This window comes from Marinomonas ostreistagni (assembly GCF_016888445.1).
In the GTDB taxonomy this organism is placed as follows: Bacteria; Pseudomonadota; Gammaproteobacteria; order Pseudomonadales; family Marinomonadaceae; genus Marinomonas; species Marinomonas ostreistagni.
Map to the genome: position 1 here is coordinate 57386 of NZ_JAFEKF010000004.1, position 230686 is coordinate 288071.

Genomic DNA, 230686 nt, shown 5'->3' on the forward strand with positions numbered 1-230686 from the left:
AGCAGGCATGAACGATCATATTACCAAGCCAATCAATCCGCTTGAATTGAAAGAGGTACTTTTAAGGTGGTGTGGCCATCAAGGCACCTTGGCGGATGCTGAGCAGACGCTTTCAATACAGGTGGGTCAGCAAGTGTTGCCGGGGTTGGAATTGGAGGCTGCTCTGACCAGAGTTGGCGGTGATTTAGAAAAATATTTGGCGTTGTGGCGTCAGCATCAGCGCCATTATCCAAGTGTTGAACACACTATTCATGAGCTTTGTGTAGGTCAAGATCTGGATGGGTTAGTGGCCTTTGGCCATACCATGAAGGGCGTCTATAGTCAGCTAGGCGCAAGCAAGCTTGCACTGACCGCAGCCCTTTTAGAGCATATAGATGGCATCGGTATTGAATTGGAAGGCATTGTTAGCCGTTGGCGCCAAGAGTTATTGGAGCTTGATCACAATCTGGCAAAGCTCTATCAGGAGCAAGCGCCTAAATTGAGCCAATCCTCTGAGCGATATGCGGTGGACTACGAGGCCTTGTTAACAGCGTTATTTTCGCTTCAGGGTTTAATATTTGAAGGCAACTCACTGGCACTGGAACACATCAAGCAGCTTGAGCCAACTTCGACGCTGTTTTCAGAATCAATCAAAGCACAGCTATCAAGATTGCATGAGCACTTGGAAAACTTCGATTTTGATGCTGCTCAAAGTGTGCTTGAAGTCTTGATAGAAGAGTGTCGCCAGTCATCATCAAGTTAAATGCGCTCTGCTGTGTTGCTTTTCTTAATATGAATGTTACAGCGCGTACTTTAATGTTTGAATTAGTTATGCGAAAAGCCTAAAAGAATGCTTTAAGTCATTGTCTCTAAAAGAAAATGTTGATATTGGCTGATGTCGGTGTAAGCTTTTGTAACTGGCGTATTTGGTGCTTCAACGCTAACATATTTGTAACGGTTTAAGAGTCATAGCGCCTTATATTTAGAGCGCTATAGAGCAAGGGATTTTGTTGATTAAGCTAGGAAGCCTCTAGGCAGGGATAAGGCGACTAAGGGTCGCATCAATTGCACATACCAAGGATCAAATATGTTGAAAACATCTCTAATTCATCTTTTTGCGGTGCTCGTTGCCGGTTACCTAGCTTGGTCGGGCTTCCATTGGGAAGCATTTATCATTTTAGCGCTATCAGGTGCTTTGATTGTATTTCTTGCTCGACCACAATCCTCTGAGAATATTCCTAATACTACTGGCGCCAGCAGTGCTTCAAACACAGCCGATGCGGCGTCATTGGATAAAGTGCAGCATCTTCTTAATGCAGAGTTAGTGCCGCTGTTGAATGTCTGCAAAGACGATATGCAAAATGTCTTAGACACACAAAAAAGTGCGGTTGAGTTGCTGAGTCGTTCGTTTGATCAAACCAATCAGCTGATCCATAGCCAAAACGAAAACATTCATATGTTGCTTGATGACAGTGACCACAACGGTCAAGAGCGACGCTACAGTGACGTGATGCGTGATTTTGCTGGGCAAACGGCGCAAACCATGGATAAGTTTATCGGCACTATGACAGAGATGTCGGATGGCTCTAGCCAGCTACTAGAGAAAGTTCGTGCCATTCACGCCGAAATGCCGCAAATCACCCAAGCGTTAAAAGACATTGATGATATCGCTGAACAAACCAATCTATTGGCCCTTAACGCAGCGATTGAGGCAGCGCGTGCAGGTGAGGCTGGCCGCGGCTTTGCGGTGGTAGCAGATGAGGTGCGTTCGCTCTCAAATCGCTCTTCAGGATTCAGTGATGCTATCCAAGCAAGATTGCAAAAAATGCAGCAGCAGGTCAACGTGCTGGCGCAATCCATGGAGCACCTAGCAGCCCAAGATGTTTCTTATATTTCTGATTCCAAACATTCGATGCAGAGCATGTTGGAGCATGTGGTCGAAAAAGCTGAGGTTGATGAAGCCACTGCTCAACGTTTGGACGGCTTAGCCACGGATCTTGAAAGCGCCATTTTTGATGCCACCCGCGGTTTGCAGTTTGACGATATCAACTCGCAAAATTTGCTCTACACCATTGAGACGCTTGAGTTTATTACCGAGCAGATGCGCCATCTTAACCAAGACAGTATTGAGTCTTTGGAAGCCGTATTAGAGAGCAAGTTGGTATCGCTCAAACAACGCAACGAACAAAAACATAATCCAGTCTCACAAAACACCATTGAAAGTGGTGACGTGGACTTATTTTAGCCCTCTCACTCACATTAAAGTTGCTACAGTAGATAGCCTAAGGAAGTAGATATGAGTAAAAAATTATTAGTGGTTGATGATTCGCCTTCGGTACGTCAAATGGTCGAAATGACCTTAAAAGGTGCGGGTTATGAAGTAAAAACCGCTAAAGACGGCCAAGAAGCGTTAGGTGTGTGTCGCGCAGAGCGCTTTGATTTTGTCTTAACCGACCAAAATATGCCCAACATGGATGGCTTAACGCTTATCAAATCCCTACGTGCGATGAGCTCTTTTTCCGGTGTGCCATTGATCGTGTTGACAACAGAAGCCAGTGATGAAATGAAGCAGAAAGGCAAAGCGGCTGGTGCAACCGGCTGGATGGTAAAGCCTTTTGAGCCGAAAAAGCTGCTTGAAGTCGTTGCTAAGGTTGTACGTTAAATCGTTGTTTGCCATTTACGTGGGGTCATAAAAGTATGGATAACTTAAACCAGTTTAACGAAGTGTTTTTTGAGGAAGCGCAAGAGCATCTTGAAACGATGGAAACACTTCTTCTGGCTTATGACATTGATGCCCCAGACATCGAAGATTTAAACAGCGTTTTTCGTGCGGCGCACTCCATCAAAGGGGGCAGTGGTATTTTTGGCTTTACCGCCATGACGGGGTTAACTCATGTCATGGAAAACATGTTGGATGCGGCGCGTAATCAAACTCTGCGTTTAAACAGTAACCTCATTACGGTATTGCTAGAAACCGTGGATGTGCTCAAAGACGTATTGGACAGTTATCGCGAAGAAAACGAAATCGACTGGCCAATGGTGGAAGCTGCCCAAGCAACATTAGAGCAGGCTCATGCGAATGTGATGAGCACTACTAAGCCTGATCAAGAGACAACTGAGCCGCAGCCCAATAGCGCACAAGAAGCGCAAGAAGCACAAGACTTTGGCTTTTTCGATGATGAGCCTGAGACAAATCAGGTGGTTTCAGTGAGCCAAGAAGACGACAGCTTTGGCTTTTTTGATGAAGAAACCGCATCAGTAGATACAGAAGAGGGTTTTGGCTTTTTTGAGGATGTGACTGAAACGGGTGTAGAAGACCCAAGCTTTGGCTTGTTCGAATCCGAGACTTCCCCGCCAGTCGTCGACGCGTCAGAAAAATCGCCTCAAGAGACCGTTAAAAGCGAGTCCGCGGTTGTGAAAAAGGCGAGCAAAACCGGCGCGGAAACTAAGACTGAAGCCACCAGTATTCGTGTAGATACCCTTAAAATCGATAAGCTGGTCAACTTAGTGGGTGAGTTGGTTATCACGCAATCGATGCTCAACTTGATTGGTAACGATGTGCAAGACAGCGTCATGGAAAAAATGCAGGGCGCCTTGGCTGAGTTAGAGCGTAATACCCGCGAGATTCAAGAGGCGGTTATGTCAGTGCGTATGCTGCCCATTTCTTTTGTGTTTAACCGTTTTCCGCGGCTAGTGCGTGATTTATCGGTCAAACTGGATAAGAAAATTGATTTAGTGATCGAAGGCGCCGCCACAGAAATCGATAAAAACCTAGTCGAGAAGATTTCAGATCCACTGACGCATCTAATCCGCAATAGCATTGATCATGGTATTGAAGCGCCTGAACAACGCCTTGCCAAAGGTAAAAATGAAACCGGTACGGTCATTTTAAGTGCCGCCCAAAAAGGTGGCGAGATCGTTATTAGTATCAGTGACGACGGGGCAGGCCTTAATCGCGAGCGTATTCTTAACAAAGCCCTAGAGAATGGTATTAGTTTACCGGAGCCATTAACCGATGAGGCTATTTGGCAACTGATCTTTGCGCCTGGATTTTCAACCGCGGCAGAGGTGACCGATGTGTCGGGACGCGGCGTGGGCATGGACGTGGTCAAACGCAATATCGAAGCGCTTGGTGGACGTGTAGAGATTTTCTCGGTGCCTGGTATGGGGGCAACTTTCCAGATTAATTTACCACTGACCTTAGCCATCGTTGATGGCATGTGTGTAGAGGCCAGTGATCAAGTGTTTGTTATCCCGCTGGTAAATATTGTCGAGAGTATTCAGCCAACCAAGGCGCAAATTAAGATTATCAAAAACAACCCAATTTTGTGGGTGCGCGAAGAATATTGGCCGTTAGTCGATATCGCTCAGTCCCTAGCGAATGATCAGGCTCACAGTGATTTAGAAAAAGCGATTGTGGTGTTGGTAGAAACAGCCAAAAGCCGTTTTGGCCTGATAGTCGATGGATTAGTTGGCCAACAGCAAGTTGTAATTAAAAGTTTAGAGCGTCACTTCAGACGTGTGGAAGGGGTAGCTGGCGCCACCATAATGGGCGACGGCAGTGTAGCACTGATCTTAGATGTGGAATCGCTGACGCAGTTTATCCAAGCAGATATTAAGGGAGGCATGGCTCATGACAGCAGTGCAGCAATCGAGTTCTAGTACCATGTTGGCACAAGAGTTTCTGACATTTGTACTCGGGGATGAAACCTACGGTCTAGATATTATGACCGTGAAAGAAATTCGCGGTTACGAAAGCGCCACCAAAATAGCCAATGCGCCAAGCTATATTAAGGGTGTCATCAATTTGCGTGGCGATATCGTACCGATTATCGATCTACGTATTAAGTTTGGCATCGGTGAAGCGACCTATAATGAATGGACTATCGTCATCATGCTCAATGTCAAAGATCGTATTGTCGGTATTGTCGTCGACAGTGTCTCTGATGTGATGAACTTTGATGCAGAAGACATTCGTCCGGCACCAGAGTTTGGTGTCACATTTGACAGTCGTTACTTGCATGGCTTAGCGAGCATGGATGAGCAAATGATCATCATTGTGGACATCGAAGAGCTGATCTCCAGTGATGAATTAGGTTTATTTGATACGGCGCATGCCTAATAATTTGATAAGGACAATACACCATGGGTGGATTTAATAATCTTAGCCTGACATTAAAATTTTGTGTGTTAGGTTTATTTGTTGCGCTGGCCATTGCGATTCCGACCAAGCTTTTTTATGACTATGAACAGGTAGCTATCAATGCCTCTCAGCATGAAATGCAAACGCTACAGTATGCACAGCAGCTCAGCCAAATAGCTGAACTATTACGGCAACAGAACTCTCAAGCCCTTGCCAATAATGAGGCTGGTGGCGGCTCGGTATCGCCACAAAATCTACAGCAGCAGTTGGCTACCTTGCAGCAGTCGCTCGCGGCCCATCAAGCCAGTGCGCCCATCCAAATGAATCATGAACAAGCGGTCATGCGCAGTAGTTTTCTAATCATCGCGGCAGTGGTGTTGGTGGCACTGTTAATTTCAGTTTGGGTGATTCGAAGTGTCACGCGTCCGATTCGTCTACAGCTTGGTGCGATCCGTCAAATTGCTGAAGGTGACTATAATGTAGAGCTCAATACTAAACGCAAAGATGAGTTAGGGCAGCTCAACCAAGGCCTTGTCGGTATGGCCAGTAGCTTTGCTCAAGGGCGTAGCGAACGTGAGCGTGAAGAGGCTGAAAAAGAGCAGCGTATGTTATCAGCGATGCGTGTCGAAGCGGCGCTGAATGCGACCTCAACTAACGTTATGATTGCCGATGCAGAGCGCAATATTATCTACATGAACCAGTCAGTAGAAGATATGTTGCGTGCGGTCGAGAGCGATTTGCGCCAAGCCTTGCCGCACTTCTCGGTCGACACCATCGTTGGCAGTAATATGGATATTTTCCATAAAAATCCTGCCCATCAAAAGCATCTACTACAAGCGTTGACAGGGCGTTTTGAAAGCAACATTACCGTCGCAGGCTTGCACTTTAGATTAACGGCAAACCCGATTTATGACGCCACTGGAGAGCGTATTGGCTCCGTTGTGGAATGGTTGGATCGCACCGCAGAAGTAGGGGCTCAGCAGGAAGTCGGCGAAATCGTGAAGCAAGCCGCTGCAGGTAACTTTACCGTACGAGTCAAAGAGACGGGCAAAAATGACTTTATGCTCTTCCTTGCACAATCCCTAAACCAACTGATGAGCACTGCCGACGAAGGGTTAGCAGATATTGCTCGAGTCTTAATGGCTATGTCGGATGGGGATATGAGTGCGCGTATTACACAAGACTACAGTGGGCAGTTTGACGACCTTAAGCGCTACTGTAATCAGACCAGCGAAAACTTGTCGACCATGATTGGTCAGATCCGCAGCGCGGCAGAAACAATCAATGCGGCGGCGACTGAGATTGCACAAGGTAATTCGGATTTGTCCAACCGTACCGAAACACAAGCCTCAAGTCTTGAAGAGACTGCTTCGAGTATGGAAGAGATCACCGCGACCGTGCGTTTGAATGCTGACAATGCACAACAAGCCAATGTACTGGCCAGTGATGCGTCCAAAGTCGCTGAGCAGGGTGGTGTGATCATCGCTCAAGTGGTGACAACCATGGGCTCCATCAACGATTCGGCGCGTAAGATCTCCGACATTATTGGCGTCATTGATGGCATCGCGTTCCAGACTAATATCTTAGCCTTGAATGCGGCGGTAGAAGCGGCTCGGGCGGGCGAACAAGGCCGTGGATTTGCGGTCGTTGCCTCTGAAGTGCGCACCTTGGCGCAGCGTTCGGCCAACGCCGCCAAAGACATTAAATCGCTGATTTCGGATTCGGTCGCCAAAATTACGGATGGTAATGAACTGGTGAATCAATCTGGTGACACCATGGGACAGATTGTTGAGGCGATTAAACAGGTCAATATGCTGATGTCGGATATCGCGTCCGCATCTGCACAGCAGGCTTCGGGCATTGATGAAATCAACCGTGCTGTGACGCAAATGGACGAGATGACTCAGCAAAATGCTGCCCTAGTCGAAGAAGCTGCCGCGTCAGCGGAAAGCCTTAAATCTCAAGCTGGGCATTTAGAAGATGAAGTCGCGCGCTTTGTCTTAGATGAGAACGATCGCAGTCCAGTTTCAACACCATTAGCGTTATCGCATCATGACAGTGAGGTCAGTAGAACCGTGGCCAAGGCCAGTGTATCGTCAGCAAGCCGCAAGCCAAAGATGAGTCCTAAGGCACCTGATCAAAATAATGAGGCGCTCAACGATGATGACTGGGAAGAGTTCTAAATACGATGGAGCGCGAATTTCGCTATACCCCAGCCGATTTTAATCGCGTACGCGAGGTGCTGTTACAACTGACTGGCATTAAGTTAGCGGACAGCAAGGATTCGTTGGTCTACAGCCGATTAGTGCCGAGGATACGTGTGCTGAAGCTCAATGAAATGCGCCAATATGTGGCGTATCTAGCGGCGCACCCAGACGAAGAAGAGCATTTTATTAATTGCTTGACGACCAATCTGACGTCCTTTTTTCGTGAGCCGCATCATTTTGAGATTCTATCGGACTTCATTGCCAGTGGAGAGAAAGTAGAGCGTATCTGGTGTACCGCATCGAGTACGGGCGAAGAGCCCTATTCAATAGCGATGGCACTGGTACAGCACTATCAACGCTTTGATATCTCCACTCGTGTATTGGCCTCCGACATTGACAGTCGTGTGTTGGCTAAAGCAGCAATGGGGGTATACCCATTAGACAAAGTGGCAGGGCTTGCCAATAAAGAGCGTTTCTTTTTACGTGGTAAAGGCAAGCATCTTGGACAAGCCAAAGTGGTGCCTGCATTGCGAGAATTAATCGATTTTCAGCGTATTAATCTGCTGGATCAGCAGTACCCTGAAGCGACCAAGAGCGATGTCATTTTTTGTCGTAATGTCATGATTTATTTTGATAAGGATCATCAAGGAGAGATTTTGTCGCGATTATTAGCCAAACTGCGTCCAGGCGGACTGTATATTGCTGGGCATTCTGAGAACTTTTCGCAATACGGCCACCTGATGAAGCCCATCGGCCGCACAGCCTACATCAAACTGTAGTAAGGTCTATTTTGACGCAATCAAGCGCGGCCACACAAACGCCCGCAACACGTACTTTTTTGGATCATCAATTCCAAAAAGTGGCCCATAAAGTGTTGCCCGGAGAGTTCTATGCTACGGATCAAGAGGTGATGATTACCACGCTGTTAGGCTCATGTGTCACAGTGTGCTTGTTTGACCTTGATGCCAAGGTTGGTGGTATGAACCATTTTCTATTGCCTGATGGCGTGCCTGAGAATGATTTACTTTCTTCAGCGGGGCGCTACGGCGTGCATGCAATGGAACTGTTGATTAATGACATCGTCAAGTTGGGCGGGCGACGTGCCAATTTAAGAGCTAAAGTATTTGGTGGCGCCAATGTTTTGCAAGCGATGACCCATAGTCAGGTAGGGGATGAAAATGTGCGCTTTGTACAAAGCTTCTTAAAACGCGAGCTGATCCCTGTCGATGCTTACGATGTGTTGGGGCGTTTTCCCCGTAAGGTAAACTTCTTCCCTACGTCGGGAAGAGTCATGATGAAAAAGCTTACTTCATATTATGATGATGAGTTGATAACCGAAGAAATGCGTTATCGCGAAAAAGTTCGCCAGCGCCGCGATCGCTCTGGTGACATAGATATATTTTAAGATGGAAGACGTTACATGGTGAGTAAATTAATAAAAGTCTTGATCGTCGACGACTCAGAGCTGATTCGACGGATCTTGCAGCAGATAATCAGCGAAGACCCACAGCTTCATGTAGTGGCAACTGCGCGTGATGCGTTTGAAGCCAAAGAAATGGTGCGTGAGCTTAAACCTGATGTCATTACCCTAGATGTAGAAATGCCTAAAGTAGACGGCTTGCGCTTTTTAGAAGTACTAATGAAAGCACAGCCGACACCGGTAGTGATGATTTCTACGTTAACACGAGCGAACGCCGACGTGACATTGCGTGCGTTAGAGTTAGGCGCAGTCGATTATATCCCTAAACCTACCGCGGATGAGCAAGCCTTATTGCAGCATTACGCGAGCACGGTGATTCAAAAGGTAAAACAGGCCGCTAAGAGTCGCTCGTTTACGCCAGTGCCTACCGCAAAAAAAGCCGCCAATGCCAGTGAATTAAGCAGTAATCGAGTGTTGGCAATTGGGGCCTCAACTGGTGGCACTGAAGCGATTCGTAGTGTGTTACAGCAGTTGCCGGCGCAGCATTTTGCCGTGGTGATGACCCAACATATGCCAGCCGGTTTCACCACGACATACGCCGCACGTCTAGACAGTACGACCGATTTTAAAGTGATTGAAGCCAAAGGTGGCGAGCTGGTGCAACCAGGTTATGCCTATCTTGCCCCTGGCGACTTTCATCTAAGGGTGGTGCGCAAGGGAAACCAGTTATATACCGATGTGTTTGAAGCTGAAAAAGTCAGCGGCCACCGGCCCTCTGTCGATGTGTTGTTTGAATCAATTGCCAAAGAAGTCGGCAAACACGCGCTTGCCACCCTGTTAACAGGGATGGGGCGAGACGGCGCTAAGGGGTTGAAGAAAATCCACGATCAAGGTGCTTATACTGTCGCACAAGATGAAGAAAGTTGTGTCGTATTTGGTATGCCAAGAGAAGCGATTGAGCTGGGGGCGGCTACCAAGGTAGCGGCGCTTGACCGAATTGGAGCCACCTTAATCGATGCCGCCAAGCGTTAATCTAGGCTGGGACTGTGAATTGCTCTAACAGCTCGCTACAATGGCGGCTTTGATCGCACCGCACGAAACAAGGTCCGCTTTTGTCACAGTCTCCTTTTACCCTTTACCAAACGCGCGTGAGTCAGGGTCGCATCGAGCACTCTGAAGCTCAGCAAGCGGCTTTATCCGCGCTCAATGATTTGTGGGTTCGTCTCACGGCACAACAGGCGTCATCGTCTTCGGTCAGTCCGCTTGGCGTTTATTTGTGGGGTAGCGTTGGGCGTGGCAAGACGATGCTGATGGATCTTTTCTTTGCCTCTTTACCCGCTGGCGTCGGCCGTCGACAGCACTTTCATCATTTCATGGCGGCATTGCACAAAGAGCTAAATACCACTTTTGGCGTCGCTAATCCGTTACAGCAAATTGCCGCTCGTATGGCGCGTGAGGTAAAGGTGATTTGCTTTGATGAGTTTTTTGTCAACGATATCGCCGATGCGATGTTGCTGGGAAACCTGATCCAAGCCCTATTTGAAGAGGGGGTCCATCTGGTGGCAACGTCTAATATTCCAGTGGTTGAGCTGTTTCAAAATCAATTACAAAAGCAACGCTTTGCACCAACCATTGCGTTAATGTCAGAGCACTTAGAGGTGTTTCATGTGACGGGTGATAAGGATTACCGCTTTCGTTTGCCGATCGAGCTGCCGGTGTACTTCGAGTCATTCAGGGCATTGCAAGAGCAAGTGTTGTCACAACTCTTCGCGGCGCAAGACGCGGTATTGGGTGAGCTTAAAGTTAATCACCGCCCGCTTGAGTTTCAAGCGAAAAACCCGCATGCCCTTTGGTGTCACTTTGATGAATTGTGCGAGAAACCACGTTCCTCTCAAGATTACATGTCTTTAGCGCAGCAGTTTGATACCTTGGTGATTAGTCATATTCCAGAATTGAGTAGCGAGCCTTATGAGCAAATAAAAGCACGTGGTACGGAAGATAGTGCGTTAGGCTCTGGGGCAACCGGTGAGCGGCGCGTGGCATTGGGTATTCATGACGATGCGGTAAGACGTTTTATTAGTTTGGTAGACGAGTGCTATGACCAAGGTGTGTGTGTGATTTTTCAAGCTCAGTGTCCCCTAGATCAGCTCTACCAAAATGGCGTGCTGACGTTTGAGTTTCGACGCACCTACAGCCGTATTAGCGAAATGCAGACACAAGGCTATCATTTGCGCCAAACGAGCACTCAGTAGGTAAAGTTATTGGCAGCTATGATGTAAAAGTTGCTTTCAATCAATAGGCTATCAATTTTTAGGCATAAACTTAGTAGTGTTAGGCTACTGAGTGTAGGAATAACATGGCAATCATCCAACAGATCATTCGTGCCGATTTACGGCGTTTGATACTACTGCTTACCATAGGTAGTGTGTTGTTGAGCTTGGGGAACAGCTACTGGGCGATTTACAACGAGCAAAAACAGCTTATGGTTAATGCTACGCTTGAATCCAATCGCCGCTACGCCGCCAAAATAGCGGCCTCCGCCGAAACAATGTTGCTTTCCGCACAAAAGCAAATCGCCTACTCATCGGTGCTGTTATCAGACAAACGCATGGGGCGATCTTACGCCGAAAGCGAAGTGCACCGCATTGTGAATCAATCAGATCTGTTTAACTCCGCCATTGTGGTGAATCAAAATGCCCAAGTTGCTGCCATTTGGCCACAGGATATTGTGCCAGCAGGATATGTGCTACCGGAAAACACTCGACAGTCGTTTTACGCTAAAGATCCGCTGATTACGGATCCCTTTCATTCGGTATCTGGTAACACGCTGATCAGTATTTCGCATCCTATTTGGGGCGATGGTGGACGTTATTTAGGGTACGTTTCTGGCACCATTTACCTCAATGAAAATGGTTCTCTTGCACGCCTAATGCGCGATCATTTCTTTGAGGATGAGACTTACCTGTATGTGGTCGACCGTCATGGCGAGTTGATATTCCACGCGGATAAAAAGCGCATTGGCGAGAATGTCTCGTATATGCCCTTTATTCAGCAGGTGACAGACGGACGTGGTGGTGCACGTGAACTGATTAATTCGCTCGATGTTGATATGTTAGCTGGGTATTCACCCATCACCTCAGCACAGTGGGGCGTTGTGGTGCAGCGACCCAAAGCCAGTGTGATGGAAGGGATTAATACGCAGGTATTACAAGTGTTTTGGCGCAGTTTGCCAGTGGCGTTATTAACCATTTTAGGCATCTGGTTTTTTGCCTATATGATTACTCGCCCTTTGACCCAGTTAGCGCGCAGCGTTAGCAACATCAATGATGAACAGGTGCAACACGGAATTTTATCGATCCGCGCTTGGTATTACGAAGCCGCTCAGCTAAAAATCGCTATCCTGCACGGCATTGGCTTACTTAATGAACGTATTCATGAGCTTGATAACGACAGTCATACCGATCCGATGACAGGACTTTATAATCGTCGTGGCATGCAGCGTATTTTAGACGATTTTGAGTCGCAGCAAGCTTGTTTTGCGGTGCTAGCACTGGATATCGACCACTTCAAACAGGTCAACGATCGTTTTGGCCATGATGTGGGGGACTTAGTGATCACCGAGTTAGCCCGCATTATGCAGCAGTCCTTGGCTGATACCGGCATTGCGTGTCGTGTTGGTGGCGAGGAGTTTTTAGTCTTTCTACCGCACACATCGCTTGAGCGAGCGCTTGATCAAGCCCAATCCTTGTGTGAAACCATCGCTTTATCGCCCATGCCCAAAGTGCGACACATCACGGTTTCAATCGGTGTCAGTGGCGTTCAGCACTGCGCTAGCATGCGGGATATTGATGTGGCCATTAAACAGGCTGATACCGCACTGTATGCCGCCAAAAATGCAGGGCGAAACTGTGTGCGCAGTGGCGCCTTAGCGATCAGAGATTAGTTATCTGACTCGTTTTAGTCAAAGTGACGCGGCTCGGCACGACGCGGTAGATGCACGAGATGCAACCCATATTGTTTGGCTTGGGTGACGGCTAATGTACTCGGTGACGCCAAGTGGCCAAGGCTTGCAACCTGTGCTCGTACCGCTTTTAAAATCAATTCGGTGCTACAACGGCTCGACATCAAAATATGGCAGCCGGCCATATTTTGACCGGCCATCATGGCTTTGCCAATTAGTTTATCCAGCGCATTATGACGACCAATATCTTCGGCAAAGGCCAAGTAATCACCCTCTGCACTGAGCAGCATAGCGCCATGGATAGCACCAGACACAGCGCCCACTTGCTGATGTTCATCAAATGCAGCTTTAGCAGCTAACCATTGGTGGTCGGTCAGTGCTGCACTGGGTGTGAGGGAGGGCATTTCAGGAAAGCTTTGTTCGATCGCTTCAATGCCACATAAGCCGCAGCCACTGGTGCCTTTACGTTGGCGCATAACGCCGGAAGCACGATGTTGCGCGCGCCCTGTAAGCTCAATATTGGCGCGAATGTGTTCGGGTAGTTGCTGGCCTTGTGCGGGGGCTGACTCTAAGGTGATATCAAGAATTTCATTGGCTTGTTTAATGATACCTTCAGAGTGAGCGAAGCCTGTGATGAAGGCTTCAATATCAATCGGGGTAATCATGATGACGGCATAATTGAGCTCGTTGATACTGATGGCAATCGGGACTTCTTCGACCAGCTCGACGGCATGCGATTGGCCGCTAGAAAGATAGCTTTGCGTTCGAGTGCCAGTGTAATCCATAGCCGATAACCCCTTAATTAATAACTGTTTAACCGTCATCTTAAGATAAGTTGAAGACAAAATCTTGTCTGTTTAGTCCTGCCAAGTGACTTTTGCAACCCAAGCGTCGATGTCATGTTGAGCAAAGTGCTGCAGCCACAGTGTTTGCTGCTCCTGCAGGCGGTCGTTGGGTGCTTTTACTTCAATCAGTTCAAAGTTCTGGGCACTTGGATCAAAACGAATCAAGTCCGGCAGCCCTTTTTTGTGATGTTTTAGGTCTTGCATTAGATAATCAAAGATGGCGCTTAAGGCATCCACTGAGATACATGTCAGTGCCTGACCCAGTAACTCTTGGGTCAACGCTGGCCAATAAATAAAGCGACAACTGATACCATATTTTTCAGCAAAGCGTTGCTGTATGAGATCGCGGTAGGTGCCATCCTCAAGTGCCTGCTGAACTTGCATGAGTGGTGCTTGGCGTCGGCTGAAGAATTGGTCACTGTAGAGGTCTTTGGGGCTGCTTTGAAACGGATGAAAAAAGGCCCCAGGTACAGGTGCATAGATAACCTCCCAGTAGAGTAGTGCCCAAAGCGCTGGCAAGAGTAAGTTTTCGACGTAATACACGGGGGCTCGAGGCGATTGCTGCTGTAAATAGTCTGCCACTGCTCGCTCTACGCTTTGTGTGTCTTTAACTAGTGTCAACTGCCGGACTTTAGGTATAAAAGCCGTTGTTTTGGCGATGCTTTGGCCGAGCTTTTTCTGTGCTCGATGTAACACTCTTTGCAGTAATGTGTAGGTTTCTTGGTGACTGGTTTTCTCAAGCAGCTGGTGTGCTTGCGCTACGACGTCTTGAGGCGTGGCGCTGCGTTCTAATAAACGTAGGTAGCGGACATTAGCATGATTACCCAAGGTGCAACGGTAGTATTGCATGGCTGAGTCTGGCTCGCCTTGCTTTTCCAGTTGCTGCGCCCACAGGAAGCAAAGACGCTGACGACGCTTTTCTAGCCAAGGGTTTTCGAAAGGGGTGTGCAGCAAGATGGTGTGTTGTTTGTCTGTATAGGCCCCGTTATCCAGTGCTTGTCGCAACACTTCTAGCTGCAGATAGGTATCGATCTCTTGACGGCTTTGAAAGGCTCTAGATTGCGGCGTTAGCTCAACCGTTTCATATTGTATGTGGCCAAGCTCAGTCACAATAAACTCAGACCAGTCTTGATGCAGGTTGCCAAAAAACATCAGTTGGATCCGTGCAAACAGTTCTGGCTGTTGCAGCTCGACCCAAGTGCCAGGCATGCCCCATTGCGAGAAACTTTTACACATGTCTGACGGGAACGTTTGTTCAAGATGCTGTCTTAGTAAAGCCTTTGCTGATGACTTGTTGAGCGGTGCTAAGTCTTGGTGTTGTATGACTTGAGCAAGTTGCTCTTTGGTAGCCTTATGACACAATGACGCCACACCAATCAGCGGGTCTAGCGTTATATAATGTTGGGTGCCGAGTTGGGTGATGGCGGCGGAGATATCGGCTATTTCAGGATAGTGTAAGCGCTCGCTGTCAAACAGTTCGCCACGGCGCATGATCAAACGCGTCAGCAGGGCTTGGGCGTCTGGAGCAAGGTTGAAAATGCCTTCCAAAGTCGCCACTTCGGAATCTGTGAGAAGATCACTGTGATGATTTAAGACCCAGCGCCAAACGCTTTTGGCATTGTCTAGGTAATAAGTCTGTTGGCTAAGAGAAGCTGATTTAAAGCGGCTGTCGCTCATAGAAAATATTGGAATACCTGTAATTTCGATAGATTTGCACGCGTCAAGCTGTCATTTTTTTTTGGACTCAGGCAAGATGTTGCATTCTTAAGAATATCAGTAGGTAATCTGCTAATTAAGTTAGCAGTGCATACCCTAATACGGCAGCAGAGAGCTGTCTTGGAAAGAAGTTACTCTCTATGGTTCATCCTATAAAAAAACTACGCTGGCTACCGAAAGGTCCGCGCCTATGGGCACTGCTCATTGTATCGGTATTTGTGTTGTTTTTGCTAATTTATGATAACGCTGTTACGGACGATCAGCGTGATGAAAACTACCAAGCTATGCCCAATAGCCGCATTGAACTGGCGCCCATTAGCGCGCAGGTAGCCGATGCGCCCAAGCCCCCTTCCTTAGATGCGTTAGCGCCAGCATTGCCAGACGGCATTGGCGAGCGCGTGACACAAGATGAGATGGCGCCTTCTTTGGAAGGTCAAATGGCACAGTCAGTCGATAAACCGCGCTTGGTAGAACACACCATCGAATCGGGTAATACCCTTGAAGGCATTTTTAATAAATATGGCTTCCCGATTTCGACCATGTACGAATTACTTGAAGCCGATCAAGAATACTTGGTGCTAGAGCCGCTGCAAGTCGGCGATAAGTTACGCTTTAAAACCGATGAAAAAGATCAGCTGGTCGCTTTGTCGCGTCGTATTGACCCCAGTAAAACCATCACCTATGTGAAGCATGATGAAGGTGGCTTCATGTATACCGAAGATGTGAAGCCGATCAACTATGTGCAGTACACAAAACACGGTGAAGTGCAGGGCAGTTTTTACTTATCGGCGAAGCGTACAGGCTTGTCTGATGCCAATGTCATGGTCATCAGTGACCTATTGAAAAACCGTCTCGACTTTAGACGTGATTTGCGCAAAGGTGATGAGTTTGATGTGGTGCTCAAGCAGGGTGAAGTAGACGGACAAACGTTTGGTTCAGTGCAAGTCGAAGCGGTTCGCATCAAAGTGCGCGGTGAGTACTACCAAGCCTTCTTGCATACCGATGGTCGTTTCTATGATGCCGATGGTAATAGTTTGACGCCAGCGCTACGCCGTTGGCCGACATCGGTGCGCTATCGCATCAGTTCAGGATTCAATCCTAACCGCTTGCACCCTGTGACGGGGCGTCCAGCGCCGCATAATGGTACCGACTTAGCAACGCCAACTGGTACCAAAGTCTATGCGACCGGTGATGGCATTGTGACCCGTACGGCGAATCACCGCTATGCAGGCAAATACATCGATATTGATAACATCGGTAAGTACAACACGCGCTTCCTACACTTGAATAAGATTCTGGTGAAGCGTGGTCAGCGTGTGAAGCGTGGTCAGGTGATTGCTTTATCAGGGGCCACCGGACGTATCACTGGGCCGCACTTGCACTATGAGCTACATGTGAATGGTCGTCCAGTGAATCCGATGACGGCCAAGATTCCAACCATGCAGTCGATCCCGAGCGACGAGCAGGCTGGATTTAAAGCATCCATAGGCAAATGGACACAGCTGATGGATGCACAGCAAGAGCTGTAATCCCAAGCCTATAAAAAAGCCCAGTACTGAAACAGTACTGGGCTTTTTTTTGATCAGTTGGATGAGTTAGGCGTCGGAAGCACTGTGCTTACGTGCGCGCGCATCCGAGTTGGCGCTGCGATGAAACTTATCTTGGGGTTTTGACTTGTAGTCAGCACCATCGTTCATGCCGTAGCTTGAGCGTTTGAATGCGTTAACGTGTTGCGCTTCAATATCACCTGCTTCGATGGCTTTACGCACAGCACAGCCTGGCTCGTTAGTGTGTGTGCAATCGTTAAAGCGACACTTAGCCGCAATACGGGCAATCACATCAAACCCAGAGGCGTTGGTCAGCTCGGCTTCATTGGCTTGCAGCTCACGCAGCGCAGGTGAATCAAGCAGTACGGCACCATTTGGTAACTGGAATAAGGCGTCTTGCTGAACACCAAAATGGCTTTCTTCGACGGTGATCAAGCTACGTACTAAGCGTGATTTGCCTGAACCTGGTGCGCCCAAAATAGCCACCGTTTTACCCTTACGGAATAAACCATTTAATGCTTGTAGTGGTTCATCTGATTTAGCATTCACTGTCTCAATCAGCAGCAGGGGATCTAATTGTTGAATTTGCTCGCGTTTGGCGTCTGTATCCGCACACAAATCAGCCTTCGTTAGCACTACCACAGCGTCTGCTTCCGCTTCGTGGATCAATTCAAGATAACGTTTAATCAACTCAAGATTAAAACTGTCATCCAAGGCGCTTACAATAAATACAGTATCGACATTGGCAGCGATCAACTGATCCTTATCGTCACTGAACAAAGCACTGCGATCCAGTTTGCGAACAAACTGACCTGACTCATCTAAGACAATCCAATCACCGATGGTCATGTTAGGTAGTGCGGCGTTTGAGCTCAGCGACGCCAGCCCAGATTCTTTGATCAAACCATAGCCGGATTTGTCAGCATGACAAACGCGGGCAACGTGATTTGATTCAAGGTCCTCTAGTGACAGCTGTTGTTGGAAGTAGGTTTGCCAACCTAGCTCAAACAAAGAGATAGATGCATCCATTTAAAAACTCCAGGTGCGAGCACCAATAAACAATTTACAGAAGACAGCTTGAATGCTTGCGCTGCTTCCCATTCAGACATCATACCCGCAATCTTCGATGGATTAAGGATTTGACAATTTTTGAGATTAGCACACTGTTTAATCAGGAAAAATCTATTTTTACGATCTTTTTGCAATCGATTAGAAGCGTGCAAAACTAAGCATAAAAGGCGTCATATAAGGCGTGCGCATTTACCATTGTCAGCTTAACGTATAGTGTTAGAAGCGAACGATTAGGCAAGTAAATAAGCTAGGGAGTGTGTTCATGAAGTTGCAGCAAAACATTAAATGGCTATACGTGCTAATCGCGTTCGGCTTCCTTTTATTAGGGGTGGCGACCACAGACATCTACTTTACCGTTGCTTGGTATTGGTGTGCCGCATCATTTTTTATCGTTAGTCTGGCATACTTTCTTAACAAACCAACTATCTTTCGTAAGCGCACGGATGGCTCGATTCCCTATGCTGTGCGCTGGCTTTTCTGGCCGTTTTTATGGATGACACAAATCTATAATTCCATCGCGCGTCACTGTGATAGCACGCCAGCCATCCAAGAAATAGAACCAGGCCTTTTCTTAGCTAGACGTTTATTCCCTTCCGATTTACATAGCCTTAAGCATCATAATATCTGTGCGGTACTGGATGTGACCACAGAGTTTAATTCCCTAAATTGGACCTTGGTCGGTGAGGGGATCGATTACTTAAACGTGCCTGTGTTGGATCACTCGGTGCCGACCTTAGTGCAAACCCAGCGTGCGCTGAATTGGATTCATACGCACCGTAAAGGCGGCCGTAGTGTGATTGTGCATTGTGCTCTAGGGCGCGGACGCTCGGTATTTTTAATGGCGGCCTACCTACTAAGCCAGCACCCAAACAAAACCCCTTTGGCGATTCTGAAACACATTACCAGTATTCGCCAAAGTGCCAATCTTAATAAGCGCCAGCTTAAAGTCTTGACGCGTATGCATCACAAAAAACAACTGGTAGTGCATAACACTGCTTGGCTGATTGCTAACCCTGTGGCCGGTAAGCGCCAGTGGGAGCAGAGCAAGCAGCATATTTTGGATACTCTTGGGCCCTATTATAATTTAACCGTACGCACCACATCGCCCGAACACAACGGCTCCTATTGGGCGAAAAAGGCCTTGGCTCAGCGCCCCGATATGATCATCGCTTGTGGTGGCGATGGTACGGTGGCGGAAGTCGCTCAAGAGCTGGTCAACTCGACCGTACGCTTGGGGATTATTCCGCTTGGGACGGCCAATGCCTTGAGTTACTCGCTGTGCGGTATTGGTGTCAAAATCAATCCCATTGATACCGCTTGCCTGACCTTGATTGAGGGGATTGAGACGCGTATCGACACCGCCCGCTGTAACGATGAGGTCATGTTGCTACTGTGTGGTGTTGGCTATGAAGAACAGATGATCGAAAAAGCCGATCGTTCGAAGAAGAACGCCAGTGGCCAACTTGCTTATTTACAGGGATTATCCGAAGCGGTCAGCGATAATATCTCTCGTACTTACAACGTTTGCATCAATGACGAAGAGCCCTTTGAGATTCATACGCCAAGTTTGACCATTGCCAATGCATCACCGGTCACGACGCTACTGGCACAAGGTCGTGGATCACCTGATATCAGTGATGGCCTACTGGATCTTACTTGGTTGTCACCAGATCGAGCGCAAATTTTCAATTTGGTCGAGTTGGTTGGACATGGCTTAACCAGTCGAGTTAGTCACCATGAATATGAAGGGGTGCACCACAAAACCGCTTATCGTGTGACGTTAAGCGCCGCGGGTGAGTCATTGCCTTACGTATTGGATGGAGAAGTGCGTGAGGCGGATGAGATTAAGGTGGAGGTGATACCTAAGTCATTGAGTGTCATGGTGCCAGCGAAGCTGGATGTGGCGCGTGATGAAGTGGAAGAGGAGGCGCAACCTGCAGTCGCGTCCTCTTCATAGAAGGTTTATTCGCCCTGAACTCGAATAGTTAACGTCCCTGACACCGTGCCTTGTTGGTCGGCTGTTGGGGCGTCAAAGTCAACTTCGTATTTACTACGGTTAGGGCCAAAAGAGCCAATCAACTGATCGTTGATCAACACTTGGTAACGCTCGCTAAATGTCAAACGTAACGGCTCAGAGTTAGAATTTTCGGCAAGTAGGTTTTCATTTAAACGCACAATACGTGATTCACCGCGTACCCAATGGCCAACTAAAGGCTGCGCCGCAAAGTCCTGCGCTTTATCGACGGATAAATCCGATAAGTACACTTTTAGCGTGTCACCACGTTGTGGCGCTTGACGACGCTGCTCAACGCGCTGATCCAATTCAAAAATATTTTGCGTCAGTGCGGCATTAAATTCTTTTAGGTTTTCGATGCGCTGGCGTAGCACTTGGCTGCTGCCTTCTGCGGCTTGTGTATCAGGCGATGCAAGGCTCTCACCCACGCGTGTATCCAGCTCAGCGATATTTTGTAGGGCCAGCTTTTGTTGGGTCTTAAGCTCTTGTTGCAGTGCTTGAGTATCAGACGCAGCGTTTTCACGTACACTATCGATCGCGCTGGTGTGTTCTTGTTTGTTTTGTTGTGTGGGTTCTACCGCAGCATTTGGCTCAGTTGCGGTGGGCGTAGAAGACGTTTGTTTCGTGGGGAAGGAACAAGCCGCTAATACCAAAGGTAACAACATAAAATAGGCGCGCATAATCCTCATGGTCGAACTCTTTCCTACTGTCAATAAAAAATAAGCGCCAAGTATGCGGCAATGCTTAAGCGATGTCGAGTAAATGGCAAGAGCACTGCCAAACACTGCATAGTCAGTGCTTGGCAGTCATAAAATTATGCGTTTTGTTGGCGATTCCATTGTAGACATTCATCTAACGTTACGCCTGAGCCACCAAAAATATCCAAGGCACTGCCGATGGTTAAGTCGACTTGGCCATTAGAGAGTTCGTGTACACGCTTCAAATCCGCCAGTGAGCGTGCACCGCCCGCATAGGTAATGTCGACCGGGCAGCCTTGTCCTAATAATTGAACCAGGTCTTCATCGATACCAGCTTGAAGTCCTTCTACATCGGCTGCGTGAATCAAAAACTCATCACAGTGATTGGCCAACTCGGTTAGGTTGTCGACGTTGACTTCGGTTGATGTGATGGTTTGCCAGCGATCCGTGGCGATGAACCAGCTGTTGCCTACACGACGACAGCTTAAGTCCAGCACCAAACGCTCGACACCTGTTTCGCGCTTGATTTGATCTAGTTTGTCCCAGGAAAACTCACCGCCCTCAAATAAAAAAGAGGTCACGATCACATGCGACGCGCCAGCGTTGAGGTAGTCTGTCGCATTGCGCACATTTACCCCGCCACCGTACTGGAGGCCGTTTGGGTAAGCGCGTAGGGCGCTCAGTGCTTCAAGTTTGTTTTCTTTGTCCTTACCCAATGCAATGACGTGTCCTCCTGTTAGCTCATGCTCACGGTAAAGGCTGGCGTAATAGGCGGCATCGTATTCGCTGATGAAGTTCTCTTTTGCGCCGTCATCATTCAAGCTACCACCAACAATTTGCTTCACTCTGCCTTGGTGTAGGTCGATACATGGACGAAATAGTGTCACTGCGGGCTCCGGTATATTGGTAAAAAGGGAGGTGATTGTAACTAATGTGTCAAAAGATGCGAAGTAAGATTCGCCACTGAACGCATCCTGATACAATTAGCGACCTACATTCGGCAACTCTTAAGAGCGTATTAATGCTAGCAATCTCAAATACTGTGGTAATTCCTGAGGGCGACATTGAGTTAACAGCGATTCGCGCGCAAGGCGCGGGTGGGCAAAACGTTAATAAAGTCGCCAGTGCGATTCATCTACGCTTTGACGTGCCTAACTCTTCATTACCAGACGTCTACAAGGAAAAGTTGCTGGCGCTGAAAGATACCCGCATCAGTAAAGAGGGTGTGATTGTCATCAAGGCTCAGCAGTTTCGTACCCAAGAGGCGAACCGCGAGGATGCCTTGCAACGCCTGAAAGCGTTAATTCTCAGTGCCATGAAGACTTATAAAGTCAGACGCGCCACCAAACCTTCCCGTAGCTCTCAGCGCAAACGCGTTGATGCTAAAAAACAGCGTGGTCAGATTAAAAGCCAGCGCCGTGCTAAGTGGACTGAATGTTGATCTAAGTCATCCTTTCTGCTTTATATTTCAATTTGATCTATGAATATTCCTTTTTATCTTGAGTCTGCAATCATAAAAATTCATAATGCCCAAAATATTAGCTATGGCTAATGTTTGCGATGGGCGTTAGGCAATGTCGACTTTGGTTCGGTAATAACTGTAAATACTTTGTAAATAGGACGTTATTCAATCCATTAGTCAGATTTATTGATCTATCGCAATACCCCATAAGCATCGCTAATGAATAATTCATAGACATGCTAACCATGCATTCTGTGAATGATTGGCAGTCGTGGCGACCAAAAGCAATAAGAGCACGATCAAGTGTCAACAAAGAGCCGCCGTTTCTTTACGTTAGACATGGGTTTAAATCATGATTAATGAAGCAGTTGTAGAGCTCTCGCGTTTACAGTTTGCGCTAACAGCCATGTACCACTTCTTGTTTGTACCGCTGACTCTTGGCCTCTCGTTTATGCTGGCGATAATGGAATCTGTTTATGTCATCACTGGCAAACAGATTTATAAGGATATGGTGAAATTCTGGGGTAAGTTGTTTGGTATCAACTTCGCCCTAGGGGTGACGACCGGTTTGACCATGGAATTCCAGTTTGGTACCAACTGGTCGTACTACTCGCACTATGTGGGCGACATTTTTGGTGCGCCGCTGGCCATCGAAGGTTTGATGGCTTTCTTCCTAGAATCCACACTCGTGGGTCTGTTCTTCTTCGGTTGGGATCGTCTTAGCAAAGTGAAGCACTTGATGGTGACTTGGCTGGTGGCGCTAGGTTCGAATTTATCGGCGCTATGGATCTTGATTGCCAATGGCTGGATGCAAAATCCGGTCGGTTCGGAGTTCAACTATCAAACCATGCGTATGGAGTTGGTAGATTTCGGCGCGTTATTACTTAACCCAGTGGCGCAGGTGAAGTTTGTTCACACGGTTTCAGCAGGTTATGTCACTGGCGCGATCTTTGTCTTGGTGATTTCCAGCTACTACCTACTTAAAAACCGTGATTTGGCGTTTGCACGTCGCTCGTTTGCCATTGCATCCGCGTTTGGTTTGGCGGCGACCTTGAGTGTGATCTTGCTGGGTGATGAGTCAGGCTACGAGTTGGGTGAGGTGCAACGCGTTAAGCTTGCAGCGGTAGAAGCAGAATGGGAAACCCATGAAGCGCCAGCGCCCTTTACGGTGATTGGCTTCCCGAATCAAGAATTGGAGCAAACAGAGTTTGCCTTGCGTATCCCAGGTTTGATGGGCTTGATTGCCACACGTTCGCTAGACGAAGAAGTAATGGGCATCAAAGAGCTTAAAGAATACCATCGCCAACGTATTATCAACGGTATCTACGCGAACCAACTGTTGGCACAGTTGCGTGCCGGTAACGAAGACCCGCTGGTAAAAGAAAACTTTGATCAAGTCAAAGACGATCTGGGTTACGGTCTGCTAGTGACAGCGTTTACTGAGGATCTGGATAATGTGACGCCAGAACAACTTGATATGGCCGTGGAATACTCCATTCCACAAGTGGCACCTTTGTTCTTTGCCTTCCGTATTATGGTGGCCAGTGGCTTCTTGATGTTATTGGTATTTGCTGTGGCCTTCTATCAAAACGCGCGTCGTCGCATTGGTCAAAACCGAACTTTCTTAAAAGCGGTGATGCTAACGCTACCGCTGCCTTGGATCGCCTGTGAGACAGGCTGGTTTGTGGCCGAGTATGGGCGTCAGCCTTGGGCCATTGGTGAAGTATTGCCAGTGCATGTGGCGGTGTCTGATCTGACAACCGGCCAAATCTGGTTATCGATGGGCTTGATGACTGCGTTATACACCGTCTTTTTAATCGCTGAAATGTATCTAATGATACGTTTTGCGAAGCAAGGTCCATCCAGTTTGCATACCGGTCGCTATGCTTTAGAGACCGAAAAAGACCAGCTTAAAGCGCAGGAGGTTTAAGATGGATTACGAATTATTAAAAGTTATTTGGTGGGTTTTAGTCGGCGTACTCTTGATCGGCTTTGCCATCACCGATGGCTTTGATATGGGCGTCGGTAGCTTACTCAATGTACTCACCAAAGACGACGCTGAGCGCCGTATCATGATCAACTCGATTGCTCCCCACTGGGACGGCAACCAAGTTTGGTTTATCACCGCCGGTGGCGCGTTGTTTGCGGCGTGGCCGATGGTCTACGCGACGTCTTTCTCAGGCTTTTATATGGCGATGATTTTAACGCTCGCGGCGCTGTTTTTCCGTCCGATCGGGTTTGATTATCGCTCCAAGCTTGAAGGAACAAAATGGCGCAAAAACTGGGATTGGGCCATTGGTTTTGGCTCAGCGGTCCCACCGATCATCTTCGGTGTAGCCTTTGGTAACTTGCTACAAGGCGTACCATTCCAGTTTGATGAATACCTACGCGTCTCTTACACCGGCTCATTCTTTGCCTTGTTGAACCCTTTTGCCATTGTTTGTGGTGTGGTGAGCTTGCTAATGCTAGCAACCCAAGGGGGCGCTTGGCTGCTGATGAAAACGGAAGGCGATTTACAGCGTCGAGTGCGTAAATCGACCTTGGTAACAGGGGCGCTAACGGCGGTATTGTTTGCCTTGGCAGGTGTCTGGCTGGCCTACGGTATCGATGGTTATGTACTGACCAGTGCCGTGGATGGTAACGCGGTACTGACGCCACTAATGAAAACGGCTGAAGTGCAAACAGGTGCTTGGTTAGCCAACTATGATCGCTTCCCAGCGCTTATGTTGGCGCCGATCATCGGCTTAATTGGCATGGCGGCGGCGGCTTTCTTCGGCGCAGCAGGGCGCGGAGGCTTAGCGTTTTTGATGTCGTCGTTGGGTATCGCGGGCATCATTATGACGGCCGGCGGCTCGATGTTCCCATTCTTGATGCCATCGTCTACTTTCCCAGATATGAGTTTGACCATGTGGGATGCCACGTCCAGTGAAACCACTCTGATGATCATGTTTGTGGTGGCGTGTATCTTTGTGCCGATTGTTTTGTCCTACACTGTGTGGAGTTACTTCGTAATGTTTGGACGTTTGAGCAAAGAGCATATTTCTAACAACACGCATTCATTGTATTAAGCGTTTACTAGGGGCAGCGTAGCTGCCCCATCTAAGGAGTTTATTATGTGGTATTTTGCATGGGTGTTAGGCATTTTGTTGGCCTGTTCTTTTGGCATTATTAATGCCGTTTGGTTGGAGTTTTCAGGTTACGAGGGTGAAGCACCGGAAGATTCACAGTAAAAGCTGACTGCAAACCAAAAGGGGATGCAATGAAAACACGTGAGACATCACCCGAGCAGCAGTTTTTAAAGCGCTTGGAACACAGTGAAAAGCGTCGCTACCGCCTGGTAAAAGGCTTGGGCATCGTGACGGCGCTGGCCATTGTCGCGCAGGCGTTGGGACTAGCACAGTTATGTGCTCAGTTGGTACTTGAGGGGCGCTTGCCCCTTGATGCCGCACTTTTAGCAGGTGGGGCATTTATTTTAAAGGCATTGGCCCAGGCGTTGCGTGAGCAACTGACGGCTCATGCCAGTCGCAACATTCGTTTTGCCTTGCGCCAGCAACTGGTTGAGCTGTTGGCCACGTTAGGCCCCAACCGCCTACGTATCGATCAAGATGCTGGGCTCTCAACGCGCGTTTATGAGCAAGTAGATGCCTTGGACGACTATTTTAGTCGTTACTTACCACAAGTATTTTTGGTGTCCTTGATTCCACTGACGATTTTATTGGCGGTCGCACCTGTGTCTTGGGTGGCGTTTGCCATCTTTATGTTGACCGCGCCGCTGGTGATCTTATTTATGATTCTAGTCGGTCATAAGGCCGCACAAGCAAACCGCAAACAGTTTGCGGTGTTATCTCTATTATCCAATCAATTTCTCGACTTGAACCAAGGCTTAGCGGAGCTCAAGCGCTTGGGGCAGACTGGTGCTGCGCGCGAGCGTTTGGCAATGACCGCACAGGATTACCAAAAAACCACCATGAGCGTTTTGCGCTTGGCATTTTTGTCCACGGCCACGTTAGAGCTGTTTGCTTCGGTGGCGATTGCGATGGTGGCCTTGTATCTAGGGCTTGGCTTATTGGAGCAGTTGCCATGGCAAGTTGGGGTGGCGCCAGTGAGTCTGTTTGCGGCGTTTTTTTTATTGTTGTTGGCCCCTGAGTTCTATCTGCCGCTACGCCAGCTCGGTAATGATTATCACGCTAAGCAAAAAGCTGAGGCCGCCGCAACGGACTTATTAGAAATATTGGCGACACAGTCAAGTGCGTCGATGCCTAAGTCTGCTGATTCAAACTGTGACTCAACTGAGGCGGGCTTAATTGATTTTCGTGGCGTGGCTTGGCAGCAACAAGGCCGTCAGCGTATAGCGTCGTTTCATGCAAGCTTAGCCAAAGGTGATCGAGTCTGGCTGCGAGGGACATCCGGTGTCGGCAAATCCAGCTTGATGACAATTTTATTGGGCTTTGAGGCGGATTATAGCGGCTCGGTTTTAATCGAAGGTCTAGGGCTTGAATCACTCAATCTCACTACTTGGCGACGACGTTTGGCTTGGCTACCACAAACACCAGAGTGGGTGAGTGGGACAATTCGCCAAAACTTAGAGCTTGGTATCGGCGCGCGCAGCGATGATGAATTGCGTCAGGTTCTGATTAGAGCGCATTGTTGGGATGTGGTCGGCAGCTTAAAAATGGGCTGGGATACGCCTCTTAGTGAAGCGGGGACTGGATTATCTGGTGGGCAAATGCAGCGTTTATCGATCGCGCGGGCGTTGCTAAGTGAAGCAGATATTTGGCTATTAGATGAGCCTTGCTCTGGATTAGACGAAGAGACCGCAGACCAAGTGCTTAATACATTAGATGATGTGAGCTATGGCAAAACGGTGCTGATCATCAGTCATGATAGTCACCCTGTGGTGTGGGCAAACAAACATTGGTTAATGAGTGAGGATGGTGTGCATGTCAAAGCGCAAACCCCAGTCTCTTACGTTTAAGTCGTTATTACTGAGCAACCCAGCAGGGCTTGGTGTGGCGTTATTGATCGGCGCTATCTCATGTTTAGCGGGGATAGCTTTGCTGGCCATCTCTGGTTGGTTTTTATCGGCGGCAGGTCTTGCCAGTGTGTTGGGCACCGCGCTGGTGTTTAATTACTTTACCCCCGGGGCGCTGATTCGCTTAATGGCGATCTTGCGCACTGCGGGGCGTTATGGCGAGCAAGTCATGGCGCATGATTTCTTGCTCGGATTACTACGCAGCCTGCGCCTTTGGGTATGGGACCAGCGTGTGGCGACACCGATGCAACAGCTGCATCAGCAGACCCATGGGGATTTGTTACAGCGCATCGTGGGCGATTTAGATCAAGTCATTAAATGGCCGCTAGCGGTACTAATGCCATGGCTGTATGGATTACTGGCGTGTGCCGGCGTAATGGGCTTAGCGGCTTGGGTTGCGCCACAACTAGTTTGGCCGGTGCTGCTTTATAGTGTCTTGCAGCTGGTGTTTCTGCCATGGCTAGCGCAGCGTTTGGCGGCACGTGCGGTGTATTCCATGCAGGTGCTAGCAACGCTGCGGCGTGGGCGCTTTATGGGGTTGTTTCAAGCCTTAATCACACTGACGATTCGTGGTAACTGGCAAAGTTACAGTGCGCGCTTGGATATGCTTGATCAACGCCAAAAACAAGCACAGCAGCGCTTACAAAAGGTAAGTAGCTCGATCAAGCTTGTGAGTCAGCTACTAACGTTTCTATTGCTGGTAGCGGTGATTGCAAGTGTCGTCAAGTTCGATCAAGCTGCATTAGTGCTACGCGAAGCGATTGCAGCCCCTTGGTTAGTCGCTTTGCTGTTGTCGATTTTGGGCCTTAATGAAGTGCTGCAGCCGTTGGCGCAAAGCTTTATTGCGCAAGGTCAGTCTAAGGTTGGGTTAAAGCGACTGAACCAATTACAGCAAGCGCCCACTGTCTCAAGCAATGTGGTGGGTATTAGCAGTATTGAGCAGTTACAGGTGACGGATTTTATCGGGCGTTACAGCTCACTACAGCGGGCGGCGCAACAGCGTGCTAAGTTCGTTATCAGCACTGGGCAAAGCGTACGGATTACAGGCCCCAGTGGCGCTGGTAAAAGCGCCTGCTTGGCGGCCTTGGCGGGCGATATTCCCTATCTTGGTCAAGTCCTTGTGAATGGCCAATCGATCAATATTAATGATCATAATGGCTGGTGCCAGCGCATTGCCTATCTTCCTCAGCAAGCCGTTATATTCCAGCAAAGCCTGGCGGCCAACTTGCGCTTAGGTGACCCTGATGCCAGCGACGAACAGTTGCGTCATGTGCTCGCTATCTTAGGGCTTGGAGAATGGTTGCAAGCCTTACCCCAAGGACTCAATACTTTGCTTGGGGCACAAGGGCGCGATGTCTCAGGTGGTCAAGCTAGGCGTATTGCCTTAGCGCGAGTCTTACTAAGGCAGTCCGATGTGCTGCTACTGGATGAGCCCTTTGATGGGTTGGATAAGGTCAGTATCGCGCGGGTCTGTGAGGCGCTCGATCAACCTGAGTTTCGACCTAAGCTTTTGCTCTATGTAAGTCACGTTGCGACAGCGTTGGATCAGCGTGCGAAGGCAGTGACAGTGCAATAAAAAGCCGGAGCAGGGTAGCTGCTCCGGCTTATGTTTAGGACTTTAACTTGTCACCTTAGCTAAGGTTAAGCGACTTCGCCGTCTTTCTCTTTGCGCAGCATGCTGTACAAGGTGTCTTTAAGGGCAAGGCGTCGTTTTTTGAATTCTTCCTCTTCTAGCGTGCTGGCTAGAACGATCTCTTTTTCAATTTTTTCGATCTCATCAGTGAGGTATTGATACTCATCAAACAGGCGACGAAAGTGTGCGTCGTTCATCTTAAGTTCGTGAATTTGCTCTTTAAATTCAGGCAGTTCCATAACTAGGCTGTGATTCTCGATAGGCATAGATCTTCTCCTTGTTGATTCGTTTTATTGCTTTAACTCCAGACTACGCTTATTACCGCTAAGGTAAATTGATTTGGGTCATTTGTGCGATAAATGCATAATTTTGCCGTTTTCAGAAAACTCTTACACGTTTAAACAATATTAAACTGTCGGAATAGCACGAATGTAATGCAGATTTACTTTCTTTTATCGATTTGTGTTTAAAAAAGAAACAATGCTCTGTTAGGATGCAGTCCCCTTAATGACAATGATTATTGTCTGCAGGCTAAGGGCAGAGGATTCTCTTAATCTGGTATCAGAAAAAAAATTACGCCAGAAATTACGTATTTAACTATCTTGCAGGTAACGAAAAGATGACTTCAATTGAGCAACTTAAAGCCGCTCGCGAGAGTGCGGTTTCTCTAACAAAGAACGGCGCTCCTCAGGCTACTAGCAACCAGTTCTTTGGTGTAGGCCCAATCACTGACATGACCCAAAACGAAGTTGATGCTCGTCAACTGCGCTTTGAGTTCGATGCATGGATTGAAGATAACTACCCGAAACTGGACGATAAAGGCAACCGTATTGGTAGCTTTACGACTGCTGAACTCGGTCGTGGTATGCACCGTGGTTACCCTGCAGATAAAGTCCTAAACGACATGATGCGTGAAATCCACCGTTACTTTGGTTTCCCGAAAGCGAACAGCATGGCTGTTGGTCTTGGTGGTGGTCACAGCGGTTTCACAGCAGCTGCGCTTCACTTGATGACAGCAAACGATCCTTCACAAATCGTTTTTGTTGATACGCCTAAGCCTGAATCAGAAGAAGGCAAAGCTGGCGGTTTCTTCCGTCAATCTTGGGGTACTCAGCTAACGGAACTTCAGCGTTACGCAACCAACGGTGACGAAAGCCGCATCCTTTTCGCAGAAGGCGAAGGCGCGATCCCTAGCGCATCTTTCCTACTAGAAAAAGGCGTTAAGTTGTTCTTTGGTGTGGGCCACGAAACAACAGGTGCGACAACTTACACTGAACAAGAAATCCGCAATCTTCTAGAATGGGTTGACGCTAACCCAGAAGAACACCACGCGGTAATCGATGCGACGTCTCTTCTAGGTGCGATGCCTTGGTCAAAAGAGCTAGTTGATGGCGTGTTGACTAAATGTAACATGTTCATGCCTTTCCAAAAGGCAATCGGTGGTATCTCTGGTTACTTCATCGTTTCTCTAACTAAGCCAGCACTTGCTCGCATCAATGCGAACCAAAAAGATCCAGCATGGGCGATTCCGCGTCAGCTGAAAATTGCTGTGCCACGTGATGCGAAAGCACCACTAACAAGTGAGAAAACTACTGATCTTGGCCCAATTTACGACGCTGAAAAAGATCAAATGTTGGGCGGTATCATCAATACGTTCAGTACGCTTGCGTTTGCTGAAACAACATTCGCTGTCCTACGTAACGAGCGTATGATCGGTGACGTTTACACACTAAACGCACGTTCTGCTGCGAACCGCGTGATTGTGAACGAGTGGATCGCTAACAGCGACCTATTTGAACTAGGTGTAGAAAACTCTGACTCTCGTGGTGCAGCGGTTACCCTTCTAAAAGTAACTGACAAAGACATCACAGATGCTGACGTACACAACCGTATCATCGTGAAATCTAAGCAAATGCTAGGTTACGAAGGTATCACTCACACAGACGGTACCCATGAGAAAGGCCTAGACGTTGCACGTTACGTGAACGCATTCCCAGGTTCTCCAGGTGACTACCGTGCTTGGATCGGCGGCATTCGTCCAAACGAAGACATCACAGCACTACTAGAAAACATCCAGTACTGCTACCTACGTGCGAAAAACGCTGTTCTTGAAGAGCTACTAGCTGAGCAAGGCGAGTCTTTCGAAAGCGCTGTTTCAGCTGCTGCAGGCGCTGATGTTCGTGTAGACGACGCTGACCGTGCTTACAAAGTATTGATCGCTGACCTAGTTGGCATGGTATTCAATGCTGATGGCGAAGCAGACTGCTCTGAAGTTGCGGCTTACATCAAGTCTCAAGGCGGTGAGTTCCACTTCGGTTCTGTTGCTGAAGCCGGCGAGCTTGCAAAAGGTAAAGTACACTTCTTCTACCAGCCAAGCCTAAGCCGTGAAGACGAGCTACTAGCGGAAACTGGCGAAGGTCAATACGACGCGGTAATCGCTGCTGCAACCTTCCTACCTGCTGAATCTAAATTCGAGCTAGGTGGCGTACGTATCGGTGCGGGTACTGGTAACATGGGTTCTGCTAGCTGGGGCGGCGGTAACGGTGAAGGTGGTGTAGCACCACTAATGAACACACCAAGCTTCAACTCTCGTGCAACAGCACAAGCAGCGATGAAAGCACTTCTAAAAGTACTTCCAGATCTACAAGTAAGCGCAATGCACGATCGCGTTGTTGCAGGTGACTTCGACACAGGTAAGAACCTTGCTGAATTCCCAACAACTAAGCTTGAAGGTAAGAAACTAGCTGTTGTTGGTTACGGCAACATCGGTCGTGAAGTAGCGAAACTAGGTGCTGCATTCGGCATGAACGTTTCTATCTACGCACGTCCTGCTCACCAGCAGTGGATCGAGTCTGAAGGCTTCACGTACGCGTCTAGCATCGTTGAAGCAGCGCAAGACGCTGATGTTCTTAGCCCACACACTGGTCTAGGTGCATTCAATGCTGACACTGGCAAGTTCGCTAACTCTGACATCATCAATGCAGACGTATTCGCTGCAATGAACCAAGGTGCAGTACTAGTAAACTACGACCGTGGTGAAGTAGTTGACATCGAAGCCCTTGACGCAGCACTTGCTAGCGGTCAAATCAGCTACGCGGCAATCGATGCAGACCTATTCAAAGACCCAGAAACTGGCGAATTGTCTGGTCCTATGGTTCCATACCGTAACATCTACGAAAAACACGTAGGTAAAATGGAGCTTCTACCACACGCTGCCGCAGACACTGAGCACGTATCTCGTGTAGAAGGTGCTAAGCAAGCAGTTGATCAAATCCTATCTGTTATCCAGTACGGTAAAGTTGTGAACCTAAAAGGTGATCTACCAGCTGGCTTCACAGATGGCGGTGCGAAGACTGTAAACGGTGTGGGCAAAGTGAACTCTAGCTCGGTTGCGAACCTATCTGCTGAGCAGATCAAGCAACTAGCAGACAGTGCTACTCAATTGGCTGCATACTGGGGCGCGATCAACGCGACTGAAGATGCAGACAAGCGCGCAGCTTTGATTGCTGAGTACACTGAAATGATGGTGTTGAACTCAAATATCTACGGTACGCTACTAGCTAAGAACGGTCTTCAAGGTCCATTCGGCAAATAATAGTTCGTATCTAATTACATAGATATTGCGATAAGCCGCATCAACGCCGTGACGTAAGTCCTGTTGATGCGGCTTTTTTATGTTTTATGCCGCTAGGCAAATAAGGGGAATAGATTTGCACTCTGTAGACAAAGATTCCGCCGTGGCGATTTTTGAGGCCGCGATCGATGCCGTAGCAGGCTACAACGCGACACACCGTGCTGTATCTGCTTTTGAAGGCTTCGAGCCAGATCAAATTATTGCCGTGGGCAAAGCGGCCAGCGGCATGTGCGCTGGCGCGTTGGCGGCTGCCAACCCAGATTGCCCCGCACTGTTGGTCACTAAATACGATCATACCGATCAAACCATGTGGGCCGCACCGAATGTCAAAGTAATTGAATCGGCGCACCCTGTGCCGGATCAGCATTCACTGGACGCTGGTAAAGAGATGCTAGCGACGGTCGAGGCCATGCCTGAAGGTAGCAAGCTTTTGCTATTGGTATCAGGCGGTACATCAGCACTGTCTGAAGCCTTACCTGAAGACGTGTCACTAGAAGATTGGCAACAGCTGACCGATCAAATGTTGGCGGCTGGTTACAACATCGGTCAAATCAACACGCGTCGTAAAGAGACGTCACAAATCAAAGATGGCAAGTTGCTACAAAACTTCAAAGGTGCTGAAGTGCGTGTATTGGCGATCTCTGATGTAGAAGGTGACGGCATTGGTACGATTGGCTCGGGCACGGGCGACACCAAGCGCTGCCCATCAGCTTCTAGTATCGATTTGATTGCTACCAATGAAGTAGCGCGCATGGCGGCAGCAGCCAAAGCCAAAGCGCTGGGCTACACCGTTAATGATAACCAAGAGTGCCTGTACGATGATGTGGCTGTGCTGTCTGATCGTATTGGTCAAGAGCTTGCTAAGGCTGCGCCAGGGGTATACATCTTTGGTGGTGAGCCGACTGTAAAACTGCCTGAAAACCCAGGCAGCGGCGGTCGCAACCAAGCCTTGGCTTTAGGCTTAGCGCAGCACATTGTCGGTCGTGATGATGTGTTGATCTTGGTTGCAGGCACGGATGGCAGTGATGGTCCAACCGATGCCGCAGGCGGAATCGTAGATGGTGCAACAGCGACGGATATTGAAGGTGCCACGGATGCGCTTAAACGTGCTGATGCGGGAACTTATCTACGCCAGCATGACAGTATCTTTATCACGGGGCCAACCAACACCAATGTGATGGATATTGTAATCGCCATCGTTGGCTAAGCGCTCTGATTTTAAAAAGCCCCCGTATCATTCGATGCGGGGGCTTTTTTGTGGGCGTCAGCCTAAGCTAGGCTCATCGTTTTAGAAGGAGAAAGTGACTCGTGGCAGAGCATTGTCATCTTCATCGATCGATGGTGAACATAGGAATACACGTGACGATTGGATGCCGTTGTCCACTAGGTAAGCTTTAAGTGTTTCAGCACGTTCATCCGCTAACTCTAGTAGCTCGCTGCGTTGCTCTTCGGTTAAGGCGTCATAGGGTGTTTCGTCATCGATGTCACGCACCACAGACACGCCACAGGCACGCAGTTGAGCGCCTTTACGATCCTTCATTAGAGTAATCATCTGATCTAAGAAGGCTTCTTGCTCAGGGGCAGTGATGTCTTCTTCATCTAAAGCAAATTGCAATGGCTCCACACGAAGCTTCAGTGCCTGCTCGCCAGCGAATTGCACCAATGTGATGACGTTGGCATAAGGCACAAACGTTTGCATCAGGTAAGCACTTGACGCTTTAAACAGACCTTGGCGAATCGGCAGCAAGAAAAAGCTTTGCCACTGAAAGTTTGGGTTATCGATGTTGCCACTCATGGGCAGATCCAACACAATTTCGTCGTTACGGTTCTTTAAGGCATCAACGGCTAGGTCTAGAGGGACGGCGCCAACCTTAAGCAGGGCATTGCTGTCCTTTTGTCCGCCCAGTTCAAATTGACGCAACACAATATGAGTGTTGCCATCTAGTTCCCCTTGATCAGAGTCTAGAGCCAAATCCATGTTTAAGTGGCCAGAATTGATTCGGTAGCCAAGTGCGCTAGAGACATACGGTGAAATAGGGGGAAGCTCCACTTCACGTACTTTGGCGGTAGCTTGCATGGTCAGATTCTGTGCCATCGGGCGGATGGCTACATCACTCTCAATGGTTGCATAGTTACCATTACGCGCCTTGAGATTGATGTTGGCATATTCGTTGGTATCACGAGTGTTGAAGTTGGTGACTTTGAGTTGCTCAATATCCAGTACACGTGTCAACGATGGGCTAATGCCATTGTCGGTAAATAGAGCGCTGGATTCTGGCGACAGTGTTAATTCGTTGACGATCACATGATAGGGCACTTCCACGGGCTGAGCGCCAGGCGATGTGCTGCCAGCTGTCTGGTTTGACGCGCTAGGCTGTGCTTCTGTTGAGCTGGATTGAGCGTCGCCTTGCAGCCACTTTGGTAGGGTAAGGTTAGCAACCTCTCGCTGCTGTGATAACACCATACCAGCTTTGAGCTTGTCAAAGTTTACCTTATCGATCTCAACCCCTTGCGGTCGTGCATGTAGGCGGTTAACCGCCAACTGCTCAAATTGGGCAAGGGCAGGTAAACCTGTGCTTTCGTTAGGTTGTGAAGCGACCAATTGATCAATGACTAAGCCTGAAATTTGTGCATCAGGGCCACTGGCTGACAAGCTAGCACTGGGGCTATTAAGCTTAACACCTTGCCAGTTAAGTAGTGTGCTACCGTCTTCCAATTGGCTTCTTAGTGCGGCCAAAGTTAGGCTATTGTTGCTGGTTTCGACAATGACAGCAGCATCTTGCGGCAGTGTGACACGCGCTGTTTCATTGTTGAAGTTAAATTGCTCAAGCAACGCACTTAAGGTGTCATCCTGGGTCACTTGGATCTGATCAAGATTTAGGTTGTTGTTCGCCGCTTGCAATAGGCTTTGGTCACTGCTTTGTTCCCAAGACAGCTGACTATTGAATGCTAATGAGTCAAAGGCGATATCAGTATCTGGCTGACCGCTTGGCAAGTCTTTGGCTGTAGCGTCTAGGGCAGTCGCGGCTAAAGTGGTTTTTGCATGGATGCCTAGCACATCGCTTGCCTGACGTAGGTTTACGTCATCCAGTTGCAGATTTAAAGCATTTAAGGTGCCATCCAGTGATGGCGATTTTACATTCGATTGTTGTACATCTAGGGCCATCTGCTGAGCCGCTAGACTCAATCCATCGTTTTGCTGTTCAAATGAAAACTGGTTTAAATCAAGCTTAAAGCTGTCTAGGGCTGCGTTAATTTGCTCGTTGCTGTACTCAGTAGCGCCAAGAGTCAGTGCCGTCTTGGTCGTATTTACCAAGGTGCCTTGCTCGCTCAAGCTAAGCTCTAGAGGGCTGTTGAGATTGATGCTTTGGAGGGCAAACTGATCGCCAGTTGCCAAGCGGCCATTTACACCTTGGCTTTGCAGCTTGATGCCTGTTGCAACATTACCTACCGCTGTCTCAGTGTCATAACTTACGTTCACATCACTCACATCAAGGTCGAGACCGTCTGCGCCAAATTGATGGCCCGCTAGACCGCCTTTAATGGCTTTACCGCTTAGTTTGGCTGCGCTTTCTTGTACGACGATGTCTGATTGTTGCTTGGTTAACGCTAGCTGCGCCGAGAAGTTAAGCTCATCAGCGCTGAGTTGTTGGCTCTCGGAGGCGATGTTAAGCCCCTTGATGGCCAATGTGTTGCTGGTTGTGGCACGAAGATCCGTCTCGTTTTCCATCGTCACCGTAACATCGGTCAGCTCGGTTTCTAGGGCTTGCCAGCCCATTTCTTGCGCTTTTTCGGTGTAAGCGACACGGTCACTTGAGAGCGCCAAAGAGGGGCTGGTGAGGTTTAAAAGTGGCGCTTGGTTAAATTGATATAAAGCCTTAACGTTACCCGTTAGGCGCACATTTTGTGCGCTCAGTTGAGGACGTGATGCCGGCAAGAAATGATCGATATCATTGGTTGAGAGCGCAGCCGATGCAATCTGCATGTCAGCATCCACTTGTTCACGGTCGGCGCTGATAGTGCCGTTTACGGTGGCTTCGGCGTCGTTCACCAGCGCCGTAAGGTTAAAATTACCCTGCCAGTTGGCATCAAAGTGAGAAGCTTCTTCGACCGCAAGATTTTGGATCGCCAGTACATCTTGACCACGTTCTGTGTTCAGCTGAACCTGAATGTCTTTTAAGCTAGCGTTAGTCAGTAAAAAGCTAGGGGCTAAGGTTTGCTCAGCGTCTTCTGGTGTCTCTTCGACAGGCTCTTCTTCGCTAGCAGGGGGCAAAGGCACGCCTGCCACGGCCCAGCCGTCTGGCGTTTGCGCGACCTGAATATCAAAGTTATCTACTAAGATGTGATTAACGTGGAAGGCGCCAGTAAACAGTGGCCAAAAGTCCAAGCCAATGCTTAACGTATCTAAGGAAAAAGTGGTTTGGTCTTGTTGGGTAATTTGCACATCAGCCAGCTCAAGCCCGATCGGAAAGAGATCCGGATTAATCTCTTCGGCAGTCAACACGGCATTATGATCGGCCAAATAGCGATTCGCCAACCACTTGGTGACGGTTGGAATCAAGAGCCAGATGACGGTTAGCGTAATCAGGGTTGCTGCGACGCCGATGATGATTTTTCTTTGGCGTGGCGACAGCTTGTCTAAAAAGTTGGTCATGAGTGCTCCTTGATGCCCAATCGTGTCAATACTTGGCTGGCGATAGTCTGCCTAGAATAGTACGTGGCCAAAGATTGAATGGTAAGCCTTACAATTAGTAAGCAATGTAAATCTATTTACTATAGATGTTCTTATGCCTGCAAAGCGCAAGCAAAACAACAAGATTTTGCAAAGTTAGACTTAGTTATCAGGGTTTGGTTCTTGGCGTAACGGCATGCGCAATAAATGGATACTGACGGCGATACCGATCAGACATAGGCCCAGTGTGGCCCAAAAGCGCCAGACAATCACCATGGATAACAGCATGCCGGCCCACATAAAAATGAGCGCACGATTGCGAGCTTTTTTAGGGATGCCTTGATCTGACTGCCAATCCGCGACGATCGGACCAAAGTATTTATGATTGATTAACCAGGCATGAAAGCGTTCTGACGATTTGGAAAAACACCAAGCCGCGAGTAGCACCAGCGGTGTGGTCGGCAACAGAGGGAGAAATATGCCGATAATGCCAGTGATCAGTGACACCCAGCCAAGAACAATCAAAGCAATTCGCTTGCCGGTCATAGTAACGCTCTTTTTTACGATGGGCAGGCATCATCCTTGTGGAAAGTATTGCTAAGTTCATGGGGCATGCCTGCTTGATGCCCCATGATTACGCTGCTAAATACAGTTACGAGTCGGCCATACCAAACATGGACTCCATGGTGTCGCCTTGGGACTCTGTCACCAAGCTCCAACCACCTAAACGTTTCCAGCGATTAACGATTTCACAGAATAGCTCAGCCGTTTTCTCGGTATCGTAGGCGGCAGAGTGGGCTTGTGAGTTGCTAAAGGTGATGCCAGCCACTTGGCAGGCTTTTGCCAACACTGTTTGACCAAAGGCCAAACCCGATAATGAAGCGGTATCAAAGCTTGAGAACGGGTGGAAAGGATTACGCTTGATCTCATTACGCTCGATGGCAGCATTAAGGAAGCCATGATCGAAGGCGGCGTTGTGGCCCACAAGAATTGCGCGTTTACAGCCAGTCGATTTCAGCTCTTTGCGTACTTTGCTAAACATCTGAGAGATGGCTTCTTTTTCGATTAAGTCATCGCGACCCGGCTCAAAAGGATCGATGCCGGTGAATTCTAGGGCTTCTTTTTCAAGATTTGCACCTTCGAATGGCTTCACTTTAAAATCGATGGTCTCATGGATGTAAAGCTCTCCATTGTCATCCATACGTAGGATGCTGGCAGCGAATTCTAACAACGCATCGGTTTTTGCATTAAAGCCTGCGGTTTCTACGTCGATAACAACAGGTAAGAAGCCGCGGAATCTATCTTTGATTTCGTGATGTGACAAAAGAGAATCCTTAATTCTGCCATTTGCTCAGAAAATAATTGAGTGATGGCGCAGGATGATAACATATATGCTCAGCCAAGAACGAGAACTCTTAACTGTGATAGCCAACCCCATTCTGAAAATTGTCATGCTAGTCTCCAGTGTGGCATTGGCCACCCAAGCGGCGGCACTGACGCGTTACGAGTCGCAAATAGAAGACTCTAGCTGGTCCCTGTCGGGCGATATTTTTGCGTGTACCTTATCGCACCCGATCCCACATTTTGGCCAAAGTGAGTTTATTAAAGAAGCAGGGGAGCCGATGAAGTTTGTGCTGCACCCCAACAACGAAAAAATCGGGCCTGGGCAAGTGTACATTATTTCCCAAGCACCAAGCTGGGTGCCGGGCATTTCTCCTGAGACGCTTGAGGTGATGCCTTACCCAGGTTATGGCTTGACCGTTGAAGTCGGTGGTCGTGTGGCGGAACAGATGTTGACCTCACTGGATCGTGGTCGTCACCCAGTCGTAGCCGGGACGGCGTGGGAAAATGGACGTGAAAACATTGAAGTAGCGCTCAGCAATATCAATTTTAATCCCGCTTATAATGAGTTTCGCCGCTGTATGGGGAGCTTATTGCCGGTGAACTTTGAACAAGTGGCGCGTACCGCAGCCTTATTCCCGACCAACGGCGTGGAGTTAACAGATCGCATCAAGCAGCGCTTAGATATGGTTGCTATTTATGTAGAAGCCGATCCGACCATTGAATACATCTACATCGATGGTCACACCGATATTATTGGTTCACGCCGTGACAACCGAGAACTGTCTAAAGAGCGTGCTGAAAAGGTCACTGAGTATCTACTGCAAAAGGGCATTGCCCCTGAAAAAATCGTCTCGCGTTACCATGGTGAGCGTTATCCCGCTGCCGATAACCGCACCGGTACAGGGCGTGAACGAAACCGTCGTGTGACCATTCGTCTTGAACGAGCCGACAACAACGCTCAATCCTTGTCCCAACCAAGCCCATAACGGGCTTGGTGTCGCGTATTTGCAAGCGCGCCCCTTGCTAACTAAGGGGCGAAAACTTACACTAACCGCCTAATTTTTATATTAACTGGGCGCAGCTGTGTTTCGTCGCTGTGCTGTGGATCTCGTTGAGGAGAAAAAAGAGAATGTCTGACGTGAAGAAGGTGGTGCTAGCCTACTCTGGCGGCCTAGACACTTCCGTAATTGTGAAGTGGCTTCAAGAAGAGTATCAGTGTGAAGTGGTAACTTTTACCGCTGACTTGGGTCAGGGCGAAGAAGTAGAGCCAGCTCGCGCGAAAGCTCAAGCGTTGGGCGTTAAAGAAATCTACATCGAAGATCTACGTGAAGAATTCGTACGTGATTTCGTCTTCCCAATGTTCCGTGCCAACACGGTATACGAAGGTGAGTACCTACTAGGTACCTCTATTGCTCGTCCTCTTATCGCTAAGCGTTTGATCGAAATCGCGAACGAAACGGGCGCTGATGCGATCTCTCACGGCGCGACCGGTAAAGGTAACGACCAAGTTCGTTTCGAGCTAGGTGCTTACGCACTGAAACCAGGCGTTCAAGTAATTGCGCCTTGGCGTGAATGGGACCTAACGTCTCGTGAAACGCTAATGGCTTACTGTGAGAAGCACGACATCCCAGTTGATTTCTCTAACGCTAAGAAGAAATCTCCATACTCAATGGATGCCAACCTTCTACACATCTCTTACGAAGGTGACCTACTAGAAGATCCTTGGGCGAGCGCTGAAGAAGACATGTGGCGTTGGTCTGTTTCACCTGAGCAAGCGCCAGATGAAGCCACTATCATGGAAATCGGTTTCGAGAAAGGCGATGCTGTTTCTCTAAACGGTGAGAAAATGTCTCCAGCGACTATCCTTGAAACATTGAACAAGGTTGGTGGTGCAAACGGTATCGGTCGTGACGACCTAGTTGAAAACCGTTTCGTAGGCATGAAGTCTCGTGGTTGTTACGAAACTCCAGGGGGCACCATCCTTCTAAAAGCACACCGTGCAATGGAATCGATCACGCTAGACCGTGAAGCGGCTCACCTGAAAGATGAGATCATGCCGAAGTACGCTAAAGTGATCTACAACGGCTTCTGGTGGTCAGAAGAGCGCCGTATGCTGCAAGCATTGATCGACGCGTCTCAAGAGTTCGTAACGGGTACGGTTCGTTTGAAACTGTACAAAGGTAACGTAATTGTTGAAGGCCGTGAGTCTCCTTACAGCCTATTCGACAGCACGATCGCTACTTTTGAAGACGATGCGGGTGCATACGATCAGAAAGACGCAGCTGGCTTCATCAAGCTAAACGCGCTACGTATGCGTATCGCTGCGCAAAAAGGTCGTACTTTCCTAGACCGTGACTAATCGACTTAGCCTCGGCTAATTTGAATAATCGAAACGCCCGCTCTGCAAAGAGCGGGCGTTTTTTATGGCGGGTATTTTCCTAGCGCCCATTGGGTTATGTTCATTGTCGCTAAAACATGTTTTGATTGACCAGTCGGTTATAATAACAATATTTCAATCAGGTGATGTATGACGGTATATAACATAGGTTCGATCAACGTCGATCATTTGTACGAGGTCGACCATTTTGTGCGACCTGGCGAAACCATGCATTCGACAGGCTATCAGCTGCTACTGGGCGGTAAAGGGTCGAATCAGTCAGTAGCGCTTGCTAAAGCCCAAGCGCACGTTAAGCATGTCGGTGCACTGAATCGTGATGATCAGACGATACGTCAACAGCTACAAGACTATGGCGTTGATACCAGTGAAATCGCTGCAGTAGACGCACTGACAGGGCACGCAATCATTCAGCTAACGCCGACGGCGGAAAACAGCATCATCTTGCACGCCGGCGCTAACCATCAATTAAGCGAAACTCAAATCAAGCAGGTATTAAAAGCAGCTCAAGCCGAAGACTGGATCTTGCTGCAGAACGAAACCAACTTGGTCGCAGAAACCCTAGAGTGGGCGCAGCAATCGGGGGCTCAAGTAGCCTTTAACCCAGCGCCCATGGACGCCGAATTAACCCGCAAGGTGCTGCCGTTTATCGACTTGCTGATCGTCAATGAAGTCGAAGCGATGGACTTAGCCAATACCGACTCCATCGAAAAAGCCACTCAAATTTTACCGCAGCAATATCCAGAGCTAGCGGTGATGATGACCCTTGGTAAAGACGGCGTGCGCTATTTTTCTCAAGCGCAGGACGTACAAGTTGAGGCTTTTAAAGTTGAGGCCAAAGACACGACGGCCGCAGGGGATACGTTTATTGGTTTTTGTTTGGCGGAGTTACAGCGTGGCGCCGATATAGAGCAGGCGATGCGCACTGCCTGTGCCGCATCAGCCATTGCGGTCACACGTATGGGCGCTGCCCCATCGATCCCAAGCCTTGATGAAGTGAATGAGTTTTTAGCTCAACACTCTTAATCCATTGTCGCTACCTAAAGAGTAAAGAGAACACTATGACACGAAAAATCATTATCGATACGGACCCAGGCATCGACGATGCGATGGCGATCTTTTTTGCTTTTCAAGCGCCAGAGCTTGAAGTACTTGGCCTGACTACTACTTACGGCAATGTCCCAGTGGAGATTGCCACGCAAAATGCACTCACGCTAACAGAAATCGCTGGTGTCGATGTGCCCGTCGCAGGCGGTGTCGCAGTGCCTTCACAGCAAGCCCCACGTCCATTCCCTGACTTTGTGCATGGAACAGACGGCTTCGGTAACATCGATTACCCAGCGCCCACTAGGCAGCCTCTAGAGCAGAGTGCGGCTGAGTTTATTATCGAGCAAGTTCGTAAATACCCAGGGGAAGTGACCTTGGTGGCGCTAGGTCCATTGGGCAACCTAGGTAAAGTCCTAGAGCTGGATCCAGAGATTGCCAACCTAGTGGACGAAGTCGTGCTAATGGGCGGTGCAGCGGTTGAGTATGGCAATGTTTCACCGGTAGCTGAAGCCAACATTATCAACGAACCGCACGCCGCTGATGCGGTCTTCACAGCCCCTTGGCAAGTGACCATGATAGGCTTGGATGTGACCCATCAGGTGCTGCTTGAAAACAGTGTTTTAGAGCGTATCAAAGCCAAGAACCCAGAGCAGGGCAACTTCTTATACGACTGCGCGCAGTTTTATATTAACTTCTACAGTAACCGTTTTGGCTTTGATGGCTGCTACTTCCACGACGCCTCAACCATTGCTTACCTCCTAGATCCAAGCATTTTTGGAGTTGAATTGGGCGCGATCCGTGTCGCAACCGATGGCATCGCTGTGGGCCAAACCATCATGGCCCCACAAGGCCTAGATTACCCTGAACCGCACTGGAACGATGTGCCGCTGACTCAAGTCTGCATGGAAGTGGATGGCGAGCGTTTGTTGGCGCTTTATGAAGAGGTGATGGTCAGTGGCCGTTCGTAGTCACTAGCAATCATCAAAAAAGGCGCCGAGGGCGCCTTTTTTAGCTGTGTGCTTTAACAAACTCATCGATGAAGTCGCGCTCTTTTTGCGAGATGGTGCCAAAGTTAAGCTTAATGTAATGCTGGTCGTGCTCGTTAAGGATGTCCGCCGATGGCGTACAGATCGCTTTGATAAGCTGCTGTTTGCCGTCGTTGTTGCCATGTAGCTCCAGCTTCACTTTCTTAGACCCCTGTAGACCATAAGGTGCTTCCACCTCAATCTGATCATGTGAGATGTGGGTACAATGAATGGCCATGCTTTGGCCGTTGGTTAGATACATGGTGCCTGTCCAAAAACAGCGCACATAAGGATGATGATTTGCTACCACTTGCTTGCCTGCTAAAACAAAATCAATAGATGAACTTATTATAGAACGTCCGCTTTATGAGAACAGCACTATCGCAGAAATTGCTGATTTTTAGAATCATTAGACCGGTTTAACTAGAAGTCTTTTCTTTAAATTCACACAGATCTTCGATCACACAGGCATCGCACTTGGGTTTGCGTGCGGTGCAGATATAGCGACCGTGTAAGATCAACCAGTGGTGGGCGTCGAGCAGGAACTCTTTAGGCACAAAGCGCAGCAGCTTCTCTTCGACTTCTAGGACATTTTTGCCTGGGGCAATTTTGGTGCGGTTGGAGACGCGAAAGATATGCGTATCGACGGCCATCGCGATCTGACGAAAAGCGGTGTTCAAGACTACGTTGGCGGTTTTGCGACCGACACCCGGCAAGGCTTCAAGCTCTTCACGAGTTTGTGGTACCTCACTATTATGTTTGTCGATCAACATCTTGCAGGTTTTGATGGCGTTCTCGGCTTTGGCATTAAATAAGCCGATGGTTTTAATGTATTCCTTTAGGCCATCTACGCCCAAGGCGTACATTTTCTCTGGCGTATCCGCCACAGGGAATAGGTGGCGGGTGGCTTTATTGACGCTCACATCGGTGGCTTGGGCGGAAAAAAGCACGGCAATCAATAGCTCAAACGGCGAGTTGTACTCCAGCTCCGTAACCGGATCCGGATTCTCCGCGCGTAAGCGAGTAAAGATTTCATGGCGTTTTGCTTTGTTCACCAAGCCTCCTAATGTGAGCGTTTAAGCATTAGTCGGTCACACGTACACGACGCGATACTTTTTCTTGGCCTTCCTGCTCTTTGGCAATACGGGCCTTCTCTTTTTCATCCAAGTAGTTCTTGATGGCGATCAATAAGCCTAGGCCGATAAAGGCGCCCGGCGGCAAGATGGCAAACAAGACATTAGGGTAGTTACTAAAGATCTCTAAGCGCCAGCTGGTCGCCATTTCACCAAACAACAAGTGCATGTCGGTAAATAGCGTCCCTTGACCGATCAGCTCACGCATCGCGCCGAGTAGTACCAGTACCATGGTAAAACCAAGCCCCATCATTAAACCATCCAGTGCCGAGGGGGCGACTGGGTTACGGCTGGCAAATGCGTCCGCACGGCCTAAGATGGCACAGTTAGTCACGATCAGCGGAATGAAGATCCCCAAGATCTGATACAGCTCGTAGGTATAGGCCTGCATGATTAGCTCGATACAGGTCGTGAACGAGGCGATGATCATCACGAAGGCAGGCAAGCGCACGGCTTCTGATACATAGTTACGAATCAAGGACACGGCAATGTTTGAGCCGAGCAATACGACGGTAGTCGCAAGGCCTAAGCCGATGGCATTGACTACGGTGCTAGTTACCGCCAATAGGGGACACAGGCCTAATAATTGGACTAGGGCTGGGTTGTTTTTCCAAATGCCGTTATAAAGGATTTCGCCGTAGTTTGGACCTGATGGAGCAGGGTTTTCTACAGGCGTGTCCGGTGCAAGTGTGTCTTCAGCGCTCATAGTTCATCCTAACGCGACAATAGCGCGTCTTTGTTCTCATTAAAGTAAATCAAGGTATTTTTGACCGCACGAACGACGGCACGGGGAGTAATAGTCGCGCCGGTAAACTGATCAAATTCGCCGCCGTCTTTTTTCACATTCCATGCTTGCATAGAAGTGTTTTCAAACGATTTACCGCTAAAAGATAAAATCCAGCTCGACTTTTGTAGGTCGACCTTGTCGCCCAGTCCTGGTGTTTCCTTATGGCTGATGACGCGGGCCCCCGTGACCACACTGTTGCGATCAATCGCCACCAGCAAGTCAAGGTTACCGTTGTAGCCGCCAGGGGCTACGGTTTCAAAAATCAACGCTTCAACGTCACCGTCGTTACGAGCCACATACGCTTTAACTGGCTCAGAAGAGCCTAGCAAGGGGTTGGCTGGCAACATGACAGTGTCTTCTGCCAAGTTATTGTCATAGCGCTCAGGTGGCAAGATTTCATTAAAAGCCGATAGCTGCGCCTCAACGATATTGTCTTGGATGGTCTGCTCAGTGAACTGATGCGTCAAAGCGATCAGTCCAGCTGTCATGACCGCAAAGATCCCCAAGCCAATTGAATTTTGGCGAATGGATGTGAAAATATTCATTAGCCTTCACCTCCAGGATTGATGCCTTTTTTGGCTTTCTTGTGGCCATAGGTACGTGGCTGAGTGTAGTAATCCAGCAGTGGCGCAGCGAAGTTCATCAGCAACACACCAAAGGCGACACCATCAGGATAACCACCCCAAGTACGGATGATGTAGACCAAGATACCGATACCGGCACCGTAAAACAGTTTGCCGCGGTTACTGGTACAAGAGCTGACAGGGTCGGTCGCGATAAAGAAGGCACCCAGCATGGCTGCACCTGATGTCAGGTGGAACAGCGGCGAGGCAGCATTACTTGGATCGATGGCGTAGAAGAAGCCTGCCATGACCGCTAGGGCGGCCAGCATCGATACTGGTGTATGCCAAGTAATGATACGTTGCCAAATAAGGAACAAACCGCCCGCAAGGTAAGCAAGGTTGACCCACATCCAGCTTGAAAGACTCAGCTCCTGAAGGCCAGGTACGGTGGCAAACGCTTCCGAGCTCATCATGCCTTGCTTGTGTTTAAAGGCATCTAGTGGCGTGGCCATCGTGTATGAGTCGATCGTTGGCAGGGTGCCAAAAATCGCTGCTAGGCTGTCACTGAAGCTAGGTACAGCGCCAGCCGCGCCGATCCACTGTGTCATCGGTACAGGGAACGACACGAGACAGATAGCATAACCGACCATCGCTGGGTTGAAGGGGTTATTACCTAAGCCACCATAAACTTGCTTGGCAAAAATGATGGAGAACGCAACCGCGGTTACGGTCAGCCACCACGGCACGGTTGGCGGTAGTGCTAAGGCTAATAACACAGCGGTTAAGATGGCGCTGTAATCCTTTAAGAAAAAGCCAATCGGACGCTGGCGAATTTTTAGGATCAAGGCTTCGCTTACTAGCGCGGTCAGCATGGCAATCACTAAGTTAATCAGTGTGCCATAACCAAAGAACCAGGTTTGCGCGATAAGACCAGGAATCGTCGCGAGAATAACCATGAGCATAACCCATGAAGTGCGACGCCCCGCGCGATGCGTGTGCGGTGATGTAATACGCAATAATGCCATTTAACGATTCTCTTGCGTGTTGGTTAACTGTTCGAGTTTGGCTTCTTCTTCCTGCTGCTTTTGTTCGGCAGCGGCTAAGTCGGTTTGAATAGACTCAGCTTCAGGGTCGGCCGCGAGTTGCTTCTTAAGCTTGTTAACTTGGGCTTTGGCTAAGGCCGCTGCCACTTTTTGCTTCTTCAGCTGCTCTTTAAATTGTGCGTCATCGGCTGCGGCTTGCGGTGCAGCCGTGGCTTGACCACCATTTTGCATCGCTTGCTCAAGCTCTTCAGCGTAGGCTTTGGCCTTAGCAACTTGCTGCTCAAGACTGCTCGTGTCTGCAGATTCAAGTTCTTTCGCTTTGGCGAGAGCCTTTTCCGCTTTTTTCACCGCCGCTTTAGCGATGGCCGCATCGATTTTAAGCTTGCGTTGTGCGTCGTCGTCAGCGGCTGGCGCGGGTTTAGAAGATGCGACAGGCTCTTCTTTAACAGGCGGTGCTGCTGGTGCTTCTAGCGCTGCCAAGCGCGCTTCAGCGTCTTTTAGCGCTTTTTCAAACTCCACAACTTTGCCTTGCAGCTCACTGTTTTGCTCGTCTTCAGCCAGCTGTTTCTGAGCTTTTTTAAGCTTAGTGCTGGCCAGAGCGACATCGACCTTGGCTTTTTTGTAGTCATCAGACATGGCCGGTTTCTCTGCTTTGGCAGGCGCGGCCGTGCTGTTGCTATCTAGCTCAGCTAAACGTGCTTCAGCGTCTTTTAAGGCTTTTTCAAAGTCGGCGGCTTTAGCTTTTAGCTCTTCGTTGTCTGGATCGTCGCCAAGCTGCTTTTGCACCTTTTTAAGTTTGGTGCTGGCAAGGGCAACGTCGACTTTGGCCTTTTTCGCCTCGTCACTGAGGGCTGGTTTGGCCGCTGGTGTAGTAGCCGCTTGTGCTGGCGCTGAGTTTAGCTTGGCAAAGCGTGCTTCGGCGTCTTTAAGCTCAGCTTCAAACCCTGCAACCTTATCTTTTAGCTCTTGATTGTCTGGGTCTTCGGCCAATTGCTTCTGAGCTTTTTTAAGCTTGGTGCTGGCAAGGGCCACATCCACTTTGGCTTTTTTCGCTTCGTCGCTTAATGCCGCTTTGGCAGGCGCCGCGGGAGCAGGTTGAGCGGCGCCACCTAGCTTATCAAACGCTTCTTGCGCTGCTTTTAGATCTGCTGTGAAGCCTGCGACTTTATCTTTTAGCTCTTGGTTGTCTGGGTCTTCTGCCAGCTGTTTTTCTGCTTTTTTAAGCTTAGTGCTGGCAAGCGCCACATCCACTTTGGCTTTTTTCGCTGCGTCGCTCATGGCGGGTGCTGCCGCTTTTTTAGCGGGGGCAGCCGCTGGTGCACTCGCGACCAGCTTTTCTAGCTCAGTAATGTCTTTTTGCGTTTCATCGACTTGCGTTTGCAGAGCACTGATTTCTTCTGTGTGCTCTTTCTCTTGTGCTTCTAATAGCGCTTTTTCAAGCTTCTTAAGCTTGGCTTTGGCAATCGCAAGATCGACTTTGGCTTTCTTGGCGCTGTCGTCTGCTGGTGCTTCGGCTTTAGCCGGCGCTTCAGGGGCAGGCTTGGTTGCCTTTTTCGCCGCTGGTTTGGCGCTTGAAGCATTTTGGCGTGCTAGACGTTTGGCTTCTTTTTCGGCCGCTTCAGCTTCATGACGTGCTTTACGCGCTTCGAAACGTTGTTTAGCGATATCCGATTTCACCGCTGCTTCACGGGCTTCGCGGATTTCCGCTTTGCTGTGGCGGTAATACTGCACCAGTGGGATGCTACTTGGGCAAACGTACGAGCAGGCACCACATTCGATACAATCGAATAGATTATGGTGTTCGGCTTTTTCGTGCTCTTGGCTTTTGGCAAACCACAGTAGTTGTTGCGGTAATAAGCTTGCTGGGCAGGCTTGTTCACACATACCACAACGGATACACGCTTGCTCTGGCGCCGGTGCTGGTAGCTCTTTTTTAGAGGCTGCTAAGACACAGTTGGTGGTCTTGACGACCGGCACATTACCGCTGTCTAGGGTGAAGCCCATCATCGGACCGCCCATTACCAAACGGTTGAGCTTTTTCGTCTGAAGGTCAGCGTAGTCGAGTAAGTGCTCGATCGGCGTACCCAGTAACACATCGACGTTTTGTGGTGCTTTAAGCGCGTCACCGGTCAGTGTGGTAATACGAGAAATCAAGGGACGACCATATTGGATCGCTTCGTAGACGGCGACACAGGTACCGACGTTTTGACACAAAATGCCAATGTCCGCTGGGTGTTGGCCGCTCGGTACTTCTTTACCGGTCAGCAATTGGATCAATTGCTTCTCACCACCAGATGGGTACTTTGTCGGCACCACAGCTACTTGAATGGTACTCTGGCGCTCGCGCAATAATTGTTGCAGAGCAGCAATCGCCGTTGGCTTATTATCTTCGATACCGATGACCACGTTTTCGGCATCCACTAGGTGCTGCAGCATTTCGATGCCTAGCACGAGTTCGAGTGTTTTTTCACGGATCAGGGTGTCATCAGCGGTGATGTAAGGCTCACATTCTGCCGCATTGATAATAAAGTGCGTCAGTGGGTGCTTGTGCGCGCCTTGCAGTTTTACTTGCGTTGGGAAGCCCGCGCCGCCCATGCCGACAATGCCTTTCTCGGCCAAAAAGGCCAGCACGTCAGTTTTGCTAATCTCTTGCCAATCATTAAGTGGCTCAAGCTCAGCCCATTCTTCTTGGCCATCAGGTGTGATGATAATACAGACATCAGACAGACCGGATGGGTGAGCGATCGGGCGTGTTTCGATGGCGCTGACGGTACCAGACGTTGGTGCGTGCAAGAAGCTCGACAAAAAACCGTTGTTGATGGCAATGGCTTGGCCTTTTTGCACGCGTGCACCGACATCGACCAACGGGCGCGATGCTTGGCCGATGTGTTGCCCAAGTGGCAAGATCAACTCTTTCGGTAAGCTTGGCTTGCCTAACGGTAATGCTAAGGATTGTGCTTTATTTTCCGGTGGATGAATGCCGCCGTGAAAAGAATAAATAGTAGGTGCTTGCATTAGTGAGCAGCCTCCACTGAACGATCGCTAGCAATAATCTGTGTCGGCGCAGCACCAACACCTTGGGGTTTTTCCCATGACCAAGTACGTGTGGTCACACCAACTTCAACCATATCAATACAATCAACTGGGCAAGGCTCGACACATAGGTCACAGCCAGTACATTCATCAGAAATAACGGTGTGCATTTGTTTGGCAGCACCTAGGATGGCGTCCACAGGACACGCTTGAATACATTTGGTACAGCCGATACATTCGTCTTCACGGATTACTGCGACTTTGCGCGCAGGCTCTTCGGCTTCGCCGCCATCAAGCGGGATCGCTTCTACGTCCAAAAGATCTGCCAGCGCTTGTACTGTGGCTTGACCACCTGGAGGGCAGCGGTTGATCGCTTCGCCGTTTGAAATCGCTTCAGCGTATGGGCGACAGCCAGGGTGGCCACATTGGCCACATTGCGTTTGAGGAAGCAGCTCGTCGATCTGATCGACGATCGGATCGCCTTCGACGTGAAAGCGCACATTGGCGTAGCCCAAAATGGCACCAAAGATCAGTGCCAAGACCACTAGGATTCCGATTGCGAGTAAAACAGTTAGCATAGTGGCTCCTAGATTTGTACCAGACCAGTGAAGCCCATGAATGCAAGGGCCATCAGACCAGCGGTGACCATACCTATGGCCGATCCTTTAAACACCACAGGCACATCGGCGACGTTAATACGTTCGCGCATGGCCGCAAACAGAATCAAAACAAACGAGAAGCCGACCGCAGCGCCAAAGCCGTATAGGATCGACTCGACGAAGCCATGTTGCTTCGACGTGTTTTGCAGTGCCACACCCAATACCGCACAGTTAGACGTGATCAAGGGTAAAAAGATACCGAGGACACGGTAGAGTAGTGGGCTGGTTTTGTGTACCACCATTTCTGTGAATTGCACCACAACGGCAATCACCAAAATGAAGGAAATGGTTTTAAGGTACTCAAGGCCAAATGGCTTGAGAACAAATTCAAACGTCAGATAACTGCATAAGCTTGATAGTGTCAGTACAAACGTGGTCGCCGCTGCCATCCCTATCGACGTCTCCAATTTGCCAGAGACGCCCATAAATGGGCAAAGACCTAAAAATTGTACCAATACGAAGTTGTTTACCAAGATGGTACTGACGAGTATTAAGAGATATTCAGTCATCTCGCGTCCAATAAATATGGTTGTGTATACGAATAAGAGAGCGGTTGCCTAACCAAGTTTGGCCAAGCGTAACTATACCAATCTGTTTATAACTAACAAGTCTAAAGCGGCATGCAATTAGTTTGTTTTAGAATATGAATAGCACATCGAACTTATAAGCTTGGGTTATCCCGATAACAAAAACACTGCGCTAAGAGACTTAGCGCAGTGTTGCAAGGCTTATGTCGCGGCGCTATTACATCACGCGCTGGCCAGGTTTAGCACCGTCATGTGGCTCAAGTAGGTAAATCTCTTCACCACCAGGTCCTGCTGCCAACACCATGCCTTCCGAAAGACCGAACTTCATCTTACGTGGGGCAAGGTTCGCCACCATCACCGTAAGTTTGCCTTCTAGATCTTCTGGCTTGTAAGCCGATTTGATGCCTGAGAATACCGTGCGCGTTTCGCCGCCTAGATCCAATGTCAGCTTTAACAGCTTGTTGGCTTTTTCGACGTGCTCAGCTTTGGCGATTTTGGCGATACGAAGATCGACTTTAGCAAAGTCATCAAAACTGATTTCATCCGCAATCGGCTCTTTGCTTAGCTCGGTTTCTTCGCTAACGGTGGCAGCTTCTTTTGCTGCAGCTTCCGCCTCGGCCTCAACTTTACCTTCTTCAATCATAGCGTCGATTTGGCTGGCTTCAATGCGCGCCATCAAGGCTTTGAATTTGTTGACTGATTGACCAAACAAAAGCTCGCTACGGTTATCCCAAGTTAACTCTTTGTTTAGGAAGGCTTCCGCGTCGGCGACCATATTTGGCATCACTGGCTTCAAGTACGTGGCCAGGATGGCGAATAGATTTAATGATACCGAACAAATTTCTTGAACCTGAGGAAGTGTCTCTTCGTTCTTGGCTTTGACCCAAGGCTCTTCGTCGGCGATGTAAGTATTGGCGATGTCTGCAAGGCGCATGATTTCACGCATCGCTTTGCCGTATTCGCGTGTTTCGTAAAGTTCAGCGATCAAATCACCGGCGTCGACGAATTCTTGAATCATGGCTTCTTGGGCTGGTGTCGCTTGTAGTTGGCCATCAAACTTCTTGTTGATGAAGCTTGCGGTACGGCTGGCGATGTTCACCACCTTGCCAACTACGTCAGAGTTTACGCGTTGAACGAAGTCACCTAGGTTCAAGTCGATGTCATCAACGCGTGAGTTCAGTTTCGCTGCGAAGTAGTAGCGTAGGTACTGTGGATCAAGGTGGTTCAAGTAAGTACGCGCCTTGATGAACGTACCGCGTGACTTCGACATTTTCTCACCGTCTACAGTGACGTAGCCGTGGGCGTTCACAGCAGTCGGTGTGCGGTAACCTGCGCAATCAAGCATTGCTGGCCAGAATAGAGCGTGGAAGTTGATGATGTCTTTACCGATAAAGTGGTAAAGCTCCGCTTCAGAGTCTTTTTTCCAGTACTCATCAAACTCTAGACCTTCGGTGCGATCACACAGGTTTTTGAAGCTCGCCATGTAGCCGATCGGGGCATCTAGCCATACATAGAAGTATTTACCTGGGGCATCTGGAATCTCAAAGCCGAAGTAAGGCGCATCACGGCTGATGTCCCATTCGTGCAATTCTGAGTCCAGCCACTCAGCCAACTTATTAGCCACTTGGTCTTGTAGTGTGCCGCTGCGTGTCCAAGTTTTTAGGAAATCTTGGAACTCTGGCAGTTTAAAGAAGTAGTGCTCAGATTCTTTTTCGATCGGTGTTGCGCCAGAGTAAACGGAGCGCGGGTTGATCATTTCCATTGGCGTGTAAGTCGCAGAACACACTTCACAGTTGTCGCCGTATTGATCTTCCGCTTTACACTTAGGGCAAGTACCTTTGATGAAACGATCCGCTAGGAACATTTCTTTTTCAGGGTCGTAGGCTTGTGTGATCGAGCGAACAGAGATTTTGCCATTGTCACGACACGCTTTGTAGATGGCTTCAGAGAACTCACGGTTTTCTGGCGAGTGTGTCGAGTAGTAGTTGTCGTAACCGATGCCAAAGTCATTGAAGTCGGCCATGTGTTCTTGGCGTACGCCATCAATCAATTGCTCAGGTGTGATGCCATTTTGCTCAGCTTTAAGCATGATCGCGGTGCCGTGTGCATCGTCGGCACAGACGGCTGTACAGATGTTGCCGCGCAGTTTTTGGAAACGAACCCAGATATCAGTCTGAATGTGCTCCAGCATGTGACCCAAGTGAATAGAGCCGTTGGCGTAAGGTAGGGCGCTGGTGACGAGGATCTTGCGTTGCGATTGTGCCATTCGATATAAGCCTGCTGGATAAAATTTTTAACAAAAATGGTCGGTAACTTGCTTCAAAACGTCAGTCCGACCAAAGTATGAATAGAATTAACCGCGACATTATAAGAGCACGCTCATAACGTGCAAGCTTCGGGCTTGCTTTTCCGCAATTTGCCCCCACAATCGGCACAACTCAATTAATAAATCAGAGCGGGCCCGCGCCAGTCCGCCGCAGGAGAGAAGATGTCAGTAAATCCTCAAGTCCTTAGCCAATTAGAAAATCTAATTGATGAGAATACTCAAAAGCCTTACGGAAAAGTATGGCAGGTAGAAGAACACCAAGGCGTGCTGAGCGTGACCTTGACGCTACCATATCCTGCGCAAACGGAATTTGCTGCGATCAAAACCCGTGTTGAAGAAGCCTTAGATCAAGTTGTCAGCCTAGTGCTGCGCACGGACGTCAAAGCAGGCTCGACACAAGATGCCAACAATCCAGGCATGCAAGGGGTGAAAAACATCATCGCTATTGCTTCGGGTAAAGGTGGCGTTGGTAAATCGACCACCACGGTTAACTTAGCGCTGGCGATGGCTCGTGAAGGCGCCAAAGTGGGTATTTTGGATGCCGACATTTATGGCCCAAGCCAAGGCCTGCTGCTAGGTTTTGATGCCGACACGCGTCCACGTGTACGTGATGAAAAATACTTTGTACCACCGGTGGCGGCACACGGCATTAAAGTCATGTCGATGGCCTTTTTGACCACCAAAGAAACGCCGATGGCGTGGCGTGGACCGATGGCCACCGGTGCGTTGATGCAAATCCTGACGCAAACTGACTGGGATGACCTAGATTACCTATTTGTCGACATGCCACCAGGTACTGGTGATATCCAGCTGACATTGTCACAAAAAGTGCCAGTCGCTGGCTCTGTAGTGGTAACGACGCCACAAGACATCGCGCTACTAGACGCGCGCCGTGGTATCGAGATGTTTAATAAAGTCAGCATCCCAGTATTGGGTGTGGTGGAAAACATGTCGACGCACATTTGTTCTAACTGTGGTCATGCCGAGGCTATCTTTGGCGAAGCGGGCGGTAAAGCCTTATCGGCGGAGTATGGCGTAGAAGAGTTGGGTAAGCTGCCGCTAAGCCTGTCCATCCGTGAGCAAGCCGATGCCGGTAAACCGACAGTACTCAGTGCGCCTGATTCGGATACAGCGGCCATTTACCAGTCGATTGCACGTAAAGTTGGTGCTACTCTTGCGGCCCGAACTGGACAGTTCTCAATGCCGACAATCGGCATGAGTGATGATTGAGGTAGACCATGCGACTGTGTGACCGTGACATTATCCAAGCCTTAGACGATGGTGTCATTACGATTGAGCCACGCCCTGATGACAGTGTGATCAGTGGCGTTTCCTGCGACCTGCGTCTTGGTAACTCGTTTCGAGTATTCCAAGGCCACCCAGCACCGTACCTAGATTTGAGTGGTCCAAAGGCCGATCTCAATGCCGCCATTGAGTCAGTGATGAGTGAAGAAATTGTCGTCGATGATGATAAACAGTTCTTTATTCACCCAGGGGAATTGGTGCTTGGCGTGACGCTGGAGTCGGTGACCCTGCCGGACAATTTAGTAGGATGGCTAGACGGGCGTTCATCGTTGGCGCGTTTAGGGCTTATGGTGCACGTGACGGCACACCGCATTGATCCTGGTTGGAGTGGCGGCATTGTGCTTGAGTTTTTAAATGGCGGTAAATTGCCGATTGCACTGCGCCCAGGTATGACCATTGGCGCCATTAACTTCGAGACCATGTCAGGCTCTGCCGATCGCCCATACAATAAACGCGACAATGCTAAGTACCGTGGACAAAAATCTGCGGTTGGCAGTCGAATTGGTGGCGATCAATAAGACTTTTGACTAATCTGTTTGGGTTGAAAGTGCTCAAAAAAGAAACAGATGTCGTAAATGCACATCTTAGAGGCGTTTCTCGGCATCTGTTATTTTTTGTAGAGGGCTACTTTCTCCGGTGCAATTCATAGAATAAAAACCACAACAGTTAAGGAGTACTCTATGTCTCAACCGTCTAACCGTGGCGTAGTCTACAAGGGCCCAGGTAAAGTCGCTGTAGAATCAATTCCATTCCCAGAATTGGCGCTAGGTAGCCGTAAATGTAATCACGGTGTCATTCTTAAAGTTCTTACAACTAACATCTGTGGTAGTGATCAGCACATGGTCCGTGGTCGTACTACTGCTCCTGAAGGTTTGGTTCTTGGTCACGAAATCACTGGTATCATCCTAGAAAAGGGTGACGATGTAGAATTCCTAAACGTAGGTGACATCGTATCTGTACCATTCAACATCGCTTGTGGCCGTTGCCGCAACTGTAAAGCTGGCATGACTGGTATCTGTCTAAACGTAAACGGCGACCGTCCTGGCGCAGCTTACGGTTACGTAGATATGGGCGGCTGGGTAGGTGGTCAGTCTGACTACGTAATGGTTCCTTACGCAGACTTCAACCTATTGAAATTCCCAGATGCAGACCAAGCAAAAGAGAAGATCCAAGATCTTACTTTGCTATCTGACATCTTCCCAACTGGTTTCCACGGCTGTGTAACAGCAGGTGTTGGTCCAGGTTCTACTGTATACATCGCCGGTGCAGGCCCAGTAGGTCTAGCAGCAGCAGTATCTGCTCAGCTTCTAGGTGCAGCAGTTGTTATCGTTGGCGACATGATCGAAGATCGTCTAGAGCAAGCTCGTAGCTTCGGTTGTGAAACAATCGACCTACGTCAAGAAGGCGATATGGAAGACAAGATCGAAGCAATCACAGGTGAGCGTGAAGTTGATGCTTTCGTTGACTGTGTAGGTTTCGAAGCACACGGTTGTGGCTGTAACGCTGGCAAAGAAGCACCAGCTACAGTTCTTAACTCTGCAATGCAAGTAACTCGCGCGGGTGGCCAAATCGGTATCCCAGGCCTATACGTAACTGACGATCCAGGTGCGGAAGACGAAGCTGCGAAAGTAGGTGCACTAAGCATGCGTTTCGGTTTGGGTTGGGCGAAATCTCACTCATTCCACACTGGTCAATGTCCAGTTATGAAATACCATCGTGCGCTAATGCAAGCGATTCTTTTCGACAAAGTTAAGATTGCTGATGCAGTAAACGTTCAAATGATCTCTCTAGATCAAGCTCCTCAAGGTTACGCTGACTTTGACGGTGGCGCTGCGAAGAAATTCGTAATGGACCCACACGGTGAATTCGTAGCGTAATTAATCGCTTCGTTTTGATTGTTAAAAAGCCACGCTTAGCGTGGCTTTTTTTGTTTGGGTGAGAAGTGCTTTTAAGAACCGCCTAATGACATGATTAGCAGAGGGTTATAGCAACACGGCAGCGCTATCTTGACTACACTTATGGCAAGATACAAACACCACAATAGGCAAACACTAGGTGGCATGGAGTAGGAAAACCAAGTTATGAAGAACTACCTTTATACATTCATTGGTGCAGGTGTCGCATTGGCCCTTTATGCGCTAACCGTAATATTCGATCTTGAATTGTTTGAAGCCATGATACTGTTCTTAGATGAAATGGAACATTTGGAGCTGGATGAGATTATCATTCCTTTGGTCATATTAATTATGTTCGCGGTGTTTGACCTGATGCGCCGCTCAAAAAACAACACCATGAACAAAGAGAAAGTGAAGATTTACCAAGCCATGGTTAAGTCCACACATCACATTTTGAATAACTTCCTCAACCAGATGCTGATTGTCAAAATGAAAGCTGAGAGCACACCTAACTTTGATCCTAGAGTACTAAAAATCTATGATGACATCGTCGCCCAAGCGAAACGGCAAATTCATGCGTTAAGTAATGTCACTCATGTCTCAGAAGAAAGTATTCATGATTCTGTACGCCCAAAATAGTTACTATTAGTGCTTAAGCTTCAAGCAACGATAAGCGAGCGTTATTCGCTTAAGGACGTGTCATGCAATATAAGGGTATCAAGGTAAATGTCATTACGGGCTTCTTAGGTTCCGGTAAAACGTCCTTGATTAAGCAGTTGTTGGCCAATGCGCCAGCGAATGAAACATGGGCCGTCTTGGTCAATGAGTTTGGCGAAGTAGGGATCGATGGCGATCTGTTAGCCGACACGGGTGTAGCGATTAAACAAGTGCCTGGTGGGTGCCTATGTTGCGTCTCTTCAGCCGCCTTTTCCGTGGGGTTAAACGAGCTGATCAAAACGGCCAAGCCTGATCGCATCCTGATCGAGCCAACCGGGATTGGCCACCCCCACCAAATCGTGGCGCAGCTGAGTGCGGCGCATTATCACAATGTCTTAGAGGTCTGTGCAACACTGTGCTTAGTGGATGCGCGCAACTTATCTAATCCGCGTTATCTAGGACATCCAGCGTTTTTTGACCAAATAGACGATGCTGACATCCTGATCGCCAGCAAAGCGGATACGTATGAAGACGGCATCGCCCAGCGTTTCATTGATTTTGCCAAGCAATTTGATCCGGCTAAAGCGGTCATCGCCCTCAGTGCTCACGGGGAGTGTGATCCTGCTTGGCTTGATGTCCCGCGCTTAGCAAGCTCGACTGATCACGATCACGATCACGATCACGATCACGATCACGATCACGATCACGATCACGATCACGAACATCAGCATTCCGCTAAGACCTTCACCAGTCAGCCAGCCCCCGGCGCAGTCTGTTATTTAAAGCGTGACCTTGAGATGGGCAGCATTGGCTGGGTAATCGAACCTCAATGGCAGCTAAGCCAAGCGCGCTTTACTCAGCTACTTGAATGGTTAACAGCGCAACCTAGTTTCTGGCGTTTTAAGGGCACGCTGCAGGTAGACGGGCACATGAAGCAAGTGAATGTCACCTCCACAGAAAGCTATGAAACGCGCTCAGATGATAGCCTAAGCTCCAGATTTGAATGCATTTTTTCAGAGTCTTCCGATTTTGATGAGTTACAAGCAGAGCTTAATAAGCAACTTTTTTAAGTCTACTACCAAGATCAAATCTCTGTAAAACGCGCCATGGTTAAGTTTGCCTTGGCGCGTTTTTGTTATCCAACTTGCTTCGATATGTTATTGAGAGAAAAGTCCTTTTCGACAACGCTTAAGGTATAGCGAGCGGACCTGCTTTTACATAATAACGATATCGAGGTGAGTGCCATGCCTGACTACAAAGCGCCTTTACGCGATCTTAAGTTTGTTACCGAAGAAGTATTAGGTCTTCATGATCACTATGCCAGCTTAGCCGGCGCCGAAGAGGCAACACCTGATATGGTGGACGCTATTTTGGAAGAAGGGGCGAAGTTTGCTGAGCGCGTACTGGCGCCGCTTAATCAGCTGGGTGATCAGCAGGGCTGTCAATTTAAAGATGGCATTGTCACGACACCTGATGGCTTTAAAGAAGCTTACCAGCAGTATGTCGAAGGCGGCTGGCCATCACTGTCTCATGCTGAAGAGATGGGCGGTCAAGGGCTACCAGAATCCCTTGGTATGATGGTCACCGAACTCGTCGCGACGTCTAACTGGGCGTGGAGCATGTACCCAGGTCTTAGCCATGGCGCCATGAACACGCTGGAGCTTCATGGCACCGAAGCACAGCAACAAACTTACCTTACTAAACTGGTATCAGGGGAATGGACCGGCACTATGTGTCTGACTGAGCCTCATTGTGGTACCGATCTTGGTATGCTCAAAACCAAAGCTACGCCCAATGATGACGGCAGTTATCGTATCTCTGGGACTAAGATCTTTATTTCGGCAGGTGAGCATGATATGGCCGATAATATTGTTCATATCGTTTTGGCACGTTTGCCTGATGCGCCGGCTGGCACCAAAGGTATCTCCTTGTTTATCGTGCCTAAATTCAAAGTCGCTGACGATGGCTCAGTCGGCGAGCGCAATGCCGTGCACTGTGGCTCGATTGAACACAAAATGGGGATTCATGGGAACGCCACCTGTGTCATGAACTTTGATGACGCTGAGGGCTTTTTGATTGGGCCGCCGAACAAAGGCCTCAACTGCATGTTTACCTTTATGAATACCGCCCGTCTAGGGACCGCGTTACAAGGGCTTGCCCACGCCGAATGGGCGTACCAAAACTCATTGGCATATGCCAAAGATCGTCTACAAATGCGCGCTTTGTCGGGTCCTAAAGCGCCTGAAAAAGCGGCCGATCCCATCATAGTACACCCAGATGTGCGCCGTATGTTGCTGACGCAAAAAGCCTTTGCTGAAGGCGGTCGCGCGCTGATCCATTATTGTTCAATGCTGGTGGATACCGTGAAGTCAGGGCCTGAAGAAGAGCGTGAGCAGGCGGAAACTTTATTGTCGTTATTGACTCCAATAGCCAAAGCCTTTTTGACCGAAACCGGATTTGAGGCGGCCAACCATGGCTTACAAGTCTATGGTGGTCATGGTTACATTGCCGATTGGGGTATGGAGCAAAACGTACGTGATAGTCGTATTGCCATGCTTTATGAAGGCACCACGGGGATACAAGCGCTCGATCTATTAGGCCGTAAGGTGCTGATGAGCCAAGGGGAGACACTTAAGGCGTTTACCAAAGTCATTCATAAATTTTGCCAGGCCAACGAAGATAATGACGCCATTGCGCATCTGATCAAACCACTTAATGCACTGAATAAAGAGTGGGGTGAGATCACCATGCAAGTTGGCATGAAGGCAATGAAAGATCGCGAAGAAGTGGGTGCTGCATCCGTCGACTATTGTATGTACTCAGGCTACGTCACCTTGGCGTATTTCTGGGCACGCATGGCAGTAGTAGCGCAGCAAAAACTTGAACAAGGCGATGCAGATGCGGCGTTTTACCAAGCCAAGCTGCATACCGCTGCTTTTTATTTTGAGCGTATTTTGCCGCGTACCAAAGGCCACGCTCAGATGGTATTGGCCGGAGCTGAAAGTTTAATGGCCATGGACGAAGCGCAGTTTTTTAATCGTTAATCGTGAAGGAGAGTGCTATGAGTCAAGTGAAAACCATTTTTGAAACCATGGTCGCGCGTTTTGATGCCACGGCAGCTGGCGATATCAGTGCTATATTTCAATTTGAGATAGACGATGCCAGTGCGCACTACATTGTGATTGACGAAGGAGCATGTGAACTCGGCGAAGGGGAGCATGATGATCCAACGGTAACCTTAGGTATGGATAGCGACACCCTGAAAGAAGTTATGTCTGGCGAAGTAGATGGCATGCAAGCCTTTATGCAGGGTAAAATTCGAGCTGATGGCGATATGATGTTGGCAACGAAATTAACGCAAATATTTCCGACCCCATAGGCTTACACAAATAGACCAGAGTAAGCTTTAGTTATCTCCATATAATGACAATAACGGAGAAGTTTTATGCTGAATAACAGTGACATATCATCCGGTAACGCACCGGGAAGCTATGTGCCGGATGAGCTAAACCCAAAAGGGTTTCATTCGGTGCTGGATATTATGCATGATGCCAGCAAACGATTTGCCGATTTGCCGGCCTTTACCAGTGTCGGACGCACGCTTACTTATCGCGAGTTGAAGCAAAAAGCCGATGCGTTTACAGCTTACTTGCAGCAGCATACCGACCTGCAACCAGGTGATCGGATTGCGGTTCAGCTACCCAATGTTATTCAGTTTCCGATTGTTGTTTATGGTGCCATGCAAGCAGGCTTGGTGGTGGTCAACACCAACCCGCTGTACACGCCGCATGAGCTGGAGCATCAGTTTAACGATGCCGAGGTGAAAGCGGTGGTAGTGTTCGCCAATATGGCAGCCAATGTCGAGAAAATCCTCGAAAAGACGTCGATTAAGCATGTGATCGTGACCGAAATTGCCGATTTACACAGCCCAGTTAAGCGCCTACTGATCAACTCGGTCGTCAAATACGTCAAAAAACTCGTGCCAGCTTATTCGTTGCCGCAAGCGGTTGCGTTTAACAAGGCGCTGGAGCTTGGCAGCCATCATGCCGCACAGATTGCTGAGCTGAAGCTTACCGACTTAGCTGTCTTACAATACACTGGCGGTACCACAGGTGTGGCCAAAGGGGCCATGCTGACCCATGCCAACCTTATTTCTAACATGCATCAACTCAAAGGTCGTCTGGATCATCTTTTAAACGATGGTGAAGAAGTCTTTATTGCGCCGTTGCCTTTGTATCATATCTACGCCTTCTTGATTCACGCCATGACGCTGGTTGAGTATGGTGCGCATTCTATTTTGATCCCAAACCCTAGGGATTTGCCTGCCTTTGTTAAAGAGCTAAAGAAATGGCGTTTTAGCGGCTTTATTGGCTTAAACACCTTGTTTGCAGGGCTCTGTAACCGAGAGGACTTCAAAAGCGTCGACTTCTCTGGCCTAAAACTAACGGCATCCGGTGGCATGCCGCTGACGCATGCGGCTGCCGAGCGTTGGCAGGAGATTACAGGGGGCGCCGTCACTGAAGGTTATGGCCTGACTGAAACCTCACCAGTGGTTGCCTTCAATCCAGTTGGCGAAGAGCAAATCGGCACGATCGGTCTAGCCGTTGCTTGTACCGATATCAAGATCCTTGATGATAACGGCCAGTCGTTACCCAATAATGAGCCTGGCATGCTATGTGTGCGAGGACCACAGGTGATGCGTGGCTACTGGCAACGTGAAGCTGCCACGCGCGAAGTCATGACCGACGATGGCTTTTTGATCACCGGCGATATTGCCGTGCAGCAAGACGACGGTTATCTGCGCATTGTTGATCGTGCCAAAGACTTGATCATTGTCTCAGGGTTTAATGTGTACCCGACCGAAGTCGAGGATGTACTCACCATGCATCCAAGTATCCTTGAGGCGGCAGCGATCGGTATCGAAGATGAAAAAACTGGCGAAGCCGTGAAAGCCTTTGTGGTGTTGCGCGAAGGTGAAACATTGGATCAACAAGCGCTGCACGACTTTTGTCGCGAACATCTGGCTGCTTACAAAGTGCCGCGTCACTTTGAGACACGTCAAGAGCTGCCGAAAACCAACGTCGGTAAGATTCTGCGTCGTGCGCTGCGCGATGAATAAATCCTTGCAGCTTAGCCTGTTTGGTAGTGGTTGTTTGGCCGAGACAGTGTAATACTGTGGCTATCGTCATGCGAGTAGGGGGCTAAGATGTTGCAGACTCATCCAACAACCACAGAATGGATCACTGAGGAGATTGCTAGCGGTATTCAGATATTGACGCTCAATCGGCCCGAGAAAAAGAACGCCATGACGGTCGATATGTATCAAGCACTCAGCGACGCCCTGCATCGCGCGGAGCTGGATGATACGGTGCAAGTGAGCATCCTCACTGGCAAAGGGCCTGATTTCTCAGCTGGCAATGACATCAATGAGTTTCTAGAAATTGCCAATGCGCCTGAGAAAATGGCCTCAATTATGTCTTTTCTACAGGCGATTACCACCTATAAAAAACCTCTTTTTGCCGCCGTCGAAGGGCGTGCCGTGGGCGTTGCTGCCACGATTTTATTGCACTGTGACATGGTGTTTACGGCACGCGATACCCAGCTCATCTTTCCGTTTGTACAGCTAGGGCTCGTACCAGAAGCCGCCTCAAGCTACTTATTACCCAAACTGGTGGGTCATCAAAAAGCCTTTGAGATATTAATGCTTGGCGATCCTGTTTTGGCGCAGGAAGCGCAGCAGCTTGGTTTGGTTAATCATCTTTGTGAAAGTGGCGAAACGCTACATTTAGCGCAAACCTATGCCGAGCGGCTAGCTACGCTGCCTAACGAGGCGGTGATGCTGTCCAAAGAGTTACTCAAGTGTCGCACCTTGGATGACATACAAATGGCCTTAATGCGTGAAGGGCGGATTTTCAAAGATCGCCTCAAATCCCCAGAAGCCAAATCGAAGTTTGAGCATTTTTTAAACCGTTAACAAAACTAGACAAACGGTAAAACTGAACTAAACTTCACCTATTGCTACCGTTTTTTGTGGTAGCGCCTCGGTTTCGCCAACCAAGCAAATGTAATTGCCCTGCTGTTTCCAGTGGGGCTTTTTTTTGCCTTGCTGCATGCTTGATACAAAATGTTAGCAAACCGAGTTCTTTTTGTTATTGAGGATGTTTACCAACTATCTAATCTTAAACAATAACCAATACACACTTGCGTATCCGCGCATGTAGCCGCACGCAAGCACGCCGTAAGGCCCGACAATAAAAAGGTGGAGGCGACTATGAAATTCGAAGGAAAAACGCTTCGAGTGACATCGACCGAAGAAGGAATAGCGACCCTAACACTGGATTTACAAGACAGCTCAGTCAATAAATTCGGTGCTCAGGCGTTAGCGGAGTTAGGTCAAGTGATCACCGAGCTTGGTAGCGATGCCAGCATCAAGGCTTTGGTGATTACGAGCGCCAAAGAGGCCTTTGTGGTCGGTGCAGACATTACCGAGTTTATGGGCTGGTTTAAGTTAGAAGACGATGCTTTGAGCGATAAGTTGGCTCAGACCCACGCCATCTTTAAAGATTTATCTGAGTTGCCTTTTCCGACGGTGGCCGCGATTAATGGTTTAGCGCTGGGCGGTGGCTTTGAGCTGTGCCTAGCGTGTGATTATCGAATCATGGCCGACAATGCCAAAGTGGGCTTACCGGAAACACAGCTGGGCATTTACCCAGGTTGGGGTGGCACGGTGCGCTTGCCACGCTTGATCGGTGCTGACAACGCCTGTGAATGGATCTGCGGCGGTCAGCAAAAGCGCAGTGCTGATGCATTAAAAGATGGTGCAGTCGATGCGGTCGTCGCCAAAGATGCTGTGCTTGAATCCGCCTATGGCTTAGTGCAACAACTGCTGGCGGGTAAGTTTGACTACCGAGCACGACGTGCAGCCCTTAGCGCACCGATGACGTTTTCTCCGATAGAAAAAATGATGGTGTTTGAGTCTGTACGCGGCGTCGTCAAAGGCAAAGCAGGCAAACATTATCCAGCACCAATGGAAGCCATCAAAACCATCGAAAAAGGCATTTTTCAGCCGATCGGGAAAGCCATCGAGACAGAGATCAAAGGCTTTATCAAACTGGCCAAATCTCCCGTGGCGCGGGCACTGGTTGGCTTATTTTTGAATGATCAAGCCGTTAAAAAAGCCGCTGGCAAATATACTAAAACAGCTACGCCGGTAGCGCACGCAGCTGTGTTAGGCGCGGGCATTATGGGTGGCGGTATTGCCTATCAATCAGCGTCTAAAGGTACCCCCATCATCATGAAAGATATTCGCCAGCCAGCGCTAGAGTTGGGGATGAGTGAGGCCAGCAAGTTATTTGGTAAGCAGATCGAGCGCGGTAAATTAAGTGCTGAGCAAGCCATGCAGTCCATGTCTGCGATTACGCCAGTATTAAGCTTTGGCGAATTTGATAAGGTGGATCTAGTGGTCGAAGCCGTGGTCGAAAACCCAAAGGTTAAACAATCAGTATTGGCGGAAGTAGAGCAAGTGATTGACACCAACGCAGTACTAACATCCAACACCTCCACCATTTCCATCAACCATCTGGCCAGTGCTTTACAGCGCCCCGAGAACTTCTGTGGCATGCACTTCTTTAACCCTGTACACCGCATGCCGTTGGTGGAAGTGATTCGAGGGCAGCACACCTCTGATGCGACCGTCGCCAAAACCGTCGCTTACGCTCAGGCGCTGGGTAAAACGCCCATTGTGGTCAATGATTGCCCAGGTTTCTTGGTTAACCGTGTGTTATTCCCATACTTTGCGGGCTTTAGTGCCTTATTAAAAGACGGTGCCGATTATCAAACCGTTGATAAAGTGATGGAAAAATTTGGTTGGCCTATGGGGCCTGCGTATCTATTGGATGTGGTCGGCATCGATACCGCCTACCATGCAGATCAAGTAATGGCGCAAGGCTTCCCAGACCGTATGGGTCACGAAGGTGAAAACGCCATTGATCGCTTCTTTAAGCTTGAGCGCTATGGTCAGAAGAGCGGCAGTGGCTTTTATCAATATGAGACCGATAAAAAAGGCAAACCAAAAAAACTAAACAGCAGTGAAGCGCAAGAGATCGTTCAGAGCTTGCAGGATCAACCATCTGATCTAGACGAGCAAGACATCATTGCGCGCATGATGATTCCACTGTGCATTGAGACCGCCCGTTGCTTAGAAGAGGGCATCGTTGGCAGCGCAGCAGAAGCGGATATGGGGCTTATCTACGGCATAGGTTTTCCTCCGTATTTAGGCGGGGCTTTGCATTACATGGATGAAATGGGATTGGCGGCGTTTTGTGAACTAGCAGACCGCTTTGCCCACCTAGGCAAGCTTTATCAACCAACCGATAGTATGCGTGAGATGGCTGCTAACCAGCGTCGTTACCACACTTATCAATAGCCACGGCTGAAAGGAGCACAACTATGACAATCCATGCTAATGATGTAGTAATCGTCGATGCTATCCGTTCACCGATGGGCAAATCCAAGAATGGTGTCTATCGCAATGTGCGTTCAGAAAACCTGTCCGCCGAATTGGTGAAGGCGCTGTTAACGCGTAACCCTGCGGTCGATCCAGGCACAATCGAAGACTTGATCTGGGGTTGTGTGAACCAGACCCTTGAGCAAGGTTTTAATATGGCGCGCGCCGTGGCTTTGTTGGCGGGTATGCCAGTCACCACTGCCGCTCAGACAGTGAACCGCTTATGTGGCTCATCCATGTCTGCCATTCATACCGCTGCCCAAGCCATTATGACTGGCCAAGGAGATATTTTTGTCGTGGGCGGTGTGGAGCACATGGGACACGTTTCCATGATGCATGGGGTAGATGTTAACCCCGAGCTTTCCAAACACATGGCGAAGGCGTCGATGATGATGGGGGTGACCGCAGAAATGCTGGGCAAAATGCATGGAATCTCTCGAGAAGCGCAAGATGAGTTCGCCATGCGCTCCCATCAAAAAGCCCATGAGGCGACTCAGGCAGGGCGTTTTGATGCCGAGATTATTCCGCTGGCGGGTCACGATGCACAGGGTAACATGATCTTGGCCGAGACCGATGAAGTGATCCGACCTGATACGTCTATGGAGAGCTTGGCGGCACTGCCTACTGTTTTTATGCCACAAGGTGGCACGGTCACAGCAGGTTCTTCTTCTGCGCTGTCAGACGGCGCTGCAGCGCTATTGATGATGTCGGGTGAGCGAGCGCAAGCGTTAGGGCTGACACCGATCGCAAGGGTGAAAAGCATGGCCGTGGCGGGCTGTGACCCTGCAATAATGGGCTATGGCCCGGTGCCTGCAACCAAAAAAGCGCTTAAGCGTGCTGGGTTGAGCATTGAAGATATGCAGGTAGTGGAGCTGAACGAAGCCTTTGCCGCACAATCATTACCGGTGCTTAAGGATCTGAAGTTACTGGATCAAATCGACGACAAAGTGAACCTTAATGGCGGTGCGATTGCCTTGGGGCACCCGTTGGGTTGCTCGGGTGCACGTATCTCCACCACCTTGCTACGTTTGATGCAGCAGCGTGACGCCCAATTTGGCTTAGCCACCATGTGTATTGGCATGGGCCAAGGGATCGCGACCGTATTTGAGCGGGTCTGATGTAACGGCTTGGCAGGTTTTTATTAACATCGACAAAAAGAGTGGGGCGCAAGGCCCCACTTTGTTGTATTGGCTCAATAAGCTCGTAACGGACTAGGCAGCGCTGAGACTGAGCAGAAGCGATTTTAGGAGATGTTGTACTGCATCTGCAGTGCAAAACGTTTTTGGTCGCGCTCTTGTTTTAGGGCGCTCAATTGGCGGTCGGTTTTTGCTTTCGCCAGCAGCACGCCTTGCTCGTCACCGATGGCTCTGGCATCAGCAATGGTCGCTTCATATGAGTCCAATACCTCATCCACATTATCTTGGTACGACTCTTCCAATGCATCTAAAGCATCATGGTAAGCGGTAAAAGTATCTGTGATGTTGGTTTTGAAGGTATAGCCAGTTAGCTCGCCTTGTGCACTGTTGACAGGGCGGTACTGCCAGGTGTGCTCATTGGCAGTGTGTTGGCTTAAGTGATGTTGTAGCGGGGTGCTGGTCGCTTGGCTGAGCGGAACAAAACTACTGTCACAATCCACCTCGCTCGCCTGAGCGGGAGGTTGCAATAGGGATAGCATAAGTAGGGATGAAGCCGTCCCAAGTCGCTTATTACGAATGTTGATTTTCACGCTATCCCTCCTTATTTTAAGTTGTCTGTTATTACCGTATCCACAAACCATCGGCTAGACAATGCAGGAAGTGAGTGTTGCACACTGTTGTCCACTTCCTGCAAAAACCTGCGTTTTTCTTCAAGGATTACGCCACTTGGTTGGCATCTAGGTCGATACGTTTTTCGACTTTATGCTGGTCTTCATTAAGGCCGTGTTTCCAATAGCTAGAGACATAAATGTCTGATTTAGAGACTTCGTCGCGACCTTTAAAGTATTGTCTTAGGGCGCGCATTGAGCTGAATTCACAGGCGGCCCAAACGGCCAAGCTACCGTCTAACCAGTCTAATTGTTTAACATGATTGAGCAGCGACTCGCTGTCAGCGCCAGGTGTGGGATTCACGATCCATTTAATAGTGATGCCTTCGGGCTTGTCTAGCTGCTGGATATCGTCTTCTGACTGGACTTCTAGTAGAGCGTAGCCTTTAGCGTTTTTTGACAGCTGGCCTAGGTTAACACTAATTGCAGGCAAGGAAGTCATATCGCCAATAAATAGATTCCAGTCAGCGGCTTCTGAGGCCAATTTCTTTGGCCCAGGTCCGCCCACTAGAATCTCTTCACCAGGCTGTGCATGCAGCGCCCAGTGACACGCGACACCAGTGTCGCCATGGATTGCAAAATCGATATCGATCTCATCCGCTCTTTGATGGCGAATAGTGTAGGTGCGCATTAAGCGGCCACCGTCGACGGGAAAAATCAGTTTCACGTAGCCACTTTCTTGGTCTTCAGGGAAGTCTTTTAAACCTGCGCCCCCCAAGGTCAATCGCAACATATTAGGGGTGATAAAGGATTTACGAATGACGCTTAGTAATCTTGGCTCTGGCTTAGCCATGATGCACCTCTCTTGTAGGTTTTATATGAGAATGCTTCTCAATTTATATTAGAGAGTGCTTAAAAGCAACGCAACACAGCGTTGCATATTGGTTACCAATACTGGCCCTGAATGCTACGGCATCACTTAGACGCTGGGCACCGAATACGCATCGCTGACATCTTCTACTTGCCAGATCGACAAGTGTTGGCCCTGCTCTTGAGCACTAGAGCGCTCGACTTTAAGCACGGCTCGATTAAAGGCCTTATGAGAGAGGGTGAAAAGCCCATCATGAATGGGGTGAGGAATGATCAATTCGGTAATTTTACAATGTTGAGCCTCTTCAATGCTGATGCCCAAAAGCTCAATAAATCTCGGGTTCGCATGCAGTAGTTGGTCGTATTCATCGCAAAATGCTACACCCACTGTCATGTTATTGAGAAGCGTGTTAATAAGACTTTGCTCGTTTTCAAGCAGTTTAAGGCGACTGCGATAAAGCAAAAATATCACGCCAAAGTTGATGATACCCAACAATAATGCGGCTGCTTGCAGTATACGAATTTGACGAGTTTCATGCTGAGCTTGTTGTTCGATTGCTAGCGCAATACTGTTCATATAGGACAATAGCGCTAGATTTTTTTTAACTAAGGTTTCGTTGAGTTGTAAAAACAGCTTCGGTTGAGGATTAGCCGTGTAAGCAAAGAGCCGCTCGCGGATCGGTTGCCAAATCGCCCAGCTTTCTTGGATCAAATAATAATATGGGCGTGAGGCCATGCTCGGTAGCGTGACTGGCTGATTGCTGGTATCCAACGTGCTGCCACCAGAGCGGAAAGCAATTAAGGTCAAATCAAATAAATGTGCGGTCTGAGCAAGGTTTTCAAGGCGTGCTGCAGAGGCCGCACCTGGCGGTGCTAACAATAGTTCTTTGACCATCTTTTGTGACAGCATACGCTGACGGCCAGCAAGGTTTAATTCAAGGGTTTGGTTTTGTACCCGTTGGGTCAGCCAGAAGTTCAGACCTAGGGCAACGCTGTCAAATAGCAGAAATAATACGATGGCATATAGAATACTGGAGCGCGAGTTGTGCGGGTGCCAGCTCATCCTTGATCTCCCTAACGAATACAGTCTAATGGCCAGTAAGATTAGCCAAAATTATAGTGTAGATGGATTCAAAGAGAGCGGTGTGTTTTTTTGTATGCTTACTGACCAATGTCAGGGCAACTGGCATAAAAAAAAGGGGCCCCGAAGGCCCCTAACGAACAACACACTATCGTTAGTGCGGAACTATTTCCACAAGGGTTTCGCCTGGTGTGACGCGATCCCCTTTGGACACATAAACGCCTGCGACTTTGCCAGCGATCGGTGCTTGAATTTCGGTTTCCATCTTCATCGCTTCAGTGATCAATACCGATTGACCGGCTTTGACCTCATCGCCGACCGCAACGAGTACATCGACAATGTTGCCCGGCATGTTGGTGGTGATATCACCAGGGCCTGAGGCTTTGCCACGTTTGCTGCCACCTGCGATGTTGCCATCGTATTCGTTCAATGACTCGAACAGCACCTCTTCTGGCATGCCGTCCAGTGTTAGGTATACGTGGCGCTTGCCAGACGAATCGCCGCCAACTCCGGTGATTTCTACTTGGTAGGTTTCACCGTGAACATCGATCTTAAACTCTGTTGCCACTGGGCCAGCGGCTTTGGCAGCGCCTGCAGCAGCAATCGGTTCGAGCACTTCAGGAACTAGGGTGCCGGCTTCGCGTTGCTCTAAGAACTGTTTACCAATGTCTTGGAACATGGCGTAGGTCAGCACGTCTTCTTCGCTCTTAGCCAGCGCACCAATGTCTTTACGTAGACGCGCCATTTCAGCGCCTAGGGCATCGGCTGGACGACCTTCGATTGGCTCTTCTGAGCCAATCGCTTTGGTGCGCACGTCAGCGTTAACCGGTGCTGGTGGGTGGCCGTAGCCGCCCTGAAGGTAGCGTTTCACCTCGTTAGTGATGGTCTTGTAACGTTCGCCTGCCAACACGTTCATCACCGCTTGAGTACCGACGATTTGCGACGTTGGTGTGACCAGCGGCGGGAAGCCTAGATCTTCACGCACACGTGGGATTTCAGCGAATACTTCGCGGATGCGATCCAATGCCTGCTGCTCTTTCAGCTGGTTGGCAAGGTTTGACATCATGCCGCCTGGTACTTGGTTGATCTGTACTGAGACGTCTTCTTTAGTGAATTCGCTTTCAAACTGATGGTACTTTTTGCGCACATCGCGGAAGTAATCGGCGATCTCAGTCAGTAATTCAAGATCCAGGCCTGTGTCCCATTGGGTGCCTTTAAGGGCCGCTACTTGAGATTCCGTCGCTGGGTGGCTGGTGCCTGAGGCGAACGAAGAAATGGCCGTATCAATGTGCTCGGCACCGGCTTCGATGGCTTTTAGCTGACACAGTGGCGCTAGGCCTGCCGTCGAGTGGCTGTGCACGAACAAAGGCAAATCGACATTGTCTTTGATGGCTTTGACCAAATCGTACGTCGCGTAAGGCGTTAGCAGACCTGCCATATCTTTAATGGCGATCGAGTCTGCGCCCATGTCTTTTAGGGCTTGGGCTTGCTCAACAAACAGCTCCAAGGTGTGCACTGGGCTAGTGGTGTAGCAGATGGTGCCTTGAGCGTGCTTGCCGGCTTTTTTCACGGCTTTGATGGCGGTTTCAAGGTTGCGCAGATCGTTTAACGCATCAAATACGCGGAAGACATCAATGCCGTTTTCAGCGGCTTTGGCGACAAACGCTTCTACCACATCGTCAGCATAATGGCGGTAGCCTAGTAGGTTTTGACCGCGCAGCAGCATCTGCAGACGCGTGTTCGGTAGGGCTTTGCGTAGTGCACGCAAACGCTCCCAAGGATCTTCTTTTAAGAAACGTACGCACGCATCAAAGGTAGCGCCGCCCCATACTTCAAGAGACCAGAAGCCAACGGCATCAAGCTTATCGCAAATCGGCAGCATGTCTTCGGTGCGCATACGTGTGGCAATCAAAGACTGGTGCGCGTCGCGCAAGATGACGTCTGTAACCTGTACTTTGCTCATTGTGGTTTTCTCCTTAATCTCTTAATTACACGCCCGCATGGGCAGCGATGGCGGCAGCAATCGCTAGGGCGATTTCGCTGGGCGCGCGTTTGTCAGAGTAGTTCAACAGTTCAGGGTGGTTCGGTACGAAGCAGGTATTAAAGAAGCCACTTCTGAACTCTTCGTTTTTCAAAATTTCTTGGTAGTAGTTAGCGGTGGTTTTCACACCCTGTACACGCATGTCGGCCAAAGCTCGAGCGCCACGATCAAGCGCGTCTTCCCAGGTCAGTGCCCACACCACCAGCTTCAGACACATAGAGTCGAAGTAGGGTGGAATGGTGTAACCGGTGTAGATCGCCGTATCGGTGCGTACGCCTGGGCCGCCTGGAGCGTAGTAACGGGTAATACGCCCAAAGCTTGGCAAGAAGTTATTTTTCGGGTCTTCGGCGTTGATACGGAACTGCAACGCGTAACCACGAAACGAAATGTCTTCTTGGCGGTAGCTCAATGGCAAACCAGACGCCACACGGATTTGTTCACGGACAATATCAACACCCGTGATTTGTTCGGTGATGGTGTGTTCCACTTGCACACGCGTGTTCATTTCCATGAAGTAGATGTCGTTGCCGGTGACCAAAAACTCCACCGTACCAGCGTTTTCATAGCCTACGGCTTTGGCCGCTTTGACCGCTAACTCACCGACGTAAGAGCGTTGCTCTGGCGTCAATTGTGGGCTGGGTGCGATCTCAATCAGCTTTTGGTTACGACGCTGGATCGAGCAGTCACGTTCGTATAAATGGATCGCATCGCCTTGGCTGTCAGCCAACACTTGCACCTCAATGTGGCGCGGATCGAAGATGCATTTTTCTAAGAACACTTCAGCTGAGCCGAACGCTTTTGATGCTTCAGAGATGACGCGTGGGTATTGATCACGTAGCTCTTGTTCGCTGTCACAGCGGCGAATACCACGACCGCCACCGCCCGATGTTGCTTTAAGCATCACTGGGTAGCCGATGCTGTTGGCCAGTGCTACGGCTTCGTCGATATCGGCAAGGTTGTCTTCTGAGCCTGGCGTCACAGGTACGCCAGCGGCGATCATGCTTTTACGGGCTTGTGTCTTATCGCCCATCTTAGCAATGACCTCGGCTTTGGGGCCGATAAAGGTGATACCGCGCTCTTGGCAGATTTGCGCAAACTCTGAGTTTTCTGAAAGGAAGCCGTAGCCTGGGTGAATCGCATCACAGCCAGTTTCTACCGCTAAGTTAACGATACGGCGCGCATCGAGATAGCCCGCAAGCGGGTCTTCGCCCATGCTGTAAGCCTCATCCGCACGTTTTACATGCAGTGCGTGACGGTCCGGCTCGGTGAAAATTGCCACCGAGCGGATGCCCATTTCGGCACATGCACGTACGATACGAACGGCAATTTCACCACGGTTAGCAATCAATATTTTCTTCAGCATTTTCTTCTCCATGCGCCCAAATCAAGCATGGCAATTACAGTATTCTAAAGTTACAAAAATAAAAAATTGATATTTTTTTGGTAAACCATAAGCAATCACTTATACTTAATTAAATAATCATATTTTTCATAGAGTTAAGACATGGTTTACACACTCGGACAGCTTTTAAATCGCCTTACTTTTCGTCAATTACAGGTGTTTCAGGTGGTGTTTCAAAAGCTCAGTTACTCCAAAGCCGCCGCAGAGCTTGGCTTAACCCAGCCAGCGGTCAGTGCGCAGATGAAACAACTCGAAGCAGCGCTTGGGCAGCCGATGTTTGATTACGTCGGTAAGCAGCTCTATGTGACGCCAGCAGGGGCTCAGTTAGAGCGAGTGGTGCGTGAGATCTTTAGCGACCTAGAAACCTTGCAGATGGATTTGTATCAGTTAGAGGGGCAATTACGCGGTGAGTTGCGTATCTGTGTGGTGAGCTCTGCAGAAATCATTTTGCCGTATTTGCTCAAGGGCTTTTTGCAGAAATACCCGCAAGTCGACGCCCGTTTGACGGTATTAAACCGTACTAATGCCACCGAGCGGTTACTGCAAAACCAAGACGATATCGCCGTCACGGGTATCGTGCCAGACACGCGCTTGCTCAATCGCCAGCCTTTCTTCGATAACCTTTTGGTGCCCGTGGTAAAAGCCGATCATCCGCTCTTAACCCTAAAAAACATCACGCCACAGATCTTTTTTGACGCTGGGTTTTTACAGCGCGAAACCGGCTCGGGCTCACGGGGCGCCATCGAAAACTTCTGTAAAGACCAGCGCATCAAGCTTAAACCCGTGATGGAGCTAGGCTCTAACGAATCGATTAAGCATGGCGTATTGGCAGGTCTTGGTGTGTCGCTATTGCCACTGGTCAATGTCATCACCGAATTGCGTGCGGGTAGCTTAATCATGCCCACCATCAAAGGCTTTCCACTCAAGCGTAGCTGGTGTGCGGTGTACCCTAGCAGCAAACAGCCGACGCCAGTGATGCAGGCATTTTTAGATCATCTGCGCGAAGAGGGCGATCGTACCCTGTCGGCGCAGTTTGCCTACGACTAGAGTACATCCTCGCCAAAGTGGCCCAATGGACTCGACTCGTCGTCTTCAGGTTCGCTAAAGGTCCAAAAGTTAATGCTGTAAGGGGCGACTAAGTCTATTTTGGCAAGCTTAGGGAAGTCTTTTAGGCGCACTTTGCCTTTACGAAACTTGGGGATCACGCCGTTGATTAGCACCTTTTTACTGGTGAGTTTGTCGGCGGTGATTTCAAAGCGCCGCTTAGGTGTGCCAAATGCCTGAAAGCGCACTCGGTGTGCCCGCGGTGTCATGTTGATAATCAGCAGCGTCATGCGTTGCTGCTTGTGGCCACCGTGACAATAGACGATCAAATCCGAGTTGGCGCAGCTCACGTCATACACTTGGCAGCCCATCAAGCGCTTCCAGAGCCAACTGACCCAAAAGTCTGGGTTGGGTTTTAAGGTTTCCCGTTGGATCAAGCCATAATCGCCGCCAATCAACGACTGACGGATCATCACCTTTTGCCCCAGTTTAGCGCCACGACCGAGTTGATCCGCCCACCAGAAACACGAGGCAAAACGATCTGATAACTTCGGCTGACCACCACACTGAGCAGAGCCGGATTCACCGGTCCAAAGCTGAGCCTGCGGTTGGTATTTGGCGCGATAGCTTTCTAATTTGTTCGAAAAGGTTTCAAAGTCTTGTAGTGAGCGTGGGTCGAGCAATTTTTCGATGCGCGCGGTGCGTGTGCGCACTGGCGAGCGCTGACTCTGAAACGGGTAATAATGCCAATCGACGATATCGAGCTGGCCTTCCAGCTGAGCCAAAAAGCCTGGCGTGATATTAGAAAGGTATTTGATGGTTTCACCAAGATAGGGCCAAAAGGCACTGCCTGGTCCTGCAATCAAACTATCAGGGCTCAACAGGCGCACTTGATTAATAAAGCGCTGATAATCCAACACCAATTGCTTGGTGCGTGGCTGTGCTTTAAGGCCATGAAATGCCCAATAAGCGTTTAGCTCATTACCCAGCTCACAAACATCAATCTTGCTGCCACGTTTTAAAGTGTACTGCAGCAGTGCGGCGCTGTCGGCACCGTTCCAGTTGCCGTGTTGTGAGCGGTTAAAGGCGCCGTATTTGAAGGTGAACATAAACTTCAAATCATGCTGAGCGATGAAATCCAGCAGCCGATTCCAAATGGCTTCACTGAGCTCTGGTTCTTTATCATGTGGCGCTTGATCAGCACAAAAGTAGTGAATGGTATCGGCTTCAGAGCCCCCGACGCGTAAGTAAGCAGGGCTTAAGTGTTGGACAAATTGACTGAGTTTGGGGGGATTAAATGCCAGCGGTGGCACGCGATTAGTCCCCAGACCGCGACTAGAGGTGGTGCTGCCTTCCCACCATTGACCACCGATGATCAGGGAAATATCGATCGAGTACGATAAATAGCATGGGTCTACGCTGTGGATCGGGGTGTCACGTTCTAGCTTAATCAGATTGATAGTGCGAGCACGCGGGGTTTGGGCGACACGAAACGGGTTAAAAAGCATCGATCAATCTCCATCCTAGAGTGCCAGTCTGCCAACTCTATGTGACAAGCGCGTGACGCTTTGATGTGCGCTAAGACGCTGTATTCACGGCAACTTTGATCTAATTAGCGCGCTAAACGACATGCTGTGTTGCATTAAAATGCATTCCATTCAATGATTTAGCAAATAATAAACTTGGACTTATAGAGAGCGACCCGTGAGTAGCACCACCAATCCTTATGGCTTGACCATGCATGCCCAGCGCGATGCGTTGTACGCTGAGCTGCATTCCCGACCGTTTCAAAGCTTGCCAAGCCCGTGCCGTATTAGTTATCTGGCGGTGATGGCCGATGCCCAGCAAAAGGTCTTGGATTTTGAGCATTTTTGCACCCTGTATGGTCATTTTCACCAAGTACCACCAGCACACGATGCAGTCTGCATTGAGGCCAATTTTGGCGACTTACGAGTACGTCGCGAAACGCATTTAGAGTTTATTTCCTACACTATTATTGATTCGGGAGCGCCGTTTTTAGATGCGCCGTTTGCCAACAATGGTCTAGATCGCTTGCCTAAAGAGTGGTTACAGCAATTACGCGGAGCCGTCGTATCGGCGTTTCATATTGCGGTGGAAGATGGCCAAGGCAAAGCGCTGGCGGATCGTGCCTCGGTGCGTGCCCATTTTGAAGGCATGCGCTTGGTGGGCAGTTATCCGCAAAATGGTGATGCCCAAGTGTGGACTACCTTTAAAACCCACAGCGATGGCTGTGGTCGCCTGTTGGTGTTTAATCATCAGATGACAGAGAGTCAGTTAGGGCGCATGGTGCAGCGCTTGATCGAGATCGAATCCTATCGCTTGATGGCGCTGCTTGGGTTGCCCTTAGCGCGCCATTACAACCAAAGCTTGGCGCCGATGGACCAAAAGCTCGCCGATCTGACCGCCTTGCTGGCAGAAACCAATGAAGAAGTCGACGAGCAGGCGGTGTTAGGTGAAATCATCGAAATGGCCGCATGGGTCGAGTCAGCTCGTGCCGAAACCAGCTTTCGTTTCAGCGCCACGGCCGCGTATCACGAGTTGGTGGTCAATCGTCTAGAGGCGCTTAAAGAAGACGAAGTCTCTGGGCATCTAACCATCACAGAATTTATGACCCGTCGCCTGACGCCCGCCGTGCGCACTTGTAAGGCGACTGATAAGAACCTTGAGAATTTATCGCGTCGTATTGATCGGGTTTCAGACATGATGCGCACCCGCGTGGAAATGTCGATCCAATCGCAAAACCAGCACCTGTTGGCCTCGATGGACCGCCGCTCTAAGATACAGCTGGCGATGCAGCATACGGTCGAAGGTTTATCCGTCGCAGCGATCTCGTACTACAGCGTGGGCTTGATCAAATACCTGATCGAAGCCGCCTACGAAAAAGGCGCGCCGATCGATAAAAGTATGGCCGTCGGCATCGCCGTGCCACTGGTAATCGGTGGAGTGTGGTGGGCGACTAGGCGTATTCATAAGCGCTTTATGAAGCTTGCTAAAGAGCAAATCGGTTAAACACTGAGTAAGTGACGTACTGCGCTCAAAAAATGCTGTGTTTTGCGGTAGAATGGCGGCGAATTTTCTTTGGATGGTTGTAGTTGTGGTAGAACAAGCGCAGTTTTCAAAAACGTTGCTTCACCCAAAACATTGGGGACTTTGGCTAGGCATTGGCTTAGCGCGTTTACTTTCTATGTTGCCGTTACGTTGGCAAATGGCTGTTGGTAAAGGCATTGGCCGGTTGATGAAACTGTTTGCCAAAGGCCGTGTGCGCACTGCCCGCCGTAATCTTGAGTTGTGTTTTCCTGACATGCCAGAGTCAGAGCGTGAGCAGTTGTTGACGCGTAACTTCGAAGAATCTGGTCGTGCGATCTTTGACACCGTGTGTGCTTGGTGGTGGTCAGACAAGCGAGTGCAAGCGCACATGAACATCAAAGGGCAAACCCACGTACAGCAAACCTTGGACAATGGCCAAGGGGTGATTTTGTTTGCTGTACACTGTTTGCCGCTGGAAATGGGCGCGCGTATTTTTGGCCAGTTTAACCCAGGTGTCGGGGTTTACCGTCCTCACAACAATCCAGTGATGGAATATCTGCAAGTTAAAGGGCGCTTGCGTTCTAATAAGGCCTTGATCCCGAAGCGAGATCTGCGCCAAATGGTGCGCAGCCTGCGTGCGCCGGATGTGATCTGGTACACCGCTGACCAAGACTTTGGTCGTTCTAGTGCCGTGTTTATTCCATTCTTTGCAGTCCAAGAAGCGGCCACCATCACCGGCGGCACAACGCTGGCGAAACTTGGTAAAGCGAAAGTCTTGCCATTTTTTGTCGAGCGTGACGCGAGCAATGGCGCTTACAATATTGAGATCGGCGCACCGCTGGAAAACTTCCCCGGCGAGAGCGAGTTGGACGATGCTATCTTAGGCAACCAAATCATCGAGCAGATCATTAGCCGCAATAAAGAGCAGTACATGTGGCTGCACCGTCGCTTTAAAACTCGCCCAGTGAAAGGCGATCCGTCTCTTTACTCTGACGCCAAATAAGCTATTTGCCTAGTTATTTGCGCGAAACATCCTAAAAGTCAGCGCGTATGCGCTGACTTTTCTTAGTTCTCCCTTTCGCTGACAAGGCTTCGTATTCCATCCTTAACTGTAATAAGGCTTTACTGAGCCGCTTACGTTACACGTTAAAGGAGGAACTCATGTCGCAAAACAAGACCGCACAACTTTATCGTATGGTGATGACAGACCACGTATGTCCATTTGGGCTTAAGTCTCGTCATTTACTCAAATCACATGGTTACGAGGTCGAAGACCATCATCTGACCAGTCGTGAGCAGATCGATGCCTTTAAAGATAAGCATGGTGTGGACACCACCCCTCAGACCTTTATCAATGGGCAACGTATTGGCGGCTACGATGAGCTGAAAGCTTATTTTGGTAAAGCGCCAAAGGATGATGGCGAAAAATCCTACTGGCCAGTATTGTCACTGTTTGCCATCACGGCGTTGATGGCGCTCGGAGCCGCTGCGGTGGCAACGGGAAACTTTTTGTCGGTGTTAACCTTTGAGTGGTTTATTGCCTTTTCTATGTGTGGCTTGGCGTATCTTAAGATTCGCGATGTCGAAAGCTTTTCAACCATGTTTTTAAACTATGACTTGTTGGCGAAGCGCTGGGTGCCTTATGGCTACGTCTACCCATACGCCGAAGCCGCCGCTGGTATCTTGATGATCGCAGGTATTTTGCCGTGGTTATCGATCCCGATTGCATTCTTTATCGGCTTGGTGGGCGCGGTGTCTGTGTTTAAAGCGGTATACATCGATAAGCGCGAATTGAAATGTGCCTGTGTCGGCGGCGGCAGCAATGTGCCATTAGGCTTTATCTCATTAACAGAAAACCTAATGATGCTGGCCATGGCAATTTGGATGTTTATCAAGGTGGCGATGTAATGGGACTCAGCCCAGCACTGCAGCGTGACAGCGCTGGGCTTGTGTCGTCTTAGATAGTTTAAGTGATGTCCATCAGCTCGGCATGATCGGGCAGGCTATTATGTTTGTGGGCTAAATAGCGGTCTAAGTCCGTCATTTGCTCAGTGCTGAACTCTAAGCCCAGTTTGCTGCGTCGCCAAAGCACGTCCTCTGCGTTAAACGCCCACTCATGATCGATCAAGTAATCGACTTCTTTGGCGTACAAATCTGCACCAAAACATTGCCCCAGATCTGCAAGGGTTGTGGCTTCGCCTAGCAGCACATAGCTAAGCGTGCCGTAGCTTGCGGTGAAGCGCTTGGCTAGAGCCTCCGTTAAAAATGGAAACTCTTGGCGCAAGGCACTCGCTAGGATGCTGTGATCGTTGTCCATATCACCACCGGGCAGTGGGTGGGCGTGAGTCCATTCTTTACCCATATGTGGTAAGTAGGGCTTCAAGTCATGCATGGCAGAATTGGCCAATTGGCGATAGGTGGTGATTTTGCCGCCAAAGATACTCAGCAGCGGCGCTTGGCCATGTTCGTCTTCCACATGCAGTGTGTAGTCACGAGTCACCGATGAGGCGTCTGACTGGTCGTCGTTGAGTAGCGGGCGCACGCCCGAATAGCTCCAGACGATATCGTTTTCAGATAATTGCTTCTTAAAGTGTTGATTGGCGACATCCAAAATATAATCGGTTTCGGCTTGGCTAATGCTGGCTTCTTTGGGATCTCCCGTGTGCTCTTCATCGGTGGTGCCGATTAGGGTGTAGCGCTCCCGATAAGGGATGGCAAACACAATGCGCTTGTCGGCGTTTTGCATAATAAACGCGTTGTCTTGCTCAAACAGCTTAGGCACCACGATGTGGCTGCCCTTGATCATACGGATCTGATAGGGGGCTTGGCGCTCAAGCTTAGTTTCGATAAAACTGGAAACCCAAGGCCCTGCGGCATTGATTAGCGCTTTGGCGGTGAAGCGCTTACGCTTTTGCGTCAGTGTTTCGACTACCTCAATCACCCAGTGATCTTGCTCGCGATAAGCAGCTTCACAACGCGTGCGCGGCATAATCAAGGCGCCACATTCGCGGGCGCTGATAGCATTGGCCACCACCAAGCGTGCGTCGTCGACCCAGCAATCCGAGTATTCAAAGCCTTGCTCGATATCTGGCTTCAGTGGGCTATCGGCACCGTATTGCACATTAAACGAACTGGCCAAGCGCTCACGCTTACCGATGTGGTCATACAAAAATAGCCCTAAACGAATCAGCCACGCTGGGCGCAGATGCGGGCGATGTGGTAGCTGAAAGCGCATCGGCGTCACCAAGTGGGGCGCAATGGACAGCAATACCTCACGCTCGCCCAGTGCTTCGTGGACGAGGCGAAACTCGTAATGCTCCAAATAGCGCAGGCCGCCGTGAATCAATTTGCTGCTGGCCGAAGACGTGGCACTGGCCAAATCGTTCATCTCACACAAGGCTACTGATAAGCCACGTCCAGCGGCATCGGCCGCGATTCCCGTGCCGTTGATACCACCGCCTACGACAAACAGGTCAAAGTGGGTTTGCGTCATCCTAGCTCTCCCTAAAAAATGGCTGAAACAGTGCTTATCACTAGGATTAAGCCTAGCAGAGGTTACGTCTTGATGACGTCATGAAAGCCACACAACCTGTAAAAAAATATGGACTGGCTTTTTTAGCCCGCATTCGTTGGTACACTTAAAGCATAACAACAACCGATCTGACGCGTGCGCTTTGAGCGGCCGCGTTGTCATTGCAAGGATGATTGCCATGAGCACCTATTTACTCGCCATCGACCAAGGCACCACCAGCACGCGAGCCATTTTATTTGACCAACGCGGCAATCCACTCGGACAAGCACAGCAAGAGTTTAAGCAACACTTCCCCAAAGACGGCTGGGTCGAGCATGACCCAAAAGATCTTTGGCAAACCACTCTAGACGTGTGCCAAACCTTGCTTAAAGAACAAGCCATCAGTGCCCAAGACATACTGAGTGCGGGCATCACCAACCAACGTGAAACCACGCTTTTATGGGACATAGACAGCGGCGAGCCGGTGTACAACGCCATTGTCTGGCAGGACCGTCGCACCAGTAGCGTATGCCAAACGCTGGTCGAACAAGGCCATGGTCAAAGCGTGCAAGACAAAACCGGTCTATTGATCGATCCGTACTTTTCGGCCACCAAGATTCGCTGGATTTTGGACAATGTAGACGGCGTGAAGGCGCGTGCGGAGCAGGGCAAAATCGCTTTTGGTACGGTCGACAGTTATCTACTGTGGTGTTTGAGCAAAGGCGCCAGCCATCGCACCGATGCCACCAACGCCGCGCGCACCATGGCGTTTAACATTCATACCCAGCAGTGGGATCAAGAGCTGATCGAGCTGTTTGGCATCCAAGCTGTAATTTTCCCAGAAGTGATGGACTCCAGTGATGACTTTGGTGTTATCGATGCCCAGTGGCTAGGGGCTGAGATTCCGGTGCAAGGCATTGCTGGAGACCAACAAGCCGCGCTGATCGGCCAAGCTTGTTTTGCCCCCGGGATGGTGAAAAGCACCTACGGCACAGGCTGTTTCTTGATCCTCAATACTGGTAGTGAGGTGCTGAAATCCGAGCACAAAATGCTGACCACCGTGGGCTATCGTATCAATGGCGAAGTCACCTACGCTTTAGAGGGCAGTATCTTTGTCGCGGGCGCTGCAATCCAATGGCTGCGTGATGGTTTGCAACTGTTTGATCATGCCAGCGAAACCGAGAGTCTGGCCCAGCGTGCGCTCAATGCCGATACCGTCTACTTAGTGCCGGCGTTTACTGGCCTTGGCGCACCGTATTGGGACCCAGACGCACGTGGTGCCATGATCGGCCTGACCCGTGATACCAGCGTCTATGACATCGTCAACGCTGGCTTGCGCTCCGTGTGTTACCAAACCAAAGACCTTGTCGATGCCATGACCCAAGATGGCGCAGAGTTCAGCACGCTGCGAGTGGATGGCGGCATGGTGGTCAATGATTTAGTGGTGCAGTTTTTAAGTGATTTGCTGGGCATCAAAGTAGAGCGCCCTGTGGTGACCGAAACCACTGCCTTGGGCGTGGCGTACTTGGCGGGGCTTAAAGCGGGCGTGTTTGACTCCCTCGATGACATCAGTGAACTGTGGCAAGCCCAGCGCTGCTTTGATCCTGAAATGGGCGAAGACAATCGCAGTACGCTCTATCAAGGCTGGTTAGAAGCCGTGCAACGAGTACGCTCGACACCGTAAAAACATGGGGTGCAAAAATCTGAGCTGGCGTTTATATTGAGGCTATCACGGTTTAATCAGACAACAATAAGATAACCCACTGCGTGTGGTAAGGATGACCCAATGATCCGAGTGATTTACGAATGGTATGTGGTGCCCGAGAATCTAGAAGCGTTTAGCGAAGCGTGGCAACAGACGACGACCTTGGTGCGCGAAGTCTACCAAGGCGCCCACGGTAGCTGCTTGCTCAAGGACAGCAAAGACGCTCACACGGTGTTAACCATCGCGCGCTGGAATTCAGAAGATGACTGGCGCACCTTTTGGTCTTCAGAGAATCCGCCAGAAGTCACGCAGATGAGCAAATTGGCGCGTCTTAAAGACATTAAAATCTACGAAGAGATTGGCCATTTTAAAGCCTAAGTTTTGCTTCATTCAGCCACAAAAAAGGCGCCCTTGGGGCGCCTTTTTTAGTGCTATTGATTGTCAGCCAAGACGGTCTATTAAGCGTTAAACAAACCGTTAAACAACTTCAGACCTTCTTCTTTACCGCCTTTGTTGTAGGCATCTAGCAATGCTGAACCAATGATCGCCACATCCGCTTTGCCTTTTAGGGCGTCTACATGGGCTTTTTCACGGATACCAAAGCCAACACCGATCGGTGCATTGGCATGGGAATTAATCTCCGCTAAGTACTCGTCTAATGACTGGCGCTCGCCGCCATTGTGGTTGGAGTTACCTGTTACACCTGAGCGTGCCACGCAGTACAAGAAACCACGCGCTTCGCTGGCTAAAAATGCCAAACGATCTTTAGGTGTCACGGGCGTCACCAACCAAACTGGATCAACACCGTGAGTATCACAGTAAGAGCGCAGCTCTGTCGCTTGCTCGTACGGTAGATCTGGCAGGATCAAACCTTGGATGTTTTCTTCGGCGCAGCGTTTTACCAGCTTCTCAAGACCGTAGCGGTACATTGGGTTGAGGTAGCTCATCAGCGCGATGCGGCTTTGTGGGTAATCACGACCTAGCTGACCGATGTCTGATAGACACTGCTCAACCGTTAGCTGCTGGTCGTGCAGGGCTCCGTGACACGCCGCCACGATCGTCGGGCCATCGGCCACGGGATCAGAAAACGGAAACTGGACTTCGATAAAGTCGGCGCCTGCTTCTAGCAGCGTCGCCATCCAATCCAAGCTCTCTTGTACCGTAGGGTAGCCGTAGACCACGTGCGTCATAGACAAAATCGGCTTTTGCTGACGTTTGTCGGCAATGTATTGGGCTAATTGGCTCATGCTTACGCTTCCCCTTGGTTGTTGTCTGACAAATGTTCGTTGTAATCGGCCATGTAATTCTCCAAGAACTCTGGGAAGGTAAGATCGTTCATCGCCTTAGCGACGTTAAAGATGTCTTTATCGCCACGACCTGACAAGTTGATCACAATGCGTGATTCTTTTGGCAGATTTGGCGCATCTTTAAACGCACCGGCTAGCGCGTGAGACGATTCCAATGCTGGGATGATGCCTTCTTTTTTCAGTAGCAAAGAACACGCTTCAACCACTTCGTCGTCCATGGCGTAGGTCATCTGAATGCGACCTTCTTGCGCCAAGTGAGCAATGATGGGGGACACGCCCACGTAATCTAGACCCGCCGCGATCGAATGTGTTTCTTGTAACTGACCATTATCGTCTTGCAAAAACATGGTCGCAAAGCCCTGAGCGATACCTTTTTGACCCAACCCGTTGGATAGACGGATCGAGTGTTGGCCTAGTTCTAAGCCTTTACCGCCGGCTTCAACACCGACCATTTCTACGTTTTTCTCTTCTAGGAATGGCAAGAACAAACCACAAGCATTCGAGCCACCACCGACACACGCGTACAAGCGATCTGGGTACTGGCCAAACTGCGCTTGGCTTTGTTCTTTGACTTCTTCACCGATCACCGACTGGAAGTACGCCACCATCTCAGGGAAGGGCGCACAACCACAGGTCGTACCGATCAGGTAGTGGCTGTCTTCATGGCTTGAAGACCAGTCACGTAATGCTTCATCCAAGGCGTCACGCAGAGTCTGCGCGCCTTCTTCTACAGGCACCACAGTGGCACCTAACTGCTTCATCCAAAACACGTTTGGATACTGACGCTTCACATCTTTGGCGCCCATGTAAATGGTACACTCAAGACCCAAACGGGCCGAGATCAATGCCGTCGCGACACCGTGCTGCCCGGCACCGGTTTCCGCGATCACACGCTTCTTACCCATGCGCTTCACAAGCAGCGCTTGGCCAATCACGTTATTCATCTTGTGCGCGCCAGACTGGTTTAAATCTTCACGCTTAAGGTAAATCTGCGCACCGCCGAAGTGGTCAGTTAGGTTCTTACAAAAGGTCAACGGCGTAGGGCGGCCAGAATAGTTCTGCCAAGTGTCCTTCAACTCCGCAATAAACTCAGGATCGTTCTTCGCCTCCTCAAAAGCATGAAGAATTTGCTGCTGGCTCGCGTACAGAATCTCCGGGATGTAACTCCCGCCAAACTCACCGTAGTAACCATTATTGCTTTGCATGAAAGACTCCTATCGGATCAACAATGCCTCATAGGCATCAAAATTAATAACTAAACGATGAGGTAAAGTTAATAGAGAAAACCCACACCGTCAAGCCTAGAAATGCAATTTATTTACTATAGCGTTTAGTTAATGCTAAAAGCCTTACTTACAGCGGCCTACAGCTCTTGTACGAGCGCACTCCGTGCCGCGATCAAACCAGCAACCTCCACGGCAAACCGAAGCCCCAAAGCCGTAGGACCTCGGTCCCCGAGGGAATAATCTGCTATCTAGGAGATCTAGCTAAGAAGTCAGCGACCATTTGTACGAGCGCACTCCGTGCCGCGATCAAACCAGCAACCTCCACGACAAACCGAAGAATCAAAGCCGTAGGACCTTGGTCCCCGAGGGATTAACCTGCAATCTAGGTAATCTCGCTAAGAAGCCAGCGATCCTTTGTACGAGCGCACTCCGTGCCGCGATCAAATCAGCAACCTCCACGATAAACCGAAGCTCCAAAGCCGTAGGACCTCGGTCCCCGAGGGAATAATCCGCAAGCTCGGCAATCTTTCTAAGAAGCCTGCGAACCTTTGTACGAGCGCACTCCGTGCCGCGATCAAATCAGCAACCTCCACGGCAAACCGAAGCGCCAAAGCTGTAGGACCTCGGTCCCCGAGGGATAATCTGTAAGCTCGTTACTCTAGCTGGGTGGCTGATAAACAGCATCGGCTACAACTATCGCTTTGCTTGATAGGATCAATAAAACATCAACCTTTGGTCTAAAATGGTGCATTTGAGCTTGGGAAGGACACTGGAATCGGGTATCGTCTGTCAGTAATGTGTCAGCAGTTGTGGGCTCTGTAAAATCAATCAACCCTAACAACGTGCTGTCAAAAAAAATTATAACGCGCATGCTCGATTTTGTGTTTTAAGTTGTTGTGGGGTAAGTCTAAAAAGTGGTTTTAAAACAGGTTGTTATAGGCGACTTATTGAGCACGATGGCACTGTGTAAACGCGCATGCGCACTATTAAAATGTTAACTGGGAAGGAACCCATGAATCAGAATCTTGCGGATGAGCTGGTCACGATGATGACAGAAGACCAGCGGTTGTTGCAGCAACTCTTCGATTCCGGAGAGCTGCCATCGGAGTCTTATCATCCTCGGATGAAAGCTCTGCATGAGCAGAATGCTTCTCGCTTGAAAGAGATTATTGGTGCTCACGGCTGGCCCGGTATTTCACTAGCTGGGGAAGAGGGCGCCAAAGCTGCATGGCTGGTCGTTCAGCATTCCGTTTCAGATCCCGAGTTCATGGGGGAGTGTGTCTTCCTACTAGAATGTGCCGTTGCAAGAGAGGATGTAGCGGGCTGGCAGTTGGCATTCCTTCAGGATCGGGTGCGTACTCTAGCAGGCAAGTCTCAATACTACGGCACTCAGTTTGATGTTGATGAAAACGGTTGGCCGATACCGTTTCCTATTGAGGATTCTGCTACGGTTAATGAACGCCGCGCGCGTCTTGGACTGAACTCCATCGAGGAGCGCCAGGAACAAATGACTGAGCAGGAGCGGAAGCGCCGTGCCAATATCGAACAATCCAGTTAACAAAACGCGGCACTCGGACGCCTTTGTCTCCGCTTCGCTGCGTCAAGGTCGCCGGTGCGCTCTGCGTTAGGTATTCAGAGGGAACTATGGAAAATTACAAACCCTTGATTGGTCATTTGCCTGTAGCAGATCATGCTATTGGTACAAAACTAGCTACTTGGGAAAAGTATCAAGAGAGCCACCCAGAAATTTGGAATACAATACAATCTATATTTTCTGGTGAACAGGATGTAAAACTACGCAGGCAAGACCTCAAAGACATCGCAGACACTCAGGATTACAACAAGTTAATAATATCAACGATTCTATGGGGCTACTCATCAGGCATGAGAGGCAACAACTTCTCAAAGATTATCACGAAATTGCCTGAGATAGCCTCTTTATTAAAGTGTGCATCGCAAGGTATTGATGACTGGGAAACACACTACAACAAAGTAAAAGAAATTAGTGGGTTAGGGTTGTCTACATACTCAAAATTTCTCTATTTTGTTGGAGGTAAAATTGAGGGGCATGAGCCACTAATTTTGGACATTCGTGTAATTGAAGCCATCAATACAGGTATTTATAAAGAGTTTGCTGGCATGAAGCGTATAACTTATACAAATGCGCCAAACCTTTATCCTGAGTATCTGAAAATTATGAATGATTTTGCATTATCTTCTGAGTGCACAGCAGCACAGGCAGAGATGTTTTTATTTATGTTTGGGCAAAACCTAAAACAACATACTTAACAAAGCATTTAAGAGTGATTCGCAAAGCTTGGCAGTTTCGCTTCGCTCAAGTACAGCCAAGCACCGCTCACACCTTAATACGGCGTTATATGTTTAGAGGTAAAAATGTACAATCCAGTTGAAATGCACGGACGATTTTTCGTTCTCAACTCATTCTTTCGCTCTTATTATCTGATGGGTGGCTTAGATAAATTATGCGGGGTATACGATGCTAGCTCCAAAGAAGAATCTACGTTTACTCATATTCACAATGTGATGCTATGTGACACAGTTATTAGTTGGTGTAAGTTATTTGGCAACGACACGGAAGAATGTCACTGGAAAAATCTAGTTACTGATTATGCGGACTTCAGGAAGCATCTTTTCTCTGATTTAGGTATTTCTGCAAAGAAATTTCGAGACTATCAGTTACAAGTCTTGGATTTTCGCAATAAGTGGGTTGTTCACTACGAGCCCAGTTACAATCACGACATCATTCCATTATTTGAACACATGTTTGCTAGTGCACTTTGTCTACACAACTATCTTCGAGAGCAAGTGGGCAATGATTATGGTGGTCCAGAGAGTATGGAAGATTTTGGCTCAAAGGTTGTGGAATCACTAGTTCAGCGTTTGAAAGAACCACACATATAACAAAGCATTTAAGAGTGATTCGCAACGCTTGGCAGTTTAGCTTCGCTCAAGTATAGCCAAGCGCCGCTCACGCCTTAATGCGGCGTTATGAGGCATAGGAAAACTAAACCATGGCTGGAATAGTTTCTAGAATTCATCAAGGACGATATGACTCTGAAAAGAGTCTTCTAATTTTAAGGAAAAATGCCTTAGAAAAAGATCGAGTTGATGTTTTAGATGCAGTGCATCAGCGATTTAAAAAAATTCATCCTAAAATATATCAACGCTTAGTCGGTCCTTTATATGAGCGGAAAAGAGATCCTAAATATAAATGTTATTGTAATTATCCAAAAAGCTTGTATGAGGTTTACGAGGATATAATGAACGGTAGCGTTCATTTTCATTCGTTGATGTGTGATGCTTGTTGGCAGGAAGACCTTGCGAAAACATGGGGCTATTATGGATGGGCGAGTAAACTTATTCCTAAGAGAGTATGGGATAGTCTTTGCGAAGAGCGGGCGAACGACAAGTTTGTTGAATAACCTTATAACAAAGCCAGCTAGTTGGGGCGCATTCTGCGCCCCTGCTGGCGGCGTTATATGGCATTGAAATCGCGTTCACTTGCAACTTATGCGGGCCTAATAAATTAAATATTCATGAGTTCATGATCATCGATCACTAAAAGGAGTAACTATGTCTGGTTGGCATGTCATGGAGAACGATATAAAGAACTGGACTGCTATAGATAAGCGCAGGTCAGAAGAGTTACTTCCTCAGCTTATATATAAACTTATACGGGCTTCATCCAATCCAAGAAAAATTGATTTTCCATTTGGGGACTCTGTATCCACCGGTGGTTGGGATGGCGAGCTTGAAGTTGATCAGGGGAATTTATTTGTGCCATCGGGAGTGTCGGCTTGGGAGTTTGGAACCGACAAAAGCGTCAACTCAAAAGCAAATGATGATTATGAAAAGCGAACCAAGGATCCTGACCCATTTGATAAAAATAACACTACCTACGTTTTTGTAACATCGAGACATTGGAAAGATAGATCCAAGTGGGAAGCCGAGAAGAACCTTGAAGAAGAATGGGGTAGCGTAAAAGCAATCAATGCAAAAGTTCTGTGTGACTGGCTGGAACAGTGCCCGGCGGTACATCGTTGGTTTGCAGAGTTAATAGGTAAACGGTGTCCTAATTTATGGGATATTGAACAGAGCTGGTCAAAGTTTTCCAATATCACAGAGATTTCACTCACTGATGATTTTTTTCTCCACAAAAGGGATGAGCAAGCTGATCGCTTAAAAGATTCTTTAATGGGCAACTCCGCCAGTTATACAGTATGTGCCAAGTCTATCAATGAATCTCAAGGGTTTATTCTTTCGGTCATTTTAAATGATGATTCACTAAGCTCTAAATTTCTAACAGTGCTCAACCAGCCGGCTTGGGACGATATCGCATCATCTAAATCTCCGCTCATACTAATGCCAATTAATTTCCAGCCAAACGGGGTCGGTGATGCAGTTAGTAATGGGCATACTGTGATATTGCCTACAGATGAATCAAGCCAGAAAACCCCTCTTATCCGTTTAGATAAGCGGCCTAGGTTAATTCAGCAGGAGGCGATTCAAAAACTCGGCTTTAATGATAGTCAGGCCTCTAAGTTATATTCTGATACTAAAGGCTATTTGGAGCCACTTCTGAGACATGAAATTTTAAGGCCTAGAGAATATATTGCACCAAAGTGGCCAACAGAGATTGACGCAGATGTATTATTTGCAGCCTTTTTTGCCACGGCGTGGAATTCGAATAATGACAGTGACAAAGATATTTTGTCCGCTTTATCGGGAATGGATTACGACCAGCTTGAAAAGCAACTAGATAAGCTATCCACTTTCTCTGATGCGCCTATCAGAAGAGTTGGTGCAGCTTGGCAAGTGATATCTAAGATTGACGTTTGGTTGAACATTAGAAGCTTATTGTCAGTGTCCCATATCGATAGGCTTGGTGACATTTGTGGCAAGGTGTTAGGTGATACTGATCCATCGTTTAACCTAGATCCAGATGAAAGATGGATGGCGTCTGTTAAGGGAAATATACCCAAATATTCTGGGCTATTGAAAAGAGATATAGCTGATACTTTAGCCTTACTGTCAACTTATAGTGATGATTATGTATCTCAGCTTGGTGGGATGTCGGTTAAGATTAAGATTGATACTTGGTTGAATCATCTTTTCAAAGATAATAACACGACGGAGTTCTGGTATTCACTTGGTAGATCTACATCACCTTTAGCGGAAGCTGCGCCAGAAGTTTTTCTAGATGCGGTAGATAGATCCTCTCTAGGTGAAAACTCACCTTTGCTTGGCCTATTTAATTCGGAAGCCGAAGATAGTTTTACTGGCGGGTGTTACCACTCTGATCTTTTGTGGGCTTTAGAAACCATATCCTGGAATAAAAACTACCTCACTAGAGTATGTCAGGCCTTAGCAAGGCTTTCAGAAATAGATCCTGGCGGAAGATACGGTAATAGGCCATTTTCTTCATTAGTCGACATATTTATTGGATGGGTTACATATAGCTCTGCTACGCATGATGAGCGGGCTAACCTTATTAAACAAGTCCTCTTAAAACAGTATCCCGAAGTTGCCTGGAGGTTGATGCGTGAATTATTGGTCGGTAATACCAGAACGACAAGTGGGATAGCTAGTCCAGATTATCAACATTGGGCTGAGGGGGTTGATAAAACTACTAAGCAAAGCGACTATTTTTCATATGTCGGAAAAATTGTTGATATGATGATCGCTGAAGCCGACAAAGACCCAGATAACAGATACATCGATTTAGCGAGTAACTTCGATTCCTATACCGTTACTCAGCGCGAAATAATCATTGATAAATTGCTATCAGTTGATATCGATAAGTTGTCTGAAGATTCTCGTAAAAAATTACTTAAGCGTTTAAGGGACTTAATCTCTAGGCATAGAGAGTTCTCAGGTTCCGATTGGGTATGGCCAGATGAAGTGATAACCAAATTGGAAGAGGTTTATCTGCACCTTGATTTTGATAGCCCCGTACTCAATGCGAAGTATCTTTTTGATGATCATTGGCCTGATCTGATTGACCCTGTCAAAAGAAGAAAAGTGCCCTATGATGAAAGGCAGGAATACTTAGAATATTTGCGAGTTGAAAAACTAGAAGAATTATATGATAAGTCTGGGTTTGAGGGCTTTAAAGACCTATTAGAAAACTGTCAGTTTCCTCGGCTGGTGGGTTTTTCATTATATAAGTCTAAACTAAAAGATTTATTCGTTGATGATTTGGTTGCCTGGTTAGGACAAGATGACTGTTATAAAGAGTGCTCAAATGGATATTTTTCAGCAATGGCACATTCCGACTTTACTAGTACCAAGAAAATAATTAGCGAACATCATTTGGTTGATGAAAACATTAAAAGCCAAATGCTAGTGAATTTCCCTGTTACCCAAGAAACATTCGATATACTTGATGCGTGTGAAGAGTCCGTACAAGAGAGTTATTGGCACAAGATCGCATATTACTTTGTTCAAGATAAAGATTCCTCCTTGGTAGAGTATATTTCTAGGAACCTATTGAAGAATGGCAGACCTCTAGCTGCCATTGATGCATTTGCCCAATATCTCCACCGTGGAAAAAGTGCTGGAGATCTAGATGCCAAGCTTGCTCATCAAATACTTATAAAGGTCGCTACTAACCCTGAAGATATAGATAGGGTTTCAATACAGGCTGTAAGCCACGATATTACTCAGGCAATAAAGTTTATTCAGGATTCTGGCCAGTGCAGTGACGAAGAGGTATTGCAGGTTGAATGGCTGTATGCAAAAGCTTTTCGTCATCATGATTTCTCACCAACTTTTATTCATAAGTCAATTGCAAAAGATCCATCGAGCTTTGTGCAATTAATAAAGTGGGTCTTTGTAAGAAAAGACGGTGTTGAAGAAGAGGAAACCATGCCTAAGGAACAGGCGAAACAAGTTGCTAGTGCAGCGTGGGATATACTTGATACTTTGCACCTTTTACCAGAAGATGACTTTATTGGTGAGTGGGTTTCATTGGCTAGGGAGCAGTTAGTTGAATGTGGCAGGTTAGATATTGGCGACCTATACATAGGAAAATACCTCTCCAAATGTCAGCCAGATGAAGAGGATAAAATTTGGCCGAAAAAGTCTGTTAGGGACACAATCGAATCTCTAAAAACGGAGTCTTTTGAAGACGGTATAATCAACGGAAAGCTAAATTCTAGGGGTGTTACTACTAGGCATCCACACGCAGGTGGAGATCAAGAAAGGAAGCTGGCTGAGGGGTATCAAAAGGATTCAGAGTCTGTACAGTTGATATACCCGCGCACAGCTAAAATATTAAGGGAACTTGCAGATCATTATCGTTCAGATGCAAATCGTCATGATCAAACTGTAGATTTGAATTAGCTAAAATCTTAAGTGCTATTTTCTATGGTTCCTTCGGGTGTCTAGCGACTAGAACCTAAGTACCGTTTAACAAGCGCATGTTGTCGGACTGGTTTTCCGCTGCGCTCCAAACCATCCGCAAATGCGGGCGTTAGCCGTCATGGGGCTTGCTATGCTCAAAGTGATAGAATAGTATCACTTTAGTATTCCTTTGGAGCGGCCCTCATGAAAGTAGAACTAGTTACATCACTTAAACGCCAAGCAACCAAGATCCTCGCCGATCTCCACGACACTAAAGAACCAGTGTTAATTACCGAGCATGGTAAGCCATCTGCGTATCTAGTTGATGTTGATGATTACGAGTTTATGCAAAATCGTTTGGTTATTCTTGAGGGGATCGCACGAGGTGAACGCGCACTAGCTGACGGTAAAGCGGTAAGTCATGATGAAGCCAAGGAAAAAATGTCAAAATGGCTGAAATAATCTGGACTGAGCCAGCGTTATCTGACCTCAACGATATCGCAGAATACATAGCACTTGAAAATATCGTAGCTGCAAAGCAGTTAGTACAAACGATCTTCTCCAAAGTCGAACGACTACAAACTTTCCCAGAGTCAGGTCGTATTCCACCCGAACTAGAACATTTAAATTATCGTGAAGTTGTCGTTAATCCATGTCGTGTTTTCTATAAGCAAGACGGCGACAAGGTGTTTATTCTTTTTGTTATGCGTGCTGAGAGAGATTTACGTAAATTCCTGTTGAGTAAAAAATAACCTTTGAGAATGAGCGGCTAACAAACGCTTTAAGACGGATTCGCAACGCTTCGCTGTTTTGGTTTGATTCGACTTTTGTGTTTACGGCGTAATAAACAAGTATTGTGGTAGCGTTGCTCACACCTTAATACGGCGTTAGCCTCTTCTTATTTATCTGACTACCGTATCTGGGTGGCTTTCGACGACGGCTCTAGGCTGACATCATCATTTCATGCCTGATCAGAGTTTAGTATTCTCGATATCTTTTCCTGCAAGATTGGCAAGACTTCGAGTTCAAACCACGGGTTTTGTTTAAGCCAGCGGTTATTCCTTGGGCTAGGGTGAGGCAGCGCGATTTTGCCTTGCTCTAGCCAATAGCTCCATCTTTTCACTTGTTCCGTTACTGTGCCTGAGTGGTTTAAATAGTAAGCTTGAGCATGGCTTCCCAAGACAATCGTTAATTCAATTTGGGTTAATTGATCAAGCAATCGCGCGTGCCAAGTGGCGGCGCATTCTGGCCTCGGCGGAAGGTCCCCAGAGATTTGTCCCGCTTTAGCGCCGCTTTTGAAAAATGTATTTCCAGGGAAGCAAAACCCCATCGGAACAATGGCCACTTGTTTGGCGTCGTAAAAGTCACTTTTGTTCAGTCCCAACCAGTCCCGCAGTCGGTCGCCGCTAGGATCGTCAAATGGGCGGCCAGCATGATGAGCTTTACGCCCCGGTGCTTGCCCTGCAATTAATAAGCGAGCGCTAGGATGTACCTGAAGGATGGGGGTTGGCGGTAAGGGCAGTGCAGCCGCACACATCTGGCAATTAAGTATGGCGTTGTGTAACTGTAAAAAAGGTTCCTTGCCCATGACTTCCCCGCAAAAGTGCTTATCAAAACGATTTACAACGAGGTTATTGTACCTTTGCTGATTATCAAAGGTGTAGGATTCCCGTTCAGTTGGCTCTATCTTGAGTAATCCACGAAGACGCACAAAGGATCTTATCCATATTTATTGTGTTGGTAAGATGTAGTGGAAGGTGATGTTTTAAGTTGCTGTCGGTGCATGATAACTCATCAGTGGTGGATGTAAGTTTGTCCTGTTTACTTTTAGGCATTAGCGCCCACAGTAGCCTTCCTATATATCTAAATGGAATAAAAACAGAGAAAGATATTATTTTATGGAATTAAAAGGCCAGCCCATAATGCCTCTTTATCAAGCATCAAAGGGACGTTTTCATGGAGTGGCAAGGTTGGTTTTCATTAGCCCTGACGGTTGGGGCGCTGGGTGTTTTGACGGTTACTCGGATTGCTCCGCACCTAGTAATGATGGGGGTGCTGACCATTCTCAGCGCCTTGGGTATTCTTTCTGCCAATGAAGCTTTAGCGGGTTTTGCCAATTCCGGTTTGGTTACTGTGGCGGCGATGTTTATCGTCGCTGCTGGCATACATGGATCAGGTGGAATTGATCTTTTGGTACGCAAGGTGCTGGGGCAACCCACATCGATCAGGGCGGCATTAGGTCGAATATTTGCTCCCGTCATTCTGTTAAGTGGTTTTTTAAATAACACGCCTGTTGTGGCCACGATGATTCCCGCTGTTCATGCTTGGTCGCGCAAAATCAAGATTCCGCCCTCTAAGCTGATGATTCCTCTAAGCTATACTGCGATCTTAGGCGGAACGATCACGCTGATTGGCACTAGCACTAATCTGATTGTGAATGGTCAGTATCAAAGCCTGACCGGCGAGACGGGCTTTTCTCTGTTTTCGATTACGGCGGTCGGTGTGCCAGTGGCATTAGCGGGGATTGCTTTTATCTGGATATTTCTTCCCAAGTGGCTCCCTGACCATAGTGACAAGAAAGCGTTTGGCAATTTGCGCGAGTTTACACTTGAAGTGGCCATAGATCCGAATGGCCCTTTGGTTGGACAAACCGTCACAGAGGCCGGTCTTCGTCATCTGGAGCGCGTTTATCTCGCGGAGATTGAGCGCCAGGGCACAATATTGACAGCGGTACCTTCCGAGCAAGTCCTACATGGCGGAGATCGCTTGGTCTTTGCGGGCGAAACGCAAGCCATCTCCGATTTGTTGAGGATAAACGGCATTAGCCCGTCTCCGGAAAATGGAGGACGAACCGTTTTAAATACGGACCGCGCCGAGCGCCGTTTGGTTGAAGCTGTGGTTTCGCCTCATTGTGCCGCCATAGGTCAGAAGATTCGTGATGCTAAATTCCGAGATCGCTATGGGGCTGTCGTACTCGCAGTGGCCAGAAACGGCGAACGAGTCAAAGGTAACCTTGGAACGATTACTCTTGAGGCTGGCGATGCGCTGTTGCTAGAGGCAAGGCCTGCGTTTGTTAGCCGACAGCGCTACAACAAAGACTTTCTCTTGATTAACGATATGGAGACGGAGGCACCCAGACACGAGCGGGCTTACTTGGCTTGGGGCATTCTGGTGACGCTGGTGATGGCTGCGGGTTTGGGCATTATCAGCATGTTAAATGCGGCTCTTATCGGTGCTGGCCTAATGATTCTTACCGGCTGCTGCTCCGTTAGTCAGGCTGAGAAAAGTCTTGATCTGACAGTGATTATTACCATCGCTGCGTCATTTGCACTGGGCACGGCTTTAAGCAAAACGGGGGTGGCAGACTTTCTCGCTAATAACATTATTGGTTTGAGTGGCGGCAGCCCTTGGTTAATGCTGATTCTTACCTATGTTGCAGTTTCGTTGCTGACAGAAAGCATCACTAACAACGCTGCGGCGTTGTTGATGCTACCGATTGTATTGGATATGACCGAGAAAGCTGGGCTCAATAATGAACCTTTCGTGTTTGCCATCATGATGGCGGCCTCGGCGAGTTTTGCGACCCCTCTTGGGTATCAAACCAATCTAATGGTCTATGGGCCAGGTGGTTATCACTTTAAAGATTTTTTGAAGGTAGGTTTACCTATGAATGTGTTTATTGGTGCCGTGACATTAGGTGTGTTGATGGTGGGGTGGCCGCTCGTTCAAAGCTAAAGATCAGCCAGTTCTGTGCGAGCTGGCTTATTTATATCTAAGGGTGTTTTTAATATAAGAAGCAATAGAATAGCTTTGCGGTACAGTCAATTGAGTAAAGGTTGGCATGTTCTTATCGTCTTTATGCTTGCGTCGAATGACATCGGAAATTTCACTGAGACTTAACTCGGTATCCTTGATACGAGGCACACCGATTAAAAACTGGCCTGTGCCCCTTGAGCGATGACAGTCTGCGCAATAGCTTTCATAAAGCTCTTTGCCACCCTGCATGGTGGTTGTTTCATCGTTGTAATCTGAGCAACCGGCCAAAGAAACAAGTACAAATATAATGATCCATAATTTCATGGCGCTTACTCCATACAAAGAATCTCAGCATTATCGTTGGGATTGTGTTGGTAAGATGTAGTAGAAGATGATGTTTTATGTTGCCGTTGGTAAATTATAGCTTATCAGCGGTAGATGTAAGTTTGCCTTGTCTACTGGCAGACATTAGAACCCTGACCAGCAGGCTGTCTCGTTTTACTGTTCTGAGGCTGGGGGTTATGGGTAAGTGCGTGTCTTGTTAAGACCGCTCTAGGTTATATTGACTTTTAAGATCAGGAGTTCAGGATGAAAACAATTGGGATGTTGGGTGGTATGAGTTGGGAGTCCACCGCAAGCTATTACAAAGCGATTAATGAAGGCGTAAAAGCTGAACTTGGTGGCCTTAACTCTGCGAAGATCTGCCTATACAGCGTGAACTTTAATGAAATTGAAAAGTTACAACATCAGGGAAAGTGGGATGAAACTGCATTAATCCTAGCTGAGGCCGCAAAATCGGTTGAAGCGGGTGGTGCCGATTTCCTAGTGATTTGTACCAACACAATGCATAAAGTAGCGCCCGAAATTGAACGTCACTTATCCATTCCAATTCTGCATATTGCCGACGCAACAGCCAATAAACTGGTGATTGATGGCGTTAAAAAGGTTGGGCTGCTGGGTACTCGTTTTACCATGGAGCAGGATTTCTATAAAAATCGGTTGGTCGAAAAGTTTGGCATTGAGGTGGTTGTGCCAGAAGAGAGTGATCGTACGACCGTTCATAATATTATTTACGAAGAGTTGTGCAGAGGGGTTATTAACTTTGACTCAAGAGAAAAGTATTTAAGTATTGTTGAAAGTTTGCATGAGCAGGGCGCTGAAGCAGTCATCTTAGGTTGTACTGAAATAGCACTACTTATCCAGCAAGCACATACAGACGTCCCTTTATATGACACAACTGACATTCATGCGGCGCAAGCTGTGCAATTAGCGATTTCAGGAATGGCGATATAAGCCTCGCATATTTAGCTACAAGGCTGATATTTTCCTCCATAGTTCTGATAAAAAAGTGAGGCAAGACAACAGCTTGCCTCACGTATTTTAGCTACACTAATTCTTTGATACTCGACCGGTGAGCATTTGGCGAATTAAGTTGCGCGGGCCAGCGATAGTAAACAAGACAACCGCGAAGACATGCACCAATGTTAACCCCAAGGTGAAGGAGGCGAAAAATTCGTGTAGCTCTTCTATCCAGTCTTCCCCCCAAAAAATCGTTTCCATGCCCCAGCCGCTGAGCCCCGTCGCGAGTAATCCGAATAGAAGGGCAAAAATCATCAGCGCTCCTACTGGGTTGTGGCCATTTTCTTCGGGGATCTGCTTGGCACGCAGCGCGTTCAAATGCGCTTTTACGCCAGCAAGGGTAGGGAAAAAGTGGCTAAAACGCCCATTTTTACTGCCCACTACACCCCAAATAAAACGTACCAGCAAAGCACATAAGATGTAGTAGCCAACTATTTCATGAGGCTCTCCCCCTTCTTCAAGGGCGAAGTAGTTTAATAGAAAGGCCACCGCCACGGTCCAATGAAACCCTCTGATGATCGGGTCCCAGATACGCTCTTCAACTGCCATGTCTCGCTCTCCGCTTAGAGTTAGTCGTCAATCTCGGTTTTTACCGCTTCGCCATTAACTGGGTTGAAGTAAATTTCTACGCGACGATCCGCTTGGTCATAACCGTAAATTTCGTAGCAGTTTTTGTCGGTGACTTTGAACTTTTTAATCTGGTACCCCTGATCGACAAGCTGTTGTTTTAGAGCATCTTGTGACATCCAAGTGGAGCGATCGGCTTCCGTACAGGTTGGCCCAGCCAAGGCTGAGCCTGCAAATGTGATAGCGATAAGAGCAGGAAGGGTAAGCTTTTTCATAGAGTTTCACCTTATTGGTAATGGGTTAACAACAAGGTGAGAATAGTTTGGAAAGCTTAACGAAGGCTTAACTCAGCTAAGCTTTTAAAGAAAAAAGAGGTGGCGATGTTTATTGCGGCTTGAAAGCGCTCACTCCTCATCCCCGCGCATGCGTTCTAATCTCTCTTGCTCTTCATTAAACGCTGCTTGGATCTCTACTAATACGCTGTCTACGTCCGCTGACTCGGTCGGCTCATCAAAATGGCCGGTCAACTCGGTATCAGGGGTAAGTTTGCCTGATTCGTAAATCTCCCAAATTTCTTTGGCGTATTGTGTTGTTAGAAGCTCTGGAGCGTATTGACCGTAGTAATCGCGCATGTTGTTAATATCGCGCTCGAGCATCCATTCGGCGTGGTTGTTAGCCACAGCATCGACGGCTTGTGGTAAGTCGATGATCACAGGGCCATCTTGGTCGACTAAGACATTAAATTCGGATAAATCCCCGTGTACTAGGCCTGCGCAGAGCATACGCACCACATCGCGGATGATTTGTGTGTGATGAGTGAGAGCTTCTGCCTGGGTGAGTTTGACATCATTAAGGCGCGGAGCCACATCGCCATCAGCGTCGGTGATCATTTCCATCAGTAGCACGCCATCGAAGCAGCCTTGTGGCTTAGGGACACGCACGCCTGCTTGCGCAAGTTTGTAGAGTGCGTCGACTTCAGCGTTGTGCCATAGAGATTCTTGTTCTTCGCGGCCGTACTTTGAGCCTTTGGCCATCGCACGGCTTTGGCGGCTGTTACGAACTTTGCGGCCTTCACGATATTGCACTGCTTGTTTGAAGCTGCGTTTGCCGGCGTCTTTGTAGACTTTGGCGCAGCATATTTCTGACCCACAGCGCACCATAAAAACGGTCGCTTCTTTTCCGCTCATCAATTGGCTGATCACTTCATCGATTAGGCCGTCTTCGATAAGGGGTTGTAGTCTCTTTGGGGTCTTCATGACATTCCTTTGGTGGTGGGAAAAGCTAAAGAGCAGAGTATCGGATGCTTAGCGTAGCGATACAAGCGTAAACAGTCGACAACCCAGCACAATTCGCGTAAACAAGAGCTTAATCAAGCGATAAGACGAGCAACGCGATGCAGCGCCCAAGTAAAGAGCAGATCAATCAATTACCCACTTATAAAGGGTTAGCGTTGGCCGATATAGCGGTCATTGAGACAGAGGAAGAGGCAGACGAGGCGCTGGCGGTCTTGCGCCAGCAAACGCACGTGGGCTATGACACCGAGAGTAAGCCGATTTTCCAGAAGGGCGAGGTGAGTCCTGGACCGACATTGATCCAGCTGGCGACGCTGACGCAAGGCTTTTTATTTCCGACGCGCTTTGCGCCAGCATTGGCTGCGGCTGGAGAAATCTTGGCCAACCCGCAGATTCAAAAGGTGGGCTTTGGCCTGAAAGATGATAACCGAGAGTTACGCGGCAAGCTGGGTATCAGCATCGTCAACACCGAAGATCTGGCGAAAACCTTAAAGCGCTTAGCGGGAGAGAAGAACGACATTGGCGCTCGTGCTGGCGTGGCGATGGTGCTAAAAGCGAGATTAGGCAAAGGTGCGCAAAAGTCCAATTGGGGCGCGTATCCATTAACCCAAAGCCAAATTTTGTATGCTGCCAACGATGCCCATGGCGCGATTTGCATACATCACAAGTTACAAGAATGATGGGCGCAGAAAGAATAAGGCCAGATGAAAGCGCGGTTTCATCTGGCCTTTTTTATGCGCTAAAAAAAGTACATGATCGGGCTGTATAAAAACGGCAGGCTAAATAAAGCCAGTATGAGCGCTACGCTTTCGACCGAGCGTGCGACGACGCGGTAGTTGAGTGCAAACCATAAGGCATAGGCACAAATCGCATACGGGATCAGCATCAGCGCGTACTCCAGCCATTCCCAGCGCCACATATAATCCTGACAAGCAAGGTATAGTGGGTAGATGGGTACGACAAGGGCGTAAAACGCTTTGGTTTTATCGTATTGAAGCGAGGTAAAGCCCACGAGCATGATGATATTCAGAAATATCAGTGTCAGTACCATGGAAAATCTTAAAATCTCCCCGAAAATATCGACACGTGGCAAATCGTCATACACAAACACGATCACAGCAAAACAAATGGCACAGATGATGGCGTGCCATAATGTTTGATTAAATCTTTCTCTGTTCATTTGTCTTGCTCCGAGTAGCCCAGTAGTTCCATCAAGCGGCGCGAGTTATATTCTTTGGCATAGTGTTTTTGGCGACCAAATGAGCCTTTGCGGCTCCATAAAATGCCGCCTAGCAGTGATAAAACGATGAAATCAAACAGCACATTGTGAGCGGTTACATTCAAGTACTCTTTGTTTACGTCTGTGAACTGCATTAAAAAGGCGCTAATAAATAGCGTGCCGAAGACATACCACTTCAGTATGCGCTTAACGGTCAGGACTTTATTGGAGCCAAATACTTTCATTAAGAGCATGGTGGGTAAGAATGCTATCAAGAAGAACAGCCACATTTGTATGTCTAGATAACCGTTAAATTGCGCCAGTGAACGATAGCCAATGGTGTACAGTATCTCGATGCTGTTAGCGATCATTGGGTAAATGCCAAAATTCAAATAGTGGCTGGCGATATCTAAGGATTTATAGCCAAAAATGATCCCTGCCAAAAGGACGCCAGAGAGCACACTGTATAGCAGTATTTTTAGCACAGAGATCTTTTCTCGCTGGCCTTTATTGAGCGCCACTAGCTCATTCAATAGACCTTGTAGCGAGGTGACGGTTTCTTTGCGCACTATATTCAGATACGGCATTTCGCCTCTAGGCACGTCCTCGCTCTGCATGTCCTCGACACAGTCATCGACCAGCTTGTTATTGAGAAGTGGGCTTAATGCTTCGCCAGTGAGAGGAATTTTGTCGCGCTTAGCGTCTGTCCAGCGTACATGGGGATCAAACACGTAGTCGGTATCGTATGGCATATTACCGATCGAGAGGAAGTCGCCCTCGGTCGGCTCTGAGAAGCCACTCTTAGCTTGCACTTTACATTGGGCGGCGCTCAGGGTGCCGGGCAGTTCGACGCGGTAGCATCCTGGGCGTTCATGCTCTTGAAGCAATTGCGCAGAGTAGTCCCAATCGGCCGCGTCGTGGATTTTTAATCGTTCTTGTTGGCGATTTTTGATAAAGGTATCTACCCAAGGCAGTTTCTCATAAGAACTCCAATGGGCTGTACGGTTTTCAGGTGCTGAGCCGAAGCGCACGTATTGTTGGTAGGTGTTTACGCCATCCCCATAACACGTGCCACATTGACGTGTGCCCGACCCGCCACAAGCACCACAGGTGACGGTGCGATAGCGTGTTTCGTAGACGGGCGAGCGTGAGACGACATTACCGTTTTGAGTGATAACCTCGTCGCGTACGTGAGCTTGGTAGGCTTCCTCCTGCGTACCCTTCCCGTGACATCTATAACAGCTGACCCTACCACTGCCATAACAGGTATCACAGGTGATAAGGCAGGAAAATTCGTATTCTTTTAAAGAAAGCGAGCCATTGTTATACAGCGTCAGTAAGGAGTTGGTCGCGAGTGTGTGTTGCAGCAAATTGTTCAACACTTCTGACTTGCCCGAGCAGCCACTGTCAGCAAGCTCTTTGGCTTGATGTTCTACGTCGGCTTTACTTGAGCAGTTGCAGCCATGATCGCCGCCTCGGAGATTGCTGATGATCGAAGCATCGATTTTAAACTCGGCGGAAATGCTGTAGGGATTGGTCTCGGTAATCGGCGAATCGATCGCTTCCAACGAGACACCTAAATTCGGTAGCCATTTATCACGCAAGGCATTAAAGGGCTGTAAAAAGGTAGTGCTGTCCATGTTAATTACGTCTCTCTAGCGTGATGCGGTAGATGGAATTATCCGTGTGATCAATCCAACCCCTTTGGGTGTAGTAGCCTTTGAGGCTCACTTTGACGTCGTATCTCCCTTTAGGAAGAATCATGCCTTTTGTATATTTGGGGCCTATGTTCATGATCATGACATTGGCGTGTGCGGGCGAAACGTCAACGACGAAAGGAAATTCATTTTGCACGGGCGCATCGGTAGCAGCGCTTGCTAGAAGGCGAGGGTTTTCAGTGACGATATCTTTGGCGACAACTGAAAACGCTAACGCGATCCAAATAAAGACAGCGTGTTTAAACTTAATTTTCATTTTTACTTTTACACCAATCCTTCAGTGGTTATGTAATCTGGCGCGGGTAAGTTCCCCAATTACCTGTTGGACCCAGATGTTGCGGGTCAATCGATAAGGTAGTGGGTGCTAAGGCCGAAAAAATTCAGGCGTTAGTGACAATAAGAAAGCTGCGTTTAGGTAGGTCGAGCATAGGCTCTAGATATGTCCTCCGTGAATGTCTGCGTCAAGTCCGTTGAGTAGTTCTGTATATTAGCAACAATCATGAAGTCAGCGAAGCACAAATGTCAGTATATTGTTGTATTTGAATCTAAAATCTTACATTTGAGGCGAACGGAAGTGTCTGTCGTGGTGCTCACTGAAGTGTCATAGTGGCCTTCCTAATAAGAATGTATTGTTATGAAAGCTAGCTTAAGTATCCGTACCTATACCAAACGCATGAGCAGCCATGTGCATCAGGATTACAGCCAATTGGTGTTTCCGATCCAAGGCAGTATTGATATGGCGATGGCGGGGTTGAAAGGAAAGGTTTCAGTGGGCAGCTGTATCGTGATTCGTAAGGGCGTGGAGCATGGCTTTCAGGCCGATGAGGCGTCGCGCTTTGTGGTCGCGGATATGCCTGTGTTACCGGCCGCATTGCAAGACACGTCGATTTGCGTGTTTTCGGTGACAGCGCCGCTGCTTAGCTTTGTGCAGTTTGTCGAGAAGCAGCTGGCCAGCCAAGTAAATGAAGAGATCGAACGAGCGCAGGAACAGCTGTTTACTTTGTTGCTGGACGAGCAAGAATTATCGCGCTCGCTAGATCCGCGTATTCGCGCTGTGCAAGCTCACATTGCCGAGCGATTGGATCAACCTTTGACCGTTGCGTACTTGGCCGAGGTGGCGCATTTAAGCCCGACGCAATTTAAGAAGCTGTTTAAAGACAATCTCAATCTTTCCGTACACCAATACCTGACGCTTGAGCGTATGGCGCAAGCCAAAGCCTTGCTCACGCACACGGATTTGCCGGTGCAGCTGATCGCTGAGCGTGTCGGTTACAGTGATTTGTCGGCATTTAGTCGACGTTTTTCCAAGCACTTTGGCATGTCCCCTAGAGCCTTTTCTCAGGCTTGATCAAATCGTCTCTTCAAACAAGTATTGCGTCTTTTTAGCCAACACAGCCCTTTGTTTCGCCATTATCATTGCTCCGGTTATGCGCTTTAAAGCGTCGTTTAAGTGAATTGATAAGAGAGTAGTTATGGAACATATCGAGTGGAGTGATTTTCAAAAGGTCGATATTCGCGTAGGCACTATCGTCGCGGTAGACGACTTCCCTGAGGCGCGTAGGCCGGCCTATAAACTACAGGTGGATTTCGGGCCTGAACTTGGTATTAAAAAGTCCAGTGCGCAAATCACTGACTTGTACAGCAAGGAAGACTTACTCGGTAAGCAAGTGCTGGCGGTGGTGAATTTCCCGCCGAAGCAGATCGGCCCGATTATGTCTGAGTGCTTGGTAACGGGACTGCATCGACCTGATGGTTCGGTGGTGCTCTCGACCGTAGATATGGCTTTGCCCAATGGCGCTAAGTTGGCTTAAGCGCTTTTTATGCGCTAGGTCTAATTTATAAAAACTTTATACATATCTGGTTTTCAATAAAAATAAACCTACATAACAATGGTTTACATTGACATTTCCTGAGGCTCTGGCATCGTCTCAGTGAAATTTAGTTGTAATAACATTGTAATGAGGTTTGCATGAAACACGACACTCCCTTCAAAGCCGGTGCATGGATCGCAACGTTACTGCTTGGCTCTTCAGCGATGGCCGCTGGCCAGTCGGTTGTCGCCGATGAAGTCATTGCTAAGCAGCGTGCGGCGCTTGCGATCAGTACCCAAGGCACAGGGATGGGCCCACAATCGCCACGTGATATCGACAGCAAAGCAGGGCAAAACACTGTGGTGTTTAGCCAAGCGCCGGCCGCTACAGAGATGAATCTGTGTAACATTCATCTGCATAAAAATGCCGAGCACAAAGGTGGTGAGTTCACCACTTATGCCGGCAACGGTGATGGTCACGGCTACAACACTGGCTATAAATATTCGGGGCAGTTGAGCGCAGCAGAGCGTCAGCCGCTGGCGGCAGCCGTGTGTGATAACGGTCATAGTGCGGTGCAATCTGGCGATACCATCGAGGTGCATTATGTGTACTCGACAGCGCAAGTGCAGCCAGGTGTGACCTTGGGTGCGTGTGTCAAAAACCCTATCTTAAACCCGCAATTGCGCGTGGAAGGTCAGGTGATGGTAGCGGTGAATGATCCAGAGGCGGCCGACTTCACTGAGCTGACGCGTTTTGAGATCCGTAATCATCGTACTCAGGCGACACAAATCCCAGCGGATACCGGCACGCCGGTGCAATACGCCGGCTCAACTACTGGCCCAAGCTTTAATGAAAAAGGCTCACCTTATCAGGTGACGTGGAGCGTGCGTCCGCAAGTGAAAAAGGTCAATATCGCTTCCCTTGGCAAGTGGTGCCAAAGCAATGTGTTTGAAGAAGATCATGCTCACGGCGTACGTAACTTGATCACCAATCCAGATCTGCTGTCTCCGATCCAGTAATGTTGCTAGGTAAGTTCGGGAACCAGTGCTAGTTTAAAGGGTCCATTCTCTATACAGAGGAGAAGCCCATGCTGATCAAACATAAGAAGCGCTCAGACTGTTCAGAACATGAAGTCACCGATCAAGCGGTGTACCTTAATCGTCGTCAGTTTATGAAAGTGACTGGCGGCGCAGCCCTAGGGCTTGGCTTTGGCAATGCCTTTGCCGCGTTGCAATCGGGCAATCCCTTAGCGCCGCCGGCACCTTGGCAGGCGGCCTTTAACAACATCCGCGAAACCGCTTACGGCCAAGGCGAAAAACCTGCGCCCTATGATGTGGCTACGACTTACAATAACTTCTATGAATTTGGCTATGGCAAAGATGACCCTGCTAAGCGCTCCGGTAGCTTAGAAACACGCCCTTGGAGCATCGCTGTCGAAGGCGAAGCCGATGTCACTGGCGTGTTTGATCTAGACGACATCATCAAAGAAGCCTTATTAGAAGAACGCATTTATCGCTTACGCTGTGTCGAGGCGTGGTCGATGGTGATCCCTTGGGTGGGCATTCCGCTGGCTGACGTATTGAAGAAATTCAAACCGACCTCTAAAGCCAAATACGTTTACTTTGAAACCCTACACGATCCCGCGCAAATGCCGGGACAGCGCCGCAGCTCAATTGATTGGCCGTACCGTGAAGGCCTGCGTATGGACGAAGCGATGAACCCTTTGGCGCTACTAAGTGTGGGCATGTATGGCAGCATCTTACCGAATCAAAATGGCGCTCCCGTGCGTTTAGTGGTGCCTTGGAAGTACGGCTTTAAAAGCATCAAATCGATCGTCAAAATTCGCTTTGTTGAGAAGCAACCGACGTCCACTTGGATGGACCTAGCCCCTAACGAATATGGTTTTTATGCCAATGTGAACCCAGAGGTCGATCATCCGCGCTGGTCACAAAAAGAAGAGCGCCGTTTACCCAGTGGCGTGTTTTTGCCCAATGTGATCGAAACGCAGATGTTTAACGGCTACCAAGAAGAAGTTGCCAGTCTGTATAACGGCATGGACCTTAAGAGACAGTTTTAACGCTATGGCATTTTGGGATCGTAAAGAAAAACCCCTCGTCTTAATCGTCTTTTTGCTACCGTTTGCGTGGATGCTGGGTAGTTTGCTGATGGGGCAGTACTTTCCGGACCCAGGCAAATTATTGATGCGCTTGAGCGGCATTTGGGCTTGTGTGTTTATGGCCGCGGCGCTATCCGTGACCCCACTTATGCAGTTCAAACGCTTCAAAGTTTTGACGCGTTATCGGCGCTTTGTCGGGCTGTCGGCGTTTTTCTATGCTCTGCTGCACTTAGTGATTTATCTAGTGTTATTTGCTGGACTAAGCTGGCGCTGGATTCGCACCGACTTGGTTGAAAAGCCCTATATCTACGCCGGTGTGCTGGCCTTGGTGATTTTATTGGCCTTGGCCCTAACCAGTACCAAAAACATGATGAAGCGATTAGGGCGCAACTGGAAACGCCTGCACCGACTGGTGTATTTGGCAGCAATTGCGATCGTGTTACACCTTTGGTGGCAGGTCAAAAGCGATACCTCATTGGCGCTGATCTTTTCTGCTGTTTTCGCGTTGCTATTGGGCTACCGACTGTGGCGCAAACGTAAGGCGAAAAGATAGGATTAGTCAGTAGTGAAATCCGTGAGCCATTTTTCAAGTTGTTCTGAGGTAAGCGGTTTGGCAAATAAATACCCCTGAAACACTTGGTAGCCGTAAGATTCTAATAACTCAAGCTGCTCTTTGGTTTCGACGCCTTCCGCAATCACGACTAAATCCAAGCTTTTACCTAGTAATAATATCGAGATACTAATTTCTTGGTAGAGCGTATCAGGAAGCTGGAAAACAAATGAACGGTCTAGTTTAAGCTGTGAAATCGGGAATTTGGCGAGACGATTAAAATTAGAAAAGCCCATGCCAAAATCATCTAAGGAAATATTAAACCCTGCCTCTTGTAAGGTGAGGAGCACATCAAATGTGGGCTCCGAGTTTTGTATTTTTTGGCCTTCGGTGATTTCTATGGTTAATGTATTGGGCGGGATTTGGTGTCGTTGAGTAATCGCTAATATATCACTGCACAAAGCGGGATAGTTAAAACTCGTCGGGGAAAAGTTGACCGCTAGCATCGGAATGTTGAGGCCTTTCTCGCGCCATTCGGCAAACTGCTGACACGCTTTATCAAATACCCATAGATCGAGCATAGCAATAAAGTTGTATTGCTCGGCGAGCGCGACAAAGACATCGGGGCTGATGAATTCACCGTTGCTGCGTTGCCACCTTGCTAAGGTCTCGATGCCGTACAATTGCTGTGTTTTCGTGTCTAGCTGTGGTTGGTAACACAAGGATAACTTGTCGTTTTCAAGATCAACGATCAGTTCTTCCAATAGTGATTTTGAGCTGTTTTCAAGCGCGCAATCAGGGCTTGAGTCGTCTTTGATCTCACGGATGAGCAGATAGTTTTGCTCAGCGATGGCCACTTCTTCGGCCTTCAATCTTAGCGAGAGACATTTACCTTGATGAGTGTTTACCAGCAGATCAATGGTCTTACCAACCAGCGTTTTAAATTCACTTAGTAACAGCGTGCGCTTTTCGGATTCGAGCCAAAAACAATCAAAAGGCGGGAAGTAACGTTTTAGAGAATCGGAATATACTGCTTGCAAGGTTTCATTACAAAACACCACCTGATCGTTACGGTCTAATACAAGAAAGCATCCATCTGTTTCTTGTAACTTACGCCATTGAGGATCAGAATTTTCACTATTACTTAACATCAATATATCCATCTAAGTGTTTGACGCTACGCTCAAAACCTCATCTGAGGTCAAATTCCACGCACTAAATAAACACCGTGGATAATCAATATTTCCAATATTGCCAAAGGGGCAAAAAATGTCAACTAATTTGCCTTGGTGGTTTTGTCGAGCGGACGAGAAAGTACGGATAATCCAGCTATGAATATTGGTTACGTTATCAAAGTTTTGCGTAAACAGCGCAAACTCACGCAAGAACAAATCGCACTGGACGCCGAGATTGCCACCAGCAATGTATCTCGTATCGAGAAAGGACTTCGACAACCTTCGCAAGCGGTATTACAGAAAATCTCCAAAGCCCTGGATACGTCTCCTGCCGTGCTTTATGCCGCCTGTGAATTGCCTCATGCTAGCATTCCAGATTTCCTTGAAAACGAGCAGCGCAAAGCTTGGGGCGATGCTGATCAAGATGATCTACACGCGGATATGCATACATTTATGCAGTTGTTCCAAGAACTAACGCCTAAGCACAAAAGCTTATTGTTTGAGCAACTAAAAGCCTTACACCGCTGGCAAACCATCGCCGAGCTTGGTTCGGATGGTCAGTACTCCTAAGTCACACTTAGGACAGAGTTTTGATCTGCTTTTGACACAGTTAAGGGCAGGTTTGGCGTAAGCTGTCATCTAGCTCTATGGGTAGTCGCAAAGTGCTAAAGCCCATGGAGCGAGCTGCTTGGCACAGGTTGCTGCGGAGTTGGTATTCGGCATGGAATACGGCTTTGCCTTGCTCAATAAAAGGCTTCAGCGCGTCACACTCTTGGTACTCTAAGCACTGCTCATTCACGGCAAAGTCAAACTCATCGACCAGCTCAGGCACAAGCCCCAGACTGTTTTTTAGGCCAATGCTAAGCTTTAAAATATGCGCACTTTGTGCCAAGAAGCGATTGTAGGTGATTTGATCGTCAGCACTTAGAGCAAAGCCAGTGGTATTTTGATAGCCATCTACATTATCTGGCTCTACGCCATTACAGCCTTTTTGCGCCGCTAGCTTTAGACGATTTTGCATGGTGCGCCACACTTGCTTATCGCGAATGTCTAACCAACGCTCACCCGCCCAACCATCTAATGGCTTGCCAATCGCACTGGTTGGGATCGCTTTAATGTCTGTGCGCCAATCTTCCAAAGACCCCGCTGAAAAGTAACAAATCACCTTACGGCCTTGCTGCTGCAGCGATTGGATCTGCTGAGTTGAAGTATCAAACAAATCTACATCATACACCTCGACATCGTAGCCTGTGTTCAGCTCACCCTGCAGCTGCCACTGCCAAGTCGTACCGACACTTGGCTGATACCAAGTCGGCGCCGCACCGGCACCCGTCGCCACCAAAGTCATACTTAAAAGAAGAGATCGAATCATAGAGACTGTCTGTTTGATAAAGAAAAGACATTCGCAGAATAGTGCCGACCTTGCAATCTTATTAAAGCGATCTCTTGTACGAGCGAAATCCTTTCGCGATAAGACCCGTAGCCTAGCGAGATCCCTTGTACGAGCGGAATCCTTTCCGCGATAAGCCCCGCAGTCTAGAGGAAGTATCGATGTAGCAGCCGATGGTCCTAGATCAACAACACCTAGCTTTTGGTCTAAGTGAGTGCACTTCTGCATTGGGCAAGGCACTGAAATGAGGTATTGTCAGGATAGTCAGCAAACAAGGTGCGGCATGCGTAGTTTATTAGTTAAATTCGCAGAGGTACTATTGGGCTGTTAAATGAATTTTCACATTATGGTTTTCAAGATTCGATCAATAATCTAGCAAAAGGAAGTGGTAAGTTGACAATAACATTAAGAGAAGATTCTTTAAAGTTTGGTAAGATTAAAGAGGTTGATGGGACCGCAATTTCACTTCACGCAGATTTTTTAGAGCGTGAGTTTAAAGATATAAAGTATTGTGCTGAAGTTGGCGCTTATGTTAACTGTGGTGGAGCACATGGAAATACAATTTGTACAATAAGCAAGGTTCAGATAACAGAAATAGAAAAAACAAAAAGAGCTAAAGATGGAAGTGGGTTCGAAATAGTTAGAGAAGAGAGAAAAGTGGTAACACTTTCTATATTAGGTTGTGCTATCAATGGTAAGTTTAATCGAGGTGCTAAGCGACTTCCTACAATAAATTGTGAAACATACTTTCTTACTAGTGATCAAGTAAACCAATTAATAGGTATAGATCTAGAAGAAGATAAAGAACATTTTTGTGTTACTGATGTAAGGGAGGATGATCAAACTTATTTAAACTTAGATAAGTTGATGGGCCGGCATACTGCTATATTAGGAACGACTGGAAGCGGGAAAAGTTGTACTGTTGCTTCGATTGTACAATCTATACTATCGAGTTATCAGTGCCCTAGAATATTGTTTTTTGATATTCACAATGAATATCCTTCAGCATTTGGTTATAATGATGAAGCCCCAAGTGAAGATTTTAAAATTAAGACAAATTCAATTCCATGGAGTGGTTTTAGACTTCCATACTGGTTTTTAGATTTGGAAGAGTTTTTTGGTGTTTATAATCTTGAGCCTGGATCTAATCAAAAAGCAATAATAAAGAGGCTTATAACGAAGCAAAAAGAGATAGAAGCTAAAAAGCAAAAAATTGATGATATAGTTGTTTCAGCAGATACGCCTATTTTTTTTAGTATTGATAAACTTTTAGATGAAATAGAGTCTGAAAAGGAATCTCAAGGTAGTGCTGCTAACAAGAAGCCATATGAAAGTATTGCTCTTAAAATTCAAGCAATACGTCAGGACTCACGATACTCATTTCTTCACCGAAATATTGAAGATGAAACTTCAATAGTTGAATATTTTGAGTTAATTTTAGGGTTGTCTGAATCTGATAAATATTTAAATATATTGGATTTAAGTGGCTTGCCAGCAGAAGTGAGAGCTGTTTGTGTTGGTGTTATATCACGGTTATGTTTCGATTTTAAATATTGGGATCTAGATCCTGAAAATATTCCTCTAAACTTAATACTAGAAGAAGCTCACACTTATATTCCAGAAGATAGCGACTCGAAGTTCAATATTGCTAAAGAGCGGGTTGAAAGAATTGCTAAAGAAGGTCGTAAGTACGGTATAGGCTTGACAGTTGTAACTCAACGTCCGTCAAATGTTTCTACAACAGTTTTATCGCAATGTGGTACATATATCGCGCTCCGACTTACCAATGATTTAGATCAAAACAAGATTAAAAGGTTGCTGCCAGATACATTGGCGGGTCAGGTTGACTTCTTACCTAGCCTTCGAGACGGTGAGGCATTTGTTTCTGGAGACTCAATTAATTTACCGAGAAAAGTTCAATTTAGGGTGCCTAACCCAATGCCTAGAAGTAATGACGTCAGATATCATAATTCTTGGAAATTAGGTAAGCCGGAAAACTATTCATTGAGAGCCTTAGTGGATTCTTGGCACAAGCAGGAAAAATCTAAATGAAGATTGACTCTATAAAACTTAGTGGTTGGCGCTCATATGACTTAAATGGCGTTTCTATAAAAAATTTAAAGTCAATCAATCTAATTATTGGGCCAAATAATTCAGGTAAATCTAATCTGGCAAAATATTTTAATTACTTGAAAAGCATAGCTAGTGAAAAACTAGCTGTAGGGGCAGCGATTTCATTTGCATCTGAACTTGATGAAAGCCAAACATGGAATTGGAGAAAGGAAAGAATTAACTGTGAGATCACACTTTCAAAAGATAATTTAATCACGGGAGATGAAAAAGTTTCTTATAAAGTAAATGAGAACGAGGTTAGATTGGACTGTTATCATGATGTTAATTCTAATACATCTTTTTTGAATATGAAAGTTAACGATAAGCCTCTCTTTAATGAAAGTAATTTAATCTGTTCAGATTTTGAAAACGGCAGCTGGATAGATCCGACTGACTATGTAGCAGGGTTTAATGATAACTATTTTTATTGGCGGGGGTTCTTAAATTCATTGGTTTTTGTTGACCCTATCCGACATCACTCGCGTAATTCAAAGAATGAGCACAGCTATTACTTTGATGGTGCGGAAATTATTAAAGAACTTGATAAGCTGAGATTAGACAGAGCAAACCCATCAAATTGGGCTGGATATAAAAAACAAATCAAGATATGGTTAACTGACATTCTATCTGAGCAAGTTGCTAACGTTGACGTTGTAGATAAGGATTTAAATCTTGAATTTGAGTCAGGATTATCTTTTTCTTTAGATCAGTTAGGTACTGGCGTCTCTCAGATAATAATGCTGTTATCACATCTATGGATTAACAAGGAAGTCAATTTAAACGTATTTCTCGAAGAGCCAGAAGCTAATTTACACCCAGAAGCAGTAGTTAAACTTATAAGTATTTTTGAAAAAGAGCTAATTAATCATAGGTTCTTTATTACCACTCATTCTCCATCCCTTATTGATTGTCTTAATGAAAAATGGGCTGTATACAGAACTTTAAAATTGCCCGATGGGTCAAGCTCAATTACTCCTAATGACAATGTAATAAAGTATTATGAAACGTTAGATTCATTGGGCGTGAAGGCTTCTCAAATACTTCAATCTAATACTGTCTTATGGGTTGAAGGGCCAAGTGATAGAATTTACTTGAAAAAATGGATCGATATTTATTCTGACGGAGAACTGAAAGAAGGAAAGGACTATTCATTCTTATACTTTGGAGGTACAAACCTAGCCTCTTTCACAGTTTTAGATGATATTGGCGATAATCTAATTAATATTTTAAGTACTAGTAGGAAGGCATGCTTGATAGCTGATTCTGATTGTTCCTCGCAAATTGAGCGAGATGATGAGGGTTTTAAAGCATATTTAAGTTCTATGTTAGACAAGCTTCGAACAGCTAATGATAATAATGCTGGTTTAGATTCAACAGTAGAAGATTATGTAAAGGTGTGGATCACGGAAGGGCGTGAAATTGAGAATTATATTTGCAAAAATTTACTCTTTGATATTTTAACTAGCAAAGGATTTAAGCGTGAATCAATTGGTCAGAAAGATAACTATAAAAAACTGTCGTTAAAAACAACTCAAGCTTCGGAATTTTTATTTGGGGAGTTTGATTCTTTCGATAAAGCTATCTCCAAATTTTATCAATTCGAAGATGGTAGTCAGCTAGATGATTTGTCACTTAATAATATTGCTTTGCATTACGCAGGTAAAAAAGTAGTTATTGCTAAGGCATTGGTTGATAGGCTAGATAAAACACATTGTTCGATACTTGATTTGGAAGATAAGCTCAAAGATTTAGTTGATTTTATTCGGCGATAGTTCTTTAGAATAGGTTGTTTGATATGGGTGTGGTTTTGAATTATTAATAATGATTTTTATAAAAGAATGACAAGATTTTAATAAAAAATATTGGTTTATAAATTAAAATTAAGGAAATAAGGTTTTCTAAAAAGGAAGGCGACTTAGCCGTTAAATATTCATATTAAAACTATATCTATTGCTTACGGTTTTAGGCACGACTTGCGCTGCGCAGTTCATAATTTAGGTATTGATTTAGGGCTTCAACACTAGTCTGCTTTTATGCGAATTATATGTTAACAACATCAACGCTTTCTTTGGTCTTGAGGCCATTTTCCCTTCCACTGTTGCAAAACACTTAATTAGAGTTTGCTAATGCTTGCCCCGAATGTATTCGTCGAGGAGCAAAGACAGCTAAGATGCTTCTTCTTTCTGTGCGTATTGCATGGCAATGCAGAGGCATCGAGCAAAAAAAGGTCTAAAAAAGGGTAGTTATAATCACGAGTCTTGGTATTAATTAGAAAATGGCATAGCTTGAATCCTAAGGGCAGGGGAGCAGTTTTATATGTGTGGTTCCTGCTGACTAATGGACTAATTGAAGCTGAGGTTTACTATGAATAATAAGATTATCGGGATTGTACTTATCGTTGTTGGCGCGGCCTTGGCGCTTTGGGGCTACAACGTTTATGACGCGGCAGGTTCTGAAATTGATCGTGCACTGACTGGCGATACACCAATGGAAGCGTGGATCGGTATGGTCGGCGGTGCTATCTTGGCGGCGGTAGGTTTACTGCGCTTGAAATAGTCAGGCATAGCGAGTCACTGACTTGATACAGTAAAAGGGGTTGCTTAATAGCAGCCCCTTTTTTGTATGTGTACATAATCTGATATGAGGCGCTGAGGCTAAGAGCGCTACGCCAGATTGACGCCCATCTTAACCATCGCAGGCTGTCGCTCGACAAGTACTTCCCCACGGCGAACCGAGTAGAGCACGTCGGCTTGTTCGCGTATCACTTCCACATCATCACGGCCGTTGAGCACGATAAAGTTGGCGGGCTTGCCGACTTCGATACCGTATTGATCCTGGATGTGCATGACTTTGGCGCCGTTGTCGGTGATGAAGTCGAGGGCTTGGCTAAAGTCGTCGTAGCCCATCATATGACAAGCGTGCAGGGCGAAGTCCACTTGGCGCAGGAGTTTGCCATTGCCAAGGCTGTACCAAGGGTCTTGGATCGAGTCTTGGGCGAGGGCGACGTTGATACCAGCGTTACGCAGCTCTTTGACGCGGGTAATGCCGCGGCGTTTGGGGAAGGTGTCAAAGCGGCCTTGCAGGTGAATGTTTTCGGTCGGGCAGGAGACAAAGTTAATACCAGACATTTTCAGCAAGCGAAACAGTTTGGAGCAGTAGGCGTTGTTGTAGGAGTGCATGGCCACGGTATGACTGGCGGTGACGCGATCGCCTAGGCCGCTCTCTAAAGCAGCGGTGGCAAGCACTTCTAAAAAGCGCGATTGCTCGTCGTCGATCTCATCGCAGTGTACATCCACTAGCTTATTGTGCTGTTGCGCCAGCTCGATCACCCAGCGCATGGATTCAACGCCGTATTCGCGGGTGAATTCAAAATGAGGAATGCCGCCGATAACATCCGCGCCGATGTCCAAAGCTTGCTCCATCAGCGCTTTGCCATTCGGATAAGACAGGATGCCTTCTTGCGGGAAGGCAACGATCTGTAAGTCTAAGTAGGGCGCTAAGGTTTCTTTTAACGGCACGATGGCTTTAAGCGCGGTGAGCTCTGGGTCGGTGACGTCTACATGGGTACGAATGTGCTGCACGCCATGGCTGATTAGGAGTTCAGCTGCTTTGCGCACGCGCTGTTGCACGTCTTCATGAGTTAGCATTTGTTTGCGCTCGGCCCAGCATTCGATGCCTTCAAATAGGGTGCCGCTTTTGTTCCAGCGCGGTTCACCAGCGGTTAATACCGCGTCTAGGTGAATATGTGGCTCGACAAAGGGCGCGCAGAGAAGCTTTTGCTGGGCATCAAGGTCACACTTGCTTTGCTCTGGGCCTACTTGCTGTTGAATACGGGTAAACACACCTTGCTCACATTCAAGCGTGTACAAAGCATCTGAATGGCGTAAACGTGCATTGATGATCTTCATGAAATCCAGCTCCTGCATAGTATTCTTCTCTCAGTGTACGAAGAAGGGCGTGGCGGCGCTAGTCGATAGGCTGTTACAAGGGCATATCTAAAATCACCATTAGATTATGTTATAACGTAACATTTTTGCGTATGATGCGTTTTTTCTTTTTACAATCAATGGAGAGATCGCAATGATCAAACGTATTGGCGGCGCAAGTTTGCTTGCGTTAGGACTGTCGACGCCTGTTTTAGCAGATCATCATGATGAACAAGATGTCACTTTGTACCGCGTATTTGTCGGCGACCATCAAGCCGCGCAAGTGACGGCATTTGATTTAAATGCCCCAGATAAACGTTGGACGTTTGACACCAAAGGCCAAGTCAAACTCTATCCAGTGGCGAACAATACGGCCGTGGCGGCGGTGCAATCGTTTGACGATCAAGTGAACTTTATTCAGACCGGTATCAGCTTCCATGATCATGGTGGTCACTCAGACATCGAGGTGTCAGAACCAAAAGCGATCGAGCCACCTTTAGAGGGCGCGCAGCCATTCCACTTGTTGGAGCATGCGGGAATGGTTTCCATCAATATGGACCAAGGCGGTTACTCGGTATTACTGGATAGCCATGAGTTGAGCGAAGGCGAGTTTGAAATGCGCCAAGTTGAGCAAAATCAAGCTCACCATGGTTTCGTGATTCCTTGGGGTGATGATTGGTTTGTCAGCGTTGCCGATGCCCCAGACGAAACGGGCAAAGCCCATCGTATTGGCGTGCGCACGCTGAACGCAGAGGGTGAGCCAAACAGTGAGATGGTAAAATGTACGAATCTACATGGCGAATCTTTTTCGGGCAGTTACCTGGCGCTCGGTTGTAAAGAAGGCGTGCTGACGGTTAAAGAGAGCAATAATGGCCCTGAATACAAGATGTTGTCGTACCCAGATAGCTTCCCAGAAGGTGAGATGACAGGTCAGTTTATCGGTGCTCAGTCTTACCAAGCTTTCTTAGGCAGCTACGGCAAAAAAGGCATGGTTGTGATCGATCCTGCTGATGCGCCGCATCTGCAATTGATCGAGCTACCGTTCCGTCGTGTTGATTTCGCGTTGGACCCTGTGAAAATCCAAAACGGCTACGTACTGACAGAAGACGGTAAGCTGCATAAAATCGATATGATGGATGCTGACATTGTGCAAAGCGCTAAAGTGACTCAGCCTTACAGCCTAGAAGGCCACTGGAACGATCCACGTCCGCGTCTAGCGATGGCGGGCGATGAAATTCTGTTAACTGATCCTAAGGCGGGCGTGATTCGTCGTATTAATAGCGCTGACTTGACCGAAGTAGGCACGATCGAAGTCGGTGGTATGCCGTACAACATGACGGTTGTCGGTGGCAGTGGCGTATCCCATTAATCCCTCCTGCACAACCAAACACGGTGCCCAAGGCACCGTGTTTTAATTCCTCGCATTACCTCAAGCATTAACGCTGCGGCACGGGCTCAACATAGGCTTGAGTGTTCCATAGCGGCACTGTTGATAGGCTGTGTTTGAAGCTGCCTTCCGTTTCTTTAGTGGTGTAAGACAAGTACATCAGTGTCTGGTTGTCGGCGTCGTAAATACGGCGCACCTTCATGGTTTTAAAGAAGATACTCTTGGACTTACGAAACACCACTTCGCCGGAGCTGCTTTTATCAATACCCGCAATCATCGCTGGGGTGATTTCGCCGGTTTGGCGACAGGCAATGGAGCTGTCACTTGGGTCGGAGAAGCTTAAATTGGCTTCCACTGAGGCAATATGACAGGTGACACCTGGGATTTTGTCATCGGTGAGTTTTTGGATTTTAATGTCTTTTAAGGTAAAGATACCTAGCGAGACATCGCCTACTTCATCATCGGAGCAACCAGCCAAGGCAAGCGTAGCGCAGGCGGCGAGCAGTAGTTTTTTCATCGTTTTTATCCTTCTTTAGTCAGTACTCAGAGCGTGATGCGTTGGCGCACTTGCTCCTTGCGTATAGCCGCAAGATAACGCCTTTTTTGCACGGAAAGCAATGCTTTGTCGAGCGCTCAACACACCCAGTGCTGGGCATTTGAGTTTTGCTTTCATGGTATTTCCATGGCTCCCGCTTTGCAGGCTTGCTCTAATTCGCTAGATTGGTCAGTCAATGTCTATTGTTTGATGTATTACTTGGGACACGCTGTTAGGAGCGCAACTTTTGGTCCACTTTACTGCTTATAAAATTCTCGCGCGTATGGGGTACGCTGCGCGCGGCATCATTTATCTCACCATCGGCGCGCTGGCATTTTTGTCGATCATGGGATTTGGCGATGAGCGCCCAGGCAGCCGTGGCGCGATTTTAAGTTTGCGCAGCCAGCCCTATGGTGAAGGTTTATTGATTTTGTTGGCAGCAGGTCTGGTGGGTTATGTGGTGTGGCGTTTGATTCAGGCCATTAATGATTCGGACGAGCATGGTTACTCTATCAAAGGCTTGGCGATCCGCGCAGGCTTGCTGATCAGCGCCGTGTCCCATGGTGCGCTGTGTTATTGGATCCTTAAGCTTTTATGGTTGACGCAAGAGGACTCGTCGAGCCGCTCGGCTTCGTCGGTGCTGAGTGATTATGTGGCGAGTGAGTTTCAGGTGGTGGTGTTTGGGGGGATTGGCCTGATTGTGATCGGCATTGGTGTGGCGCATTTGATCAAAGGCTTTCAGGGCGGCTTTAAAGACTATATGGAGTTTCCATCGACTAAGCGCTTATGGATGGTGCCGATCTGTCAGTTTGGTTTAATGGCGCGCGGAGTTGTGTGGGGCATCGTCGGTTGGATTATTTTGCGCTCGGCGTTTGAAGCGGGCACCAGTCGCGAGCAAGGCATCAAACAGGCGTTTGAATGGCTGAGCCAAGCGCCCTACGGCAACGAATTGGTGCTGGTCACTGCGGTAGGGTTGTTTGCCTTTGGCGCTTACAGCTGCCTTGAAACCTTGTATCGACGGGTCGAGAAATAGTGCGCCTAAGGCCTATTTAGACCAGACCTTACCACCGATAAACTTATACGCAGGTGTGCCACGCACCATGGTTTCGCGGGCAAACTCTTTGTCACAGTTTGGACACTGACATGGGGTAGTGGTGAAGTCCTCGACGATGCGCTCTTTGAAGCATTTTACCAGGGCGCCTTTGCCCCCTTTGCGGTATTTATAAAGCTGGGCCCCACAACCTTGGCAGAAGATGTCGATGGTTTTTGTGGGGCCTTTTTTGTTGGGTTTCGCCATGTGTCTCGCTCATTGTCGCCAAAATCTTATTAGCGGCACATGCTGACGACTCCCTTTACACCTGTCAACGATTGATCTCAGGTAGGATGAACTCGCCCATCTCATCGATCACAGATTCGGCGCTGCGGCGGGAGGGCTTGAGATTGACTGCGATATGGCGCACGCCCAGCTCACGATGATGCTGTAAACGCTCGATCAGGGCTTTGCGACCAATGCGCACAACATTATAAAAACGCTGATAAGGCGCGTCTGGGTTGGGGTCTAAGTCAAAGAACGTGGCGTAGCCGTAGTGTGTCGGAGTGCGTTCACCCGCGGCGGCTTTTAAGGTCGCGACGATTTCTTGGATGGCGCTTTCGTCGTCTACCGACCAAATCCAAGCGTCCATATTTTGTGCTAGCCAATCGATCGGCTGGCGCGAGCGGCCCACCGCCATCATCGGTACTCGACCGTTGACAGGTTTGGGGTGCATATCCAAGTTTCCGCGTAATTCACCACCATACTGGCTAGCAAAGCTCGGGAAAGATTGCTGATGTAGGGTGTTCATCAGCTCCACCGAGTCACGGTAGCGCTCGGCACGTTCGTTAAAATCAACGCCAAACGCTGGATACTCCACTGGGCGATCGCCCGTCGATAAACCCAAGACAAAGCGACCGTCGGTCAAATGGTCGACCGAGGCAGCTTGCTTAGCCACATGAATCGGATCACGCAGCGGCAGTACAATTCCAGCAGTGCCTAGGGTGATCGACTCGGTCACTGCGGCCATATAACCGGCGTAGACAAATGGATCCAGCATCTGCGCCGCATCACCAAAGTTGGGATCGTAAAACGGCACATCACGTAACCAAATGCTGGCAAAGCCTGCTTGCTCAGTTAGCTGGGCCATACGCTGATGCTGTTTAAGGGTAGGGAATGGACTATTGGGATACGCCTCAAGCGGCGTCAGCAAACCAATGGTGAGCTGGTCTTCGGCAAAAACACGGGTAAAGCTCGCAGGCATTTCAGAGGTAGACATACAGACTCCTAGCTCAGTAAATTGAATTGACGCTAGTGTAGGGGAATCTACTAATAAGATAATCGGCTTCAGTGTCTATAGATTGGCGAATTTGGTTCTACAGTGACCTTATGAGTTAGACGATTAGATGCTAGTTTTTGCAAGCAAAATGCGCGCATGTCTCTAGTGTTTATGTATACAATGAAGTACTTCTACAAGTGATTCATTACCTTTAGGTGTTGGCTTAATTAAGGGAATAAAACATGAAAAAGTTATTACTAGGAGCCGCGGTAGCTGCGGCAAGTACGTCTGCTTTGGCTGCGCCGATAGACAATTTAGTGGGCGGCTTTGGTTATCTGCATTACAACGAAGAGTTCAGTGGTCAAGATGTGACGCTGCATGGCGTGTTTGGCTCTTTAGGTTATAAGCACCGTGTGACACAGCAATTTAGCTTAGTGCCAGAAGTGCGCGTTGGCTTGGGCATCGGTGATGACACGGCGCGCTACAATAGCCAAGATTTGGATGTTGAGCTGGATGAATTTATTGCTCTCTCACTAAAAGGCCAGTTTGATATCAACCAGCAGCTATACGTGTTCGCTAATCCGACTTTTGCCCACGGTGGTTTCACCATTCGCGGTGATAACGGCTCGGTATCTGACAGCGATCATGAGCTGGGGCTTGGCTTTGGCGCAGGCTTTAAAGTGGCGCCTAATGCAGACCTAGAGCTTGCTTACGAGAATTTGGAAGGTACCGACCTGATCGGCGCATCGCTCAAAATCGGGTTTTATTGATTGATCAGGGCTGGAATCTGACCCCTTTTAAAGTGCTAGTAAAAAGCCCCTGTACCACGTGGTACAGGGGCTTTTTGCGTTTTGAAGTTAAGTTTTATTCTTGAGCAATTTCTGATTGATTAAAAAGTATTCTAATACTAAACTTGTTTTGTACCAATAATGGTACAAATAAGATGGAAGATATCTATGAATCGGAAAAGGATTTCGGCTCGTTTCTATCGCAACAAAAATCAGACTGAGCCGGTAAGAGACTGGCTCTTGTCACTGGAAAAGCATGATAGAACAGAGATAGGTAATGATATCAAAACAGTGGAATATGGCTGGCCGGTCGGCATGCCAATATGTCGCTCGTTGGGGAAGGGGCTTTGGGAAGTCCGAACAGACCTAACGCATGGACGTATTGCTAGAATACTGTTTTGTTTCCATGATGAAGCGTTAGTGCTACTTCATGGCTTTATTAAGAAAAGCCAAAAAGCTCCTAAGTCAGACTTAGAGCTGGCCAACAAGCGTAAAAAAGAGGTAGAAAATGGCTAACTCACATATTGGCTCTTCATTCGATGATTTCTTAGAGGCGTCTGGCACACTGGCAGAAACCAACGCCGTCGCCATCAAACGAGTGATCGCATGGGAAATTCAGCAAAAGATTGAGCAAGAACATCTATCAAAAAGTAAGATGGCTAAGCTAATGAACACTAGTCGCTCAGCGCTTGACCGTTTGCTTGATCCCAATAACACCTCAGTTACATTGCATACCTTAGACAACGCGGCCAAGGCGTTGGGAAAGACACTAAGAATAGAGCTGTCTTAAAATAGTAAGGGGTCAGATTTCAGCGCTACCGATGCTTAACTTGACTTCGGCAGAGCTGGAATCTAACCCCTTTTAAGTGCTAGTAAAAAGCCCCTGTACCTTGTGGTGCAGGGGCTTTTGCATTTCAGTTAGCGCGGTTTAGCCTTTACGCTTTCGGCGTAGGAACCAAGCAATCAAGCCAAGTACGAACACTGCACCGATGCCCATGCCCCAGCGTGCCAGTGGCAGAAGTGGGGAAGCGGGGCCGCCGCTGCGCAGGACGGCGACTTCATCGGCGGTTATGTCGGCCACTTCTTCACGGCCAAATTCACTTAGGATGTAGTTGGAGACGCGCGCCACTTGTTCGTCGTTAAACTCGTGCGCAAACGCTGGCATGTTGGTGCCGTGGCTTTCTTCGATATGGTTGCGGTATTGCACGCCTTCCAGGATGGCCATAACGACGTTGTCGGTGTTTTGACGACCTAAAACGGTGTTGTTGACCAGTGACGGTAAGCCGTTGTTGCCAGTGCCGTCGGCTTGGTGACAGCTGGCGCAGGCGGCGTTGTATAGCTGGGCGCCGCTCATGTCTGCTGTGCTGGCAGGCACGTCTTCAAGAAATACCGAGTCGATATTGTCGTTGACTTGGCCGTAGCTTTCCGACGGTTGCGTGTCGTTGGCATCGCTGACCGCTGGCACGGTTTTGAGCCACACCGCGATGGCGCTGAGGTCTTCATCGGATAAGTGCTGTAGCGAGTGGGAAATGGCTTCTGCCATTGGCCCCGCGGCTTGAGATTTATCCGGTGCGTAACCTGCTTTTAAGTAGCTAACGATGTCGTCATGCGTCCAAGTGCCGATGCCGCTGTTGTCATCACTGGTGATGTTTGGCGCGTACCAAGTACCTAAGCTGGCGCCGGCTAAGGCTTTGCCGCTGTCTTCGGCCATCAGTGGGTTACGTGGCGTGTGACAAGTGGCACAGTGCGTTAAGCCTTGGGCGAGGTAAGCGCCACGGTTCCATTCATCGCTCTGATCTGGGTCGGGCGTAAAAGGTTCATCATCAAGGAATAAACCATTCCACACGGCCATGGATTCACGGATGTTGAATGGAAACGGCAGTTCGGTTGCCTCAGGTTTGCCGTCTACCGGCTCCACGCCATGCATGAAGTAGGCGTACAGTGCTTGCATGTCTTCGTCAGTGACTTTGGCATAAGCCGTGTAAGGCATGGCTGGGTAGAGATTGTTGCCGTCGGCACGAATACCTTGGCGTACGGCTCGGTCGAAATCTTCGTAGCTGTAATCACCGATACCGTCTTTAGACGGTGTGATGTTAGACGAGATGATGTGACCCAGAGGCGTATCGATTGAAAGGCCACCAGCAAACGGTTTACCTTCGTGCTCGGCGGTGTGACAAGCGACACAGTCACCCGCAGTGGCTAGGTATTCACCGCGTTTGATCAGGTCTTGGTCGGCTGAGACAGCCAACGCCACTGGGCTTAGCATGCTACCAAGCACCAGTGCTGATGAAAGCATTACTGAGTGTTTCATACTAAGTCCTCGATGATGAATTCTGCGGTACGTAGGCCCACTGCCACGGCTGTAAGCGTTGAGTTAACGGTGGCAACCGTTGGTAAAACGCCCGTGCCGGCTAGGAATAGGTTGTCGTGGAAGTGGCTACGACCTTCGCCGTTACACACAGTGGTCGCGCGATCATCGCCCATACCTAAAGTACCGGTGATGTGGTTGGCCAGACTGAATTTATCTTCGGCAGAGAAGCTTAGTTCTTTGGCGCCTAAGCGTTTGGCAATTGTGGTGAAAATCTCACGGGCACGAGCGTTACCACGGCGAGTGTAGTCCGACACCGAGTAATAGAACTTCGGATTTGGGATGCCCAAGGTATCCAAGCGGTCGCCTAGCATAACGCGGTTATTCGGATCCGGTAGTTGCTCAACGATGTTTTTCATACCCATTGAGTGGGCAGATTTATGGCGGATTTGCTGCTCAAGTTCTTCGCCGTAGACCCCTTGTTTGATCAGTTTATCGGTGATGCCACGCACTGGGTTGGTGTTGGAAAAATCGATACGAAACGCGGCGGATTCGCTGCGCCATTCGCCATCACGCTCGCTTTGGATCGAGTATTCACTCATCGGCCCACGGCCTGGCCAGATTGGCTCGTCTACTTCAAAGCTGACTTTGGCGCGTGGGTGGTCACATAGATGACGGCCGACCATGTCGTTGCTGTTGCCGATACCGTTCGGGAAGCGGTCGCTCTTTGACATCAGCATCAGTTTAGGTGTTTCGATGGCGTTGGCGGCCAGTACGAAAGTCTTACCTGTGACGCGGAAGCTGTCTTTGTTGGGCGTGTAGTAGTGGATCGCTTCGATCTTATCGCTGTTTTTGGCGTGTTCGATCTTGTACACGATGGCTTCGGTGATGATGTTGACGCCGGCTTGTTTCGCCGATTGTGCTGAGATACCGCCGTGGTATTGGGCATCCACTGGGCACACGGGCATACAGTTGTTGTTGCCGACACAGGCAGGGCGGCCATCGTAGTTTTGGCTGTTACGGGCAGCGGTGTTACCAATGACTTTATAGCCGATGCCTTCTAGGCGATCACGTACACGCGATAAGGCCCAAGATGGCGCTAGCTCTGGCATTGGGAAGGGCTTGCTACGCGGTGAGCCATTGTCTTCTGGGCCAGATACGCCCATTTTGACTTCGGCTTCGTAGTAAAAAGGCTCTAGATCGTCGTAGCTAAATGGCCAATCACGACCGACGCCATATAGGGTTTTTAGCTTGAAGTCATTCGGAACATAGCGCCAAGCCATGCCCGCCCAGTGCCAAGTAGTACCACCGACGCCACGAATGTAAGACGCAGAGTAAGGTACAGGGCCTTCGTTTTGGAAGTAGTCGTTAAATTTGCGTGGCTCTGGTGCCCAATCATTGTATGGGTACGGCGCCATGTAATCGCCTTTATCGACCCCATGACGGAATTTTGCCACCACGTGGTTACGGTCGATGTTTGGACCGGATTCTAGGATCAAGACCGATAAGCCTTGTTGAGCAATTTTTTCGGCCATCAAAGAGCCGACGATGCCTGCGCCAACGATGACAACGTCAGCAGATGTTTGTGTAGTCGCCATGTTGTTTCCTAAACGTCTTGTGGTGGTTTGCTTGACCAGATGCCGTAGGCACCTAGGGCGTAGCTCGGTGGGGCTAATACATCCGCGACCGCGGCATACATCAGGGTGTTGTCGCTGTAGGAAATGGTTTTAGCGGCTTTGCCTTCACCAACGATGCCTTGGAACCAGGCTTTAGCAAGCTTGCGTGGTAAGTCGGCCACGTCGGGTTGTTCGGCGTCTAGGCGTGCTTGTAGGTTGGCGCTTGTGAGGTTGTGATCAGCGACAAAGGCATTAAGGGTTTTGATGCGTGCGGCAAAATCCTCATCCTGTTGTGCGAGCGACAGATAAATGGTGTCGGCTAGAGCTGGGTTTAAATCGCTCTTGGCGGTGATCAATTGTGATAACGCCATAAAGGCGTTAAATGCTTTTGCATCGGTGGCGGCTGCTTGGGCTTGGCTGGCAAATGGCACAAGTGTCAAGCCGCTAAGTGCCGCACTGGCGGTTAGAAAACCACGACGGCTTATACCTGCTTTTTCTTTGTATTGAGACATGTGAGTGGGGTCCTAGATGACTTTGAGTGTGCCAGTGAGCTGGAACACTACACGTCATTCTTCTCTCGTTAAGTAGATAACGCATTAAGGGGCAAATGGCGCTCTAAACTTCACTTGATTATTCATCGTACAGCATGATTCTGGCATACAAGCTGCTTTTGAAGAGGTGAATTAGAACGTTATTTGCGACTTACTCTGCTTAGTTATAGTAGATATGTGCAGTTAAGGCGAAGGTTAGCCTGATCAAAGGTATTTACAAGGTTCTTACCGACAAAGCCCGCAAATTTACACAGTCGTTCAGGGTTTGATCCGTCCTATTTGGCTGGGCGCTAAACAATCGTGCAGACAAGCTGTAAGGTAAAAGGATGTCATGTGAAGCCTAGTCAGACATAATGTTCTTTAGCTTTGGTTTTCTTTAGCTTTGTCATTAGGGATGACACATATAGGACAACATAATGAATAAGAATTGGACATTGGTAGCTGTCTTGGCTGCCTTAACTGGCTGTGCTCAACAGCCGACAGCATCGCAAGCGACAGAGTCGGTGTCACTTTCTGAGCTTTCAGGACAATGGCGTGTTGAAAGCATTGATGAAGGTGGCATTATCGACAGCTCCCATATCACTATGAACTTTAGTGGCGATCAGCGCGTCGCAGGCATGGCGGGCTGTAACCGTTACAGCGCTACGATGACGGAGCAGGGCGACACCATCATGATCGAGCAAGCGATCTCGACCAAAATGGCCTGTACGCCAGCCTTGATGAAACAAGAGCAGCGCTTTTTAGACGCTTTACATGAAACGGTCGCGTTTGAGCGCTTGGCCAATACGTGGTTGATCGCAGAAGACCGACAAGGCAAGCCACGCCTCAAGATGATCGAAATGGTGTCAGCGAGTGCTGCCGCAACGTCTCAATCTAATCAGACAAATATGCGTCAATTTCGATGCGGTACGGCTGGAGAGGTGGGCATTCGTCCAGTAAGCGAGGGCGTTGTAGAGCTTTCTGTGGCCGATCAAATGCTTATTTTATCGACCGTGCCGAGCGCTTCGGGCGCGAAATACGGAGAAGGTGAGGTGAGCTTTTGGGAGCATGGCAACGAGGCTATGTTTGAATCAGCTGGGCGTCGTTTTGAGTGTCAGCGTGCTGGTTAATTATCTTGGCTTTTAGGCTGTTAATAAAGCCCAAGCCGAGAATCTAAATTAGGGAAAATTGATATGCTCAAATGGATGTTGGTTATATAGATATTTTTTGATTTTTCTCCACTTTTAATGCTCAAAATGCTTGGGCAGCATCTTAAATTGGGGTAATGTAAGCTTTCTGTCAGGGATGATAAGAATGGCTTACTTTAGAGCGTGGTTTTGCTCTGCCTCAATAAGCCCGATTAAGGATGATTTTTCCCCTTCTACGCGTCTTCATTCTCCTTGGCAGGATTTGCTAATTACATTTGTCCACTCTTGTTTAAGAAATGGCAGTCCTTAAAAGGAATGAGGATGAAACGCTCAAAACTCTATTGTTCTGTTGCCTTGGCCGCAACAACTCCCATTATGCTTTCTGGTTGTGCCTCGCTGGCTGATACGTCTAAAACCGTAATGGGTTGTGTTGGCGGTACGTTATTAGGTGGTGCTGTGGGTTACCTGAGTACCGGCGATGCACGCGGCATTTTGGTCGGCGGTGTTGCGGGTGGTTTGATTGGCTGTGGCGTTGGTTCTTATCTGGATCATCGTGAAGAGAAATTAAAAAAGCTCGCAGAAGAAAGCGAGCTTAAACCCGAATTTGAACGCATCGTTGTCAATGATAAAACAGGGGCAGGCTTTTCCAAAGATGCCACCGATGATGTGGTGGCCTCGCAAGTTTCGTTAGCGGGTGATCGACCATTATTTGCCTCAGGCAAAGCAAAAATTACCGATCGCCAAAAACTAAAAAGCCTACGCTTCTTTTTAAAAGGTTATGTCGAAGGGCTGGCCGAAGGCTCAAAAATTTATGTAGTGGGTCATACAGATAGCTCCGGCTCAGCGAGCTATAACCAGCGTTTATCTGAGCAGCGTGCACGCTTTATTGCTGATCAATTAGTCGCTGTCGGTGCCAATCCTGAGAATCTTTTGTACGAAGGGGTCGGCGAATCTCAGCCGATTGCCAGTAATGAAACCGAATTAGGTAAAGCCAAAAACCGACGTTTTGAATTGGTCGATGTATTTGTCTCTGAGCAAAATAAAGCCAAGAAACTAAAGACGGTTTCTGATGAGCAGGTTGTTCAAGTCGCTGCGGCTAAGAAAACACGTCTTGAGAATGTCACCAATAATTTGCCAACCAAAACAGTGCAAAAAGGGTCGACTCAGCCTATCACTCAATTACCCGAGCCGAAGGTTTCAATCACTCATCGAAGCAATGAATCACTGGCACTGGGCGGTGTTCCTTTGGACAGCTTTGATACCAATTATGTGACCGCAGCGTTGGGCGAAGTGGAGCAAGATTATGGCTTCTCATTCTTTTCTCAAGCCATTGCTGATGAATCACCGCTATTAGGAAGTTGTGCTTACACGGCGCCGGTGGCGCAGTCTTATTTGAAAACCTACACCGGACGTAAAATTGCGGCTAAACAAACCAAAGTGGCGGACAGTGTTACTAATTTGTATGGCACGACTTGGTTTGGAATGGCCGAAAAGACCGGTGTGACGCTGGGCCCTGTAGGCATGAGCAGCGATACCTTAGCGCCAACGCACATGCCTGTTTTGCGCTTCTATAAAGACTATGACGGCACCGCTCTTAAGCCTGACTATGAGTACCCTGTTAATGTCGAAACTTACCGCGGTGAAAATGCGGTATTGGTCAGAATGTACGCCAAAGATGATGATGCTTTAATGAAATGTACCGATGTGGTGTATTCATTAGATGGTGATACAGCGACCAAAGCCAATGCAATAATTTATCAACAAGACCGTGATTTAATGGTCAAAGCATTCAAATTGAATTTAGTGAAAGGTTAAAAATGGACTTAATTTCTTTGATAAGTGCTTATCGCGATATTTTAGTAGTCATCGCGGCAACGTTAGCAATTTTATTTTATATCGCTTACACCAATTGGGACGCCGTCAAATTATGGTGGAAAGGCGTTAAATACCATAACTTCTTATTTGGTAAGCTGCGTAAGCTCGCTAAAAATCCTGATGTAAAAGATAAGTGGTTTCATTCTGAGTCGGCAGTTTGTCAAGATTACAATGAACTGTACGGTAAGATTCATAAAGACGGTGATTATTACGAAGCCTGTAAAAAGTATCTGTCTATTGTCGGTGAATCGGGTCGCAAACCTTTAGCAGCGATCATGATGATAGGCTTATTTGCCGTGCTGGTATTAGAAGCCTGGGGTTTCAGCTATACCATGAGTGGCTTTATTGACTTAAGTGCCTCTGAAAACACACGCGTGGTGATGACGTGGATCGTGGCGATTGCCTTTGCGGTGATTCTAGCGTTCTTAACGCACTTGATGGGCCATGAAATCTACCGCAATGGCATTTTAGGCCGCATCCGTAATAACTGGAAAGCAGACAGTCCGGAAACGCGCCCGAAAACGCTTGATGCGATCCAATTCGACTACGACATCGAAGATTTCTCTGATGATAATCAGCCGAATTACATGCGTCGTCTGTACCGTCTTGATGTTAACTCGCCGGTGAAAAAGCATACCTTTACGATTGCGGCGGTGATCGCCATCGTGGCCATCGGTATCATCATTACGTTTGTGCGTATAAAAACGCTACAAGTAGCGCAAACTCAGGATGTGATGTGTATTCCAGGTGAAAGTGCTGCAAGTGCTGCCGGCGGTCTTAGTTTAGATGCTTTGTACAGCGATACACCGCCACCACCACAAGCAGCGCAGCAAGCCGCGACAGAAGCCCGTGAGCGTGGTGAAACAGAAATCTGTCAGGCGACTAAAGAAGGTAGCTGGGCAACATTTGGTATGTTGGCGATCTTGTTCTTAGTGTTGCAGGCGTTTGCGACTTGGGTATCGTACAAATATGGTTTTGTTGGCAAGCACTCAAAAACTGCTTGGCAGAGCACTCATAAGTACAAAACTAAGAGCCAATATGAAATGGCCATGGATAGTGCGGCCAACAACATCGCGCAACGTGCCCAGAAAACCCTGAGTGAATTGCAATCACGTATGGCGAAAAAGCTGAGCGGTGAAACCATGAACAGCAGTGTTGATGTGCTGATTAACACCGCAGCAGGTCGTACATTTTGGGATTACGTGGAGCAAGACAGTGATCAGTCTTTGGCTAGTCGTAATCGACGTGCACGTACCACTCTTGGTCACGAACAAGAACACTCCAGCATCATGACCCAAGCAACGGTTGCTGAGGCACCGATGGCAGCTGCCGCAGCGGTCGCATCAGCCGTTAGTGCGCCAAGCACAGATGCGGTATCGGATGATGAATTAGAGCGCCAGCTTTTGGCGGAAGCAAAAGCCGCTTCTGATGCAGAAATTGAACGCCAATTGTTAGAAGAAGCGCAGCAAGCAAAGCAGGAAACTCCTGAAGAGCAAAAAGCACGCATCATGGCCAAGCTTAAAGCAGAAGGAAAGCTGTAATGAAAAAAGCACTTGTATTGGGCATGATGGCGTTGGCGAGTCAATTGGCCTTCGCCAGTGAGGCGCGCGATGATCTTAAATCTTGCTACGATTATGCGCAGATCACGGACATGAAGCCTGCCACGCCACTACGGGATATTGTGGTAATGGTGGATCAAACGGTGAACCTTGATACTAAGCTGAAAAAGACGGTGCACCGCCAAGTTCAGCAATTGGTTGAGCCTGGCGATCGTATTCGCATCGTATCGTTTTCTGCCAACGCTCAAGGGCGCTATACCGATGTCACGTTTGATGGGCAGTTTGATCAAACGTTAGCACAAGATCAACGCAACGCTGCCAATCGCCTAGCCCTGAATAAGTTTGATAACTGCATGGCAATGCAAAGCACCAAAGCAATTGAGCTGGTGCACAAGCAGCTAAAAGGCTCGTTTCACGACAGCAGTCAGCATTACCCTAAAACGGAGCTGGTTGGCTCTTTGCTAACCGTTTCAGAAGACGTGTTTGCAGATATTCAATCGGAGCGCACCATTTTGATTTTGGTGTCTGATATGATCGAAAACTCCGATGTTTCAAGCTTTTATAGCCAAGGTCACGTAAGACCGATCGATGCGAGCCAAGAGTTTGCTAAGTTTGCCGATATCATTCCACAGGGAGCATTAAACAACGCCGATGTGTTCGTGATTGGTGGCGGCTATGTACAGGGCGGTAAAGCGTATTCTTCTCAGGCGGCGATGCGTTCACTGGAGTCTTTTTGGCAGCAGGTGATTGCTCAAGCGGGCGGTCAGCTGGTGAAATTTGGCGCACCGCAACTGCTGACGGATATTCAGTAGTCGTCTTACTCTGCTAGTACGAGAAATCGCTCATAGGTACTCCTATGGGCGATTTTTTTTGTGTTGGTGAAATCTAGTTAACACGGTTCAGCCGTTGCTTGAGAGCTGGTATGCTACGCGTTTTACGCGACAATCGAGAGTGTTTGATGATTAACGATAATGAAGTAATTGATACCCTAGAAGAGTTGGAGTCGTTTTTGTTGGCGGTTGAAAGTGGCGCCTTCGGCCTGAATAACCCTGCTGGCGTGGCGTTGGCGACCAATAATTCTGACGGTCGTCCGTTTGTAGCGGTGCTGGACAATAACCATCAGTTACTATTAGGGCGTTGGGTATCACAAGAAGTGTTTGAAAACGGTAAAGACTTGGTGCGTAACGGTCCAAGTAAAACACATTAATTAGCAGATACACGCACAGCTCAGCAAAGATGGGGAATCAGGTTATGGATATTGTACAACGCTCAGATGAAGACATTCGCGTGCTGGCTGAAGCCATTTGGGATGACATGATCAAAGGGTCCAATAGTAAAGATTGGGCGCTGTTTGCCAAACACATGGCGGCAGAATCCGTCACCGATCAAGCCCGTGCCATGGTGGAGCATCAATGGCAATACAGCAAATTGTTTACCTCATTGATTGAGCAGCCTGAGTATATGGGCATTTTGCGTCAGACGGATCATGTGCTGGTGCTGTTTAAACAGTTAAGCTCTAAAGCTGAAGGTGAGTATCTTGCTATGCTGTATTTGAAAACCATCGACGATGAGGTCAAGGTCGTCGGCTCTTGGATTCGCTAAGCATAGTCTTCGAAACTGTCAGGGCAAATCAATGGCAGTTTCGAACTTATCACGCTTCATAGAAATCAGTGTGCGAAACTTACGCACATTGGTGTCTGAATAGAGTAAACGGTCGCATAATGCTTCATAGGCCACCATATCTGTCACCATCACCACTAAGACAAAATCCACTTCTCCTGTGACCTGATAACACTGCTTCACCTCTGGCGTTGCCTGTACGCGTTGTACAAACGCTTGAAACAAGTGCTTGTGATCGCGCTCCATAAATACTTCCACCACCATATGCAGCATAGGGCCAAGCTTGCTGGGCTCAAGTAGAGTTACTTGACGGGCAATGTAGCCCTCATTGGTGAGTCGTTTGACGCGCTTTAAGCAGGCGGGCGGCGACAGACCGACAACTTCGGCCAGTTGTACGTTAGTAAGGCGGCTGTCCTGTTGCAGTTGCCTTAAGATATTACGATCAATGTTGTCTAACTCTGCCATGATTAATAATATTTCTTAAATTGCTTAAAAAACAAATTTATCAGGCTGTCTTAAGCTATTAAAGAGAAATTATTTCGTCGCTGTGTTTTAGAATATCGGCCTAATCTATCGCAATTGAGCTTTTGACCATGAACAAGTTTTATCACGCCAGTGTGGCATTGGTGCGGGAATCCGTACGCGTTTACTGGACCTTATTAAAGGTCATGATTCCAGCCTTATTGATCGTCAAAGCGCTTGAATCATTTGGCGGTATTGATCTATTTGGCCAGCTGTTATCCCCCTTGATGCAATTAGTAGGGCTACCGGATGAGCTGGGCATTGTCTGGGCCACACTCATACTGACCAATATTTATGCTGGCATGATTGTGTTTTTTAACCTGGGCGTCTCGGAAAGCTTAAGTGTGGCGCAGGTCACAGTTTTAGGCGTGCTGGCATTGCTGTCCCACGCTTTGCCAGTAGAAGGTGCGATTGCCAAGCGTATGGGCGTGGGTTGGCGGGTAACCATTGCGTTGCGTTTTGGTGGCGCTTTGGTGTTGGGCTGTTTGTTGCACCATGTGTATCAGTACTTCGATCTTTTGCAGCAGCCAAGTCAATTATTGTGGCAGCCTGCCTTAAGCCAAGATCCTAGCTTACTGGCGTGGGCGTTGGGGCAAGTAAAAACCTTAGCCTCAGTGTACGTGGTAATTTTGACATTGATGACGCTGCTGCAGATATTACGCGTGTTGGGTATTGAGCGCTTAGTTCACATGCTGCTATATCCGGTGCTGCGCATGCTTGGCATCGGCAAAGAAGCGGCCAATGTCGCGGTGATTGGTGCTGTACTGGGATTGACCTTTGGGGCGGGGTTGCTGATTAAAGAAGCAGAGTCTGGGCGCCTTAGTCGACGAGATATTTTCTTGACCATTGGTTTTTTAAGTCTGTGTCACAGCGTAATAGAAGACACTATGCTGGTAATGCTGTTAGGAGCGGATTTATCCGGTGTGTTGTGGGCGCGTTTAGTCTTTGCATTAGTGGTGATCGGTATTTTGGCGCGGTTATCGTTCGTCAATAAGCGCCTTGCCGCCTTAGATTCTCAGTAACAAAGCTTGATGTCAGTTTGATGACCTATAAATGTATCGAAAAGATTGATTGATCATGTTCTATTTCTTTGATGTCAATTATGAAAGAGAGGGCGGTTTTACTATTTCATTTTAATACATAATAAGGTCATTATTGCCGCACTAGTGAATGGTTAGTGTCAAAAGAAGCAAGAATTAAGCTTTTCTGTACTTAATGTATGACGAATAGGTGCTGTGTATTTGACATTTTTTACGGTTTGTTTGGGAATATGGCTAGTATTACTAAATTGGTGCGTTTAGCGGCTATTTAGACGCATTTCTCTACTTGTAGTAAGCATTTGGGAACGCTTTTCTAAGCTCTTTTTTTATTTTTAGGGGGCGCTAATATTCATCTCATCGAAGCGCAGCGGACATCAAACAGAGTCCACTGCATGACAGACAAGGCGCTCACCACATCCGGTTTGAGCCCATAGATAAAAAGGTGAATAGTATGAACTTCAAAACTCCAGCATTGATCGCAGCTCTAGCTCTAACAGCAACTACATCTTTCGCTTCTAGCGACGAAAACAACCTTGTAGAAGATTACCTAAATGCACAAGCACATGTGAAAGCGATTTCAGCACAGCTTGAATCAATGGGTGTAGAGCACGATGCCAACGTTGAGTTTAACAACCCAACACCACTAACACTTAAGTTAGATGCTTACGAAGACAAACTAGCTGAGCTACAAAGCCAGTTCGATGTTGCGCACAACACAGTGACAACTGAAGCTAACTAAGCTTCAACCCTGATACTCTAGCCGAGTGAACGAAGCCCCGATTGGCATCAGCCATCGGGGCTTTGTTTTGTCTGCTTTGTTTTGTTCTGGTTAGCCGCTAGAAGCAAGACTCATTAGTAAGCCATAGGTAAGTGATCTGAATTAAGTAAGTGCCAAGCCAGCCAGACATTTAAATTCGATGGTCTATGCACGAAAACAGCGCAAGATGTGATCGGGGCTGCACAATTGCGTTATGAGGCATGTGTTTGGAAGTGATAAAAAGCTCTAGTGTGGATGCTTCTTATCACTTTAATTGGAATATTTATAGAATGTGCAATGGATGCATTATCGCTGCGTGTTCGGCGCAATTATGCGTATTTCATCGCTTCGGGGAAGAACTTTGGAATGGGCCATGAGCCTCTTTCGCTCTCCGATTTGAGTGGCTAATATTTAACCCATCGATCGGCAACATGCTTTGCCACGAAAAATAAAGAGACCTTATATAGGAGGTTCAAGATGAAAAAACTACTAACCATGACCACGGCACTTTTGGCCACTGCGACCATCTCTACTGCAGGTTTTGCTGAAGAGACTCGCGATGACTTGCGCAAGGCACAAGCGAGCAATGCTTCTTTGTCAGCGCAGCTTGAAACCATGGGTTATGAAGTGAATGAATTAGATCTTGATCGCGCCATTCCCGTCTCACGCAAGCTAGATATGGTCGAAGACCAAAATGATGAGCTACGCGATACGCTCAATGATTTGAAGCTTGAAAACTAATATTTGGCCTTGCCAAATCCCTTGTCACTAAGTAGAGAAAAGGAGAGCACCATGAACATTAAAACGACAGCCATTGCAGCCACATTAGCATTGACAGCATCAGCAGGTTTCGCTTCAAGCGATGAGAACCATCTGTTGGATAACTACCTAGATGCGAAAGCGAATGCTCAGCAAGTTTCAGAGCAGATCGAAACCAATCCTAATGTGAACTACAACACATCTGCGCCAATCAACCAAAAGCTTGAGGCGTATGAGACCAAAGTTGATGCGTTAGAAAATCAATTTGATGTAGAACGTAACACAGTTACTAACGAAGCCAACTAAGAAAGTCGTTTTGTCGGTTAACTGAGCATAAAAAGCCCCGATAAGGATTCCTTATCGGGGCTTTTTGTTGGTTTTTTCTAAAGCGCCGTAATCAGGTAGGCGCGACCGCTGATAGGGTTTGGTTTGCCTCAACACTCATAGGGTTAAAAACAGGGCTATCAACAATGATTTTCTCAAGACGTCGAGTGGCTTCGTTGACCTTGGGGGAGGTAAAAAGTGTGACTTCCATATCCGGCAGGGTTGGGAGCTCGCGGTGAATCACCAAATCATCCTCTAGGGTATGAAAAGGCACAATAGCGATGCCAATACCTGCACGCACTGCGGCTAGCACGCCTGCACGACTTTGACTGGTAAAGGCAATGCGGTAAGCAATGCCTGCCTTATCGAGTGCTTCGCAAGCGTACTGGCGGTGCTTACAGCCTTCATCGAACACCACCAGCGGTAATACCGCCTGGGTATGCACAAAGTGATCTTGGCTACCGATCCATACCAGTTCATCGCGGCGTAAGCGGATGCCGCCTTCGCTCCCCGCCACCATTTCCACTAGGGCAATATCCAGTTTGCCCTTGTCCATCAGCTCTACTAAATGATTAGGGCGATAATCACAAAACGCCTCTAGCTGTGCTTCTGGGTAACTAATGATGAAGTCCTGCAAAATCGGTGCAAGGGTGCGGCTGGCGTATTGATCATGGGTGCCTAAACGAACCACGCCATCGATGTCCATGTTTTGAAACGAACCGACGATCTGATCGTGCAGGTTCAGAAGCTGCTGAGCATGAGTACGCAGTTGATTGCCTGCTGCGGTCAAGCGTACACCGTGTTGGCCCCGCTCCATTAAAGGATTGGCCACTAAGTCCTCTAAACGGTTCAGTTGCATGCTGACCGTGGAAGGCGCTTTATGTAGCTGTTTCGCGGCTTCGGTTAAGTTCAAGGTGTCTGCCACGACCATAAAAGTACGTAATAAATTAATCGGTAAATCGTGCATGGCTTCAGTTTTCAATAAAGTTGAACGTAGAATTGAATTTTTATCGATTTACCGAACAAAAGCAAGGGTCTATTATCCTCTCATCGGCAGCACAGCTGTCATTCTTTTAATGTCGATACGAGCTAGGAGTGTTGAGATGCGCATGGCAATGACGTTTGGTTTTAATCAGGTGATCAGTCATGGCTTCGGCCTGTTTTTATTCGCGGCTATTTTGCCGCTGATGCAGGAGTCGATTGAGATCAGCAGTTGGTATTTGGCCGCGGCCGGTGCTTTAACGCAGCTGTCTTATTTGGCCGGCGCGATGATTTTAGGGGTGATTGGTCATCGCCTAGACTCAGGACGTTTATTGATTGCCACCGGTGTGCTGACTTCGAGTTTGCTATTTACCATGGCGTGGCTAGATAACCCAATGATTATGATCGCCGTATTGACGGTGATGGCAGCGAGTGCCGCGATCAGTTGGGGCGGTATTGTGGAGTTGACCACTAGCCTGGGCCGTTTGGATCGCACGGCAACTAACTTGTCGATCGCCTCCAGTGGTACCGCTTGGGGCTACAGCTTGAATGGTTTGATTATCCTATTAGTCGTGCCAATGTTTGGTTGGCGCAGTGGTTGGATGGTGGCGTCGGCATTGGGCTTAGTAACCTTGTTTGCCACGTTGAATCTATTAAAGCGCCTACGTGCACAAAGCCAAGAGCAAGACATCGAAGTAACCTTTGCACCAGAAGCGATGACCACAGGCAAACTGTTTAAGACCGTATTGCGTGAACGCACCGCTTTCTTGTCTTGCTTGGTATTGTTTTTAGTGGGCCTTTCAACCATGACGTTTTCTACTTGGTTGAACACCTTTTTGGCACAACTAAATTTACCGCCAGCGCTGGGTGGCTACACTTGGAGTGTGATTGGTTTTACTGGCATGGTGGCAGGTTTCTTTGTTGGTAAGCTAGCGGATAAGCGAGGTCATGGCGTAGCGTTACTGACAATTTTTGGCGCTTTCGCTCTAGGTTTGATCGCTTTTACTTACGATCCAGCGCGTTTTGTGATGTTGGCAGGCTTTGGTTACGGTCTGATGTACTTCCCAATTTGGGGCATCGTAGCGGGCTGGGTCAGCAAGCAATACAGCTCTAAAGCAACCATGCAAATCAATGGCATCGGCATGGTGACCTTTGGTATGGGTGGTGCGCTAGGTAACTTATTGGCGGGCGTGATCAATGATAAGACTGGCACCTTGCTCAATGTGTATTGGTTGATTGCTGCGATGGGCATCGTGTTGTTTTTTATCGCCGCTTACGTGTACTTGTCAGGCCGTAAAACCACAACACCAACACCTACGTTAGAAGCCTGCTAATCAAGCGACTGATTTAAAAGCTTCCACCTGCCCGAGTTGCTTTGCTTAGCGCTCGGGCTTTTTTATGTTTAAGGCGGCTTGGCATCTTTAAAGTGGCCATTTCGTCGCCATGATCTAAGAGTCTAAACACTTATTTATCTGCTAAAGAGAGGGTCGTATGTTTATTGCCATGAACCGCTTTAAAATCAAACTAGGATGCGAGCAAGAGTTTATCGATATCTGGAAAGGGCGTGATTCGTATCTGCACGAAGTGCTTGGGTTCAAGAGCTTTAACCTACTGCAAGGCGCGACCACTGAAGAGTACACCTTGTTTTCGTCCCATGCGGTGTGGGAATCACGCGAGGCGTTTGAAGGTTGGACTAAGTCGGAGGCGTTTCGTAAAGCCCACGCCAATGCGGGCAGCCGCAAAGAGATTTACATGGGGCCGCCGCAGCTAGAATGCTTCGAAGCGGTGCTTTAAGCCCCGCTTTGATCGTTTTCTTCTTTCATGTTTTTTAAGCGTTTGCTCAGCGCTGGCTGAGAGATGCCGAGCATCCGCGCCGCCAAAGACTGGTTTTGGTTGGCGCGCTTCATCGCTTCTTCTACCAATAGCTTACAGGCCTGGTTTAAGGTCGGCAGTGGCTGATCGTCCTGAAAGCCAAGTAAGCTATCGGGAGCGTCTAATTTTGCTGCGCCCAGTAGTTGCTGAAACACCGATGTGGTCAACAAGCTATCACTGCTTTGACTGACGGCATCGTACACTAAGGCTTTAAGTTCGCGTACGTTACCAGGGAAGGCGTAAGTCTGTAGCTGTAGCGCCAAACCATTAGGGATGGTCAGATAAGGGCGTTCTAATTCGTCACAGGCTTGGCGCATAAAATGATCCAGCAACAATGGCAGATCATTCAAGCGCTCGCGCAAGGGCGGAATGTGCACCATATGGGTTCGCAAGCGGTAGTATAAATCTTTGCGAAAATGCCCTTGTTGCTGTTGCTCCACTAGGTTTTGATGGGTGGCCACGATCACTCGCGCTTGGATGCGTTTTGGTCGATCGCTGCCGATCGGGTAGTATTCGCCTTCTTGCAAAAGACGAAGTAGTTTGACTTGCGAACTGGCGCTCAAATCGCCGATCTCATCTAAAAACAGAGTGCCGCCCGCGGCACTTTCGACGAGCCCTTGGCGCACCTTATCGGCACCAGTAAAGGCGCCGCGCGCATGGCCGAATAAGGTGTCGGAAAATATGTTGTCATCAAGCCCTGCCACATTGACCGTTACCAACGGCCCTTTGCGACCACTCAGTTCATGAATGGCTCCGGCAATCAGTTCTTTGCCAACGCCGCTTTCACCGGTAATCAGTACGGGTTGAGTGCTCGGCGCGATGGATTCGAGGTAACGAAACGTCGACATCATCTTATTATTAGCGGTGATGAAGCCAGTAAAGTGATCGGCTTTATTAAGCTCGCTCGACAGCAGTTGCGCCCGTAGAGCTTGGTTTTCAAGACTCAGCTCTTGGGTGTGAATGGCGCGCTTGATCGATTCTAAAATCTGTTCTTGATCGGTGGTTTTCACCAGATAATCAAACGCCCCTTGCTTGACGCAATTTACCGCGGCATCTATTTGGTTTAGGCCGCTGAAGATAATCACGCTGATGTCAGGGTGTTCTTGGGTGAACCATTCAAGTAGCTCTTGGCCCGATAAAGTAGGCATGGTCAGATCGAGCAACACCAAGCCAATGGTGTGTTCTTCGACCAAGCTTTTGACTTGGCGTGGATCTTGGCAGGTGACTAAGTTATTTAAGCCGTAGCGCTCTAGCGTCAGTGACATGCTGCGCAGAAATGACGCTTCATCATCGACCAGTAAAATCTTAAATTGTGGGTAAACTGTCGTGTTCATAATCTGCCTAGGATGAGTGTGAGTCTAAGGTCGTCGTTTCTCTGTGAGCAGGAAACGCAACGGTGACGGTCGTGCCATGACCGATAGAAGAGTCAAAGGATAAGTAGCCTTGATGCGCCTTGACGATACCAGCGGAAACCGATAAGCCAAGGCCTGTGCCGCCTTGCTCACGTTTGGTGGTAAAAAATGGATCGGTTAAGCGTTTTAAGTCCTGTGCTTCGATACCACAGCCTTGGTCTTGAATCATGATATAGACTTCGCGGCTGTCTAAACTAATTGCGGTGTGTACGCTCAACGCTTGCTGTGAGTCAGTTAACGCGTCACACGCGTTGAGAATCAAGTTAATCACCACCTGCTCAATGCGCTGGGCGTTGCCCAAAATGATGGGATGGCTACTGGCCAGTTGTAAGCTGAATTGCTCAGTAGCGGTGCGAATCGATTTATCGACAAGGCGCACGGCGGTTTCAACCACTTGGTTGATATCGACTTCTTGCCAGATTTCGTCTGGTTGTTCACGGGCAAAGTCTTTTAAGTCATCCACGATATTGCGGATGCGATCGGTGCTTTGTTGCATTTCGTTTAATAGGTAGGGGATTTCATCTTTTAAGCGATGATAGCTTAGGCCGCCCAGCATGATGCCTTGATGGTTTTCGTTGGCTTCATCTAAATAGGGCAGGGCATCTTCCCAGGCGGATTGCAGGATGGGCAAATTGAGTCGTAACAAGCCTGTTGGGTTGTTGATTTCGTGAGCCACCCCTGAGACTAATACCCCTAGGGACGCCATTTTATCTGCTTGGATCAATTGTTCTTGTTGGGCTTTCAGTTGTTGAGAGCGGCGTTCCACTTCTTTACGCAGCATGGCATTCCAAATTACGCTACCGCCTAAAACGAACAGCAGAATTAAGCTGCTATAAAACGCATACTGGCCAAGCGTTTTCCACTGCAGGCGCGATGGCTGATCCAAGGTGCCTAACCATTTATCGTAAATCGCTTGTTGTCTGCCAGTGTTTTTAAGGATTGCCAACCCTTCGCTAAAAAGCGCCAAAATGTCTTCATTTTCGGGCAGTGCGCCGTACCCTAGGCGTTGGCCTGCGACAGGTCGCGCGATCGGTTCTAAGTTACTCAACCCCATTTCTTGGCTTAAATAAAGTGATGGCAGATTAGCGGTCAGGGCGAAGTCATGCTGGCCGGAGGCAAGTAGGCGTAACGCCGCTGAATGAGTCGGCATCGGAATAATCTTGGCATCGGGTACGAAGCGTTTTAGGTATTCGTGCATCACACTGGCGTTTTGCACGATCACTTCATAGCCAGCTACCTGCATGATGTCGTCTACATGAGGGCCGTCTTTGCGGGCAAATAACGATTGATTGACGATTGAGTGTGGCGACGAAAACAGAATTTGCTCAGCGCGCTGGTCCGAATAAGCAATGCCTTGTAATGCATCGTATGTGCCGTCCATTAGGCCTGCGTAAGCGCTTTGCCAATCGGTCATAGTGAGGTCGATTTCAAAGCCCATGACCTCAGCAATGGCGTAACTGAGTTCTACGGTATAGCCTGCGGGTTGACCTTCGTCATCAAGAAACTCGTAAGGTGGATAGTTGTAATCCGCGGCAATATGGATAACACGCGGTTGTGAGGCTTCGGGGATCGCCACGCGTTCCGCTGCGCCCAGCAGGGAAGAGCAGATGAGTAAGGATAGAACAATAAATGGGCGCAATAGCATAGTTAACCAAGCAGACAAGACGGTGGCTAGGCATCTTAGCGAGATTCGCGCGGGATGAGAAGTCAACGCGCCAGAGTGAAGTCAAATGCCTATAACAAAAGTTATAAGTATAAGATTCGTTATAAGGCTGACGCTAGCCAAGTAAATAGCGTATTTCTCGGGTTAAAAAGGGATGGATTATCGCTGATTCTATAACTATAGTTATAACGCCTTGTACCTGTGGGTGCGACATGGAAAATATTAAAGTTCTTAAATTTCAATAGGTTAGATTGTTTTTAATGAGTTGGCATCCTATTTGCGATGTTCCACCATGATTTTGACAATCTCATAACAAGAAATCGACACAACGAGGAATTCTCAATGAAAAACATCATGCTTAAAACCACGTTAGCGGCGGGCTTCGCAGCAGCTACCACTCTAGCGATGGCAGACGACACACAATTTGTTTCCATCGGTACAGGCGGCGTGACAGGCGTTTATTACCCTGCGGGCGGCTCTATCTGTCGTATGATTAACAAAGACCGCAAAGAGCACGGTATTCGTTGTTCGGTAGAGTCGACAGGCGGTTCGGGTTACAACGTCAACAGCATCCGTGCGGGTGAGTTAGAGTTTGGTGTGGCGCAGTCTGATGTGCAAGCGGCCGCGATCAATGGTAAAAACCAATTCGAAGGCAATCCTTTCCCTGAGCTACGCTCTGTCTTCTCTTTGCATCCAGAGCCAATCCATTTGATGGCCCGTGCGGATTCTGGCATTGAGTCGTTTGACGATCTTGAAGGCAAGCGCGTCAACATCGGTAACCCAGGTTCTGGTAACCGCTCTATGATGGAACTACTGATGGCCGAAAAAGGCTGGACCACCGAAGACTTCGCTTTTGCTGCAGAGCTTAAATCATCTGAAATGTCGCAAGCACTGTGTGATGACAAGTTTGACGTGACCATCTTCGTGGCAGGTCTACCTAACGGTTCGGCTCAAGAAGCGACAACGACTTGTGACGTGCGCATGATCCCACTAGATGGTGAAGTTGCGAAGAGCGTTCAAGCGAAACACAGCGAATTCTCACAAGCGGTTATCCCAGGTGGCATGTACAACGGCAATCCTGAAGATGTTGTGACGTTCGGCCCGAAAGCGACCATCGTGACGTCTTCTGAAGTGTCTGACAAAGTGGTCTACCAAATGGCCAAGGCTGTGTTTGAGAACTTCCAGTCGTTCAAACGTCTACACCCAGCCTTCGCGCCGCTTCAGCCTGAAGAAATGGTGCAATCTTCGCTGGTAGCGCCACTGCACCCAGGTGCGGAAAAATACTACCGTGAGCAAGGTTTGTTGAAGTAACCGTTACTTTAATAAACGATCCTCTAAAGCGCTGGATTTTCCGGCGCTTTTTGTTCCAAGTCTTTTCTTGCTTAGGAATCTTCTATGTCTAATTCATCCAACTCCTTAGACACGGATAAGCTTAATGAAATGGTCGCTGAGGCGGATACCGGTAAACGGGTGCCCCATGGTCGATTTGCATTAGGCTTATTGTTTTTACTGCCGCTTTGTTGGTCTTTGTTCCAGCTTTGGATCGGCTCGCCATTACCATCGCAATTTGGCTTTGGCTTTTTAAACGATACTCAGTCCCGGGCTATTCACTTAGCGTTTGCGGTCACCTTGGCGTTTTTGGCGTTTCCTGCGTTTAGTAGCAGTCCAACGCATCGTATTCCTTGGCTCGATTATGGCTTTGCCATTGTCGGTGCGTTTTGTGCGTCCTACTTATTTTTATTTAACGACGAGTTAGCCATGCGCCCAGGCTTACCGACCACCATGGACTTGGTGGTTGCAGGACTAGGTTTGTTGCTGACGCTTGAAGCGGCACGTCGTTCGTTAGGGCCGCCATTGATGATGGTGGCGATTGTCTTCTTGCTGTATGTGTTCTTTGGTGATTCGTCTTGGTTACCAGAGATTCTACGCTGGAAAGGGGCGTCGTTCGAAAAAGCCATGACCCATATGTGGCTGACCACCGAAGGGGTGTTTGGTATCGCCTTGGGTGTGTCGTCTGGCTTTGTTTTCTTATTCGTCTTGTTTGGTGCTCTGCTTAACCAAGCTGGCGCCGGTAATTACTTTATTCAGGTGGCGTTTGCGTTGCTTGGTCACATGCGTGGCGGTCCAGCGAAAGCAGCGGTCTTGTCGTCGGCGATGACAGGTTTGATCTCAGGTTCTTCCATCGCCAATGTGGTGACCACAGGTACGTTTACTATTCCGTTGATGAAAAAGGTCGGCTTCAGCCCAGAAAAGGCAGGCGCAGTAGAGGTGTCATCATCGGTCAACGGTGTGATCATGCCGCCAGTGATGGGCGCTGTAGCCTTCTTGATGGTGGAGTATGTAGGGATTTCCTACATTGAAGTGGTCAAACATGCGTTTTTGCCAGCCACCATTTCGTATATCGCTTTGCTTTACATCGTGCACCTTGAGGCACTAAAAGCCGATATGCGTGGTTTACCACGTGTGACGCCTGCACGCCCTTGGAAAATCGCGATCTTGCGCTCGGGTATTATTTTATCGAGCATGCTGATCCTAGCGGGCGCTTTGTATTACTTGGTGCTGGGCATCAAGTGGTTGCTGGGCGATTTTTCTAATATTGGTTTGTTGGCGCTGGTGATCTTTGGTTACTTGGGGCTCTTATACGTCTCGGCGCAGAACAAAGATTTAGATATGGGTGATGGCAATGGCGAGATTGTAAAATTGCCGGTGTTTGCGGATATCTACCGCTCTGGCTTGTACTACTTGGTACCGCTGGTGGTGCTGGTTTGGTTCTTGATGGTAGAGCGCAAATCCCCAGGTTTGTCGGCGTTTTGGGCGAGTCTGTTGATGGCGTTTGTACTGCTGACGCAGAAGCCGCTAAAAGCTTGGTTCCGTAAGCAATCAGGTCTTGGTTCAAAGCTTAAAGAAGGTACTTGGGATCTGATCGAAGGTTTGAACACCGGCGCGCGCAATATGATCGGTATCGGTGTGGCGACGGCGACCGCGGGCATTATCGTCGGTACGGTGACGCTCACGGGTGTCGGGCAGGTGATGGCAGAGTTTGTTGAGCTGCTGTCAGGTGGTGTACTGATCATCATGCTGCTGATGGTGGCCTTGATCTCGCTGATCTTGGGTATGGGCTTACCGACCACGGCCAACTACATTGTCGTGTCGTCGTTGATGGCAAGTGTTGTAGTGGAGTTGGGCGCGCAGTCTGGCTTAATTGTGCCAATGATCGCTATTCATATGTTTGTGTTTTACTTCGGTATCATGGCGGATGTGACACCGCCAGTCGGTTTGGCATCATTTGCTGCGGCTGCTGTGTCCGGTGGTGATCCGATCAAAACTGGCTTTACGGCGTTCTTCTATTCGATGCGTACCGCATTGCTGCCATTCTTGTTTATCTTCAATACGGATTTATTGTTGATCGATGTGACTTGGTATCAAGGGGTGGTTGTCTTCATTGTGGCGCTGGCGGCGATGCTGATTTTCGCCGCGGCGACTCAAGGTTATTTCTTTGCTCGCAGTAAGCGTTGGGAAAGTGCGATCTTGTTGTTGGTGGCGTTTACTTTGTTCCGCCCAGGCTTTTGGTTGGATCAAGTGATCGCGCCTTATGAGCACTTTGAAGGCAGCGAGTTAACGGAATACATTGAGCAGCACCCTAATTTGGACAGTGTACGCATTGCGGCAGAAGGTGAAAACCTAGATGGTCGTTGGATTGAAAAAACCGTCGATCTACCACTGACACAAACGGGCAGTGCGAGCGACCGCTTATTTGAGGGGGCGGGGCTTGAAGTGCGTACCGAGGAAGGCCAAGTGTATATCGATAACCTAGCTTGGGGCGGCTATGCTGAGCAAATGCAGCTGGATTTTGATTGGGAAATCACAGGCTTTGATGTCGCCAATGAGCGTCCGGCAAAAGAGTGGTTCTTTATTCCTGCTTTCTTGTTAGTTCTATGGATCATTCGTCGTCAGAAAAAGCGCTTAGCGACGGCATAATGCTGAACTCTTGAGCGATTAAAAACCGGGCCTAGTGCCCGGTTTTTTTATTTACGGGTAGGGCGTTTTCAATGAGAGTGTTTAGGTCATTGTTTTTCGCAGAAAAATTGAAGAAATTAAGTTCTTTTAAGGTCGCGTCAGATTTTTTTTTCATACCGTGCTAAGTTTTTGGGGGTCGATAAGGAAATTTTAAGAGTCCCTATGTCATTTTATATTTTGTTGGTGTTAACGCTGTTAATGGTCATTGCCACACTAGGCCCTATGTTTCGGATCTCGCATTGGATTGTGCGCAGTGGTGACTTCCCAAGGCTGCAGCTGGCCATGTTGGCCGCTTTATTAGTGTTAGCGCAGTGCGCTTGGTTAGACCTTACGCAACTGTCGACGGGGATCATGATCTTAGCCGCATTGGGTTGTCTTGCCGTGCAATTGTGGTGGGTACTACCTTATACACCCTTACTGCCCAAAGAAGTTAAAACAGCTAAGCCTTCAGTGACTGAGGCCAAGATTACCATTTTGACCTCCAATGTCTTAACGCCAAATCGTCAAGCTGATAAGTTGATTGCGTTAGTCAAACAGTATCAACCTGATGTGTTGGTCACCTTGGAGTCCGATCAGTGGTGGGAAGATCAGCTAAGTGTGTTAGAAGAATCCATGCCTTATACGGTGAAGTGTCCGCTGGAAAATCTCTATGGCATGCACGTGTATTCAAAGCTACCCATGGCCGATACCTCGTTAAGCTTCTTGGTGGAGGAGGATGTTCCCTCAGTGCATACGACACTTAAATTGAATAATGGGCGTGTGATCCGGGCGCATTTTCTGCATCCTGCGCCGCCAAGCCCTACGGAAAATACAGAGTCAGATGAGCGTGATGCTGAGATCGAAATCGTGGGTCGCAGTGTCGCGGAGTCAGATATGCCGGTTATTGTGACAGGAGATCTTAATGATGTGGCATGGTCCAAAACCACGCGGTTATTCCGTAAAGTCAGTGGCTTGTTAGATCCACGTATTGGTCGTGGTGTATTTTGTACCTTCCATGCGGATTATGCGTTTTTACGCTGGCCGCTCGACCATGTGTTTCACAGTAAGCACTTTACGCTTGGTTTCATGAAACGTATGCCTTCTATCGGTTCGGATCATTTTCCGTTGTTAACTCAGTTGGCTTTGTCACCTGAATATGGGGCAGATCAGCAAGCTGTTGCGGGCGATGAAGAAGATGAGCAGCTGGCAAAAGAAATGGCACGAGAGGAAAACGTGAGTAAAGAGGATGTTCCTGAGCCCGGTAAACATGTTTGATCAGATAATAAGCTTTGTAGGATTATGCAATGTTACAGAAGCCAGCGCAAAGCTGGCTTTTTTGCGTTTGAATGCCCAAAAATAGTGCTTTACTGGTTTTTGTTACGTTTGTGTGGCTATTTTTTGCATATTTTCAGGAAAAGTAGAACTTGCCAAAAAAGTTGTCTTTTGCGGTAGTTTTGTAGTTTTATGCAAGGGCAAAAGAGTATTAGGCACACGCAAAACGTGTCAGTCGATTACACTATAAGAAATGCTAACAAGCGTTTCCAAAACCAATTAAAAATACTGGGAGTAGAAATTTATGAAAACCGTAGGCTATGCAGCACACGATTCTGGCGCAAATATGGTGCCTTACCACTTCGAACGTCGTGATCTTCGTGACAATGATGTGGCGATCGAAATTCTATACTCAGGTGTTTGTCACTCTGACTTACACACTGTTAATGGCGATTGGGGTCCACAACCGTACCCTCTAGTTCCAGGCCATGAAATCGTAGGTGTTGTAACGTCAGTGGGTTCTGATGTGAAAAAATACAAAGTAGGTGACCAAGTAGCGGTCGGTTGTATGGTGGATAGCTGTCAAGAATGTGACCAGTGTCACAACCATGAGGAACAGTACTGCCGTAACGGCATGACACCTACTTACGGAGCGCCAGATCGCATCTCTGGTGAAACGACTCAAGGTGGTTACTCTAAGCACATCGTTGTTCGTGAAGAATTCGTACTGAGCGTGCCAGAAGGCATGGATCTTTCTAAATCTGCTCCGATCCTTTGTGCTGGTATCACGACTTACTCACCACTGCGCACTTGGGGTGTGAAAGAAGGCACTCGCGTAGGTGTGATTGGTCTGGGTGGTCTTGGCCACATGGCAGTAAAACTGGCCGTTGCTATGGGTGCTGAAGTGACTGTGCTAAGCCGCTCTAAGAAGAAAGAAGAGGAAGCCAAAGCACTGGGCGCCAAAGGCATCTTGGCCTCTTCTGACGAAGAAGCGATGCAAGCGGCAGCGAACTCTTTTGATCTAATCATTGATACGGTTCCTGCTAAACACGATGTGAACGTTTACACGCCGACACTAGATGTCGATGGTACCTTGGTAATCGTTGGTCAAATCGGACCAATCGAAGAGCCAATCACTTGGCCATTGGTTGGCGGCCGTCGCCGTATCGCCGGTTCCCTAATCGGTGGTATCGAAGAGACTCAAGAAGTGTTGGATTTCTGTGCTAAGCACGATATCTACCCAGAGTGTGAAATGATCTCTATGGATCAAATCAACTCTGCATTTGAGCGTATGGCCAAAGGTGACATGGCGCACCGTATCGTTATCGATATGTCATCGCTAAGCGCTGAGTAATTGTATTAGCGGATCTACTAAAGGGCGGCCTGCGGGTCGCCTTTTTTGTGGACGTCTTATGACAAACGTTGGCCATAGACATCCATAAGCGTAATGCGCTGGATTGGTATGAAACTTAAAAAGAAGGATTAAAAAAGAGTCGCCATGATGAGCACATGGCGACCCAATGCAGGTTACTCTGCCATGAGCAAAACGCTAGGCGCTTTAAATAGGGCGCACGCGTCTGCACCTTCTTTAAGACCTAATTCTGCCACACTGGTGTTGGTGATGATGGCGCTGACCATTTTACCGTTGCCAATGTCTAGAGTGACGTCTGTGTTGACGGCACCTGGTACTAGTTTTGCGATTTTACCGATTAGTTTGTTACGCGCGCTGGTCACGACTGTGGTATCGGCGCTTAAAATAACAGAAGAAGCTTTGATCAGAGCGGTGCACGTGCCGTCAACGACAAGGCCCAAGGTCTGCGCACTTTCTTGGGTGATGATGGCGACCAGTGATTGATTGGCGCCAATGTCTAATGTTACCTCGGTATTGACTGCACCATCGGTGATGGCTGTGATCGTGCCCAGAAATTGATTACGAGCGCTAGTTTTCATGTGTGTTCTCTCAAAAATACATGCAAGACTGCATGGAACCATGGTAAAGCGAGTAGAGAAAGGTGATTGGCGCTATGTTATAGATGTAAGTGAGCATCCAATAAGTACACTGTTCCTTAAGCGTGTATCCCTACAACAAGTAACGATTAGGTGATGTAAACTCCTAATCGTGAATCATTTTAGCGCCCTTTTGTGGCAAGAGTTGATTGATTGCACCAATTTGATGCATCAATGCGACCAGTACCTTTTTCTTTTGTACTGCGCTTGTATGGTGCCCGCAATAATTTATCGGTGGCTCGGTGATGGCTGGGGTGTTTTGCAATATATTTGGTATATCTTGACGTTTTAACGGTTTTTTTCGTGTAAGTGATTTATCCTTATAAAACGAGTTTTAAAACCATGTGAAGTTATTATGCCACTTTCTGTCATCGGCTATACCAGCCGTTCCATCGTAGAGCTTTTGGGGGAAGCATTCCTCAATGAGCTAGTACAACGCTATCAGCGTATGACTGGCGTAGGCATCGTTTTAACATCCGTTGATGGGGCGTGTTTTACTCGTTTTGACGATACCTTTGTAGCGACGTGTTTACGACAGCAACCGGTTACCCAAGAAGGTTGTGAGCCATTCTTGATTGGTTTGCATAACCTTGCTAATTCAGCTCGACAGCGTTCTTCAGAAGATTTAGAGGAAGTACTCAACTGTATACGCGAGCATCTTATCTTGGCCGTACGTCAGAGTGTGGCCAAGCAATTTGATATCGAGTCACCACTTCGCTTAAAAGAAATACTTGATGCCTCGCCTACGCCTATGGGCTGGTCTAATTCATTGACCGGTGAGATCGAGTACATCAATGCGGCGTTTATCGAGCTATTTGGTTTTCAGCACGACGAGATTGCGACCTTAGAGCAATGGTTTATCAAAGCCTTTCCAGATGTCGAGTATCGTGAAAGTGTGCTGCGCCCTTGGCACATAGAGGCGCTACAAACACGTAAAGACGGTAATCCGACGCAAAGTCGCGAGCTTGAAGTGACCTGTAAAGATGGCGCGGTTAAACACGTACTTCTAACGGCCACATGGGTGGGTCATAAGCGTTTGGTCAATTACACCGACATGACCGACTATTGGCAGATGCAAAACCGTCTGTCGGCCCATACCCAAATGCTCGAGATGGTCGCGACCGGCGCTTCTTTAGAGAGTGTATTAGAGCGCATTGTCGAGCAAGTGCAATCGGAATCCAAAGATGCCCTATGCAGTGTTTTATTAGTAGATGATGAGCAGCGTCTGCGTAATTGCGTTGCGCCCAACTTACCTGAGTTTTATTTGCAGGCGATCGAAGGGCTCAAAATCGGCCCTAACATTGGCTCATGTGGCAGTGCAGCGTTTTTAAAGCAGCGTGTCATTGTCGAAGACATCAGTCAGCATCGTAATTGGCAGGGTTACACTGACATCGCTCGCCAAGCAGGTTTAGCTGCTTGTTGGTCGGATCCGATTATCTCCTCTGATGAACGAGTGTTAGGTACGTTTGCGATCTACTATCCGTATCCTGCTAGCCCGCAGCAAAATGATATCGATTTGATTACCTTTGCCAGCCAATTGGCCAGTATCGCGATCGAAAGTCGACGTTCTCGAGAAGCTTTAGAAAATCGTGCTTACTACGATGATCTGACTGGGCTGGCCAATCGTGGTTACTTTTTTGACTACGCCGATAAAGTGCTCAACACCTTGCGTTCAGAGCAGCGTTTTTATTGTATGGTGATGCTCGATATTGATCACTTTAAACAGGTCAATGACCGCTATGGCCATAAGACAGGCGATGAGGTGTTGAAGAGGGTTGCTCGTACCATGCAAGCGCATGTGCCAGCGGATGCTATGGTTGGACGCATTGGCGGTGAGGAGTTTGCCATTATGTTACCTAATGCTGATAAAGCCCATGGTTATCAAATAGCCAGTGCTATTCGCGAGGCTGTAGAAAGCTTAGATATCTACTTCCATGCGCAGCAGAATCACCTTAAAGTGACGATTTCAGCTGGGGTGGCTCAATGTTGTGAGGGCAGTGAGCCGGGCGTTAATATCGACCGCTTGTTTGGTCGCGCCGATGCCGCGTTATATGAAGCCAAAGCACGTGGCCGCAACTGCGTTATCACGTACTCTGGCTCTTGCTAACAAGTCTGATTAGACTTCAGTGTTGGCGTTGATGCTGCGCTGAATGATTGGTGAGATAGTTGAGCCTTGGATGATGATCGAGAAAATCACCACTGTGTAAGTCATAACAACGATAAGTGTATGCACATCGGCGCCATTAACCAAAAAGGCCCCTTGTGGCACCGAGGCCGCCATGGCCAACGCCAGTCCACCCCGTAAGCCTCCCCAAGTAAGGATCTTTACCGAGTGGGCATCGTATGTTCGAAAACGTCGGAACACGCTGTAAGCAGAGCCAACACTGACAAAACGGGCCAGCAATACCACCGGAATCATCAATAAGCCTAAGCCGACTTCTTGCCAAGTCACAGGCAATACCACCAATAGCAAGCCAATTAAGATGAACAATAGTGAGTTCAGGAAGGCGTCAATGGTATGCCAAAAGTGGTTCATGGTGGTTTGGCTGGTTTTTGAAAAGCCTTTTGCGTGCGTCACATTACCAATGAAAATACCGCTGACCACCATCGCCAATGGGCCGGAAATATCCAGTACGTTGGCTAAAGCATAGCCGGCGGTCGGAATACACAAGGTAATTAAGAGCTCGATGCTGGTATCGTGACTGGTGCGAATCAATAAATGGGCAATGCCTGCGATCACTAGACCAAAGAAAATCCCACCAATCGCATCGATGAAAAACAGCTCAGTGACACTTGCAAGGGTTGGTTCTTTGCCTGAAAACGCGAGCGCAAAAATAGTGGTGAACACCACCAAGCCAATACCGTCGTTAAATAGTGATTCACCTTCCACTTGCACTGAAATTTTCTCGGGTGCCTGCATCTTTTTAATAATGGCCAAGACCGCAATGGGGTCCGTCGGGCTGATAAGTGAGCCAAATAATAAGCAGTAAATAAACGGCACTTGCCAGCCAAAGGCATGCAAAATTCCGAAACATAAAGCGCCCACGATAAAGGTGGAAAGCAAGGTCGAGAAAAACGCCATAATGCCGATTTCCCATTTTTGTTGCCGCAGTAGTTTTAAATCAATCTCTAAAGCACCAGCAAATAATAGAAACCCGAGCATGCCGTTGAGGAGCAGCATATTGAAGTTAAGACTGGCGACAGAATCTGTCATTGTTTGCGTGAGATCGTTGTCGTAAAACTCAGTAAAACCCATCAATAACAGTGAGATGGCAACAGAGCCAGAGGTGATGGCGATGGTGGTTTGGAGTTTTAATACGTATTGATTAATGAAGGCGATGAAGATCGCGATGACAGATAAGAGGCAAAGAAAATACCAAGCGTTCATTACAATTCCCTAGGGTAAGCATGTTTACAACTAAGCGCCCACAAAAAAACAGGGCACGGTTGGCAGCATGCTGTCGACGCTTAGTTTTAAACACGAGAACGCGGCATAGTATATTCCTCTAATTTAGAAAAGTTTCTATTAGATGAACTAATCCTAAAAAAAGGCTTATTTAAGTTAAATAAGTAAAAACAATGCCTACTTATGAAAGGTTGCGATAGGTTTTGTAATAAGAAGAAATAGTTAGTACGGGGGATATAAGAGGCGAAATCAGCGCTGCTATGCAGCGCTGAAGGGAATCGGATTATGCGAATACGAAGTATTTGCGAACCGTTTCAACGACTTCCCATGTACCTTTCATGCCAGGCTCGATCACGAATACGTCACCGCCTTTTAGGTGTTTAGGCTCTTCACCTTCTGGCGTGATGATGCAGTAACCTTCTAGGAAGTGGCAGAATTCCCACTTGTCGTATTCCACTTCGAATTTGCCTGGTGTGCAGATCCAAGTGCCCATGATTTTGCTGCCGTCTTCTGATAGGTAAGCATTTAGGTTAACCGTGTGCGGTTCGCCTTCGATGCGTTTCCATTTAGTAGCGTCCACAACAGGTGTTGGGCAGGTTTCACGCATTACAGTGATAAAGTCTGACATGATAATTCCATATAGAGTAATGAATTGTTGAGGTTCGATTGTAGGTCTAGGCGCAGCTAGTCAGTTGCCCAAGCCCGACGCCGTGTCTCGGTATTCAGGTGGTTTACGTCACTCACGAGCGCTCAGTATCTCGCGCAACAGTGATTGCGCGGCTTGCTTAGGCGAATCTGCAGCACATAGGGCCGATACCAGCGCAATGCCCTGTACGCCTGTGCTGGCAACGTTAGCCAAATTGTCTGCACGAATGCCACCAATAGCGACGATCGGCTTAGGGTAGGCTTGTAGCGCTTTTGCTAGGCCATCAAGCCCCCAGTGGTGTTGTGTATCAAGCTTGGTTGGCGTCGGATAAATAGCACTTAAACCGATGTAATCAATCGGTAGTTGCTTAGCTTCTTCAAGTTGCTTCCAGCTCTCAATGGAAAGCCCTAACAGCTTATTGGGGCCAAGCAAACGTCTGGCATAGGTGGCTGGCATATCGCTTTGCCCTAGGTGCACGCCATCGGCGCCGACCGCTAACGCTACATCGACACGATCATTGATGATCAAGGGCACTTGAGCAGCTTGGCATATGGGGTGGATGGCATTCGCACGCTCGATAAAAGCGCGTACATCATGGTGCTTTTCGCGAAGCTGAACCATAGTTACACCCCCCGCGATGGCCTGTTCGACCACCTCTACCAGTGCATTAAGTGACAGGTGCTCGTCGGTCACGAGATAGAGTGTGTAGGGGGACATATGGGCTTCTCCGTTATGGGTGTTGGCGCAGTTTTAGACGCTGTAATACAGTGTCGCCATCAAGGTTATAGAGGCTATCGAGCAGTGCCATTTGCAGATTGCCAGGCCCTCGGGCGTGTTCTCCAGCCATTTCTCCAGCGATGCCCAGCACCGCAGCAGCGGCTAAGCCACTGGTCTCACCGATCGCAGCAAAGGCGCCCGTTAGAGCGCTTAATGAGCAGCCAGTACCCGTTACCAAGGGCATCATGGCATGACCATTATCTAAGGCAAAGGTACTCGCAGCTGAGACGCTATAATCCGTGGCGCCAGAGATAACCACATTGGCTTGATACTCTTGGACGAGCGCGTTGGCAGCAGCTAACGCAGCATCGCTGCTGTCTTGTGAATCCACGCCTTTGGCTTGGCTAATATGACCCGCCAGAGCGATGATTTCTGAGGCATTGCCGCGGATGATCAACTGCTCTGCAAGCTTGGCAAACTGGCGCGCTGTATCGGTACGAAACGTCGTGGCACCACAGCCAACAGGGTCTAACACCACAGGTATTTGGTTGGCATTGGCATGCTTGATAGCAAACGCCATACGCTCCACCCAAGTTTGATCCAAGGTGCCGATATTAATCACCAAGGCACCCGCAAAGGTCATCATTTCGGCCATTTCTTCACGCGAGTGCGCCATGATTGGCGATGCCCCTAAGGCCAGTAGTGCATTGGCCGTATTGTTCATGACCACGTAATTGGTGATGCTTACCACCAAGGGCTTTTGTTGGCGTAGAGTCTCGAGTGCTTTGACAATCAGTTCGGGCGTCATGCTTTGCTCCTATGGGATCGCAGGGATGTAGTCGGTGGCTTGCCGTGCAAACGATTAGCCACGGTGACATTGTCAAACACGCTTAACCACGGCAATAAAAGATCTTGCTGTGCCATGTAGGCGATACGTTGCTCAAGGCTGATTTGATCGCTGGTGCGGATGCTGCCTTGCCATTGGGCTTGTGTGTCTAATAGCCCCGCTAATTGGCGCAACACCGAGGTTTTACCACAGCCACTGCGCTCTAATAAGCAGGTCCACTGGTTCGGCGCAAAGGTTACCTTGAGATCTTGCAGCACGGCATGGTTGCTATTGTGATAAGACAAGCTACCGTGAGTGATCGTGATTTCGACAGCTGGGTTCATGAGTCGGTCGATGTTTGCTGATAAAAGTGATGAACCGGTCCATGGCCACGACCAACCGCTAACTCATCGGCGTGAGCGATGGCTTGACTGATGTAGTGCTTCGCCTGTTGCACGGCGGCTTCTAAGTCATAGCCTTGGGCTAAAAATGAGGCCAAAGCGGAAGATAAGGTACAGCCAGTGCCGTGGGTGTTTTGCGTCGCAATACGCGGACCTGCGTAGGAGATAGTTTGTGCGCGTGTAATCAGCCAATCGATACAGCTCGGGGTATCGCTAAGGTGACCTCCTTTCAGTAATACCGCTGGGGTTGGCAGTTGTTGCAACGCAGGAATTAGGGCAAGTGCTTGCTCGTGGCTTGTGGGTGTTGCTTGGCCAAGTAGGGCAGCGGCCTCAGGGAGATTAGGGGTGATCACACTTACATGCGGTAGCAGCTCATCAATCAGGGTTTTGACTGCGCTGTCATGTAGTAGCATAGCGCCACTGGTGGCGACCATGACCGGGTCCAAAACTACTTTTTTAGGCTGGTACTGACGTAATTTCTGCGCCACGACTCGAATAATCTCAGAATCGGCTAGCATGCCAATTTTTACCGCTTGTACGTCTAAATCGGTGAATACAGCGTCTAACTGAGCTTCAATGTGCGCAAGCGGAATAGCATGTACATCAGTGACGCCAAGGGTATTTTGCGCGGTCGTTGCCGTGATCACGGTACACGCGTAACCGCCGGTGGCAGAAATGGCTTTGATGTCGGCTTGAATGCCTGCGCCGCCGCCGCTGTCTGAGCCGGCAATGCTTAGGGTAATGGGGGTAGACATAAACGCTCCTTTACGGCGTAAAGGAACTGGCGCGCGTAAGCTGAGAGTAGTCGCTCGCACTGCCTATAGTTCCCTCCGCCAGTGTTAACTGGATCAGGTTCAACGGGTCTCGCGTAGCGATCTCAGCAGTTACCTGCCCCCCGACTATGGTGAGCATCATAGCAATCATCGACGGTCATTGACCATCTTTTCGTAGCACATAAGGATTTGGTTAGAAGCGAGCTTATGGGGGACCAGAATAGGCGTAAAACTTTTTTAAATACGACAGATTGGCGCGCAGTGATGTCGTAATCAAAGAAATATGAACGTATTGGCTTGAGGAATTTCGTTGTATAGAAGATTATACAACGAAATTTCAAAGGGCCTATGGCCCGATCAGACGACATAACAATAAGTCATATAAGGAGACCTCGATGACAATGCTAAACAAACTACCTTTGCTGGTACTAGGGTGTGCCGCGACCATGAATGCATCGGCAGCACAAGTGCATGCAGCGGTAGCGGCTAATTTCACTGAAGCGATGAAATCTGTGGTGGAAAAGTTCGAAGCTGAAACCGGTCATGAGGTTGTCTTATCTTTTGGTTCGTCTGGTAAAATTTTGGCTCAGATCCAAAATGGCGCACCGTTTGAGGTATTTTTATCCGCCGATCAAGCCAAACCGAAAGCCTTAGAAGAAGCGGGCATGGTCCATTCTGGTAGCCGCTTTACCTATGCGGTGGGTGCGTTGGCGCTTTGGTCTACGTTGCCAGACTTTATCGAAGACGATTACAGCCGTTTAAGCTCAGGCGATTTTAATAAGCTGGCATTAGCCAACCCTAAACTGGCGCCTTATGGTTTAGCCGCAACCGAAGTTCTAGATGCGTTAGACTTAACCGATGCCACTAAAGCAAAATGGGTACAGGGCGAAAACATCGCTCAAACCTATCAATTTGTCGCGACAGGTAATGCTAATCTTGGCTTTGTCGCGCTGTCTCAAATCATGTCTGATGGCCACGTGACGGAGGGTTCAAGCTGGATTGTGCCGAGTGATTTGTACAGCCCGATTCGGCAAGACGCTGTGCTGCTCGAGCGTGGCGCTGATAACGAGGCAGCCATCGCCTTGCTAGATTACTTACAGAGCAGCTCGGTTGCTCATGACATCATTCACTCTTACGGTTACGAAACTGAGTAATAACCATTATGTTTACTGACGCAGATCTTGATGCGATTTGGCTTACGTTACGCTTAGCCACCACGGTGACAGTGCTACTGTTACTCATCGGTACGCCGATCGCTTGGTGGTTAGCACGCACACGCTCTTGGTTGAAAGGCCCCATTGGAGCGCTGGTGGCTTTGCCTTTGGTATTGCCACCGACGGTACTGGGCTTTTATTTATTGATTGCCATGGGACCAAATGGTTGGATCGGCCAGCTGACTCAAGAGATGGGGATTGGCTTATTGCCATTTACCTTTTGGGGGCTGGTGATCGCGTCAGTGTTTTACTCGTTGCCGTTTGTCGTGCAACCGATTCAAAATGCCATGGAAGCGCTAGGTGAACGGCCGTTAGAAGTCGCGGCGACCTTACGAGCAGGGCCATGGGATACTTTTTTTAATGTAGTACTGCCATTGTCAAAGCCTGGCTTTATCACGGCCGCGATTTTAGGGTTTGCCCATACGGTGGGTGAGTTTGGCGTCGTACTCATGATTGGCGGCAATATTCCTCAAGAGACACGTGTGGTTTCGGTACAGATTTACGATTACGTTGAAGCGATGGAATACGGCCAAGCGCATGTGCTGGCTGGCTTGATGGTGGCCTTTTCGTTTGTGGTGTTGCTTGGCGTTTATGGCTTTCAGCGTCGTGGAACCAGTGTGTGGGGGAGTCGATGATGTCTCAAACAATTGCAAGCGATAGCTGTATTCACGCACAATTTTCACTGACACGCCAAGCCAAAGGCCGTGAAGATTTTGTGCTGAGCGTGGCGGCCAAATTACCGAGTCAAGGAGTGACAGCGATTTTTGGTCAGTCTGGATCAGGTAAAACTACCTTATTGCGTTGTATCGCCGGGCTGGAAACGGCGCCACAAGGCTACCTTTCGGTGCAAGGTGATGTATGGCAAGACGATCGCCGCACGCTACCGACATACCAGCGCCCAATTGGTTACGTATTTCAAGAATCGAGCCTGTTTGAACACCTGACGGCACAGGCGAATATCGACTTTGCCTTAAAGCGTTCTGAGCAGCGCCCAAACGCAGCAGAATACCAACAGATCATCGATCTAATGGGCATAGAGCATGTGCTGCAGCGTTATCCTGCGCAGCTGTCTGGTGGTGAGCGTCAGCGTGTCGCGATTGCAAGAGCATTGTTAATTAAGCCGCGTTTGTTACTGATGGACGAGCCTTTGGCATCTTTAGACAGTGCTCGCAAGCAAGAAATTTTACCGTATCTCGCCAAACTACGTAGCAGCTTAGACATTCCTATTTTGTATGTCAGCCACTCTGTGGATGAGATTGCTCAATTGGCCGATCATGTACTGGTGTTAGAGCAGGGCAAGGTGGTTGCGCAGGGAGATATCAGTGATATTTTCGCACGTACCGATCTCGCGCAATTATCCGGATTTGATATGGGCGTGGTCTGGCATGGCCATTTGCAAGAGCGCAATGAGGCTTGGCATTTGGCACGTATCAAGGCGCCCGGTGGGTCGCTGTGGGTGCGGGATGGCGGTGATGCCATAGGTGCGGCGATCCGTACGCGCATATTGGCACGCGATGTCAGCATTGCTTTGTCTGCGGGTGAGGATTCTAGTATTTTAAATCGCTTGCCAGTCACTATTAGTCAGATTACACCTGATAAAGACCCTGCGATGCTATTGCTACGCCTGATCAGCGGGCGTGATTGTATCCTTGCGCGCTTAACTAAGCGTTCAGTTGAGCAACTGCATCTCTATGAAGGGCTTCAAGCCTGGGCGCAAATCAAATCGGTCGCTATTATGCGCTAACGCGCCCGCATCAAGATCACACTAGGCGCCTTAAACAGCGCCTGCATGCTTTGACCCTCTTGGATATCAAGCTCGCTGGCACTGGCGTTGGTGATGACGGCATTAAGAGCCTTATTATTACCCAGATCAAGTGTGATGTCTGAGTTTACGGCCCCCGTTATGACGCGACTGACGCGGCCTTTAAGCTGATTGCGTGCGCTACTGGCAAGCTTGTGGTCACCGCTTAATACAATGTCCGAGTCATTAATAATGGCGATGCAATCTGCGCCGTCAGTGAGCCCAAGCTGCTGCAAGCTGTCTTGGGTCACGATCGCGGTCAGTAGTGATTCGGCGCCAATATCAAGCGTCACCTCACTGTGGATTGCGCCAGCTTTAATGGTCTTGATGGTGCCACGAAACTGATTGCGAGCGCTGCTGCTTAAGCCTTCACGACTGACAAAACTGGCAATGTCTTGTAGCGAGTGCAAACGCGCACCCAGTTGATCGATAAATTGTTGGTGCTCTTCTAAGAGCGACTGAAACCCCGCAATAATGCGTTGCCCTAACTCAGTTAGCTGGGTACCGCCGCCTTTGGCGCCACCGCTGGCACGCAGCACAAGTGGCTCTGGCGACATATTGTTCATGGCATCGATGCGATCCCATGCGGTTTTATAACTGATGCCCACGGCTTTGGCCGCTTTAGAAATTGAGCCACATTGTTGAATGGCGCTGAGAAGTTCGACTTGGTGGGCTGCAAACGAGGTTTTGTTGCCAGTTAGCAGGAAAATATCACCTGCTAACTGGCCGTTTTGTTCAGGGTGTGACATGTAAGGGTTAGCCATCCTGATTAATTTTAACGATGATAGCGCTGAGTGCGGCGTCGGCTTGGTCGTTGTCCACTTGGCAGGTTCCTGCATTGAGATGACCGCCACCGCCATATTGCAAACATAGCTCGCCGACATTGGTATTAGAGGTACGGTTTAAAATGGACTTACCAATGGCAAATACGGTGTTTTGCTGTTTTAGGCCCCACATTTTGTGCAAGGAAATATTGCAGTCCGGGTATAACGCATAAATGACAAAGCGGTTGGTGGTGTAGATAGTCTCTTCATCGAGTAGATCAAGCACCACTAGATTGCCATGCACCGTGGCGCAGCGTTGGATTTGTTGTTTGGCCTTAGCATCGTGTTCAAAGTACAGGTCAACTCGCTCTTTAACATCTTCTAAGGCTAAGATTTCTTCAATGGTGTGATGCTTACAGTAGTCGATTAATTGCATCATTAGCTGATAGTTAGAGATGCGAAATTCTCGGAAACGTCCCAAGCCAGTGCGGGCGTCCATGATAAAGTTCAGTAACACCCAGCCTGTCGGGTTAAGCACTTCATCCTCAGTAAACTGGGCCGAGTCACCTTTGTCGACGGCTTCCATCATTTCTTCACTGATGTCTGCAAAGCGCTCTTTACCGCCATAGTAGTCATAGACTACGCGCGCAGCAGAAGGAGCATTGGCGTCGATGATATGGTTTTCGATGTTGCTGTCGTTGCGTACGGTTTCACTTAAGTGATGGTCAAAGGCGAGGTGACAGCCTGGTACATAAGGCAAGTTGGTGGTGATGTCTTTTGCGGTGATGTCGATTTTGCCATCTTGCATGTCTTTAGGGTGTACAAACAGGATCTCATCGATCAAATCTAGATCTTTAAGCAGCACAGCACATACTAAGCCATCAAAGTCACTGCGAGTCACCAAACGAAATTTATCATTGCTCATTTTACACGTCCGTCGCTAGGTCCATTAGAGAAATAAGATGCTATCAATCTAAGACCTGAGTTCGCCAAGTGCAACCTTAGATATGTTGGATATACGTAAATGCGAGGCACAATAATGACGCATTCTGATGCCTCTCGCACCAGAATGCGATGCGGTGATTAGGCTTCTGCTAATGCCGCGTAGCCCACCATAAAGGCGTTTTCTTGGAACGCTCTAAGCCCGGTTGCCGAAAAAGGAATCGGCAGTGGGTTGTGCTTTAAAATCTCTTTTTGTTGAGCGTTATGCAGCAAACTGACTTCAACTCCTTCGATCAGCTGTATGGCCGCCTCGATCTTAAAGCCGATAGCGCCACCTGCGAATTTGCCTTTGGTCGGGCGCTCTTTGATCACGACCTGAGTGACTTTGTAATCTTCAAACAGTTTTTTCAAAGCGAACTGATATTTTCGCAACGCTTCGGAGTCATTAGGATGGCTTAAGGCATGGCGCACTTGGCGGCAATCCGCTATCTGAAACAGTCCATCCTGCTTGGACAGTAAACACAAGATTGCTTCGCTGCCTTTAATCTCAATACCACATGTAATCATAACCGAGTCCTATGTATTCATTTTGCCGGCATTATCGCACAGTTTTTGCCTAGCGCTGAGCGCAACCCTTATTTCATTCGCCGCAACGATGTGTTGTAAGCTAATAATGGAAATTTGTTTAATAATGGGAATGATTCAAATACATAGATTAGGGAAAGGTTATGAATGTAAAACACTTACTAGCGGTAGGCGCTTCGGTTATGGCAGCGACAAGTTTCGCGAGCGAACGCATCGTAAGTTATGACTTGGGCAGCGTGGATACTTTGCGCGCGTTACAGGCGAAAAATCAGCTAGTCGGCTTGCCAAAGCAATCTTTGCCAACCTATCTATCAGAGTTTTCAAGTGCAGAATACGCCGATGTGGGCGGCCTTAAAGCTCCTGATGCCGCCGCTGTCGCAGCGACAGAGCCAACGGCTATTTTGATCACAGGGCGCCAAGGCGAGCAGGGGCAAGCGCTTTCAAGCGTTGCGCAAACACATACGATTGAATTAAGCGGTGACACCTACTGGCAAGGGTTTAGTGCTCAAGTTGAGGACCTGGCAGAGCTAGTTGACCAAGAGGCGGTTGCCGAACAAGCATTGAAAGCGCTACAACAGCATTTAGCCAGCTTGAAGCAGAAGGTCGAGGGTGGTGAAGTGCTCATGGTGACACACAATGCTGGTGGCTTTAGTGCGGGCCAAGCACCAATTGCGACCGAGCTTCTAGGTCTTAACATGGTCGAGCTACCAGACACAGTCAAGCCGGTACAGCGTGGTACTCGTACCTTTATGCCACTTGAAGTCAGCGATATCGTGACGGCGAATCCAGAGGTTGTATACGTGGTTGACCGTAGCCAAGCGATTGGTCAAGAAGATCAAGCACTGGATGTGGCACAGTTACAGCAGCAACTTAAAGAGCAGGGTGCGCGCACTCAAGTAAGCTACCTGACACCAAGTCTTTGGTACCTATCAGGTAATGGATTAGAAAGCGTACGCTTGCAAGCAGAAGAGTTGGCTTATCCGTTTTAACAATGGCTAACATCAAATGATTACAAAGGGGCCCAAGAGCCCCTTTTTTATTGCAATAATGGCATAATGGGGCGATTAAGATGGATTTCATAAGACATAGTGAGTGATGTATGGCCAGAGGGCGCCCCTCCAAAAAAGGTTTGATAGCGGAAGCCGCGCAAAAGCTGTTTCGTGTGTCGGGCTATCAAGGCACCAGTATTGACCAAGTGGTGATCGAGGCTGGTGTCTCCAAGCCCACTGTCTACAGCAATTATCCTTCTAAGTTATTGCTTTGGCAGGAAGTGTTGCAGCGCTTGATCGCACAAAGCCAAACGGAGCTAGAGCAACAAACACAACGCTTAATCGAGCAGAAAGTACCTTTCAATGAAGGCTGGTTGCAACTATGGCGTTGCTGGTGTGATTGCCCTAATCGCTTGTCTGCCTATCGGATTCATTGGGGCGAAGCTCACAAGTTAAGTGCGACGGAAAAAGCGCTTTTTAGTCAGCTTGAGCAAGTGCTCGCCGAACATTTACAAACATGGCTTAAGCATTGCCAAGTAGACGTGCAACACTACCTGGTTTTGTTTGCAGTGGCTCAGCAAACCTGTCTAATCGCGCAGCTGACTCCTGACTCGGCCTGTGATGTTGATCTCATGCCATTATTAGATCAACTTTCACAATAGCTACGTTCAACCTCCCATCCATTTGCGTATTCATTGCGTATCCTTAGGCATCAGTTACTGTTGCAAGGAATCTCACAATGAATCGATACGCTAAAATCTTAACCAGCTTGTCTTTAGCAGTGCTACTTACAGCCTGTTCATTAGGGCCGCCAAAGGGCATTGAACCGGTGCAAAACTTCGCCGTCGAGCCTTACCTTGGCACTTGGTACGAAGTTGCACGCCTTGATCACAGTTTTGAAGAGGGATTGTCTGATGTGACTGCGACCTATTCGATGCGCGAAGACGGCGGTGTTAAGGTCGTAAACCGCGGCTACTCAGAAGAAGAGCAGCAGTGGGATGAAGCTGAGGGCAAAGCGTATTTCGTCGAAGGGAGTGACGTCGGGCACCTAAAAGTCTCTTTCTTTGGCCCATTTTATGGTGCTTATGTGATTTTTAGCCTAGACGATGATTATCAAACTGCGTTGGTAGCAGGGCCAGACCGCTCTTACTTTTGGCTGCTATCGCGCACGCCTGAGATAGATTCAGAGCAAATGCAAAGCTTGCTGCAGAAGGCTGAGCAACAAGGCTTTGATACATCAAAATTGATCTATGTGGAGCACTCACGCGCAACCTTCTAACCACGGTATCAGCACGGACGATTATTCTGTCCGTGCTGCCATCCAAGCAAATACAGCCCCAAACGCACAAATCACCCAGATCATGCTGATCATGCCTGTGGCACCGTACGCCGAAATCAAAGCGGCAAAGCTCGGTGGCCCAATGGCGCCGCCTAAATTACCTAATTGAGCAATCAGGCCATAGCCATTGGCTTGCTCATCACTGTTGCGTGCTAAGCGTGGCACCATCGACAAAGCTGCGCCCGGAATCATGCCCAAGAAGAAAATCATAAAGGCGGCATTGATACTAAACACATGGTCGTAGTCTAGCGTATAGGGCACTGCTAAGGCCCCTAATGCCAGAGCAATGTAAGCTGTCCAAGCTACGTACTGAGGGCGCATCACATATTGGGCTAATGCGCCCGCGCTAAAGGTGCCGACGGTACTCATTAGCGGTAACACGACTTGCATGGTCAGCCGCAAGGTGTCTGATTGAATGAAGTTGGGGATATAGGTCAGCAAAGACACTAAGGTGCAGGTATAAAACAAAAAAACTAACGCTGGTAAGAACGTACGTGGCGTCTGATAAATACGTGCCAATTTACGAAAGTAAGATTCGCTGTCGTTGGCCTGAGGGCTGTTATATAGGCCTTCATCGTTATCAATTAGGCGCCAAACCAAAACAGCCATTAGCACGATGTATAGGGCATGGCTAAGGTATAAACCGCTGAGTGCATAGTGGGTTAAGATGAATTTACCAGCAGAGCCAGCAATCGCAAAGGCGACGCCAAAAAATGTGCCCCAGATGCCCATAGTGATTGAACGATGGTGAGGCGCACTCAGTCTTGCGATCATAGTCGGCGCGGCCACCACTACCCCTAGTTGTGAAAAGCCTTCTAGCACGCGAGTCAGTAAAATGATTTCAAACGGCGGTAACAGCGCTTGTATAAAAGACAAGAGGGCGCCAAAGAGTAAAGAGCCAATCAATACTCGGCGATAGCCGATACGCCCCGCCATGATGCCAGCGGTGGCCCCTAAGATAAGCCCGACAATGCCAACCACAGATAATGACGCACCCGTTAATGCTGGCCCCATTTGATAGTGCTCAAGCAGGTCATTATAAGACACAGAAAATTTGGCGAACTGCATGGCAGCACTGATGCCGGCAAACCAAAGCAAAAAAACCGCGGGCCAAGCAGTTGTTTGGCGATCTTGAGAGGTGGGGGTGTTAGGCATGAATACTTCCCTAGTGCCGTAAGAAACGAAAAGGAGGCAGTATAAACCGTTTGGTCAAACTAAGCGAAGCACTTGTAAGTAGGTTGAAATTTAATCTTTTTTGTAAGCGTTAATAGACTGTTTTGTCATAGTGCAAACGAACAGGCTTTGTCATGCTCAATACCTTGCATAAGTGGAGTAAGAGTATGGCACAGCCTAGCACCGCCCCCGCCGCTAAACATTGTTTACAGCCCTTGGATCTAGGGTTTACGCAACTAAAAAACCGCTTCTTAATGGGCTCTATGCACACAGGTCTTGAAGAATTAGACCAAGATGGGGAACGTCTAGCCGCCTTTTATGCGGAGCGTGCTCGGGGTGGCGTAGCCTTGATCGTCACCGGTGGCTACAGTCCTAATGCACAAGGTTCGCCTTATCCACTGCCATATCAAGCCCCCAAGCTTGCTGCGCATCAGAAAGTCACTCGTGCGGTGCATGAGGCTGGTGCTAAGATTTGCCTGCAGATTTTACATACTGGGCGTTATGCATTTCACCCCCATCTCGTGGCGCCATCTGCCATACAGGCGCCGATCAACCGCTATACCCCCCATGCCTTAAGCGCCAACGAAATCGAGCAGCAAATAGAGGATTTTGTGGCACTAGCACGTTTTGCACAGCAAGCTGGCTATGATGGCGTGGAAGTAATGGCTTCAGAAGGCTATCTGATTAACCAATTTCTTTGCCAGCATACCAATCAACGCCAAGATGCTTGGGGCGGCGACTACGCTGGACGCATGCGTTTGGCGGTGACCATTGTTGAGTGTATTCGTGCGGCTGTGGGAGAGGCTTTCATTATTATCTTTCGCTTGTCGATGCTGGATTTGGTGGCAGACGGATCGGATGCCCAAGAGATCATTGCTTTAGGCCAAGCGGTTGAGCGTGCGGGCGCCACCATGATCAATACGGGTATTGGTTGGCATGAAGCGCGTATTCCAACCATCGCTACCTGTGTTCCTAGAGCGGGATTTGCTTGGGTGACGGCGCACTTTAAAGCGGCGTTTACCATTCCGGTGATTGCAACCAACCGCATTAACACGCCTGAGACCGCAGAACAGATTATCGCTAATGGGCAAGCGGATATGGTGTCTATGGCGCGGCCTTTGTTAGCGGACCCTAATTTTGTTGAGAAACTTTCAACATCGCAAACTGAGTACATCAACACCTGTATCGCCTGTAATCAGGCCTGCTTAGATCACGTATTTGAAGGCAAAGTAGCCAGTTGTTTGGTGAACCCAAGGGCGTGTCATGAAACCGAGCTAAACCTGCTTCCTACTGAGCATTGCTTATCCATTGCAGTGATTGGCGCTGGCCCAGCGGGGCTCGCCGCCGCCGTGACAGCTGCTCAGCGAGGTCATAGGGTAACCCTTTTTGACAGTGCTGCTGAAATTGGTGGTCAATTTAACTTGGCGAAAACCATACCAGGCAAACAAGAATTTGCTGAAACGCTACGTTATTTTGAGGCGCAATTGCATGCCTATAACGTCGATGTACGCTTGCAGACTCAGGTATCAGTAGAGCAACTCAATGGCTCTGCCTTTGAGCACGTTATCATTGCGACAGGTGTGCAACCGCGCATCCCTGATATTGAGGGGATTGAGCACAAGTCGGTGGTTTCGTATCGAGATGTGATTGCTAAGCGTCTAACACTTGGGCCTCGCATCGCCATTATGGGAGCCGGTGGCATTGGTTTTGATGTAGCTGAGTTTCTATTGGAGCAAGGCAACCGTTGTTTAAGTGTCGCAGAGTTTGCAGAGCGCTGGGGAATCGATAAAACGTTGACTGCTCGCGGTGGTGTAAAGACGTCTAAGCCAAGCACAAAACCTTCGGCGTTAGAGATCACCATGTTGCAGCGTAAAACTACCAAGCCAGGGGCGGGATTGGGCAAAACCACCGGCTGGATTCATCGAGCCCAGCTCGCGCATCACGGCGTAAAGCTATTAGCGGGTTGTCATTATGTACGTATTGATGATCAAGGACTCTGGTACGAGCAAGCAGGCAAAGAGCAGTGCCTAGAAGTCGATCATATTGTGTTCTGTACGGGGCAAGAGTCAGAGCGTAGTTTGTGCGATGGCTTAAGTAAGCCTTACAGTTTGGTTGGTGGCGCGGATATCGCACAAGAGTTAGATGCCAAACGTGCCATTAAGCAAGGTACTCAAATCGCTGCACAGTTATGAAGCCAGCGGTTTAAATGTACTGCTGAAAGTCGAAAGCCATCGCATATTTGCCTGACAACAGGTAAGCTTCGCGCCTTTGTATCACTCTATTGAGAACCCTAATGAATTTTGAATCCCTTGGATTAGACGCGCGCATTTTGAAAGCCTTAGCGGAAAAAGGGTATACAACCCCAAGCCCTATACAGCAGCAGGCCATTCCGGTGGTACTGTCTGGGCAAGATCTGATGGCGGCGGCGCAAACAGGTACGGGTAAAACGGCGGGCTTTACTTTGCCTATGCTGCAAAATTTATTAGCGGGTCCAAGTGCACGTAACAATCAAGTGAGGGCGTTGGTGCTAACGCCTACGCGCGAGCTAGCGCAACAAGTGGCGGACAACGTCAGCTTGTACAGCAAGTATTTGCCACTCAAAAGCGCGGTGGTTTATGGTGGCGTCAAAATCAATCCGCAGATGCTTAAACTGCGCGGTGGAGCGGATGTGTTGGTCGCAACGCCAGGGCGGCTATTGGATTTGTATCAACAAAACGCACTAAAACTCGATCACCTTGAAATTCTTGTGCTGGATGAAGCCGACCGTATGCTGGATATGGGCTTTATTCATGATCTGAAAAAGATCGTGGCGCTGATGCCGAAGCAGCGTCAAACCTTGTTGTTTTCCGCGACCTTCTCTGAAGAGATCAAAGCATTGGCAGAACGTTTTGTGCAAGACCCTGCTGAAGTCTCAGTATCACCCGCGAACACTAAAGCAGCGACCATCAGTCACCAGGTGTTTGAGGTCGATAAGCCCAATAAAACCAAGCTTTTGATACAACTTATTAAGCAAGAGGGCTGGCGCCAAGTATTAGTGTTTTCTAAGACTAAACACGGTGCCAACCGTATTGCCCGCACGCTGACCAGTAAAGGCATCGAAGCGGCGGCTATCCATGGTGATAAAAGCCAAAACGCTCGAACTAAAGCCTTGGCAGACTTCAAATCTGGAGGCGTACAAGTGCTAGTGGCAACGGATATTGCTGCTCGTGGTATCGATATCAGTCAGCTACCTTATGTGGTGAACTTTGATCTACCTAAAGTGCCGGAAGACTATGTACATCGTATCGGCCGCACTGGGCGCGCAGGGGAGACTGGTCATGCCATTTCGTTTGTCACCGAAGAAGACATTAAAGAGCTGTTTGCCATTGAGCGTGTGATCGGTGAGTTAATCGAGCGTCATGTGGATGACACGTTTCCACCGACAGAACGCTTGCAAGCGTCCAAGCTTGATACGCGTCCGATCAAGCCTAAGAAACCGAAAAAACCTAAGCAACCCAAAGCCGAAGCGACAGCACCTGAGGGCAACAATCGCACGCAAACACCGCGCTCTGGGAATGCTCAAAAAAATCGTGCGAAACCGAATGGCAACCCTGCCAAGCGCCCAAAAAACAGCACGGAGCAAGCATCACAAAAGGCATCTGGCGACCGCCAGCCAGCGTCTAGGGCACCACGTAAACGTACGCGCCCAGACACTCCAAAGTCCGAGTAGAGAGTCCATGAGGATGCTTGTTGCAAAAAATGTTCAGTAAATATGGAAACTTTAGTAACTAAAGTATATTGATCGGTATTTACGACTTTAGTCGAATAGGGGAGCTATTCTTTGCAGGATTAACATTGCGCGCGGTAACCGTTCCACAATAATAATATCCTGATTAAGAGGCTCCCGATGAATGCAATCATCCTTATGCTCATGGGCTTAGTGGCCATGTTTTTGGGCTATGTGTTTTACTCAAAATTCATAGCCGAAAAGATATTCAAGCTAGACCCTAATTTCCGCACACCGGCACACGAATTCGAAGATGGTATCGACTTTGTGCCGACCAACAAATATGTCCTTTGGGGACACCATTTTACCTCCGTTGCTGGCGCAGCCCCGATTATTGGTCCAGCCATTGCTGTGATCTGGGGCTGGGTGCCAGCGTTTTTATGGGTTGTGTTTGGTACGATCTTCTTTGCTGGTGTTCACGATGCGGGGGCGATCTGGGCCAGTAACCGTAACAAAGCAAAATCCATCGGTGCCTTGACCGAAGATGTGATCGGCAAGCGTGCGCGTAGCTTGTTTATGATCGTGATTTTCTTAGTGCTATTAATGGTTAACGCCGTGTTTGCCACAGCCATCTCAAGCTTGTTAGTGAAGTTTCCAAGCTCTGTGGTGCCTGTTTGGGGTGCTATCTTTGTGGCTTTGATCATCGGCCAGCTGATCTTCCGCCGTATTATCGGTCTTGGCATGGTGTCGATTCTGGGTGTCATTGCCTTGTACGCACTGATTTGGGCAGGTCCTGCACTACCCATCGAAATGCCATCGGATATCCTTGGTTTGTCGGATAAGGCAAGCTGGATTGTGTTGCTGTTTATCTATGCCGCGATTGCTTCGTTATTGCCGGTATGGATGTTGCTGCAACCACGTGACTACATCAACGGCCTACAGTTGTTTATTGGTTTGATCCTAATGTACGCCGCGGTACTGATTTCAGGGCCAGATCTCGTTGCTCCTGCGATCAATATGGACACGCCAGAAGGCACGCCATCCATGATCCCGCTACTGTTTGTTACCATCGCCTGTGGCGCGATTTCTGGTTTCCACGGCTTAGTGGCTTCGGGTACGACCTCAAAACAAATCGAGAAAGAAACAGATATTCGCTTTGTTGGTTATTTTGGTGCCATCGGTGAAGGCTCTTTGTCATTAGCAACCATCATTGCCGTGACCGCAGGTTTTGCTACGTTGGCGGATTGGCAAGCGGTGTACTCATCGTTTGGTCAAGGTGGTGTCGGTGCTTTCGTAAGTGGTGGTGCTAATGTGCTAACCAACGGGATTGGCTTAGATAACACCATTGCACAAACCTTACTAACGGTTATGGCGGTGCTGTTTGCCGGCACTACCATGGATACCGGGATTCGCTTGCAGCGTTATATCTTCCAAGAGTGGGGCGAAATCTACAACTTAAATTGGTTGAAAAAAGCCGCGCCTGCGACGCTACTAGCAGTGGGTAGCTGTATCTTATTGGCATTTGGTGCTGGGGCCGATGGTTCGGGTGGTATGTTGATCTGGCCTCTATTTGGTACCACCAACCAGTTGCTCGCCGGTTTGACCTTGATGGTGATTACGGTGATGTTGATTCGCATGAAGCGTCCATCTTACTTCACTTTGATTCCATTGGTGTTCTTGTTGATCATGACCATTTTGGCGTTGTTGATTCAGCTGAAGGGCTTCTACCATGATCAAAACTGGTTCTTGTTTGGCCTTGATGGTGTGATTCTTGTGGCGGCTATCTTGATTGCCCTAGAAGCGGCCAGCACTATGATTCGCGTGCGCAAAGAAAGCGACGCTTAGCAAAGGAGCCAGTCATGAAAATAGAATCTGTGCGACAGTGGATGGGCAAGGCTAGCCGCTTACTTGAAGAAGCGTATAATGCGCCGTATCGATCTGCCATCGCACGCGCCAAGCGTGATGAGGATGATCTGTTTATGATGCTGGTGTTTTCTGAGGTGATGGGAGTGCCAAATCCGGCTTCCTATTACACTTTAGAGCTTCAGCCTTTGATGCTTGAGCGCTTTCATGACTGGCATTTACGCATGGGCATGGAGCACTCTCCATTGGATAACTTTCGCTGCTGTTAGGCAGCACACCCAAAATAATAAGAGTGATTTATGTCCCTAATTACGGATAAGCGTTTGATCTTGGTCGGCGGCAAGGGCGGTGTTGGTAAAACCACCGTTGCCTCTTCTTTGGCGTTATTGGCCTCACGTCGTGGCAAACGCGTATTAGTCGTCTCAACGGACCCAGCACACAGTTTGTCAGATGCCTTCAATTGGCATATTGGCAACGAAGGTGCCGTGGTGTGTGCGGGTGTACATGCTCTAGAGATCGACCCAGACCACGAAGTCTCCGCTCATATTGAGCGTGTTACAAAAGACATGAAGCGTTATACGCGCCCTGATATGTTTCCTGAGATTGAGCGTCAGATGCGCTTAACGCAGCAATCTCCTGGGGCGCAAGAAGCGGCGCTTTTGGAGCGTATCTGTCATTTGATCGAAGATGCCGAATCGCAATATGACTTAGTAATCTTTGATACCGCACCGACGGGTCATACGCTACGCTTGTTGAGCTTGCCAGAAGCGATGGCAGCGTGGACGCAAGGCATGTTAGGGCAGCAGGCCCGCTCTGAAAAACTTGCTGGTGTACTGGATCATTTAACACCTAAGGCAGGTAAAGATGTGGCCAATCCTATGGCCGATCCAGCCAAAGCGGCGACCGATGAAATGGACGATCGTAGCAAGCAAATTACCGAGAAGTTGCTCGCGCGTCAGCGTTTGTTTCAGCGCTGTCGTCGACGTTTTCAAGACGCTGAGCAAACCGCCATCTTGTTTGTGTTAACCCCAGAAAAACTGCCTATTTTAGAGACTCAACGTGCCGTTAAAGCGCTGAGCGAAGAGTCATTGCCCTTGCATGGTTTGGTGGTGAATCGCGTTTTGCCTGAAGAAGCCGATGGCGAATTCTTACAACAACGTCGCGTACAAGAGCAAAAATATCTGGCGGATATTGATCAAACTTTTGAGCAGACACAGTTTCGTGTGCCACTCATGCCGACCGATATTCATGGTATCGCGGCGTTACAACAAACCGCGGTGTTACTAGAAAAGGCTGGCCTTTAAGCGCTATTACATCGGATAGCTGGTTAAGGCATCAATAATGGCTGATTGATTTCAATAAATTGATCAGCCGCTTTAATCAGACTTGCGGCGGTTAAGCGCTCGACACCATACACCTCTACACGCTTATGATAATGCATGCGCAAGGTCTGCGCTAAGATATCGAAGTCACCATCTCCAGTGACCAAAATCACCACGTCTACCTGCTCAGCGTATAACATAGCATCCACAGTGATACCGACATCCCAGTCGCCTTTAGCAGAGCCATCTTGGCGTTGAATAAAGGGTTTTAACTTCACTTCAAAACCAATCGCACGCAGGATATTTTGGAAGCTTTGCTGTTTTGGATCTTGGCGCTCGATCGCGTAGGCAAGGGCAACATGAATCTGATAGCGGTGGCTGATATCTGCCCACAATTGGTTGTAATTAAGGTGTTTGGCGAAGGCATCCCGTGTCGTGTAATAGGCATTTTGTACGTCGACCAATACCATGGCACGCGGTTGTTCGTTAGACATTTATTACTCCAATCAATAAAAAAACAGGCCCATTAAGGGCCTGTTTATGATACCGAAATCACACCGCAAAAGGGCGTTTATTCAAACTTTAGAATTTATAGAACACTGATAGACGGCTGGCCCAAAAATCCGAGCGTTTGACAATCGTACTGTCGGCGATATCGCTACCTAGATGGTTGTAGCTGAATTGCGCTGAGGTGTGCCAATGATCAGTGATCGGGAATACGTGCGTAAGAGATACTTCGCTGTTGACGCTGGCATCCGCACTGTAGGCTTGAATGTTATTACTGTTGCGGCTTGCTTCCACGGCACTGACACCGTAGTAGTAATCCACTAGATCATCTGATTGATAAGCCAGCGATGCTGCCGGAATGAATAGGCCATAAGGGGTTTCCATCGCGCGTGAGACTTTTACTTTGGCTTCGTAGCCCTCGTGAGTGTCTGAAATATCCGCGGCGATCGAGCTTGTGACATCAAAATGTGTCGCCATATGCTTCCACTGTAATGCGACTTCAGTTGCGTCATCGCGCTCATCAAGACCACGCAAGACATGGTTTTCGGGCAACTCAAATGGGCTTTGACGGTATTTAAGCAACAGGCTGAATTGATCCAGCGCAGTGCTGTTAAATTGCGTACCAATGCCATCTGGGCTAGCGCTAAAAGAGCCATACTCTAAGTTGATGTAGGGAAATAGGCTGGTGTTGCTGTGCTCACCTTTGATGTGCTCTTGCTTCCAATGACCGCCTACACCAAGGCTGGTCGATAACTCAGCGGCGGCACTGTAAGACGCTATTGGTAGTGCGCTCATAAGCAAAGCGTATTTGAATAGAGAAGTAGATGATGACATGTCTAATCCTTAGATGTATGACTGAGAAGTGAATCTATACTAAAAGATAATCGCAATGAAAAAGTGTCAATAAGTCAGTATTTAAAAACGCGACGTTTATACCGAAAAAAGCCCACAATTGTGGGCTTTAGACGCATTAGCGAAAGCTAAGTTACTTCAGAGAGGCTTTTTGCCACGCACCACATGAATGATGACAGATAGCACCATAAGTACTAGGAAGACAAAGAATAGAATTTTGGCAATACCCATACTAGCACCAGCAATGCCAGTAAAACCTAGGGCGCCAGCAATCAAGGCCACGATTAAGAATAAAACAGTCCAACCCAACATAATGTACACTCCTTTACTGATTTAATTTGCTTCGACACCTTCAAGATAAAACAAAGGTTGCTTCCTTAGGTGCAGCAAAAGTGGGATCAATAGGGATATGATGTCTATAGCTGTAAAGAATATGTTGAGCTAGAAATACACCTTTAATGGACCTTAAGACGCTCGGCCCATTTACCACTATGAGTGCGTAAACACGCTTCTTCAGTGTCATAGAGGATTTGTTGGGCAGGTTTAGCCAGTTGAATATTGAGCACTTTAAGATGTTTTTGAAGTGTCAGTTTTAGCGCTTTTTCGTGCGTGCTATTGTGAAATGCTTGCAAATTAGCATCGGTATCGAACACGCAAATCACTTTTAAGCTTTGCGCAACACGATCAAAATCTATTAGATGAGTTAGCCACTTAAAGCCAATATCTAATGCCAATAATTCATCACATACTTGTGTGAGGTGCTCGATTAGTTGTTTCTCTAATTTTTTATCGCTTTTGCGCATGCAGTCCTCAATAAAATATCATCTGGTCTATCGTTCCAATATTGGGGTGATATTTTATTGAATGTGTACCAATCATGGAATTGTCATGCTTTTAATCTTATACTGATTAAATAAATCACAGCAAAGCTTAGTCGTTCAGCGTTGGATAAGGAGTAAACGTGCCTGACAAAGAGCCTAGACAGCCGAGTGAACATGAAAAGATCCAATTGGAGCATGAAGCGGCCAAACTTTTTATGCGCTGGTATGAAGCCAACACGGGCAAACCTATTCGCCATATCTGGCACAATCAACCTATCCGACCGGACGTTTCTTGCACCTTAGAAGGTGAAAAGCTGGATTTAGAAATAGCGCATTTATATGGCTCTGAAGCCGAAGCAATGGCCATACTTGGGCGAGATTTAAGCGCCCAAACCCACGCAGAACTACATAACTTAGAGCAAGAAAATCACGACGCTCGTTTGCTCCAAGCGCTCAATCGTATTTTGGCCAACAAAGCCTTAAAAACCTATCAAAGCGATCGTGTTTGGCTAGTCATACGCAATGCCCACCCGCAATGGACAAAAGAAGACATAAAAAATCTTGTCGGTCACATCAGTGTGCCTGAGCAGCATCCGTTTGAGAAAATCTGGATAGTGGGCGATATGAGCGGTCAGTCAGGCATTTTTCGCTTGTACCCTAGTTAACGAGCTGTATGCGGTCGCGAAAAATCAGAATTATGCTATACAAAAATATACCCACACCGTTCGAGTGTTTAATTAGGTAGAGATGATGTTATTAGGAACGAAAAAGCCTTCAGGCAAAATCTATAAGGAAGTGCTGGAACAAGCGCTCGATGCTGTGGTGAGCATTGATGAATACAATAATGTCACTTTCTTCAATAATGCCGCTGAGCGTTTTTGGGGCTATCAACGCAACGAAGTGCTGGGTAGAAACGTTAAAATGCTGGTGCCTCAAGCACTGCAGCCGAATCATGATGACTATGTCAACGCTAACCGTAGAACTGGCCAAGACAAAATTGTTGGGACCAGCCGTGAAGTAGAGGTTGAGCGTAAAGACGGTAGCAAGGTATGGGGCAGCTTATCACTGACCAAAGTGAAAGTGGGTCGTCATCTGCTGTATACCGCTTTTGTAAAAGACATTACCGCTGAGCGGCAGCAGCGTGAAATCATCAGTCAAACCCTTGAGCAAGCACTTGATGCCGTCGTCACCATAGACACCAATAATCTGGTCACCTTTTTTAATGGTGCCGCTGAGGCATTATGGGGCTATGAGCGACATGAGGTGATTGGTAAAAACGTTAAAATGCTGGTGCCCAAAATGATTCAGCCGCAGCATGATGATTTCGTCAATGCGAACCGCACCACGGGGCAAGATAAGATCGTTGGCACCAGCCGTGAAGTGGAGATAGAGCGTAAAGATGGCAGTAAAGTTTGGGGCAGTTTGTCACTTTCCAAAGTGCGCATCGGCGATGCTTATATTTACACCGCATTTGTTAAAGACATCAGTGCGCAACGTGAAAGCCAAGAAATCATTCGTCAAACGCTAGACCAAGCTTTGGATGCTGTGGTCACGATAGATGAAAATAACTTGGTGACATTTTACAACGCCGCTGCTGAGCAACTTTGGGGCTATCGTCAAGACGAAGTATTAGGCAACAACGTTAAAATGTTGGTGCCTCAGATCTACCAAAGCCAGCACGATCAGTTTGTGAATGCTAACCGTTCGACCGGACAGGATAAGATTGTTGGTACCAGCCGTGAAGTAGAGATAGAGCGTAAAGATGGTTCCAAAGTGTGGGGCAGTTTGTCACTGTCGAAAATTCGATTGGAGCATAAGATTCTTTATACGGCCTTTGTTAAAGACATCACCGCAGAAAAAGCCAGCCGTGAAATCATTAACCAAACACTTGAACAGGCACTTGATGCGGTAGTCAGTATCGATAGCGATAACAATGTGACCTTCTTTAACCGTGCCGCTGAAACTATGTGGGGTTACAAACGCGAAGAGGTCTTGGGTAAAAACGTTAAAATGCTGGTGCCGATGGAGATTCAAGCGAATCATGATGGTTACGTTAACGCCAACCGTCGCACCAAAGAAGACAAGATTGTAGGTACGACTCGGGAAGTGCCAGTGCACCGCAAAGACGGTAAAATTCTGTACGGCTCTTTGGCGTTATGTCGTATTCAAATTGGTGATTTAATTGGCTATACCGCCTTTATAAAAGACATCACACAAGACCGAGAAGCGCGCGAAAGTACCAACACTGCGATGGCATCGGTGATGCAATCAAGTAACCAGATCGGTGAGATCGTAGCGGTGATTAACAGTATTGCTGACCAAACGGGACTCTTGTCTTTGAATGCAGCGATCGAGGCGGCCCGTGCCGGTGAGCAAGGGCGTGGCTTTGCTGTAGTAGCAGACGAAGTCAGATCATTGGCGTCGAAATCGGCAGGTTCTGCCCGTGAAATCAATGAACTGGTCGATCAAACCAAGCAGCGTATCGGTGATTTGGCCGATGCTTTGAAAAAAACGCACTAAAGAACGTAGCGACCGACACATGTGTCGGTCGTTTTTTATATGGCTGCTTTTATAAGCGCGTATACGCTGCTTCACCAAGAATGTAAGTTGCCTTAATAGCGCGATCATCCGCTAGCATCATCAGGGCAAACACAATATCTTCTATGCTGTTGGCGCGTGCTAGGCGCTGATGTAACAGCGGCGTGGCTTGGCGATCGATTAAGACAAAGTCCGCTTCGGTTCCTGCTGCAAGATTCCCTACATGGCGCTCCAAACGTAAAGCTTCAGCTCCGCCAAGCGTCGCTAAATAAAACGCTTTAATTGGATCAAGATTGTGGCCTCTTAGCTGCGTTACTTTATACGCTTCACCTAGGGTCTGCCACATAGAAAAGCTCGTGCCGCCGCCGACATCCGTGCCCATGCCGACATTTACTTGGTGCAGCTGTGCCGCTTGTAAATCAAATAAGCCACTGCCTAAAAACAAGTTTGAGGTCGGACAAAACGCTATCGCTGAGCCAGTTTCGCTGAGGCGGTGATATTCATCGTTGCAAAGGTGGATACCATGAGCAAATACCGAGCGCTCACTGAGCAGCTGATGCTGATCGTAAACGTCTAGATAATGCTTGGCATCAGGAAACAGGGCTTGCACCCATTCGCACTCTTTGGTGTTTTCAGAGAGGTGCGTGTGGACATACAGGCGCTCGTATTCCTGCAACAGCTGGCCAGCTTTCTGCAGTTGTTCCGGGGACGAAGTCGGTGCAAAACGTGGCGTGATGGCATAATGTAAGCGGCCTTTTTCATGCCAAGCTTCGATCAGCTCTTTGGACTCCTGATAGCCCGTTTCTGGCGTGTCTTGAAGGTATTCTGGTGCGTTGCGGTCCATTAGCACCTTGCCACAGATCATGCGCAAATTCTGCTGTTCAGCGCTTTCAAAGAAAGCCTCGACCGATGCTTTATGGACCGTGCCAAACACCAAAGCAGTCGTGGTGCCATTTTTTAATAGTTCACTTAAAAAGCGTTGCGCGACATCTTGGGCATAAGATTTGTCAGCGAACTTGCGCTCTTCAGGAAAGGTGTAATTATTGAGCCAATCAAGCAGCTGCTCACCGTAGGAAGCGATCATATCGCTTTGCGGATAATGAATATGGGTGTCGATAAAACCTGGTAGCAGCAGTGCGTCTGGCTCTTCAATAAGTATGGTATCGGTATCAAGTGTTGCTAACAAATCGTCAGCAGGGCCGATGGCTTGTATCAAACCATCGGTAACCACTAATAAGCCATCAGGGTAGTATTCATAGGCGTTGGCACTGCCGACTTGGTCTGGGTTAGCGACACAGTGGAGGATGGCAGCGCGCCAAGCTTTTTTCATGGACATAGTTTCTCGTATTGGCGAAGGCCTCAAACATAACAGAGGCAAAATAAAGACAGCAGACTTTGACCGAATGTTTATCTTTCGTCAATGAAAACGGCGCGAAAGTCGCTAATGTCGGTAAAGGTCGGCCCAGTGGCCACTGCTTGGCCGATGCTGCTAAAAAATGTGTGGGCATCGTGACGCGTCAAATACTCTAGTGCGCGTAGCCCCTTCTCTTTGGCTTCGCTAAGGCTGTACTCATTGATGATAGCGCCAGCTTCGCCATTACCGTCTAAGCCATCGCTGTCACAGGCAATAGCGGATATCCCTGGGACGTCTTGTAGGGCTAGTGCCAATGCTAATAGATATTCTACATTCGGCCCTGTAACCCCTTGTTGTGCCGCGCTGACAGTGGCGTTACCGCCACTTAAAACCACACAGGGCGGTTTAATAGGTTGCTCATGATAGCGAATTTGACGTGCAATACCAGCCATCATGGTGCCCATGTCTTTGGCTTCACCTTCAAGGCTGTCGCTTAGTATCAAACACTTAATGCCCAGTTCGTGGGCCCGTTTAGCCGCTGCTTCCAAGGCCATTTGTGGAGTGGCGATCAACTGTGTATGGCAATGCTGTAAGCGTGGGTCCTGAGGTTTGATACTTTCGAATTGGTTGTAAGACAGTTGTCGGCGAATATTAGGGCTCAAGGTGATAGCGTAGCTGTCTAAAATAGCTAAGGCATCGGCACATGTGGTTGGGTCACCGACGGTAGGGCCGGAGGCAATAGCGCTGATGGCATTACCTGGTACATCTGAAATCAATAAGCTGGTGACCTTGGCAGGGTAGCAAGCGGCGGCTAAACGCCCGCCGTTGATTTTGCTCAGGTGACGACGCACGGTGTGAAGCTCCGCGACACTGGCACCACGCTGTTGAAGGGTCTGCTGTATGTGTAGTGACTCGGTGATACTCAAATCATCGACTGGCAATGACATTAATAATGAGCCGCCTCCCGAAAGCAGCACAATGACTTGGTCGCATGCCTCAAGCTGGCTCACTTGGTCTAAGATCGTTTGACTGGCGGCGAGGTTGCGTCGGTCTGGGAATTGGCTGCTGACTTCGATGACATTAATGCTCTGGCAGGGGCGCCCATAGCCTGACTCAGTAATCACAGTGCCACTTAGCGATGCATCGGGCCAGTGCTGTTCAATGGCTTGGGCCATAGCGGCAGCAGCGCGTCCTGCGCCAATGACTATGGTGCGCCCAGAGCAGGGCTGGGGCATATGTTTGGGTACGCAATGGGCCGGTTGGCAAACGTCTAAGGCAGCTTCAAACAGCGAGTGCAGCAGCTGGGTGTGAGCGGTCATCGAACTGGTCATGGCGGCATATCTCCCTATCGTCTGGATGCCCACCTATAAGAGGTGGGCAAGTTGACTAGGAGCTATGCACTATCTGTACCACGCGCTTTAATCCAGCAGGCAACCCCATGAACGATAAAGGCAAGCGCGACGCCCAAGGTGTCGGCCCAGAAGTCGTACCAATCAGCGTGACGATTAACGTAGGGCTGAATCAGCTCAATCAAGCCGCCCATCAACGCAATCACGATGGCGAACGCAACGAAGCGTCGAGTAGGGCCTAGGGCGCAGAGGCCTGCCCATCCTAAAAAGCCGAGAATATGGTGAGTTTTGTCATTGCCAGGAACCGGCACCAATTCCGCTGCCGGTGCCAATGTGCCTGCCAAGACGATCACAGCGCCTAAGCAAAAGCCCAGTAGTTGGGCTTTTGGAGTAAATAACCAAGCAATCTTCATGGCTTAGCGTAATACTCGCGACTTGATGTTTTTGCCTTTGATTTTTTTCTGGGCCAGGCCTTTGACTACATCACGAGCTAGATGCTTGTCGACGGCGACATAGGCTCTAAAGTCAAAGATGTCGATTTTGCCCACATCACTTTTCTCTAATCCCAAGCCTGCAGTTAAGGCGCCTAAAATATCGCCTGCACGCAGTTTATTTTTCTTACCAGCATCAAAGGCAATCGTTGCGACGTCAGGTTGAAGCTGGTAACTACTCGGACAATTGCGTAGCTGTAGGAACTCTGGTTCGATATTAAAGCGGGCAGCAATATCACTGAGTTTGTAATCCTCGCGCTGGGTAATAAAGCTCACTGCCATACCAGCAGCGCCAGCACGACCAGTACGGCCAATTCGGTGCGTGTGCACATCAATGTCGCGGGTTGTGTCATAGTTGATAACGAGATCAATCTCTTTGACATCAATACCACGGGCCGCCACATCGGTTGCTACCAAGACCGAGCAGCTCTTATTAGCAAAACGCACCAGTACTTGGTCGCGATCACGCTGATCAAAATCACCATGAATCGCCATGGCGCTGATGTTGTGCTGATTCAACCAATCGGCGACTTCATCACACTCTGCTTTGGTATTACAGAAAACGATGACTTGGCGCGGCTCAACATGAAACAGAGTATCCAAAATCGCTTGCGGTTTTTGATCGTTATTGGCGCGCACAAAATACTGATCGATATTGGGTTGTGTGTCTGGCTCAGCTTCGATCTTGATAAAACGAGGGCTGCGCTGAAACTCTTCACTGATCTGAGCAATATTATCGCTGTAGGTCGCTGAGAACAGCAGCGTTTGGCGACGCTTGGGCGTTAGCGCTACGATGTCACGGATACTGTCGATAAAGCCCATATCCAGCATGCGATCCGCTTCATCCAGCACCAAATTATTGAGGTTGCTTAAATCTAAATTGCCTTTACGCAGGTGCTCCATGATGCGCCCAGGTGTACCAACAACAATGTGTGCACCATGCTCAAGAGACGCGATCTGAGGGCCAAACGGCATGCCGCCACACAATGTCAGTACTTTGATGTTTTCACGGTAGCGCGCAATTTTACGGATTTCTTTGGCAACTTGGTCGGCCAGTTCACGGGTTGGACACAGCACCAAGCTTTGGCAACCGAAAAAGCGTGGATTGAGCTGCATAACTAAGCCAATCGCAAACGCGAGGGTTTTACCGCTACCGGTCTGAGCTTGTGCGATCAGATCTTTGCCCGCCAAAATATCTGGCAATGATTGCTGTTGGATGGGGGTAAACGAGCGAATGCCAAGATCGTTTAGCAAGCCGGTCAGCTGTTCTGGTAGCTCAATAGAGGCGGAAGCAAGGTTTGAGGTGTTCAATGTGAGGTCCAAAGCATAAAAAATGTTGCGCGCAGTCTAGCAAATTTTGCGCATCGTCACTATTTATAGATGATAAGTCGACTAATAAAAGCGTCAAAGAGAGGGATTGTGAACTATCTTGCCCACCTGCACATTGCCCACGTTACGCAAACCTCCTATGCGGGGAATTTGCTAGGGGATTTCCAGTGGTCGCCAGAGCCCTCGCAACCTGCCTTTTATCGAGGCTGGCGCTTACATCAAGCGGTCGACGTGTTTGTCGATGCTCATCCACAATCAGCTTATTTTAAAACTCTGCCGCGCCAAGGGCGGCGTCGCTTTGCGGGGATTATTCAAGACATTGTGATGGATTATTGGCTGATTCAGCATTGGCATCAGTATCAAACTGAGTCTTTTGACTGCTTTGCCGAGCATGCGGTAGCGGCATTGGTAGCCGAGAAGGGCGCTTGTCCGCCGCGGCTACAGAGTATGATTAGCTCGCTGGAGGCCCGCAATTGGCTTGGCGATCTTGGCACGCAAGCGGGTGTGGTACGAGCGGTTGAGTCGATTCAAAAACGCTGGCGTTTAGGGCATTACTTGACGCCCTTTATTGAAGAGATGCCCTATCTATTGGAGCACGCCGAGGCGCCTTTTGCGGCGCTTTATCCAGAAGTCTTAAAAGAAGTTCAAGCGGTGAGTAAAACGTTGTAGCAAGCCCCAGAAAAAGAAAAACCGCAGTGACACTGTCACTGCGGTCTAAGGGGCAATAGCCCGATCGAGAGAACACCCAGATAGAGCCTCAAGCGTCTCAGTAACACTGAAGTTTCTGGATGTTTTGTAGTATAGGCAGTCTTGATTTTAATGCGTTGACGCAGGTCAGCTAAACGGTTGGGTTTAGTTTATGGGTGATTTTTGAGCGTTGTCGTGGTTTTTGTAGGCTTTCTGTACGTGACCACAGAGTTTTTGCCAGAGTGCACTAAACTTTTATGGTAGACTGCGCGCCAAATTGATTAGCAGCAAACAAGAGGTGAAAGCGTGAGCGTTCAATGGTTCCCAGGGCACATGAACAAAGCTCGACGAGAAATCGAGAAAGTCATGACCCAAGTTGACTTGGTTATCGAAGTATTGGATGCACGTATTCCAGATTCTAGCCAGAACCCAATGCTGACCACTTTGCGGGGGGATGTGCCCGTATTGCGTTTGCTGAATAAAAAAGATCTTGCTGATGCCGAACGCGTCAATCTGTGGCTGGAACATTGGCGCGATCATGAGCAGATCACGGCCTATCCTTTTAGTACTAATGATAAAGCCGATTTGGCGAAGCTATCAAACTGGGTACAAAAGTTAGTGCCTCATCGTGGCAGCGCCGAAAAACCGATCCGTGCCATGATTGCTGGCATCCCTAATGTGGGCAAATCCAGTCTCATGAACGCACTGCTTGGTAAGCGAGTCGCCAAAGTCGGTAATGAGCCAGCGGTAACGAAAGCGCAGCAAAAATTACGTGTCCACGATGGCTTTCAAATTTTAGATACACCGGGAATTTTGTGGCCGAAAATCGAGAACCCTGATGCCAGTTATCGCTTAGCAGTGACGGGCGCAGTACGTGATACCGCGATTGATTACGAAGATGTGGCCATCGTCGGTCTGCAATTTTTCATCAAAGATTACAGTGATGCGCTGACGACGCGCTACAAACTCAAAGCCGCCCCTGAGGATGCTTGGGAGACGCTAAAAGTCATCGGCTCTAAGCGTGGAGCACTGCGCTCTGGTGGCAAAGTAGACATGCACAAAGCAGCGGAAGTGTTTTTGTCTGATGTGCGTAGCGGTGCGATTGGCCCTTATGTGATGGAGACGCCTGCCATGGTCGCAGAGGAATGGCAGAAGGTTGAGCAGGTCAAAGCCGAAAAAGAGGCCGCGCGTCAGGCGCGTTTAGCCGCGGCGGTACCACAACGCCAGCAACAAAGTAACGTCGAGTATCGCCAGCAGCATACCGATCAAGAACAACCTAATGAAGATGATAAGTGAGGTCTTACGCTATGGATTATGAAATAGCATTTGATCAAGAAGAAGGCGGATACCGCGTTTTTACCGATTTAGAATTTACCGCGATCGCTGAATGGGTAAGCGAATTTCTGAGCGATAAAGAGACTCTACAGCGGGTTTGGCAAGCGGCGACGCTGGCGGAAACCGAGCAAGAAATCAGTAACTTTAAACACGGGATTTTTGATGTGGTCATCAGCCCAGAAGGTGTGGCGGTGAAGCGTCGTATTGACATGAGCCAAGCAGAAGATGAAATCAAAGCCATGTTTGACACTCAACAGGGCTTTTACCAAGCATCAAATGACGGCGTCGAGGCTGAGTGTGGTTTAGACGATCTGATTGATTTGATTGAAAATTGGCATGATATACAGCAATAAGTTGTCCCTAGCGTAGACAGGGTTTACACTAGCAACTGTTTTTAATGATGTCCTTTAGGAGCCGTTATGCTCATTGAATTGGAAAAAGCCCGAGCGCGTAAGAATGTCGTACGTATCTTTCGCGAAGAAATCGATGGACCAGATAACTGGACGGACGGGTTTGTCATTGCCGCCAACGAAGAAATGGTGTTGTTGCAACTGGTAGATGATGGCGTTCATTTGAATGGTTATCAGATTCTGTTTTTAGAAGATATCAGCGACTTCATGCACCCGGCGCCGTTTAATGACTTCCAAAAGCGCGTGCTAGAGCTGCGTGACGAAGAAGTCGAAGATCCGGAAGTGGATCTGGATGACTTAGCTGTGCTGCTAATGGACATCAGTGAAGAATTTGGGTTGATTACTTTGCACCGTGAAGAAATCGATGCTGATGGTTGTGAGATTGGTCGTGTATTGCGTGCCGACTCGACGTCGTACGAGCTTGAAGAAATTGGCTCGGATGCGCGCTGGTTTGATGAAACCTTTGAATACGACCTGTATGACATTACGCGTATTGAATTTGGTAGCTCTTACGAAGAAGCTTTGTTGATGGCAAATGATGACATGGGCGAAGATTCTTATGAGTTAGCGGATTACGATGATGGTGAAGAGCCCGCGTAGTGAAGTGCTAGATAATTGAAAAAAGGGGGAAAGTAGACTTTCCCCCTTTTTTTGTGTTGAACCCAGGGTGGCCTGCGCTTAGCATGCTAAAAAGCTCTAGTTTAGGTAAAAAGATGAAATTTATGTCGAGATGGATGTGGGCATTGCTGTTTGTAGTGGTGTCAGGCTGCGCTGTGTATGCAACACAGGACTTAGATCAGGCCTTTGGTAAGCCTGACTTGGCGAACCGTAAGGTATCAGAGAACGTGGATGCATCTTTTTACCAAGAACAGGTAAAGCCTATATTGGAGAGTCGCTGTATTAACTGTCACGCCTGCTATGACGCTCCTTGCCAGATTAAACTTACCGCACCGGGTGGTATTGAACGCGGCGGAACTAAGCAATTAGTGTATGAAGGCGACCGTCTGCTCGCCACCGAACCTTCTCGCTTATTTGAAGATGCGCGCACCGCTGAGCAATGGCGCGAGAAAGGCTTTTATCCGATTTTGAATGAGCGCGAGCAGAGCCCAGCGGCAAACCTTCAAGGCAGTGTACTGTATCGTGCCATCGCATTGCGTCAGCAACAAGGTGACTTTGAGCACAAGATCCTGCCCGAAGACGATTACGACTTTTCACTTAATCGTGACCAAGTGTGTCCGGCCGTCGAAGAATACAGTGACTTTGAACGCTCCCATGCGAGCTGGGGTATGCCTTATGGTTTACCGCAGTTGACCGATCAAGAATACAATATCTTAACCAAGTGGTTGGTGCATGGGGCGCAAATGCCAGCGCCTGCCGACATACCAAATGAGATTGCCGCACAGATTGAGCGTTGGGAAACCCGCTTAAATGGTGATTCGCTAAAAGAGCGCTTGGTTAACCGCTATATTTTTGAACATATCTATTTATACAGTCTGTATTTTGATGAGCAGGCCAAGTATCGCTTTAAGCTGATCCGCTCTAGCACTCCGCCAGGGGAACCTATTGAGCGTCTAGCTACGCGTCGACCTTACGATGCGCCAGGCGTAGAGCGGGTGTATTACCGTTTATGGCTGGACCCAGAAAGTCGCGTTCAAAAAACCAATATCCCCATGCAACTGGATGACGCCCGTTACCAGCGCTGGCAGCAGTGGTTTTATGAAACCGATTATGAGGTTACATCCCTTGCTGATTACGAGCCGGAAACCGCTAGCAATCCGTTTATCACGTTTGAGCAGATTCCGGCCAATAGCCGCTATCGCTTTTTGCTAGATCATGCCCAAAACACCATTATGGCCTTTATCAAAGGGCCTGTGTGTCGTGGTCAAATTGCGGTTAATGTGATCAATGAGCAGTTTTGGGTGTACTTCATTAACCCAGATCTTGAGTTGCATAACGTCGGTAGTGAGTTTTTGCGTCAAAATGCAGAAGCATTATCCTTGCCTGCGTCGCTAAGCAGTAATGCGTTGCCGATTGCGTCTTGGGTAAGCTATTCGGAAAATCAGAAAAACTACTTGTCTTCTAAAGCGGGATTAATCGAAGAATTAGGCCGCGATGGTATGACGATCACGCCAGAGTTGATCTGGGATGGTGAGGGGTACAATGACAACGCAACGCTGACCATCATGCGCCACTTTGACAATGCTAGCGTCGAGAAGGGCAATGTTGGTCCGATTCCGAAGACCGCGTGGGTGATTGACTATCCGCTGCTAGAGCGAATTCACTATCTACTGGTAGCAGGTTTTGATGTGTTTGGTAATGTCGGCCATCAACTTGTGACGCGCCTTTATATGGACTTCTTACGTATGGAAGGTGAGATGAACTTCTTACTTTTCTTGCCTAAAGAAGAGCGCCAAGCTGTGCGTGAATACTGGTACCGTGATGCCGACCAGACGATTAAGGACTATATCTTTAGTGATATGTTAAAGGTCGATATTGCCTCTGGGGTTGAGTATCAGACTGATGACCATAAAGCGGAGTTGCTAGGGATTTTGGCTGAACGTCTCGGCCCTGCATTGAACACCAAGCATGCGATTGAGGCGGCTGATTTGACGCAAAAAGCCCAACAGGCCTTAAAGAACCTACAGCAATATCAAGGGCAGAATGTGACCTTTTTCCCAGAATTTGCTGTGCTCTTAGTGGAGCGTGATCAGCGCTCGCAGGCCTTAATGAGTGTGGTACATAATCGTGGCCATTCTAATATCACCAGTTTGTTGGATGAAGAATCGACCTTCTTGCCAGAAGAAGATACCTTGCTGGTCACCAATGGTTTGGTTGGCGATTACCCAAATGTCATTTTGCGAGTGGATGAACAAGCTTTACCAGCGTTTGTGGAGCAGGTTGGGCGTTTGCAATCTGAGCAGGATTATCAGGCACTGTTAGATCGATTTGGCGTACGCCGCACTAGCAGCGATTTTTGGGCGGTGAGTGATGAAATTGCACGCTTCAATCAGCAGCAAGAGCCAATTGCGAGCGGTATTCTGGATTATAACCGTCTGCAAAACCGTTAAATCCAAGTGCCATGCCCAGCATTCGTGTTGGGCATGGTGCTAAAGAAGCTAGTGGTGAAGGCTAGTCGGCGTGATAACCGGCAAGCAACTGCTGCCAATTTGCTTCGCTGAAGTGAAAAGTGCTTTGACGGCTGGATTCTTTATCAAACGAGCGCTTAAGGCGCTCAAGATTATGAGTTTGCCAGTGGCGTTGTTCAGGGTCTCGGTAGCACTTATCAAAATCAATTAACCACACTTTTTGTTGGTCATCGAGCATGATGTTGTGGCAATTTAAATCGCTGTGGTAAACATTGTGAGCATGCAATTGCTTGATGGTGGCGCCAATGTTTTGCCAGTCCGCTGCGTTGAGTGCCGTGTGTTGCAACACATTAAACAGGTCTTCTGCATTAGGGATCTGTTTGGTGAGTAGCCATGCTTGATAAAACAGCCCCTTTCGACGCACCATGCCTGCTACAGGCTGCGGTACGTGCAGACCTTTGGCATGCATAAACTCAAGTAGCTCAAGTTCTTGATACGGTCTTGTAGCGCTCAGTGGTTGCGTCATAAAGTGAAAGCGATTTACTTTGGCGACTAAGCCGCCGCGGCGATACTGGCGCAAGACCAGTGGTCCCAGGGTGCTGTCGACAAACCAAACGGTGCCGCGACCGGTGGCAGTTTTAAGCAATTTTTGCTGTGCTTGCCAATAGTCCGGCTTAAACCAATCCTTGGTCACCCCTTTACAGTTAGGGCTGATAAATACAATGTCACTTGACGCGGTCGGGTGGATGCTTGGCATGAGACTTTTCTAATAAAATGAATGAGATGTCTTATTTATAGCGGTATTTTACTGTCTAGGTATTTTATAATATTCCACCTATTTAAGCAGCCCCAGAGGAGCAAATGGATAACACAAATATGCGTATCGCTGTGATTCGCCTTTCTGCGATTGGGGACGTTTGCCATGCCATGGCAGTTATTCAAGCCGTACAGCAAAAGTATCCTAATGCCCACATTACCTGGATCACGAGCCCGCTCGAGGCTCAGCTAGTGAGTTTGTTGCCTGGTGTCGATGTGCGAGTGTATGACAAGTCGACTGGGCTTGCGGGAATGTGGCAGTTACGTCAAAGCTTGGCGGACACGCAATTTGACGTATTGTTGCATTTGCAATGGTCATTGCGTGCCAGCCTGTTGTCACGCATGGTTCGAGCGAAGCGCCGCATTGGTTTTGCAAAAGCTTATTCGCGCGAAAAGCAGCATTGGTTTGTTAATGAATACGGTCAAACGCCGCGTTCACCGCATGTGTTGGATTCTTTCTTGTCGTTAACGGCGAACATTGGCGTCGAGGCGGTGAGTTTACCGTTAGCACTGACTCTAGCTGATGCGCCGATTACGTTGCCAGAGCGTTATGTGGTGCTTAACCCCAGTGCTTCCAAAGCCGAGCGCAATTGGACGCAAGAGGGCTATAAGGCGGTCATAGATTGGTTATTAGAGCAAGGTTTTGAGGTGGTCTTAAGCGGTGGTCCAAGTGCATCGGAAAAGGCGCTGGCCGAATCATTGTCGCGCGCTGGCGTAATCAACTTAGTTGGGCAAACACAGCTATCACAGATGCTCACGGTGCTTAAACAAGCACAGTGGGTGATCAGCCCTGATACGGGGCCTGCGCACATGGCGACATTAGTAGGGACGCCTGTGATTGGTCTGTACGCTCACTCCAATCCACTGCGTACTGGACCATATCAAGATTTAGATAAAGTGGTGAGTGTGTATCAAACATTAGCCGAACAGGAATACCAAAAGCCTGTGGCGGAGCTACCTTGGGCATCGCGTGTGCACGATCCCAAGGCCATGTCGCACATTAGTACTGAGCAGGTTATTGCGACCCTGTCGCGGCTGATCAAATAAGATTTTGCTCAGCCAGTTTAAGATCCAATGTCGCCTTCAATAATTTGTATAAATTAATGGAGGCGTCGATCTCTTCCTTACGGTTGGTTAGGCTTTCGATATTAAGGCCTAGCGGAATACCCAGTGGTAACGCCACTTCAATAATCTGCTCGAGCGCCGAACGACAAATCTTGATTGATTCATCTAAGGGTGATTCCGCATCCAAAATACGATGTTTCGTCGCCGCTGGCACAGAAATCCCCAGCCATTCCATAAACTCCAGTGTTTTGATGCTGCCGCACGGCGTAAAGGTCAAAATGACACGTTTAGGCTCTTCGCCTTTTTCACGACAGGTGCGTGCGTATTGGCTCAGCATATCGACCGTTGCTTGCGGGTTGTAAACGGCTTGTGACACAAAGAAGTCACAACCTGCAACGCTCTTGTTGATCAAACGTAGGTGCTCATCACCTTTTTCGGCATGACGCTCGGCAATGGTAACACCACCCAAATGAAATGGGTGTGGGTGGCGATCTAGAGCAGCATATGCTTGTGCTAAGGGCAGCATGATTTGACCTTCAGATGACGGCGCACCAACGAGCACGATGTCGCGGATACCAAAGTCTTCCCAAGCGTCATTGAGCCATTGGTTGAACTCTTCTTCGTTGCGCGAAGACACACTTTTGTAGGTGATGACAGGCTTAAGCGCGAGTTTTTGTAAACGCTTTGACCATGCACGTGGGTCATGGGTCTGCATAAATGGGAATGGACGTGGCTTATCCGTACGGCTACTTTCATCTTGAATGTCGTAGACAATCAGGCCGTCCACTTCGATTTGACCGAGACGGTCTAAAAGTTTCTGTCCGATGGCATCCAGTTGGGCGTCTTCAATGGTGCTTTTCGGTGGAGTGGTACCGATAAAATACACGCCACGATTTGGGTCTTGGAATTTATGTGCTAATTCAGTGGTCATGTCGTTTGCTCGTATTATGCTCTATGGAAGCGTCGCTTCATTAATATGTTTTGTTGTAGCTATTCTAACAGTGAATTGAATTCAAGATCTCCCATAGAGAGTTGAATAATTTTATATTTAAATTGAGTAAGGTTAATCTGCTCAACAAAGGAGGGCGATGATGGCCAATATTAACCTAGATCCTATTCCCAAGGATGGCGGGTATCCGCCTGTAGAAATGTGGCATCCAGACTTTTGTGGTGATATGGATCTGATCATAAGCGCCAACGGTGACTGGGTACATGAAGGCAAAGTGATTGAGCGAGAGCGTTTGGTGACGCTCTTTAGTCGCATTCTCTGGCGCGAGGCGGATGAATATTTTTTGGTGACACCCGCTGAAAAAATGCGCATAAGAGTCGAAGACGTGCCGTTTCAAATCACTCAGTTTGAACACACCCAAGACGATCAGGGGCAATCTTTATGGCGTTTTTATACGCGCACCAATGATGTGCTGGAACTAGGTAAAGATTGTGAGCTTGAGCTATTTCAGTGCCAAGGTGAGTGGCGTCCTTACGTCAGTGTCCGCCACGGCATGTGGGCCAGCTTTCACCGTAACGTATTTTATCAACTTATCGAACAAGTGAGCTTAGTCGCAACCCCGTCAGGCACTTCAGCGCAGCTGACCAGCGCTGGCAAAGCGTATTGCTTAGGGACTTTTGACGACGATTAGTGTGTTTTTTGTGTCAGGATCTCGGTTGCCTACGTTATACTAGGGGTTCGAATTTTTATGTGTGTTTAAGGTGAAGCGATTGTTATTTTCTGAGTTTGATTTAGATAGCCGATTAATGAAGTCTTTTGGTCATTTGGGCTTTAATGAAGCGACCGAGATTCAAGCCCGTGCCATTCCAGAAGCGATGGCGGGTAAAGACTTATTGGCGTCCTCGAAAACCGGCTCAGGCAAAACCTTAGCGTACTTGTTACCCGCGATTCATCGCATGTATACCCGTAAGGCGTTAACCAAGCGTGATCCGCGCGTGCTTATTTTGGTGCCGACACGTGAATTGGCCAAGCAAGTGTTCGCAACGCTGCGTACCTTGATCGCCGGCACGCGTTTTTCTTCAGTGTTGATTCTAGGCGGCGAAAACTTTAACGATCAGCATAAAAGCTTTCAAAAAGACCCACACTTTATTGTCGCAACGCCTGGCCGTATGGCAGATCATTTGAAACAACGCCATGTGTTTTTAGAGGGCCTTGAGTTGTTGATTCTAGACGAGGCTGATCGCATGTTGGATTTGGGGTTTGCCCAAGATTTACGTGCCATCAATGAAGCAGCCAATCACCGCCGCCGTCAGACACTGTTTTTCTCGGCCACGCTAGACAACACAGACGTCAATGAAATGGCGCAGGAGCTTCTACATGAGCCTGAACGTGTTGCTGTCGGTTTGGGGATGGATGAACATTTAGACATTAGTCAACATGTCTATCTGTGTGACCACCTAGATCATAAGCAAGCATTATTGCAGCACTTTATCGAGCATTTTGAGATCAAGCAGGCGATTGTCTTTACCGCGACCAAAACCGATACCGTGCGCTTAGCACAGTTAATCAGCGAATGGGGCGTGACCACAGAAAGCTTGAATGGCGATATGAGCCAAGCGGCGCGATCAAAGGTCATGGACAGTTTTGCCCGCGGTAAATTTAAAGTGCTGGTCAGCACCGATTTGGCGTCACGTGGCCTTGATATTGCAAGTGTGTCGCATGTATTTAACTTTGATTTGCCAAAGCCTGCTGAAGAGTTCGTACACCGTACCGGTCGTACCGGTCGAGCAGGCTTCAAAGGCGATGCGATTTCTTTAGTGGGACCGAAAGATTGGTTTAACTTTAAAGATATCGAAGCGTACTTGAAGCGCTCGTTTAACTATGAAACCGTAGCAGGCTTAGAGCCAAGCTTTACCGGTATCGCACACAAACCACGCTCGACTGAGCAAAAGGCCAAGCGCAAAGCGCCCAAGAAACAAGCAAAATCGGGTGCGCAAAAGAAACCGACCGCACGTAAAAAGGTCGTGTTTCATGATAACGAGCAACAAGGTTTTGAGCCATTTCGTCTGCCGAAGAAGCCTAAAACCGAAGAGTAATCCTAAGTGCTGACCAGCGAGCAAGGCTTTTGCTGAGCGCATGTTAGGTGGATGATGATTGAGTTGGAGTGACGTTTATTAACAGATTACCGCCTTTGAATTCACTGAAATGTTTTGAGTCTGCTGCCCGCCATGGCAGCTTCAATAAAGCCGCTCAAGAATTAAATGTGACGCCGTCTGCGATCAGCCATCAAATTAAGGGCTTAGAAAGCTTTTTAGGCATCGAATTGTTTCGTCGTACCAAGCGTAAGGTGGTATTGACCGAGGCGGGTGCGAGCTACATTAAGCCTATCAAACAGATTTTTGAGAAGTTGGAACAGGCCACAGCGGATTTAATGAGTGCGCAGCATGCAGGCTCGTTGCGCTTAGCGGTTGCACCGGCTTTTTTGACCCGTTGGCTAATGCCGCGTATGGAGCGTTTTCAAGCGCGCTATCCTGACATCGAGATTGAGATCCGCTCATCCATGGGGTTACAGGATTTCTCCATCGGCGATATTGATATGGCCGTGTATTTCGGTAATGGTGATTGGGACGATGTTGAGGCTCATTATCTGCGTCCGATTAGATTAGCTCCGGTGTGCTCGCCTAAGCTGATTAAGCCTGAGCAACCAATTAATGAGCCAGAGGACATGCGCTTTTACCCATTACTGCACGTAAGCAAGCGCAGCGATGAGTGGCAAGATTGGTTGTTACAAAATGACCTCGACCCTAAGGCCTTTCGCCGTGGATTGATGTTTTCGAGTGGCTCTTTAACGGCAGGGGCGGCCGCGCAAGGGCTGGGTATCGCATTGGCGGATTTGAGTTTGATTACTCCAGAAATTGAGTCGGGCCAGCTGCAGGTGTTGTTTCATCAGCATTTGAATACCAGCCGTTCGTTTTATCTAGTATTTGAAAAAAATCGCGCTTTGACGCCAGCGATGGCCGCCTTCAAAGCGTGGATCATCGAAGAAATGCAAGACAGCTAGGTGACTAGCGGTTTTTAATTAAGTGACCGATACAGTGGTCAGTTTGAACAAAGTGAGTAAAAGATGTCTTTGAAAGTAAACAGCTATTTTGATGACGCAGTGAAGTCGATTGCCTTAGACAATAATGAAGGTCAGTCAACGGTTGGCGTAATGAGCGTGGGTGAGTATGAGTTTGGTACCTCGCAACGTGAGTACATGTCAGTGGTCTCAGGCTCTCTAACGGTATTGCTTCCTGGTGAAACCGAATGGCAAACCTTTGCTAAAGGCGAAACCTTTATCGTTGAAGCGAATCAGTCATTTTCAGTAAAAGTGACGGAAACGACGGCTTACTTGTGCCGCTACGAATAAGCTAATACGAAAGAACGGCTGTTAAGCAAACAACAGTAAGCAAAAAAAAGAGGCTCTTGAGCCTCTTTTTTTATGGGGTTAAACGTTAGCCGCCAACGACGTTGATCAACATGGTGACGCGGTCACCTGGCTGAACGAATTTTTGGCTGCCCACTTTAGGGTTCCATTTACGAATGTCGCTGACACTGACGTTAAATTTGCTGGCCACCGCAGCCAATGAGTCGCCGGAGCGAATCGTGTAGGTTACGCGTTTGACTACTGAGCGTGTGCTCTTAGGGGTGCTGCTTTTGGTGTCGGGTTGTGTCCACACCACCAGCTCTTTACCTGGCATCAATGGATCGCCAATGCCCATGTTGTTCCAACGAGCTAAGGTTTTGCTGTTGGTATTGTAGCGATTAGCGATGCTCCAGAAACTGTCGCCTTTTTTAACCGTGTAGCGTGTCTTTGTGCGGTTATTGCTTGGCGCACGCGACTGCTTGGCCAATAAGCGCTGGTGTGAGCTTAGCGTGTAGCTTTCTGAGCTTTTGCCGGCGATCGGGATCATCAGCTGCTGACCAACACGAATCAAAGAGGTGTCAATCTTGTTGATGTTTTGTAGCACACTCACCGCCGTGTTGTGATCGCTGGCAATGCTGCCTAGGTTGTCACCCGCGCGCACAGTGTAGCGTACCCAAGTGACACGATCTTCAGGCGCTACTTGTGCCAGTTGTGTGCGGAATTGTTTTGCTGTTTCCACGGGGACTAGCAGCTTGTGTGGGCCATCTGGGGCAGTCGCCCATTGATTATAAGCTGGGTTCAGTAGGTACAGTTCATCGATGCTAATGCCGGCCATTTCTGCGGCTTGAGCAAGATCGATTTGGCCACCGGTGTTCACTTCTTCAAAGTAGGGTTTGTTGGCAATGAATTTGGTCTCATAGCCGTACGCCGCTGGGTCTTTCATGATTTTGGCTAATGCCATTAACTTAGGCACGTAAGCGCGCGTTTCGCGCGGTAAGTCTAGGGACCAGAAGTCGGTTGGTTTGCCGGCTTGTTTATTACGGCGAATGGCGCGCATGACGGTACCTTCACCTGAATTATAAGAAGCTAGCGCATGCAGCCAATCGCCATCAAACATGTTGTGCAGGCGCTTTAAGTAAGCAATGGCGGCTTGTGTCGAGAGCACGATGTCACGACGACCATCCAACCACCAGGTTTGATCTAGGCCATACATTTGCCCAGTTGATGGGATGAATTGCCAAGGACCGGAAGCGCGGCCGTGGCTGTAGCCAAATGGATCAAAACCACTTTCAACGATCGGCAGTAGGGCAATCTCTAGCGGCAAGCCTTCTTTTTCAAGTTGCTCGACGATGTAGTACAGGTAGCGCTCGCCACGTTTACTGACACGGTCAAGGTAGTCAGGATGCGTGCGGAACCAGCGTAATTGCGACTTTAAACGGGGCTTGTCCACATCCAGATCCATTTGGTAACCGGCACGGATGCGCTCCCAAAGGTCTTCAGGTGGTAAAGCTTCTACTTTAGCGGCTTTGGCTTTTTTGGCTTTTGCCTCTTCGGAAACGACAGGATCGACCATGTCGATGTAGTCGATTTCACCGGCCTCAGCTTCTGGGGCGCCAATGGCTTCGTTTTCGGCGTCGATCTCGGCGATCTCAGCGGAGTTTTGGTTGAAGGACTGACAACCGGTCAGGATGCTTCCAGCCAGCACCGCGATGAGTAAATTTCTATTCATTCTGGTCACATTATATATAAGTTTGTCTGCATTCTAAGGATTGACCCAATGAGGTCAACTAAAAGCCATCTTTTGCACGTCGGATTTGGGCAAAAGCACTGACTAGATCAGAGGCAGGTGTTTCATTTAAAAGCTGCGCTGCATGGTCGATGACGTGCGGCACATCAAAGCGGAAAAAGGGATTGGTTTGCACCTCAAGCGCAATGGTTGAGGGCAAGGTGACTTGTTGGTCTTGGCGAAGTGCTTGGGCGTCTTGATCGGCCTTTTCAAGCGCTTGGTTATCAGGGTCAATCGCTTTGGCAAAACGGTAATTAGCCAAGGTGTATTCATGGGTGCCATAGACACGGGTGTCACCAGGTAATTCTCTGAGTCGGGTCATGGCGTTGAGCATTTGTGCAGGGCTGCCTTCGAACAAGCGGCCGCAGCCGCCACGGAACAGCGTATCGCCGCACAGTAAGATCGGCGCGTCGTGTTCTGGCTCACCGAAGTAGCAAAGATGATCCAAGGTGTGCCCAGGCGTAGCGATGGCCATTAATTCGACTTGATTAATGGTGATGGTGTCGCCTTGGCGTACTGGCACCGTGACTTTGTCAGGCGCAAGTGATTCTGGCCCGTATACTGGGCAATCGTAGCTATTGCGAAGTTCCGGGACACCGTCGGTGTGATCCCAATGGTGATGAGTCAAGATAATGCCGGCTAAGGTGACGCCATGGTTTTGACAGTAATCTTTGACAACGCTGGCATCGCCTGGGTCAACGGCCCAAATCTTTTTCTGTTCTGAATTTTCTGTGATCCAAATGTAATTATCATTCAATGCAGGTAACGGAAAAAATGTCATATGCCCAACGTTATGTTTAAATGTTGCTTTAAAGGACCACGTAACAATGGTTGATACTTTTCGGGTCCATGTCGTCTATTAAGATTGAGAGAGCATTGTATGTTGGATGATCAATCAAGACAATTATTCCAAGATTGGTATGCGACCGAGTTGGGTGAACGCCTGCTCAATCATGAGCATGAAGTGATTGAACGCGTGCTGGACAATATGGTTGGCTATTACTTGGTGCAGCAGTCACCGCTGTTGCATCTTACGCTGCATAACCATCGTATTCGTGAAACCATTAAGTTGGCACCAGCGCTTGAGTTGGGTGCGCCTGATACCACCGTAGTGGCGAATATGAGCGAATTACCGCTTGAGCCAGATAGTGTGGATGCGATGGTGTTACACCATACTTTAGATTTGTCTGCCAATCCGCATAAGGATTTGTACGAAGCGGCACGCACCTTATTGCCAAGCGGTAAGTTAATCATTGTTGGCTTCAATCCTTGGAGCTTTTGGGGCGTGCGGCGCTGTTTTAGTAAACGTCTCAAAGCACCATGGGCGGCACGTTTTATTGCTCATCGACGGCTCGAGGACTGGCTTAAAGTCGCAGGTTTGACACTTGAGCGCACTGAGTTTTTGAATTTTGATATGCCGTTGCAGTCGCCCCGTTGGCGTCAGCGCACAGGTTTTTTAGGACACTGTGCCCAAGCGATGAAATTGCCTATGGGCTGTATTTATGTGTTAACCGTAACCAAACAAACGCGACGTTATATTCCGACCAAGCCGCGCTGGAAAGCCACCAAAGTACGTGTCCCGTTAACCAAACCGACCATCAGAGAGATCAATTAAGCCTATGAAAGAAGTAACCCTCTATACCGATGGTGCCTGTAAAGGAAACCCAGGCATCGGCGGTTGGGGAGCTTGGCTAACATTCGGCGCACACGAAAAGCGTCTATGTGGCGGAGCTAATGACACCACCAATAACCGTATGGAGCTACAAGGCGCTATCGAAGGCTTAAAGGCGCTGAAAGAGCCTTGTAAAGTCGACCTCTACACCGACTCCTCTTATGTGCAAAAAGGTATCACTGAGTGGCTTGCAGGTTGGAAGCGTAAAGGCTGGAAAACCGCCTCAAAGCAACCGGTAAAAAACCAAGAGCTGTGGCAAGAATTAGATGCCTTGTGCCAGAAACATGACGTAAAATGGCACTGGGTAAAAGGTCACGCGGGCATTGAAGGCAATGAAATTGCCGATCAGCTGGCCAATCAAGGTATTGAAGAATTGAGGGCACAGGCGTGAGACAAGTCGTACTGGATACTGAAACCACGGGTATTGATCCCAAGCAAGGCCACCGTATCATCGAGATCGGTTGTGTTGAAATGGTGGGGCGAAAGCTGACTAATCGTCACTTCCATGTGTACATTAATCCGCAACGCGAAGTGGAAGAAGAAGCTTTCAATGTTCACGGCATAGGCGATGATTTCCTCGCGGATAAGCCTCTTTTTGCTGCGATAGCGCAGGATTTCCTCGACTTTATTAAAGGTGCCGAACTGGTTATCCATAATGCCCCGTTTGACGTGGGCCACATCGATAATGAGTTCTCTAAACTGGGTAACTTCCCGAAAGTCGCCGATGTTTGTACCGTTTTCGATAGTTTGGCTTATGCACGTAAAAAACACCCAGGGCAGAAAAATAATCTAGATGCTCTGTGTAAGCGTTACGGCATTGATAACTCTCACCGAGAGTTGCACGGCGCCTTGTTGGACTCTGAGATTCTAGCGGACGTCTACTTGTTGATGACCGGTGGTCAGATCAGCATGAATGGTTTAGGCGGCGCTGACAGTGATGATTATGAGGCGCAGTTAGCGGTTCGACGTTTATCGCCTGACCGTCCGCCATTGCGTGTATTGCGTGCCAGCGATGAAGAGCTGGCGCTGCATGAGGAGCGTTTGGATTTGATCGATAAAAAATCCGGCCTATCGCTTTGGCGCAAACTTGAGAACCCACCGCTGGAACACGAGTCAGACTAGTCAAGTAGGCGTACTTGGTTAAACACATCAGGGGCTGAGCGCCCCTTTTTTGTCTGCGCGCTTTCTACAAGGAAATAGTGCGCAAATACATAATCAAGGGCTATGGAAATACTGGGTGAATGTTAGCTTAGGCTATTGCGCTAAGCTATTTTGCCCCCATTACTTTGCAGACCCTTAGCGAAAAAATAATGCCTAATTAGGAGAATACATTGGAGTTTTTAGCAGATTACGCCGGATTTTTGATTCGGTTACTCAGTATTGGTGTTGTCATTCTTTTACTGGTGTCGGTGATTGCCAGTAGTAAAGGCAAACAGCAGCGTAAAGGGAACTTGTCTGTCACTAAGCTTAACGAAGGCTATCAAGCCATGAAGTCTGAGTTAAGTAAGCAGCTATTTGACAAGAAAGCCCTGAAGAAAGAGCAAAAAGCTGAGAAGAAACAAAAGAAAGCCCAAGCGAAGTCCAAAGATGAGACGTCAAACGACAAGAAGCACGTTTATGTATTGGACTTTGATGGTGATATGAAAGCCTCTGCTGTGGCGTCTTTACGTGAAGAGATTACCGCAGTATTGAGTGTGGCTAAAACGACCGATGAAGTCGTAGTTCGTCTAGAAAGCCCAGGCGGTGTGGTGCACGGTTACGGCTTGGCCGCCTCTCAGTTGCAGCGTATTCGTGACAAGGGTATTCCATTAACCGTAACGGTCGATAAAGTGGCGGCCAGTGGCGGTTACATGATGGCGTGTGTGGCCGATAAAATCGTTGCCGCGCCCTTTGCGATTTTAGGTTCGATTGGTGTAGTAGCACAGGTGCCCAACATTCATCGCTTGTTGGAGCGTAATACCATTGACGTAGAGCTTCATACGGCGGGTAAATACAAGCGTACCTTGACCATGTTGGGTGAAAATACAGACGAAGGGCGTGAGAAGTTTAAGCAAGATCTAGAAGACACTCACGATCTATTCAAGCGCTTCGTAGCCCAGAATCGCCCAAGTTTAGATGTCGATGCCGTAGCAACGGGTGAGACATGGTATGGCTCAGAGGCGCTTGATAATCACTTGGCGGATGTGGTCATGACCAGCGATAGTTACCTTGAGCAACTTTACCCAGAGGTGGATGTGCTACAAGTGAAGTACAGTGAGCCGAAAGCGTTAACCCAGCGACTGGGTTTTGGGGTATTGTCTGCGGTGGAGCAAAAAGCCACGACTTGGTTGTCCAAAGTTCTAACACATCGCGGTTATTGAATGATTAAACGCCAGCTGTAAAAAAGCCCTTAGCAGCGACTGCTAAGGGCTTTTTTATGTCTAGCGACCAGACATTTCGTCGATAGCGTCTTCCAGTGGCATTGGCTCGAAGTAGATTAGAGTGCCAATCACAGGGTGATCAATGTAATTGAGTTTTTTGCTGGCGGTTTTATTGTGGAACGTCAGCGACAACACTTGGGCGGGGCTGGCCTGAGCTGTGCCCTCTAAAGTGTCTGGCTCAATGGTGGCCTGATAGGCGTCATTAAAACGGTAATCTTGATAATGCAAGTTGGTTTCTAAGTAGCGTTCTAGCTTGAATGACACCGCGCCTTTAAAGTCAGCATAGCCATTGGTTTGGCTGTTGCTTTGGATAGCCTTATGAAATGATGCGCCTTTGTCTGGAAAGATTAGCGTCCATTCATTGTTGGTCAAAAGCTCGGTGCGAGCCGCTACGGTGCTGCGGAATTGTTCAAACGGTGAGCCTGACACACTCAGTGAGCGGCTTAAGTTTGGGTTGAACTCTGGCAGTGCTTGCGACGCTGGTAATGGTGCGTAGGGCACACTCTCAGAGCTCATGCTGCTGGACCACTTGAATGTCATGAGATATGCCTTGTAGGCACGTGCGGTATCGGGATTAAGGTCCTCTAAGTTCTGCGCACAAACGCTTGTACTTAGAATGCCTGCCGCTATTAAAGTGAATAGTTTCAATGTAATAGTTCCAATGTTTTGAGAGTGTGGTTAAAGCGCTCGTCAGCGTTTTGCATATTAGCAACAAAGCGCAAAGTATCCGACCCCGAAAGCTTAAATTGGTCAGGCTTAGTCTGTATCAGCGAGATCAGTTTCATTGGATCCACTGGTGTGTTGCTCTTAAAGTGTATCTTACCTTCGTGCTGGTTGGCTTCTATTTTACTGATGCCAAGCTGCTCGGCTTTAAACTTGAGACCAGTCTGGCGGAATAAGTTTTTGGTGGCGTCAGGCAGAAGGCCAAAGCGGTCGATCATTTCTACCTGCAGCTCCTTAAGGGCTTGCTCATCTTTGGCACTGGCAATGCGCTTATATAAGATCAGTCGGTTGTGTACATCGCCAAGATAATCCTCTGGGATTAGGGCAGGGATGCGCAAGTTGATCTCGGTCTGTTGGGGCGAGCTGATATCCACGTCCGGCGATTCGCCATTTTTCAACGATTTCACTGCGCGATCGAGCATTTCCATAAAGAGGGAGAAGCCCACGTGCTCGATATGACCACTTTGGCCCTCGCCTAATAGTTCACCGGTACCACGAATCTCAAGATCATGAGTGGCCAAGGTGAAGCCAGCGCCGAGTGTGTCGGCCATACTGATGGCTTCAAGGCGTTTTTCGGCATCAGGGGTGACTTTGCGATCGTCCGGCGTCAATAAATAAGCGTAGGCTTGATGGTGTGAGCGGCCGACGCGACCACGTAGTTGGTGCAATTGTGCTAGGCCAAACTTATCGGCGCGCTCAATGATGATGGTGTTGGCGTTGGGGACGTCGATACCAGTCTCAATAATGGTTGAACAGACCAATACGTTAGCACGCTTGTGGTAAAAGTCCGACATGACTTGCTCAAGCTCGCGCTCACGCATTTGACCGTGACCAACGATGACGCGTGCTTCCGGTACCAGTGATGATAGGTCTTCAGCCGTTTTTTCAATGGTTTGGACTTCGTTGTGTAAGAAGTACACTTGGCCACCACGATACAACTCGCGCAAGATAGCCTCACGGATTTGGTTGGCATCCTTTTGTTTCACGAAGGTCTTAACCGATAGACGTTTTGCTGGGGGCGTCGCAATGATCGACAAATCACGAATACCGCTTAACGACATATTTAAGGTACGCGGGATCGGTGTCGCGGTCAGTGTTAAGATATCAACTTCAGCACGCAGGGATTTGAATTGATCCTTTTGTTTGACGCCAAAGCGGTGCTCTTCATCAATAATCACTAGGCCTAAGTTGGCGAATTTTATATCACCTTGAATGAGCTTGTGAGTGCCAACGACAATGTCTGCCTTGCCTTCTTCGATGCGCTGAATCGCTTCATTGGTTTGTTTACCGGAACGAAAGCGAGACAGTAGCTCAATTTCTACTGGCCAGTCGGCGAAGCGGTCGCAGAAGTTGTCGTAATGTTGTTGCGCTAATAGAGTAGTGGGCACAAGAACGGCGACTTGTTTACCGTCTTGCACGGCCAAAAAGGCGGCGCGCATGGCCACTTCGGTTTTACCAAACCCTACATCGCCACAGACTAAGCGGTCCATGGCTTTCTTGGCGGACATGTCACGGATGACGGCATCGATGGCCAGTTGTTGATCAGGTGTTTCTTCAAACGGGAAGCCCGCGGCAAATTGTTTGTATGCTTCATCGGGTGAGGCAAAGGCGTGACCAATTTTGGATTCGCGTTTGGCGTAGATTTCAAGCAACTCGGCGGCTGTGTCGCGAGCTTTTTCGGCGGCCTTTTGCTTGGCATTGCTCCACTTATCAGTGCCCAATTTGTGCAATGGTGCATGGTCTTCATCGGCGCCGGTGTAGCGTGAGATCAGTTCTAGCGAGGAGACCGGCACATAAAGCTTAGCATCATTAGCATAACCTAGTGTGAGTAGCTCGGTTTCTTGCCCATCAATGGATAAATTGGTCAATCCGAGATAACGACCGACACCATGATCAATGTGCACCACCGGCGCACCGATACGTAGTTCGGTAAGGTTGCGAATGATGGCATCTTCGTCAATGTTAGACGCTTTACGTCGACGTGACTGAGTGACCCGCTCGCCAAGTAAGTCGCTCTCGGTAATGAGTGTGTAGGCATTCGGGGCTCTGAAGCCACCAGACACTAAGCCTTCGGTGATGCCAAGCGTTGGTAGTTGTTCGACAAAGTTATGCCAATCCAAGCATTGACTTGGGCGAATCTTGGCTTGTTGTAACAGCTCTAGTAGCGCTTCGCGTCGACCAGCGGATTCGGCGACGATCAAGGTGGGTTGAGTATCTTGCGCCAAGAATTGTTGTAACCGTGCCAATGGTTCAGCGACTTGATGCTCGATCGCAAGCTTAGGTAAAGTGACCTCAGGGTGTTGGCTTGTCGTAAAGACGACGCCCGTGAACTGATTTAACTTGGCGAAAAACTCGCCTTCAAGTAGGCACAACTCTTCAGGCTTTAGAATCGGTTTTTGAACATCATAGGCCAAGGATTCGTAACGTGTTTTGTAATCTTGTAGGGTGGCGCCAATGTACTCGTTGATCTGTTCGTTTCGGACCAGAAGGGTTTGTTCAGTTAAATAGTCGAATAGGGTGGCCGTGTGCTCGAAAAATAGTGGCAAGTAGTACTCAATGCCACCAGGGATAATGCCCTCGGTCACGTCTTGATAAATTGGGCTGCTAAGTGGGTCGGCTTCAAAGCGTTCACGGAAACGTTTGCGGAAGTGCGTAATCCCTTGCTGGGTAGTGGCGATTTCACGCGCCGGTAGAATCTTGATTTCACTGACTTTTTCAATGGTGCGCTGACTCTCAACATCAAACCAACGAATCGATTCAATTTCGTCGTCAAACCATTCAACACGAATAGGGTTGCTCACCCCCATGGGGAACACATCCATGATCGCGCCGCGAACGGCAAATTCACCATGGGTCGTGACGGTGTCAACATTGAGATAGCCGCCATTGCTAAGTCGATCAGAAAGCTGCTTTTGCTCGACGATTTGACCAAGCGTTAGATCGAAGCGCTGAGCATCTATATGTTCTTCAGGACAAATCCGAGTCAATGCTGACGCCGTAGTAGTTAATACAATGCCGCGTGACAGGTCACGGATCTGGGCTAGGGTGTTGAGTCGATCTGAAATGATATCTTGGTGCGGCGAGAAGCTATCATAAGGCAGTGTTTCCCAGTCCGAAAAACGCAACACGGGTAAGGTGTGATCGGTGAAAAAGCGAATATTGTCTTCAAGCTCATTGAGTTCAGTGGCGCTGGCGGCAATGTAAAGCAACGGCGCTGGGGCAGACTGGGCGATGTCGACCATGGACTTAGCTTTGTGGCTTAAGTTTTCGGCTTCTAGATGGTTTTTGAAACCAGCTTTAAAGTTTAACGATGTCGTTTTAGTCATGTGTTTGATTGGCTTGTAAAAATGTGTGGTTAAACGTTTAAGCGCGTGTTTTAAGTATTGTGGCGTGTAAAGGATGGGCGAGCAACTGAAAGGTGAGCATTGCGGTGCTTTTGTCTCAAATCGTAGCGCTTGGCAACATTGTGTAAGAAAATAACAGGCTATGACGCTCGGAAAAGACGTTTATACCAAAATAAACGTCGCTTATAGTTGTTATTTCTAGGTTTTTGCCCTTTCCCCATGCTTAAAGAAAGCGTCCGCTAGTAGTCAACGAAGGCAATGACCTCTATAATACGCAGGTTTTTTCGGTGAAGTGAGATTACGTTATAAAACTACTTTTCGAAGTGGCGAGAGTCAAAATGCTTTCCCGGAGGGGATTTGGCTCATAACGTAAGTACGCTTTGGTGTTCAATTTTTGTTGGGCAGAACATATGTATAAAATTACAAAAGGCCTAGATGTACCGATCAGCGGTGCTCCTAATCAAACGATTGAGGATGCTCCAGCCGCGAAATCGGTGGCGGTCGTCGGACCTGATTATCATGGTATGAAACCAACCATGTTGGTCAAAGAAGGTGACAAGGTCGTTAAAGGGCAGGTTATCTTTACGGATAAGAAAACTGAAGGAGTAAAGTACACCGCCCCTGCTTCAGGTACTGTCACTGCTATTAATCGTGGTGAACGTCGTATGCTGCAATCGGTCGTTATCAAAGTTGAAGGTAACGAAGCGGTTGAGTTTCCTAAACACGCAAGCTCAGAGCTAAAATCTCTAGGTCGCGACAAGGTGGTTGAAAATCTTGTTGAGTCAGGCCTTTGGACAGCTTTACGTACGCGTCCTTTCTCTAAAGTGCCTGCGATCGATGCAGTACCAAACTCGATCTTCGTAACGGCGATGGATACCAATCCTCTTGCCGCAGATCCTGCGGTGGTATTGGCGGATCGTGCGGAAGCGTTTGCAGACGGTTTGACGGTTCTTTCTCGATTGACAGAAGGCAAGGTCTACTTATGTAAAGCGCCGGACAGCAACATTCCGACGACTTCTGATGTCACGGTAGAAGAGTTTGCGGGTAAACACCCTGCAGGTCTTGCTGGTACACACATTCACTTCCTTGATCCAGTAGGTGAGAAGAAGTCTGTTTGGTCTATCAATTACCAAGACGTTGCCATGATTGGTGATTTGTTTGTTAAAGGCGAATTGAATACCACTCGTGTTGTTGCGCTAGGCGGTCCTCAAGTTAAACAACCTCGTTTGCTTCGCACAGTGATCGGTGCAGACATCAATCAGTTGGTTGCAGGTGAACTGGAAGACGGCGAGAACCGTATCATTTCAGGTTCTGTGCTATCTGGTCGCAAAGCAATGGGGCCTTACGCGTTCCTTGGTCGCTACCACACTCAGATCGTTGCATTAGCAGAAGGTCGTGAGCGTCAAATGGTGCATTACTTGCGTGCCGGTTTTAATAAACACTCCGTACTAAACGTGTTTATTTCTAAACTGACTGGTAAATCTAAGTTTGATATGACAACTACCACTAATGGTAGTGATCGTACCATGTTGCCATTGGGCCATTTTGAGCGTTTGATGCCGTTGGATATCCTGCCAACTCAATTATTGCGCGCGTTGGTAGTAGGCGACACAGAGACTGCCATGCAGTTGGGTGCTCTAGAGCTTGAAGAAGAAGACTTGGCGTTAATGACGTACGCGTGTTCTGGTAAGTTCGAGTACGGCCCAATTCTACGTGACTGTCTCACAACGATTGAGAAAGAGGGTTAATCCATGGGTCTAAGAACTATTCTAGATAAAATGGAGCCTGAGTTTCATTCAGGCGGCAAATATGAGAAATGGTATGCGCTGTACGAAGCAGTGGATACGATTTTTTATCGTCCAAGCAGTGTCGCTAAAGGCGGTTCTCACGTACGTGACGCGGTAGACATGAAGCGTGTCATGATTTTGGTATGGATGTGTACTTTCCCTGCCATGTTTTTTGGCATGTACAACATTGGTTTCCAAGCAAATACAGCACTAGATGCTATGGGTGCGGCCCCTGCTGACACTTGGCGCCAAGGTGTTATCGGTGCATTGACTGCGTATAACGTAGACAGCATCTGGGATAACATGATTTATGGTGCAATGTACTTCTTGCCAGTTTACCTAACAACGTTTGTTGTTGGTGGCTTCTGGGAAGTATTGTTTGCTGCTGTGCGTAAGCACGAAGTCAACGAAGGTTTCTTCGTAACCTCTATCCTATTTGCACTAACGCTTCCGGCAACGATTCCTTTATGGCAAGTTGCACTTGGTATCACCTTCGGTGTGGTGCTAGGTAAAGAGGTGTTTGGTGGTACCGGTAAGAACTTCTTGAACCCTGCACTAGCAGGTCGTGCGTTCTTGTTCTTCGCATACCCAGCTTCTATGTCTGGTGACGCAGTATGGACAGCGGTAGATGGTTACTCTGGTGCAACAGCGCTTAGCCAAGCAGCTGCAGGTGGTGTTGAAGCACTGTCTATTGCTTGGAGTGATGCATTCTTCGGTTTCATTCAAGGATCTATGGGTGAGACATCGACGCTGGCTATCTTGATTGGTGGCGGTATCTTGGTGGTGATGCGTATTGCGTCATGGCGTATCGTTGGTGGCGTTCTGTTGGGTATGGTTGCAACTTCGCTACTTTTCAATGCGATCGGCTCTGATACCAATCCTATGTTTGCAACGCCTTGGTATTGGCACCTAGTCTTGGGTGGCTTTGCTTTCGGTATGATGTACATGGCTACAGACCCTGTATCAGCCTCTATGACAAACCGTGGTAAGTTGTTCTACGGCGCGCTTATTGGTGTGATGGTGGTGTTGATCCGTGTGGTTAACCCGGCTTACCCAGAAGGTATGATGTTGGCAATCTTGTTCGCTAACTTGTTTGCTCCGTTCATCGACCACTTCGTAGTGCAAGCAAACATCAAACGGAGGATTGCTCGTAATGGCTAGCAGTAACGATAGCATTAAAAAGACCATCATCGTGGCGCTGTCACTGTGTTTGGTGTGTTCGATCTTTGTTGCCGGTGCAGCTGTTGGTCTAAAGCCAATTCAGCAAGAAAACCGTGACTTAGACCGTAAACGTAACATCTTGGCTGCAGCGCAAATGCTTGAGCCAAACGAAAGTATCGATGAAGTTTTCGCCACCGTTGAGAAACGTCTGGTGAATTTGGAAGCAGGTCGTTTTGCGACAGCTGAAGAGCTTGAGCAAGATAACGTTAGCGTTGATACCTACATCCAGCAAGATGCAGCCAAAGATCCTGATCTTTCAAAATCTCTTAAAGGTGGCAACGATCCAGCGAGTATTAAACGTCGCGCGAAATACGCTGTTGTATACCTTGTAAAAGATGAAAGTGAGAAAGCACGCATTATCTTGCCTGTTCATGGCTACGGTCTATGGTCAACTATGTATGGCTTCGTAGCTCTAGAAGATGACTACTCAACGATTGTTGGTTTTGGTTTCTATCAGCAAGCTGAAACACCTGGACTAGGTGGTGAGGTTGATAACCCGAACTGGAAAGCGCTATGGGAAGGTAAAGAAGTCTACAACGAAAACAATGAGCCGGTGATTCGTTTGGCGAAAGGATCTGTTGATCCTAATGAGCCGGATGCGGAGCATAAAGTAGATGGTCTTTCTGGTGCGACTTTGACAAGCCGCGGTGTGACGAACCTAGTTCAATACTGGTTTGGTGAAGAAAGCTTTGGTCCTTTCCTAACTAAACTGCGTAGTGAGGGAGAGTAAGCATGTCTGATGTGAAAAAAGTCCTGTTTGGACCGATTCTTTCTAACAACCCGATCGCCTTGCAGATCCTAGGTATTTGTTCTGCGCTAGCAGTAACAAGTAGCTTGAGCGTAAGTTTGGTAATGTCGATCGCACTAACGCTAGTGTGTGCATTCTCAAACTTCTTTATTGCGATCATTCGTAACCACATTCCAAGCAGCATTCGTATCATCGTACAGATGATCATTATTGCCTCATTGGTAATTGTGGTTGACCAGGTTTTGAAAGCGTTTGCTTTTGAAATCAGTAAGCAGCTTTCGGTATTCGTTGGTTTGATCATCACCAACTGTATCGTTATGGGTCGTGCAGAAGCCTACGCTATGAAAAATGGCCCAGGCATGAGCTTCCTAGACGGTATCGGTAACGGTCTTGGTTACAGTGCGATGCTGTTGATTGTCGGCTTCTTCCGTGAACTATTGGGTGCGGGTAAGTTGTTCGGTGTTCCAGTACTTGAGACAGTTCAAAACGGTGGCTGGTACCAGCCAAACGGTTTGATGCTTCTTCCACCAAGTGCTTTCTTCGTAATTGGTCTAGTGATCTGGGCATTGCGTGCCTACAAGAAAGAACAGGTTGAAGAGCCAGAGTTCAAGATTGCTAAAAACTCTCGTTCTCAGGAGGCCCTATAAATGGAACACCTAATCAGTCTTTTTATTAAGGCCGTATTTGTTGAAAACATGGCGTTAGCCTTCTTCTTAGGTATGTGTACATTTTTGGCACTGTCTAAGAAAGTTGAAACAGCGATTGGTCTGGGTATCGCAGTTGTTATCGTACTGGCGGTAACGGTTCCTGTGAACAACCTGCTATACCAAAACCTATTGGCAGACGGCGCGTTAGAGTGGGCTGGCCTACCTAATGTTGACCTAAGCTTCTTGGGTCTATTGAGCTACATCGGCGTTATCGCGGCGATTGTTCAGATTTTGGAAATGACTTTGGATAAGTACATGCCAGCGTTATACAACGCATTGGGCGTGTTCTTGCCACTGATCACTGTAAACTGTGCCATCATGGGTGCGTCACTGTTCATGGTTGAACGTGATTACAACTTCTCTGAAAGTTTGGTTTACGGTGTGGGTGCTGGTATCGGTTGGGCGCTTGCAATTGCAGCCCTTGCAGGTATCCGTGAGAAGCTAAAATACTCTGACGTGCCAGCAGGTCTTCGTGGTTTGGGTATTACGTTCATCACCGTTGGTTTGATGAGCTTGGGCTTCATGTCATTTTCTGGTGTGCAGCTTTAATCGCTGCACAGTTAGACAACCAAGAAAAAAGGTTAAACTAGCATGGACTTAGAAACAATTATTCTAGGTGTTGTGATGTTTACTGCTATCGTACTGGCACTAGTAGCAATCATTTTGTTTGCTCGTGCCCGTCTAGTAAGTAGCGGTGACGTAACAATCCGAATTAATGGTGAAAAAGAAGTGACATCGCCTGCCGGCGGTAAGCTTCTTCAAACCCTAGCGAACAGCGGTATTTTCTTGTCATCAGCATGTGGTGGTGGCGGTACTTGTGCACAGTGTAAATGTAAGGTGCTAAACGGTGGTGGCTCAATGCTATCAACTGAACGCTCTCACTTTACTCGCGGCGAAGAAAAAGAAGGTTACCGTCTATCTTGTCAGGTGTCTGTTAAGCAAGACATGGACGTAGAGGTTCCGGAAGAAGTCTTTGGTGTAAAAGCATGGGATTGTACGGTTGAGTCAAATCCAAACGTTGCGACCTTCATCAAAGAGCTAACGCTACGTTTGCCTGAAGGTGAAAACGTAGACTTCCGTGCTGGTGGTTATGTGCAGCTTGAAGCGCCGCCACACACGGTTAACTACAAAGACTTCGATATTCAAGAAGAGTACCGTGGCGATTGGGATCACTTTAATCTTTGGAAATTCGTTTCTAAAGTAGATGAGACCATCATTCGTGCTTACTCAATGGCGAACTACCCAGAAGAGAAGGGCGTTGTGAAATTCAACATCCGTATCGCTTCACCGCCACCAGGTAAAGACGATGTGCCACCAGGTCAAATGTCTTCTTACGTATTCAGCCTTAAGCCAGGCGATACAATCAAAGTATACGGTCCATTTGGTGAGTTCTTCGCTAAGGATACGGACGCAGAGATGGTATTCGTTGGTGGTGGTGCAGGTATGGCGCCAATGCGTTCGCATATCTTCGACCAGCTTAAGCGTCTAAATTCTACGCGTAAGATCTCTTTCTGGTACGGTGCGCGTAGCTTGCGTGAAGCCTTCTACACGGAAGAATACGATCAGCTTGAAGAAGAAAATGAAAACTTCGAATGGCATTTGGCACTTTCTGATCCTCAGCCAGAGGATAACTGGGAAGGTAAAACAGGTTTCATCCATAACGTATTGTATGAAAACTACCTGAAAGATCACCCAGCGCCAGAAGACTGTGAGTTCTACATGTGTGGACCTCCGATGATGAACCAGTCTGTCATCAAAATGCTAGAAGACCTAGGTGTTGAGAAAGAAAATATCCTTCTTGATGACTTTGGTGGCTAGCACTGAATGAAACACAGACCCACCTTTTGGTGGGTCTTTGTTTTTCGCTTGTTAAAATGTTGTGTGTCTATGAAAAATAAATTTCTACTGGGACTTGTTGTCGTGATTTTGGCGACGATTCTTTACAAGTCAGTATCTTTTTCGCCAGAACTTATTAGTTTCTCCGGCCCGACAATGGGCACCACGTACACCGTAAAATATGTGTCCACTGCGGATGCAGCCAATAAAGAAGAATTACAAACGCAAGTAGATGGTGTGTTAGCGAGAGTGAATCGCTTGATGTCTACTTACGATCCAAGCTCAGAATTGTCTGAGTTTAATAAATTGCCTGCGGGCTCGACCATTGAGATTTCAGATGATATGGCGTATGTGCTTGAAGAGGCGTTGCATATCAGTGATATCACTCATGGTAAATACGATGTCACGGTAGGACCACTGGTTAACCTGTGGGGTTTTGGCCCAGGGGTGCATCATGACCAGGCCCCTTCTGCAGAAGAGATTGCGACAACCAGTGAGCGAGTGGGTTTTCATTACTTAAGCTTGCAAGGTAATCAATTAAGTAAGTCACGTGAAATCTATGTGGATTTGTCATCGATTGCCAAGGGTTTTGGGGTGGATGAGGTGGCTCGTACCTTGAAGGAAGCGGGTATAAAGGACTATCTTGTAGAAGTCGGCGGGGAAATACGTGCTGCTGGACATAAAATCGACGGCAGTAGTTGGAAGATCGGTATTGAAAGCCCTGCTGGTGGTCACCAAGTGGCCCAGCGCATTATTGATGCTGATGATATTGCCATCGCTACCTCAGGTGATTACCGAAATTATTTTGAAGAAGATGGTGTGCGTTACTCGCATACGATTGATCCAACCACGGGTAAGCCGATTACACACCGCTTGGTATCGGTAACAGTGCTTGATAAGAGTGCGACCCGTGCCGACGGTCTAGCGACCGCCATTACAGTATTAGGCCCAGAAGATGGTCTGAAGCTTGCTAACGATGAAGGTGTAGCAGCTTATATGTTGGTGAAAGAAGATACAGGGTTTGTTGAGCAATACTCTGAGGCGTTTACGCCGTTTTTAGCCGACTAATTCATGAGAGGTTAATATGACTACGATTTTATTGGCATTTGGTTTGATGGTTGCCTTGGTGATTGCCATGGCTGTAGGTGTTCTGATGGGGCGTAAGCCTATTTCTGGTTCGTGTGGCGGTATGAGTGCCCTGAACATGGAAGTGGCTTGTGACATTTGTGGCGGTGATAAAGGAAAGTGCGAAAAGGAAACTAAAAAAGCACGTGCAGCTGACGCTTCTGATGATCAGTTTTATGACGCAACAAATAAATGAGGTAATAGAATCTTATGACGACTAGGCATTATGATGTCGTGGTACTAGGTACCGGTCCTGCTGGGGAGGGAGCTGCAATGAATGCAGCTAAAGCAGGCAAACGCGTTGCTGTCATTGAGGCTAGTCCGCGAGTAGGCGGGAGCTGTACCCATCTTGGTACAATCCCTTCAAAAGCACTTCGTCATGCGGTAAAAGAAATTATGGCCTTTAACACGAATCCCATGTTTCGTGCGATTGGCGAGCCACGCTTATTCTCTTTCCCAAAAGTCTTGGAAAGTGCGAATAAAGTGATTGATAAGCAAGTATTAGGACGTACCGAATACTATGCGCGTAACCGTATCGATGTGTACTTCGGTCGCGGTAAATTCAAAGATGCGAATACTATTGAAGTCAATACGTACGAAAAAGGCCCAGAAGAGATTCGTGCTGATCGCGTTGTGATCGCCACGGGTTCACGCCCATACCGTCCGGTCAATATCGATTTCAATCACCCACGCGTGTACTGTTCAGACAGTATTTTGACGCTGAATCATACACCACGTTCACTGATTATTTACGGTGCTGGCGTTATCGGTTCAGAGTACGCATCGATTTTTAGTGGCTTAGGTGTGCGTGTTGAGTTGATCAACCCAGGTAAGAAACTGCTTAGCTTCTTGGACGACGAAATTACGGATGCCTTGAGCTACCACTTGCGTGACGGCGGTATTTTGATTCGCCACAACGAGACGTATGAGTCAGTAGAAACGACAGACAAAGATGTGGTGCTGAACTTAGCGTCAGGTAAGAAGCTTAAAGCCGATGCTTTGTTGTTCTGTAATGGCCGTTCGGGTAACACTGAAAGTCTAGGTCTTGAAAATATTGGTTTGGAGACTAACTCTCGTGGCCAATTGGCAGTGAATGATACTTACCAAACTGCAGTAGAAAACGTTTACGCAGCGGGTGATGTGATTGGTTGGCCAAGTTTGGCGAGCGCTGCCTACGACCAAGGTCGTTCAGTCGCGGCGAATATGTTTGACCTAGAAGGTGGTCATTACATTTCCGAGGTGCCAACGGGGATTTACACGATTCCAGAGATCTCTTCGGTCGGTAAAACAGAAGCTGAATTGACATCTGAGAAGGTGCCTTACGAAGTTGGACGAGCCTTCTTTAAGAACACTGCGCGTGCACAAATTACCGGTGAAGCGGTAGGGATGCTGAAAATTCTATTCCACCGTGAAACGCTAGAGCTGTTGGGGATCCATTGTTTTGGTGACCAAGCTTCTGAAATCGTACACATCGGTCAAGCAATCATGAAGCAGCCAGGTGAATTGAATACGTTGAAATACTTTTTGAATACGACATTTAACTATCCAACGATGGCAGAGGCTTATCGTGTGGCAGCGTTGAATGGTTTCAATCGCGTGTTCTAGTATGTGATAAGTATAAAAAAGGCGCCTAGGGCGCCTTTTTTGTGTGGAATTGTATTGCAGTCTTATTTGCCCTTCACCGCATAGATCGCTTGCAAGTTGCGGAAGTAACCTTGGTAATCCATGCCGTAACCGAATAAAAATCGGTCTTCAACATCTAAACCGTTGTAGTCTGGGCGCATCTCAACTTTACGGTCGTGCAGCTTATTAACCACGGTTGCTGAGTAGACATTTTTAGCACCTTTCTCTTCAAACCATTTGATGATGGCTTCTAAGGTATGGCCTTGATCAAAGATATCGTCAACGATTAAGACTTCACGACCTTCAAACTCTGCTTCAGGAAAGCGGCTCCAGTGTAATGTGCTACCTTGTATTTCTTTGCCGTAGCGACTGGCTTGTACGTAGTCGATTTCTAGCGGAAACGTCAATCTTTGTAGTAGGGCAGCGGTAGGGATGAGGCCACCATTCATGACACAAACTACTAATGGGAGTTTGTCGCCAAGGTCTGCGGTGATTTGCTCGGCCATATTATCTAGCGCATCGTTAATTTGCTCAGCACTGATTAGGCAGTCTGCTTCGCTTAAGATAGTCTTGAGTTCGTCGATATTATGCATAAATGAGTACAGTTTCTTAGAAGTTTGACCGATCATTCTAACTCATCGGAGTCTTTATAGCGATTCAAATTGTGCAGCGTAGCGTTGAGGCTAGCGGACAGCAAAATGATGAGCCATGTGAACTGTAGCCAAACTAAAAAAATTGGCAAGGCAGCAAAGGTGCCATAAACAATTTGGTAGCTGGCAAAGAATTGCGCAAAGTTACCGAAGATGGAGTTAAGTGTGGCAATCGCGACACCACCTACCAAGGCGGCTACGGCAGTGGGTTTAATGCGTACTTCAGTATTAGGGATCAGAAAATTAATTAAAAACAATAATAAGAAATAAATGAGATAGCTAGCCAGCTCAACTAAGTTTTCAAAAATATTAGGAATGTATTGTCCAGTGATTTGCGACGATAATAATGTGCCGTAGAGGCTCATCATGACGGCCAGCATAATAGGGCCAAGTGTTAATACTGCCCAGTAGGTTAACAGTCGCTCACGAATTTTACGTTTCTGTTTTATTTTCCAAATAGCTTGTACAGAGCCTTCGAAACTATTGAGTAGTAACAGGGCGGTGAATATAAGCGTTGCCACGCCTGCTGCGGGTAAATTCTTTGTTTGGTCTGAGAAATCCAATAGATAAGGGATAACAGTACTGCTGCTTCCTGGGGCAAGATTTGCCTCAATAAATTCCATCAAGGTGTCTTGAATGGAATTGATGGCAGGGGTTAAGCGTAATATGCCGAATACAATCGTAATAATCGGTACCGCCGCCAATAAAGAGGCGAGCGTCAAGTGGGCAGCACGCAAAGACACTTGGTGTTTTTGGGCGCGCATCCAGACCAAGCGCACCAACTGGTAGAAAGAAGCAAACGCATTTTTTGCGGCGCGAAGCTGCATAGTCGATATCCTTATAAGTAGCCTAGTATTAGTTTAACGCTAAACGTGTTTGGCGGCTATTGTGCAAGTAATGAGGTAAGTGCACATATATAGTGCAAGGTCAATATTTGTGATCCAATTTGGTTGCAAAGCCGTAGGGCCGCGGATAAAATTCGCGGCGTTCCTTTTGTGATATTTGTACTGTTGAGTAACTGAGGTTATCACTAAGAAGCATTCTTAGAACCTTGGTGACGAAAAGTCATATATTATTTTTTAGCCCAGCTTTGCTGGGCTTTTTTATGTCTTTGAGTTGACGATTTATATTCCTTCCCTATAATAGCGCGTCACTATTTGTGATGTAGTCAAAGCGCCTGTAGCTCAGTTGGATAGAGCATCCCCCTTCTAAGGGGATGGTCGGGGGTTCGAATCCCTCCAGGCGTGCCATTTTTTCTACTCACGTTAATTTTTTGGTCTTGTTGACTGAGCTTTAAAGTAAGTCGTGATTCTTCGCGGCGGCGTCAACAAATGAAGCACGTTCCCAAGAGGAAGTTTTATGCAAGTTTCTGTAGAGACAACGTCTCCAATCGAACGCGTTCTTACTATTAGCGTTCCTGCTGCACGTATTGATGATCAAGTTAGCTCAGAAGTAGCTAAAACCGCTAAAACAGTACGTATCGACGGTTTCCGTAAAGGCAAAGTGCCAGTAAGTGTTGTGAAGAAACGCTACGGTCAAAGCATCCGTATGGAAGCCATTGAGCAAATCATGCGTGACGCATACGTTGAAGCGATCCAAGCTGAGTCTATCCAGCCTGCTGGTATGCCTTCAATCGAGCCAAAAACTATCGCAGAAGGTTCTGACCTAGAATTCATCGCGAAAGTTGAAGTTTACCCAACAATCGAACTTGCTGATGCTTCTGGCATTGAAGTAACTCGCGTTGTGTCTGAGGTGACTGAAGCAGACGTTGATACTATGCTTGAAACACTGCGTAAGCAAAACGCTGACTGGGTAGCTGTTGATCGCGAAGCGCAAGACGGCGACCAAGTAACTATCGACTTTGTTGGCTACCTAGGCGACGAAGCGTTTGAAGGCGGCGCAGCAGAAGGTCACAAGCTTGTACTAGGTTCTAACTCTATGATCCCTGGCTTTGAAGAAGGCATCGTGGGCATCAAAGCAGGCGAAGAGCGTACAATCTCTGTTACTTTCCCTGAGCAATACCAAGCTGAGCACCTAGCTGGTCAAGAAGCTACCTTCAAAATCACTGCGCAAGCAGTTGAAGCGCAAGAGCTTCCTGAGCTAAACGACGAGTTCGCTGGCAAATTTGGCCTAGAAAATGCGACACTTGAAGGTCTTCGTGCAGAAGTTCAGAAAAACATGGAGCGTGAGCTAAGCCAAGCAGTTAAAGGCAAGCTTAAAAACTCTTTGTTCGATCAACTATTGGCATTGAACCCAGTTGATGTTCCTGCGGCTTTGGTTGACCAAGAAGTTGATGGTCTACGTAAGCAAGCGGCACAGCAATTCGGTGGTGCACAAGGTTTTGACGCTTCTCAGCTACCAGCTGAATTGTTCCAAGATGAAGCGAAAAAACGTGCTGCACTAGGTCTTTTGATCTCTGAAGTGATCCAAAAAGAAGAGCTAACAGTAGAAGATGAACGCGTTCGTGCATTCCTAGAAGACATGGCGCAAGCTTACCAGCAGCCACAGCAAGTAGTAGACTTCTACTTAAACAACAAAGAGCAGCTTGCACAGGTTCAATCTGCTGTACTTGAAGAGCAAGTTGTTGATAAACTGCTAGAAAGCGCGAAAATTACTGAAGTAACTCTAAGTTACGAAGACGCTATCAAGCCAGAAGCTCAAGCTGCAGAAGCAGAAGAGTCTGAAGAAGCATAAGCTTAGCTTATAATTCTCATAGGCCGGTATAGCGCAAGCTATACCGGCTTTTTCGTTTTAAGGAATAGGATATGAATTTAATGACCCCTACAACTGGCCCAGTCGCGATCACTAGTAACGGTCTAGTCCCTATGGTTGTTGAGCAAACTGCGCGCGGGGAACGATCGTTTGATATTTACTCTCGCCTACTGAAAGAGCGTGTCATTTTCTTGGTGGGTCAGGTTGAAGATCATATGGCGAACCTAGTGGTTGCCCAACTGTTATTCTTAGAATCTGAGAACCCTGATAAAGATATCCATCTATACATCAACTCGCCTGGTGGTTCGGTCACAGCGGGTATGTCAATTTATGATACGATGCAGTTTATTAAGCCAGATGTAAGCACCATGTGTATTGGTCAAGCGGCTAGCATGGGTGCGCTACTGCTGACAGCAGGTGCAGAAGGTAAGCGTTACTGCCTACCGAACTCTCGTGTCATGATTCACCAGCCGCTAGGTGGTTACCAAGGTCAAGCGTCTGATATCGAAATCCACACGCGTGAAATTCTAGGCATCAAACATCGTTTGAATGAAATCATTGCTCACCACACTGGGCAAGATATTGAAAAAGTCGCACATGATACCGATCGTGATAACTTTATGAGTCCTCAAGCGGCTAAAGAGTATGGTTTAATTGACGACATCTTAGAGAAACGCGAAGTATAAGAAAGGGTGGACATTAATGTCTGATGATAAATTTAGCCGAGGCGAAAGCTCCGATCGCTTGCTGTACTGCTCTTTCTGCGGAAAGAGTCAGGATGAAGTGAAGAAGCTGATTGCTGGACCTTCGGTTTATATCTGCAACGAGTGTGTTGATCTGTGTAACAACATCATCACACAGGAGTTGTTGCAAGGTGACAGTGAAGCAGAGTCTAACGACGAACTGCCAACACCAGCGAAACTTGCAGCGGCCCTAGACGATTACGTTATTGGTCAAGATCGTGCCAAGCGTGTTTTAGCGGTAGCGGTTTACAACCACTACAAGCGCTTACGTCATCAAGGTCTAGCGAACACTGAAGTCGAGCTAGGCAAAAGTAACATCCTGTTGATCGGTCCGACTGGTTCGGGTAAAACGCTTTTGGCGCAAACCTTGGCGCGCGTTTTAGATGTTCCGTTTACCATCGCTGATGCCACTACACTGACCGAAGCGGGTTATGTGGGTGAGGACGTGGAAAACATCATCCAGAAGTTACTGCAAAACTGTGACTACGATGTTGAAAAAGCGCAGCGTGGTATCGTTTACATTGACGAGATCGATAAGATTTCTCGTAAGTCTGATAACCCATCAATCACCCGTGATGTGTCGGGCGAGGGTGTACAGCAAGCATTGTTGAAACTGATTGAAGGCACTGTCGCATCGGTTCCGCCGCAAGGTGGTCGTAAGCATCCACAACAAGAGTTTGTACAGGTAGATACCTCCAACGTACTGTTCATCTGTGGTGGTGCATTCTCAGGTCTTGAGCGTGTCATCAGTGACCGTACTGAGAAAAGTAGTATTGGCTTTAAAGCGACCGTGAAGAGCAAAGAAGAAGATCGTTCTTTCTCTGAGGCGGTGCATAAGGTTGAAACAGAAGACCTTGTGAAATTCGGCTTGATTCCAGAGTTTGTTGGTCGTTTGCCTGTCGTGGCGACGCTATCAGAGCTGGATGAAGAAGCGCTAATGACGATTCTTAGCCAACCTAAAAACGCTCTGACCAAGCAGTATCAACACTTGTTTGAGCTTGAAGGTGTGGAATTAGAGTTTACCGAAGAGTCGCTACGCGAAGCTGCGCATCTTGCGCTAGAGCGTAAAACCGGTGCCCGTGGTTTGCGCAGTATCTTGGAGTCAGCTTTGCTTGATTGCATGTATGATCTGCCGAACCGCTCTGATGTGGCAAAAGTGGTTATGGATGGTGCTTCAATCCGTGGCACATCAGCGCCTCTGATGGTGCTTGAAAACGAACAGAAAGACGCCTCAAACGGTTAATTTCTATACAATTTTCGCCTCCAGCACATGCTGGATGGCGAAAAATTGTCCTTCCCTGTGTTTTTCCCACATTTCCTCAGCGAATACGCTTGTAATTTTTGCCAATTGACCTTATCTCTTAATTAACACAGTTAAGTCATACACATGAGTGCCAATGGTACTGATGTCCAGTTGGAAGTAATTATGTCTGATTCTATATTTTTGCCAATGTTGCCGTTGCGTGATGTCGTTGTATATCCGCATATGGTTCTGCCGCTATTTGTCGGCAGAAAAAAGTCAATTGCTGCGCTAGAGTCGGCGATGGAAGGCGACAAGATGGTATTTCTTGTGGCACAGCAGGACGCTTCAAAAGACGACCCGAAACAAGACGATCTTTATGTCACCGGTACGGTCGCTAAAGTTATTCAATTGCTACGCTTGCCTGACGGTACCGTTAAGGTTCTAGTGGAAGGGCAATATCGTGCTGACCTTAAAGCTTTGGAAGAGGGTGATGAGTGGGTCTCTGCATCCATTGAAGCCCTACCTGAAGCTGAAGGCGATGAGTCGGAATACCCAGCCATCCGTAATGCTCTGATCAAACAGCTTGATGAGTACGTAGCGGGTAGCAAGCGTATTCCTAGTGAAGTCGTTACTTCCTTGAAATCCATCGATGACTTATCGAAGCTGATTGACTCTATTGCTGGTCACATGAGTCTTAAGCTTGAAGACAAGCAGCGTGCGCTAGAACTGAACTCTTTGGTTGAGCGTGGTGAGCATCTGATGGGCTTGATGGATGGTGAGCTGGATATCGCTCATTTAGAAAAAAGCATCCGTAGCCGCGTTAAAAAGCAGATGGAAAAGAGTCAGCGTGAGTACTATTTGAATGAGCAGATGAAAGCCATTCAAAAAGAGTTAGGTGATATGGATGATGGCAGTAATGAGTTGGATCAGCTGCAAGAGAAAATCACCGAAGCTAAGATGTCTCAAGAGGCCACTGAAAAAGCCGAAGCTGAACTTAAAAAGCTAAAAATGATGTCACCTATGTCGGCCGAAGCGACGGTTGTGCGTGGTTACATTGATTGGTTGATCTCATTGCCGTGGTCGAAGCGTTCTAAAGTGCGCAACGACTTAGCCTACGCGGAAAAAGTTCTGAACGAAGATCATTATGGTCTACAAGATGTAAAAGATCGCATTCTTGAGTTCTTAGCGGTGCAGCAGCGTGTTAAGAAAATTAAAGGACCAGTATTGTGTTTGGTGGGGCCGCCAGGTGTTGGTAAAACGTCTCTAGGGCAATCGATTGCTCGAGCGGTCAACCGCAAATACGTGCGTATGGCATTAGGTGGCGTGCGTGATGAATCTGAAATTCGCGGTCACCGTCGTACTTACATTGGCTCAATGCCAGGTAAGCTGATCCAAAAACTTGCCAAAGTGAAGGTTAAAAACCCACTGTTTTTGTTGGATGAGATCGACAAAATGGGTATGGATCAACGTGGTGACCCAGCCTCAGCGCTGCTAGAAGTGCTTGATCCTGAGCAAAACCATACCTTCAATGATCACTATCTTGAAGTCGACTATGACTTGTCGGATGTGATGTTCATCTGTACCTCTAATAGCATGAACATTCCTGGACCACTGGTTGACCGTATGGAAGTTATCCGTATCCCAGGCTACACCGAAGACGAGAAGCTTAACATTGCTAAGCGCTACCTTGTGCCTAAGCAGATTAAGCAAAGTGGTTTGAAAGAGGCTGAGATCGATCTTACCGATGAAGCGCTGATGGATGTGATCCGTTACTACACCAAAGAAGCAGGTGTGCGCGGTCTAGAGCGTGAAATCAGTAAAATCTGTCGTCGCGTAGTCAAACAGCAAACCTTGGCGAAAGGTAAGGGCACGGTTGAGGTCAACTCAGACAATCTAGAAGACTTCTCTGGGGTGCGTAAGTTTAGCTACGGTAAGGCAGAAGAGAACAACAAGATCGGGCAAGTAACAGGTCTTGCATGGACGTCTGTCGGCGGTGAGCTGTTAACGATTGAAGCCGCGGGTGTACCTGGTAAAGGTCGTCATGTCAAAACCGGTTCTCTGGGGGATGTGATGCAAGAATCCATCCAGGCAGCGCTAACGGTTGTACGTAGTCGTGCCGTCGGTCTTGGTATCGCTGAAGATTTCCATGAAAAAGTGGACTTACACTTACACGTGCCAGAGGGTGCGACACCAAAAGATGGCCCAAGTGCGGGTATCGCCATGTGTACCGCTTTGGTATCAGTGTTGGCAAAAGTGCCTGTTAAAGCTTCTGTCGCCATGACTGGTGAGATTACGCTACGCGGTGAGGTATTGCCTATTGGTGGCCTAAAAGAGAAGCTGCTTGCGGCGCACCGTGGCGGTATCAAAACAGTCTTGATCCCTGACGAAAATAAGCGTGATCTAAAAGAAATTCCGGATAACATCAAAGCAGACCTTGAAATCATCCCGGTAAAATGGATTGATGAAGTGCTAGATGTCGCATTAGAGTACGTTCCTTCACCAAAAAACGCAGAAACTGTGTCTGGAAAGGAAAAAACTGTTGATGAACAAGAATCTGTGAGTCATCATTAGTGCAAACCCTGTGTTGACAGGGCTTAAGACGGGCTTGTATAAATGCTCATCTGTGTCGGCCGTTTTATTTTGTTATTTTGGGCCGAATTAAAATACCAAGGAACCACGAGAATACTGAAGGGGTAGAACGTGAATAAATCAGAATTGATTGATGCTATTGCCACGTCCGCAGATCTGTCTAAAGCAGCGGCAAGTAATGCGCTAGACGCAACTTTGAAATCTATCGAAGAAGCGCTAGCAAAAGGTGACCAAGTAACTTTGGTTGGTTTTGGCACTTTTGCGGTTAAAGAGCGTGCAGCACGCACAGGTCGTAACCCTCAGACTGGTGAGGAAATCCAGATCAGCGCTGCTAAGGTTCCTAGCTTCAAAGCCGGTAAAGGCCTTAAAGACGCGGTAAACTAATGTATTTGGAGCGGTAGTTCAGTTGGTTAGAATACCTGCCTGTCACGCAGGGGGTCGCGGGTTCGAGTCCCGTCCGTTCCGCCATTAGAGCAAAGAGGTGTGTTCCCAGCGGAATGCACCTTTTTTGTTTTTCTTTTTATGTTTTTAGGGTGGAGGCAAGATGCTCCAGGATATTAGAGACAAGTCACAGGGTATTGTTGTTAAAGTAATCATCGGTGTGGTGATTGTGACGTTTGCTCTGTTTGGCGTCGAAGCGTTAGTACAAAGCTTTACTACTTCGGACACGGTGGCTGAAGTTGATGGTCAAGAAATTACACGTACGCAATTGATGCAAACCGCTGAAACTCAGCGTCGTCAGTTGATTAGCATGATGGGTGGTCAAATCGATCCAGCTATGCTGGAAGATAATGTGCTGCAGCGTCGCGCTTTGGATGAGCTAGTGCAGCGTGCCGTTTTATCTAATCAAGCTAAAGCTCTGAATTTGGGTGTCTCAGACGCGCAAATTGATGCGTTTTTAGTGCAGGTTGAACAGTTTCAGACAAATGGTCAGTTCGACCAAAATAAATACCTTAACTACATTCGCTCCTTAGCGATGACGCCATTGGCTTTTAAAGAGCGTATTAAGCAAGATATGTTGATTCAGCAATCACGCAACGCGTTGATTGGCTCTGAGTTTGTCTTGCCAAGTCAAATCGAATACGTTAGCCGTCTACAGAATCAACAACGTAGCTTTGATTTCGTGCGTTTTTCGCTAGCTGATCAAATGGAACAAATGGACGTTAGCGAAGAAGCTCTAGCCGCTTACTACGATGAGCATCAGCAAAGCTTTGTTTCACCTGAGCAGGTAAAGCTTAACTATGTGTTAATTTCGGCTGAAGACCTTGAGCAAGACATCGAGATTTCAGATGCTGAATTACAAAGTGCTTATGAGGCGTACGTTGGTAACTTCCAAAATGAAGAGCGTGAAGCGGCTCATATCTTGATCGATACGGCATCACGCAGTGATGACGAAGCCCAAGCTTTGGTGGAGCAAATCCAAACTGAGCTAGCTGAGGGGGCGGACTTTGCGGACTTAGCAGCCCAGTATTCGGATGACTTAGGCTCTAAAGATAATGGTGGTGATCTTGGCTACGTGACTCGTGGCATCATGGTTGAGCCGTTTGAAGATGCTTTGTTTGCTATGCAAGAAGGCGATGTGGAAACAGTCGAAACTGAGTTTGGTTACCATATCGTTAAGCTGAATGAAATCGTAGCGACCGATGCGCCATCTCTAGACGAAGTGCGTGCTGAGTTGATGGCTGATTTAGTGCCTCAAAAAGCTCAAGAGCAGCTATTGGCTGAGCATGAAAACATTACAGATCTTGCTTATGCGAGTGACGATCTTGACGCCTTGGCTGATGAGTATAATACCTCTGTACTGACTACAGACTTCTTTGGTCGCGATGGTGGCAGTGATGATATCACGACGGCGCCTGCTGTGATTTCAGCAGCCTACAGCCCAACCGTGCTAGAAGACGGTCACAATAGTGACTTGATCGAGCTAAGTGATACGCAAGTTGTAGTGGTGAATCTTAATCAGCACAATCAAGCGGCACAGCAGTCATTTGAGGAAGCCAAAGATGCGATTACTGAGATTGTGATGCAGCAGCAAGCGGCACAAGCGTTACAGCAAATGGCGCAAGCACAGTTGAACTCAGAGGATGCGGACTGGACCTCGGTGAATAACGCGGATCGTGGCCAAAATGAAGTGGCAAGCTTAGCTTTTGGTCTGGCTTATCCTGAAGACGGTAAACCAACGCTAGCGGTTGAGACGATGTCTAATGGTGATGTGGTGGCACTGCGTCTGCGTGAAGTGACACAGAGTGAAACACAAGTCAGCGACGCTGAGCGTGAAACCTATGAAAACTCATTGCGTCAGATCTTTTACCGCTCTACATTGCAGGCGCGTCAAGCACTGCTAGAAAGTAATGCTGAGATTGAACGTAATAACTAATCTTACGCTTCAATAGAGTCAAAAAAACCACGCCTCGGCGTGGTTTTTTATGCCCATAAGACAGCTCTGGATTAGTGTTTTAAAGCGGCTAGGAAGTCGAGCGTTGGCACAAAGAAGGCGCTGCCTTCAGTGGCATGGGTATATTTCATGAGATGATCAGCACGGCCTTGTTCATCGCCTTCGATCATACTTTGCAGCATCAAATTAAAGATAGAAGGGGTTTTTGAATAGCTGACAAAAACTAAACCTTGTTGGCTTAGGTCGCCAAACGGCATGCTGTGGCGCAATATTTCTAAAGAGTTACCTTGCGCGTCTTTTAGGGACGTACGCTTAGTGTGGGCATGAGGTGACTTTTCGTCCGAAGCGTATTCTTGGTTTTCATATTTAGTACGGCCAAAGGTGTCTTCTTGGGTTTTCAGGTCTTGCTGTTCCCATTTTTCTAAGTCGTGCACGAACTTGATGTAGTTCAAATACGAGCCACCTTGGTAAGCGGGATCTTCTGTGCCTACCAAGGCTACCTCTGCACGATCATCGCCTTCTGGGTTTTCTGTGCCATCGACAAAACCAGTAAAGTCACGGTTGTCTAAATATTTAAAGGTAGTGGTCTGTTCTACTAAAGTGACACTGTCGGCAAAGGCTTTAAACAGCTTAAGTGATAAGGCATGGACGGCGTCATGGCGCATCGCTCGTACGTGCAGCAGAATATCATGTGCTCCATCTTTTACCTGTAAAAACTCGCCTTTATAGCTTGGGAAAGGCGCCAGCTCTTGAGGCGGTGTTTGCTGTGTAATGCGTTGCCAGCTGTGGCTAGAAAAGCCTATGGCTGAATACAGCTGGCTATCAGGGAACTGTTGTTGTATTTGCGCAACGATGTCCGGCACTGCGGCTAACACCTCACGCAGCTGAGCTTCTTTGCCAGTGACGGCATTTAATAGAATAAAGGTGGCATCGCTTGACGCTTCAGCGGTGATGCTGGATTGATGGTCGTAAGACATATCTGGCAAAACTCCTAAATTATGCTTAAAAGTTAGGATATAAGGCCTGTAACTGGCTGGCCTTAGAGGGCTTGGCTTGCCCTGTCGAATATTCCTCAAGCGCATCCGCGAGCGCATCGCCATTCCACGAGTCAGAGGCGCTAGCTGAATACATGACTAGTTCGGCTTCCATTAGAAGCTGGGTTAAACGAGGATTGTTAGCGAGACGCTTAATATCTTCTACTCCACGGATGGCGTCATCGCCCCAGCGGTGACGGGCCCATTCCAACAGATTAGCACGCAGGGTGCTGAGGTCGTGTGCACGACAGCCGGCAATCAAGTTAATAAAGGCGCTTTGCTCATCTCCCGCCTGCAGCGGGGCAAATTCTTGTAGTGTCGGTACACTGTCGTCACCTTGTGACTGGCGCTGGCGACGGTATAGCGCAATCCAAGTGCCTAATCCTGCTATTCCCAGCAACAATAATGCTAAAGCAGCGTAACTTTGCCAAGCCCAGCTTGATTCTTGATTTGGATCTAGAACAACGTCCAGAGGCGTGGGAGCATTGCCTGCTGTCGTACTGCTCGTATCACTGTTTTCAATATTATTGCTAATGCGTTTGGCTAATGAAATCGGCGCTACGGACTCTGAAGATGAGCTGCTTGAGCTGTTATCGTTAGCTGCCCCCGCTTGGTTATTGCTGGTATTGTCAGTCGCATTGCCATTAGGTAGCCCGGCGATTTGGATAGCGTTTGTGCTAGCCGTTACGGTTTTGATGGCCCTTTCTTGAGGATCCCAATAGGTGACTTCTACGTCCGGTAACTGCAGCGTGCCAGATTGGGTCGGTACTACTTCAATGCTAATAGATTCACGCCCCATGACACCGTTCATATTTTTGCTGGTATCGTAGCTTGGGCTGGTCGGGTAAAGCTTGTAAGCGCGTGTACTGGCAAAGCTTAGGACAGGCAATTGTTCACCCAGCACGCCTTGCGCTGAAATGTCGATATTCCACATCAGGGTATCGCCAATGCGCGGGTTGCTAAGGGTGGTTGAAACGTTGGATTTAACTGCCAATGCTTGAGTGGGTAGCCAGTTGGTGTTGCCGTAAGACGCTGGAATTGGCAGCACATTGAGGGTAATAGGTGTGCTTTTGACATTGATTTTGCGACGGCCATTGCGACCATTGACCATGGCTTCGACACTTTGATTGGTCAGCTCGATGGTACCACTGCGTTGTGCAAAGCCCACGTATTCACGAGTGAGCACCTGATAAGACGTGCCGTTGACTTCTTCGTAGCGCATTTGATCGTCACTAAGGCGCTCAAGCAAAAGGTTAGGGTGGTTGGGCGTGGACAGCTGCGCGCTTTGCAGATCGGTGGCGGTGTATAATTCTAGGCTCAGCTTAACTTGTTGCTGTACATAGGGCTCAAGGGTGTCCGCAGTGAATTTAATCATCACCAATGGGTTGCCATTGGCGTCGGTCATTTGCTGTGCGGGTTTTACCTCTAAGCTTAATGGCTCGGAAGCTTGATCACCCACCTGAATCGGTGGAATGTTAAAGTTACCAACCGCTTTAGGCATAAGCGTTACGACCCAGAAGTTGAGTGCCTGATTGGTGCCAAGGTTAAAGCTAAATTGGCTATTTTGACTGCGGCTTAAAATCTCAAAGTCACGCTTTAAAACAGAGAAGTCAGGACCACCATTGGTATTAGCAAAGTCGGTGCGTACGGTGAGCTGTACGACTTCGTTTTCTCGAACGACGTTTTTATCAAGTGCGGCTGTCACTTGATCAGCATAGGCAGGTAAGCTGAGCAAACTGACTAAGCTTAGTAGTGCAAGCATGCTGTAACGGATAAAAATGGTTTGGCTTACCATGGCTGCTGACCATCCTCTTGGTTGTAGCGATTTTCATTGCGTCGTTGTTGATGTAAATGCCAGAGCTTGCGCTGCAATAACGTGCCTGGGTCATCCTGAATTTGACGCAGCCATTGCTCAAGTGCTTGACGCTCCTCTTGCTCAATGTCTTGTGTGCTTAAGGCGTCTTCTGAGCGCGAAGTGCTAGTCTGATTATCCGCATTTTCCGTGTCATTGTCTTGTTTTTGCTCGTTGGAATCGTCTGATTGCTGGGGATCCTCGTTGGACTGAGTTTGATCTTGCGCGCCGCTGTCGCTTTGCTGATCGTTGTTGGGTGAATTTTGCTCAGAACTGCCATCGTCGTTTTCATTTTGCTGTTTGGCTAAAAGCGTCTCTAGATAGTCTAGGTTTTGTTGTGCTTCTACAAACTCAGGCTGTTGCTCAAGAGCCGTTTGATAGGCATTTATAGCCCCTTCTATATCATTGGCTAAAGCTAAACTGTTGCCCAAATTATAGAAGTCAGCGGCGCTATGGGCGAGTGGTTGCAGCTTTTCAGCGGCGCCTTGGTAGTTCTCTAGGGCATAATCGCTAGCGGCTTGCCATTGAGGGTCTTCAAACAGCTGAGCCGCTTTTGACCAGTCGCTTTGGTCGGCTGCCTGTTGCGCTTTTTGGTCATTGGTTTTAAACCAGTCCCACATGCTTGCCTGTGACTTTGGTGCATAGGGCATAATGACCATTAGACAAATCATGAATAAAGCACTGCTTCTAAACTGCCAAAGGAGCCAGACAATAAAGGGTAAGGCAAACCAATGGCCCTGCTCGCGCCATGTACTGCCGGTGATGTCTGACTTTTGGGCGCGATCGACCGCTGGATTTAGGCGCGTTAATTGCGCCCGTTGTGAGGGCGTTAGATCTGTGGTGAAGAATTCTGCGCCGATGTCTTGGGCGGTCTGGGCAATAGTATCAAGGGGCACTTTAGGGCTGATGATTTGCCCTTGATGACGTAACATTTGTCCGTCAGGCAGGCTCACAGGGGCGCCTTCAGCGGTGCCAACGGCAATGATTTTTAGCTGAATATCGGTCGCCACGAAGGTGTCTTTTAAGTATTTAATATCTTGCGATTTCAGATCATCGGTTAACACCACAAAGGTCGTGTAGGGGTAGTCCACTGGCGCCACCAAATCGAGTGCAGTCGCTAAGCCTTGGTGCAACTGGCTACCGTAAAGCGGCATGATACGTGGGTCCAGCGCCACTAAAAAATGTGTCAAAGTAGACGTGTCCTGAGTGAATGGGCTGACCACATAGGCATCGCCAGCGTACGCAACGAGTGCTAAATCGCCTTCTAAATCACTGTTAAGGATGTCACGTAAAACTTGTTTGGCTTTGGTTAAACGGTTTGGCCGCACATCCGTGGCATAAAGCGATAAGGACTGGTCAACGACAAACACCGTCTTGTTAGTTGGGCTGTAAAGATCGGTCGGACGTTGATCAAAGCTAATCCCCGCTAAGCCAATAATGAATAGATTGACACTGATTAGCCCCAGCCACTTGTGCCCAGGAGAGGTATCTGTGCGCCCCGTCATATAGGGGAGCAAATGCTCTGCGACGACATTTTTGAGAGCTCGGTCCGGTGTTTTAACACTTACTAGCGTGATTAGCAGCCAGCTTATAGGTAACAGCAGTAGCCAATAGGGGCGGGTGAAATGCAAACTATCAAACAGTGTCATGATCGGCCTCGAAGCGTCCAGTGTATGCGCTTAGTCATGACCATGGCCAAGCTGAACAAGCCCAGAGCGAGTAAGCCAAGCCAGTGAAACAATGTGGTCTGCGGTCGCTGCAGTATCGCATCAGAGGGAGTAGGCTCTAGCTCATCCAAAATGCGATAGATGGCGTGTAATTCTTCTGTGCTGCGGGCGCGGAAGAAGCGGCCGCCGGTGAGCTCGGCGATATTGGTCAACAATGGCTCGTCCAAATCACTGGATGGATTGATGACTTTGGGGCCAAAGAAGCCTTGCACCGTCATAGTGTCAGCACCGATGCCGATGGTGTGAATGGTGACATTTTCTTTGGCGGCGAAGTTAGCTGCCTGCAATGGGCTAACGCGTCCGGCAGTGTTGGCGCCGTCGGTCATTAGAATCAAGACTTTTTGCTCGGCAGGTTTGTCTTCAAGACGCTTAATCCCCAAGCCAATGGCATCGCCGATGGCGGTTTGTTCGCCAGCAAAACCAATTTGCGTTTCTTGGATGAGCTGATTAATCGTATCGAGATCATAGCTTAGAGGTGCCTGAAGAAACGCTTTGCTGCCAAAGACAATGATGCCCACTCGATCGCCTTGACGATCCTTAATGAACGCTTCGAGCACGCGCTTAGCGGCCATCAGTCGATCGGCAGGTTGTTGCTCAAGAGTCATATCGGATATTTGCATGCTGCCGGATAAATCCAGAGCAATCAGTAAATCGCGCCCGGTCGGTGGAATACGTGTCGGCTCACCTAACCAGGTAGGGCGGGCGATGGCAACAATAAGGCACAGCCAAGCACTTAGTAACAACAGTAAAGGTATGCGCTGCTGAAATGCCGAACGGCTTGCGTGTGGGTCACGCAACGTTTGACCATAACGCCAGTAAAGAGGCGCGTGATGATCACTGGCAGGGCGACGCCACAGTATGAGTAGCGGAAGTGGAAGGGCAAGCAGTGCCCATGGCCATTGAAGCTCAAGCATGATGTTTCCTAATCCAAGTGCGCGTAGCGTCGAAAATTTGGCGTCGCTCATCAGCGCTTAGCTTAGCGTTTGCCTGATAGAGCCCCGTCTCGAACAGCGCTACTAAGGGTGTTAAGGAATTCCTGCGGTGGCGTACCTGCTGATCAAGTTTGGGAAAGAGTGTCGCCGCCGGTAGACTGGCCAAATGCTGTTGTCCTTCGGTTTGCAGACAGCGCTTGATACTTTCAAGGCAGCTTTTGACAAACGCTTGATCATTGCCAGATTTTTGGTAGTGCTGATTGACGATACATAGAGCTTCTCGGCGATATTGACGCTTATAGTGTCGTCTTAGCCAAAATGCCAACAGTGATAGCAGTCCTAGTAGCACAACGGCTAATACCAACCAAAACCACCAAGCAGGTGGCCAATCTGCGATAGGCGCAGGGAGGATGTAAGCGCTGTGCGGTAACTCTATCCGGTCTTCCATTAATGGATCACTCCACGAGCGAGTAAGGTGCGGGCGATGGCGATCGGTGAATCGTTCACATCAAAAGAGAGGTGCTGTACGCCTAGGGCGTGCAATTGTTGATTAAAGGCTTGTTGCTGTTGTTGATAGCGCTGTTGGGCTTGTTGCTTGCTGCGTTCATTAATATGGCTGGGGCCAGACTCTGTCTGGTGAGCAAAAGTGTACTGACCGTTTGGTAAAGCAAATAGGTTTGGGTCTTCCAGTGATATCCAGTAGACACGATTGTGTTGCGCTAATTGAGCAAGATGGATCTCTAGGGCTTTGTCGAACCAGATTTGATCGCTTAGGATCATGACGCTTTGACCACGTAACGAGGGCAGCGGTGATAAGGAAAAGTTGGTCGAGCTTGTGTCGCGTTCAGCAATATTAGTGCTTTGGCTTAAATGCATTGCAAAGCTTTGCCAGTCTTTAATGGTTGGATAACTGTATTGCTGTTGCCCGAACTGTAACTGTGCGCCGACCGTTTCTTTCCTAGCATGACTGCGCCAAGCAATGAGGGCGGCTAGTTGAGCGTAGCGGGTGCTAATAAACGTGGTTTGAGTGCCAAAGTAAGCGTCTTGGCTCAGCTGCAGGATGATGAAGCTGCGGTGCTCGATCTCTTCGCTGTAGACCTTGATGTGTGGCGTTCCGGTGCGTGCGGTGATGCGCCAATCCATGTGACGGACTTCATCGTGTGTGGTGTACGGACGAATCTCATGTAAATCTAGGCCGTGGCCCTTTTTTTTGCTCAACAAACTGCCCGCGAGAATATGCGCTTTAGTATGAGCCTTGGCGTGGCCAAGTGCTTTGGCGTAGGCGGCCAGCTGCTGAATGTGTTCGACCGACAATTGTGGCGATGAAGGGCTAGTTAAATGATCCATAAATCACAGCACCGGCACCTTGTTAAGAATCATATTGATGATTTGGTCGGCATCAATGTTTTGCGCCAGTGCTTGGAACGAGGTCACGAGGCGATGGCGAAAGACCGGATGAACCACTGCTCTGACATCGTCTGGGGTAACAAAATCCCGTCCCGCGAGTAGCGCATGGGCTCGTGCGCAGCGATCCAGTGCCAGCGTTGCGCGCGGACTTACACCAAAGTCGATCAGGGCGGCAAACTGACCATCGTCGTTGAAATAGGCACTAGGATTACGCGTTGCCATCACTAGATGCACAATATAGTCTTCGACGGAGTCCGCCATATAGATATCTAGAGCCGCTTGCTGCAGGGTACGAATATCGTCTAGCTGCACGTCTGCTATGTGAGCTTGGGACGTCTTATGTTTGTCTTGCTCGCGCACCAAACGTAGGACCGAGCGCTCGGACTCAAGATCAGGGTACTCAATCTGTACCTTCATAATGAAGCGGTCGAGTTGCGCTTCCGGCAATGGATAAGTGCCTTCTTGCTCGATCGGGTTTTGCGTAGCGATCACAAAAAAGAGCTCGGGCAATGGATAGGTGGTATTGCCCACTGTGATTTGGCGCTCGCCCATTGCCTCAAGTAACGCGGACTGCACTTTAGCTGGGGCGCGGTTGATCTCGTCAGCAAGCACAATGTCGTGCATGATCGGGCCAGGGATGAATTTAAACTGTCCCGTTTCCTGCTGATAAATATCTGAGCCAGTGACGTCACCAGGTAACAAGTCTGGGGTAAACTGAATGCGCTGAAAGCTGGCATGAATGCCTTGCGCTAGAGCTTTTGCTGCCGTGGTTTTGGCAATGCCTGGAGGACCTTCTAAAAGCACATGGCCGCGTGCGATGAGCGCAATCATTAGATCTTGGATCAGCGCCTCTTGTCCCACTACCGCTTGACGTAAATGTTTTTGCAGACGCTCGATTACCGTTTCCATACAACCTAAAGCCTTATAATTCTGTCAAATTACCGGATGAAGCAATATAATATTGGTCATAATATCCGAGACAAAAGCTACTCTACAAGTTCCGTCGAAATTGTGGGGTAAAACAAGGGCTTGCTATGGCAAAAGTCACCATTGATATCAACCTTCCAGCATACCAATATCAAGAAATGTATCGCGGCTCAAAAAAGTATCTTGTTGCCGAAAGCCGCGACGGAAGAAAAATTCAGTTACCGCTTTCTGTGTTTCAGCGCTTTGTGACGCGTAAAGGCGTTTATGGCACTTTTGAAGTAGAATTCGACGAAAACCGAAAACTGGTTAACATCCGCAAAACCTTTTAATCCTAACTGCTAAGAGAACTAGGCTACCTGTATGTATGATTTGGCGCGCTCGCTCCTATTTAAGCTCGACCCAGAAGTGTCCCATGAACTGTCGCTAGATGCCCTTGGTGCATCGGCACGTCTTGGTTTAACGTCGCTGTTTGCTCATCAGCCAGAGGCAACGCCTGTCAATGTCATGGGGATTGAGTTCCCAAATGCGGTAGGTCTAGCCGCTGGTTTGGATAAAAATGCGGACGCGTTCGAAGCCTTGGGTGCATTGGGGTTTGGTTTTGTTGAAGTGGGGACGGTGACGCCAAAAGGTCAGTCTGGTAACCCTAAGCCGCGCTTGTTCCGATTACCGGAGCATCAGGCAATTATCAACCGCATGGGCTTTAATAACAAAGGTGTTGAGCATATGGTTGCTCGCATTCAGCAGCATCGCTACAAGGGTGTGTTAGGTGTTAACATTGGTAAAAACCTGACCACATCAGTAGAAGGTGCGGCAGCGGATTATCTTGCTTGTCTTGAGCAGGTGATTCCTTATGCGGATTACATCACCGCAAACATTAGTTCGCCCAACACGCCAGGGCTACGTACTCTGCAGTTTGGTGATAGCTTGGCAGAACTAATTTCGCCGCTAGTAGAAGCCAAGCAGCGCTATGCCGCTGAGCATGGCAAGCATGTGCCACTGGCTGTCAAAATCGCACCCGATATGAGTGATGATGAAATCAAAATGGTGGCGGACACCCTAGTCGCACAAAAGGTAGATGGTATTATTGCGACCAACACCACCTTGTCGCGTGAGGCAGTGCAAGGGCACAAGCACGCTGATGAGGCGGGTGGCTTAAGCGGTGCACCAGTGAAAGATGCATCAACGCATGTGGTTAAAGTGCTATCTGAGCATCTGCAAGGTGAGCTGCCAGTGATTGGTGTGGGTGGTATTGTTAGTGGCGCGGATGCGGTAGAGAAACTGCAGGCTGGCGCAAGCTTGGTGCAGATTTATTCTGGCTTTATTTACCGCGGTCCAGAGCTTGTGCGAGAAGCGATCTCAGCAACCGATGCCTACATCAAACGCCAAGCAAACAAGTAAGCGTATTTATTTAGAGTGAAAAATAAGGCCAGTCTATGCTGGCCTTATCTTCTTAATAGGGGACGTTATTGAGAAAAACTGGCGGCTTTAAACGTGCCTTCGACCGGTGTTAGGCCGTTCCACATGTCTTCGCGACCTTCACGCCAACCGGCTAACCAATCGGGACGAGCGGTGACATGACACTGTTCTGAAAGGCCTTTGGAACGGCCTGCCATACCAGCACGGTAGCCACGAACATACGCTCTTTGATGAAGATCTCGTTTTTGTTTCTTCATAAATTCGTTCCTCTCAGTTCTCTTTTCGAAGTAAGTGAACTTTAATAAATAGTAGAGGGCATAGGGTTTGTCTAAAAACACTTTGCTCTAACGATATTAAAAAATTCATTAAAAAGTAATAAACATGACACATACCGACGTAACGCCCTCTAGTGATGATTCGCAGTCGATCGCTCTAGAGTTAACCTGTCCTATCGGACTAGAAAATATTCTTGAAAAAGAGCTTCACGAGCTGGGCCTTACACAGACGCGTCTAGGTGAGGCTCAAGTCAAACTAACCACCGATTTGCGCGGTATGTATTTGGCGTGTTTATGGTCTCGAGTGGCGACGCGCATCATGATGCCCTTGGCGACATTTCAGGTGACGACGGCCGAGGAGTTGTATGACGGTGTGGCGAGTATCGATTGGTCGCTGCATATGCATGCCGACAACACGATTGCCATTGATTGCCATGGCACCAACCACGCCATTCGCAATACTCAATTTGGTGCGGTAAAAACCAAAGACGCGATTGTCGACTACTTTACGAAGCAAAGTGGCCGTCGCCCGAGTGTCGAGAAGCAACAGCCAGACTTGCGCATTGCGTTGAAAATCAAACGCGATAAAGCCACGTTGAGCTTGGATGTATCCGGCGAAAGTATGCACCGTCGTGGTTACCGCCAGCAGGGCGCCATGGCGCCATTAAAAGAAAACTTGGCTGCGGGGCTTCTGTTGCGCGCCGGTTGGAGTAAAGACAGCCAGTATGGTCAGCTAGTAGATCCCATGTGTGGTTCGGGCACCTTTTTGGTTGAAGCGGCACTGATCTCGCTCAATATCGCACCAGGCTCACGTCGTCAGTATTGGGGCTTTAAAGGTTGGAAACAGCATGATCACCGTCTTTGGCAGCAACTAAACGATGTGGCCAAGAATGAGCGCATCGCGCCAGAAGATTTGCAGGTGAGCTTCCAAGGGACTGACCGTGAACAAAAAGCCATCGCCGCTGCCCGTGAAAACATCAAGCGAGCGGGCTTGGTAGGTATTGTTCAGGTGGAAATGTCGGCCTTCCAGCAGCATACGTTTGATTGGCAAAAACAGCCAACGTTGGTAATGGTTAACCCGCCTTACGGTGAGCGTCTTGGGGATGAAATGGCGCTAATTTCTCTGTATCGACAGCTGGGGGATTGGGCCATTGAGCACGCCCTAAATGGCGACATGATGCTACTGACCAGTAGCGAGAACTTAGCCCGTCAGATTCCGATCCGACCTGAGAAAAGCTCACGTGTTTTGAATGGTGGTTTAGAGTGTCGTGCTTATCGTTTCCCGATCGCTGACTCTCATATTAAAGCGGGTACTCGTGAGCAAGTAGGCTTATCGTCAGGCGCGCAAATGGTGGTGAACCGCTTACAAAAGAACATGAAGAAGCTGCGTAAGTGGATTGAGCGTGAGCAGATCAGCTGCTACCGAGTGTACGATG

211 protein-coding genes, 2 tRNA genes and 1 riboswitch (2 of these 214 cut by a window edge) are annotated in these 230686 nt (G+C 48.2%); of the genes, 130 read left to right on the plus strand and 83 right to left on the minus strand.

Going from position 1 to position 230686, the window contains the following annotated elements:
- From JQX58_RS11695 to JQX58_RS11745, 11 genes are all read left to right on the plus strand, one after another.
- Positions 1-742: the 3' portion of a response regulator gene (locus JQX58_RS11695; protein ID WP_204147045.1), read on the plus strand. 1241 nt of this gene lie to the left of the window's left edge; 742 of the gene's 1983 nt are visible here — the last part of the coding sequence; its start codon lies off the left edge, out of view; it ends in the stop codon at positions 740-742.
- Between the two features lie 324 nt (positions 743-1066).
- Positions 1067-2224, plus strand: a complete 1158-nt coding sequence (locus JQX58_RS15480; protein WP_204147046.1) for a methyl-accepting chemotaxis protein — start codon at positions 1067-1069, stop codon at positions 2222-2224.
- Between the two features lie 51 nt (positions 2225-2275).
- Entirely contained in the window at positions 2276-2641 is a 366-nt protein-coding gene (locus JQX58_RS11705) for a response regulator (protein WP_204147047.1), read from the plus strand.
- A gap of 35 nt (positions 2642-2676) precedes the next feature.
- Positions 2677-4641 carry a chemotaxis protein CheA gene (locus JQX58_RS11710; RefSeq protein ID WP_204147048.1) on the plus strand — a complete coding sequence of 655 codons (1965 nt, stop codon included), beginning with the start codon at positions 2677-2679 and terminating at the stop codon, positions 4639-4641.
- Positions 4613-5101 carry a chemotaxis protein CheW gene (locus JQX58_RS11715; protein WP_204147049.1) on the plus strand — a complete coding sequence of 163 codons (489 nt, stop codon included), beginning with the start codon at positions 4613-4615 and terminating at the stop codon, positions 5099-5101. The genes JQX58_RS11710 and JQX58_RS11715 overlap by 29 nt, the downstream gene beginning before the upstream one ends.
- 23 nt (positions 5102-5124) lie before the next feature.
- Positions 5125-7305 (plus strand): methyl-accepting chemotaxis protein, encoded by a 2181-nt coding sequence (locus JQX58_RS15485; protein ID WP_204147050.1) that lies wholly within the window; start codon positions 5125-5127, stop codon positions 7303-7305.
- Positions 7306-7310: 5 nt separating this feature from the next.
- On the plus strand, positions 7311-8108 hold the full coding sequence (locus tag JQX58_RS11725) for a CheR family methyltransferase (RefSeq protein WP_204147051.1): 798 nt from the start codon (positions 7311-7313) through the stop codon (positions 8106-8108).
- 11 nt (positions 8109-8119) lie between these two features.
- Positions 8120-8734, plus strand: coding sequence for a chemoreceptor glutamine deamidase CheD (cheD, locus tag JQX58_RS11730; RefSeq protein WP_204147052.1), 615 nt, complete (start codon positions 8120-8122; stop codon positions 8732-8734).
- A 15-nt stretch (positions 8735-8749) separates the two neighbouring features.
- A complete protein-coding gene (locus JQX58_RS11735; RefSeq protein WP_204147053.1) occupies positions 8750-9781 on the plus strand; it encodes a protein-glutamate methylesterase/protein-glutamine glutaminase in 1032 nt (343 codons plus the stop codon).
- A gap of 80 nt (positions 9782-9861) precedes the next feature.
- A complete protein-coding gene (zapE, locus tag JQX58_RS11740) occupies positions 9862-11001 on the plus strand; it encodes a cell division protein ZapE (RefSeq protein ID WP_204147054.1) in 1140 nt (379 codons plus the stop codon).
- 104 nt (positions 11002-11105) lie between these two features.
- Entirely contained in the window at positions 11106-12692 is a 1587-nt protein-coding gene (locus JQX58_RS11745; protein ID WP_204147055.1) for a sensor domain-containing diguanylate cyclase, read from the plus strand.
- Positions 12693-12706: 14 nt separating this feature from the next.
- On the opposite strand, the gene JQX58_RS11750 is transcribed toward JQX58_RS11745, so the two are convergent.
- Positions 12707-13495: a formate dehydrogenase accessory sulfurtransferase FdhD gene (locus JQX58_RS11750; RefSeq protein ID WP_204147056.1), complete on the minus strand. Its 789-nt coding sequence runs from the start codon at positions 13493-13495 to the stop codon at positions 12707-12709.
- Positions 13496-13567: 72 nt separating this feature from the next.
- Positions 13568-15232 carry a VRR-NUC domain-containing protein gene (locus tag JQX58_RS11755; RefSeq protein WP_204147057.1) on the minus strand — a complete coding sequence of 555 codons (1665 nt, stop codon included), beginning with the start codon at positions 15230-15232 and terminating at the stop codon, positions 13568-13570.
- A gap of 179 nt (positions 15233-15411) precedes the next feature.
- Between JQX58_RS11755 and JQX58_RS11760 the strand changes: the two genes are divergently transcribed.
- Positions 15412-16800 carry a peptidoglycan DD-metalloendopeptidase family protein gene (locus tag JQX58_RS11760; protein WP_204147058.1) on the plus strand — a complete coding sequence of 463 codons (1389 nt, stop codon included), beginning with the start codon at positions 15412-15414 and terminating at the stop codon, positions 16798-16800.
- Between the two features lie 66 nt (positions 16801-16866).
- Here the strand turns inward: JQX58_RS11760 and rsgA are convergent, their stop codons facing one another.
- Positions 16867-17847, minus strand: coding sequence for a GTPase RsgA (rsgA, locus tag JQX58_RS11765; RefSeq protein ID WP_204147059.1), 981 nt, complete (start codon positions 17845-17847; stop codon positions 16867-16869).
- A gap of 304 nt (positions 17848-18151) precedes the next feature.
- Here rsgA and JQX58_RS11770 point away from each other — a divergent pair, with 304 nt between their 5' ends.
- A complete protein-coding gene (locus tag JQX58_RS11770) occupies positions 18152-19846 on the plus strand; it encodes a diacylglycerol kinase family protein (protein WP_204147060.1) in 1695 nt (564 codons plus the stop codon).
- A 5-nt stretch (positions 19847-19851) separates the two neighbouring features.
- Here JQX58_RS11770 and JQX58_RS11775 read toward each other — a convergent pair whose 3' ends face one another.
- Both JQX58_RS11775 and hisA read right to left on the minus strand, forming a co-directional pair.
- Positions 19852-20592, minus strand: coding sequence for a hypothetical protein (locus JQX58_RS11775; RefSeq protein WP_204147061.1), 741 nt, complete (start codon positions 20590-20592; stop codon positions 19852-19854).
- Positions 20593-20717: 125 nt separating this feature from the next.
- Positions 20718-21488, minus strand: coding sequence for a phosphoribosylformimino-5-aminoimidazole carboxamide ribotide isomerase (gene hisA, locus JQX58_RS11780; protein WP_204147062.1), 771 nt, complete (start codon positions 21486-21488; stop codon positions 20718-20720).
- Positions 21489-21622: 134 nt separating this feature from the next.
- Between hisA and arfB the strand changes: the two genes are divergently transcribed.
- From arfB to JQX58_RS11810, 6 genes are all read left to right on the plus strand, one after another.
- Positions 21623-22042, plus strand: coding sequence for an alternative ribosome rescue aminoacyl-tRNA hydrolase ArfB (arfB, locus tag JQX58_RS11785; protein ID WP_204147063.1), 420 nt, complete (start codon positions 21623-21625; stop codon positions 22040-22042).
- A gap of 373 nt (positions 22043-22415) precedes the next feature.
- On the plus strand, positions 22416-23993 hold the full coding sequence (locus tag JQX58_RS11790) for a cytochrome ubiquinol oxidase subunit I (protein ID WP_204147064.1): 1578 nt from the start codon (positions 22416-22418) through the stop codon (positions 23991-23993).
- A gap of 1 nt (position 23994) precedes the next feature.
- Positions 23995-25131, plus strand: a complete 1137-nt coding sequence (gene cydB, locus JQX58_RS11795; protein WP_204147065.1) for a cytochrome d ubiquinol oxidase subunit II — start codon at positions 23995-23997, stop codon at positions 25129-25131.
- A gap of 45 nt (positions 25132-25176) precedes the next feature.
- On the plus strand, positions 25177-25293 hold the full coding sequence (gene cydX / locus JQX58_RS11800; protein ID WP_204147066.1) for a cytochrome bd-I oxidase subunit CydX: 117 nt from the start codon (positions 25177-25179) through the stop codon (positions 25291-25293).
- A 29-nt stretch (positions 25294-25322) separates the two neighbouring features.
- Positions 25323-27038, plus strand: coding sequence for a thiol reductant ABC exporter subunit CydD (cydD, locus tag JQX58_RS11805; protein WP_204147067.1), 1716 nt, complete (start codon positions 25323-25325; stop codon positions 27036-27038).
- Positions 27004-28671 carry an amino acid ABC transporter ATP-binding/permease protein gene (locus JQX58_RS11810; RefSeq protein WP_204147068.1) on the plus strand — a complete coding sequence of 556 codons (1668 nt, stop codon included), beginning with the start codon at positions 27004-27006 and terminating at the stop codon, positions 28669-28671. The genes cydD and JQX58_RS11810 overlap by 35 nt, the downstream gene beginning before the upstream one ends.
- A 65-nt stretch (positions 28672-28736) precedes the next feature.
- Here the strand turns inward: JQX58_RS11810 and JQX58_RS11815 are convergent, their stop codons facing one another.
- Complete coding sequence (locus JQX58_RS11815; RefSeq protein ID WP_204147069.1) at positions 28737-28994, minus strand: HP1242/YdcH family protein; 258 nt, start codon at positions 28992-28994, stop codon at positions 28737-28739.
- Positions 28995-29347: 353 nt separating this feature from the next.
- On the opposite strand from JQX58_RS11815, the gene JQX58_RS11820 reads away from it, so the two are divergent.
- The gene (locus tag JQX58_RS11820) at positions 29348-32323 is read left to right on the plus strand and encodes an NAD(P)-dependent oxidoreductase (protein ID WP_204147070.1); all 2976 of its coding nucleotides are present in this window, start codon (positions 29348-29350) and stop codon (positions 32321-32323) included.
- Positions 32324-32465: 142 nt separating this feature from the next.
- A complete protein-coding gene (locus JQX58_RS11825; protein WP_338040735.1) occupies positions 32466-33569 on the plus strand; it encodes a DUF4147 domain-containing protein in 1104 nt (367 codons plus the stop codon).
- 81 nt (positions 33570-33650) lie between these two features.
- On the opposite strand, the gene JQX58_RS11830 is transcribed toward JQX58_RS11825, so the two are convergent.
- The 3 genes from JQX58_RS11830 to rnt form a co-directional block, all read right to left on the minus strand.
- Positions 33651-37016 (minus strand): DUF748 domain-containing protein, encoded by a 3366-nt coding sequence (locus JQX58_RS11830; RefSeq protein WP_204147072.1) that lies wholly within the window; start codon positions 37014-37016, stop codon positions 33651-33653.
- A gap of 180 nt (positions 37017-37196) precedes the next feature.
- Positions 37197-37580 (minus strand): YbaN family protein, encoded by a 384-nt coding sequence (locus tag JQX58_RS11835; RefSeq protein WP_204147073.1) that lies wholly within the window; start codon positions 37578-37580, stop codon positions 37197-37199.
- 106 nt (positions 37581-37686) lie between these two features.
- A complete protein-coding gene (gene rnt / locus JQX58_RS11840) occupies positions 37687-38358 on the minus strand; it encodes a ribonuclease T (RefSeq protein WP_204147074.1) in 672 nt (223 codons plus the stop codon).
- Between the two features lie 127 nt (positions 38359-38485).
- Between rnt and JQX58_RS11845 the strand changes: the two genes are divergently transcribed.
- The 4 genes from JQX58_RS11845 to JQX58_RS11860 all read left to right on the plus strand — a co-directional run bounded on the left by JQX58_RS11845 (position 38486) and on the right by JQX58_RS11860 (position 42788).
- Positions 38486-39364 carry a flagellar protein MotY gene (locus JQX58_RS11845; RefSeq protein WP_239090331.1) on the plus strand — a complete coding sequence of 293 codons (879 nt, stop codon included), beginning with the start codon at positions 38486-38488 and terminating at the stop codon, positions 39362-39364.
- A 143-nt stretch (positions 39365-39507) separates the two neighbouring features.
- On the plus strand, positions 39508-40737 hold the full coding sequence (locus tag JQX58_RS11850) for an argininosuccinate synthase (RefSeq protein ID WP_204147076.1): 1230 nt from the start codon (positions 39508-39510) through the stop codon (positions 40735-40737).
- Positions 40738-40905: 168 nt separating this feature from the next.
- Complete coding sequence (locus tag JQX58_RS11855) at positions 40906-41799, plus strand: ribokinase (protein WP_204147077.1); 894 nt, start codon at positions 40906-40908, stop codon at positions 41797-41799.
- Between the two features lie 35 nt (positions 41800-41834).
- Positions 41835-42788: a nucleoside hydrolase gene (locus JQX58_RS11860; protein ID WP_204147078.1), complete on the plus strand. Its 954-nt coding sequence runs from the start codon at positions 41835-41837 to the stop codon at positions 42786-42788.
- 40 nt (positions 42789-42828) lie between these two features.
- Here JQX58_RS11860 and JQX58_RS11865 read toward each other — a convergent pair whose 3' ends face one another.
- The 9 genes from JQX58_RS11865 to metG all read right to left on the minus strand — a co-directional run bounded on the left by JQX58_RS11865 (position 42829) and on the right by metG (position 52856).
- Positions 42829-43107 carry a hypothetical protein gene (locus JQX58_RS11865; RefSeq protein WP_204147079.1) on the minus strand — a complete coding sequence of 93 codons (279 nt, stop codon included), beginning with the start codon at positions 43105-43107 and terminating at the stop codon, positions 42829-42831.
- Positions 43108-43264: 157 nt separating this feature from the next.
- Positions 43265-43900, minus strand: a complete 636-nt coding sequence (gene nth / locus JQX58_RS11870) for an endonuclease III (protein WP_204147080.1) — start codon at positions 43898-43900, stop codon at positions 43265-43267.
- 28 nt (positions 43901-43928) lie between these two features.
- Positions 43929-44684, minus strand: a complete 756-nt coding sequence (locus JQX58_RS11875) for an electron transport complex subunit E (RefSeq protein ID WP_204147081.1) — start codon at positions 44682-44684, stop codon at positions 43929-43931.
- Between the two features lie 8 nt (positions 44685-44692).
- Complete coding sequence (gene rsxG, locus JQX58_RS11880) at positions 44693-45310, minus strand: electron transport complex subunit RsxG (protein WP_204147082.1); 618 nt, start codon at positions 45308-45310, stop codon at positions 44693-44695.
- Entirely contained in the window at positions 45310-46353 is a 1044-nt protein-coding gene (rsxD, locus tag JQX58_RS11885; protein ID WP_204147083.1) for an electron transport complex subunit RsxD, read from the minus strand. The genes rsxG and rsxD overlap by 1 nt, the downstream gene beginning before the upstream one ends.
- The gene (gene rsxC / locus JQX58_RS11890) at positions 46354-49386 is read right to left on the minus strand and encodes an electron transport complex subunit RsxC (protein ID WP_204147084.1); all 3033 of its coding nucleotides are present in this window, start codon (positions 49384-49386) and stop codon (positions 46354-46356) included.
- On the minus strand, positions 49386-49982 hold the full coding sequence (rsxB, locus tag JQX58_RS11895; RefSeq protein WP_204147085.1) for an electron transport complex subunit RsxB: 597 nt from the start codon (positions 49980-49982) through the stop codon (positions 49386-49388). Before rsxB ends, rsxC begins: the two co-directional genes overlap by 1 nt.
- A gap of 8 nt (positions 49983-49990) precedes the next feature.
- Entirely contained in the window at positions 49991-50572 is a 582-nt protein-coding gene (gene rsxA, locus JQX58_RS11900; RefSeq protein WP_204147086.1) for an electron transport complex subunit RsxA, read from the minus strand.
- Positions 50573-50807: 235 nt separating this feature from the next.
- Complete coding sequence (metG, locus tag JQX58_RS11905) at positions 50808-52856, minus strand: methionine--tRNA ligase (RefSeq protein ID WP_204147087.1); 2049 nt, start codon at positions 52854-52856, stop codon at positions 50808-50810.
- Between the two features lie 222 nt (positions 52857-53078).
- Between metG and apbC the strand changes: the two genes are divergently transcribed.
- The 11 genes from apbC (at position 53079) to fadA (ending at position 66397) form a co-directional block, all read left to right on the plus strand.
- The gene (gene apbC, locus JQX58_RS11910; protein ID WP_204147088.1) at positions 53079-54146 is read left to right on the plus strand and encodes an iron-sulfur cluster carrier protein ApbC; all 1068 of its coding nucleotides are present in this window, start codon (positions 53079-53081) and stop codon (positions 54144-54146) included.
- A gap of 8 nt (positions 54147-54154) precedes the next feature.
- A complete protein-coding gene (gene dcd, locus JQX58_RS11915; protein WP_204147089.1) occupies positions 54155-54739 on the plus strand; it encodes a dCTP deaminase in 585 nt (194 codons plus the stop codon).
- 162 nt (positions 54740-54901) lie between these two features.
- Positions 54902-56098 carry a formaldehyde dehydrogenase, glutathione-independent gene (gene fdhA, locus JQX58_RS11920; protein WP_204147090.1) on the plus strand — a complete coding sequence of 399 codons (1197 nt, stop codon included), beginning with the start codon at positions 54902-54904 and terminating at the stop codon, positions 56096-56098.
- A gap of 204 nt (positions 56099-56302) precedes the next feature.
- Positions 56303-56755: a hypothetical protein gene (locus JQX58_RS11925; RefSeq protein WP_204147091.1), complete on the plus strand. Its 453-nt coding sequence runs from the start codon at positions 56303-56305 to the stop codon at positions 56753-56755.
- Positions 56756-56817: 62 nt separating this feature from the next.
- The gene (locus tag JQX58_RS11930) at positions 56818-57843 is read left to right on the plus strand and encodes a CobW family GTP-binding protein (protein ID WP_204147092.1); all 1026 of its coding nucleotides are present in this window, start codon (positions 56818-56820) and stop codon (positions 57841-57843) included.
- Positions 57844-58017: 174 nt separating this feature from the next.
- Entirely contained in the window at positions 58018-59817 is a 1800-nt protein-coding gene (locus JQX58_RS11935; protein WP_204147093.1) for an acyl-CoA dehydrogenase C-terminal domain-containing protein, read from the plus strand.
- A gap of 17 nt (positions 59818-59834) precedes the next feature.
- The gene (locus JQX58_RS11940) at positions 59835-60152 is read left to right on the plus strand and encodes an SCP2 sterol-binding domain-containing protein (protein WP_204147094.1); all 318 of its coding nucleotides are present in this window, start codon (positions 59835-59837) and stop codon (positions 60150-60152) included.
- A gap of 66 nt (positions 60153-60218) precedes the next feature.
- Entirely contained in the window at positions 60219-61892 is a 1674-nt protein-coding gene (locus JQX58_RS11945; RefSeq protein WP_204147095.1) for an AMP-binding protein, read from the plus strand.
- An 87-nt stretch (positions 61893-61979) separates the two neighbouring features.
- Complete coding sequence (locus JQX58_RS11950) at positions 61980-62747, plus strand: enoyl-CoA hydratase-related protein (RefSeq protein WP_204147096.1); 768 nt, start codon at positions 61980-61982, stop codon at positions 62745-62747.
- A gap of 297 nt (positions 62748-63044) precedes the next feature.
- Positions 63045-65198, plus strand: a complete 2154-nt coding sequence (gene fadB, locus JQX58_RS11955) for a fatty acid oxidation complex subunit alpha FadB (RefSeq protein ID WP_204147097.1) — start codon at positions 63045-63047, stop codon at positions 65196-65198.
- Positions 65199-65221: 23 nt separating this feature from the next.
- Positions 65222-66397: an acetyl-CoA C-acyltransferase FadA gene (gene fadA, locus JQX58_RS11960; RefSeq protein WP_204147098.1), complete on the plus strand. Its 1176-nt coding sequence runs from the start codon at positions 65222-65224 to the stop codon at positions 66395-66397.
- 125 nt (positions 66398-66522) lie between these two features.
- On the opposite strand, the gene JQX58_RS11965 is transcribed toward fadA, so the two are convergent.
- From JQX58_RS11965 to JQX58_RS11985, 5 genes are all read right to left on the minus strand, one after another.
- A complete protein-coding gene (locus JQX58_RS11965; RefSeq protein WP_204147099.1) occupies positions 66523-67005 on the minus strand; it encodes a hypothetical protein in 483 nt (160 codons plus the stop codon).
- Positions 67006-67132: 127 nt separating this feature from the next.
- Positions 67133-67876 (minus strand): siderophore-interacting protein, encoded by a 744-nt coding sequence (locus tag JQX58_RS11970; protein ID WP_204147100.1) that lies wholly within the window; start codon positions 67874-67876, stop codon positions 67133-67135.
- Between the two features lie 126 nt (positions 67877-68002).
- Positions 68003-68956: a type IV pili methyl-accepting chemotaxis transducer N-terminal domain-containing protein gene (locus JQX58_RS11975; protein ID WP_204147101.1), complete on the minus strand. Its 954-nt coding sequence runs from the start codon at positions 68954-68956 to the stop codon at positions 68003-68005.
- A gap of 172 nt (positions 68957-69128) precedes the next feature.
- A complete protein-coding gene (oadA, locus tag JQX58_RS11980; RefSeq protein WP_204147102.1) occupies positions 69129-70937 on the minus strand; it encodes a sodium-extruding oxaloacetate decarboxylase subunit alpha in 1809 nt (602 codons plus the stop codon).
- A 25-nt stretch (positions 70938-70962) separates the two neighbouring features.
- Complete coding sequence (locus JQX58_RS11985) at positions 70963-72378, minus strand: acetyl-CoA carboxylase biotin carboxylase subunit (RefSeq protein WP_204147103.1); 1416 nt, start codon at positions 72376-72378, stop codon at positions 70963-70965.
- 141 nt (positions 72379-72519) lie between these two features.
- On the opposite strand from JQX58_RS11985, the gene JQX58_RS11990 reads away from it, so the two are divergent.
- Positions 72520-73464: a LysR family transcriptional regulator gene (locus JQX58_RS11990; RefSeq protein WP_204147104.1), complete on the plus strand. Its 945-nt coding sequence runs from the start codon at positions 72520-72522 to the stop codon at positions 73462-73464.
- Here the strand turns inward: JQX58_RS11990 and JQX58_RS11995 are convergent.
- The gene (locus tag JQX58_RS11995) at positions 73461-74969 is read right to left on the minus strand and encodes a glycosyl hydrolase family 79 N-terminal domain-containing protein (protein ID WP_204147105.1); all 1509 of its coding nucleotides are present in this window, start codon (positions 74967-74969) and stop codon (positions 73461-73463) included. The genes JQX58_RS11990 and JQX58_RS11995 overlap by 4 nt on opposite strands.
- Positions 74970-75165: 196 nt before the next feature.
- Here JQX58_RS11995 and JQX58_RS12000 point away from each other — a divergent pair, with 196 nt between their 5' ends.
- The 3 genes from JQX58_RS12000 to JQX58_RS12010 all read left to right on the plus strand — a co-directional run bounded on the left by JQX58_RS12000 (position 75166) and on the right by JQX58_RS12010 (position 78417).
- A complete protein-coding gene (locus JQX58_RS12000) occupies positions 75166-76491 on the plus strand; it encodes a DUF3422 family protein (RefSeq protein WP_338040736.1) in 1326 nt (441 codons plus the stop codon).
- An 85-nt stretch (positions 76492-76576) separates the two neighbouring features.
- Entirely contained in the window at positions 76577-77512 is a 936-nt protein-coding gene (locus tag JQX58_RS12005) for an LpxL/LpxP family Kdo(2)-lipid IV(A) lauroyl/palmitoleoyl acyltransferase (protein WP_204147106.1), read from the plus strand.
- Between the two features lie 158 nt (positions 77513-77670).
- Positions 77671-78417 (plus strand): MauE/DoxX family redox-associated membrane protein, encoded by a 747-nt coding sequence (locus JQX58_RS12010; protein ID WP_204147107.1) that lies wholly within the window; start codon positions 77671-77673, stop codon positions 78415-78417.
- Positions 78418-78475: 58 nt separating this feature from the next.
- Here JQX58_RS12010 and glpD read toward each other — a convergent pair whose 3' ends face one another.
- Positions 78476-80002 (minus strand): glycerol-3-phosphate dehydrogenase, encoded by a 1527-nt coding sequence (glpD, locus tag JQX58_RS12015; protein ID WP_204147108.1) that lies wholly within the window; start codon positions 80000-80002, stop codon positions 78476-78478.
- A gap of 217 nt (positions 80003-80219) precedes the next feature.
- Here glpD and glpK point away from each other — a divergent pair, with 217 nt between their 5' ends.
- Positions 80220-81704 carry a glycerol kinase GlpK gene (gene glpK, locus JQX58_RS12020; protein ID WP_204147109.1) on the plus strand — a complete coding sequence of 495 codons (1485 nt, stop codon included), beginning with the start codon at positions 80220-80222 and terminating at the stop codon, positions 81702-81704.
- A 102-nt stretch (positions 81705-81806) separates the two neighbouring features.
- Positions 81807-82103 carry an antibiotic biosynthesis monooxygenase family protein gene (locus JQX58_RS12025; protein ID WP_204147110.1) on the plus strand — a complete coding sequence of 99 codons (297 nt, stop codon included), beginning with the start codon at positions 81807-81809 and terminating at the stop codon, positions 82101-82103.
- An 80-nt stretch (positions 82104-82183) separates the two neighbouring features.
- Here JQX58_RS12025 and trpA read toward each other — a convergent pair whose 3' ends face one another.
- Entirely contained in the window at positions 82184-82972 is a 789-nt protein-coding gene (gene trpA, locus JQX58_RS12030; protein ID WP_204147111.1) for a tryptophan synthase subunit alpha, read from the minus strand.
- A 2-nt stretch (positions 82973-82974) separates the two neighbouring features.
- Complete coding sequence (gene trpB, locus JQX58_RS12035) at positions 82975-84237, minus strand: tryptophan synthase subunit beta (protein ID WP_204147112.1); 1263 nt, start codon at positions 84235-84237, stop codon at positions 82975-82977.
- Positions 84238-85270: 1033 nt separating this feature from the next.
- Here trpB and JQX58_RS12040 point away from each other — a divergent pair.
- The 7 genes from JQX58_RS12040 to JQX58_RS12070 all read left to right on the plus strand — a co-directional run bounded on the left by JQX58_RS12040 (position 85271) and on the right by JQX58_RS12070 (position 92375).
- Positions 85271-85816 carry a DUF6624 domain-containing protein gene (locus JQX58_RS12040; protein ID WP_204147113.1) on the plus strand — a complete coding sequence of 182 codons (546 nt, stop codon included), beginning with the start codon at positions 85271-85273 and terminating at the stop codon, positions 85814-85816.
- Between the two features lie 86 nt (positions 85817-85902).
- Positions 85903-86547 carry an 8-oxoguanine DNA glycosylase OGG fold protein gene (locus tag JQX58_RS12045; protein WP_204147114.1) on the plus strand — a complete coding sequence of 215 codons (645 nt, stop codon included), beginning with the start codon at positions 85903-85905 and terminating at the stop codon, positions 86545-86547.
- 105 nt (positions 86548-86652) lie between these two features.
- Entirely contained in the window at positions 86653-87180 is a 528-nt protein-coding gene (locus tag JQX58_RS12050; protein WP_204147115.1) for a hypothetical protein, read from the plus strand.
- A gap of 110 nt (positions 87181-87290) precedes the next feature.
- Entirely contained in the window at positions 87291-87701 is a 411-nt protein-coding gene (locus tag JQX58_RS12055) for a hypothetical protein (RefSeq protein ID WP_204147116.1), read from the plus strand.
- A 151-nt stretch (positions 87702-87852) separates the two neighbouring features.
- On the plus strand, positions 87853-91623 hold the full coding sequence (locus JQX58_RS12060) for a hypothetical protein (protein WP_204147117.1): 3771 nt from the start codon (positions 87853-87855) through the stop codon (positions 91621-91623).
- Between the two features lie 204 nt (positions 91624-91827).
- The gene (locus JQX58_RS12065; protein WP_204147118.1) at positions 91828-92085 is read left to right on the plus strand and encodes a type II toxin-antitoxin system Phd/YefM family antitoxin; all 258 of its coding nucleotides are present in this window, start codon (positions 91828-91830) and stop codon (positions 92083-92085) included.
- Complete coding sequence (locus JQX58_RS12070) at positions 92073-92375, plus strand: type II toxin-antitoxin system RelE/ParE family toxin (protein ID WP_204147119.1); 303 nt, start codon at positions 92073-92075, stop codon at positions 92373-92375. Before JQX58_RS12065 ends, JQX58_RS12070 begins: the two co-directional genes overlap by 13 nt.
- A gap of 209 nt (positions 92376-92584) precedes the next feature.
- Here the strand turns inward: JQX58_RS12070 and JQX58_RS12075 are convergent, their stop codons facing one another.
- Positions 92585-93334: a uracil-DNA glycosylase family protein gene (locus JQX58_RS12075; protein WP_338040737.1), complete on the minus strand. Its 750-nt coding sequence runs from the start codon at positions 93332-93334 to the stop codon at positions 92585-92587.
- A gap of 245 nt (positions 93335-93579) precedes the next feature.
- Here JQX58_RS12075 and JQX58_RS12080 point away from each other — a divergent pair, with 245 nt between their 5' ends.
- Positions 93580-95358, plus strand: a complete 1779-nt coding sequence (locus JQX58_RS12080; protein ID WP_204147120.1) for an SLC13 family permease — start codon at positions 93580-93582, stop codon at positions 95356-95358.
- 27 nt (positions 95359-95385) lie between these two features.
- Here JQX58_RS12080 and JQX58_RS12085 read toward each other — a convergent pair whose 3' ends face one another.
- Entirely contained in the window at positions 95386-95703 is a 318-nt protein-coding gene (locus tag JQX58_RS12085) for a c-type cytochrome (RefSeq protein WP_204147121.1), read from the minus strand.
- A 264-nt stretch (positions 95704-95967) separates the two neighbouring features.
- On the opposite strand from JQX58_RS12085, the gene JQX58_RS12090 reads away from it, so the two are divergent.
- Positions 95968-96672 carry an aspartate/glutamate racemase family protein gene (locus JQX58_RS12090; protein WP_204147122.1) on the plus strand — a complete coding sequence of 235 codons (705 nt, stop codon included), beginning with the start codon at positions 95968-95970 and terminating at the stop codon, positions 96670-96672.
- 96 nt (positions 96673-96768) lie between these two features.
- Here the strand turns inward: JQX58_RS12090 and JQX58_RS12095 are convergent, their stop codons facing one another.
- The 3 genes from JQX58_RS12095 to JQX58_RS12105 form a co-directional block, all read right to left on the minus strand.
- Positions 96769-97287 (minus strand): cytochrome b/b6 domain-containing protein, encoded by a 519-nt coding sequence (locus JQX58_RS12095; protein ID WP_204147123.1) that lies wholly within the window; start codon positions 97285-97287, stop codon positions 96769-96771.
- Positions 97288-97307: 20 nt separating this feature from the next.
- Positions 97308-97580 carry a PepSY domain-containing protein gene (locus JQX58_RS12100; RefSeq protein WP_204147124.1) on the minus strand — a complete coding sequence of 91 codons (273 nt, stop codon included), beginning with the start codon at positions 97578-97580 and terminating at the stop codon, positions 97308-97310.
- A 129-nt stretch (positions 97581-97709) separates the two neighbouring features.
- On the minus strand, positions 97710-98561 hold the full coding sequence (locus JQX58_RS12105) for a PA4780 family RIO1-like protein kinase (RefSeq protein WP_204147125.1): 852 nt from the start codon (positions 98559-98561) through the stop codon (positions 97710-97712).
- A 137-nt stretch (positions 98562-98698) separates the two neighbouring features.
- On the opposite strand from JQX58_RS12105, the gene JQX58_RS12110 reads away from it, so the two are divergent.
- Positions 98699-99277 (plus strand): 3'-5' exonuclease, encoded by a 579-nt coding sequence (locus tag JQX58_RS12110; RefSeq protein ID WP_204147126.1) that lies wholly within the window; start codon positions 98699-98701, stop codon positions 99275-99277.
- Between the two features lie 59 nt (positions 99278-99336).
- On the opposite strand, the gene JQX58_RS12115 is transcribed toward JQX58_RS12110, so the two are convergent.
- From JQX58_RS12115 to JQX58_RS12125, 3 genes are read right to left on the minus strand one after another with little or no spacing between them, the layout of a single operon-like run.
- Complete coding sequence (locus JQX58_RS12115) at positions 99337-99777, minus strand: hypothetical protein (protein WP_204147127.1); 441 nt, start codon at positions 99775-99777, stop codon at positions 99337-99339.
- A complete protein-coding gene (locus JQX58_RS12120; RefSeq protein ID WP_204147128.1) occupies positions 99774-101456 on the minus strand; it encodes a zinc finger-like domain-containing protein in 1683 nt (560 codons plus the stop codon). Before JQX58_RS12120 ends, JQX58_RS12115 begins: the two co-directional genes overlap by 4 nt.
- Position 101457: 1 nt before the next feature.
- Positions 101458-101790 carry a hypothetical protein gene (locus tag JQX58_RS12125; protein ID WP_204147129.1) on the minus strand — a complete coding sequence of 111 codons (333 nt, stop codon included), beginning with the start codon at positions 101788-101790 and terminating at the stop codon, positions 101458-101460.
- Positions 101791-102168: 378 nt separating this feature from the next.
- Between JQX58_RS12125 and JQX58_RS12130 the strand changes: the two genes are divergently transcribed.
- From JQX58_RS12130 to JQX58_RS12150, 5 genes are all read left to right on the plus strand, one after another.
- Positions 102169-102882: a helix-turn-helix domain-containing protein gene (locus JQX58_RS12130; RefSeq protein WP_204147130.1), complete on the plus strand. Its 714-nt coding sequence runs from the start codon at positions 102169-102171 to the stop codon at positions 102880-102882.
- A gap of 124 nt (positions 102883-103006) precedes the next feature.
- Positions 103007-103345 (plus strand): tRNA-binding protein, encoded by a 339-nt coding sequence (locus tag JQX58_RS12135; RefSeq protein WP_204147131.1) that lies wholly within the window; start codon positions 103007-103009, stop codon positions 103343-103345.
- A gap of 158 nt (positions 103346-103503) precedes the next feature.
- A complete protein-coding gene (locus JQX58_RS12140) occupies positions 103504-104364 on the plus strand; it encodes a delta-class carbonic anhydrase (protein WP_204147132.1) in 861 nt (286 codons plus the stop codon).
- A gap of 68 nt (positions 104365-104432) precedes the next feature.
- Positions 104433-105422, plus strand: a complete 990-nt coding sequence (msrP, locus tag JQX58_RS12145; RefSeq protein ID WP_204147133.1) for a protein-methionine-sulfoxide reductase catalytic subunit MsrP — start codon at positions 104433-104435, stop codon at positions 105420-105422.
- A gap of 4 nt (positions 105423-105426) precedes the next feature.
- On the plus strand, positions 105427-106014 hold the full coding sequence (locus tag JQX58_RS12150) for a protein-methionine-sulfoxide reductase heme-binding subunit MsrQ (RefSeq protein ID WP_239090332.1): 588 nt from the start codon (positions 105427-105429) through the stop codon (positions 106012-106014).
- 2 nt (positions 106015-106016) lie between these two features.
- Here the strand turns inward: JQX58_RS12150 and JQX58_RS12155 are convergent, their stop codons facing one another.
- Complete coding sequence (locus JQX58_RS12155; protein WP_204147134.1) at positions 106017-107162, minus strand: EAL domain-containing protein; 1146 nt, start codon at positions 107160-107162, stop codon at positions 106017-106019.
- Positions 107163-107342: 180 nt separating this feature from the next.
- Between JQX58_RS12155 and JQX58_RS12160 the strand changes: the two genes are divergently transcribed.
- Positions 107343-107756: a helix-turn-helix domain-containing protein gene (locus JQX58_RS12160; protein WP_204147135.1), complete on the plus strand. Its 414-nt coding sequence runs from the start codon at positions 107343-107345 to the stop codon at positions 107754-107756.
- A 40-nt stretch (positions 107757-107796) separates the two neighbouring features.
- On the opposite strand, the gene JQX58_RS12165 is transcribed toward JQX58_RS12160, so the two are convergent.
- On the minus strand, positions 107797-108558 hold the full coding sequence (locus tag JQX58_RS12165; RefSeq protein WP_239090333.1) for an endo alpha-1,4 polygalactosaminidase: 762 nt from the start codon (positions 108556-108558) through the stop codon (positions 107797-107799).
- 411 nt (positions 108559-108969) lie between these two features.
- Between JQX58_RS12165 and JQX58_RS12170 the strand changes: the two genes are divergently transcribed.
- The 3 genes from JQX58_RS12170 (at position 108970) to JQX58_RS12180 (ending at position 113244) form a co-directional block, all read left to right on the plus strand.
- Positions 108970-110628, plus strand: a complete 1659-nt coding sequence (locus tag JQX58_RS12170; protein ID WP_204147136.1) for an ATP-binding protein — start codon at positions 108970-108972, stop codon at positions 110626-110628.
- Positions 110625-112460 (plus strand): ATP-dependent nuclease, encoded by a 1836-nt coding sequence (locus tag JQX58_RS12175; protein ID WP_204147137.1) that lies wholly within the window; start codon positions 110625-110627, stop codon positions 112458-112460. Before JQX58_RS12170 ends, JQX58_RS12175 begins: the two co-directional genes overlap by 4 nt.
- Before the next feature lie 592 nt (positions 112461-113052).
- On the plus strand, positions 113053-113244 hold the full coding sequence (locus JQX58_RS12180) for a DUF3185 family protein (protein ID WP_204147138.1): 192 nt from the start codon (positions 113053-113055) through the stop codon (positions 113242-113244).
- A gap of 107 nt (positions 113245-113351) precedes the next feature.
- On the opposite strand, the gene codA is transcribed toward JQX58_RS12180, so the two are convergent.
- Positions 113352-114596, minus strand: a complete 1245-nt coding sequence (codA, locus tag JQX58_RS12185) for a cytosine deaminase (protein WP_204147139.1) — start codon at positions 114594-114596, stop codon at positions 113352-113354.
- 172 nt (positions 114597-114768) lie between these two features.
- Here codA and JQX58_RS12190 point away from each other — a divergent pair, with 172 nt between their 5' ends.
- Entirely contained in the window at positions 114769-115983 is a 1215-nt protein-coding gene (locus JQX58_RS12190) for a metallochaperone AztD (protein ID WP_204147140.1), read from the plus strand.
- A gap of 67 nt (positions 115984-116050) precedes the next feature.
- Here the strand turns inward: JQX58_RS12190 and JQX58_RS12195 are convergent, their stop codons facing one another.
- Entirely contained in the window at positions 116051-116518 is a 468-nt protein-coding gene (locus JQX58_RS12195; RefSeq protein ID WP_204147141.1) for a CreA family protein, read from the minus strand.
- Between the two features lie 265 nt (positions 116519-116783).
- Here JQX58_RS12195 and JQX58_RS12200 point away from each other — a divergent pair, with 265 nt between their 5' ends.
- On the plus strand, positions 116784-117569 hold the full coding sequence (locus tag JQX58_RS12200; protein ID WP_204147142.1) for a DUF1206 domain-containing protein: 786 nt from the start codon (positions 116784-116786) through the stop codon (positions 117567-117569).
- Positions 117570-117581: 12 nt separating this feature from the next.
- Here the strand turns inward: JQX58_RS12200 and JQX58_RS12205 are convergent, their stop codons facing one another.
- Positions 117582-117833, minus strand: coding sequence for a hypothetical protein (locus tag JQX58_RS12205; protein WP_204147143.1), 252 nt, complete (start codon positions 117831-117833; stop codon positions 117582-117584).
- 64 nt (positions 117834-117897) lie between these two features.
- The gene (locus JQX58_RS12210) at positions 117898-118845 is read right to left on the minus strand and encodes an LLM class oxidoreductase (RefSeq protein WP_204147144.1); all 948 of its coding nucleotides are present in this window, start codon (positions 118843-118845) and stop codon (positions 117898-117900) included.
- 242 nt (positions 118846-119087) lie between these two features.
- On the opposite strand from JQX58_RS12210, the gene JQX58_RS12215 reads away from it, so the two are divergent.
- The 3 genes from JQX58_RS12215 (at position 119088) to JQX58_RS12225 (ending at position 120423) form a co-directional block, all read left to right on the plus strand.
- Positions 119088-119615 (plus strand): outer membrane beta-barrel protein, encoded by a 528-nt coding sequence (locus tag JQX58_RS12215; protein WP_204147145.1) that lies wholly within the window; start codon positions 119088-119090, stop codon positions 119613-119615.
- A gap of 186 nt (positions 119616-119801) precedes the next feature.
- A complete protein-coding gene (locus JQX58_RS12220; protein ID WP_239090334.1) occupies positions 119802-120149 on the plus strand; it encodes a type II toxin-antitoxin system RelE/ParE family toxin in 348 nt (115 codons plus the stop codon).
- On the plus strand, positions 120142-120423 hold the full coding sequence (locus tag JQX58_RS12225) for an XRE family transcriptional regulator (protein WP_204147147.1): 282 nt from the start codon (positions 120142-120144) through the stop codon (positions 120421-120423). The genes JQX58_RS12220 and JQX58_RS12225 overlap by 8 nt, the downstream gene beginning before the upstream one ends.
- A gap of 138 nt (positions 120424-120561) precedes the next feature.
- Here the strand turns inward: JQX58_RS12225 and JQX58_RS12230 are convergent, their stop codons facing one another.
- The 3 genes from JQX58_RS12230 to JQX58_RS12240 are packed head-to-tail and all read right to left on the minus strand — an operon-like array spanning position 120562 to position 124069.
- On the minus strand, positions 120562-121944 hold the full coding sequence (locus JQX58_RS12230; protein WP_204147148.1) for a cytochrome c: 1383 nt from the start codon (positions 121942-121944) through the stop codon (positions 120562-120564).
- Positions 121941-123539: a GMC family oxidoreductase gene (locus JQX58_RS12235; RefSeq protein ID WP_204147149.1), complete on the minus strand. Its 1599-nt coding sequence runs from the start codon at positions 123537-123539 to the stop codon at positions 121941-121943. Before JQX58_RS12235 ends, JQX58_RS12230 begins: the two co-directional genes overlap by 4 nt.
- A gap of 8 nt (positions 123540-123547) precedes the next feature.
- Positions 123548-124069: a sugar dehydrogenase complex small subunit gene (locus JQX58_RS12240; RefSeq protein WP_204147150.1), complete on the minus strand. Its 522-nt coding sequence runs from the start codon at positions 124067-124069 to the stop codon at positions 123548-123550.
- 455 nt (positions 124070-124524) lie between these two features.
- Between JQX58_RS12240 and JQX58_RS12245 the strand changes: the two genes are divergently transcribed.
- The 6 genes from JQX58_RS12245 to JQX58_RS12270 all read left to right on the plus strand — a co-directional run bounded on the left by JQX58_RS12245 (position 124525) and on the right by JQX58_RS12270 (position 130271).
- Positions 124525-125217, plus strand: coding sequence for an META domain-containing protein (locus JQX58_RS12245; protein ID WP_204147151.1), 693 nt, complete (start codon positions 124525-124527; stop codon positions 125215-125217).
- A 339-nt stretch (positions 125218-125556) separates the two neighbouring features.
- Positions 125557-127050 carry an OmpA family protein gene (locus JQX58_RS12250; protein WP_204147152.1) on the plus strand — a complete coding sequence of 498 codons (1494 nt, stop codon included), beginning with the start codon at positions 125557-125559 and terminating at the stop codon, positions 127048-127050.
- Positions 127051-127052: 2 nt separating this feature from the next.
- Positions 127053-128651, plus strand: coding sequence for a cell envelope integrity TolA family protein (locus tag JQX58_RS12255; protein ID WP_204147153.1), 1599 nt, complete (start codon positions 127053-127055; stop codon positions 128649-128651).
- Entirely contained in the window at positions 128651-129481 is an 831-nt protein-coding gene (locus tag JQX58_RS12260) for a hypothetical protein (RefSeq protein WP_204147154.1), read from the plus strand. Before JQX58_RS12255 ends, JQX58_RS12260 begins: the two co-directional genes overlap by 1 nt.
- 146 nt (positions 129482-129627) lie before the next feature.
- Positions 129628-129876 carry a hypothetical protein gene (locus tag JQX58_RS12265; protein ID WP_204147155.1) on the plus strand — a complete coding sequence of 83 codons (249 nt, stop codon included), beginning with the start codon at positions 129628-129630 and terminating at the stop codon, positions 129874-129876.
- A gap of 44 nt (positions 129877-129920) precedes the next feature.
- The gene (locus JQX58_RS12270) at positions 129921-130271 is read left to right on the plus strand and encodes a hypothetical protein (protein ID WP_204147156.1); all 351 of its coding nucleotides are present in this window, start codon (positions 129921-129923) and stop codon (positions 130269-130271) included.
- An 18-nt stretch (positions 130272-130289) separates the two neighbouring features.
- Here JQX58_RS12270 and JQX58_RS12275 read toward each other — a convergent pair whose 3' ends face one another.
- Positions 130290-130754: an Lrp/AsnC family transcriptional regulator gene (locus JQX58_RS12275; protein WP_204147157.1), complete on the minus strand. Its 465-nt coding sequence runs from the start codon at positions 130752-130754 to the stop codon at positions 130290-130292.
- A gap of 128 nt (positions 130755-130882) precedes the next feature.
- Here JQX58_RS12275 and JQX58_RS12280 point away from each other — a divergent pair, with 128 nt between their 5' ends.
- The 4 genes from JQX58_RS12280 (at position 130883) to JQX58_RS12295 (ending at position 133673) form a co-directional block, all read left to right on the plus strand.
- Complete coding sequence (locus JQX58_RS12280) at positions 130883-131833, plus strand: hypothetical protein (protein WP_204147158.1); 951 nt, start codon at positions 130883-130885, stop codon at positions 131831-131833.
- 469 nt (positions 131834-132302) lie between these two features.
- Positions 132303-132590, plus strand: coding sequence for a hypothetical protein (locus JQX58_RS12285; RefSeq protein WP_204147159.1), 288 nt, complete (start codon positions 132303-132305; stop codon positions 132588-132590).
- Positions 132591-133085: 495 nt separating this feature from the next.
- Complete coding sequence (locus tag JQX58_RS12290) at positions 133086-133349, plus strand: PepSY domain-containing protein (protein ID WP_204147160.1); 264 nt, start codon at positions 133086-133088, stop codon at positions 133347-133349.
- Between the two features lie 51 nt (positions 133350-133400).
- Positions 133401-133673 carry a hypothetical protein gene (locus tag JQX58_RS12295; protein ID WP_204147161.1) on the plus strand — a complete coding sequence of 91 codons (273 nt, stop codon included), beginning with the start codon at positions 133401-133403 and terminating at the stop codon, positions 133671-133673.
- Between the two features lie 91 nt (positions 133674-133764).
- Here the strand turns inward: JQX58_RS12295 and JQX58_RS12300 are convergent, their stop codons facing one another.
- Positions 133765-134673 (minus strand): LysR substrate-binding domain-containing protein, encoded by a 909-nt coding sequence (locus JQX58_RS12300; RefSeq protein ID WP_239090335.1) that lies wholly within the window; start codon positions 134671-134673, stop codon positions 133765-133767.
- A 121-nt stretch (positions 134674-134794) separates the two neighbouring features.
- Here JQX58_RS12300 and JQX58_RS12305 point away from each other — a divergent pair, with 121 nt between their 5' ends.
- Complete coding sequence (locus JQX58_RS12305) at positions 134795-136006, plus strand: MFS transporter (RefSeq protein WP_204147162.1); 1212 nt, start codon at positions 134795-134797, stop codon at positions 136004-136006.
- Between the two features lie 157 nt (positions 136007-136163).
- Positions 136164-136466 carry a heme-degrading protein HmuQ gene (gene hmuQ / locus JQX58_RS12310; RefSeq protein WP_204147163.1) on the plus strand — a complete coding sequence of 101 codons (303 nt, stop codon included), beginning with the start codon at positions 136164-136166 and terminating at the stop codon, positions 136464-136466.
- On the opposite strand, the gene JQX58_RS12315 is transcribed toward hmuQ, so the two are convergent.
- Positions 136463-137878: a sigma-54-dependent transcriptional regulator gene (locus JQX58_RS12315; RefSeq protein ID WP_204147164.1), complete on the minus strand. Its 1416-nt coding sequence runs from the start codon at positions 137876-137878 to the stop codon at positions 136463-136465. The genes hmuQ and JQX58_RS12315 overlap by 4 nt on opposite strands.
- A 7-nt stretch (positions 137879-137885) precedes the next feature.
- Positions 137886-139619 carry a transporter substrate-binding domain-containing protein gene (locus JQX58_RS12320; protein WP_239090336.1) on the minus strand — a complete coding sequence of 578 codons (1734 nt, stop codon included), beginning with the start codon at positions 139617-139619 and terminating at the stop codon, positions 137886-137888.
- 342 nt (positions 139620-139961) lie between these two features.
- Between JQX58_RS12320 and JQX58_RS12325 the strand changes: the two genes are divergently transcribed.
- The 4 genes from JQX58_RS12325 to JQX58_RS12340 all read left to right on the plus strand — a co-directional run bounded on the left by JQX58_RS12325 (position 139962) and on the right by JQX58_RS12340 (position 146241).
- Positions 139962-140930, plus strand: coding sequence for a TAXI family TRAP transporter solute-binding subunit (locus JQX58_RS12325; RefSeq protein ID WP_204147165.1), 969 nt, complete (start codon positions 139962-139964; stop codon positions 140928-140930).
- Between the two features lie 84 nt (positions 140931-141014).
- Positions 141015-143597 (plus strand): TRAP transporter permease, encoded by a 2583-nt coding sequence (locus JQX58_RS12330; RefSeq protein WP_204147166.1) that lies wholly within the window; start codon positions 141015-141017, stop codon positions 143595-143597.
- A 201-nt stretch (positions 143598-143798) separates the two neighbouring features.
- On the plus strand, positions 143799-144890 hold the full coding sequence (locus tag JQX58_RS12335) for an endonuclease/exonuclease/phosphatase family protein (RefSeq protein WP_204147167.1): 1092 nt from the start codon (positions 143799-143801) through the stop codon (positions 144888-144890).
- Positions 144891-145191: 301 nt separating this feature from the next.
- Entirely contained in the window at positions 145192-146241 is a 1050-nt protein-coding gene (locus JQX58_RS12340) for an NAD(P)-dependent alcohol dehydrogenase (RefSeq protein ID WP_204147168.1), read from the plus strand.
- Positions 146242-146414: 173 nt separating this feature from the next.
- Here JQX58_RS12340 and JQX58_RS12345 read toward each other — a convergent pair whose 3' ends face one another.
- Complete coding sequence (locus JQX58_RS12345) at positions 146415-146837, minus strand: TOBE domain-containing protein (protein WP_239090337.1); 423 nt, start codon at positions 146835-146837, stop codon at positions 146415-146417.
- A 412-nt stretch (positions 146838-147249) separates the two neighbouring features.
- Here JQX58_RS12345 and JQX58_RS12350 point away from each other — a divergent pair, with 412 nt between their 5' ends.
- Positions 147250-149001: a sensor domain-containing diguanylate cyclase gene (locus JQX58_RS12350; RefSeq protein WP_204147170.1), complete on the plus strand. Its 1752-nt coding sequence runs from the start codon at positions 147250-147252 to the stop codon at positions 148999-149001.
- 9 nt (positions 149002-149010) lie between these two features.
- On the opposite strand, the gene JQX58_RS12355 is transcribed toward JQX58_RS12350, so the two are convergent.
- The 6 genes from JQX58_RS12355 to thiD form a co-directional block, all read right to left on the minus strand.
- The gene (locus tag JQX58_RS12355) at positions 149011-150282 is read right to left on the minus strand and encodes a cation:proton antiporter (protein WP_204147171.1); all 1272 of its coding nucleotides are present in this window, start codon (positions 150280-150282) and stop codon (positions 149011-149013) included.
- 301 nt (positions 150283-150583) lie between these two features.
- Positions 150584-150928, minus strand: coding sequence for a cupin domain-containing protein (locus JQX58_RS12360; RefSeq protein WP_067036007.1), 345 nt, complete (start codon positions 150926-150928; stop codon positions 150584-150586).
- A gap of 108 nt (positions 150929-151036) precedes the next feature.
- Entirely contained in the window at positions 151037-151663 is a 627-nt protein-coding gene (thiE, locus tag JQX58_RS12365) for a thiamine phosphate synthase (protein ID WP_204147172.1), read from the minus strand.
- Positions 151664-151676: 13 nt separating this feature from the next.
- Positions 151677-152471, minus strand: coding sequence for a hydroxyethylthiazole kinase (gene thiM, locus JQX58_RS12370; RefSeq protein WP_204147173.1), 795 nt, complete (start codon positions 152469-152471; stop codon positions 151677-151679).
- Positions 152468-152833, minus strand: coding sequence for an ATP-binding cassette domain-containing protein (locus JQX58_RS12375; protein ID WP_204147174.1), 366 nt, complete (start codon positions 152831-152833; stop codon positions 152468-152470). Before JQX58_RS12375 ends, thiM begins: the two co-directional genes overlap by 4 nt.
- Complete coding sequence (gene thiD / locus JQX58_RS12380; RefSeq protein WP_204147175.1) at positions 152830-153645, minus strand: bifunctional hydroxymethylpyrimidine kinase/phosphomethylpyrimidine kinase; 816 nt, start codon at positions 153643-153645, stop codon at positions 152830-152832. The genes JQX58_RS12375 and thiD overlap by 4 nt, the downstream gene beginning before the upstream one ends.
- A gap of 53 nt (positions 153646-153698) precedes the next feature.
- Positions 153699-153798: riboswitch (TPP riboswitch) on the minus strand.
- A 260-nt stretch (positions 153799-154058) separates the two neighbouring features.
- On the opposite strand from thiD, the gene modA reads away from it, so the two are divergent.
- From modA to modC, 3 genes are read left to right on the plus strand one after another with little or no spacing between them, the layout of a single operon-like run.
- Positions 154059-154817, plus strand: coding sequence for a molybdate ABC transporter substrate-binding protein (gene modA / locus JQX58_RS12385; RefSeq protein ID WP_204147176.1), 759 nt, complete (start codon positions 154059-154061; stop codon positions 154815-154817).
- An 8-nt stretch (positions 154818-154825) separates the two neighbouring features.
- Positions 154826-155512 carry a molybdate ABC transporter permease subunit gene (gene modB, locus JQX58_RS12390; RefSeq protein ID WP_204147177.1) on the plus strand — a complete coding sequence of 229 codons (687 nt, stop codon included), beginning with the start codon at positions 154826-154828 and terminating at the stop codon, positions 155510-155512.
- The gene (gene modC, locus JQX58_RS12395) at positions 155512-156621 is read left to right on the plus strand and encodes a molybdenum ABC transporter ATP-binding protein (protein WP_239090338.1); all 1110 of its coding nucleotides are present in this window, start codon (positions 155512-155514) and stop codon (positions 156619-156621) included. Before modB ends, modC begins: the two co-directional genes overlap by 1 nt.
- Here modC and JQX58_RS12400 read toward each other — a convergent pair.
- From JQX58_RS12400 to JQX58_RS12410, 3 genes are all read right to left on the minus strand, one after another.
- Positions 156618-157427 carry a TOBE domain-containing protein gene (locus tag JQX58_RS12400; RefSeq protein ID WP_204147179.1) on the minus strand — a complete coding sequence of 270 codons (810 nt, stop codon included), beginning with the start codon at positions 157425-157427 and terminating at the stop codon, positions 156618-156620. The two genes, modC and JQX58_RS12400, sit on opposite strands and share 4 nt — an antisense overlap.
- Positions 157428-157434: 7 nt before the next feature.
- A complete protein-coding gene (locus tag JQX58_RS12405) occupies positions 157435-158367 on the minus strand; it encodes a DHH family phosphoesterase (protein ID WP_204147180.1) in 933 nt (310 codons plus the stop codon).
- A 158-nt stretch (positions 158368-158525) separates the two neighbouring features.
- Complete coding sequence (locus JQX58_RS12410) at positions 158526-158951, minus strand: DUF3010 family protein (RefSeq protein ID WP_204147181.1); 426 nt, start codon at positions 158949-158951, stop codon at positions 158526-158528.
- Positions 158952-159112: 161 nt separating this feature from the next.
- On the opposite strand from JQX58_RS12410, the gene JQX58_RS12415 reads away from it, so the two are divergent.
- The 3 genes from JQX58_RS12415 to JQX58_RS12425 all read left to right on the plus strand — a co-directional run bounded on the left by JQX58_RS12415 (position 159113) and on the right by JQX58_RS12425 (position 161237).
- The gene (locus JQX58_RS12415) at positions 159113-159958 is read left to right on the plus strand and encodes an ABC transporter substrate-binding protein (protein ID WP_204147182.1); all 846 of its coding nucleotides are present in this window, start codon (positions 159113-159115) and stop codon (positions 159956-159958) included.
- 110 nt (positions 159959-160068) lie between these two features.
- Positions 160069-160620 (plus strand): TetR/AcrR family transcriptional regulator, encoded by a 552-nt coding sequence (locus JQX58_RS12420; protein ID WP_204147183.1) that lies wholly within the window; start codon positions 160069-160071, stop codon positions 160618-160620.
- 77 nt (positions 160621-160697) lie between these two features.
- A complete protein-coding gene (locus JQX58_RS12425; protein ID WP_204147184.1) occupies positions 160698-161237 on the plus strand; it encodes a lipocalin family protein in 540 nt (179 codons plus the stop codon).
- Between the two features lie 21 nt (positions 161238-161258).
- Here the strand turns inward: JQX58_RS12425 and JQX58_RS12430 are convergent, their stop codons facing one another.
- Positions 161259-162452: an MFS transporter gene (locus tag JQX58_RS12430; RefSeq protein ID WP_204147185.1), complete on the minus strand. Its 1194-nt coding sequence runs from the start codon at positions 162450-162452 to the stop codon at positions 161259-161261.
- A gap of 185 nt (positions 162453-162637) precedes the next feature.
- On the opposite strand from JQX58_RS12430, the gene JQX58_RS12435 reads away from it, so the two are divergent.
- From JQX58_RS12435 to JQX58_RS12455, 5 genes are all read left to right on the plus strand, one after another.
- Entirely contained in the window at positions 162638-164662 is a 2025-nt protein-coding gene (locus tag JQX58_RS12435; protein ID WP_204147186.1) for an NADPH-dependent 2,4-dienoyl-CoA reductase, read from the plus strand.
- Between the two features lie 101 nt (positions 164663-164763).
- Positions 164764-166179, plus strand: a complete 1416-nt coding sequence (locus JQX58_RS12440; protein WP_204147187.1) for a DEAD/DEAH box helicase — start codon at positions 164764-164766, stop codon at positions 166177-166179.
- 177 nt (positions 166180-166356) lie between these two features.
- Positions 166357-168021, plus strand: coding sequence for a carbon starvation CstA family protein (locus JQX58_RS12445; RefSeq protein WP_204147188.1), 1665 nt, complete (start codon positions 166357-166359; stop codon positions 168019-168021).
- Between the two features lie 14 nt (positions 168022-168035).
- A complete protein-coding gene (locus JQX58_RS12450) occupies positions 168036-168308 on the plus strand; it encodes a cory-CC-star protein (RefSeq protein WP_204147189.1) in 273 nt (90 codons plus the stop codon).
- Between the two features lie 30 nt (positions 168309-168338).
- Entirely contained in the window at positions 168339-169343 is a 1005-nt protein-coding gene (locus JQX58_RS12455) for an ArsA family ATPase (RefSeq protein ID WP_204147190.1), read from the plus strand.
- A gap of 23 nt (positions 169344-169366) precedes the next feature.
- Here JQX58_RS12455 and JQX58_RS12460 read toward each other — a convergent pair whose 3' ends face one another.
- The 4 genes from JQX58_RS12460 to JQX58_RS12475 all read right to left on the minus strand — a co-directional run bounded on the left by JQX58_RS12460 (position 169367) and on the right by JQX58_RS12475 (position 171523).
- Positions 169367-169855: an NYN domain-containing protein gene (locus JQX58_RS12460; RefSeq protein ID WP_204147191.1), complete on the minus strand. Its 489-nt coding sequence runs from the start codon at positions 169853-169855 to the stop codon at positions 169367-169369.
- Between the two features lie 88 nt (positions 169856-169943).
- Positions 169944-170702 carry a MipA/OmpV family protein gene (locus JQX58_RS12465; protein ID WP_204147192.1) on the minus strand — a complete coding sequence of 253 codons (759 nt, stop codon included), beginning with the start codon at positions 170700-170702 and terminating at the stop codon, positions 169944-169946.
- 156 nt (positions 170703-170858) lie between these two features.
- On the minus strand, positions 170859-171032 hold the full coding sequence (locus JQX58_RS12470) for a DUF1328 domain-containing protein (protein ID WP_204147193.1): 174 nt from the start codon (positions 171030-171032) through the stop codon (positions 170859-170861).
- A 143-nt stretch (positions 171033-171175) separates the two neighbouring features.
- Entirely contained in the window at positions 171176-171523 is a 348-nt protein-coding gene (locus JQX58_RS12475; RefSeq protein WP_204147194.1) for a Fis family transcriptional regulator, read from the minus strand.
- 233 nt (positions 171524-171756) lie between these two features.
- Between JQX58_RS12475 and JQX58_RS12480 the strand changes: the two genes are divergently transcribed.
- Both JQX58_RS12480 and JQX58_RS12485 read left to right on the plus strand, forming a co-directional pair.
- Positions 171757-172206 (plus strand): hypothetical protein, encoded by a 450-nt coding sequence (locus JQX58_RS12480; protein ID WP_204147278.1) that lies wholly within the window; start codon positions 171757-171759, stop codon positions 172204-172206.
- An 82-nt stretch (positions 172207-172288) separates the two neighbouring features.
- Positions 172289-174061 (plus strand): PAS domain S-box protein, encoded by a 1773-nt coding sequence (locus JQX58_RS12485; RefSeq protein ID WP_275412755.1) that lies wholly within the window; start codon positions 172289-172291, stop codon positions 174059-174061.
- Between the two features lie 49 nt (positions 174062-174110).
- Here the strand turns inward: JQX58_RS12485 and guaD are convergent, their stop codons facing one another.
- From guaD to dbpA, 4 genes are all read right to left on the minus strand, one after another.
- The gene (gene guaD / locus JQX58_RS12490) at positions 174111-175415 is read right to left on the minus strand and encodes a guanine deaminase (RefSeq protein WP_204147195.1); all 1305 of its coding nucleotides are present in this window, start codon (positions 175413-175415) and stop codon (positions 174111-174113) included.
- Positions 175416-175486: 71 nt separating this feature from the next.
- Entirely contained in the window at positions 175487-176764 is a 1278-nt protein-coding gene (locus tag JQX58_RS12495) for a glycerate kinase type-2 family protein (protein WP_204147196.1), read from the minus strand.
- A gap of 62 nt (positions 176765-176826) precedes the next feature.
- Entirely contained in the window at positions 176827-177195 is a 369-nt protein-coding gene (locus JQX58_RS12500) for a VanZ family protein (protein WP_204147197.1), read from the minus strand.
- A 3-nt stretch (positions 177196-177198) separates the two neighbouring features.
- On the minus strand, positions 177199-178584 hold the full coding sequence (gene dbpA, locus JQX58_RS12505; protein ID WP_204147198.1) for an ATP-dependent RNA helicase DbpA: 1386 nt from the start codon (positions 178582-178584) through the stop codon (positions 177199-177201).
- 108 nt (positions 178585-178692) lie between these two features.
- On the opposite strand from dbpA, the gene JQX58_RS12510 reads away from it, so the two are divergent.
- The 5 genes from JQX58_RS12510 to JQX58_RS12530 all read left to right on the plus strand — a co-directional run bounded on the left by JQX58_RS12510 (position 178693) and on the right by JQX58_RS12530 (position 184102).
- Positions 178693-179271, plus strand: coding sequence for an ACP phosphodiesterase (locus tag JQX58_RS12510; protein WP_204147199.1), 579 nt, complete (start codon positions 178693-178695; stop codon positions 179269-179271).
- A gap of 324 nt (positions 179272-179595) precedes the next feature.
- On the plus strand, positions 179596-180585 hold the full coding sequence (gene ylqF / locus JQX58_RS12515; protein WP_204147200.1) for a ribosome biogenesis GTPase YlqF: 990 nt from the start codon (positions 179596-179598) through the stop codon (positions 180583-180585).
- A gap of 11 nt (positions 180586-180596) precedes the next feature.
- Positions 180597-180977 (plus strand): YacL family protein, encoded by a 381-nt coding sequence (locus tag JQX58_RS12520; protein WP_204147201.1) that lies wholly within the window; start codon positions 180597-180599, stop codon positions 180975-180977.
- 66 nt (positions 180978-181043) lie between these two features.
- On the plus strand, positions 181044-181634 hold the full coding sequence (locus tag JQX58_RS12525) for a hypothetical protein (RefSeq protein ID WP_204147202.1): 591 nt from the start codon (positions 181044-181046) through the stop codon (positions 181632-181634).
- A 122-nt stretch (positions 181635-181756) separates the two neighbouring features.
- Complete coding sequence (locus tag JQX58_RS12530) at positions 181757-184102, plus strand: fatty acid cis/trans isomerase (protein ID WP_204147203.1); 2346 nt, start codon at positions 181757-181759, stop codon at positions 184100-184102.
- 61 nt (positions 184103-184163) lie between these two features.
- Here JQX58_RS12530 and JQX58_RS12535 read toward each other — a convergent pair whose 3' ends face one another.
- Positions 184164-184877 (minus strand): 3-deoxy-D-manno-octulosonic acid kinase, encoded by a 714-nt coding sequence (locus JQX58_RS12535; RefSeq protein WP_204147204.1) that lies wholly within the window; start codon positions 184875-184877, stop codon positions 184164-184166.
- A gap of 104 nt (positions 184878-184981) precedes the next feature.
- On the opposite strand from JQX58_RS12535, the gene JQX58_RS12540 reads away from it, so the two are divergent.
- Positions 184982-185983, plus strand: a complete 1002-nt coding sequence (locus tag JQX58_RS12540; RefSeq protein WP_204147205.1) for a glycosyltransferase family 9 protein — start codon at positions 184982-184984, stop codon at positions 185981-185983.
- Here JQX58_RS12540 and JQX58_RS12545 read toward each other — a convergent pair.
- On the minus strand, positions 185976-186932 hold the full coding sequence (locus JQX58_RS12545) for a methylenetetrahydrofolate reductase (RefSeq protein WP_204147206.1): 957 nt from the start codon (positions 186930-186932) through the stop codon (positions 185976-185978). The genes JQX58_RS12540 and JQX58_RS12545 overlap by 8 nt on opposite strands.
- 157 nt (positions 186933-187089) lie before the next feature.
- Here JQX58_RS12545 and JQX58_RS12550 point away from each other — a divergent pair, with 157 nt between their 5' ends.
- The 4 genes from JQX58_RS12550 to ppnP all read left to right on the plus strand — a co-directional run bounded on the left by JQX58_RS12550 (position 187090) and on the right by ppnP (position 190359).
- On the plus strand, positions 187090-187641 hold the full coding sequence (locus JQX58_RS12550; protein WP_204147207.1) for a DUF1285 domain-containing protein: 552 nt from the start codon (positions 187090-187092) through the stop codon (positions 187639-187641).
- A gap of 115 nt (positions 187642-187756) precedes the next feature.
- Positions 187757-189046 (plus strand): DEAD/DEAH box helicase, encoded by a 1290-nt coding sequence (locus tag JQX58_RS12555; protein ID WP_239090339.1) that lies wholly within the window; start codon positions 187757-187759, stop codon positions 189044-189046.
- Between the two features lie 68 nt (positions 189047-189114).
- A complete protein-coding gene (gcvA, locus tag JQX58_RS12560; RefSeq protein WP_338040738.1) occupies positions 189115-190011 on the plus strand; it encodes a transcriptional regulator GcvA in 897 nt (298 codons plus the stop codon).
- Positions 190012-190074: 63 nt separating this feature from the next.
- A complete protein-coding gene (ppnP, locus tag JQX58_RS12565) occupies positions 190075-190359 on the plus strand; it encodes a pyrimidine/purine nucleoside phosphorylase (RefSeq protein WP_204147208.1) in 285 nt (94 codons plus the stop codon).
- Between the two features lie 85 nt (positions 190360-190444).
- Here ppnP and JQX58_RS12570 read toward each other — a convergent pair whose 3' ends face one another.
- Together JQX58_RS12570 and gloB are read right to left on the minus strand one after the other, a co-directional pair.
- Positions 190445-192085, minus strand: a complete 1641-nt coding sequence (locus JQX58_RS12570; protein WP_204147209.1) for a lytic transglycosylase — start codon at positions 192083-192085, stop codon at positions 190445-190447.
- Positions 192086-192143: 58 nt separating this feature from the next.
- The gene (gloB, locus tag JQX58_RS12575; protein ID WP_204147210.1) at positions 192144-192923 is read right to left on the minus strand and encodes a hydroxyacylglutathione hydrolase; all 780 of its coding nucleotides are present in this window, start codon (positions 192921-192923) and stop codon (positions 192144-192146) included.
- Positions 192924-193022: 99 nt separating this feature from the next.
- On the opposite strand from gloB, the gene JQX58_RS12580 reads away from it, so the two are divergent.
- The 4 genes from JQX58_RS12580 (at position 193023) to sohB (ending at position 196174) form a co-directional block, all read left to right on the plus strand.
- Positions 193023-193757 (plus strand): class I SAM-dependent methyltransferase, encoded by a 735-nt coding sequence (locus tag JQX58_RS12580; RefSeq protein WP_204147211.1) that lies wholly within the window; start codon positions 193023-193025, stop codon positions 193755-193757.
- 4 nt (positions 193758-193761) lie between these two features.
- The gene (gene rnhA, locus JQX58_RS12585; protein ID WP_204147212.1) at positions 193762-194205 is read left to right on the plus strand and encodes a ribonuclease HI; all 444 of its coding nucleotides are present in this window, start codon (positions 193762-193764) and stop codon (positions 194203-194205) included.
- Positions 194202-194936 carry a DNA polymerase III subunit epsilon gene (dnaQ, locus tag JQX58_RS12590; protein ID WP_204147213.1) on the plus strand — a complete coding sequence of 245 codons (735 nt, stop codon included), beginning with the start codon at positions 194202-194204 and terminating at the stop codon, positions 194934-194936. Before rnhA ends, dnaQ begins: the two co-directional genes overlap by 4 nt.
- Before the next feature lie 209 nt (positions 194937-195145).
- Positions 195146-196174 (plus strand): protease SohB, encoded by a 1029-nt coding sequence (gene sohB, locus JQX58_RS12595; RefSeq protein ID WP_204147214.1) that lies wholly within the window; start codon positions 195146-195148, stop codon positions 196172-196174.
- A 60-nt stretch (positions 196175-196234) separates the two neighbouring features.
- Here sohB and JQX58_RS12600 read toward each other — a convergent pair whose 3' ends face one another.
- A complete protein-coding gene (locus tag JQX58_RS12600) occupies positions 196235-196774 on the minus strand; it encodes a hypothetical protein (RefSeq protein WP_204147215.1) in 540 nt (179 codons plus the stop codon).
- A 104-nt stretch (positions 196775-196878) separates the two neighbouring features.
- Positions 196879-200283, minus strand: a complete 3405-nt coding sequence (gene mfd / locus JQX58_RS12605; protein ID WP_204147216.1) for a transcription-repair coupling factor — start codon at positions 200281-200283, stop codon at positions 196879-196881.
- Between the two features lie 428 nt (positions 200284-200711).
- Between mfd and JQX58_RS12610 the strand changes: the two genes are divergently transcribed.
- From JQX58_RS12610 to sthA, 9 genes are all read left to right on the plus strand, one after another.
- On the plus strand, positions 200712-202049 hold the full coding sequence (locus JQX58_RS12610) for a Na(+)-translocating NADH-quinone reductase subunit A (protein WP_204147217.1): 1338 nt from the start codon (positions 200712-200714) through the stop codon (positions 202047-202049).
- Positions 202050-202052: 3 nt separating this feature from the next.
- Positions 202053-203249 (plus strand): NADH:ubiquinone reductase (Na(+)-transporting) subunit B, encoded by a 1197-nt coding sequence (locus JQX58_RS12615; protein ID WP_204147218.1) that lies wholly within the window; start codon positions 202053-202055, stop codon positions 203247-203249.
- Positions 203242-204039 (plus strand): Na(+)-translocating NADH-quinone reductase subunit C, encoded by a 798-nt coding sequence (locus tag JQX58_RS12620; RefSeq protein WP_204147219.1) that lies wholly within the window; start codon positions 203242-203244, stop codon positions 204037-204039. Before JQX58_RS12615 ends, JQX58_RS12620 begins: the two co-directional genes overlap by 8 nt.
- 2 nt (positions 204040-204041) lie before the next feature.
- The gene (locus JQX58_RS12625; RefSeq protein WP_204147220.1) at positions 204042-204704 is read left to right on the plus strand and encodes an NADH:ubiquinone reductase (Na(+)-transporting) subunit D; all 663 of its coding nucleotides are present in this window, start codon (positions 204042-204044) and stop codon (positions 204702-204704) included.
- Positions 204705-205313 carry an NADH:ubiquinone reductase (Na(+)-transporting) subunit E gene (gene nqrE / locus JQX58_RS12630; RefSeq protein WP_204147221.1) on the plus strand — a complete coding sequence of 203 codons (609 nt, stop codon included), beginning with the start codon at positions 204705-204707 and terminating at the stop codon, positions 205311-205313. It begins immediately after the preceding gene.
- 42 nt (positions 205314-205355) lie between these two features.
- Positions 205356-206582 (plus strand): NADH:ubiquinone reductase (Na(+)-transporting) subunit F, encoded by a 1227-nt coding sequence (gene nqrF, locus JQX58_RS12635; protein WP_204147222.1) that lies wholly within the window; start codon positions 205356-205358, stop codon positions 206580-206582.
- A gap of 69 nt (positions 206583-206651) precedes the next feature.
- On the plus strand, positions 206652-207668 hold the full coding sequence (locus JQX58_RS12640) for an FAD:protein FMN transferase (protein WP_204147223.1): 1017 nt from the start codon (positions 206652-206654) through the stop codon (positions 207666-207668).
- A gap of 16 nt (positions 207669-207684) precedes the next feature.
- On the plus strand, positions 207685-207921 hold the full coding sequence (gene nqrM, locus JQX58_RS12645; RefSeq protein ID WP_204147224.1) for a (Na+)-NQR maturation NqrM: 237 nt from the start codon (positions 207685-207687) through the stop codon (positions 207919-207921).
- 14 nt (positions 207922-207935) lie between these two features.
- A complete protein-coding gene (sthA, locus tag JQX58_RS12650; protein ID WP_204147225.1) occupies positions 207936-209330 on the plus strand; it encodes a Si-specific NAD(P)(+) transhydrogenase in 1395 nt (464 codons plus the stop codon).
- A gap of 62 nt (positions 209331-209392) precedes the next feature.
- Here sthA and JQX58_RS12655 read toward each other — a convergent pair whose 3' ends face one another.
- A complete protein-coding gene (locus tag JQX58_RS12655; RefSeq protein ID WP_239090341.1) occupies positions 209393-209977 on the minus strand; it encodes a hypoxanthine-guanine phosphoribosyltransferase in 585 nt (194 codons plus the stop codon).
- Positions 209974-210825, minus strand: a complete 852-nt coding sequence (locus tag JQX58_RS12660) for a YihY family inner membrane protein (RefSeq protein ID WP_204147226.1) — start codon at positions 210823-210825, stop codon at positions 209974-209976. The genes JQX58_RS12655 and JQX58_RS12660 overlap by 4 nt, the downstream gene beginning before the upstream one ends.
- 346 nt (positions 210826-211171) lie before the next feature.
- Between JQX58_RS12660 and JQX58_RS12665 the strand changes: the two genes are divergently transcribed.
- The 8 genes from JQX58_RS12665 to JQX58_RS12700 all read left to right on the plus strand — a co-directional run bounded on the left by JQX58_RS12665 (position 211172) and on the right by JQX58_RS12700 (position 219662).
- Positions 211172-211248, plus strand: a tRNA-Arg gene (locus JQX58_RS12665).
- Between the two features lie 109 nt (positions 211249-211357).
- On the plus strand, positions 211358-212692 hold the full coding sequence (tig, locus tag JQX58_RS12670; RefSeq protein WP_204147227.1) for a trigger factor: 1335 nt from the start codon (positions 211358-211360) through the stop codon (positions 212690-212692).
- A gap of 71 nt (positions 212693-212763) precedes the next feature.
- Positions 212764-213396 (plus strand): ATP-dependent Clp endopeptidase proteolytic subunit ClpP, encoded by a 633-nt coding sequence (gene clpP / locus JQX58_RS12675; RefSeq protein WP_204147228.1) that lies wholly within the window; start codon positions 212764-212766, stop codon positions 213394-213396.
- Between the two features lie 16 nt (positions 213397-213412).
- Entirely contained in the window at positions 213413-214696 is a 1284-nt protein-coding gene (clpX, locus tag JQX58_RS12680; protein WP_204147229.1) for an ATP-dependent Clp protease ATP-binding subunit ClpX, read from the plus strand.
- Positions 214697-214879: 183 nt separating this feature from the next.
- Positions 214880-217267, plus strand: coding sequence for an endopeptidase La (gene lon / locus JQX58_RS12685; protein ID WP_204147230.1), 2388 nt, complete (start codon positions 214880-214882; stop codon positions 217265-217267).
- Between the two features lie 129 nt (positions 217268-217396).
- Positions 217397-217669, plus strand: a complete 273-nt coding sequence (locus tag JQX58_RS12690) for an HU family DNA-binding protein (protein ID WP_204147231.1) — start codon at positions 217397-217399, stop codon at positions 217667-217669.
- 7 nt (positions 217670-217676) lie between these two features.
- Positions 217677-217753: transfer RNA gene (locus JQX58_RS12695), tRNA-Asp, on the plus strand.
- Positions 217754-217829: 76 nt separating this feature from the next.
- Complete coding sequence (locus tag JQX58_RS12700) at positions 217830-219662, plus strand: SurA N-terminal domain-containing protein (protein ID WP_204147232.1); 1833 nt, start codon at positions 217830-217832, stop codon at positions 219660-219662.
- A gap of 71 nt (positions 219663-219733) precedes the next feature.
- On the opposite strand, the gene JQX58_RS12705 is transcribed toward JQX58_RS12700, so the two are convergent.
- Genes JQX58_RS12705 through JQX58_RS12735 form a run of 7 tightly spaced genes read right to left on the minus strand, consistent with a single transcriptional unit; the run spans position 219734 to position 227541 of the window.
- Positions 219734-220657 (minus strand): Dyp-type peroxidase, encoded by a 924-nt coding sequence (locus JQX58_RS12705; protein ID WP_204147233.1) that lies wholly within the window; start codon positions 220655-220657, stop codon positions 219734-219736.
- A 25-nt stretch (positions 220658-220682) separates the two neighbouring features.
- Positions 220683-222509: a BatD family protein gene (locus JQX58_RS12710; RefSeq protein ID WP_204147234.1), complete on the minus strand. Its 1827-nt coding sequence runs from the start codon at positions 222507-222509 to the stop codon at positions 220683-220685.
- Positions 222503-224215: a vWA domain-containing protein gene (locus tag JQX58_RS12715; RefSeq protein ID WP_204147235.1), complete on the minus strand. Its 1713-nt coding sequence runs from the start codon at positions 224213-224215 to the stop codon at positions 222503-222505. Before JQX58_RS12715 ends, JQX58_RS12710 begins: the two co-directional genes overlap by 7 nt.
- Positions 224212-225207: a vWA domain-containing protein gene (locus tag JQX58_RS12720; RefSeq protein WP_204147236.1), complete on the minus strand. Its 996-nt coding sequence runs from the start codon at positions 225205-225207 to the stop codon at positions 224212-224214. Before JQX58_RS12720 ends, JQX58_RS12715 begins: the two co-directional genes overlap by 4 nt.
- Entirely contained in the window at positions 225200-225673 is a 474-nt protein-coding gene (locus JQX58_RS12725) for a DUF4381 domain-containing protein (RefSeq protein WP_204147237.1), read from the minus strand. Before JQX58_RS12725 ends, JQX58_RS12720 begins: the two co-directional genes overlap by 8 nt.
- Positions 225673-226572 (minus strand): DUF58 domain-containing protein, encoded by a 900-nt coding sequence (locus JQX58_RS12730; RefSeq protein ID WP_204147238.1) that lies wholly within the window; start codon positions 226570-226572, stop codon positions 225673-225675. The genes JQX58_RS12725 and JQX58_RS12730 overlap by 1 nt, the downstream gene beginning before the upstream one ends.
- A gap of 3 nt (positions 226573-226575) precedes the next feature.
- Positions 226576-227541 carry an AAA family ATPase gene (locus tag JQX58_RS12735; protein ID WP_204147239.1) on the minus strand — a complete coding sequence of 322 codons (966 nt, stop codon included), beginning with the start codon at positions 227539-227541 and terminating at the stop codon, positions 226576-226578.
- A gap of 125 nt (positions 227542-227666) precedes the next feature.
- Between JQX58_RS12735 and JQX58_RS12740 the strand changes: the two genes are divergently transcribed.
- Positions 227667-227888 carry a DUF2835 family protein gene (locus JQX58_RS12740; RefSeq protein ID WP_204147240.1) on the plus strand — a complete coding sequence of 74 codons (222 nt, stop codon included), beginning with the start codon at positions 227667-227669 and terminating at the stop codon, positions 227886-227888.
- 31 nt (positions 227889-227919) lie between these two features.
- Positions 227920-228957: a quinone-dependent dihydroorotate dehydrogenase gene (locus tag JQX58_RS12745; protein WP_204147241.1), complete on the plus strand. Its 1038-nt coding sequence runs from the start codon at positions 227920-227922 to the stop codon at positions 228955-228957.
- A 65-nt stretch (positions 228958-229022) separates the two neighbouring features.
- Here the strand turns inward: JQX58_RS12745 and rmf are convergent, their stop codons facing one another.
- The gene (gene rmf, locus JQX58_RS12750; RefSeq protein ID WP_204147242.1) at positions 229023-229232 is read right to left on the minus strand and encodes a ribosome modulation factor; all 210 of its coding nucleotides are present in this window, start codon (positions 229230-229232) and stop codon (positions 229023-229025) included.
- 124 nt (positions 229233-229356) lie between these two features.
- Between rmf and rlmKL the strand changes: the two genes are divergently transcribed.
- Positions 229357-230686: the 5' portion of a bifunctional 23S rRNA (guanine(2069)-N(7))-methyltransferase RlmK/23S rRNA (guanine(2445)-N(2))-methyltransferase RlmL gene (gene rlmKL / locus JQX58_RS12755; protein ID WP_204147243.1), read on the plus strand. The gene runs 836 nt beyond the window's last position; only the first 1330 of its 2166 coding nucleotides appear in the window; it begins with the start codon at positions 229357-229359; the stop codon falls past the right edge of the window.

What these genes read in the sequence shown, in the direction of transcription:
- JQX58_RS15480 (WP_204147046.1), top strand. Translation starts at nt 1,067, where the DNA reads ATGTTGAAAACATCTCTAATTCATCTTTTTGCGGTGCTCGTTGCCGGT.
- JQX58_RS11705 (WP_204147047.1), top strand. Translation starts at nt 2,276, where the DNA reads ATGAGTAAAAAATTATTAGTGGTTGATGATTCGCCTTCGGTACGTCAA.
- JQX58_RS11710 (WP_204147048.1), top strand. Translation starts at nt 2,677, where the DNA reads ATGGATAACTTAAACCAGTTTAACGAAGTGTTTTTTGAGGAAGCGCAA.
- JQX58_RS11715 (WP_204147049.1), top strand. Translation starts at nt 4,613, where the DNA reads ATGACAGCAGTGCAGCAATCGAGTTCTAGTACCATGTTGGCACAAGAG.
- JQX58_RS15485 (WP_204147050.1), top strand. Translation starts at nt 5,125, where the DNA reads ATGGGTGGATTTAATAATCTTAGCCTGACATTAAAATTTTGTGTGTTA.
- JQX58_RS11725 (WP_204147051.1), top strand. Translation starts at nt 7,311, where the DNA reads ATGGAGCGCGAATTTCGCTATACCCCAGCCGATTTTAATCGCGTACGC.
- JQX58_RS11735 (WP_204147053.1), top strand. Translation starts at nt 8,750, where the DNA reads ATGGTGAGTAAATTAATAAAAGTCTTGATCGTCGACGACTCAGAGCTG.
- JQX58_RS11745 (WP_204147055.1), top strand. Translation starts at nt 11,106, where the DNA reads ATGGCAATCATCCAACAGATCATTCGTGCCGATTTACGGCGTTTGATA.
- JQX58_RS11750 (WP_204147056.1), bottom strand. Translation starts at nt 13,495, where the DNA reads ATGGATTACACTGGCACTCGAACGCAAAGCTATCTTTCTAGCGGCCAA.
- JQX58_RS11755 (WP_204147057.1), bottom strand. Translation starts at nt 15,232, where the DNA reads ATGAGCGACAGCCGCTTTAAATCAGCTTCTCTTAGCCAACAGACTTAT.
- JQX58_RS11760 (WP_204147058.1), top strand. Translation starts at nt 15,412, where the DNA reads ATGGTTCATCCTATAAAAAAACTACGCTGGCTACCGAAAGGTCCGCGC.
- rsgA (WP_204147059.1), bottom strand. Translation starts at nt 17,847, where the DNA reads ATGGATGCATCTATCTCTTTGTTTGAGCTAGGTTGGCAAACCTACTTC.
- JQX58_RS11770 (WP_204147060.1), top strand. Translation starts at nt 18,152, where the DNA reads ATGAAGTTGCAGCAAAACATTAAATGGCTATACGTGCTAATCGCGTTC.
- JQX58_RS11775 (WP_204147061.1), bottom strand. Translation starts at nt 20,592, where the DNA reads ATGAGGATTATGCGCGCCTATTTTATGTTGTTACCTTTGGTATTAGCG.
- arfB (WP_204147063.1), top strand. Translation starts at nt 21,623, where the DNA reads ATGCTAGCAATCTCAAATACTGTGGTAATTCCTGAGGGCGACATTGAG.
- JQX58_RS11790 (WP_204147064.1), top strand. Translation starts at nt 22,416, where the DNA reads ATGATTAATGAAGCAGTTGTAGAGCTCTCGCGTTTACAGTTTGCGCTA.
- cydB (WP_204147065.1), top strand. Translation starts at nt 23,995, where the DNA reads ATGGATTACGAATTATTAAAAGTTATTTGGTGGGTTTTAGTCGGCGTA.
- cydX (WP_204147066.1), top strand. Translation starts at nt 25,177, where the DNA reads ATGTGGTATTTTGCATGGGTGTTAGGCATTTTGTTGGCCTGTTCTTTT.
- cydD (WP_204147067.1), top strand. Translation starts at nt 25,323, where the DNA reads ATGAAAACACGTGAGACATCACCCGAGCAGCAGTTTTTAAAGCGCTTG.
- JQX58_RS11810 (WP_204147068.1), top strand. Translation starts at nt 27,004, where the DNA reads ATGTCAAAGCGCAAACCCCAGTCTCTTACGTTTAAGTCGTTATTACTG.
- JQX58_RS11815 (WP_204147069.1), bottom strand. Translation starts at nt 28,994, where the DNA reads ATGCCTATCGAGAATCACAGCCTAGTTATGGAACTGCCTGAATTTAAA.
- JQX58_RS11820 (WP_204147070.1), top strand. Translation starts at nt 29,348, where the DNA reads ATGACTTCAATTGAGCAACTTAAAGCCGCTCGCGAGAGTGCGGTTTCT.
- JQX58_RS11830 (WP_204147072.1), bottom strand. Translation starts at nt 37,016, where the DNA reads ATGACCAACTTTTTAGACAAGCTGTCGCCACGCCAAAGAAAAATCATC.
- JQX58_RS11835 (WP_204147073.1), bottom strand. Translation starts at nt 37,580, where the DNA reads ATGACCGGCAAGCGAATTGCTTTGATTGTTCTTGGCTGGGTGTCACTG.
- JQX58_RS11845 (WP_239090331.1), top strand. Translation starts at nt 38,486, where the DNA reads ATGCTAGTCTCCAGTGTGGCATTGGCCACCCAAGCGGCGGCACTGACG.
- JQX58_RS11850 (WP_204147076.1), top strand. Translation starts at nt 39,508, where the DNA reads ATGTCTGACGTGAAGAAGGTGGTGCTAGCCTACTCTGGCGGCCTAGAC.
- JQX58_RS11855 (WP_204147077.1), top strand. Translation starts at nt 40,906, where the DNA reads ATGACGGTATATAACATAGGTTCGATCAACGTCGATCATTTGTACGAG.
- JQX58_RS11860 (WP_204147078.1), top strand. Translation starts at nt 41,835, where the DNA reads ATGACACGAAAAATCATTATCGATACGGACCCAGGCATCGACGATGCG.
- JQX58_RS11865 (WP_204147079.1), bottom strand. Translation starts at nt 43,107, where the DNA reads ATGTATCTAACCAACGGCCAAAGCATGGCCATTCATTGTACCCACATC.
- JQX58_RS11875 (WP_204147081.1), bottom strand. Translation starts at nt 44,684, where the DNA reads ATGAGCGCTGAAGACACACTTGCACCGGACACGCCTGTAGAAAACCCT.
- rsxG (WP_204147082.1), bottom strand. Translation starts at nt 45,310, where the DNA reads ATGAATATTTTCACATCCATTCGCCAAAATTCAATTGGCTTGGGGATC.
- rsxD (WP_204147083.1), bottom strand. Translation starts at nt 46,353, where the DNA reads ATGGCATTATTGCGTATTACATCACCGCACACGCATCGCGCGGGGCGT.
- rsxC (WP_204147084.1), bottom strand. Translation starts at nt 49,386, where the DNA reads ATGCAAGCACCTACTATTTATTCTTTTCACGGCGGCATTCATCCACCG.
- rsxB (WP_204147085.1), bottom strand. Translation starts at nt 49,982, where the DNA reads ATGCTAACTGTTTTACTCGCAATCGGAATCCTAGTGGTCTTGGCACTG.
- rsxA (WP_204147086.1), bottom strand. Translation starts at nt 50,572, where the DNA reads ATGACTGAATATCTCTTAATACTCGTCAGTACCATCTTGGTAAACAAC.
- metG (WP_204147087.1), bottom strand. Translation starts at nt 52,856, where the DNA reads ATGGCACAATCGCAACGCAAGATCCTCGTCACCAGCGCCCTACCTTAC.
- apbC (WP_204147088.1), top strand. Translation starts at nt 53,079, where the DNA reads ATGTCAGTAAATCCTCAAGTCCTTAGCCAATTAGAAAATCTAATTGAT.
- dcd (WP_204147089.1), top strand. Translation starts at nt 54,155, where the DNA reads ATGCGACTGTGTGACCGTGACATTATCCAAGCCTTAGACGATGGTGTC.
- fdhA (WP_204147090.1), top strand. Translation starts at nt 54,902, where the DNA reads ATGTCTCAACCGTCTAACCGTGGCGTAGTCTACAAGGGCCCAGGTAAA.
- JQX58_RS11925 (WP_204147091.1), top strand. Translation starts at nt 56,303, where the DNA reads ATGAAGAACTACCTTTATACATTCATTGGTGCAGGTGTCGCATTGGCC.
- JQX58_RS11930 (WP_204147092.1), top strand. Translation starts at nt 56,818, where the DNA reads ATGCAATATAAGGGTATCAAGGTAAATGTCATTACGGGCTTCTTAGGT.
- JQX58_RS11935 (WP_204147093.1), top strand. Translation starts at nt 58,018, where the DNA reads ATGCCTGACTACAAAGCGCCTTTACGCGATCTTAAGTTTGTTACCGAA.
- JQX58_RS11940 (WP_204147094.1), top strand. Translation starts at nt 59,835, where the DNA reads ATGAGTCAAGTGAAAACCATTTTTGAAACCATGGTCGCGCGTTTTGAT.
- JQX58_RS11945 (WP_204147095.1), top strand. Translation starts at nt 60,219, where the DNA reads ATGCTGAATAACAGTGACATATCATCCGGTAACGCACCGGGAAGCTAT.
- JQX58_RS11950 (WP_204147096.1), top strand. Translation starts at nt 61,980, where the DNA reads ATGTTGCAGACTCATCCAACAACCACAGAATGGATCACTGAGGAGATT.
- fadB (WP_204147097.1), top strand. Translation starts at nt 63,045, where the DNA reads ATGAAATTCGAAGGAAAAACGCTTCGAGTGACATCGACCGAAGAAGGA.
- fadA (WP_204147098.1), top strand. Translation starts at nt 65,222, where the DNA reads ATGACAATCCATGCTAATGATGTAGTAATCGTCGATGCTATCCGTTCA.
- JQX58_RS11970 (WP_204147100.1), bottom strand. Translation starts at nt 67,876, where the DNA reads ATGGCTAAGCCAGAGCCAAGATTACTAAGCGTCATTCGTAAATCCTTT.
- JQX58_RS11975 (WP_204147101.1), bottom strand. Translation starts at nt 68,956, where the DNA reads ATGAGCTGGCACCCGCACAACTCGCGCTCCAGTATTCTATATGCCATC.
- oadA (WP_204147102.1), bottom strand. Translation starts at nt 70,937, where the DNA reads ATGAGCAAAGTACAGGTTACAGACGTCATCTTGCGCGACGCGCACCAG.
- JQX58_RS11985 (WP_204147103.1), bottom strand. Translation starts at nt 72,378, where the DNA reads ATGCTGAAGAAAATATTGATTGCTAACCGTGGTGAAATTGCCGTTCGT.
- JQX58_RS11990 (WP_204147104.1), top strand. Translation starts at nt 72,520, where the DNA reads ATGGTTTACACACTCGGACAGCTTTTAAATCGCCTTACTTTTCGTCAA.
- JQX58_RS11995 (WP_204147105.1), bottom strand. Translation starts at nt 74,969, where the DNA reads ATGCTTTTTAACCCGTTTCGTGTCGCCCAAACCCCGCGTGCTCGCACT.
- JQX58_RS12010 (WP_204147107.1), top strand. Translation starts at nt 77,671, where the DNA reads ATGTCGCAAAACAAGACCGCACAACTTTATCGTATGGTGATGACAGAC.
- glpD (WP_204147108.1), bottom strand. Translation starts at nt 80,002, where the DNA reads ATGACGCAAACCCACTTTGACCTGTTTGTCGTAGGCGGTGGTATCAAC.
- glpK (WP_204147109.1), top strand. Translation starts at nt 80,220, where the DNA reads ATGAGCACCTATTTACTCGCCATCGACCAAGGCACCACCAGCACGCGA.
- JQX58_RS12025 (WP_204147110.1), top strand. Translation starts at nt 81,807, where the DNA reads ATGATCCGAGTGATTTACGAATGGTATGTGGTGCCCGAGAATCTAGAA.
- trpA (WP_204147111.1), bottom strand. Translation starts at nt 82,972, where the DNA reads ATGAGCCAATTAGCCCAATACATTGCCGACAAACGTCAGCAAAAGCCG.
- trpB (WP_204147112.1), bottom strand. Translation starts at nt 84,237, where the DNA reads ATGCAAAGCAATAATGGTTACTACGGTGAGTTTGGCGGGAGTTACATC.
- JQX58_RS12040 (WP_204147113.1), top strand. Translation starts at nt 85,271, where the DNA reads ATGAATCAGAATCTTGCGGATGAGCTGGTCACGATGATGACAGAAGAC.
- JQX58_RS12045 (WP_204147114.1), top strand. Translation starts at nt 85,903, where the DNA reads ATGGAAAATTACAAACCCTTGATTGGTCATTTGCCTGTAGCAGATCAT.
- JQX58_RS12050 (WP_204147115.1), top strand. Translation starts at nt 86,653, where the DNA reads ATGTACAATCCAGTTGAAATGCACGGACGATTTTTCGTTCTCAACTCA.
- JQX58_RS12055 (WP_204147116.1), top strand. Translation starts at nt 87,291, where the DNA reads ATGGCTGGAATAGTTTCTAGAATTCATCAAGGACGATATGACTCTGAA.
- JQX58_RS12060 (WP_204147117.1), top strand. Translation starts at nt 87,853, where the DNA reads ATGTCTGGTTGGCATGTCATGGAGAACGATATAAAGAACTGGACTGCT.
- JQX58_RS12065 (WP_204147118.1), top strand. Translation starts at nt 91,828, where the DNA reads ATGAAAGTAGAACTAGTTACATCACTTAAACGCCAAGCAACCAAGATC.
- JQX58_RS12070 (WP_204147119.1), top strand. Translation starts at nt 92,073, where the DNA reads ATGGCTGAAATAATCTGGACTGAGCCAGCGTTATCTGACCTCAACGAT.
- JQX58_RS12080 (WP_204147120.1), top strand. Translation starts at nt 93,580, where the DNA reads ATGGAGTGGCAAGGTTGGTTTTCATTAGCCCTGACGGTTGGGGCGCTG.
- JQX58_RS12085 (WP_204147121.1), bottom strand. Translation starts at nt 95,703, where the DNA reads ATGAAATTATGGATCATTATATTTGTACTTGTTTCTTTGGCCGGTTGC.
- JQX58_RS12090 (WP_204147122.1), top strand. Translation starts at nt 95,968, where the DNA reads ATGAAAACAATTGGGATGTTGGGTGGTATGAGTTGGGAGTCCACCGCA.
- JQX58_RS12095 (WP_204147123.1), bottom strand. Translation starts at nt 97,287, where the DNA reads ATGGCAGTTGAAGAGCGTATCTGGGACCCGATCATCAGAGGGTTTCAT.
- JQX58_RS12100 (WP_204147124.1), bottom strand. Translation starts at nt 97,580, where the DNA reads ATGAAAAAGCTTACCCTTCCTGCTCTTATCGCTATCACATTTGCAGGC.
- JQX58_RS12105 (WP_204147125.1), bottom strand. Translation starts at nt 98,561, where the DNA reads ATGAAGACCCCAAAGAGACTACAACCCCTTATCGAAGACGGCCTAATC.
- JQX58_RS12110 (WP_204147126.1), top strand. Translation starts at nt 98,699, where the DNA reads ATGCAGCGCCCAAGTAAAGAGCAGATCAATCAATTACCCACTTATAAA.
- JQX58_RS12115 (WP_204147127.1), bottom strand. Translation starts at nt 99,777, where the DNA reads ATGAACAGAGAAAGATTTAATCAAACATTATGGCACGCCATCATCTGT.
- JQX58_RS12120 (WP_204147128.1), bottom strand. Translation starts at nt 101,456, where the DNA reads ATGGACAGCACTACCTTTTTACAGCCCTTTAATGCCTTGCGTGATAAA.
- JQX58_RS12125 (WP_204147129.1), bottom strand. Translation starts at nt 101,790, where the DNA reads ATGAAAATTAAGTTTAAACACGCTGTCTTTATTTGGATCGCGTTAGCG.
- JQX58_RS12130 (WP_204147130.1), top strand. Translation starts at nt 102,169, where the DNA reads ATGAAAGCTAGCTTAAGTATCCGTACCTATACCAAACGCATGAGCAGC.
- JQX58_RS12135 (WP_204147131.1), top strand. Translation starts at nt 103,007, where the DNA reads ATGGAACATATCGAGTGGAGTGATTTTCAAAAGGTCGATATTCGCGTA.
- JQX58_RS12140 (WP_204147132.1), top strand. Translation starts at nt 103,504, where the DNA reads ATGAAACACGACACTCCCTTCAAAGCCGGTGCATGGATCGCAACGTTA.
- msrP (WP_204147133.1), top strand. Translation starts at nt 104,433, where the DNA reads ATGCTGATCAAACATAAGAAGCGCTCAGACTGTTCAGAACATGAAGTC.
- JQX58_RS12150 (WP_239090332.1), top strand. Translation starts at nt 105,427, where the DNA reads ATGGCATTTTGGGATCGTAAAGAAAAACCCCTCGTCTTAATCGTCTTT.
- JQX58_RS12155 (WP_204147134.1), bottom strand. Translation starts at nt 107,162, where the DNA reads ATGTTAAGTAATAGTGAAAATTCTGATCCTCAATGGCGTAAGTTACAA.
- JQX58_RS12160 (WP_204147135.1), top strand. Translation starts at nt 107,343, where the DNA reads ATGAATATTGGTTACGTTATCAAAGTTTTGCGTAAACAGCGCAAACTC.
- JQX58_RS12165 (WP_239090333.1), bottom strand. Translation starts at nt 108,558, where the DNA reads ATGATTCGATCTCTTCTTTTAAGTATGACTTTGGTGGCGACGGGTGCC.
- JQX58_RS12175 (WP_204147137.1), top strand. Translation starts at nt 110,625, where the DNA reads ATGAAGATTGACTCTATAAAACTTAGTGGTTGGCGCTCATATGACTTA.
- JQX58_RS12180 (WP_204147138.1), top strand. Translation starts at nt 113,053, where the DNA reads ATGAATAATAAGATTATCGGGATTGTACTTATCGTTGTTGGCGCGGCC.
- codA (WP_204147139.1), bottom strand. Translation starts at nt 114,596, where the DNA reads ATGAAGATCATCAATGCACGTTTACGCCATTCAGATGCTTTGTACACG.
- JQX58_RS12190 (WP_204147140.1), top strand. Translation starts at nt 114,769, where the DNA reads ATGATCAAACGTATTGGCGGCGCAAGTTTGCTTGCGTTAGGACTGTCG.
- JQX58_RS12195 (WP_204147141.1), bottom strand. Translation starts at nt 116,518, where the DNA reads ATGAAAAAACTACTGCTCGCCGCCTGCGCTACGCTTGCCTTGGCTGGT.
- JQX58_RS12205 (WP_204147143.1), bottom strand. Translation starts at nt 117,833, where the DNA reads ATGGCGAAACCCAACAAAAAAGGCCCCACAAAAACCATCGACATCTTC.
- JQX58_RS12210 (WP_204147144.1), bottom strand. Translation starts at nt 118,845, where the DNA reads ATGTCTACCTCTGAAATGCCTGCGAGCTTTACCCGTGTTTTTGCCGAA.
- JQX58_RS12215 (WP_204147145.1), top strand. Translation starts at nt 119,088, where the DNA reads ATGAAAAAGTTATTACTAGGAGCCGCGGTAGCTGCGGCAAGTACGTCT.
- JQX58_RS12220 (WP_239090334.1), top strand. Translation starts at nt 119,802, where the DNA reads ATGAATCGGAAAAGGATTTCGGCTCGTTTCTATCGCAACAAAAATCAG.
- JQX58_RS12225 (WP_204147147.1), top strand. Translation starts at nt 120,142, where the DNA reads ATGGCTAACTCACATATTGGCTCTTCATTCGATGATTTCTTAGAGGCG.
- JQX58_RS12230 (WP_204147148.1), bottom strand. Translation starts at nt 121,944, where the DNA reads ATGAAACACTCAGTAATGCTTTCATCAGCACTGGTGCTTGGTAGCATG.
- JQX58_RS12235 (WP_204147149.1), bottom strand. Translation starts at nt 123,539, where the DNA reads ATGGCGACTACACAAACATCTGCTGACGTTGTCATCGTTGGCGCAGGC.
- JQX58_RS12240 (WP_204147150.1), bottom strand. Translation starts at nt 124,069, where the DNA reads ATGTCTCAATACAAAGAAAAAGCAGGTATAAGCCGTCGTGGTTTTCTA.
- JQX58_RS12245 (WP_204147151.1), top strand. Translation starts at nt 124,525, where the DNA reads ATGAATAAGAATTGGACATTGGTAGCTGTCTTGGCTGCCTTAACTGGC.
- JQX58_RS12250 (WP_204147152.1), top strand. Translation starts at nt 125,557, where the DNA reads ATGAAACGCTCAAAACTCTATTGTTCTGTTGCCTTGGCCGCAACAACT.
- JQX58_RS12255 (WP_204147153.1), top strand. Translation starts at nt 127,053, where the DNA reads ATGGACTTAATTTCTTTGATAAGTGCTTATCGCGATATTTTAGTAGTC.
- JQX58_RS12260 (WP_204147154.1), top strand. Translation starts at nt 128,651, where the DNA reads ATGAAAAAAGCACTTGTATTGGGCATGATGGCGTTGGCGAGTCAATTG.
- JQX58_RS12265 (WP_204147155.1), top strand. Translation starts at nt 129,628, where the DNA reads ATGATTAACGATAATGAAGTAATTGATACCCTAGAAGAGTTGGAGTCG.
- JQX58_RS12270 (WP_204147156.1), top strand. Translation starts at nt 129,921, where the DNA reads ATGGATATTGTACAACGCTCAGATGAAGACATTCGCGTGCTGGCTGAA.
- JQX58_RS12275 (WP_204147157.1), bottom strand. Translation starts at nt 130,754, where the DNA reads ATGGCAGAGTTAGACAACATTGATCGTAATATCTTAAGGCAACTGCAA.
- JQX58_RS12280 (WP_204147158.1), top strand. Translation starts at nt 130,883, where the DNA reads ATGAACAAGTTTTATCACGCCAGTGTGGCATTGGTGCGGGAATCCGTA.
- JQX58_RS12285 (WP_204147159.1), top strand. Translation starts at nt 132,303, where the DNA reads ATGAACTTCAAAACTCCAGCATTGATCGCAGCTCTAGCTCTAACAGCA.
- JQX58_RS12290 (WP_204147160.1), top strand. Translation starts at nt 133,086, where the DNA reads ATGAAAAAACTACTAACCATGACCACGGCACTTTTGGCCACTGCGACC.
- JQX58_RS12295 (WP_204147161.1), top strand. Translation starts at nt 133,401, where the DNA reads ATGAACATTAAAACGACAGCCATTGCAGCCACATTAGCATTGACAGCA.
- JQX58_RS12305 (WP_204147162.1), top strand. Translation starts at nt 134,795, where the DNA reads ATGCGCATGGCAATGACGTTTGGTTTTAATCAGGTGATCAGTCATGGC.
- hmuQ (WP_204147163.1), top strand. Translation starts at nt 136,164, where the DNA reads ATGTTTATTGCCATGAACCGCTTTAAAATCAAACTAGGATGCGAGCAA.
- JQX58_RS12315 (WP_204147164.1), bottom strand. Translation starts at nt 137,878, where the DNA reads ATGAACACGACAGTTTACCCACAATTTAAGATTTTACTGGTCGATGAT.
- JQX58_RS12325 (WP_204147165.1), top strand. Translation starts at nt 139,962, where the DNA reads ATGAAAAACATCATGCTTAAAACCACGTTAGCGGCGGGCTTCGCAGCA.
- JQX58_RS12330 (WP_204147166.1), top strand. Translation starts at nt 141,015, where the DNA reads ATGTCTAATTCATCCAACTCCTTAGACACGGATAAGCTTAATGAAATG.
- JQX58_RS12335 (WP_204147167.1), top strand. Translation starts at nt 143,799, where the DNA reads ATGTCATTTTATATTTTGTTGGTGTTAACGCTGTTAATGGTCATTGCC.
- JQX58_RS12340 (WP_204147168.1), top strand. Translation starts at nt 145,192, where the DNA reads ATGAAAACCGTAGGCTATGCAGCACACGATTCTGGCGCAAATATGGTG.
- JQX58_RS12345 (WP_239090337.1), bottom strand. Translation starts at nt 146,837, where the DNA reads ATGAAAACTAGCGCTCGTAATCAATTTCTGGGCACGATCACAGCCATC.
- JQX58_RS12350 (WP_204147170.1), top strand. Translation starts at nt 147,250, where the DNA reads ATGCCACTTTCTGTCATCGGCTATACCAGCCGTTCCATCGTAGAGCTT.
- JQX58_RS12355 (WP_204147171.1), bottom strand. Translation starts at nt 150,282, where the DNA reads ATGAACGCTTGGTATTTTCTTTGCCTCTTATCTGTCATCGCGATCTTC.
- JQX58_RS12360 (WP_067036007.1), bottom strand. Translation starts at nt 150,928, where the DNA reads ATGTCAGACTTTATCACTGTAATGCGTGAAACCTGCCCAACACCTGTT.
- thiE (WP_204147172.1), bottom strand. Translation starts at nt 151,663, where the DNA reads ATGTCCCCCTACACACTCTATCTCGTGACCGACGAGCACCTGTCACTT.
- thiM (WP_204147173.1), bottom strand. Translation starts at nt 152,471, where the DNA reads ATGACGCCCGAACTGATTGTCAAAGCACTCGAGACTCTACGCCAACAA.
- JQX58_RS12375 (WP_204147174.1), bottom strand. Translation starts at nt 152,833, where the DNA reads ATGAACCCAGCTGTCGAAATCACGATCACTCACGGTAGCTTGTCTTAT.
- thiD (WP_204147175.1), bottom strand. Translation starts at nt 153,645, where the DNA reads ATGTCTACCCCCATTACCCTAAGCATTGCCGGCTCAGACAGCGGCGGC.
- modA (WP_204147176.1), top strand. Translation starts at nt 154,059, where the DNA reads ATGACAATGCTAAACAAACTACCTTTGCTGGTACTAGGGTGTGCCGCG.
- modB (WP_204147177.1), top strand. Translation starts at nt 154,826, where the DNA reads ATGTTTACTGACGCAGATCTTGATGCGATTTGGCTTACGTTACGCTTA.
- modC (WP_239090338.1), top strand. Translation starts at nt 155,512, where the DNA reads ATGTCTCAAACAATTGCAAGCGATAGCTGTATTCACGCACAATTTTCA.
- JQX58_RS12400 (WP_204147179.1), bottom strand. Translation starts at nt 157,427, where the DNA reads ATGTCACACCCTGAACAAAACGGCCAGTTAGCAGGTGATATTTTCCTG.
- JQX58_RS12405 (WP_204147180.1), bottom strand. Translation starts at nt 158,367, where the DNA reads ATGAGCAATGATAAATTTCGTTTGGTGACTCGCAGTGACTTTGATGGC.
- JQX58_RS12410 (WP_204147181.1), bottom strand. Translation starts at nt 158,951, where the DNA reads ATGATTACATGTGGTATTGAGATTAAAGGCAGCGAAGCAATCTTGTGT.
- JQX58_RS12415 (WP_204147182.1), top strand. Translation starts at nt 159,113, where the DNA reads ATGAATGTAAAACACTTACTAGCGGTAGGCGCTTCGGTTATGGCAGCG.
- JQX58_RS12420 (WP_204147183.1), top strand. Translation starts at nt 160,069, where the DNA reads ATGGCCAGAGGGCGCCCCTCCAAAAAAGGTTTGATAGCGGAAGCCGCG.
- JQX58_RS12425 (WP_204147184.1), top strand. Translation starts at nt 160,698, where the DNA reads ATGAATCGATACGCTAAAATCTTAACCAGCTTGTCTTTAGCAGTGCTA.
- JQX58_RS12430 (WP_204147185.1), bottom strand. Translation starts at nt 162,452, where the DNA reads ATGCCTAACACCCCCACCTCTCAAGATCGCCAAACAACTGCTTGGCCC.
- JQX58_RS12435 (WP_204147186.1), top strand. Translation starts at nt 162,638, where the DNA reads ATGGCACAGCCTAGCACCGCCCCCGCCGCTAAACATTGTTTACAGCCC.
- JQX58_RS12440 (WP_204147187.1), top strand. Translation starts at nt 164,764, where the DNA reads ATGAATTTTGAATCCCTTGGATTAGACGCGCGCATTTTGAAAGCCTTA.
- JQX58_RS12445 (WP_204147188.1), top strand. Translation starts at nt 166,357, where the DNA reads ATGAATGCAATCATCCTTATGCTCATGGGCTTAGTGGCCATGTTTTTG.
- JQX58_RS12450 (WP_204147189.1), top strand. Translation starts at nt 168,036, where the DNA reads ATGAAAATAGAATCTGTGCGACAGTGGATGGGCAAGGCTAGCCGCTTA.
- JQX58_RS12455 (WP_204147190.1), top strand. Translation starts at nt 168,339, where the DNA reads ATGTCCCTAATTACGGATAAGCGTTTGATCTTGGTCGGCGGCAAGGGC.
- JQX58_RS12460 (WP_204147191.1), bottom strand. Translation starts at nt 169,855, where the DNA reads ATGTCTAACGAACAACCGCGTGCCATGGTATTGGTCGACGTACAAAAT.
- JQX58_RS12465 (WP_204147192.1), bottom strand. Translation starts at nt 170,702, where the DNA reads ATGTCATCATCTACTTCTCTATTCAAATACGCTTTGCTTATGAGCGCA.
- JQX58_RS12470 (WP_204147193.1), bottom strand. Translation starts at nt 171,032, where the DNA reads ATGTTGGGTTGGACTGTTTTATTCTTAATCGTGGCCTTGATTGCTGGC.
- JQX58_RS12475 (WP_204147194.1), bottom strand. Translation starts at nt 171,523, where the DNA reads ATGCGCAAAAGCGATAAAAAATTAGAGAAACAACTAATCGAGCACCTC.
- JQX58_RS12480 (WP_204147278.1), top strand. Translation starts at nt 171,757, where the DNA reads ATGCGCTGGTATGAAGCCAACACGGGCAAACCTATTCGCCATATCTGG.
- JQX58_RS12485 (WP_275412755.1), top strand. Translation starts at nt 172,289, where the DNA reads ATGATGTTATTAGGAACGAAAAAGCCTTCAGGCAAAATCTATAAGGAA.
- guaD (WP_204147195.1), bottom strand. Translation starts at nt 175,415, where the DNA reads ATGTCCATGAAAAAAGCTTGGCGCGCTGCCATCCTCCACTGTGTCGCT.
- JQX58_RS12495 (WP_204147196.1), bottom strand. Translation starts at nt 176,764, where the DNA reads ATGACCAGTTCGATGACCGCTCACACCCAGCTGCTGCACTCGCTGTTT.
- JQX58_RS12500 (WP_204147197.1), bottom strand. Translation starts at nt 177,195, where the DNA reads ATGAAGATTGCTTGGTTATTTACTCCAAAAGCCCAACTACTGGGCTTT.
- JQX58_RS12520 (WP_204147201.1), top strand. Translation starts at nt 180,597, where the DNA reads ATGGATTATGAAATAGCATTTGATCAAGAAGAAGGCGGATACCGCGTT.
- JQX58_RS12525 (WP_204147202.1), top strand. Translation starts at nt 181,044, where the DNA reads ATGCTCATTGAATTGGAAAAAGCCCGAGCGCGTAAGAATGTCGTACGT.
- JQX58_RS12530 (WP_204147203.1), top strand. Translation starts at nt 181,757, where the DNA reads ATGTCGAGATGGATGTGGGCATTGCTGTTTGTAGTGGTGTCAGGCTGC.
- JQX58_RS12535 (WP_204147204.1), bottom strand. Translation starts at nt 184,877, where the DNA reads ATGCCAAGCATCCACCCGACCGCGTCAAGTGACATTGTATTTATCAGC.
- JQX58_RS12540 (WP_204147205.1), top strand. Translation starts at nt 184,982, where the DNA reads ATGGATAACACAAATATGCGTATCGCTGTGATTCGCCTTTCTGCGATT.
- JQX58_RS12545 (WP_204147206.1), bottom strand. Translation starts at nt 186,932, where the DNA reads ATGACCACTGAATTAGCACATAAATTCCAAGACCCAAATCGTGGCGTG.
- JQX58_RS12550 (WP_204147207.1), top strand. Translation starts at nt 187,090, where the DNA reads ATGATGGCCAATATTAACCTAGATCCTATTCCCAAGGATGGCGGGTAT.
- JQX58_RS12555 (WP_239090339.1), top strand. Translation starts at nt 187,757, where the DNA reads ATGAAGTCTTTTGGTCATTTGGGCTTTAATGAAGCGACCGAGATTCAA.
- ppnP (WP_204147208.1), top strand. Translation starts at nt 190,075, where the DNA reads ATGTCTTTGAAAGTAAACAGCTATTTTGATGACGCAGTGAAGTCGATT.
- JQX58_RS12570 (WP_204147209.1), bottom strand. Translation starts at nt 192,085, where the DNA reads ATGAATAGAAATTTACTCATCGCGGTGCTGGCTGGAAGCATCCTGACC.
- gloB (WP_204147210.1), bottom strand. Translation starts at nt 192,923, where the DNA reads ATGACATTTTTTCCGTTACCTGCATTGAATGATAATTACATTTGGATC.
- JQX58_RS12580 (WP_204147211.1), top strand. Translation starts at nt 193,023, where the DNA reads ATGTTGGATGATCAATCAAGACAATTATTCCAAGATTGGTATGCGACC.
- rnhA (WP_204147212.1), top strand. Translation starts at nt 193,762, where the DNA reads ATGAAAGAAGTAACCCTCTATACCGATGGTGCCTGTAAAGGAAACCCA.
- JQX58_RS12600 (WP_204147215.1), bottom strand. Translation starts at nt 196,774, where the DNA reads ATGACATTCAAGTGGTCCAGCAGCATGAGCTCTGAGAGTGTGCCCTAC.
- mfd (WP_204147216.1), bottom strand. Translation starts at nt 200,283, where the DNA reads ATGACTAAAACGACATCGTTAAACTTTAAAGCTGGTTTCAAAAACCAT.
- JQX58_RS12610 (WP_204147217.1), top strand. Translation starts at nt 200,712, where the DNA reads ATGTATAAAATTACAAAAGGCCTAGATGTACCGATCAGCGGTGCTCCT.
- JQX58_RS12615 (WP_204147218.1), top strand. Translation starts at nt 202,053, where the DNA reads ATGGGTCTAAGAACTATTCTAGATAAAATGGAGCCTGAGTTTCATTCA.
- JQX58_RS12620 (WP_204147219.1), top strand. Translation starts at nt 203,242, where the DNA reads ATGGCTAGCAGTAACGATAGCATTAAAAAGACCATCATCGTGGCGCTG.
- JQX58_RS12625 (WP_204147220.1), top strand. Translation starts at nt 204,042, where the DNA reads ATGTCTGATGTGAAAAAAGTCCTGTTTGGACCGATTCTTTCTAACAAC.
- nqrE (WP_204147221.1), top strand. Translation starts at nt 204,705, where the DNA reads ATGGAACACCTAATCAGTCTTTTTATTAAGGCCGTATTTGTTGAAAAC.
- nqrF (WP_204147222.1), top strand. Translation starts at nt 205,356, where the DNA reads ATGGACTTAGAAACAATTATTCTAGGTGTTGTGATGTTTACTGCTATC.
- JQX58_RS12640 (WP_204147223.1), top strand. Translation starts at nt 206,652, where the DNA reads ATGAAAAATAAATTTCTACTGGGACTTGTTGTCGTGATTTTGGCGACG.
- nqrM (WP_204147224.1), top strand. Translation starts at nt 207,685, where the DNA reads ATGACTACGATTTTATTGGCATTTGGTTTGATGGTTGCCTTGGTGATT.
- sthA (WP_204147225.1), top strand. Translation starts at nt 207,936, where the DNA reads ATGACGACTAGGCATTATGATGTCGTGGTACTAGGTACCGGTCCTGCT.
- JQX58_RS12655 (WP_239090341.1), bottom strand. Translation starts at nt 209,977, where the DNA reads ATGATCGGTCAAACTTCTAAGAAACTGTACTCATTTATGCATAATATC.
- JQX58_RS12660 (WP_204147226.1), bottom strand. Translation starts at nt 210,825, where the DNA reads ATGCAGCTTCGCGCCGCAAAAAATGCGTTTGCTTCTTTCTACCAGTTG.
- tig (WP_204147227.1), top strand. Translation starts at nt 211,358, where the DNA reads ATGCAAGTTTCTGTAGAGACAACGTCTCCAATCGAACGCGTTCTTACT.
- clpP (WP_204147228.1), top strand. Translation starts at nt 212,764, where the DNA reads ATGAATTTAATGACCCCTACAACTGGCCCAGTCGCGATCACTAGTAAC.
- clpX (WP_204147229.1), top strand. Translation starts at nt 213,413, where the DNA reads ATGTCTGATGATAAATTTAGCCGAGGCGAAAGCTCCGATCGCTTGCTG.
- lon (WP_204147230.1), top strand. Translation starts at nt 214,880, where the DNA reads ATGTCTGATTCTATATTTTTGCCAATGTTGCCGTTGCGTGATGTCGTT.
- JQX58_RS12700 (WP_204147232.1), top strand. Translation starts at nt 217,830, where the DNA reads ATGCTCCAGGATATTAGAGACAAGTCACAGGGTATTGTTGTTAAAGTA.
- JQX58_RS12705 (WP_204147233.1), bottom strand. Translation starts at nt 220,657, where the DNA reads ATGTCTTACGACCATCAATCCAGCATCACCGCTGAAGCGTCAAGCGAT.
- JQX58_RS12710 (WP_204147234.1), bottom strand. Translation starts at nt 222,509, where the DNA reads ATGGTAAGCCAAACCATTTTTATCCGTTACAGCATGCTTGCACTACTA.
- JQX58_RS12715 (WP_204147235.1), bottom strand. Translation starts at nt 224,215, where the DNA reads ATGACACTGTTTGATAGTTTGCATTTCACCCGCCCCTATTGGCTACTG.
- JQX58_RS12720 (WP_204147236.1), bottom strand. Translation starts at nt 225,207, where the DNA reads ATGCTTGAGCTTCAATGGCCATGGGCACTGCTTGCCCTTCCACTTCCG.
- JQX58_RS12725 (WP_204147237.1), bottom strand. Translation starts at nt 225,673, where the DNA reads ATGGAAGACCGGATAGAGTTACCGCACAGCGCTTACATCCTCCCTGCG.
- JQX58_RS12730 (WP_204147238.1), bottom strand. Translation starts at nt 226,572, where the DNA reads ATGGATCATTTAACTAGCCCTTCATCGCCACAATTGTCGGTCGAACAC.
- JQX58_RS12735 (WP_204147239.1), bottom strand. Translation starts at nt 227,541, where the DNA reads ATGGAAACGGTAATCGAGCGTCTGCAAAAACATTTACGTCAAGCGGTA.
- JQX58_RS12740 (WP_204147240.1), top strand. Translation starts at nt 227,667, where the DNA reads ATGGCAAAAGTCACCATTGATATCAACCTTCCAGCATACCAATATCAA.
- JQX58_RS12745 (WP_204147241.1), top strand. Translation starts at nt 227,920, where the DNA reads ATGTATGATTTGGCGCGCTCGCTCCTATTTAAGCTCGACCCAGAAGTG.
- rmf (WP_204147242.1), bottom strand. Translation starts at nt 229,232, where the DNA reads ATGAAGAAACAAAAACGAGATCTTCATCAAAGAGCGTATGTTCGTGGC.